171 protein-coding genes, 1 tRNA gene, 3 pseudogenes and 1 riboswitch (2 of these 176 only partly in view) are annotated in these 230,686 nt (G+C 45.1%); of the genes and pseudogenes, 87 read left to right on the top strand and 88 right to left on the bottom strand.

Annotated features, from left to right (window positions below; all coding sequences use genetic code 11):
• Positions 1-156, bottom strand: the start of a protein-coding gene (locus BFP72_RS13935; RefSeq protein ID WP_099599717.1) for a tetratricopeptide repeat-containing sensor histidine kinase. Its footprint begins 1,980 nt before the window's first position; 156 of the gene's 2,136 nt are visible here — the first part of the coding sequence; its start codon is at positions 154-156; its stop codon lies beyond the left edge, outside the window.
• 158 nt (positions 157-314) lie between these two features.
• Here BFP72_RS13935 and BFP72_RS13930 point away from each other — a divergent pair, with 158 nt between their 5' ends.
• Positions 315-2,324 (top strand): PKD domain-containing protein, encoded by a 2,010-nt coding sequence (locus tag BFP72_RS13930; protein ID WP_143520082.1) that lies wholly within the window; start codon positions 315-317, stop codon positions 2,322-2,324.
• 92 nt (positions 2,325-2,416) lie between these two features.
• Here the strand turns inward: BFP72_RS13930 and BFP72_RS13925 are convergent, their stop codons facing one another.
• The 5 genes from BFP72_RS13925 to BFP72_RS13905 form a co-directional block, all read right to left on the bottom strand.
• Positions 2,417-4,840 carry a TonB-dependent receptor domain-containing protein gene (locus BFP72_RS13925; RefSeq protein WP_158233417.1) on the bottom strand — a complete coding sequence of 808 codons (2,424 nt, stop codon included), beginning with the start codon at positions 4,838-4,840 and terminating at the stop codon, positions 2,417-2,419.
• Between the two features lie 73 nt (positions 4,841-4,913).
• Positions 4,914-6,179: a HAMP domain-containing sensor histidine kinase gene (locus BFP72_RS13920; protein WP_099599714.1), complete on the bottom strand. Its 1,266-nt coding sequence runs from the start codon at positions 6,177-6,179 to the stop codon at positions 4,914-4,916.
• Positions 6,176-6,856: a response regulator transcription factor gene (locus BFP72_RS13915; protein ID WP_099599713.1), complete on the bottom strand. Its 681-nt coding sequence runs from the start codon at positions 6,854-6,856 to the stop codon at positions 6,176-6,178. The genes BFP72_RS13920 and BFP72_RS13915 overlap by 4 nt, the downstream gene beginning before the upstream one ends.
• Positions 6,857-6,954: 98 nt before the next feature.
• Positions 6,955-8,847: a tetratricopeptide repeat-containing sensor histidine kinase gene (locus BFP72_RS13910; protein ID WP_099599712.1), complete on the bottom strand. Its 1,893-nt coding sequence runs from the start codon at positions 8,845-8,847 to the stop codon at positions 6,955-6,957.
• A complete protein-coding gene (locus BFP72_RS13905) occupies positions 8,844-9,221 on the bottom strand; it encodes a hypothetical protein (protein ID WP_099599711.1) in 378 nt (125 codons plus the stop codon). Before BFP72_RS13905 ends, BFP72_RS13910 begins: the two co-directional genes overlap by 4 nt.
• A gap of 321 nt (positions 9,222-9,542) precedes the next feature.
• Here BFP72_RS13905 and BFP72_RS13900 point away from each other — a divergent pair, with 321 nt between their 5' ends.
• Both BFP72_RS13900 and BFP72_RS13895 read left to right on the top strand, forming a co-directional pair.
• Positions 9,543-9,830 (top strand): septum formation initiator family protein, encoded by a 288-nt coding sequence (locus tag BFP72_RS13900; RefSeq protein ID WP_099599710.1) that lies wholly within the window; start codon positions 9,543-9,545, stop codon positions 9,828-9,830.
• A 12-nt stretch (positions 9,831-9,842) separates the two neighbouring features.
• Positions 9,843-10,403 (top strand): hypothetical protein, encoded by a 561-nt coding sequence (locus tag BFP72_RS13895; RefSeq protein ID WP_099599709.1) that lies wholly within the window; start codon positions 9,843-9,845, stop codon positions 10,401-10,403.
• Positions 10,404-10,474: 71 nt separating this feature from the next.
• Here BFP72_RS13895 and BFP72_RS13890 read toward each other — a convergent pair whose 3' ends face one another.
• Positions 10,475-11,542: an Ldh family oxidoreductase gene (locus BFP72_RS13890; protein ID WP_099599708.1), complete on the bottom strand. Its 1,068-nt coding sequence runs from the start codon at positions 11,540-11,542 to the stop codon at positions 10,475-10,477.
• A gap of 9 nt (positions 11,543-11,551) precedes the next feature.
• Entirely contained in the window at positions 11,552-12,505 is a 954-nt protein-coding gene (locus BFP72_RS13885; RefSeq protein WP_255397221.1) for an exopolyphosphatase, read from the bottom strand.
• A gap of 471 nt (positions 12,506-12,976) precedes the next feature.
• Between BFP72_RS13885 and BFP72_RS13875 the strand changes: the two genes are divergently transcribed.
• Entirely contained in the window at positions 12,977-14,602 is a 1,626-nt protein-coding gene (locus BFP72_RS13875) for a S41 family peptidase (RefSeq protein ID WP_099599705.1), read from the top strand.
• Between the two features lie 8 nt (positions 14,603-14,610).
• On the opposite strand, the gene BFP72_RS13870 is transcribed toward BFP72_RS13875, so the two are convergent.
• From BFP72_RS13870 to BFP72_RS13855, 4 genes are all read right to left on the bottom strand, one after another.
• A complete protein-coding gene (locus tag BFP72_RS13870) occupies positions 14,611-15,378 on the bottom strand; it encodes an NRDE family protein (RefSeq protein ID WP_099599704.1) in 768 nt (255 codons plus the stop codon).
• A gap of 71 nt (positions 15,379-15,449) precedes the next feature.
• The gene (locus tag BFP72_RS13865; RefSeq protein WP_099599703.1) at positions 15,450-16,088 is read right to left on the bottom strand and encodes an outer membrane lipoprotein carrier protein LolA; all 639 of its coding nucleotides are present in this window, start codon (positions 16,086-16,088) and stop codon (positions 15,450-15,452) included.
• 29 nt (positions 16,089-16,117) lie between these two features.
• Positions 16,118-18,679 carry a DNA translocase FtsK gene (locus tag BFP72_RS13860; protein ID WP_099599702.1) on the bottom strand — a complete coding sequence of 854 codons (2,562 nt, stop codon included), beginning with the start codon at positions 18,677-18,679 and terminating at the stop codon, positions 16,118-16,120.
• 72 nt (positions 18,680-18,751) lie between these two features.
• Positions 18,752-19,780, bottom strand: coding sequence for a quinone-dependent dihydroorotate dehydrogenase (locus BFP72_RS13855; RefSeq protein ID WP_099599701.1), 1,029 nt, complete (start codon positions 19,778-19,780; stop codon positions 18,752-18,754).
• Positions 19,781-20,149: 369 nt separating this feature from the next.
• On the opposite strand from BFP72_RS13855, the gene BFP72_RS13850 reads away from it, so the two are divergent.
• From BFP72_RS13850 to BFP72_RS13840, 3 genes are read left to right on the top strand one after another with little or no spacing between them, the layout of a single operon-like run.
• Positions 20,150-25,546 carry an Ig-like domain-containing protein gene (locus tag BFP72_RS13850; protein ID WP_099599700.1) on the top strand — a complete coding sequence of 1,799 codons (5,397 nt, stop codon included), beginning with the start codon at positions 20,150-20,152 and terminating at the stop codon, positions 25,544-25,546.
• Between the two features lie 21 nt (positions 25,547-25,567).
• A complete protein-coding gene (locus BFP72_RS13845; RefSeq protein WP_099599699.1) occupies positions 25,568-26,518 on the top strand; it encodes a type IX secretion system membrane protein PorP/SprF in 951 nt (316 codons plus the stop codon).
• Between the two features lie 12 nt (positions 26,519-26,530).
• Positions 26,531-28,876: a carboxypeptidase regulatory-like domain-containing protein gene (locus BFP72_RS13840; protein ID WP_099599698.1), complete on the top strand. Its 2,346-nt coding sequence runs from the start codon at positions 26,531-26,533 to the stop codon at positions 28,874-28,876.
• A 155-nt stretch (positions 28,877-29,031) separates the two neighbouring features.
• Here BFP72_RS13840 and BFP72_RS13835 read toward each other — a convergent pair whose 3' ends face one another.
• Both BFP72_RS13835 and xerD read right to left on the bottom strand, forming a co-directional pair.
• Positions 29,032-30,603 carry a T9SS type A sorting domain-containing protein gene (locus BFP72_RS13835; protein ID WP_099599697.1) on the bottom strand — a complete coding sequence of 524 codons (1,572 nt, stop codon included), beginning with the start codon at positions 30,601-30,603 and terminating at the stop codon, positions 29,032-29,034.
• Between the two features lie 181 nt (positions 30,604-30,784).
• The gene (gene xerD, locus BFP72_RS13830; RefSeq protein WP_099599696.1) at positions 30,785-31,684 is read right to left on the bottom strand and encodes a site-specific tyrosine recombinase XerD; all 900 of its coding nucleotides are present in this window, start codon (positions 31,682-31,684) and stop codon (positions 30,785-30,787) included.
• An 83-nt stretch (positions 31,685-31,767) separates the two neighbouring features.
• Between xerD and aroQ the strand changes: the two genes are divergently transcribed.
• From aroQ to BFP72_RS13805, 5 genes are all read left to right on the top strand, one after another.
• Complete coding sequence (aroQ, locus tag BFP72_RS13825; protein WP_099599695.1) at positions 31,768-32,187, top strand: type II 3-dehydroquinate dehydratase; 420 nt, start codon at positions 31,768-31,770, stop codon at positions 32,185-32,187.
• A 23-nt stretch (positions 32,188-32,210) separates the two neighbouring features.
• A complete protein-coding gene (locus BFP72_RS13820; protein WP_099599694.1) occupies positions 32,211-32,783 on the top strand; it encodes a MarC family protein in 573 nt (190 codons plus the stop codon).
• A 92-nt stretch (positions 32,784-32,875) separates the two neighbouring features.
• Positions 32,876-33,337, top strand: a complete 462-nt coding sequence (gene rnhA / locus BFP72_RS13815) for a ribonuclease HI (protein WP_099599693.1) — start codon at positions 32,876-32,878, stop codon at positions 33,335-33,337.
• Positions 33,338-33,538: 201 nt separating this feature from the next.
• On the top strand, positions 33,539-35,407 hold the full coding sequence (locus BFP72_RS13810) for a T9SS type A sorting domain-containing protein (RefSeq protein WP_099599692.1): 1,869 nt from the start codon (positions 33,539-33,541) through the stop codon (positions 35,405-35,407).
• 40 nt (positions 35,408-35,447) lie between these two features.
• Positions 35,448-36,158 (top strand): tRNA1(Val) (adenine(37)-N6)-methyltransferase, encoded by a 711-nt coding sequence (locus BFP72_RS13805; protein WP_099599691.1) that lies wholly within the window; start codon positions 35,448-35,450, stop codon positions 36,156-36,158.
• 76 nt (positions 36,159-36,234) lie between these two features.
• Here BFP72_RS13805 and BFP72_RS13800 read toward each other — a convergent pair whose 3' ends face one another.
• Positions 36,235-38,697 (bottom strand): sodium-translocating pyrophosphatase, encoded by a 2,463-nt coding sequence (locus BFP72_RS13800; protein ID WP_099599690.1) that lies wholly within the window; start codon positions 38,695-38,697, stop codon positions 36,235-36,237.
• 279 nt (positions 38,698-38,976) lie between these two features.
• Between BFP72_RS13800 and BFP72_RS13795 the strand changes: the two genes are divergently transcribed.
• Positions 38,977-39,597, top strand: a complete 621-nt coding sequence (locus tag BFP72_RS13795) for a hypothetical protein (protein WP_099599689.1) — start codon at positions 38,977-38,979, stop codon at positions 39,595-39,597.
• Positions 39,598-39,648: 51 nt separating this feature from the next.
• Entirely contained in the window at positions 39,649-40,416 is a 768-nt protein-coding gene (locus BFP72_RS13790; protein ID WP_099599688.1) for a class I SAM-dependent methyltransferase, read from the top strand.
• Positions 40,417-40,514: 98 nt separating this feature from the next.
• Here the strand turns inward: BFP72_RS13790 and BFP72_RS13785 are convergent, their stop codons facing one another.
• The 5 genes from BFP72_RS13785 to BFP72_RS13765 are packed head-to-tail and all read right to left on the bottom strand — an operon-like array spanning position 40,515 to position 45,851.
• Positions 40,515-41,486: a glycosyltransferase family 2 protein gene (locus BFP72_RS13785; protein ID WP_099599687.1), complete on the bottom strand. Its 972-nt coding sequence runs from the start codon at positions 41,484-41,486 to the stop codon at positions 40,515-40,517.
• On the bottom strand, positions 41,483-42,028 hold the full coding sequence (locus BFP72_RS13780) for a DUF4199 domain-containing protein (protein ID WP_143520081.1): 546 nt from the start codon (positions 42,026-42,028) through the stop codon (positions 41,483-41,485). The genes BFP72_RS13785 and BFP72_RS13780 overlap by 4 nt, the downstream gene beginning before the upstream one ends.
• Before the next feature lie 35 nt (positions 42,029-42,063).
• Complete coding sequence (locus BFP72_RS13775; protein WP_099599685.1) at positions 42,064-42,585, bottom strand: DUF4199 domain-containing protein; 522 nt, start codon at positions 42,583-42,585, stop codon at positions 42,064-42,066.
• Positions 42,582-43,844: a dihydroorotase family protein gene (locus tag BFP72_RS13770; RefSeq protein WP_099599684.1), complete on the bottom strand. Its 1,263-nt coding sequence runs from the start codon at positions 43,842-43,844 to the stop codon at positions 42,582-42,584. The genes BFP72_RS13775 and BFP72_RS13770 overlap by 4 nt, the downstream gene beginning before the upstream one ends.
• Complete coding sequence (locus tag BFP72_RS13765) at positions 43,845-45,851, bottom strand: BatA domain-containing protein (protein WP_099599683.1); 2,007 nt, start codon at positions 45,849-45,851, stop codon at positions 43,845-43,847.
• A 462-nt stretch (positions 45,852-46,313) separates the two neighbouring features.
• Here BFP72_RS13765 and BFP72_RS13760 point away from each other — a divergent pair, with 462 nt between their 5' ends.
• Together BFP72_RS13760 and BFP72_RS13755 are read left to right on the top strand one after the other, a co-directional pair.
• A complete protein-coding gene (locus BFP72_RS13760; RefSeq protein ID WP_143520080.1) occupies positions 46,314-46,787 on the top strand; it encodes an efflux RND transporter periplasmic adaptor subunit in 474 nt (157 codons plus the stop codon).
• A 31-nt stretch (positions 46,788-46,818) separates the two neighbouring features.
• Entirely contained in the window at positions 46,819-47,520 is a 702-nt protein-coding gene (locus BFP72_RS13755; protein ID WP_099599681.1) for an ABC transporter ATP-binding protein, read from the top strand.
• Positions 47,521-47,720: 200 nt separating this feature from the next.
• On the opposite strand, the gene BFP72_RS13750 is transcribed toward BFP72_RS13755, so the two are convergent.
• Together BFP72_RS13750 and BFP72_RS13745 are read right to left on the bottom strand one after the other, a co-directional pair.
• Entirely contained in the window at positions 47,721-48,887 is a 1,167-nt protein-coding gene (locus BFP72_RS13750; protein WP_099599680.1) for a homoserine dehydrogenase, read from the bottom strand.
• A 138-nt stretch (positions 48,888-49,025) separates the two neighbouring features.
• Positions 49,026-49,130: riboswitch (SAM riboswitch) on the bottom strand.
• A gap of 89 nt (positions 49,131-49,219) precedes the next feature.
• Entirely contained in the window at positions 49,220-50,035 is an 816-nt protein-coding gene (locus BFP72_RS13745; RefSeq protein WP_099599679.1) for a VOC family protein, read from the bottom strand.
• Between the two features lie 161 nt (positions 50,036-50,196).
• On the opposite strand from BFP72_RS13745, the gene sufB reads away from it, so the two are divergent.
• The 10 genes from sufB to BFP72_RS13695 all read left to right on the top strand — a co-directional run bounded on the left by sufB (position 50,197) and on the right by BFP72_RS13695 (position 58,404).
• Positions 50,197-51,642, top strand: coding sequence for a Fe-S cluster assembly protein SufB (gene sufB / locus BFP72_RS13740; protein WP_099599678.1), 1,446 nt, complete (start codon positions 50,197-50,199; stop codon positions 51,640-51,642).
• Positions 51,643-51,899: 257 nt separating this feature from the next.
• Positions 51,900-52,661 carry a Fe-S cluster assembly ATPase SufC gene (sufC, locus tag BFP72_RS13735; RefSeq protein ID WP_073122476.1) on the top strand — a complete coding sequence of 254 codons (762 nt, stop codon included), beginning with the start codon at positions 51,900-51,902 and terminating at the stop codon, positions 52,659-52,661.
• Between the two features lie 7 nt (positions 52,662-52,668).
• Positions 52,669-53,964: a Fe-S cluster assembly protein SufD gene (gene sufD / locus BFP72_RS13730; RefSeq protein WP_099599677.1), complete on the top strand. Its 1,296-nt coding sequence runs from the start codon at positions 52,669-52,671 to the stop codon at positions 53,962-53,964.
• 8 nt (positions 53,965-53,972) lie between these two features.
• Entirely contained in the window at positions 53,973-55,205 is a 1,233-nt protein-coding gene (locus BFP72_RS13725; protein WP_099599676.1) for a cysteine desulfurase, read from the top strand.
• Position 55,206: 1 nt separating this feature from the next.
• Positions 55,207-55,638 carry a SufE family protein gene (locus BFP72_RS13720; protein WP_073122473.1) on the top strand — a complete coding sequence of 144 codons (432 nt, stop codon included), beginning with the start codon at positions 55,207-55,209 and terminating at the stop codon, positions 55,636-55,638.
• Between the two features lies 1 nt (position 55,639).
• Positions 55,640-55,945, top strand: coding sequence for an iron-sulfur cluster assembly protein (locus BFP72_RS13715; RefSeq protein ID WP_073122471.1), 306 nt, complete (start codon positions 55,640-55,642; stop codon positions 55,943-55,945).
• A gap of 74 nt (positions 55,946-56,019) precedes the next feature.
• Positions 56,020-56,436: a BrxA/BrxB family bacilliredoxin gene (locus BFP72_RS13710; RefSeq protein WP_073122469.1), complete on the top strand. Its 417-nt coding sequence runs from the start codon at positions 56,020-56,022 to the stop codon at positions 56,434-56,436.
• 101 nt (positions 56,437-56,537) lie between these two features.
• Positions 56,538-57,095: a thioredoxin family protein gene (locus BFP72_RS13705; protein WP_099599675.1), complete on the top strand. Its 558-nt coding sequence runs from the start codon at positions 56,538-56,540 to the stop codon at positions 57,093-57,095.
• 125 nt (positions 57,096-57,220) lie between these two features.
• Complete coding sequence (panB, locus tag BFP72_RS13700) at positions 57,221-58,039, top strand: 3-methyl-2-oxobutanoate hydroxymethyltransferase (RefSeq protein ID WP_099599674.1); 819 nt, start codon at positions 57,221-57,223, stop codon at positions 58,037-58,039.
• Between the two features lie 137 nt (positions 58,040-58,176).
• A complete protein-coding gene (locus BFP72_RS13695) occupies positions 58,177-58,404 on the top strand; it encodes a hypothetical protein (RefSeq protein WP_143520079.1) in 228 nt (75 codons plus the stop codon).
• A 565-nt stretch (positions 58,405-58,969) separates the two neighbouring features.
• Here the strand turns inward: BFP72_RS13695 and BFP72_RS13690 are convergent.
• Both BFP72_RS13690 and BFP72_RS13685 read right to left on the bottom strand, forming a co-directional pair.
• Positions 58,970-59,263, bottom strand: a complete 294-nt coding sequence (locus BFP72_RS13690) for a type II toxin-antitoxin system RelE/ParE family toxin (RefSeq protein WP_099599672.1) — start codon at positions 59,261-59,263, stop codon at positions 58,970-58,972.
• Complete coding sequence (locus BFP72_RS13685; RefSeq protein WP_099599671.1) at positions 59,263-59,493, bottom strand: type II toxin-antitoxin system ParD family antitoxin; 231 nt, start codon at positions 59,491-59,493, stop codon at positions 59,263-59,265. The genes BFP72_RS13690 and BFP72_RS13685 overlap by 1 nt, the downstream gene beginning before the upstream one ends.
• Positions 59,494-59,796: 303 nt before the next feature.
• Here BFP72_RS13685 and BFP72_RS13680 point away from each other — a divergent pair, with 303 nt between their 5' ends.
• Positions 59,797-60,003 (top strand): hypothetical protein, encoded by a 207-nt coding sequence (locus BFP72_RS13680; RefSeq protein ID WP_143520078.1) that lies wholly within the window; start codon positions 59,797-59,799, stop codon positions 60,001-60,003.
• Between the two features lie 120 nt (positions 60,004-60,123).
• Here the strand turns inward: BFP72_RS13680 and BFP72_RS13675 are convergent, their stop codons facing one another.
• Positions 60,124-61,314, bottom strand: coding sequence for a DUF4105 domain-containing protein (locus BFP72_RS13675; RefSeq protein ID WP_099599669.1), 1,191 nt, complete (start codon positions 61,312-61,314; stop codon positions 60,124-60,126).
• Between the two features lie 89 nt (positions 61,315-61,403).
• Here BFP72_RS13675 and BFP72_RS13670 point away from each other — a divergent pair, with 89 nt between their 5' ends.
• The gene (locus tag BFP72_RS13670; RefSeq protein ID WP_099599668.1) at positions 61,404-62,432 is read left to right on the top strand and encodes a radical SAM/SPASM domain-containing protein; all 1,029 of its coding nucleotides are present in this window, start codon (positions 61,404-61,406) and stop codon (positions 62,430-62,432) included.
• Positions 62,425-62,979, top strand: coding sequence for a 2'-5' RNA ligase family protein (locus BFP72_RS13665; protein WP_099599667.1), 555 nt, complete (start codon positions 62,425-62,427; stop codon positions 62,977-62,979). The genes BFP72_RS13670 and BFP72_RS13665 overlap by 8 nt, the downstream gene beginning before the upstream one ends.
• Positions 62,980-63,162: 183 nt before the next feature.
• Here the strand turns inward: BFP72_RS13665 and BFP72_RS13660 are convergent, their stop codons facing one another.
• On the bottom strand, positions 63,163-63,657 hold the full coding sequence (locus BFP72_RS13660; RefSeq protein ID WP_099599666.1) for a DUF6702 family protein: 495 nt from the start codon (positions 63,655-63,657) through the stop codon (positions 63,163-63,165).
• Positions 63,658-63,759: 102 nt separating this feature from the next.
• Here BFP72_RS13660 and BFP72_RS13655 point away from each other — a divergent pair, with 102 nt between their 5' ends.
• The 6 genes from BFP72_RS13655 to BFP72_RS13630 all read left to right on the top strand — a co-directional run bounded on the left by BFP72_RS13655 (position 63,760) and on the right by BFP72_RS13630 (position 70,510).
• Positions 63,760-64,344, top strand: a complete 585-nt coding sequence (locus BFP72_RS13655; protein ID WP_099599665.1) for a HupE/UreJ family protein — start codon at positions 63,760-63,762, stop codon at positions 64,342-64,344.
• 61 nt (positions 64,345-64,405) lie between these two features.
• Positions 64,406-66,625 carry a M1 family metallopeptidase gene (locus BFP72_RS13650; protein WP_099599664.1) on the top strand — a complete coding sequence of 740 codons (2,220 nt, stop codon included), beginning with the start codon at positions 64,406-64,408 and terminating at the stop codon, positions 66,623-66,625.
• Positions 66,626-66,709: 84 nt separating this feature from the next.
• Positions 66,710-67,273 carry a hypothetical protein gene (locus BFP72_RS13645; RefSeq protein ID WP_143520077.1) on the top strand — a complete coding sequence of 188 codons (564 nt, stop codon included), beginning with the start codon at positions 66,710-66,712 and terminating at the stop codon, positions 67,271-67,273.
• A gap of 59 nt (positions 67,274-67,332) precedes the next feature.
• Positions 67,333-68,046, top strand: a complete 714-nt coding sequence (locus BFP72_RS13640; RefSeq protein WP_099599662.1) for a response regulator transcription factor — start codon at positions 67,333-67,335, stop codon at positions 68,044-68,046.
• Positions 68,047-68,062: 16 nt separating this feature from the next.
• Positions 68,063-69,538: a cell wall metabolism sensor histidine kinase WalK gene (locus BFP72_RS13635; RefSeq protein WP_099599661.1), complete on the top strand. Its 1,476-nt coding sequence runs from the start codon at positions 68,063-68,065 to the stop codon at positions 69,536-69,538.
• A gap of 90 nt (positions 69,539-69,628) precedes the next feature.
• A complete protein-coding gene (locus BFP72_RS13630; RefSeq protein ID WP_221406523.1) occupies positions 69,629-70,510 on the top strand; it encodes an anti-sigma factor in 882 nt (293 codons plus the stop codon).
• Between the two features lie 56 nt (positions 70,511-70,566).
• Here BFP72_RS13630 and BFP72_RS13625 read toward each other — a convergent pair whose 3' ends face one another.
• Positions 70,567-71,478 carry a 1-aminocyclopropane-1-carboxylate deaminase/D-cysteine desulfhydrase gene (locus BFP72_RS13625; protein WP_099599660.1) on the bottom strand — a complete coding sequence of 304 codons (912 nt, stop codon included), beginning with the start codon at positions 71,476-71,478 and terminating at the stop codon, positions 70,567-70,569.
• Positions 71,479-71,571: 93 nt separating this feature from the next.
• A complete protein-coding gene (locus tag BFP72_RS13620) occupies positions 71,572-72,105 on the bottom strand; it encodes a TerB family tellurite resistance protein (RefSeq protein WP_099599659.1) in 534 nt (177 codons plus the stop codon).
• A gap of 183 nt (positions 72,106-72,288) precedes the next feature.
• Here BFP72_RS13620 and BFP72_RS13615 point away from each other — a divergent pair, with 183 nt between their 5' ends.
• The 4 genes from BFP72_RS13615 to BFP72_RS13600 all read left to right on the top strand — a co-directional run bounded on the left by BFP72_RS13615 (position 72,289) and on the right by BFP72_RS13600 (position 82,131).
• Complete coding sequence (locus tag BFP72_RS13615; RefSeq protein WP_158233414.1) at positions 72,289-73,170, top strand: DMT family transporter; 882 nt, start codon at positions 72,289-72,291, stop codon at positions 73,168-73,170.
• Between the two features lie 354 nt (positions 73,171-73,524).
• A complete protein-coding gene (locus BFP72_RS13610; RefSeq protein ID WP_099599657.1) occupies positions 73,525-74,286 on the top strand; it encodes a hypothetical protein in 762 nt (253 codons plus the stop codon).
• A gap of 13 nt (positions 74,287-74,299) precedes the next feature.
• A complete protein-coding gene (locus tag BFP72_RS13605) occupies positions 74,300-80,977 on the top strand; it encodes a LamG-like jellyroll fold domain-containing protein (protein ID WP_099599656.1) in 6,678 nt (2,225 codons plus the stop codon).
• A gap of 11 nt (positions 80,978-80,988) precedes the next feature.
• Positions 80,989-82,131, top strand: coding sequence for a caspase family protein (locus BFP72_RS13600; RefSeq protein WP_099599655.1), 1,143 nt, complete (start codon positions 80,989-80,991; stop codon positions 82,129-82,131).
• Between the two features lie 107 nt (positions 82,132-82,238).
• On the opposite strand, the gene BFP72_RS13595 is transcribed toward BFP72_RS13600, so the two are convergent.
• From BFP72_RS13595 to BFP72_RS13580, 4 genes are all read right to left on the bottom strand, one after another.
• On the bottom strand, positions 82,239-82,772 hold the full coding sequence (locus tag BFP72_RS13595; protein ID WP_143520076.1) for a TerB family tellurite resistance protein: 534 nt from the start codon (positions 82,770-82,772) through the stop codon (positions 82,239-82,241).
• A 44-nt stretch (positions 82,773-82,816) separates the two neighbouring features.
• Complete coding sequence (locus tag BFP72_RS13590; protein WP_099599653.1) at positions 82,817-85,762, bottom strand: caspase family protein; 2,946 nt, start codon at positions 85,760-85,762, stop codon at positions 82,817-82,819.
• 20 nt (positions 85,763-85,782) lie between these two features.
• Positions 85,783-87,309, bottom strand: coding sequence for a hypothetical protein (locus BFP72_RS13585; protein ID WP_099599652.1), 1,527 nt, complete (start codon positions 87,307-87,309; stop codon positions 85,783-85,785).
• Positions 87,310-87,379: 70 nt separating this feature from the next.
• Positions 87,380-88,036 carry a hypothetical protein gene (locus BFP72_RS13580; protein ID WP_099599651.1) on the bottom strand — a complete coding sequence of 219 codons (657 nt, stop codon included), beginning with the start codon at positions 88,034-88,036 and terminating at the stop codon, positions 87,380-87,382.
• A gap of 176 nt (positions 88,037-88,212) precedes the next feature.
• Here BFP72_RS13580 and BFP72_RS13575 point away from each other — a divergent pair, with 176 nt between their 5' ends.
• Both BFP72_RS13575 and BFP72_RS13570 read left to right on the top strand, forming a co-directional pair.
• Positions 88,213-89,235, top strand: coding sequence for an RluA family pseudouridine synthase (locus BFP72_RS13575; protein WP_099599650.1), 1,023 nt, complete (start codon positions 88,213-88,215; stop codon positions 89,233-89,235).
• Positions 89,235-90,479, top strand: a complete 1,245-nt coding sequence (locus BFP72_RS13570) for a lysophospholipid acyltransferase family protein (RefSeq protein WP_158233412.1) — start codon at positions 89,235-89,237, stop codon at positions 90,477-90,479. Before BFP72_RS13575 ends, BFP72_RS13570 begins: the two co-directional genes overlap by 1 nt.
• Here the strand turns inward: BFP72_RS13570 and prmC are convergent.
• Complete coding sequence (gene prmC, locus BFP72_RS13565; protein WP_099599648.1) at positions 90,476-91,333, bottom strand: peptide chain release factor N(5)-glutamine methyltransferase; 858 nt, start codon at positions 91,331-91,333, stop codon at positions 90,476-90,478. The genes BFP72_RS13570 and prmC overlap by 4 nt on opposite strands.
• A 36-nt stretch (positions 91,334-91,369) precedes the next feature.
• Here prmC and ribD point away from each other — a divergent pair, with 36 nt between their 5' ends.
• Positions 91,370-92,410, top strand: a complete 1,041-nt coding sequence (gene ribD / locus BFP72_RS13560; protein ID WP_099599647.1) for a bifunctional diaminohydroxyphosphoribosylaminopyrimidine deaminase/5-amino-6-(5-phosphoribosylamino)uracil reductase RibD — start codon at positions 91,370-91,372, stop codon at positions 92,408-92,410.
• 110 nt (positions 92,411-92,520) lie between these two features.
• Positions 92,521-93,426 (top strand): class I SAM-dependent methyltransferase, encoded by a 906-nt coding sequence (locus BFP72_RS13555; RefSeq protein WP_099599646.1) that lies wholly within the window; start codon positions 92,521-92,523, stop codon positions 93,424-93,426.
• A gap of 64 nt (positions 93,427-93,490) precedes the next feature.
• Here BFP72_RS13555 and BFP72_RS13550 read toward each other — a convergent pair whose 3' ends face one another.
• Together BFP72_RS13550 and BFP72_RS13545 are read right to left on the bottom strand one after the other, a co-directional pair.
• Positions 93,491-95,842 (bottom strand): ribonucleoside-diphosphate reductase subunit alpha, encoded by a 2,352-nt coding sequence (locus tag BFP72_RS13550; RefSeq protein WP_099599645.1) that lies wholly within the window; start codon positions 95,840-95,842, stop codon positions 93,491-93,493.
• A 36-nt stretch (positions 95,843-95,878) separates the two neighbouring features.
• Positions 95,879-96,868: a ribonucleoside-diphosphate reductase small subunit gene (locus tag BFP72_RS13545; RefSeq protein WP_099599644.1), complete on the bottom strand. Its 990-nt coding sequence runs from the start codon at positions 96,866-96,868 to the stop codon at positions 95,879-95,881.
• A 470-nt stretch (positions 96,869-97,338) separates the two neighbouring features.
• On the opposite strand from BFP72_RS13545, the gene rplU reads away from it, so the two are divergent.
• The gene (gene rplU / locus BFP72_RS13540; protein ID WP_099599643.1) at positions 97,339-97,647 is read left to right on the top strand and encodes a 50S ribosomal protein L21; all 309 of its coding nucleotides are present in this window, start codon (positions 97,339-97,341) and stop codon (positions 97,645-97,647) included.
• A 9-nt stretch (positions 97,648-97,656) separates the two neighbouring features.
• Complete coding sequence (rpmA, locus tag BFP72_RS13535) at positions 97,657-97,926, top strand: 50S ribosomal protein L27 (RefSeq protein WP_099599642.1); 270 nt, start codon at positions 97,657-97,659, stop codon at positions 97,924-97,926.
• A gap of 91 nt (positions 97,927-98,017) precedes the next feature.
• Here the strand turns inward: rpmA and BFP72_RS13530 are convergent, their stop codons facing one another.
• A complete protein-coding gene (locus tag BFP72_RS13530; RefSeq protein WP_099599641.1) occupies positions 98,018-98,929 on the bottom strand; it encodes a hypothetical protein in 912 nt (303 codons plus the stop codon).
• 217 nt (positions 98,930-99,146) lie between these two features.
• Here BFP72_RS13530 and BFP72_RS13525 point away from each other — a divergent pair, with 217 nt between their 5' ends.
• The gene (locus BFP72_RS13525) at positions 99,147-100,151 is read left to right on the top strand and encodes a tetratricopeptide repeat protein (protein ID WP_099599640.1); all 1,005 of its coding nucleotides are present in this window, start codon (positions 99,147-99,149) and stop codon (positions 100,149-100,151) included.
• Between the two features lie 2 nt (positions 100,152-100,153).
• On the opposite strand, the gene BFP72_RS13520 is transcribed toward BFP72_RS13525, so the two are convergent.
• From BFP72_RS13520 to rbfA, 8 genes are all read right to left on the bottom strand, one after another.
• Complete coding sequence (locus tag BFP72_RS13520) at positions 100,154-101,248, bottom strand: ferredoxin--NADP reductase (RefSeq protein ID WP_099599639.1); 1,095 nt, start codon at positions 101,246-101,248, stop codon at positions 100,154-100,156.
• A gap of 210 nt (positions 101,249-101,458) precedes the next feature.
• Positions 101,459-102,244: an inositol monophosphatase family protein gene (locus BFP72_RS13515; RefSeq protein ID WP_099599638.1), complete on the bottom strand. Its 786-nt coding sequence runs from the start codon at positions 102,242-102,244 to the stop codon at positions 101,459-101,461.
• Positions 102,241-102,918: a 16S rRNA (cytidine(1402)-2'-O)-methyltransferase gene (rsmI, locus tag BFP72_RS13510; RefSeq protein WP_099599637.1), complete on the bottom strand. Its 678-nt coding sequence runs from the start codon at positions 102,916-102,918 to the stop codon at positions 102,241-102,243. Before rsmI ends, BFP72_RS13515 begins: the two co-directional genes overlap by 4 nt.
• Before the next feature lies 1 nt (position 102,919).
• Positions 102,920-103,147, bottom strand: coding sequence for a 4a-hydroxytetrahydrobiopterin dehydratase (locus tag BFP72_RS13505; protein WP_099599636.1), 228 nt, complete (start codon positions 103,145-103,147; stop codon positions 102,920-102,922).
• Positions 103,148-103,158: 11 nt separating this feature from the next.
• Entirely contained in the window at positions 103,159-104,478 is a 1,320-nt protein-coding gene (locus BFP72_RS13500) for a TRAP transporter large permease subunit (protein WP_221406522.1), read from the bottom strand.
• Positions 104,475-104,981, bottom strand: coding sequence for a TRAP transporter small permease subunit (locus BFP72_RS13495; RefSeq protein ID WP_099599635.1), 507 nt, complete (start codon positions 104,979-104,981; stop codon positions 104,475-104,477). The genes BFP72_RS13500 and BFP72_RS13495 overlap by 4 nt, the downstream gene beginning before the upstream one ends.
• A gap of 38 nt (positions 104,982-105,019) precedes the next feature.
• Positions 105,020-106,246 (bottom strand): FtsX-like permease family protein, encoded by a 1,227-nt coding sequence (locus BFP72_RS13490; RefSeq protein ID WP_099599634.1) that lies wholly within the window; start codon positions 106,244-106,246, stop codon positions 105,020-105,022.
• Positions 106,247-106,630 (bottom strand): 30S ribosome-binding factor RbfA, encoded by a 384-nt coding sequence (gene rbfA, locus BFP72_RS13485; protein ID WP_099599633.1) that lies wholly within the window; start codon positions 106,628-106,630, stop codon positions 106,247-106,249.
• A gap of 91 nt (positions 106,631-106,721) precedes the next feature.
• Between rbfA and BFP72_RS13480 the strand changes: the two genes are divergently transcribed.
• Complete coding sequence (locus tag BFP72_RS13480) at positions 106,722-108,137, top strand: hypothetical protein (protein WP_099599632.1); 1,416 nt, start codon at positions 106,722-106,724, stop codon at positions 108,135-108,137.
• Between the two features lie 93 nt (positions 108,138-108,230).
• Here the strand turns inward: BFP72_RS13480 and rpiB are convergent, their stop codons facing one another.
• Genes rpiB through glyA form a run of 3 tightly spaced genes read right to left on the bottom strand, consistent with a single transcriptional unit; the run spans position 108,231 to position 110,815 of the window.
• The gene (rpiB, locus tag BFP72_RS13475) at positions 108,231-108,662 is read right to left on the bottom strand and encodes a ribose 5-phosphate isomerase B (RefSeq protein WP_099599631.1); all 432 of its coding nucleotides are present in this window, start codon (positions 108,660-108,662) and stop codon (positions 108,231-108,233) included.
• An 11-nt stretch (positions 108,663-108,673) separates the two neighbouring features.
• The gene (tatC, locus tag BFP72_RS13470; RefSeq protein WP_255397220.1) at positions 108,674-109,522 is read right to left on the bottom strand and encodes a twin-arginine translocase subunit TatC; all 849 of its coding nucleotides are present in this window, start codon (positions 109,520-109,522) and stop codon (positions 108,674-108,676) included.
• A gap of 3 nt (positions 109,523-109,525) precedes the next feature.
• Complete coding sequence (gene glyA, locus BFP72_RS13465; protein ID WP_099599630.1) at positions 109,526-110,815, bottom strand: serine hydroxymethyltransferase; 1,290 nt, start codon at positions 110,813-110,815, stop codon at positions 109,526-109,528.
• A gap of 264 nt (positions 110,816-111,079) precedes the next feature.
• On the opposite strand from glyA, the gene BFP72_RS13460 reads away from it, so the two are divergent.
• Complete coding sequence (locus BFP72_RS13460; RefSeq protein WP_158233411.1) at positions 111,080-113,434, top strand: PAS domain S-box protein; 2,355 nt, start codon at positions 111,080-111,082, stop codon at positions 113,432-113,434.
• A 19-nt stretch (positions 113,435-113,453) separates the two neighbouring features.
• Positions 113,454-113,846: a response regulator gene (locus BFP72_RS13455; protein WP_099599628.1), complete on the top strand. Its 393-nt coding sequence runs from the start codon at positions 113,454-113,456 to the stop codon at positions 113,844-113,846.
• A 12-nt stretch (positions 113,847-113,858) separates the two neighbouring features.
• On the opposite strand, the gene BFP72_RS13450 is transcribed toward BFP72_RS13455, so the two are convergent.
• Genes BFP72_RS13450 through BFP72_RS13435 form a run of 4 tightly spaced genes read right to left on the bottom strand, consistent with a single transcriptional unit; the run spans position 113,859 to position 118,279 of the window.
• The gene (locus BFP72_RS13450) at positions 113,859-114,884 is read right to left on the bottom strand and encodes a nucleoid-associated protein (protein WP_099599627.1); all 1,026 of its coding nucleotides are present in this window, start codon (positions 114,882-114,884) and stop codon (positions 113,859-113,861) included.
• A 37-nt stretch (positions 114,885-114,921) separates the two neighbouring features.
• Positions 114,922-115,953: a dTDP-glucose 4,6-dehydratase gene (rfbB, locus tag BFP72_RS13445; protein ID WP_099599626.1), complete on the bottom strand. Its 1,032-nt coding sequence runs from the start codon at positions 115,951-115,953 to the stop codon at positions 114,922-114,924.
• Positions 115,950-116,963 carry a UDP-glucose 4-epimerase GalE gene (gene galE, locus BFP72_RS13440; protein ID WP_099599625.1) on the bottom strand — a complete coding sequence of 338 codons (1,014 nt, stop codon included), beginning with the start codon at positions 116,961-116,963 and terminating at the stop codon, positions 115,950-115,952. Before galE ends, rfbB begins: the two co-directional genes overlap by 4 nt.
• A gap of 2 nt (positions 116,964-116,965) precedes the next feature.
• Positions 116,966-118,279: a UDP-glucose/GDP-mannose dehydrogenase family protein gene (locus tag BFP72_RS13435; RefSeq protein ID WP_099599624.1), complete on the bottom strand. Its 1,314-nt coding sequence runs from the start codon at positions 118,277-118,279 to the stop codon at positions 116,966-116,968.
• 205 nt (positions 118,280-118,484) lie between these two features.
• Between BFP72_RS13435 and BFP72_RS13430 the strand changes: the two genes are divergently transcribed.
• From BFP72_RS13430 to hpf, 5 genes and pseudogenes are all read left to right on the top strand, one after another.
• The gene (locus BFP72_RS13430) at positions 118,485-119,651 is read left to right on the top strand and encodes an acyl-CoA dehydrogenase family protein (protein ID WP_099599623.1); all 1,167 of its coding nucleotides are present in this window, start codon (positions 118,485-118,487) and stop codon (positions 119,649-119,651) included.
• A gap of 85 nt (positions 119,652-119,736) precedes the next feature.
• A complete protein-coding gene (gene rpsU / locus BFP72_RS13425) occupies positions 119,737-119,931 on the top strand; it encodes a 30S ribosomal protein S21 (RefSeq protein ID WP_099599622.1) in 195 nt (64 codons plus the stop codon).
• A 62-nt stretch (positions 119,932-119,993) separates the two neighbouring features.
• Positions 119,994-120,236, top strand: a pseudogene (locus BFP72_RS19465) (site-specific integrase); the annotation flags it as partial.
• Between the two features lie 45 nt (positions 120,237-120,281).
• Positions 120,282-120,863 carry a tyrosine-type recombinase/integrase gene (locus tag BFP72_RS13420; protein WP_369824147.1) on the top strand — a complete coding sequence of 194 codons (582 nt, stop codon included), beginning with the start codon at positions 120,282-120,284 and terminating at the stop codon, positions 120,861-120,863.
• A gap of 28 nt (positions 120,864-120,891) precedes the next feature.
• Positions 120,892-121,194, top strand: a complete 303-nt coding sequence (hpf, locus tag BFP72_RS13415) for a ribosome hibernation-promoting factor, HPF/YfiA family (RefSeq protein ID WP_099600794.1) — start codon at positions 120,892-120,894, stop codon at positions 121,192-121,194.
• 77 nt (positions 121,195-121,271) lie between these two features.
• Here hpf and BFP72_RS13410 read toward each other — a convergent pair whose 3' ends face one another.
• The 8 genes from BFP72_RS13410 to BFP72_RS13375 form a co-directional block, all read right to left on the bottom strand.
• On the bottom strand, positions 121,272-122,084 hold the full coding sequence (locus BFP72_RS13410; protein WP_099599620.1) for a hypothetical protein: 813 nt from the start codon (positions 122,082-122,084) through the stop codon (positions 121,272-121,274).
• Between the two features lie 13 nt (positions 122,085-122,097).
• Positions 122,098-122,859, bottom strand: coding sequence for a hypothetical protein (locus BFP72_RS13405; protein WP_099599619.1), 762 nt, complete (start codon positions 122,857-122,859; stop codon positions 122,098-122,100).
• A 30-nt stretch (positions 122,860-122,889) separates the two neighbouring features.
• The gene (locus BFP72_RS13400; RefSeq protein ID WP_099599618.1) at positions 122,890-123,930 is read right to left on the bottom strand and encodes a hypothetical protein; all 1,041 of its coding nucleotides are present in this window, start codon (positions 123,928-123,930) and stop codon (positions 122,890-122,892) included.
• Positions 123,931-123,981: 51 nt separating this feature from the next.
• Positions 123,982-125,358 (bottom strand): PAS domain-containing sensor histidine kinase, encoded by a 1,377-nt coding sequence (locus BFP72_RS13395; RefSeq protein WP_099599617.1) that lies wholly within the window; start codon positions 125,356-125,358, stop codon positions 123,982-123,984.
• Positions 125,348-126,727, bottom strand: coding sequence for a sigma-54 dependent transcriptional regulator (locus tag BFP72_RS13390; RefSeq protein WP_099599616.1), 1,380 nt, complete (start codon positions 126,725-126,727; stop codon positions 125,348-125,350). Before BFP72_RS13390 ends, BFP72_RS13395 begins: the two co-directional genes overlap by 11 nt.
• Positions 126,728-126,920: 193 nt before the next feature.
• Entirely contained in the window at positions 126,921-127,313 is a 393-nt protein-coding gene (locus BFP72_RS13385) for a T9SS type A sorting domain-containing protein (RefSeq protein ID WP_099599615.1), read from the bottom strand.
• 92 nt (positions 127,314-127,405) lie between these two features.
• Positions 127,406-130,306, bottom strand: a complete 2,901-nt coding sequence (gene gcvP / locus BFP72_RS13380; protein WP_099599614.1) for an aminomethyl-transferring glycine dehydrogenase — start codon at positions 130,304-130,306, stop codon at positions 127,406-127,408.
• Positions 130,307-130,650: 344 nt separating this feature from the next.
• Positions 130,651-131,934, bottom strand: coding sequence for a DEAD/DEAH box helicase (locus BFP72_RS13375; RefSeq protein WP_099599613.1), 1,284 nt, complete (start codon positions 131,932-131,934; stop codon positions 130,651-130,653).
• Between the two features lie 68 nt (positions 131,935-132,002).
• On the opposite strand from BFP72_RS13375, the gene BFP72_RS13370 reads away from it, so the two are divergent.
• Positions 132,003-133,343 carry a dihydroorotase gene (locus BFP72_RS13370; protein ID WP_099599612.1) on the top strand — a complete coding sequence of 447 codons (1,341 nt, stop codon included), beginning with the start codon at positions 132,003-132,005 and terminating at the stop codon, positions 133,341-133,343.
• Between the two features lie 73 nt (positions 133,344-133,416).
• Positions 133,417-133,490 (top strand) — tRNA-His (locus tag BFP72_RS13365).
• A gap of 321 nt (positions 133,491-133,811) precedes the next feature.
• Here BFP72_RS13365 and BFP72_RS13360 read toward each other — a convergent pair.
• A complete protein-coding gene (locus BFP72_RS13360) occupies positions 133,812-134,438 on the bottom strand; it encodes a uridine kinase (protein WP_099599611.1) in 627 nt (208 codons plus the stop codon).
• A 126-nt stretch (positions 134,439-134,564) separates the two neighbouring features.
• Here BFP72_RS13360 and BFP72_RS13355 point away from each other — a divergent pair, with 126 nt between their 5' ends.
• From BFP72_RS13355 to BFP72_RS13345, 3 genes are all read left to right on the top strand, one after another.
• Positions 134,565-134,846 (top strand): hypothetical protein, encoded by a 282-nt coding sequence (locus tag BFP72_RS13355; RefSeq protein WP_099599610.1) that lies wholly within the window; start codon positions 134,565-134,567, stop codon positions 134,844-134,846.
• Positions 134,847-134,958: 112 nt separating this feature from the next.
• A complete protein-coding gene (locus BFP72_RS13350) occupies positions 134,959-136,854 on the top strand; it encodes an ABC-F family ATP-binding cassette domain-containing protein (protein WP_099599609.1) in 1,896 nt (631 codons plus the stop codon).
• 397 nt (positions 136,855-137,251) lie between these two features.
• Entirely contained in the window at positions 137,252-137,434 is a 183-nt protein-coding gene (locus BFP72_RS13345; RefSeq protein ID WP_099599608.1) for a PspC domain-containing protein, read from the top strand.
• Here the strand turns inward: BFP72_RS13345 and BFP72_RS13340 are convergent.
• Positions 137,360-138,082 (bottom strand): 4'-phosphopantetheinyl transferase, encoded by a 723-nt coding sequence (locus tag BFP72_RS13340; RefSeq protein ID WP_099599607.1) that lies wholly within the window; start codon positions 138,080-138,082, stop codon positions 137,360-137,362. The two genes, BFP72_RS13345 and BFP72_RS13340, sit on opposite strands and share 75 nt — an antisense overlap.
• Before the next feature lie 100 nt (positions 138,083-138,182).
• Complete coding sequence (locus BFP72_RS13335) at positions 138,183-145,349, bottom strand: type I polyketide synthase (protein WP_099599606.1); 7,167 nt, start codon at positions 145,347-145,349, stop codon at positions 138,183-138,185.
• A 511-nt stretch (positions 145,350-145,860) separates the two neighbouring features.
• On the opposite strand from BFP72_RS13335, the gene BFP72_RS13330 reads away from it, so the two are divergent.
• Positions 145,861-147,501, top strand: coding sequence for a methyl-accepting chemotaxis protein (locus BFP72_RS13330; RefSeq protein WP_158233409.1), 1,641 nt, complete (start codon positions 145,861-145,863; stop codon positions 147,499-147,501).
• A gap of 9 nt (positions 147,502-147,510) precedes the next feature.
• On the opposite strand, the gene BFP72_RS13325 is transcribed toward BFP72_RS13330, so the two are convergent.
• Together BFP72_RS13325 and nqrF are read right to left on the bottom strand one after the other, a co-directional pair.
• Positions 147,511-148,665 carry a formimidoylglutamase gene (locus BFP72_RS13325; RefSeq protein WP_099599604.1) on the bottom strand — a complete coding sequence of 385 codons (1,155 nt, stop codon included), beginning with the start codon at positions 148,663-148,665 and terminating at the stop codon, positions 147,511-147,513.
• Between the two features lie 92 nt (positions 148,666-148,757).
• Positions 148,758-150,065 carry an NADH:ubiquinone reductase (Na(+)-transporting) subunit F gene (gene nqrF, locus BFP72_RS13320; protein ID WP_099599603.1) on the bottom strand — a complete coding sequence of 436 codons (1,308 nt, stop codon included), beginning with the start codon at positions 150,063-150,065 and terminating at the stop codon, positions 148,758-148,760.
• A 204-nt stretch (positions 150,066-150,269) separates the two neighbouring features.
• On the opposite strand from nqrF, the gene BFP72_RS13315 reads away from it, so the two are divergent.
• A complete protein-coding gene (locus BFP72_RS13315; protein WP_099599602.1) occupies positions 150,270-150,692 on the top strand; it encodes a VOC family protein in 423 nt (140 codons plus the stop codon).
• Positions 150,693-150,739: 47 nt separating this feature from the next.
• Here BFP72_RS13315 and BFP72_RS13310 read toward each other — a convergent pair whose 3' ends face one another.
• From BFP72_RS13310 to BFP72_RS13260, 11 genes and pseudogenes are all read right to left on the bottom strand, one after another.
• Positions 150,740-152,566, bottom strand: coding sequence for an OmpA family protein (locus tag BFP72_RS13310; RefSeq protein ID WP_099599601.1), 1,827 nt, complete (start codon positions 152,564-152,566; stop codon positions 150,740-150,742).
• A gap of 2 nt (positions 152,567-152,568) precedes the next feature.
• Positions 152,569-153,483, bottom strand: a complete 915-nt coding sequence (locus BFP72_RS13305; protein WP_099599600.1) for a type IX secretion system membrane protein PorP/SprF — start codon at positions 153,481-153,483, stop codon at positions 152,569-152,571.
• A 4-nt stretch (positions 153,484-153,487) separates the two neighbouring features.
• Positions 153,488-161,410: a gliding motility-associated C-terminal domain-containing protein gene (locus BFP72_RS13300; RefSeq protein ID WP_143520074.1), complete on the bottom strand. Its 7,923-nt coding sequence runs from the start codon at positions 161,408-161,410 to the stop codon at positions 153,488-153,490.
• Positions 161,411-161,629: 219 nt separating this feature from the next.
• Positions 161,630-162,355: a hypothetical protein gene (locus tag BFP72_RS13295; protein ID WP_099599598.1), complete on the bottom strand. Its 726-nt coding sequence runs from the start codon at positions 162,353-162,355 to the stop codon at positions 161,630-161,632.
• Between the two features lie 48 nt (positions 162,356-162,403).
• Positions 162,404-163,447 (bottom strand): S41 family peptidase, encoded by a 1,044-nt coding sequence (locus BFP72_RS13290; RefSeq protein WP_099599597.1) that lies wholly within the window; start codon positions 163,445-163,447, stop codon positions 162,404-162,406.
• A 2-nt stretch (positions 163,448-163,449) separates the two neighbouring features.
• Entirely contained in the window at positions 163,450-164,277 is an 828-nt protein-coding gene (locus BFP72_RS13285) for a hypothetical protein (RefSeq protein WP_099599596.1), read from the bottom strand.
• An 870-nt stretch (positions 164,278-165,147) separates the two neighbouring features.
• Positions 165,148-166,458, bottom strand: a pseudogene (locus BFP72_RS13275) (PKD domain-containing protein); the annotation flags it as partial.
• A 36-nt stretch (positions 166,459-166,494) separates the two neighbouring features.
• Positions 166,495-166,782 (bottom strand): annotated as a pseudogene (locus BFP72_RS19460) (PKD domain-containing protein); the annotation flags it as partial.
• A gap of 173 nt (positions 166,783-166,955) precedes the next feature.
• Entirely contained in the window at positions 166,956-167,936 is a 981-nt protein-coding gene (locus BFP72_RS13270; RefSeq protein ID WP_099599593.1) for a radical SAM protein, read from the bottom strand.
• A 3-nt stretch (positions 167,937-167,939) separates the two neighbouring features.
• A complete protein-coding gene (locus BFP72_RS13265; RefSeq protein ID WP_099599592.1) occupies positions 167,940-168,215 on the bottom strand; it encodes a hypothetical protein in 276 nt (91 codons plus the stop codon).
• Positions 168,200-168,502 (bottom strand): hypothetical protein, encoded by a 303-nt coding sequence (locus tag BFP72_RS13260; protein ID WP_099599591.1) that lies wholly within the window; start codon positions 168,500-168,502, stop codon positions 168,200-168,202. The genes BFP72_RS13265 and BFP72_RS13260 overlap by 16 nt, the downstream gene beginning before the upstream one ends.
• 75 nt (positions 168,503-168,577) lie before the next feature.
• Here BFP72_RS13260 and pyrF point away from each other — a divergent pair, with 75 nt between their 5' ends.
• The 7 genes from pyrF (at position 168,578) to BFP72_RS13225 (ending at position 178,163) form a co-directional block, all read left to right on the top strand.
• Positions 168,578-169,393 (top strand): orotidine-5'-phosphate decarboxylase, encoded by an 816-nt coding sequence (gene pyrF, locus BFP72_RS13255; protein WP_099599590.1) that lies wholly within the window; start codon positions 168,578-168,580, stop codon positions 169,391-169,393.
• A 17-nt stretch (positions 169,394-169,410) separates the two neighbouring features.
• Complete coding sequence (locus tag BFP72_RS13250; RefSeq protein WP_099599589.1) at positions 169,411-169,740, top strand: four helix bundle protein; 330 nt, start codon at positions 169,411-169,413, stop codon at positions 169,738-169,740.
• A 61-nt stretch (positions 169,741-169,801) separates the two neighbouring features.
• Positions 169,802-171,160 carry a dipeptidase gene (locus BFP72_RS13245; protein ID WP_099599588.1) on the top strand — a complete coding sequence of 453 codons (1,359 nt, stop codon included), beginning with the start codon at positions 169,802-169,804 and terminating at the stop codon, positions 171,158-171,160.
• 107 nt (positions 171,161-171,267) lie between these two features.
• Entirely contained in the window at positions 171,268-172,590 is a 1,323-nt protein-coding gene (locus BFP72_RS13240) for a class I SAM-dependent RNA methyltransferase (protein WP_099599587.1), read from the top strand.
• Between the two features lie 106 nt (positions 172,591-172,696).
• Positions 172,697-175,429, top strand: coding sequence for a hypothetical protein (locus BFP72_RS13235; protein ID WP_143520071.1), 2,733 nt, complete (start codon positions 172,697-172,699; stop codon positions 175,427-175,429).
• A gap of 2 nt (positions 175,430-175,431) precedes the next feature.
• Positions 175,432-177,654, top strand: a complete 2,223-nt coding sequence (locus BFP72_RS13230) for an amino acid permease (protein WP_099599585.1) — start codon at positions 175,432-175,434, stop codon at positions 177,652-177,654.
• A 2-nt stretch (positions 177,655-177,656) separates the two neighbouring features.
• A complete protein-coding gene (locus BFP72_RS13225) occupies positions 177,657-178,163 on the top strand; it encodes a metallophosphoesterase (RefSeq protein ID WP_099599584.1) in 507 nt (168 codons plus the stop codon).
• Between the two features lie 70 nt (positions 178,164-178,233).
• Here BFP72_RS13225 and BFP72_RS13220 read toward each other — a convergent pair whose 3' ends face one another.
• A complete protein-coding gene (locus BFP72_RS13220) occupies positions 178,234-182,316 on the bottom strand; it encodes a two-component regulator propeller domain-containing protein (protein WP_099599583.1) in 4,083 nt (1,360 codons plus the stop codon).
• A gap of 254 nt (positions 182,317-182,570) precedes the next feature.
• On the opposite strand from BFP72_RS13220, the gene BFP72_RS13215 reads away from it, so the two are divergent.
• From BFP72_RS13215 to BFP72_RS19025, 9 genes are all read left to right on the top strand, one after another.
• Positions 182,571-185,582: a TonB-dependent receptor gene (locus tag BFP72_RS13215; RefSeq protein ID WP_099599582.1), complete on the top strand. Its 3,012-nt coding sequence runs from the start codon at positions 182,571-182,573 to the stop codon at positions 185,580-185,582.
• An 18-nt stretch (positions 185,583-185,600) separates the two neighbouring features.
• A complete protein-coding gene (locus BFP72_RS13210) occupies positions 185,601-187,157 on the top strand; it encodes a RagB/SusD family nutrient uptake outer membrane protein (RefSeq protein WP_099599581.1) in 1,557 nt (518 codons plus the stop codon).
• An 11-nt stretch (positions 187,158-187,168) separates the two neighbouring features.
• Positions 187,169-188,608, top strand: a complete 1,440-nt coding sequence (locus BFP72_RS13205; protein WP_099599580.1) for a SusE domain-containing protein — start codon at positions 187,169-187,171, stop codon at positions 188,606-188,608.
• 195 nt (positions 188,609-188,803) lie between these two features.
• Positions 188,804-190,006, top strand: coding sequence for a glycosyl hydrolase 53 family protein (locus tag BFP72_RS13200; protein ID WP_099599579.1), 1,203 nt, complete (start codon positions 188,804-188,806; stop codon positions 190,004-190,006).
• Positions 190,007-190,111: 105 nt separating this feature from the next.
• The gene (locus BFP72_RS13195; RefSeq protein WP_143520070.1) at positions 190,112-192,655 is read left to right on the top strand and encodes a hypothetical protein; all 2,544 of its coding nucleotides are present in this window, start codon (positions 190,112-190,114) and stop codon (positions 192,653-192,655) included.
• A 135-nt stretch (positions 192,656-192,790) separates the two neighbouring features.
• Complete coding sequence (locus BFP72_RS13190; protein ID WP_143520069.1) at positions 192,791-194,071, top strand: glycosyl hydrolase 53 family protein; 1,281 nt, start codon at positions 192,791-192,793, stop codon at positions 194,069-194,071.
• A 158-nt stretch (positions 194,072-194,229) separates the two neighbouring features.
• On the top strand, positions 194,230-195,006 hold the full coding sequence (locus BFP72_RS13185) for a hypothetical protein (protein WP_143520068.1): 777 nt from the start codon (positions 194,230-194,232) through the stop codon (positions 195,004-195,006).
• Positions 195,007-195,219, top strand: a complete 213-nt coding sequence (locus BFP72_RS13180) for a hypothetical protein (protein WP_099599575.1) — start codon at positions 195,007-195,009, stop codon at positions 195,217-195,219.
• Positions 195,220-195,724: 505 nt separating this feature from the next.
• Positions 195,725-196,063: a hypothetical protein gene (locus BFP72_RS19025; RefSeq protein ID WP_143520067.1), complete on the top strand. Its 339-nt coding sequence runs from the start codon at positions 195,725-195,727 to the stop codon at positions 196,061-196,063.
• 932 nt (positions 196,064-196,995) lie between these two features.
• Here the strand turns inward: BFP72_RS19025 and BFP72_RS13170 are convergent.
• On the bottom strand, positions 196,996-198,207 hold the full coding sequence (locus BFP72_RS13170) for a hypothetical protein (RefSeq protein WP_099599573.1): 1,212 nt from the start codon (positions 198,205-198,207) through the stop codon (positions 196,996-196,998).
• A 389-nt stretch (positions 198,208-198,596) separates the two neighbouring features.
• Between BFP72_RS13170 and BFP72_RS13165 the strand changes: the two genes are divergently transcribed.
• Positions 198,597-199,397, top strand: coding sequence for a ThuA domain-containing protein (locus tag BFP72_RS13165; RefSeq protein WP_255397218.1), 801 nt, complete (start codon positions 198,597-198,599; stop codon positions 199,395-199,397).
• Between the two features lie 106 nt (positions 199,398-199,503).
• Here BFP72_RS13165 and BFP72_RS13160 read toward each other — a convergent pair whose 3' ends face one another.
• From BFP72_RS13160 to BFP72_RS13135, 6 genes are all read right to left on the bottom strand, one after another.
• Positions 199,504-200,499 carry a cadherin repeat domain-containing protein gene (locus tag BFP72_RS13160; protein ID WP_099599572.1) on the bottom strand — a complete coding sequence of 332 codons (996 nt, stop codon included), beginning with the start codon at positions 200,497-200,499 and terminating at the stop codon, positions 199,504-199,506.
• A gap of 379 nt (positions 200,500-200,878) precedes the next feature.
• Entirely contained in the window at positions 200,879-201,844 is a 966-nt protein-coding gene (locus tag BFP72_RS13155; RefSeq protein ID WP_158233405.1) for an acyl-CoA desaturase, read from the bottom strand.
• A 420-nt stretch (positions 201,845-202,264) separates the two neighbouring features.
• Positions 202,265-202,975, bottom strand: a complete 711-nt coding sequence (locus BFP72_RS13150) for an N-formylglutamate amidohydrolase (RefSeq protein WP_099599570.1) — start codon at positions 202,973-202,975, stop codon at positions 202,265-202,267.
• Positions 202,960-204,219: a glutamate-cysteine ligase family protein gene (locus BFP72_RS13145; protein WP_099599569.1), complete on the bottom strand. Its 1,260-nt coding sequence runs from the start codon at positions 204,217-204,219 to the stop codon at positions 202,960-202,962. The genes BFP72_RS13150 and BFP72_RS13145 overlap by 16 nt, the downstream gene beginning before the upstream one ends.
• 1 nt (position 204,220) lies before the next feature.
• Positions 204,221-205,663 carry a RimK family protein gene (locus BFP72_RS13140; protein ID WP_099599568.1) on the bottom strand — a complete coding sequence of 481 codons (1,443 nt, stop codon included), beginning with the start codon at positions 205,661-205,663 and terminating at the stop codon, positions 204,221-204,223.
• Position 205,664: 1 nt separating this feature from the next.
• On the bottom strand, positions 205,665-206,384 hold the full coding sequence (locus BFP72_RS13135) for a peptidase-C39 like family protein (protein WP_099599567.1): 720 nt from the start codon (positions 206,382-206,384) through the stop codon (positions 205,665-205,667).
• A 55-nt stretch (positions 206,385-206,439) separates the two neighbouring features.
• Between BFP72_RS13135 and BFP72_RS13130 the strand changes: the two genes are divergently transcribed.
• Positions 206,440-206,994: an RNA polymerase sigma factor gene (locus BFP72_RS13130; protein ID WP_099599566.1), complete on the top strand. Its 555-nt coding sequence runs from the start codon at positions 206,440-206,442 to the stop codon at positions 206,992-206,994.
• Between the two features lie 4 nt (positions 206,995-206,998).
• On the opposite strand, the gene BFP72_RS13125 is transcribed toward BFP72_RS13130, so the two are convergent.
• A complete protein-coding gene (locus BFP72_RS13125; protein ID WP_143520066.1) occupies positions 206,999-208,870 on the bottom strand; it encodes a rhomboid family intramembrane serine protease in 1,872 nt (623 codons plus the stop codon).
• Positions 208,871-208,988: 118 nt separating this feature from the next.
• The gene (locus BFP72_RS13120) at positions 208,989-210,272 is read right to left on the bottom strand and encodes an APC family permease (RefSeq protein ID WP_099599564.1); all 1,284 of its coding nucleotides are present in this window, start codon (positions 210,270-210,272) and stop codon (positions 208,989-208,991) included.
• 320 nt (positions 210,273-210,592) lie between these two features.
• Between BFP72_RS13120 and BFP72_RS13115 the strand changes: the two genes are divergently transcribed.
• From BFP72_RS13115 to BFP72_RS13105, 3 genes are all read left to right on the top strand, one after another.
• The gene (locus tag BFP72_RS13115; RefSeq protein ID WP_099599563.1) at positions 210,593-213,451 is read left to right on the top strand and encodes a pitrilysin family protein; all 2,859 of its coding nucleotides are present in this window, start codon (positions 210,593-210,595) and stop codon (positions 213,449-213,451) included.
• Positions 213,452-213,655: 204 nt separating this feature from the next.
• The gene (locus BFP72_RS13110) at positions 213,656-213,916 is read left to right on the top strand and encodes a DUF4212 domain-containing protein (RefSeq protein ID WP_185123751.1); all 261 of its coding nucleotides are present in this window, start codon (positions 213,656-213,658) and stop codon (positions 213,914-213,916) included.
• 5 nt (positions 213,917-213,921) lie between these two features.
• The gene (locus tag BFP72_RS13105; protein WP_099599561.1) at positions 213,922-215,616 is read left to right on the top strand and encodes a sodium:solute symporter family protein; all 1,695 of its coding nucleotides are present in this window, start codon (positions 213,922-213,924) and stop codon (positions 215,614-215,616) included.
• A 324-nt stretch (positions 215,617-215,940) separates the two neighbouring features.
• Here the strand turns inward: BFP72_RS13105 and BFP72_RS13100 are convergent, their stop codons facing one another.
• From BFP72_RS13100 to BFP72_RS13090, 3 genes are all read right to left on the bottom strand, one after another.
• Positions 215,941-217,329 carry a serine hydrolase gene (locus BFP72_RS13100; protein WP_099599560.1) on the bottom strand — a complete coding sequence of 463 codons (1,389 nt, stop codon included), beginning with the start codon at positions 217,327-217,329 and terminating at the stop codon, positions 215,941-215,943.
• Positions 217,330-217,461: 132 nt separating this feature from the next.
• Positions 217,462-219,816, bottom strand: a complete 2,355-nt coding sequence (bglX, locus tag BFP72_RS13095; RefSeq protein ID WP_221406520.1) for a beta-glucosidase BglX — start codon at positions 219,814-219,816, stop codon at positions 217,462-217,464.
• A 494-nt stretch (positions 219,817-220,310) separates the two neighbouring features.
• Positions 220,311-223,238 (bottom strand): triple tyrosine motif-containing protein, encoded by a 2,928-nt coding sequence (locus BFP72_RS13090; protein WP_099599559.1) that lies wholly within the window; start codon positions 223,236-223,238, stop codon positions 220,311-220,313.
• Positions 223,239-223,483: 245 nt separating this feature from the next.
• Between BFP72_RS13090 and BFP72_RS13085 the strand changes: the two genes are divergently transcribed.
• The 5 genes from BFP72_RS13085 to BFP72_RS13065 form a co-directional block, all read left to right on the top strand.
• Positions 223,484-224,917 carry a PKD domain-containing protein gene (locus BFP72_RS13085; protein WP_221406519.1) on the top strand — a complete coding sequence of 478 codons (1,434 nt, stop codon included), beginning with the start codon at positions 223,484-223,486 and terminating at the stop codon, positions 224,915-224,917.
• Positions 224,918-224,983: 66 nt separating this feature from the next.
• Positions 224,984-226,096, top strand: a complete 1,113-nt coding sequence (locus BFP72_RS13080; protein WP_255397217.1) for a glycoside hydrolase family 16 protein — start codon at positions 224,984-224,986, stop codon at positions 226,094-226,096.
• 1 nt (position 226,097) lies between these two features.
• On the top strand, positions 226,098-226,913 hold the full coding sequence (locus BFP72_RS13075; RefSeq protein ID WP_099599557.1) for a family 16 glycosylhydrolase: 816 nt from the start codon (positions 226,098-226,100) through the stop codon (positions 226,911-226,913).
• A 31-nt stretch (positions 226,914-226,944) separates the two neighbouring features.
• A complete protein-coding gene (locus BFP72_RS13070) occupies positions 226,945-230,040 on the top strand; it encodes a TonB-dependent receptor (RefSeq protein WP_158233404.1) in 3,096 nt (1,031 codons plus the stop codon).
• 20 nt (positions 230,041-230,060) lie between these two features.
• On the top strand, positions 230,061-230,686 hold the 5' portion of the coding sequence (locus BFP72_RS13065) for a RagB/SusD family nutrient uptake outer membrane protein (RefSeq protein ID WP_099599555.1). It continues 925 nt past the right edge of the window; the window shows 626 of its 1,551 coding nt (coding positions 1-626); its start codon is at positions 230,061-230,063; its stop codon lies off the right edge, out of view.

Here is a 230,686-nt window from a genome sequence, read left to right as displayed (position 1 = left end):
AGTAGGGTGTGTGCAGAGACTGACCAAGGTTCGCAGGCGTTCGTCCTGATTTTGACTATCCAAAACAAAGCGGATACTGTCCATGTTGCTCAAGGATTGTGCTTGTCCAAGGTGTATCAAGTTCAAGCTCAATAGAATAAATACAATTGATTTCATACAGGGGATAGAGGATTATGAGGGATTTCCCTAGGTAAAGTTCAGGAGAATACCCGATTGACAAAGCGCTTTCGTCCTCTCTAAATTAGCAAATCCATTTGATTAACAGGAGTATCCCAAATAGAATTAACATTATGAAAATCAATCAGAAATTAAACATGGCACTTATAAGTTGTGCCTTTTTTGCAAGTTCAATGCTCGTATCATGCGGAGATGATGATACAAGCCCTAATGAGGGTGGAGCGGTCACTGTCGATGCAGGTCCCGATCAAAGTATCGGTTTGGGCGAGACGGCCACACTCCAGGGGAGTGGTACAGATGCCAATGGAGACGATCTGGTGTTTTTATGGGTTTTCACTCAGGTACCTAGTGGCGTGAGTACTGCCTCAGTGACTGATCCATCTGACCCTCAGACGACATTCACGCCGACAGAAGCGGGAGAGTATGTGTTGGAGTTGACGGGCGTGGATGGCCAGGGTGAGAGTGATGACGATGAGGTCACCATCACCGTGACAGGTACTGCGTCAGATTTGCCGATAGAAATTGGTGGAAGTATAGATGAAGATTGGACACTGGTCAACCGATTTGATGATCCAGACAAGGCCGACTACATCGCTTCATCCAATGTCTATCTTAGCGCTATATTAACAGTCGAAGCAGGGGTTAAAATTGTCTTCGATGATGATGCTGGACTAGACGTGAATACTTCAGGTTCGGTCATTGCTATTGGTACACAAGACAAACCCATCCTAATGACAGGTAAGCAAGGAGTGGTAGGGTTTTGGAAAGGAATCAATGTACAGTCTAACAACACGACCAATGCGCTTGACTATGTGACGGTAGAGTATGCGGGTAGCAGTGGTTTTGATGGCGCGAATCTATTGGCCAATTTGATGGTGGAGGACGATGGTCGGATTGTAGTTAGTCACTCTACATTTAGTCATGGTAATGGTGCGGGAGTGTACGTTCGAAATGTGAATTCTAAATTGGTGGATTTTGCGAGCAATACGATCACTGCGAATAAGGTGCCGGTAGTGGCGCTGTTCAACCATTATCAATACTTTGATGTGGACTCTGACTACATGGGCAATACGGATGACTATATCCAGACCGAAGGGAGTTCGTCTGCTACCACGAGCGACGTGACTTGGGGAGCCCTCAATGTCCCTTATATGTTGCCAGGTAGGATTCAGTATATCGAGTCTGATATCACCGTAGCGGCGGGAGTAGAGATCATAGGTCAGTCGGGGAGTGGTCTGGAAATTATGTCTAGCGGGAGCCTTACTGCAGTGGGGACTTCTACCGACAAGATCACATTCAGAGGGGATCAGGATTTAAGAGGTGTGTGGTTAGGTTTGTCGTTTCATTCCAACAATTCAGCCAATGAATTGACATACGTAGAGTTCAGCAATGGTGGAGAGAAGGGTTTTGATGGAGCCAATCTATTGAGCAATGTCATGGTTGACGATGCGGGACGTTTGAAAATCACTCATTCTAAGTTGTCCAAGAGTGCAGGGTACGGTGTGTATACCCGTGACCTGGAGTCTACTTTGGTGGATTTTGCAGACAATGTGATCACAGACAATGATGCCCCTGTCATGACACGGTATAATCACTACCATTACTTCGATGCAGCGTCTGATTACAGTGGAAATACTGATGATTATATTGATTCGTATTGGGGAAATAAAGAATCTTCTGGCGCTAGGACATGGCAAGCTCTCAATGTGCCGTATCGTTTGGCGCCAAACATAGAGGATATCTACATTCAAGTCACCATCAATGCTGGGGCTGAGTTTTTGGGGCAACCCAATGGAGGCTTCCAAATCCAAGATGGAGGCAGCATGAAAGCGAACGGTACAAGTACGGATCACGTGGTTTTCAAGGGGGAAGAAGATGAGTTGGGGTACTGGAAAGGCATTCGGTTCTTGTCCAATAGCTCAAACAATGCCTTTACCTATACAGACATCTCCAATGGAGGCGAAGAAGGATTTGATGGAGCCAACAGAAAAGCGAACCTAGAAGTAGGAGACGGTGCTCAATTCAGTGCTGAAAATTGCTCTTTCAATAAAAGTGGTGATGCAGGTGTGCGTGTACAGTCAGGAGGCGTTTTTACCAATACCAACAACTCTTTCAGTAACAACACTGGAGTAGATGTAGATAGTTGACGTCAGTTGTATTTTGTTGTGAAAAATGAAAGCTCTCGTGTAGGTCGAGAGCTTTTTTGTTTTCTCAGTATGCCCTTTCTGATAGAGTTGATTTACATGTCACTGTCACCATCTTGTACACCAGGACGTTTGTTATCATTGTTCATTTTGGGCTTTCGTTGGTTGAGTCGGTAGGTGAAGCTCAGAGTAAATTGGCGTGACCTCCACTGGAACTCTGACTCTGATTCGAAACTGTCCGTGAACTGTTCGGAGCGGTAGACTCGTGTGTTGAATAGATCCTGTACGCTAGCGGTCAGTGTACCCTTGCCCTCGAATACTTCACGTGTAAAGCCTGCATCTACGGTGTAGAAAGCCAATCGCTTGCCTTGGGTGTTGTTTTGCGGTCCTCGGTAGTTGAGGTTCGCTTGAAAGTCAATGTCCCAAGGCAGGTCGAATTTTGAATTGACTCTGGCGCTGTAGGAGCGAGCATCCGCATCGAAGGATTCTCCCTCCGCTTCTCCTGATGTGATGCGGCGGTAGAAGTTGAAGTTACCGTTCATCGAAAACCAATCTGTGAAATCCTTGGATAGATTGATCTCAAAGCCATAGGCATCTTCTGTTGCAAGGTTGTAGAGCTTGGAGTAGATCACACCATCCTCGCCGGGTATAGTACTCGCGAAACTCAAGCGCTCGATCTCGTTGGTGGTGTGGTTGTAGTAGACCCCTCCGTAGAAAGATGCTGTCTCCCAATTTTGTAAGAAACCCACTTCGTAGGCGTCGGTCAGCTCTGGATCGAGATCGGGGTTTCCTATACGGAAATTTCTGTTGTCACTGTAACTGCTGATGGGATTGAGGTTTCTAAACCCTGGCCTGCGTAAGCGACGAGAATAGCTAAGCTGTACGTTTTGCTCTGGGCTGAACTCATAGGTCAGATGAGCCGAAGGGAAGAAGTTTGTGTAATTCTTGTTGTTGGTCTCATGCTGACTTTCTGAATCGAGCACGGTTTGGATGTCGGTAACCTCTACCCGTGCACCTACCTGGTAGGAGAAACTCCCTATTTTGTTGCCATAGATGGCATAGCCTGCATAGATGTTTTCGTGGTAGGAGAAGTCGTTGGTGAAGCGTAGCAGGGTGTTCCATGTCCCGTTGTTGAGTTCTTCGATTTTGTAGTTGTTTTTGATTTGACGGATGGTGGAGCGTAGACCGACTTCAAATTTGCTAGACTCAGTAATAGGGTGCACGTAGTCTGCTTGGAGTAGGATGTTATTTTCTCCTTCATCGTTACGTACTCGCTGGCTCAGGTCTTCGTCGTTGACAGAGCTTTGTTCGATACCGGATTGTTCCAACTCGTTGTTGTCTCTGTACTGAGCGTAGAGTGATAGTTTTCGTTCTTCTTGGGCGAAGGTCTTCTCGTAGTTGAGGGATAGCTCTGTGAGGCTTTCGTCTTCTGTTTCTTCGTCGATGCGCTGTGTGGTATTGACGACTTGGTCGCTAGCGATATCTTGGTAGGACAAACGTGTTTCGTTTTCCTCGTCTCCAGTGTTGTATATCCCGCTGACTGTAAGCTTGTTGTAGTCATTGATGTAGTAGTCAGCTCCTACTCGGTAGTTTTGAGAGAGTCCCCCTCGGTTGTGCTTACGGTCTGTGTCTGTCGAAAACGTTGAGTCTTGTTCGAAGTAGGTCGAGTAGGACTTGCCATAGCCGTTGTATTGGTTGTAGCGAAGACCTGCGCTGGCGAAGAAGTTGATCTTGCCGGAGCGGTAGTTGATACTGGCGTTGGGGTTGACGAGATCGGGATAGCCAAGGGTCAATCCAAAAGTACCGTTGAACCCTTTTTGGGCGTCTTTCTTCAAGACAATGTTGATGATCCCTGCGGTGCCTTCTGCATCGTATCGAGCAGAGGGGTTGGTGATCACCTCGATGCGTTCGATCATGTCTCCTTGGAGTTGCTTGAGTGCATCTTGGCTGCTGATCCCTGCCATGCCTGAGGGTTTGCCGTTGATGAGAATGTTGACATTGTCATTGCCGCGTAAGGAAACGTTTCCTTCGATATCGACCTGTACAGAGGGGATGTTGTCGAGGATATCCGAGGCATTCTTTCCAATATTACTGATGTTTTCCCCGACGTTGAAGGTCTTTTTGTCGAGGGAGAATTCAAACTGATCTTTTTGTCCCGTGACGACTACTTCTTCGAGTTGTTGGCTGTCTTCTTCGAGTCCTATTGCCCCTAGGTTGACGGCCCCATTTGTGACAGATACATTGATGCGCTTGGTCGTGTAGGAAACGAACTGTACTTCTACATAATATTCTCCTGGTTGGACTTGAAACGTAAAGGCGCCCCCTTCTTGAGTGATCGTACCAGAGATAAGTGCATCTGTGGTACGGTCGTGTATGGATACAGTAGCGTAGGCGAGCTCTTCGTTGGTGCTTTGGTCCACAATACGACCGTGGATGTCGTGAGTAGCTTGTACGGCACCTGCATAGGTCATGCTTGGGTATACGATACAGGCGAATAGGATGATGTATAGTATCCTCATTTTGTTAGTCTTCTTTTGTTTGAATGTTTGACGACTCAAATTTCGAATAGAAATCTGAGTATAATTTGAAGTTTTAGAAACGAATGGTGATTTGATGGGTTGCCTGGGAGGAGAAATACTCATACGTCAAGGTGTACCCTGATACTTCACAGATTTTTTTGACGATGGATAGTCCCAGTCCGATCGAGTCACTTTGTGCGCTGTTTTTTTTGAAGCGTTTCATCAAGTCGGCGGTCGAGGTGTTCAGTTGTGCTCCAGAGTTGGAAATGACAAAGGACTGACGGGTCAATTGGATGTCGATGAACCCGTCAGCAGGCAAGTTGTGCTTGATGGCATTTTGTAGCAGGTTGTGCAAGAGTACCTCTATCAATACAGGGTCATTTTGTAGGGTCACGTCACTGGAGAGTAGGGTTTTGAGGTGAATGTCTTTGAGTTCGAAGATGTCTTCTTTCTCTAGGCACAGAGTTTCGATGAGAGGCTTGAGTTGGATGTTTGTCGATTGATTGAATTCCTCGTTTTCGATGCGGCTCAGGGTGACCAAAGACTGTTGTATTTTGGAGACTTTGTTGAGTGCATTTTGTGCCTGGACAATCCAGTTCATTTGTTGTTCGTCTTGGTTTTTGTCTTGGATCAGTAGGTCTAGTTTGCCCGAAGCGATAGCAAGAGGCGTACGGATTTCGTGTGCGATGTTTTCTGAAAACTCCTTGAGGTTGTTGTAGTCTCGTACGGTGCGGTTTGTCATGTTCTCGATGAAATCATTGAGTTTCTCAAATTCATAAGTGCGAGAAGGCTCCATGACTAATGGGGTCGAAGTTTGGACGTTGAAGTCCTTGATTTTGCTGAGTGTATGGTGAAAGGGTTTGAGCAACCACTTCGAAATGAATAGGCTGTAGAGTACTGAGAGTACCGAGAGTAAGAGGAAGACGACAGCTGTGGCTTTGAATGTGCCGTAGAATGTATCCAAAGGTTCGACGACTGATTCAAATATCTGGAAGCGGTACCATTGGTCTTGGACTTGGGTTACTTTATTGATTTTACGGTGGTGAATGACCTCTTTGGATGGGCCGTGGTAGGCCATGGTGTCGTATAGCGAATGAGTGACTTGTATGCCTAGCGTGTCGGTGATTCGGTTGATTTGAATATTCTTGTCGTTGAGAGATTGGTAGGGGACTCCCTTGTCAATAAACCGTGAGAGTTGGTTTACTTGACTTTTGAGTTCATAGTCAGTCTCCTTGTCGATGAGTTCGGTGAATGTGACATAGTAGTAGACCCCTCCTAGGGATAGGACGACCAAACTGAGCAAGAGGTAAAAGAGAATGAATTTTTGGACGAGTTTCATGAATCTAGAGCGTATTTGTATCCCGAACCGTATACGGTTTGGATGAAGTCATTGCCGCCTGCGGAGATGATTTTTTTTCGAAGGTTTTTGATATGCTGGTAGACGAAATCCAGCGACCCTAAGGTGTCAGTGTAGTCTCCCCAGAGATGTTCTGCGATGGCGAGTTTGGTCAATACCCGATTTTTGTTGGCATAGATGTAGACGAGTAGGTCGTATTCTTTTTTGGTGAGTGTGACGGGAGTCTGGTCGACAATCACCTCTTGCTTGTCCGTGTCGATACTGATGTTGCCCAAATGGAGGATTTGGTTGCCGTCGAGTTTGTTGCGGCGGTAGAGGGCTTTGAGTCGAGCGATGAGTTCGGTCATGAAGTAGGGCTTGGTGATGTAGTCATCCGCTCCTAGGTTGAGGCCGTCTACCTTGTCGTTGATTTCGTTTTTGGCGGAAGCGATCAGTATGGCCGAACTGATGTTGCGGGCTTTGACGAAGGGGATGATATCCATGCCGTCTCCATCGGGGAGCATGCGGTCGAGGATCAGTACGTCATAGTCAAAGGAAATGAGTTTTTCCTTGCATGCCGCTATGCTGTCGGCACATTCGCAGAGGATGCCTTCATTTTTGAGATAGGTGACGATGTTGTTTTGTAGCTCGAGATTGTCTTCTGTCAGTAATACTTTCATGTCCGATTTTTCCTGACTACAAAATAAGCATGGGATTCTGTATTTTCTTTGAAGTAGTAATTTTATAGTGTAGGAGGTGAGTATCGCGTAATATTTTTCTAGGACGAAGAGAGTGGGAGGTAGACACGAAACTCAGTACCAATGCCTTCTTGGCTTTGGACCTCTATCTTGCCGTGGTTCATTTGAATGAATTCGTGGACGAGATTGAGGCCTAGGCCGACTCCTTTTTCTCCAGAGGTTCCCCAGCGCTTGCGTTCGCCTTGGAACCCGAAGAGGGTTTTGATTTTGTCTGCGGGGATGCCTATGCCTGTGTCTGTGATGGTGAAGAGTCCATAGCCTTCTATTTGAGAGACGGTCAGTGAGACCTTGCCGTCTGCTCCTGTGAATTTGATGGCATTGTTGAGTAAGTTTCGGATGAGCGTCGTGGCACTGTTTTGATCGACATGTAGCATGACTTCTGAAATGACCTCTTCAGTCAAGTTGATGTTTTTGGCTTTGGCCGAATTGCCCAACACTCGGAGAGCAGGGTTGCATATGTTCTCTGCGCTGATCTCTTCGGGCTGGTAGGGAAAGTGTCCCTGCTGACTCATGGCCCAATCGAGGAGGTTGTCAAGGAGGGAGGAAATTTCGTAGGATGAGTCTTCTAGGATACGACCGACACGTTTGAGTTCGTCGAGATTGTTTTCTTCAAGGTAGACTTGCATGAGGTGTGCGACTCCATTGAAATTGCTGACAGGTCCTCGTAAATCATGGGCGATGAGCGAGAAGAACTTGTCCTTGGTTTGGTTGAGTGTGTCGAGAGCATTTTTTTGTTCCTCGATAATTTTTCGTCTCTCTCGGACGACCCTGACCGTCTTGATTTTGAGTCGGTAGAGCTTGTAGAGCACAAAGGACAGTCCGATCAGTAGGAGCATTACGGCCAAGCCAGCCCAAAGCATGAGGCGGTTGACTTTGGCTTCTTCTTCCAACAGTTCTACTTCGGCTTGTTTTTGACCTACCTCGTATTCGGTACGGAGATCGGCCATTTGTCGGACCACTTCCTCATTGTTGATGCTGTCACGGTAGCTGAGGTACTGACTTTGGTAATTGTAGGCTTTTTCGTAGCTATGGATGGATTTGTAGAGGGCTGAGAGCGTCAGGCTCGCGTCTCTGATTTGTTCTTTGAGTCCTAGTTCTTCCCCTATCAATAGAGCATGGTGTGCATATAAGAGTGCTTTCTTGACATTGCCCCGTTTGGCGTAGATCTCAGCCAGTGAGGTCTCGTACACAGCGATGGGGTAGCGATCACCCATTTCTTCTAGGATCTGGATCGCTTCGTTCATGTTTTGTTCGGCCAGGTCGTATTTTCCTTGTTTGGCGTAGACCAACCCAATGTTTCCTAAGTTGTAAGCTGAGCCTATTTGGTATTTTTTTTTCTTGAAGATGATCCCAGATTCTTCAAACAGGGTTAATGCTGAGTCTAGTTGGTCATACATGTAGTATTCATCCCCTAAGTTAAGCAGTGCTGAGGCTAATCGAATGGAATCATTTTCTGCACGAAAAATCTCTATCGATTTAAAAAAGTAATAGGTGGAATTATTAAAATTGTTTTGACTAGAATAAATACTGCCAAGACTTGCATAGCTACTGGCTAAGCCAATGATTTGCCTACTCCCGTTGTAATGTTGGGTACTATTTAGATAGTATTCGATTGCTTTTGGCAATTGTCCCTTTAACCGAAAGCCATTGCCAAGAGTAGAATACAATAGACCTTTTAATGTGTCTTGCTTGGTTGTTTCGAGTAGGTCTAATGCATATTGGGCGTAATGGATTGACTCGTCTGGATTTCCGCTATACTTAGCAATATTTACATAGGTGTATAATTTTTCTTGAGGTGTAGATTTAAGCGTTAAAGATTGAATTAAGCTATCTGCTAGTTTTTTATTTTGACTGTAAGTGTCATAATTGCCTAGTAAAAAAAAGGCAATTATGACAAGTGCGTTTATTCTCATTTCCCTGGAGGTGGGTCTATTTTAATTTTAGGATCAATCGTTTTTGTTTCTCCGTTGTAGTTCACGAAAGTAACATCGTATTTGCATTCTCCACTTTGGCATTTTTTTACTTTTGCTTTCCAGTAGGTGCCTTTTCTCTTTGATTTGAGGTCGACTAGGATGTCACCAGATACTACTTTGATTTCGGTGATTGTTTTTACACCTGCTCCTGCAAACCATCTGACTTCACCATCACCGTCTCCATCTACCAAGGTAGTAAATGCTTCCGGGTCGTTTGGATCACTCCTGTTACCTTCACTATCCAAGAAGAAGGGTTCGTCAGACGAGTCCATTACCAAGATGACAGCATCTTCTAATGTTTGTGTTTTACTCATTTTGTTTTTTAGTTATTGGTTATTAAAATATTGATGTATCTAACTGTGGAGACCATGAGTCTCTATTTTCATGTGGTTGATAGGATGGAGACGCGTTGGTTACTCTCTCCGAAGCTAATATTAGACAAAGCTCTCTGGATATGAAAGCGAATCAGACGATCTTTGTTCGGTGTCCGAGCTAGTCTGATAATCTTATGGACAAAATGAAAGATGAACTTATAATATTGATATTTTTGTGGTAGATATATACTTGGTTGCATGATGGATGAGGTTAGTATATGACGGGTATATTTTTTAATTTAGAGGTGAAATTCAAAACCCATGAAACAACACATCAAGATTACAAAGAACTTCTACTTCATCGCTACGGTGGTGTTTTTGGTGTGGATGTTGTTTTTTGATTCCAACGATTTTTATTCTCAATACCAGCTTAAGGGCAAAGTAGAAGAACTAGAAGATCAGAAGAAATACTACCAAAACAAGATCAAGGACACAGAAGCAGACCGTGAAGCGTTGCTCAACGACGAAGAGCTGCTTGAGAAATTCGCCCGCGAAAAGTACTTCATGAAGAGGGAAGGGGAAGATATATTTGTCGTCGTAGAAGAATAAAGGAAGAACCGTATGAAACGTATTTGCAGTGTATTGGTCATCATGGTGATGACAGTGGGAGTGTCTCTAGCGCAATCAAAGGGGGGCTACACCATCGAAGGTGATCGTGGCGGCAGAGAAGGGAATGGCGAATGGATGGAAAAAGTATATGTCGGTGGTGGCGTAGCGGGTTTGTCTTTCAGTGAGCGAATCACTAGTATAGGTTTTACAGTGATCGGTGGATACCGTTGGACGGATAGACTCAATACGGGGATAGGGATGAGTTATCAGTATTTTGAGGACAAGTACTACGATGACAAATACAATGTTTTTGGGCCACAGGCTTTTGCTCAATACCAAATCTACGGCCCGATATTTGGGATGGTGCTCTATGAGTACAATGTGCTCAACTACAATGGGCGCAATTACAACTATGACGGATTGTTCTTAGGCGCGGGCTATAGTCAGAATCTAGGAGGGAAAGCAGTGGTGAACTTTTACTTGCTGTACAACGTGCTTTACGAGCAGGATAATCGAGAAGATGGGTATTCTTCTCCCTATTCCATTGGGGTCAACTTTATGGTGGGATTTTAGTCTACCCATCTAGATTGCCGATTTCAGAACCAAAGTCTTGAATACCTGCCTCTTGCAGTCGTAGCTGTGCCCTAAAGGGTCACGCCAAATTTATTTCCCAATTCATTCAAATCATCGATGACGGCTTGTAGTACGGGGATTCCGTTTTTGCTACGTTCGGCTTCCATGCCACGCTCATAGTCTCCAGGGATCTGTACTGGTACGTCAGGGTGAATCGGTGTGGTCTGTCTGAATCGTGCAACCCATTGATCCATGTGCTTCAAGAAGTCCTCTTTGGGTCTGAAGGCATCTACACGCATCGCACCAAAGAAGTGCCCGAGCCCTTGGCCAACAGGGTCAGAGACAGGGTCCATGAAGCTAACGAAGGGAGGTACCCATGGCCCATAGTTGGCTCCCGATAGTACCGCTGAAAAAATATCCACAATCGATCCGAGGATGTAGCCTTTGTGTGAGGCATGTTCTCTGTCTCCTCCGAGTGGGAGTAGCGCTCCGCCTTCTTTGACACCATGGGAGTTGGTCGTGGGAGTGCCGTCCTCATCTTGGATCCATCCGAGAGGGGCGTCTTGTTTCTTGCGTTGAAGTACTTCCAGTTTACCATTTGCAGCTGTAGTAGTTGCCATATCTGCAATGAAGGGAGTCTCGTGTAACGTTGGTATGGCCACCGAGATTGGGTTGGTTCCAAGCATGCGTTCCTTGCCAAAGGTCGGAGCTACGAGCGGGCTTGCATTGGTTAGAGAGATGCCAATCATATCTTCTTCGAGTGCCATCATCGAATGGTATCCCGCGATTCCGTAGTGGTTGGAGTTTTTGACGCTGACCCATCCTGTGCCCACTTGTTTGGCCTTCTCGATGGCGACACGCATACCTTCGGGACCCGAGATGAGGCCGAGAGATGCATCTGCATCAATGGTCGCAGTAGAAGGAGTCTCATGTATGATATGGATGTTGGGGGAGGCATTGATGCGGTCTGCTTCCCATAGTCTGACGTATCCTTTGAGACGGGCGATTCCGTGGGAGTCTACACCTCTTAGGTCGGCGCTGATGAGTGTGTCAGCAGCTTGCGTAGCGAGAGCTTCGGTATGTCCGATGGCTACAAATATTTTCTTTGCAAAAGTGTGTAGTTGCTCGTAACTGTACATGGTATTTATTTAGTTTGTGTGAGAGAGGCCGTGATACAAGACGCCTTCTTTGAGTGCAAAGGGTGAAATTCTGATTTGGTCAAAGTGACAATTTTCCATGACATTTTGAGTGACAATAGAAGCACCTACGATCATGTCGACACGCATACGTACCATGCCTGGTATGGCGAGGCGTTCTTGTTTGTTTTTGACAATGAGGTCATGGTGGATCTCGTCAAATTTGTCGTGTGACAAGATGGGAGTCGTGTCGTGCGCTTCCGGGTGTGACGCGGTATAGATGTCCCAAAAGGTGTCGAACGATCCTGACGAGCCGATGAGGTATTTGGCACCAAATAATTTAACTTTTTCGAATACCTCCTGGAGTGTCTCTCCGAGGAAGTGGTTGAGTAGACGTGTTTCACCGGCAGTGATGGGGTCAGACTTGTGAAACTGGTCAATGATACGTTGTCCTCCGATTTCATAGCTTCGCAACCACAGTACGTCGTCCTGATCTGCGAGAATGAACTCGATGCTACCACCTCCTATGTCCATGATGAGGGCAGGCTCTTGAATGTCGATGTATTCTTTGACACCCTGATAGATCAAAAACGCTTCTTCGTCCCCTGAGAGTACATGGATTTCTATGCCGGTAGTTTCTTTGATGGTTTGCACAAACTCGTGTTTGTTTTCGGCATTGCGCACGGCACTGGTAGCAGTGGCTGTCGTCTCTGATACACCATACTCAATGAGTAGTGCGCGAAAACGACTCAAGGTTTCGATAGCTCGATCAATCGCATCATCAGAGATGTAGCCTTTGCTGATTCCGTTTGCACCGATTCGCACAGCGACTTTTTCCTTGTGGAGGACTTGGTTGTTTTGCTCTCTATCTACGATCAAGAGATGGAATGTGTTGGTCCCAATATCAATGATGCCTACTCTCATGTTCTTCAAAATTCCGGCTAATTTATGAAATAAATCCTTCATAGCTGAAGTGATAATCAGACTTGTTTCCGGTTGTGGATATGTTTTGAGTTAGGAGAGGATGCGTGGAGTGATGGGAGCGAGAGGATGTGGCTTAGAGGACTAGAAAGGGGTTGTGGAAATGTCAAAGATTTTTGCTGAAAATCATGTGTTTGAAAGGGAGAGAGTAGAAAAGATGAATATTGGTGAGAACATTCTTTGTGTACTTCGAGATAGGATATATCTTTGGGATTCAAAATTTAAACACTACAGGATTATGGCAATGTTAGTCTTTATTTTCGTGCTATTCGTGGCAGCCATCATTTGTGCATTTGTGCTCCCGAACGAAAAAGTAAGCAATCACGAAAAAGACTGGGACGTTTGATAGACATCCAGTCTTTTTTCTTTTTCTCCCTTCCTTTACCACTTGCTGGTGTTAGTGTTTTTCAATACCTTTTTTTGGCGTATTTTCGTTTGAGATAGAAATTTTGCCTCATGAATATTCAGAACACTAAATACCAAATTCGACTCCCACTTTTATTAGCCGTGGCTACAGCAGCGGGAATATTCATTGGTGCCAATGTCATTGGCGGTAGCCAAAACGAAACGGTCAATTCAAGAAAGAGTGCTTTCAAATTTCGTGAGATACTCAATTACATCGACAAAAACTATGTCGATGAGGTAGACCAAAATGAGCTCGTAGAAGATGCTATCGTGTCGATGCTCAAGGATCTTGATCCTCATACGGTCTATATTCCTGCCGAAGAGCAGGAGTTGAGCCATTCGCAGCTGCAGGGCAATTTTGAGGGTATCGGGATAGAGTACAATATATTTAGAGATACAATATATGTCGTGTCACCACTCAGTGGTGGCCCATCCGAAGCAGTGGGGCTACTCACTGGAGACAAAATCATCAAGGTAGACGAAGAGTTGGTCGCAGGTATCGGCATCCGCAATCGTGGTGTGTTGGACCGTCTTAGGGGACCGAAGGGTTCGAAGGTAACCGTGACTATTTTGCGCAAAAATGCGGAGGAGCTATTGGACTTTGAAATCACTCGGGATAAAATACCGCAATTCTCGGTAGACGCAGATTATATGATCAACGAAGACGTGGGGTATATCAAGGTCAACCGATTTACGGCGACTACTTATGATGAATTCAAATTGGCCTTGGATCGCCTACTCGATCAAGGGATGCAAAAACTCGTACTTGATCTCACGGGGAACCCTGGAGGATACATGGACAGAGCAATCCGTATGGCGGATGAATTTTTGGCAGGAGAGCCAATGATCGTATTTACGAAAGGTAAGGAGTTTAGGTACAATCAAGAGCATCGCGCAGGTGAGCGAGGGGATTTTGAAAATCAACCACTTATTGTCTTGATAGACGAAGGGAGTGCTTCGGCCTCTGAGATTGTCTCTGGAGCGATACAAGACAATGATCGCGGACTGATCGTCGGGCGTAGGTCTTTTGGTAAAGGGCTCGTACAGATGCCTATCGAATTGAGCGACGGATCGGAGTTGAGGTTGACCATTTCACGCTATTATACGCCAAGTGGTCGATCCATACAGAAGTCCTATGGCGACAACTTGGAGGATTATTATGGGGATATTTATGGTCGATACGAATCTGGAGAGATGTACAATGCAGACAGTATAGCGGTCGTGGATTCGCTGAAGTTCATGACGTCTAAAGGTAGAGTGGTGTATGGAGGAGGAGGGATCGTGCCGGATTTTTATGTGCCATTGGATACAGTAGGCAATTCATCCTATCTCAATAAGCTGTTTACGTCCAACTCGATCAGAGAGTATGCCTTGAAGTATTCTGAAGAGCACAAGGATGAACTGACCTCTATGGGCTTTGATGCCTATTTTCATACATTCGATGTGACCTCTGCTATGTTGGAAGACTTGGTACAGATAGCCAAGACAAATAAGATTGCTTTTCATACCAAGCAGTTCAGGCATTCCAAGGAGCTTATTAAAATCTATGTGAAGGCACAGATTGCGAGAGGGATATGGAACAACAATGGGTTCTATCCGATATGGAATCAGACCAACGAAATTTACCTTCAGGCTCTGGGGTTGTTTGCAGAGGCAGAAGAAATCCAGTCTATGTAAAGATTTTATTACCGCGGCAGTATAGGGATTCGATGAGAAACGATTTGTTCTTTTTGTCCTCGAATGGCGTAGGTTTTTTCTACAAAAACAGATTCTTGCTCGTTTTGGAGGAGTGCAGTTGAACAGCGGGTGCCGTAGGAATCCAAGTCAATATGTAATGCAGATAGTGCTTTCTCCATGCCATAGGGGACGCCTGTTTTGGGCAACTCATCATCAGGTGCTAGGTCTTTGTTTTGCAAGATGGAGAGTAATTGTTTGGGGTCTTCTTGTTGATTCGTGACCCATTTTTGTAGTTCTAGTTTGCCATGCCGGACTTTGGGCCAAGGATCGTTGAGTAGTCCATTGCTGAGTCCATAGAGACCTGGAGCGAGAGCTTGTGGTTGTCCAGAAATGTTGCTGTAGTACCAGAGGGAGTCTTGATCAGCTACCAAGAGGTTGAATGGGTTATATTCAATCTCTTTTTCAATCAGTTCGTTGAGGTACGCTTTTGGAGAACTTTCTCCTATGAGGAAATCGAGGGTCAATTTGCCACGAGAGGGAGCATGAGGATTGGTTCGGTCTATGTCACGGTAGTTGGTGAGGGCAGCAAATCGTCCTTTGCGATGTATGCCCATCCAAGTACCTCCTGCTGTCAAGTCCTTACCAGCGAGTAGATCTGGGTATTCGGTCCAAAAATGTGCGGGTTCGGTTGGTCGGCTATGAAATTCGTCACGATTGGCAGCTACGATGAGGGAGTAGTTGCTGTGTTGTTTCCAAGAGAAAAGTATGGTGCACATTAGAAAGAGGGGTGAGGGTACAAAAAAAGGCTCTACGGTACCGTAGAGCCTAAGTTTTGGTTTCTTGCGGATTATCTAAAGTCGATCACTTCGACATTAGGATTTTTGGCAGTGTTGAACGTGAAATCTGAATCTTTCAAGCTGCTGTCGGTTTTGAAGGAAACGATTGTGTAGACATATCGGCTGCCAGATTTGTCAAATACTTTGAACGTCTTCAACTCTTTTGTAGATGCATCGATTTGCATTCTGATTTTGAAGTAGCTTTTGTTGAGGTCTTCGGGTACGAGATCCACTACGTCGGTTTTACCATTGTCTCTTGACTCAAGGTAGAGGTATTTGTATCCGCTTTCGTAGAGGGTAAAAATGTTGGAAAGTGAGATTTCGCTTTCGTCTTCTTCGAAAGGAGCGACGGTCACTTCTGCATCGTCGACCAAATAGGTCCAGACATTGGTGCCGTCAAACATGATCTGTTGACCTTCCATACTGAGTTTGTATTTTTCTCCTTTGACGCTGACTTTGCCTTCGAATCCTTCGTTGATGTCTTCTTCAGGATTTTCCATGGTGTATTCAAAGTCCGCTCTGAAAGCAGGAATGTTTTTGTATTTGTTGCTCATCGCATCCAATATGCTTTTTGCTTTTGGATCTTTTTGGGCAATTGCTTGACTGATTACCAGTACTGATAAGAGTAAGCTTGTGGTTAAAAATCTCATTATGGTGTATTTTGATTTGTATCTATTTATTATCCGTTCAATTCATTCAATAACTGTTCCAAACTGTATTCGTCACTGATCAATACTTCGCGGGCTTTGCTTCCCTCGAATGAACCGACGATCCCTGCAGCTTCTAATTGATCGATTAATCGACCTGCTCGGTTGTATCCTAACTTGAGTTTTCTTTGGATCAGAGAAGTACTGCCTTGCTGATGCAATACGATGATTCGAGCTGCATCGTCAAAGAGAGCATCACGATCCTTGAGGTCTACTTCACCTGGAGCGGTATTGTCTCCATCTTCCCCGACGAATTCCGGCAGCATGTAGGCTGAGGAGTAGCCCTGCTGATCCCCAATGAACTCACAGATGCGCTCTACTTCGGGGGTGTCTACGAATCCACATTGGAGACGAATAATCTCTGACCCAAGGGATAAAAGCATGTCTCCCATTCCGATCAGTTGTTCGGCTCCACCTGCATCGAGGATAGTCCGTGAGTCAATTTTTGAGGTCACTCTGAAGGACAGCCTCGCTGGGAAGTTGGCCTTGATTACACCTGTGATGACGTTGACCGAGGGACGTTGCGTCGCTACCACGAGGTGGATACCAATGGCTCTTGCAAGCTGTGCAAGACGAGCGATTGGAGTTTCTACTTCCTTGCCAGCAGTCATCATCAAATCCGCCAACTCATCGATGACAAGGACGATGTAGGGGAGGAATTTGTGCCCTTTTTCTGGATTGAGGCGTCTTTCGACAAATTTCTTGTTGTATTCTTTGAGGTTTCTACATCCCGCATTTTTCAACATGTCGTAGCGGTTGTCCATTTCGATACATAGAGAGTTGAGCGTATGGATGACTTTTTTTGTATCTGTGATGATCGCGTCCTCGGTGTCTGGTAGCTTGGCGAGGAAGTGTCTCTCGATTTTGTTGAAGAGTGTCAATTCTACTTTTTTCGGATCGACGAGGACGAATTTGAGTTGCGAGGGGTGTTTTTTGTACACCAGAGAAGTCAAGAGGATGTTGAGTCCGACGGATTTTCCTTGTCCTGTAGCACCTGCCATGAGTAGGTGAGGCATTTTGGCTAAGTCTGTGACGAATACTTCGTTGGATATGGTCTTGCCAAGTACGACGGGGAGTTCAGCCTTACTCTTCATGAATTTTTCGGTGGTCAGTACCGATTTGATATCGACCATCTCGCGGTTTTTGTTGGGTACCTCGATACCGATTGTTCCTTTGCCAGGGATCGGTGCGATGATCCGGATACCGAGTGCTGCGAGGCTTAGCGCAATGTCGTCTTCTAGGTTCTTGATTTTCGATATCTTGACTCCTGCTTCGGGGATGATCTCATAGAGCGTCACGGTTGGACCGATGGTCGCTTTGATACTTGAGATGCCGATCTTGAAGTTGATCAGAGTCTCGACAATACGGTCTTTGTTTTGTTCAAGTTCCTCCTTGGAGACTTGTATGTTTTTTTCGGGGTACTCGATGAGGAGGTCTGGAGTCGGGTAGCGGTAGTTGCCCAGATCCAAGGTTGGATCGTAGTTTTCGAGGGTATTGGCTACCTTGTCTGTGTCCTTTTTTGTTGCTGTTTCGAAAGCCACTTCTGGCTCTATGGGTGCTTCTTTTGGTTTTGGAGCAGGTGGAGGGAGCTCCACGTCAAGGACCAGATCAGGCTTTTCTTCTTTTTTGATAGGTTTTGCTGGTTTTTCTACCTCCCAGCTTTCAGCTTTCTTTTGGTTGAGTTGTGCTTCCTCTTCTTCTACTTCTTCTTTGATGGATGCTACCATCGCGGCGATGGATTCGGATTCATCGGTTGTTGTTTTTTCTTTAGGCTCCTTTTTGACAAGAGTCATCTCCTCATCGTTTTCCAAATACTCGTACTCATCGTCTTCTTGATTGGCAGCTGTTGGTTCTACACCTACTGTAGTGAGCGCTTCTCCGTTTTCGTCAATGGCGTGATCCTTGGGGAACTCAATCCCTGAGAGCCCTGACATTTTGGTTATGTTGAGGAAATAGATGGCGAAGACGACGAAAGCGAGTACCAAAAAGAGTAGGGTGCCCCAGCCCATCAGACTGTCGAGTAGTGCTGCGATCTCGAACCCAATCCCCCCACCTAGGAATCCCCATTCGTAGATGGATTCGGAATTGATCATCATGTAACCAATCAAGATACTGACCCAAAAAAGGAAGAATAATACGAAGAAAAAGGATTTTGAGATAGGGAGGATCTCACGTCTGAATACTGTCTTGTACCCGATCAAAAACAAGAAAGGAGGGATGAGAAACGATGCGATTCCGAAGTATTGGTAGATGAAATAATGAGAGGCATAGGCACCAAAGAGACCTAGCCAGTTGTCGGCTTCTTGCCCAGAGGCTTTGACTCCTGTATCGATGACGTGACCGATGATGCTTTGATCGGCCTTGCCCGTGAAGAGGTAGGAGAAAAAGGCAGTAAGCAGGAATAGGCTAGAGATCAATGCCAGAAACCCGAGCGATAGGTGGAGTCGTCTGTCTGCGAGGAACCCAATGGAAAATGTAGGGAGCTTGAACTCTTTCTTTTCCTTCGTTTGGTTTTTGTATGTATTCTTAGCCATTCAGTGTTTTTTCGAATCGTAAAATAAACAATTTGTCAAGAAATCTGTGTGCCTCGTGGGGCTGACATGCTATCAATTTGTAGAGATGCTGTTGTTGATTTTTTGGATGAGGGCTGGCCCTTCGTAGATGAATCCACTGTAGAGCTGTACCATGCTGGCTCCTGCATCGAATTTATCAATGGCCCTTTTTGCAGAATTGATACCTCCTACTCCGATGATAGGAAAACTGCCCTTCGATTGCTCGTGTAGGAAACGGATCACATCGGTTGATTTTTGATGTACAGGCGATCCGCTGAGACCTCCCGCGCCGATGTTGTCGATGAGAGCTTGGTCTGACTGGAGACCTGAGCGGTCGATGGTCGTGTTGGTAGCGATGATACCAGCGATTTGGGTTTCGTCTACGATTTCGATGATGTCTTTGAGTTGATCCTCGGTCAAGTCTGGCGCGATTTTTAGCAAGATTGGTTTTTGTACTGCCTTCTTTTTATTCTCGTCCATCAGCCTGTTGAGAATATCCGACAGGGGTTTTTTCTCTTGGAGTTCGCGTAGACCAGGAGTGTTGGGTGAGCTCACGTTGACCACAAAATAGTCAACCCAATCGAAAAGCTCATGGAAGCAAATTAAGTAGTCGTTGACCGCTTGCTCGTTGGGGGTGACTTTGTTTTTGCCGATGTTGCCACCGACGATAACGTTGGACTTTCTTTTCTTGAGCCTTTCTTTGATAATCTCCACCCCGCCGTTGTTGAACCCCATACGGTTGATGAGTGCTTGATCTTGTTTCAAACGAAAGAGACGAGGGAGAGGATTGCCAGGTTGTGGTTTGGGTGTCACAGTGCCGATTTCGACGAATCCAAACCCTAGTGCTGCAAAGGCGTCTATTGCCTCGGCATTTTTGTCTAGTCCAGCTGCCAGCCCGATTGAGTTGGGAAACTGGATGCCGAATAACTCTTTGGGTTGGGCTTTGATTCGGGGGCTGAACAGCTTGATCAGAGCGATCCCTAGAGGGAGTTTAGTAGCTAGTTTGAGAAAGAAGAAAGTGATATGGTGCGCCTTTTCTGGGTTGAATAGAAACAAGAGTGGGCGTATAAATATTTTGTACATAGTCATTGGTTGTAGACAGTCGCAAAATTAAGAACTCGTTCCTGATTCAATACTATGAATAGAGTAATAATGATGCGTGTAAGAGAGATTGTCATCGCATAAAACAATCCAATGTATAACAGAGAGGCTTCTTGCCTCTCTAATGGACACCTTAACAAAAGACGTAGAATAGGTGTTTTGGAGTCTGTTCCTCTGGGAAACCGTTCATCGCCAGATATATGCAATTCAACTTTAGTAAGGGAGCGCTAAACTAATAGCTACCCTATAGGAGAGACCTTTTTATGTTCTTTGAGTTGTGAGTGAGGGAAATCAAGCCAAACTCCATAAGAATCAGGTGCTAAGAAAGCCAAACCACTAAATCTAATTGCTATGTGTAATTTGCTCGATAAGGAAAGTTCTACTAAACTCAGTTTAATTACTTGTTTGATTCTCCTTTTTATCTCTTGTAATCTTCAAGGAGTCAGAGGAGAAGGAACCAAACAGTTGCGTCAAGATCAGACTCAAGACGGAGGATTGGCCATTTTGGTCAATAGCTATTGGGCACTTTGGAGTGGCTATGGTACAACGGAAGATGATCGTTTGAATGTCCGAATTGGAGACCATACCAATGAGGAAATACATATGGCCTTCAATATCAATCCTTATGAAAACGGAGCAGATGGTTCGCTTCGATCTTTTGATGTCCTAGTTAGAGTAGTTGACCCAGATGGGGTAGCAACTGCTTGGAGTACGCTAGCGCCTGGCAATCCAGGATGGGTGCCTTTGTACAGTCAAGCTGCGGCTGGTCCTTCGGTGGTGGATATGATGAATGGCTATGTGAATGGCATTACCCTAGATCCTACTAAAAATGGAGACTACTATATTGAGTTTGCATTCGCAGGAGGGAGTGGTGCGTTTTATGTGGATCTCTTTGATGTGACTGTAGTCGATCAAAGTACTTCTACAGCAGTTGATGGGAGATTGTGGTCTAAAAAATGGGAGGTTGATGCGTATAGTCCAGTTGACGGTTTTTATGACTGGTCAGCCTCACTTTTCAACTATTCAATAGACAGTGTAGTTACCGAAATCGTATTCAATGACTTTCAGCCAGGGTATTTTACCGTGCTGTCCAACTCTACGGGTACAGCCAATACTGGAGATCCTTTCGAGGATAGAAAATCTGGAATAGGTAATCTCAGCTTTTTGGAGTATCCAATATTCCTAAATGAGCCAGATGAATCAGAGTTTCCATCAGGTGTGGAGGGAAGTATAATTGGAAACATCAGTATGACCGAATGCGCAGGTGGGCCTGGCAATTGGTGTGTCAATATAAATTCGAATAAATCAGGAATTGCCGATGTCTTGATAGATGTCAACCAAAATGGTATTTATGACGCAGGGATTGATGTGTTGACTACAACGGTGGTTGATTCTGGTGAAAACTGTGTGGCTTGGGATGGGAAAGATGGAGCGGGCAATGATATCACGCCAGGTACACCAATAGACGTGATTGCAGAAATTAGTTATGGCTACACCCACATCCCGTTGTATGATGTAGAAGGCAACCCAAATGGGTACGATGTGAATTTGGTAAGGCCTGGTACTCCGAGAGAGCTTGAGATTTATTGGGATGATTCCAATGTAGGAGGGAGCACGGAGATGGATGGGTGTACTCCTGATTTGCCTGTGGGGTCGGGTGCTACTTGTCATTCTTGGGCTTTCAATGCTGCTGGTTTTGGCGACAGCAATACCATCAATACATGGTGGAACTCTACTTCTGATTTTGATCAAATTACATATACAGTGGTGACCAATTGTGCGCCAGCTTTGACCGATGATACTTTCAAAATCAACGAGGGTGAATCAATCTCTGGTAGCGATCTTTTGGCGAATGATTCTGATCCGAATGGTGATTTATTGACGATCAATACGACTCCAGTGTCTGGCCCCTCTAGTGGGAGTTTGACTATATATTCTAATGGTACTTTCGATTTTACCCCGGCCAGTGGGGTGTTTACAGGTGAGGCTACTTTCGAATATGAAGTGTGCGATGATGGTTCTCCAGTGTTTTGTGAGACAGCAGAGGTAACCATCACTGTCAATGATTTTCCTGAATCAGCGAACAATTCAGTAGCTACTGATGAAGATATCAATTATGGTTTTAGTAGTACTGACTTTGCTTTTACAGATGGGGATGCTTCGGATGTTTTGGCTTCTATAAGAATCACTAATCTGCCTGGAGAGGGAATTCTTTTTGTAGATGCAAATGCCGATGGGCTTTATACCTCTGGTGAAGAGGTGGCAGTCAATGACGATGTACTAGCTGCCGACATAGATGATTTGATGTTTGCTCCAGATGCAAATGAAAATGGAAGTCCATATACCCAGTTTGGGTTTTTGGTGAGTGATGGTTTTAGTTATTCTGTGTCTAGCTATACCATGACTATTACTGTGAATCCAATCAACGATGGGGCTCCTGTCGCTGGTGATGACAGCAACAGTACAAATGAAGACATTACATTGAATGTAAATGCCGCAAGCGGTGTATTGAACAATGATACCGATGTGGATGGTGATGTACTCACTGTGACGCAGTTTCAAATTGGGTTTTCAATTTATACAGCGGGACAAACGGCTAATTTGGTAGAGGGAGATTTGACCATTAATGCTGATGGTAGTTACACTTTCGTGCCTGTGGGTAACTATTTCGGTTCAGTGCCAACTGCGACCTACACGGTAACGGATGGAACGACTACTGATACCGGTGATTTGGATATTACTGTGGTTGCGGTAAACGACGCCCCAGTAGCTTCCAACGATGCCCAAGGCACCGACGAAGAAACTACGCTGAGCACAAATGTACCTGCAGCAACCGATGTAGACGGTACGGTAGTGAGCTATGCTCTAATTGCAGATGTAGCAAAAGGCGACTTGACCTTCAACGGAGACGGTACGTATAGCTTCGATCCGAATGGAGAGTTTGAAGCTTTGGCAACAGGCGCGACAGAAGATGTGACTTTCACTTACACCGCCACTGACAATGATGGCACAGTAAGCGGAACGCAAACCGTAACGATCACTGTCACTGGCACGAACGATGCGCCAGTAGCTTCCAACGATGCACAAGGCACCGACGAAGAAACTACGCTGAGCACAAGTGTACCAGCCGCAACTGATGTAGATGGTACGGTAGTGAGCTACGCTTTGGTAGACGACACCACAAAAGGAAACCTCACCTTCAACGGAGACGGTACGTATAGCTTCGATCCGAATGGAGAGTTTGAAGCCTTGGCAGCCGGCGCGACAGAAGACGTGACATTCACTTACACCGCCACTGACAATGATGGCACAGTAAGCGGAACGCAAACCGTAACGATCACTGTAACAGGTACGAACGATGCGCCAGTAGCCTCAAACGATGCCCAAGGCACCGACGAAGAAACTACGCTGAGCACAAGTGTACCCGCAGCAACTGATGTGGACGGCACGGTAGTGAGCTATGCTCTAATTGCAGATGTAGCAAAAGGCGACTTGACCTTCAACGGAGACGGTACGTATAGCTTCGATCCGAATGGAGAGTTTGAAGCCTTGGCAGCTGGCGCGACAGAAGACGTGACATTCACTTACACCGCCACTGACAATGATGGCACAGTAAGCGGCACGCAAACCGTAACGATCACTGTAACAGGAACGAACGATGCCCCAGTAGCAAGCAACGATGCACAAGGCACCGACGAAGAAACTACGCTGAGCACAAGTGTACCCGCAGCAACTGATGTAGATGGTACGGTAGTGAGCTACGCTTTGGTAGACGACACCACAAAAGGAAACCTCACTTTCAACGGAGACGGTACGTATAGCTTCGATCCGAATGGAGAGTTTGAAGCTTTGGCAGCTGGCGCGACAGAAGACGTGACATTCACTTACACTGCGACGGATAACGACGGAGTTACCAGTTCCACTCAAACCGTAACGATCACTGTCACTGGCACGAACGATGCCCCAGTAGTAGCAGGTGAAATGACTACTATACAAGAGGGCGAAGTACTGACGGTGGATGTACTAGCCAATGATACAGATGCAGAAGGCGATGTGTTGATAGTTAGCTCGGTGACTACAGATCAGGGTACGACGGCAGTAGATGCTGATGGTGATGTGGTGGTTACTCCCCCAGTAGATTATGTTGGTGATATCACTGTGACTTATGTCGTAAGTGACGGAAAGGGCGGGACAGCTACAGGGGTGTTGGTAGTGACAGCTATGGAGAATAGGTCCATTGAGATCACCATGGAAGAGGTTTGTATCAACGATGTGCCTTATGTGAATTATCAAGTGACAGCTGTAGGTTTTGATTCTGAAGGTTTGACAGCTCAGATCGAATGGATCAAAGCAGATGGAAGTGTAGCACAATTACTGACGGGACAGAGTCTTTCAGGTCAGCTGCTATGGCCTGGTGCTGAAGTAGATGCAGAAGGCAACGGTACGGCATGGCCAGGGTGGGATTTTGTAGGAGGTCAGTGGATTAGAGTAGAAGATGGATTGAGAGATGGAATGTCAGTGAAAGTTTCTGTGAATCCAGAGAGTGAGATGTCAGTCTCTTATCCTCCAGCGACACCACAGTGTGAGGCCAACCCAAACAACCGGCCAGTAGCGATTGCAGATTCATATACTTACAATGAGGGTTCTACTAACAATGAAACTGCAGCTACTGGTGTTTTGTCCAATGATACAGATGCGGATAGCAATACCCTCATAGCCACATTGGAGAGTGACGTGACTAACGGCACATTGACTTTCAATACAGACGGTAGCTTCCTCTATGTGCATGATGGGTCAGAGACGAGTACTGATAGCTTTACCTATGTCGTCAATGACGGGAGAGAGGCTAGTGAGGTGGTGACAGTAGATTTGACAATCATACCACAAAATGACAGACCTGTGGTTGAGGATTTTAGTGCCAGTGTAGAGTCTTTGGAGGGAGTTACAATTGATCTATCCACATTGGTTTCAGATATCGATGATACCAGCTTTACTTATCAAATAATATCGGATACTTCTAGTGGCTACAGTTCATTGACAGGTTCCAGTCTAAGTTATTCCTCTCCAGTAGGTTTCAGTGGAGAAGTAAGTTTGATTTATGAAGTATGTGACGCCTCAGGAGCATGTGCGACGGGAGAGATAGTATTCACAATCATGAAGCAGGACACCGATAACGATGGAATCTCTGACGAAGAGGAGGGAACAGAAGATGTCGATGGGGATACTATTCCAAACTATTTGGATGAAGATTCCGATGCTGATGGTATTTTGGATAGAAACGAAGGAGTTGAAGATGCAGACAACGACGGAATACCGAATTACCTTGATCTAGACTCGGATGGTGACGGCATCTCTGATGAGATCGAAGGTGAGTCAGATGTGGATGGAGATGGTGTACCTAACTACCTCGATCTAGATTCGGATGGTGACAATAGACCAGATAGTGAAGAAGGACCTGACGGAGACAGTGCAGAGGTACTCAACAACGTTATCTCTAAAACGAGTCCTTATCCATATAATAGACTGCAAATCAGAAATATAGATAGCTACCCAAACAACCATGTTCAGGTATTCAACCGATGGGGTAATAAAGTTTGGGAAACCAAAGGATATAATAATGAAGACAGAGCCTTCCTAGGCGACGGCAACCGACTTGGTAGTAGTAACCTCCCTGAGGGTACCTACTTCTACGTGATCGATCTAGGAGAGGGTAAATCATTACTCAAAGGCTTTGTTCAAGTACTATAACGGAATAAACATACCATAACCATGAAAACAATTTTTAAAGCAATACTCGTGAGTACACTCCTGTGGAGTGCGTACACTGGGCAAGCACAACAGCAGGCGATGTTCACCCAGTACATGTTCAATCAGTTGGCACTCAATCCAGCGTATACAGGGATTCATGAGGGCATTAGCACTAGTTTTTTGGCTAGGCACCAGTGGGCAGGGTTCGAAGGAGCACCAAAGACGCAGACTTTTTCGATTCATAGTCCAATCAAGTATCGAAACATCGCTTTGGGAGGTATCCTTATCAATGATGAGATAGGTGTGACCCATCAGTTTGGAGCCAGCTTGAGTTATGCATACCGGATCAGCGTGACACAGCGGAGTAAGCTGTCATTTGGTTTGCAAGCCAGTATACATCAGTACAAGGCGGATTTTACAGAGAATATGAACAATGACCCTAATTTGGCAAGCCAAAACATCAACGATCTTTCTCCCAACGCAGGAGCAGGAATCATGTGGTACTCAGATCGATTTTATGTGGGGTTTTCTGTGCCACAGTTGATCAATCATTCGGTATCTGGAGGTCTAGATGTTCCGATCGATCCCAATACAGGCAATGAATTGGATGCGGATGCACAATTGATTCGTCACTATTTTGCTTCGGCAGGGTATGTGTTCGAACTCAATAGACATTTGAAATTGAAGCCAAATGTGCTGTTCAAGTGGGTAGAAGGAGCCCCGCTTCAAGTAGATCTCAATGCCAATTTTTTGATCAATGAGTTGCTTTGGTTGGGTGTGTCGTATCGTTCGTTTGATAGCTTCGATGCGTTGATTCAGCTCCAATTGACTCCTAGTTTGCAAATTGGGTATGCTTATGATTTTTACACGACGACCGATTTGAGCAGAGTCAATAGTGGTTCGCACGAGTTGATGATCAACTACGTGTTCAATTTGAAATCAGATAGAATAGTAACTCCTAGATACTTTTAAACATTTGTATTTATGAAAAATTCAACAAAAATATTGTGGATAAAAAGAGTCATCGTATTGATTGCGTTTGTATGGCTGAGTCAAATTGTTATGACACAAGTGTACGGAGCTACAGTGACTGTAGGCTCAGTCAAATATCAAAATTATGAGCGAATCAAAGCGAGAGCAGCCCAGTTTTATCAGGATTTGGCCTACGCCAAAGGAGTGAAATTATACCATAGGGCTTTGGGTATTGTGCCGACGGACGATACTGTCAGACTGGAGCTTGCCTACGGGTATTACCAACTTCATGACTATGACAGTGCTCGGGTTTATTATGAATTGATAATGAGCAACAGTAGTTTGATTAGCGAAAATGAGGATCACTACTTGCACTATGCCGAAACCTTAATTACTGCCGAGAGATATCAAGAAGCTAGCGTGTGGTTTAGAAAGTATCAGGACAGTCACCCTGATGATTTACGGGTAGAAGAGCGCTTGTATGGACTGAGTAGAATGTTGGATTTTTACAATGACTCTATTCGGTTCGAGGTTGAGTTGGCAGAGTTCAATACTGATGGGTATGATTTTGCACCGACATATTATGAAGATGAATTGTTAATTGTATCGTCTCGACCTACGATGGGAGCAATGCAGTTTTTGAAGCCAAAGTACAATTGGGACAATACTTATTTTCTTAACATTTTTCGAGTTGAAGGAGAAAGCGGGGAGGTGGAGTTGTACGACAAACGAATCAAATCAGGGTATCATGAAGGACCGTTGTGTTTTTATGATGGTGAGACTCGTGTGATTTTTACCCGAAACAACTACACCAAAGGGGAACTCCGAGTTCGAAACCGAAAATTGACTGTAAAAACAGCCGAGGCAAAAGAGAGTAATGAAGGGGTCAACAAACTCAAGTTATTCCTCGCTGAGAGAGATGATGAGGGCAACTGGAAGCCCGCAGAGGAAATATGGTTCAATAGTGATGAATATTCTTGCGGCCATCCTACGGTTTCGGCAGATGGTCAACGTTTGTATTTTTCATCGGATAAAGCGAGAGGTTACGGCAAGACAGATATATATATGTCAACTAGAGAAGACGACAAATGGGGTAGGCCTGTCAATTTGGGGGCACATGTCAACACCGAGGGGTCTGAGATGTTTCCTTTTGTCGATGAGAATGAAATACTCTACTTCGCATCCAATGGTCGCAAGGGACTCGGAGGATTAGATATTTTCAAAATTGATTTGAAGGATCCTAATTCCGTGGCTGAGAATTTGGGTTACCCGATGAATTCGGCCAAAGACGATTTTGGGATTACCATCAAAAAGAAGAATGGATTGGAGGAAGGTTATTTTTCCTCCAACAGAGAGGGAGGTATAGGCTTGGATGATGTCTATGCATTTAGATATATCAAATCAGGTAGTGTGCCGGGTCTAGTGATTGACATGCAATCAGGGCAGCCTTTGGCCAATGCACAAGTAGGAGTCAAGAGTCAGTCTTCTGCTGGCAAGACTGTAGAAGGAGTCACCGACGAGAGTGGAGTGTTTGCTTATGATTATTCATTCGATGAGATATATAGTATGACTGCTACCAAGGAGGGGTACAGTGTGGATCACCTTGAGATGGACCCAACCGTGTCTTATGGTGATACCATTCGTATGTACGTGACGCGTGAGTTGAGAGTTGAAGGAGTGATCACTGATCAAATGAGTGGTGAGAGACTGGAATCGGCTCAAGTTCTTGTCACCAACCAGGAGACACAAGAGCAAGTTAGAATCGTGACGGAGGCTGATGGGTACTATTCCTTTGCGGCAGAATCGGGGACGACCTATAGTGTTGAACTTGTGAAATACGAGTATCTCACGAAGCAAACCTTCATGAATACTGGAAACAACCTCGCAGGAGTAGTGGTACATGACGGAGAGATGGAGCGTTTGCTCGTAGGAAAAGAATTGGCCGTAGAGCCAATATTGTATGATTTGGATAAACATGATATCCGAAATGATGCGAAGATTATTTTGGACCAATTGGTAGTGGTGCTCCGAGAGAACCCATCGATCATCATCGAGGTAGGAACACATACTGATAGTCGAGCAAGTGCCCTGTACAATAGAGAACTGTCTGATCGACGAGCCCAATCTGTGATAAGCTATTTAGAGGAAAGAGGGGTTTCATCAGAACGAGTGGTAAGCCGAGCGTATGGAGAGAGCCAGCTACTCAACCATTGTGCCAATAGTGCTTCATGCGAAGAGGAGATGCATCAACTAAATCGACGAGCCGAAGTGAAAATTATAGGGTTCTTGTCTAAAGATGAGCAAGCAATATCGTCAACGGAGCAAATAGAAAATAGCGTCAGTAGCGTGTCTTTTTAGAGGACGTTGCATCCGTAAAATTATTTGGTTAGGTTATGGGAAGCAGAGTCGGGATGTTATCGGTTTAACGTCTTTGACTCTGTTTTTTTGTTTGACTCGAATAGATTTTCTGGCGGGTATTTCGTTAAGGGAATTTTGATTGGTCAGAATGACTTTTACTTTTTTATAAATCTTTCCTGCGATGCACCCGAAGCGAAAAATACTTTAAGCATGTAAATACCAGGGGCTATTTTTGAAATATCAATTTCATCGTGTTGAGTATCAACTTTGATACGATGACCTGTGGTATTGTAAACTTCCATTTTCTCAATTTTTTCACTAGCAATTACGCTGATTTTGTCTGAGGAAGGATTAGGGAACAAAGAGATGAAATCACGTTGGTTTGAAACGGTTATTACGTTTGAATATTCATGGGTTCCGTCAAAATCCATCATCATCAGTCGGTAGTAGATTGTACCATTGAGTGTGCTAGCAAAATCTTTCCATTCATAGTCGTTGATCGCTGTGGAGTTGTGAGCCGAACTGACTTGGCCGAGAGCTTCATAGTTCTCGCCATCCGAACTACGTTGCACTTCAAAATAGTCATGGTTGGTTTCTGAGGCAGTTTGCCATTGGAGCAGTATGTGGTTTGACTTCTTCTTAGCTGAAAATGTCGTGAGAACAACAGGTAAACTCGTGCCATCAACTGACACAGTAAATAAGCCAAACGCATCTAAATTGACATTACTGATCGTCCTTGGGTTACTCATGCTTGCATCTGATAGAGTTCCTAACTGACTCCAACCAGAGCCTGCATCTCGAAACAAACTTGCATTTTCTAGGTTAAAAACATTTAGACCGTTATCAAAGTCAGATAGCCAACTAAACTGGATGTCAGTATTGAATGGTGTGCCGGTAGCCGTTATTTCCCAGACCGCCGCAATGGAACTAGTCGGAATACCTAACACGGCAGCACTTGGACCCGTTGTTCGGGAGATAGTCACATTGCCAATATTCGACGAATTAGCAATATTGGCACCTAGGAAGTCAATGGAGCCAGTTCCTACTGGGCGTGTGAGCATGGTGACTTTACCTGTCACATAGTTAGAGCTTGTTTCGACTATATCTGATGCACCAGTACCCAAATAAAGAGTAGACTGTGTATTTATAATGCCATTAGTTAAAGTGACATTGCCTGAGATCGTCATATTCGCGTCGGTAGTCAGTGTAGCGCCGTTATCCACTTCAATGTTTGCAATAGTAATAGGAGCACTGATTGAAGTAAAGGATAGGTCCTTGTTAAAAGTCACCGATTCATTGTAGACCCCAGTTCGGACTTCTATATATCCTGCTCCTGAGGGGGGGCATAGGTCTACAGCGTCTTGTATTGAGCCGCCGGGATTGACTTGTACCAATGCGGCTTCCATTAGCCCAATGGTAAAGTTTATATCGGCATTTAGTGTAACTATACCAAATGTAGATTTACCACTAATGTCGATTAGCTTTATTGGGTGATCAATTATAGGAGAGCCCATATATACCCCTCCTTCTACGTAGATATTGTCGTTGTCTGCTACAAGAGTCATGATATGATCCAATGTAGCACAAGGGTCTCCTGAGAGAAGACAATCATTGCTGTCATCGCCAGTAGGAGCAGGTGCCAGATAATAATCTTCCGGTTGACCTTTTACAATAAATGGAAGAAAACATGCGAAAAGCAAAACTATGTTTTTAATGGTCGGGTTCATGGTTGGATATATCTAGAGATAATAGAATATAACGGTATCTTTATTAAAAGTAATAAAATAATGCATTTTGCACGAAATATAGGTGACCTAATTCATTGTCGCTAAACGATTATGGGTTGAAAGCACCGTGGTTTGATGTAGAATGCATTATTTAGATTAGTAAGTCCTTAGATCAATGAGTCTAGCTCCTTGGGTGGAAGTCCCGGATGATCTGGGAGAGATAGTCTCGGTCTAGGTGGGTGTAGATCTCTGTGGTGGTGATGGATTCATGGCCCAACATCTCTTGTACGGCTCGCAAGTCGGCTCCTCCCTCTATGAGGTGGGTGGCAAACGAATGTCGAAAAGTATGGGGACTGATTCGTTTGGTCATGCCGATGGAGGTCGCGAGGTTTTTGATGATTGTGAAAATCATCACGCGGGTGAGCTGTGCACCTCGTCGGTTGAGAAATACGAATCCTTCGTGTCCAGGTTTGATCTCTAGGTGACACCTCGAATGATCGAGGTAGAGTTGGATGTGTTTGAGTGCTTCACGCCCGATAGGGACGAGTCGTTCTTTGTTGCCCTTGCCTATGACACGCAAAAAACCGATGTCTTCGAGGATAGCATTGAGCTTGAGGTTGATGAGCTCGGAGACCCGCAGCCCCGAACTATAGAGCGTTTCTAGCATGGCACGGTTGCGCTGACCCTCCGGTTTGGAATGATCGATAGCAGCTAACAGTTCTTCGATCTCCGGGAAGCTGAGTGTATCGGGTAGTTTTCGTCCCAACTTGGGTGCCTCGATGAGCTCGGCAGGATCCTTGGAGAGAGAGTCCTCATAGTGCAAGTATTTGTAGAACGCTTTGATGCCTGAGACGATGCGAGCCTGGGAGTACGCTGACATACCGAGTTCGGTGATATGCTCCAGCAAGTCTCGGATGTCACTATCTGCTACATCGTGTGGTCCCTTGTCGCTTTGGCGCCATTGGAGAAACTGATGTAGTTTGTTGATATCCTGCACGTAGGCCTCTACCGAATTGGGAGAGAGAGAACGCTCTAGTTGCAGATAGGATTTGAATTGCCGGATGTAAAAGTCCCAAGACATAGCTGTAAAATTAATCTGTATATATTAATAGCGGATATTCTAAGGGGTAAACTAGTTTTGCACCTTAATTTTTATTTTGCGCTATGAAGATACTAGTATTGAATGGGCCCAACCTCAACCTGTTGGGTAAAAGAGAACCAGAAATTTATGGTACTCAGAGTTTCGAAGAGTATTTCAAAACGATGGTAGAGGCCTATCCTAACGTATCGTTGGAGTACTACCAGAGCAATCACGAAGGAGCATTGATCGACAAGATTCACGCTGTAGGGTTTGACTATGACGGGATCGTGTTCAATGCTGGAGGGTACACGCATACTTCCGTGGCACTAGCCGATGCGGTATCGGGAGTCACTACCCCAGTGATTGAGGTTCATATCTCCAACATCATGGAGCGAGAGACTTTTCGTCACCACAGTTATTTGACACCTGTTTGCAAAGCACATTTTATTGGTCACGGGTTACCAGGATACAACATGGCCGTAGATTATTTGACACAACACTAATTACCCATACAACATTACTCCCCATGCTTAATTTTAAAGAAATACTATCGGTCTCCCTGATTTTGTTTTCGATCATAGACATCCTCGGCAGTGTGCCGATTATCATTGATTTACGCAAAAAATCAGGACATATCCAAAGTGGAAAAGCAACGATCGTAGCAGGTGTGATCATGGTTGTTTTTCTGTTTCTTGGCTCCAAGATTTTGGGACTTTTTGGGATCGATATTGGCTCCTTTGCCATTACTGGGGCTTTGATTATGTTTTTTATTGGTATGGAAATGACTTTGGGTATACAATTGTTTAAGCCCGATACGGATGAAAGCAATAGCAGTTCGATTGTGCCGCTGGCTTTTCCATTGATCGCTGGTCCAGGCACCATGACTGCCTTGATTTCTCTGCGTGCAGAGTTTGAGTTGGCCAATGTCTTGGTTGGTATTATTCTCAACCTAGTTTTCATCTTCATCGTTCTCAAATCATCACCCTGGTTGGAAAGAAAGATAGGCCAAGCTGGGTTCAATATTTTGAGAAAAGTATTTGGAATTATCCTACTCACCATTGCGATCAAGCTTTTCAAAAATGCTTTGGAGATCTGGTAAGATCGACCGATAAGTGAAAAGTATAGAGTTGAAAGAGGGTGGAATGGTCAAAAACATTTTACTTTGAACTTTTCAACTCTATACCAAAATCCATGATCATCATCTATACAGACGGTTCATCACGAGGAAACCCAGGGCCTGGAGGGTACGGGACTGTACTATTGGCCAAAGGGCACCGGAAGGAGCTCTCGGAGGGCTTTCGCAAGACAACCAATAACCGTATGGAGCTACTGGCAGTAATCAAGGGGCTCGAAGCACTCAAGGTCATCAATGCCGATGTGCTCGTCTACTCGGATTCCAAATATGTCGTAGATGCAGTCGAGAAGGGCTGGCTATGGGGGTGGGTCAAAAAGAACTTCAAAGATAAAAAAAACAGAGACCTTTGGGAGCGTTTTATTCCTGCCTACAAACGCAACAAGGTCAAGTTCAAATGGGTAAAAGGGCATGCTGGCAATCCAGAAAATGAACGTTGTGACGATTTGGCTGTGGAAGCCGCCATGGGAGCCAATCTCCCAGCTGACGCTGCTTTTGAGGCAGGTATCAATGATTTTTGATTCGTCGAAAAAAGTTAAAAAAAGAAGCTTCTTTTTTCTGCTCGTGTTATTTCCTGTGTATTATTGTGTATGCTTTACGGTTTGATTCAAGTCTTGATCAATCATTGTGTAAGCATTTTTTCCATTCACCCAGTTATCTCATACCAGCCTGTTACCATCCTCCTGTTAGTTCGTTTTGTATAAAGCAAATAACTCGATGTTATGATGGAAAAATTATGGATTGTATGTACCCTCTTGGTCATGTGGTCGTCTCAAGGCAGAGCACAAGTAATAATCAATTCTTTCGCAAAAATAGATGCAATAGTAGGCAGTACGCTGACTGTATCTGCTGTCGAAGAGTCTGGAGTTTCTTTTGATGTAGGAGAAAGAGTTATCGTGATACAGATGCAGGATGATGTGATAGGACCCAATACAAACAACGATTCAGACTTTGGGAATATAGAATCTATAGAGAATGCTGGAAGATATGAGGAGGGAGTGATTCTCAGTGTTGATCGTTCGGCAGGGCTGATATCTATGACTTTGGAAGAGCCATTGGTCAATAGTTATTCTATTGGTGCAAATGCCAGCTTACAGGTATTGACATATCCTTCCTATTCAGATTATACGACGACAGATGACTTGACTACCCTCGCTTGGAATGGAAACGTAGGTGGAGTCTTTGCTATACACGTAGAAGGTACTTTGACTTTGGGGCACGATATAGATGTAAGTAACCTGGGTTTTAGAGGAGCGGCAGTTCATGCTGTAGGGAGTGGTGCTACGTGTGACCCTAACACGTACTTTGTAGATTCCGATCAATTTGGATTGAAAGGAGAAGGGGTTTACAAAGTCACATTGGCAGATTATGTAGCTGGACGAGGGAAAATTGCCAATGGTGGGGGGGGAGGAAATCCTCACAATGCCGGAGGCGGTGGAGGAGCCAATTTTACCGCAGGAGGTGAAGGAGGACCCGGTTACAATGGAAGCGCAGGAGGATGCTCTCCAACTGTAGGAGGACTCGGAGGGTACGACTTGAGTGACTATATCAGTGGTTCTAGAGTGTTTATGGGAGGAGGTGGAGGTAGTGGACACCAAAACAATAATGTAGCCACTGCTGGTGGCAATGGGGGAGGGATTGCTTTTCTTACCGCCAATACGATTGAGCTTGAGTCCGGATGTGGGGGAGTTGTGGTGAGTGCCAATGGCAGTGATACGGCGGCAGCAGGCAATGACGGTGCAGGAGGTAGCGGTGCAGGTGGTATGGTAGTGTTTACTGTCAATACTTGGGCTTTGAATTGTGACCTTACTGTACAAGCCAATGGAGGCAATGGAGGAGCGACAAACAATGGAACTACACATGGAGGTGGTGCTGGAGGTGGACGTGGAGCGATAGTTTTTTCAGGGATGATTCCGGCATCCAACTTGATTACTGAAAATACACAGGGAAATGGAGGGGCAAACAACAACTCAGGTACGGGAGGTAATGCGGACAGTGGAGAAATTACTCCATCCAATCCTGCAGCAGACCCTGATGGGATAGTTGCTGAGGAGTCAGGACCCTTACCAGTGAGTTTGTTGTATTGGAAGGCGAGTGAGTCGGGAAGATCGGTTGTATTGGAGTGGGCTACAGCTCTCGAACAAGACAATGATTACTTTACTCTTGATAAATCACGAGATGCTGAAAATTGGCAATTTGTTGCACGAATAAATGGGGCAGGGGATTCGAGTGAAAAGAAAAGGTATTCCCATGTGGATTCGTCTCCCTACCAGACAACCTATTATCGATTGACGCAGACAGATTCTGACGGAACGACGGAAGTGTTTGACTTGGTGATGCTAAAGTCACAGTTTGCGGAAGCCAATATTCTTTTGTATCCTAATCCAAATCAAGGGAGTTTTCGAATTGGAATGACAGAGATGGACTATTCGTTGACGATGCATCGTATGTCAGGTCAGATGGTGGCTCCCGTGGTACATCGTGAGGGCAATGAACTAGTTGTGTATACCGAGGGGCTACAACCAGGGTTCTATTTTGTTAACCTGACTATTCGGGACAATGTTCATGTCTTCAAAGTTTTGGTAGAATAGTTGCTACTGAGTCAATCCATCCAAATATAGTTATTGAAGCATGGCCGCCAACACCTATTTCCAGTTCAAACAGTTTACAGTTCATCAGGAGCGATGTGCTATGAAGGTTAGTACGGAGGCTTGCCTGTTTGGGGCATGGGTTCCTGTCGCCGCTGTATCCAGACGGGTCTTAGATATCGGTACAGGTACAGGCTTGCTCTCGTTGATGCTTGCACAGCGATCAGATGTGTCCATAGATGCAGTAGAGATGGATGGAGAGGCGGCCCAACAGGCGCGGCAAAATTTTGAAGCATCGCTCTGGGCTGATCGGTTGCATTTGGTCCATTGCAATGTCTTGGAATGGGAGAATACAGATTGCTATGACCTCATCATATCGAATCCTCCATTTTTCACCTCAAGTCTCAAGTCTCAGAAGAGTAAGAACAACTTGGCCAAACATGATACCGGAGATTTTAGCAAACCACGTTTTGCCAAGAAGCTATTGGCTTTACTCAGCAACGAAGGGTTAGCCTATGTGCTCTATCCAGAAGCCGAAGCAGAAGAGTTTGTGCAATGCCTTGCAAAAGTTGGACTGTATGCTTGTACTGCGCTCGTGATACGAAACCAACCCGACAAGGCCATTTTTAGAATGGTTCTGCAAGTGTCACGTGAAAAAACATCAATTGACACAGAGGAGTTGTGCATTAGAAATGGTCAAGAACATACGCCTGAATTCGTCAAGCTACTTCGTGAGTACTATTTGAAGTACTAAGCTGCATTAGCTCATGAAAACAAAACCCCACCCAAAATGGATATGGATGGGGTCTTTTGTTTTGAAGCGAAGCAGACTATTTGTCTAATGCATCGATTTGTGTTTGTATTTCAGCTTTTGTACCCCTCAGGGTATCTACCTCAACTGTTGTTTGGCCTGCTACCGTTGATGTTTGTTCGACGATAGCTGTGCTTTGCTCCCCTTCTGTACTCATCATGATTTTGACCTGTTTGTTTGATTTTTTGGCACAACATGCTTTTTTACACCCAGCTTTACAAGTTTTGGTAGTCTCATTTGGGCGGGTGTGGCACTGAGCCGTACAAGGTCCTACGTGTTTGCACATCATTTCGGTCGGGTGCGACCCACCATGGGTATGGCTGTTTGTTCCGAATGTTTCTCCCAAGATAGGAGCGATTACTAGTCCGACGAGACAGGTTAGTTTGATCAGGATGTTCATTGATGGCCCAGAAGTGTCCTTGAATGGATCTCCGACAGTATCGCCGGTCACCGCAGCCTTGTGTGCGTCAGAGCCTTTGTAAGTCATCTCTCCATTGATCATGACTCCCGCTTCGAACGATTTCTTGGCATTGTCCCAAGCACCACCTGCGTTGTTTTGGAAGATGGCCCACATCACCCCTGATACGGCTACTCCTGCCATGTAAGCACCCAATGCCTCAGGTCCCATGACGAAACCGATGATGATTGGAGTGATGATTGTCAATGCACCAGGGAGCATCATTTCTTTCAAAGCGGCTTGCGTAGAGATCTCCACACACCGCGCATAGTCAGGTTTGCCGGTACCTTCGAGGATGCCGGGGATTTCTTTGAATTGCCTACGGACTTCCATCACCATCTCCATGGCTGCTTTACCGACGGATTTCATAGCGAGGGCAGAAAATACCACCGGGATCATGCCGCCAATAAACAGTGCTGCCAGCACATCGGCTTTGAAGATGTTGATACCATCGATCCCCGTGAATGTCACATAGGCTGCAAACAGAGCCAAAGCAGTCAGTGCAGCTGAAGCGATGGCAAAGCCTTTGCCTACAGCTGCTGTGGTGTTGCCTACTGAATCGAGGATATCCGTTCTTTCTCGGACTTCTTTGGGGAGTTCGCTCATCTCAGCTACCCCACCCGCATTGTCAGCGATAGGACCGAATGCATCGATTGCAAGTTGCATGGCTGTAGTGGCCATCATCGCTGATGCAGCGATTGCCACACCATAGAACCCTGCCAGTTCGTACGAGCCCCATATCGCCACGGCAAACAGGATCACTGACGAAAACGTGGAGATCATACCAGTCGCTAAACCAGCTATGATGTTGGTTGCTGCTCCTGTCGAGGAGTTGGTCACGATATCCATGACTGGTTTTTTCCCAAGCGCAGTATAGTATTCGGTAAACGACGAGATGAGATACCCCACACTGAGTCCCACCAATGTGGCGTAAAATACCCGAGTACTTGAAATGTCTTTGACTCCTTCTCCAAAGAATTTCATGCCAAAGATGGTTTCTGGCAGCATCCAGTCGATGAGAAACCAACCGGCTACTGCTGTGAGTAGTAGAGAGGTGATATTGCCGACATTGAGTGCTTTTTGTACTTCACTCTCTTTGGCAGAGTTGTCTTTGATTTTGATCAAAAAAGTACCAATAATAGACGAGACGATCCCTACTCCTGCGATCATAATGGGTAGCAGTATAGCTCCCATACCGTCGAAGGTGTCGAGTACTACACCAGATTCGGCCATGTCTCGAATGATATAGTTGCCCAGTACCATAGATGCGAGTACAGTCGCGACGTAGGACCCAAATAGATCAGCTCCCATGCCCGCGACATCTCCTACATTGTCTCCTACATTGTCAGCGATAGTGGCGGGGTTGCGCGGGTCGTCCTCAGGGATGCCAGCTTCTACCTTGCCAACCAGGTCTGCACCCACGTCGGCGGCTTTGGTGTAGATGCCTCCCCCGACACGCGCAAATAGTGCTATAGATTCTGCGCCAAGAGAGAAGCCTGCGAGAGCTTCTAAGACCATGGTCATGTCCGTATAGAAGTCTGTACTGTCTCCCATAAACAGACTGACGAACAGTAAGAAAAATAAACTCAAACCTAGCACGGCTAGACCAGCGACTCCCAGTCCCATGACGGTGCCCCCACCGAAGGAGACTTGGAGAGCGTGGGGTAGACTCGTACGGGCTGCTTCGGTCGTCCGAGCATTGGCTTCCGTAGCGATACGCATGCCTATGTTTCCCGCTATGGCGGAAAAAATAGCTCCCACCACAAACGCAGGTACGATCATCCAACTGGTCGTGTCCACCATCGTGGATATACCAAATAGGGCGATCGCTGCGACCACTACAAATACAGCGAGTAGTCGGTACTCTGCCGCCAAAAACGCCAAGGCTCCTTCCTTGATGTTTTTGGATATCTCTTTCATCTTTTCATTGCCGGCACTTTGCTTTTTGACCCATGATCTTTTAATCATCATGAATACAAGTCCCAGAATGGCCAATCCTATTGGCACATAAATCATGTTACTCATCTCTTCTCCTAGATTGTTTTAAAAAAAAAATTGATTGCACACCTCGAAAAATGAATGGATTCACTTTTGCGAGGCTAACAAATATATACGATCAGCCTATAAATAAAAATTGGGCAAAAAAACGGCGATAGGAGCAAATCATGTATTGATAGGGAGAGGTTTATGTCTTGCTTGTCTATATCGAATATAATCCCAAGGTGGATGTGAGCTCTGGATTTTTGTGTATTTTAGGGTTCGATTTATAGATCGGCTATTTTATTACCATTCAATCGTTCGAACATGTCCAATAGACCTTTTTTTGCTGCACTCATCTTTCTGTTGTTGTCATTTGCTGTGTTGTATCTCTACGACAAAAATCATAAGACGGATCTGACCATAGAACAGGCGATGGAGCCGGTGCGTCACTTGACGAATGCTCGTCAGGCCATTCTCAGCAAGATGTTTGACAAAAGTCTCAACGAACTCGATGAAGCTATTCTAGATATGCGTCGTATTGAGCAAAACGCGGACAGTACAGCGACGAGTTATATAGAGCAGGCGATAGAGGATTTGGCTTTGGTTGAGTCTGAAATTCGTAATGACACGATTTTATTGGATGATCTGAACCATGCTTTTTTCAAAGCGCTCAATTCGATTGCATATGCCAATTTGATTATTTCTGAAAAGAACCTTGACAAAGGAGAAAAGTACAAAGCGATTCGGTTCATGAATGCTACCTTCAATGAAATGGTAAGCTCGCTTAAGTTTGCTACCGATGAGCGAGATAAGGCGCGAGAAAAAGAGGTGATCGAGGAGATCAAGGTAATACTTGCCAAGATACAGCTGTCTGATACCCAGTATCAATTTGATTATGACAGTCTCAATCGAGATGTGGAGGAATTGATAGAAAATAGTCACTAAACTTTTTCGCTGATAGGCTATTCCTATATTTGCAGCCTAAATCGGTTATCTGTGAAGCAGCTCATTAGTTTTGTCCTAAAGAAAGTCCCAAGAAAGTATCTCCAACTTTTTAGTCATTTTGCACTCAAGGTCGTAGCTCTATTCTACAAAGGCAACACCGTGGAATGCCCTGTATGTGAGGCACATTTTGCTAAATTCGTGCCGTATGGCCGGGTTGCACGTGCCAATGCCTTGTGTCCCAATTGCTTGGCGCTTGAAAGACATCGTTTGATGTGGTTGTATTTGAGAGAGAAGACGGATTTTTTCGTCAGGGACAAAGAAATATTACACATCGCACCAGAAATTTGCTTCATCAAACGGTTTGAATCCATACATGGGAACCGGTACATTACAGCTGATCTAGAGTCCCCCTTGGCTAAAGTGAAGATGGATATACATCAGATGCCCTTCGAGGATGATCGATTCGATGTGGCGTTTTGCAATCATGTGATGGAGCATGTAGATGATGATATCCAATCAATGCGGCAGATTCACCGGGTGCTCAAGCCAGGGGCTTGGGCGATCATTCAAATCCCTATTTTTGAGCCACAGGCAGACGAGACATATGAAGACGATTCCATTACGGACCCAAAAGAAAGGGAGCGAATTTTTGGACAGGACGATCATGTAAGGCTGTACGGCAAAGACTATCCCGAACGTCTGCGTGCTGCAGGGTTTGACGTAGTGGAAGATGACTATGTGATGACGCTGAGTAGCGAAGTACAGCAGCGCTATGCACTACCTGTCGACGAGATCATTTATCTATGCAAAAAGAAATAAGCTGCCAATATCGGGATTGAAGAATCACATCGGAGAGTCATAGATGTGTTTGTCAACATCCACGCACTACCCGTTTGGAACCTTGAGATAGCCACTAGTTAGTCATCTATTCCCAGTTTGTCACTGATCAGATAGTCGTCTTTTTTGGGGGAGACCTGTATCATCATTTCTCCGATGAACCCCGTCAAGAACAGTTGTACCCCAATGATGATGGCTACAAGTGCCAAGAAAAACAGAGGTTGAGCGACGATGTCTCTTGCGGGCAACTCAAAGTGTATCTCGTAAAGTTTTCGTGCGATCACCCATACAGTGATAATTGACCCAAAAAAGAACGACAATGTCCCCAGTGAACCAAAGAAGTGCATGGGACTTTTTCTGAATTTGGAGACGAAGGATATGGATAGTAGATCCAAAAAGCCAAAAATGAATCGCTCCAGGCCAAACTTTGTTGTTCCGTATTTTCTAGCTTGATGTTGTACTATTTTTTCACCTATGCGATGAAACCCTTGCCCTTTGGCAATGAAGGGAATGTAGCGGTGCATTTCACCGTACACTTCGATTGACTTGACGACTACTTTTTTGTAGGCTTTGAGGCCACAGTTGAAGTCGTGTAGCTGTACTCCAGAAAATATTCGTGCTACTCCGTTGAATAATTTTGAAGGGATGGTCTTCATTAGAGGATCGAACCGCTTCTTTTTCCAACCTGAGACCAGGTCGTAGTTTTCTTCGGTGACCATGCGGAAGAGTTCGGGAATCTCGTCTGGGCTATCCTGTAGGTCGGCATCCATGGTGATGACTACATCGCCCACAGCTTGTTTGAAACCTACGTTGAGTGCGGCAGACTTACCATAGTTTCTGTTGAACCGGAGGCCTTTGATGTGATTGTTTTTGGCTTTGAGGTCTTGAATCACTCGCCATGAGGAATCTGTGCTGCCATCGTCAATGAAGAGGATCTCGTAGCTTAAATTGTGTTCGTCCATGACACGCTCGATCCATGCACTGAGTTCGGGTAGTGACTCGTCTTCGTTGAGTAGAGGGACGATGACTGTGATGTTTGGGTTTAGACTCATGCTTCTTCTTCGAATAGCGGTTTTGACTTTTTGAGAAAAAGTGCGGCGATTAGTGCCACGGACATGGCTTGCATCAAGATTTGCCAACTATTTGCAATCAACGAAAACGGCTTGAAGCTGTTGCGTAGCTGGATTTCAATTTCTTTGAGTGAGTCGTCAATGACACTTTGGTCTTTCTCGAAGAGCAAATACATCTGCTCTGTAGACTCGATACTCTGCTGTAAAAACACCTCTTGAAGTCCTGGGTTGAGGACATTGAAAACGAAGATATAAAAGATCTCGTTGAGATACATCATGATGAATAAGGCTATAGCTGCATACCAATAGGCTTCCATATAGGTGAGGAATCCGTCGTGGCTTTCTCGGCGCTCTTTTCTCCCAAGGTAGATGAGTAATCCAAAGGAAATAGATATCAGGGCGATGCTGCGCCAAGTGAAATAGGCATTGTTGCTGATGAGATAGGCGAATAGCGAGATGGCGATTCCTACGCCACCAATCATCGCGCCGTGTAGTAGGCCTTTTTTATTTAAGTCGTAATTCAATTTCTGATATTGTTTAATGCACGATATTTCTTAGGTCAGGCCTTGGGAGCTTTTCTTTTCAATACTACCGACACCACGCTTGTAATCAAAAATCCAATGATGATTTTTTTGAGGAAGCCGTCCAATAGAATGTCGGTTTGGGTAGTGTCTTTTACTTTTTGGTAGGATTGGATGTAGGAGTCGGCGCCCATCTCTTCGACGATTTTGGTACGCGTTTCTTCGAGGATTTCCAATCTACTGGAGACATAGTCCGGGACGAGGCTAGGATCGATCAGCTCTACAAATGTATAAACAAACCCTGCGGTGATTAGTGCCATAGAGGTATAGAGGATGAGTCCGCCGGTCATTCCTTCCCAATACTTGAGGAAGGTGCCGTTGTAGCGATCCCTGAATTCTTTGAGCCCAAAGAAGATAAAGATAGGAATGACAAATAGGTCAAACATCTGCAGCTCTTGCAAGGGGTTTTCATCCGAAAAATAAAAGACCAAAAACATGATGATCAATAGAGCGGACCCGATCAGTCCATAACGCAGGGATATTTTGAAGAGATCTTTCATGCGGAGTAGAGGTATTGTTTGGTGCCGTGGATGGTAGCGCAGACTCGGCCGGTGAGCTCCGTGCCGAACAGCGGACTGTTGACGGATTTGGAACGATTCGTTTTGCTATCATAGGTCCATTTGGCCTTGGGATCAAAGAGTACCAAGTTGGCTTTCTGCTTTTCGGCTACTGTAGCGCCCTCAATTTTTAGTATGGTTCTAGGGTTGTTCGTCAGTTTATCGATCCATTCGTCAGGTTCGAGATCCTTGAGGGATAGCAAGGCGGGAATCATGGTTTGTAGTCCCAATATACCATCGTCTGCTCTGTCAAATTCAAGTTTTTTGCTTTCCTCATCTTGCGGTGTATGTGCACTGACGATCACATCGATGATTCCTTCTTTGAGGCCTTTGATAAGGGCCTTTTTGTCCTTGCTTTCGCGCAAAGGAGGGTTGATTTTGAAATTGGCATCATAGCCCGCAATGTCTGCATCGGTGTGTAGGAGGTGGTGGATACTGACATCACAGGTTACATTGAGGCCCTTTTTCTTCGCTTTTTTGACCAGTTTGACGCTTTCGGCGGATGAGAGGTTGGAGAAATGAAGGCGACCACCACTGTACTCTAGAATGTCCAGGTCACGTTTGATCATGAGGTGCTCGGCCAAGGACGGCATGCCCTTGAGTCCCAGACCTGTACTGACGATACCTTCGTTCATGGTGCCAAAGCGAGTGAGGAGCTTGTCTTCGGGCAGGTTGATGAGTAGTCCGTCGAACTTCTGCAAATAAATCAGTGATTTGAGCAGGATGTCAGTGTGCCAGATGGGCTCTTTGCCATCGGTAAACGCAATGGCACCTGCTTCGTGCAGGTCGATCATTTCCGTAAGGTCCTCTCCTAATGTATCTATCGTCACTGCGGCGAGTGGATAGATATCTGTGAGCATGTCTCGACTCTTAGATTTGAGGTATTCGACGTGACTTTTGGCTTGGATGACGGGGGCAGTGTTGGGCAAAGTAGCTATGCCAGTAAAGCCCGACTCGGCCGCCAAACGGCAGCCACTGCTGATGTCTTCCTTGTGCTCAAACCCAGGGTCACAAAAGTTGGCTTTCATGTCAAATAAGCCTGGGGATAAATACTGTCCCTTGGCTTCTATGACAGTATCGGCTCGGTGTTCTTTGCTATCGATGGAAGCGATGATACCGTCTTTGATCAATACATTGACAACTTTGTTGTGGTGGGGTGATTGGGGGTCTAGGACTTTGGCTTCCTTGATAAATAGGCTCATTTACAAAAATCTTAGTAGCATGGATTCGGCTATTAAAAATGCCAAGGACAAAAGTAAGGCATATTTCCATAACTCAATGCTGTGGTATTTTTCTTTCAGTATTTTACTGAAATTCTTGCTTTCGATTTGGTCGAATGAAGTGCGGTGTTTCAATCCCGAGAGCCGAACTTCAAGTTCTTCGGGTTCCATGATGGCGAGATTGGACTCGCTTGGAGTGGGATTGAAAGCAATATAACCCATCTCATCGGTATCTGTCCCGAGAGCGTAGTTGCCTGGGGAGAGGAGATATTGTGGAAAATCCATTACGAGTTGGTTTTGTATCGTGCGTTGTGAGGGGATCAGCTCCTGATGATCAATGTCCATTGGACGCAGCTTGTATAGGGCACGTGGGTCTAGAGTATCCAGAGATACTTGTACCGTCGGGTTGTCAGAAGTGTAGTAGAGCTTGTTGCCCCCGGTCGCACTCAATTCGGCGATTCGCTGCATCACAGGGACGAAAAAGGCGTGTTTGTGAAAGGACGTGAAGGTGTCAGCCATTGGAGCAGTGTAGATGTATAGTTTGCCCAGCTGGGTGAGTTGGACAAGGAAGGGGGTACCTGTCTTGAGCTGCAGGAGGGGTTGGTGATAGGTCTGCAATTGCAGGACTGGGCTCGCTTGAGGTAGTCTTGTGTTCTGGTCTAGGGATTCAAAGATGCCTTCAAAAAAGGGATGGTTCACATCGGGCTTGGCCAGTTCGATTTTTGAAACTTCCGACTGAAGTAGGTAGTGGATATTCAGGGCCTCTTCTAATCCACCAAGCCCCGTATTCTGGTGAGGAATGAGGAGGACAGATTTGCCCGCGTCGAGGCGTTGTGAGATCTGTGAGACCAAACTATGGTTGATCTCATGGAGTTGAGAGACGATGAGTAGGTCGGCATTTTCTAGGCTTTGGTAGGAGATGTTTCCGGTAGTATAAGTATTGAACTCAAATAAGCTATTGCCTTCAAACACACGTTGTGTGTAAGTAGGAGTCTGTTGTTCTTTGATTTCAGTGATATGGATTTTGGGAGCGAGGTTAAAGGAGAGGAAGAACTCATTGTCAAAAGTGACGGGGAAATCTTGAAATTCGATTTTCCCCTGGTTGTGAGGGGGCAGGTTCTTACTCAGTTCGAAATCAATTGTTTTGGTAGAGTGAGGAGCTATATCGATAGCGAGACTCGCAGCTTGTTTCTCATTGAGTTGTAGCTTGACGATGAGGTCTTCTATGTTGTTGTTTCCATTGTTTCGGATTTTTGCACTGAGTATGTTGTCCTTGTGAGCCAGGATGAAGGGTTCGTGTAGATAAGCTGTGTCGACGTGGACGTTGTGGGTTTGGTCTATGGATAGTGGTACGAGATAGTACTGGTTCAGTGAGTCTTGGATTAGTTTTATTTGTCCAAAGGTACTATGCTGCATGTCACTGAGGATGAAGATCTCATTTTTTTGGCTAGAATTGGTGAGGGAGGCAATTTTGTCCATGATCTCCTGACCCGAACGACTGACGGAGGAGTAGCTGAGTTCTGAGAGCAGGTCGAGGGTTTTGTCTGCTGATTTGTAGTGTGTACTGTAGGGAGCAAAGTTGTTGTCTAGGAGTTTGAATGTCGTGGTTTGAGGGTAGAGAGCGATGATGTCCTGGGCCATAGCTATAGCGACGTTGAGTGCAGCGGTATTTTCGCTTGTCAAGTTGCTCATGCTCCCCGAATTGTCAACATAGAGTATCACGGTGTTTTCTTTGAGACCTTCTTCTTGGCCTGGAATGTATGGTTGAGCAAATGCCAAGACCAAGAAAGCAAGGAAAGCCATGCGGCAAAAAAGGATCAATAGATGTTTCAGTTGGCGCGTCGTGGAGGATTTTTTCTTGACTTGATCAAGAAATCTGACATTGGAAAACTGGATCAGTTTGGCCTTTCTGAAATTGAACAGATGAACAATAATAGGTATACTCAGAGCCAATAGCCCCCAAAGGAATGTCGCGTTTGCAAAGTTCATCGAGACAAATCTAAGTGAAAAATGAAGCTGGCAAAGTTCTCAAGAATGAATTATTTGAAGAGAGGTCAATTATACTAGGTGAAAATAGAAGAACTAATAAGAGTCGTTTTTATTTCGTTTTTAAAATCCGTATATTCGAACTGTTGTTGTGGATTAAGATTTGATTAGTCCTTTTTATTTTGAGTTTTTGACCTTGGGGTTCAAGTTAAGTCTTGAACCCTATTTTTTTGTCTGCGATCTGGCCATCTAGCGCTTGGATGTGGTGATTGGAGCGGTTGGCTATTGGTAGGTATTAGTCCTCTGGTTTTAGTTCATTGGATAGATCAATAGATTGATCGAGTGAAGTCGAGTTGGGATTATGGTGCTTGTGTCTACTGACCGATTTCGTACATGTTTGGTTCGCTCCCGTACAATTTTTGTAGCTTTATCTTTTCTTGTTTTTTGTTAATATACAGATTGTCAATGATTTATATGTGTGGCATCCTTCTTGGGATAGTATTGCCAACAACAGATATTGCCTCTATGGATCGTGCATTGCCCAGAAAGAAACAATTCAAAAAAGAAATAATTTTCCTCATGTTGGGGTTGATTGTGGGCGGTGTTGGGCTGTATCATTTTGTCTTTACCGAAAGGGAAGTCAAACTCAGGGTTCAGAAAGACAAAGTACGAATCGTAAGGGTCATGAGGGCAGAACAACGTCTTGCTCCGGTGTCTCGGCCGGATAGGTTGATGGTGCCTCGTGGCAATTTTGGAAATAGTCATGGAGGACAGTGGGTATTTGTGGTGACGGGAGACGAAGCGGTGCGTAGAGAAATCAAACTGGGGTGTAGAGGAGCAAGGTATATCGAAGTATTGGAGGGATTAGAAGCTGGAGAAGAGATCGTAGTGTCCTCCTACGCCAAATATTCGGATAAAGATCGCTTGGTGTTTAGGTAAAGATTCAAAGCACCAACTAAAAAGCAATAGGATGAATGAATTAATCAATACAAAGGGGCTGAAGAAGGTGTACAGTACCGATGAGATCGAAACAACCGCTCTTGCAGGAGTCAACCTTCAAGTAAATACGGGGGAGTTTGTGGCGATCATGGGGCCGTCAGGCTGTGGCAAAACTACGATGCTCAACCTCTTGGGATTGCTAGACAACCCTTCCCACGGTGAGTTTTTTTTTCTAGGGCAGGAGGTGTCTGTGTTTGGCGAACGCAAAAGGGCAGAGATCCGAAAGGAAAATATCGGTTTCGTGTTTCAGAGTTTCAACCTTATCGACGAATTGACGGTTTATGAAAATATCGAGTTGCCGTTGATTTATCTCAAATACAGTGCTGCTGAACGTCGCAAGAGAGTGGAGGAAGTCATGGTGCAGATGAAGATCATGCATCGCCGCAATCACTTTCCTCAGCAACTATCTGGTGGACAACAGCAGCGTGTAGCGATATCACGAGCAGTGGTTGCCAAGCCGAAACTGATCCTAGCGGATGAACCGACAGGTAATTTAGACTCGGCCAACGGGGAAGAAGTTATGTCGTTGCTCAGTGAACTCAACGAAAAGGGAACCACAGTGATCATGGTGACACATTCGCCAGTAGATGCGGCCTATGCTCAGCGCGTGATTCATTTGTTTGATGGACAAATCGTCTCCGAAAATATCCATCGTCGTGAGACGATCCTCTAGATGATCTTCAAATAGTAGTTTAAAAGTAGAATCCTATGCGCGCCCATTCTCAAGGGTGGGTGCGTTTTAGACACAACGAACCCAAAGAAAATGAAAAGTATACTCGTTCTAATCATGGTTGTGCTAGGCTATTGGCTTTGCACTCAGGAGCCTGCTCCAGTAGAGGAGCAGGTGTTGACCATGGAAGCCTGTTACTAGGCTTACCCCAGTGCGATCACGTTAATTTCTGGGATTTCCAGCCATTCCGCTTCTTTCATCTTTTGACGAGAGATGTAGCCAATCCAGTAATTGCCATTTTGACTCGAGTATTTCTCTAGTATCTCGGTGAAGTCAGATGTTTTGGGTTGTTGGTCTGCAAACCTTACATAGATCTTCATTTGGAAATCTTCATGCAATTCGATTTTTTCCTTGGTTTTGGCTGATTTCTTGTACTCGTAGCGGTAGCCATAGCCCAAAGCGGAGATGTCTGATAGTACGGCTGATCCAGTGGGTTTATCTCCAGCTCCTTTTCCATACAAGAATTGACTTTCTGAAAATGCACTTTCTAAGATTACAGCATTGTATTCGTTTTTGGTCTGAGCCAAAATGGAAGCTTTATCTACAAAAGTAGGAAGCACCGTTGCGTCTATTAGGGTGCCGATTTTTTTCGCTTTCGCAATGAGTTTGATTTCGTAGTTGTTTTTCTGGGCAAACTCAATGTCGAAGGTGTTGATCTTCGTGATTCCCAAAGTAAATAAAGTGTGCGGGTCTGTAATCAAGCCAAAGGCATGGTAGAGTAGGATGCAGAGCTTGTATTTTGCATCGATTCCTTCTACATCTAGGGTAGGGTCAGATTCAGCAAATCCTAGGTCTTGCGCCTCTTTGAGGGCATTGTCATAGGGTGTGCTTTCGTTGATCATCTTGGTGAGAATGAAGTTGGTCGACCCGTTGAATATTCCCTCGATGGAGGTCAGTAGATCGTTATCATAGTATTCTTCTAGGTTGCGAATGATCGGGATACTTGCGCAGCAAGACCCTTCGTAGAGGAAGGATACCTTGTTTTGTTTCTGTAGCGCGAGGAGTTCTTCGAGGTGTTCTGCGATCATCTTCTTGTTGGCTGAGACGACGTGCTTGCCGTTGTTCATGGCTTTTGTGACGATTTCGAAGGCGGCTTCTGCATCATCTATCAACTCCACGATCACGTCTATCTCTGGGTTGTCGAGTAGCTCTGCTTTGTCATCAGTAAATAAGCTAGCGTCTAGACTCCTCGGCTTTGTGATATTTTTGATGCAAAACTTGACAATCTCTGCTTGTATAGAGTTGGATTGCTGCAATACGTGATACAACCCCTGTCCAACGACTCCAAATCCGAATATTCCTAGTTTCATACGTCTAATAGTTTTCGTTTAATACATCATCTTTCTAGAAGACTATCAAGGGTTTTTGTCTGAAGAAGGGCATAAAAAAATCCCTTCCAGACAAGCTAGAAGGGATGATATATTTTTGAAATTGTATCTCGTGCCTCTCGCTTATCTCTTCCGATTGCTCGGAATTGGAATTAGCACCCTTCCGTCACGCGGGGGTTGCTAAGGTTTCGTAGGGCCAAATCCCTCCACCTTTCTTGATAAGTCATCCATTAAAAATAGAACTGCTGCAAATGTAAAGAAGAGAACTTCTACGAAACAAGTATTTAATTTATTCTTTTTAAATACTCACTACTTCATTTCAAATAGACAACCTTATTGCCATTGTTGTCCATGACGAAAGCTTTGGTTTTGGCTGTGCCTATTTTGAAGGTGACTTGCTCGATTTGGGCGAGGTCTCGCTCAAGAGGCATGAATTCGGTCGTTTCTACTGATTCGTAGGGGAGGTGGATGAGTTCGAGAATGATGCCGTCTTTGGTGAGATAGTTTTGAAAGTGGAGGTTGGTGTCGTCTACGATCTCAATCTCCTCAAATCCCATCTGTGTTGTGTACCATTTGAGTGTATTGATGTAGTCGGAGGATTGGATCGTGAAGTAGCAGGGGTCGATTTCATAGAGCTGAGAATTGTTTGGAGCATCGAAAAAACGAATTTTGTTCCCGTCTGGGTCTTCTGCTACAAAAGATAGTATGTCGAGATTTTGATCGGCAAAGATGTCTTGCGCAAAGGGCTGCTCGTATCGCTCCAAGTAGAGGTGGAGGCTGTCAAATCTGTTGGTCTTAAAACCAATTTTTTCAATGCCATTGATGTGTTTTTTACCCTCTTTGAATCGGATTTGTGATTGGAGCAATGTGCCGTTCCCTTGGCGTAGGGTGAGCTGAAACTCGTCGTTACGCATTTTTACGTGCTGGTTGGGGCGATACTCTTCGATGCTAAATTGGAGAAACTTGCGGTACCAACCTGCCGATACTTTGAGATCCTTGACGATGAGTACGGCGCTTGTCATGCGTAGTTCGTTGATGCTTTTTTGAGAAAAGACTGGTGCTGAGTGAAACATCAGCGAGACACAGACGATAAAGAAGAGTAGGGTGGAGCGATACAGGTTTTTATCCATGGGTAAATCTCAAATTGGAGAACCAAATGTACGTAGTTCAGGCACTATATCAATTCCCTTTATGAGATTGTAGAAAAAAATTATAGGCTCAGAACCAACATCCTGTCAGAAAGGTAGTAATTTTGCACTTATTTAAGGTGAGTCTAAATAATTCATAGCGAATGAGCAATGACGATCAAATATTAGAGGAATTTACCTCCAAAGAATACGAACATGGTTGGTCCGTGGATCTGGAAGCTGATGAGGCACCAGAGGGATTGAGTGAGGAGATAGTTCGTTTTATTTCAGCAAAAAAGGAAGAGCCAGAGTGGATGCTAGAGTGGCGATTGAGTGCGTATGAGCGATGGAAAAACATGGAGGAGCCAGATTGGTCCAACGTGAAGTATCCTAAAATCGACTACCAAGCGATCAAATACTATTCAGCACCTAAGCAGAAGAAAGCTGTCGGTAGCCTCGATGAGGTCGACCCTGAGTTGATCGAGACTTTCGAGAAGCTAGGCATCTCTTTGAACGAGCAAAAGCGATTGACGGGAGTGGCTGTAGATGCGGTAATTGACTCGGTGTCTGTTGCGACGACTTTCAAAGAGACCCTTGGTGAGCGCGGAATCATATTCTGCTCGTTTAGCGAAGCGGTCAAAGAACATCCCGAGTTGGTGAGAAAGCATCTCGGGTCTGTAGTGCCGGTTTCGGACAACTACTTCTCTGCCCTCAATTCGGCTGTGTTTTCAGACGGTTCGTTCTGTTACATTCCAAAAGGCGTCAGATGTCCGATGGAGTTGTCTACTTATTTCAGAATCAATGCGGCCAATACGGGGCAGTTCGAGAGAACGCTCATCGTAGCGGACGAAGGATCATATGTGAGCTACCTCGAAGGATGTACAGCTCCACAGCGTGACGAAAACCAACTGCACGCTGCAGTGGTAGAAATCATCGCTGAGAAAGATGCGGAGGTTAAATATTCGACTGTTCAGAACTGGTATCCAGGCGACAAGAACGGCAAGGGAGGTATATACAACTTCGTGACCAAGCGCGGTATCTGTGCGGGTGATCATGCGAAGATTTCATGGACACAAGTCGAGACGGGATCTGCTGTGACTTGGAAGTACCCTTCATGTATTTTGAAAGGCGATTATTCTATTGGTGAGTTCTATTCGGTAGCAGTGACTAATAATCATCAGCAAGCGGATACGGGGACCAAGATGATTCATATTGGTAAAAACACCAAGTCAAGAATCGTGTCCAAAGGGATCTCTGCGGGACATTCGCAAAACTCATACAGAGGGCAAGTGCAAGTGATGAAGCGTGCTGAGAAATCACGTAACTTCTCACAGTGTGACTCACTATTGATCGGTGATCAGTGTGGAGCGCATACGTTTCCCTACATCGATATAGAGAACTCAACTGCACAAGTGGAGCACGAGGCGACTACTTCGAAGATCGGAGAGGACCAGATATTCTACTGTACGCAGCGAGGGATTGACGAAGAAAATGCAGTAGCACTCATCGTCAATGGGTACGCCAAAGAAGTCTTGAACAAGCTCCCGATGGAGTTCGCAGTAGAAGCGCAGAAATTACTTGCGTTGACGCTCGAAGGATCGGTTGGTTGATTTCGTAGTTCTTATTCAAGCTTGAAGAAGGGTGGGAATTCAGCCTTTTGAGGGCTTGCTAAGCGCAGGTAGTTATTCAGTGTCGTTTTCAGGAAGTGGGTTCATTCTCAATTCCTATGAAGTGCTGCTTTCAACTGAGGACGACAGGTTAGGGAGTTTCTTCCATTATTAAGTATTTAAAGAATTCAGAATTCAAAGGAACTAAGTATCACTCAAGTTGATCTTGAACTTTGAATAATAAATTTTGAACATAGATCATGTTAAAAATAACAAATTTACAAGCTAGAGTAGAGGAGAAGGAAATCCTCAAAGGGATCAACTTAGAAGTGAAGCCTGGTGAAGTACATGCGATCATGGGGCCGAATGGTTCGGGCAAGAGTACTTTGGCCAATGTCTTGGCGGGTAGAGAGGATTACGAAGTGACCGGCGGGTCTGTAGAGTATCTCGGTCAAGATTTGTTAGACTTGGCAGCCGAAGAGCGTGCGAGAGAAGGTATCTTCTTGGCGTTTCAGTATCCTGTAGAAATACCAGGTGTGACCACTACCAACTTCATGAAAACAGCACTGAATCAAATTAGAGAGCACAAAGGACAAGAGCCTTTGGATGCTGTGGGATTCTTGAAGCGTATGAAGGAGAAAATGGCGCTTGTAGAGATCGATCAGTCGCTATTGAGCCGTTCGCTCAACGAAGGTTTCTCTGGAGGGGAAAAGAAAAGAAACGAAATCTTCCAGATGGCGATGCTAGAGCCTAAGTTGGCACTCCTAGACGAGACGGATTCTGGACTAGATATCGATGCATTGAGAATCGTCGCAAATGGCGTCAATGCACTCAAAAACAAAGACAATGCGACCATCGTGGTGACGCATTACCAAAGATTGCTTGATTACATCGTGCCTGATTTTGTACACGTACTGTACAAAGGTCGTATCGTGAAGTCTGGTACCAAGGATTTGGCATTGGAACTCGAGGAGAGAGGATACGATTGGATTATCAAGGATTTAGAAGGAGCAGAAGCATAAGAAGCGCATGAGTACAAAGAAAATATTTGGTCAAGAACTGATCGATCAGGCGGAGCAGTATGTTTCTAATTTGAACGGAAATGCGATCGCTCACCTGAAAGACAACAGGACGCAAGGCCTAGCATATCTGAAAGAAAATGGGTTTCCTGGCCCTAAGGCGGAGGAGTACAAGTTTACTCGTCTGACCAAGGCGATTTCTGGGAAGTTTGATTTCGCAACACCTATTGCACAGGGGGATTTGCCGATGGACAAGATCGCTGATATCAAGAAGCGACATGCAGGTGCGAATATCCTGTTTTTCATCAATGGCGTGTACAATGCCGAGCAGTCGGAGATTGTCTCTACTGCAGAGGAGCTGAGAATTGATTCTCTAGCAGATCGTGCAGATGCACATGAATTGATCGCAGAGAATAGTGATCCGTTTCAGGCACAAAACAACGTTTATGTCAATAGCGGTGTGGTGATCGAGGTGCCAAAGAATAAGAAAGTGGCTCAGCCTGTGTTGTGCTACTACATCTCGGTAGACAATGGGGTCAACTATGGCTTTGTGAAAAATATTTATTTGGCCAACGAAAGTAGCCAAGCAGACTTTGTTCACTTCCATTTCTCGGAAGGAAATGCCAAGACTTTCGTCAATGAGACCAAAAACTATTTGGTCAAGGCGAACGCAAATGTGAAGCTGTATAAAGTACAGGAAGAGTCCGAGAATGCGGTGTACGTAGGGAATACCAACGTGTACCAAGAGAAGGACAGTGTCTTTTCTTCGTTTGTGTTCACGTTCGATGGAGAGGTGGTTCGAAACAACCTGAACATCCGTGTCGATGGTCAGGGATGCGAAAGCAATATGTACGGACTGTATCTAGCCAAAGGCAAGACACACATCGACAATCACACGCTCGTGGATCATATCCAACCCAACTGCAACAGCAACGAGCTGTACAAAGGGATCATTGCGGATCAGGCGAAAGGAGTCTTCAACGGAAAGATATTTGTGCGACAAGCGGCACAGAAAACGAATGCATTCCAGTCCAATGGCAATATTTTGTTGTCAGATAACGCAACCATCCATACCAAACCTCAGTTGGAGATTTGGGCAGACGATGTGAAGTGTTCGCACGGATGTACGACAGGGCAGCTAGATGAGGAAGCGATTTTTTATCTACGAGCCAGAGGCATAGACAAAGACAAGGCAAAATCGATGATTTTGCTGGCCAATGCCGGGGAAGTGATCGAACATATCGGCCTAGGATGGTTGAAGATGGAGATCGCGGACAAAGTGATGGAAAGATTACAAGTGGACTAAACAATACAATGGTCGAGACACAATTGAATATTGAAAAAATAAGAAAGGATTTCCCGATCCTCCATCAGGAGGTTAACGGGAAACCATTGGTGTATTTTGACAATGCGGCTACCTCGCAGAAGCCTCAGTGTGTGATCGATGCGTTGACCCACTACTACAATACCGATAATGCCAACATCCACCGAGGGATTCATACTTTGGCGGAGCGGTCTACGACGGCTTTTGAAAACACGCGAAAGACGGTGGCGAAGTTTCTGAATGCTGCGGAGGCAGAGGAGATTATCTTCACCAAAGGCACGACGGAGGGAATCAACTTGGTCGCGGCGACTTTTGGACGAAAGTTCATTGGTGAGGGAGATGAAATCATCATCTCGGCGCTGGAGCATCACTCCAACATCGTGCCGTGGCAGATTCTCTGTGAAGAGAAGAAATGTGTACTCAAGGTCATTCCCGTCAATGAGAAAGGCGAATTGATCTTGGCAGAGTATAACAAGCTTTTGTCCGAAAGGACGAAACTCGTCTCAGTCAACTATATCTCCAATGCACTCGGTACGATCAACCCCGTGCAGGAGATCATCGACAAGGCGCATGCAGTGGGAGCCAAAGTGCTGATCGATGCGGCGCAAGCGACTCCTCATGCTAGAGTAGATGTGCAAGCGATGGGTTGTGACTTTTTGGCCTTCTCAGCACACAAAGTGTACGGCCCTACAGGTGTAGGTGCCTTGTACGGTAAGCGCGCCCTGCTAGAGGCTATGCCGCCTTACCAAGGGGGAGGGGAAATGATCAAAGATGTGAGTTTCTCAGGGACAACCTATAACGACATCCCGTACAAATTTGAGGCAGGGACGCCCAACATAGGTGAGGTGATTGCATTCAAAGCGGCACTGGACTATGTCAATGAGATCGGGTTGGAGAACATCTCGGCGTACGAGCACGAGTTGCTGGAGTATGCCAACGAGCTGCTGGCGGATGTAGAAGGCTTTCGGCCTATCGGTACGGCGGATCAAAAGGCAAGCGTGGTGTCGTTTTTGATCGATGGAGTGCATCCATTTGATCTCGGTCAGATACTGGACGCTAAAGGAATCGCTGTTCGGACGGGGCACCACTGTGCACAGCCGCTCATGGAGATATTCAACATCGAGGGAACTGTCAGGGCGTCTTTTTCTGTTTATAATACCAAAGAAGAAATCAAATATTTTGTGGAGGCGCTGAAGTCTTCCATTAAAATGTTCAAAAAATAATATGGCAACAATCAATTCCGTACAAGAGTCAATCATTGAGAATTTTGGGATGCTGGATGGCGACATGGAAATGACCATTGGTTATATCATGGAGTTGGGAGCGAAGTTGCCGGAGTTTCCAGAGGAGCACAGGACGGACGAAAATATCGTCAAGGGCTGTCAGTCAAAGGTGTGGCTCTATGCTCATCTAGAGGGGGACAAAGTAATCTATCAAGCGGACAGCAATACGGCCATCACCAAAGGACTGGTGAGTATGCTGACGGAGATATTGTCTGGGCAGACGCCTGACGATATATTGAGTGCAGATCTGTTTTTTCAAGAGCGAATCGGGATGAACAGGTTTATCGGTACACAAAGGTCAAATGGCTTTGGTGCCATGATTAAGCAGATGCAGATTTATGCATTGGCATTGAAATCTAAAATAGGAGCTTAAGATGGAAGATTTGAAAGAAAAGGTCGTAGAGGCCATCAAAAAAGTATACGATCCAGAGATTCCTGTGGATGTCTACGAGTTGGGATTGATCTATGAGATCAGTATCCATCCGGTCAATAGTGTCTATGTGTTGATGACGCTGACTTCTCCGGCTTGCCCGTCTGCGGAAGCGATTCCGGACGAAATGAAGCAGAGAATTCAAGAAATCGAAGGAGTAGGGGAGGTCAATGTGGAAGTGACTTTTGATCCTCCATACGAGACTGATATGATGTCCGAGGCAGCCAAGTTGGAACTCGGGTTTATGTAATAAGGAATTAGTCAGGCGATTGCAGATAGGATTTAGTCAGTGATCGTTTGATAGGGAAATTAAATAATAAAGAAATGTATCCAGAAGAATTAGTAGCCCCAATGAGAGCAGATTTGACCTCTGCGGGATTTGAAGAATTGAAAACAGCAGATGCTGTGACTGAGCACTTGACAGACCATAGTGGTACGACCCTTTTGGTAGTCAACTCGGTATGTGGCTGTGCAGCAGGTGCTGCTAGACCCGGTGTGAAAATGGCTGTCGCCAATGGTGCTAAAAAACCCTCACATTTGACAACTGTATTTGCAGGAGTAGATGCTGACGCGGTGCAGAAGGCGAGAGAGTTTACGTTGCCTTATCCTCCATCGTCTCCATCGATCGCGCTGTTCAAGGACGGTGAGTTGGTGCACTTTGTAGAGAGACATCACATCGAAGGACGTAGCGCTGAGATGATCGCTGACCACTTGGTGAGTGTATTTGACGAGTACTGCTAAGCCAGTCTTAACATATTAGAAAATAGACATTAGAGAATCGAGTATCTGATGTCTATTTTTGTTTTACTCCATTTTGAGTTCTAATTATTAACCCCAAAACCATGGCCAGAACCGAATCCAATATGATGCCGCTAGGCACTGTCGCTCCCAAGTTTAACCTACCCGATACCGTATCTGGAAAGGAGCTTTCTTTTGATGCTATCAAGTCTGACAAAGGAACGGTGGTGATGTTCATCTGCAATCACTGCCCCTATGTGATACATGTGCAGGAAGAAATCGTTCGGATGGCCAAGGAATATGGCGAGCAAGGGCTGTCCTTCGTGGCAATCAGCGCCAATGATGTGGTCAATTATCCAGAAGATGCGCCAGGCAAGATGACGGAGCATGCCCGGAAATATAATTTTGATTTCCCCTACCTTTATGATGAGTCTCAGGAGGTCGCGAAGGCATATCAAGCCGCTTGTACACCTGACTTTTTCGTCTTTGATGGACAAGACAAGTGTGTCTACCGTGGTAGAATGGACTCTTCGACACCAGGCAATGGACAAGTCGTAACAGGTGAGGAGCTTCGGATGGCGTTGGATGGTTTGGTCAAAAATCTCCCTGTCGATAGAGAACAGCATCCGAGCATAGGCTGTGGGATCAAATGGAAGGCTTGATACACGTAATTTGAACGTGTGAGGATGGCAAAGAGACCGGATTGTGTAATCTGGTTTTAACCTTTTATTTGTTCGGTATCAAATAAACTTTCAACTTTACGACTTTTAAACATTGAACAACGGCCATGTCTGTATACAACCCTGATATCAAGCGCGTCACGACGCATCAATTGCAAGAAATGAAAAATCGTGGAGAGAAAATCTCCATGCTTACGGCCTATGATTTTTCGATGGCGCGGATCCTAGATCAAGCAGGGATCGATGTACTGCTCGTCGGGGACTCAGCGTCTAATGTCATGGCGGGTAACGAAACTACCCTGCCGATCACGCTGGATCAGATGATCTATCATGCGCAGGGAGTCGTTAGGGCCATCAATAGGGCCTTTGTGGTGGTGGATTTGCCATTCGGTAGTTACCAGGGCAACTCCCGTCAGGCACTCGAATCAGCGATTCGTATCATGAAAGAATCTGGTGCACATAGTGTCAAGCTCGAAGGAGGAGCGGAGGTACGAGAGAGTATTGAGCGTGTATTGACAGCAGGTGTGCCTGTGATGGGACACTTGGGACTGACACCACAGTCGATTTACAAGTTCGGGACCTATAGTGTGAGAGCCAAGGAGGAAGAGGAGGCTGAGAAGCTGATCTCAGATGCCAAGGTACTTGAAGAATGTGGATGCTATGCGATCGTTTTAGAGAAAATACCGAGCAAACTGGCCAAGCGAGTAGCAGAGACAGTGTCCATTCCGATCATAGGGATAGGTGCTGGGCCTGATGTAGACGGGCAGGTACTGGTCGTGCACGACATGCTAGGGATCACACAGGAGTTTCAGCCAAGGTTTCTGCGCCAGTATGCTGACATCAGCAAAGCCATGCGTGAAGCCACCGAAAACTATATCAAAGACGTCAAAGCCAAGAGTTTCCCCAATGAAAAGGAGAGTTATTGAGGGTGATTGTTAGATGCCTCTCAAACATTGAGGGGCATTGATAAGTATTGACTATATTCAAGAGACAATAGACAACATCAATGGCTGGTTTCGGGTTTACAAAGGATATGATTACAACGTCGAAAAATAATCGATCGTTGTTGAGGGATAAGGGGTCTTATCAAAATTTTGATAAGTCGTACATATCAGATTATATCATTTCTCGGAAACCAAGGATATTCAAAGAAGCAACGCCTGAGTATTTGGCTGAGCTCCATGTCAAACTCGCCGCTCGTCGCAAAAGAGAAGTCAAGCGAAAAATCAAAGCCATGCTTTTGACGCTATTGATTACTGGTTTGTTCGTGTTGTGGTTTTTTCTTTCGTGACCACTGTGGATAGGTTAGGTACTGCTAGTAATTCTAATTCGGTGATTTCTGATATTACTAATTGCTTACCATTTAGAATTTGTGTTATATCAAGGTCGCCGTTTAGCAGATAGCTTAGAATGTTGGTATCGACAAAAAGCCTATTTCCAATCATCTCTTAAGTTAGACTGAAAGCGAATAGGGACTATTTTCTTTAGAGATTCCGCTGTGTTTCGAAGTAGAAATGCCTTTGTTTTCTTTGGATACAACTTCGTTCAACTTGTGTGGATGTTCTTGTATCGAGGTTCCTTTTTTTATTACTGTAACCATAAAGCAAATACACGAAACCTCATGCCAAGAGTTAAATAAGGTGTAAATGACGAACTCAAATGAGTCTGTGCAATGCCTGCTGAAGAGGAACTGGATATAGAGGTTGTAGGGGTGAGCTAATACATTGAGCCATGATGATACAAGCCTGAAGACTTGTCTTACGTAGAGACTTTCAAGTCTCACTTCACTCTAAGACTTGAAAGAGCGGGGCTTATGGCTCACGGCCGTCTACTCGATTACCAATATTTTAATCCTTCTATCTGTTTAGGTTTTCAACTCGGTCTTGTCGGCCAATAATTGTCATGATTTCAACAACATTGTCCATGATTCGGTAGAATATAGTGTCGATACCACATACACATTTTCTATAGCCAACCTTGATGAATTCTGCTGATTCAAATGAATATGGTTGATTTGCGATTAGTTCAAATTTCTCAAAGAAAGTGTTGAAATACTTGTCAGCTTGTACTTCTCCAAATTGCTTAGTTCCGTATTGATGTATTCGGATAAGGTCTTCTTTGGCGACTTCACTAATTCGGTATTCTGCCATTATTTCGACTTTGCTTGTCGTAGTATATCACTTTTAGAATCATTAGTGAAACCTGAATTTTCTGCTTTTTCAAGCTTTAACCGTATATAGTTAATCTCTCGTTGTTGATTTCTTGCTTGTCTCACTAAGTCATTGACAAGTTCACTTTTACTTGAATACTCCTGATTTTCAACTTGTGCCTTTATCCATTCGTCGTTTGGCTCAGTAAATGAAATACTTTGTCGTCCCATGATTTCTACATTTGGTGCGTTTTTACACCAAATGTACTAAAAATTAAGGGCCTATATTTAGTATTCAGTAATTATTGGTAACGTACGCTGGGTGGTGTAAGAGGCGCATCGTGGGCTTATGGCTCACGGCCGTCTACTCGATTAGGCATATTTAATTCTTGACAGAACTATTACAATAGGGTGAGCTAATTAAGCATTACCAAAGTTACCCAGTCCACCGTCTTCTTTGCGTTCGATATGATCTATGGTTATTGAGTAAAGGTGAATTTGAGCATTACATATTTTGCAGCGGATATTCAGACGGTGAAGGACGCCCGCACTACCATTCAAACCACTTTGTCACCCTATGTACTGGCACTCACTTCGGAGCAGCGCAAGACCATCGCGAAGCTCGGCGATGGCACTGTGCCATTTGTGGACAGGCTGATGGACTATTCGGTCCTTGAGTCTGCACCAATTGAGCCGTGTTCTGCTTCTAGTAGTTTAGCGGACGTTGTGAATTTTGAGTAATCTTTCAAGATTGATTTTTTTGATCGAAGGTATGCGTTTTTTGAGGGTGGAGGGTGTTTTTTGTCGTCCCCAGTCCAATAAAGTAGTAGGTCTGAGAGCTGATCTTTTTTGCGCTAGCGGTTATTTTTTCTCTCCTTTGAGCCAATAGCCCAAGTAGAAACTGCGTATCATGAGACCCAAAACCAAGGGAACGAATGCTTCGTGGAGTTGTTGGGGTAGAATGGCGTTGAAGGCGATGAGGGCGATCAAGGCAATCCCGTAGAAGTTGAAGTAGTACCTGAGCCATGACTGTTTTTTTCTGCGTAGCAGGAGAATGAAGGCAAGTAGATTAAGCGGATTGCACCAAATGAGGTTGTAGTTGTACTGTGACAAGTGGTCTGTGCCAAACCAAAGTAGGAGTAGCGTGAAGCCCAAGAAGCCAGTCACTCCAAAGAGTATCCCGTCAATAAAACGGTAGCTGACCTGGTATTTGATGCTGCGGTGTGTGATGATACCAACTAAAAAGAACAGCAAGATGAAAATATGAAACGGTCTGATGGGACTGGCCATATTGGGTTGATCCGTCGCTTTATGTATGATTTTTTTGTTTTTGATTAGTGGTACTGTGCTACTGTCAGTGTATAGCTTGGCTCCATCTAGGGCGATTTCGAGGTATTCGGGCATGTACATATAGGCTGGGCCGTCTGCGAGTTGGTCGATTTCGGACCCTAGACAAAAGTCAATTCCTAGGTCTCCCCAAGGTTGCTGATGGAGGTATTTGTCCATTAGTCCTCTGTAGCTCAGCGAGTCGTTGGAGTAGTTGTAGTTGAAGGTGATGCGGCCGTCTAGGGATTGCTCGATGACATCTCTGATTTTGGTCGCGCAGTTGTTGTAGCAGTAGTTGTAGTAGTAGTCTGCATTTTCGGGTTTGGCATTTTCCGTTAGGAAGTTGAAGATCTCCTGTTTTTCTGTAGGGTTGAGATTGAGTGTTTGCTCGGTGATGGTACGGTTGATACTCATGTAGTAGCGCAGAAAACGCGAGTAATGTGCAGTGCCGAGCTTGTAGAGTAGTTTTCCTTTGGTGAAGTTGAGGTAGAAATTGGGCTGGTCAAAGTCGAATATGCCGTAGTTGAATACGATGTCTAGGCCATTGAGGTCATCTCGCACACGGAGGGCACTGTGCCCAAAGGCCGAATACAATTCTTCCTGTCCAGGGCTCATGGTCATGACGATGATCTCCGCTTCGTCAGAGAGTGTCACAGGTTGTGCGAGAGTAGATGCGAGCGAAAGGAGGATGAAAGTAAGTGTCAGAAATGTTTTGATTGGCAGCATGTGTCTGTGTGTCTTGAAAGGGTAAATTAACTTGTCGCTTTTTTTGAATCAAATTTTAGATGGACTAAAATGCAGGCTTTCTCCCAAAGGTGACACAACTATACGATCATATCAACCTGCTCTCGAAGCTGGACGGCCACAAACTGCGCAATGCCTATCAGGTATGGAAGAGCTATCGCCATAGCAAGGGAGGTAGAGGTTATGTGGCTCCAGGTTTGCCACTGAGTATTGCGATCGAGCCGACGACTTCTTGCAATTTGCGATGTCCGGAGTGCCCGAGTGGTTTGCGGTCATTTACACGGCCGACAGGGATGCTGGAGCAGCAGTTGTTTGAGCGTTCGATTGAGGAGATGAAGGCACATTTGATTTATCTGACCTTTTATTTCCAAGGAGAACCCTACCTGCATCGGCAGTTTTTGGATATGGTGCGCTACGCGAGTGATCGTCGTATCTATACTGCGACGAGTACCAATGCGCATTATTTGGATGACAAACAGGCCGAAGCAACGGTGCGGTCGGGGCTCGATCGACTGATTATATCGGTAGATGGGACGACACAGGATACGTACCACAGCTACCGTGTGGGTGGTTCGCTGGACAAGGTGCTGGCAGGTGCGCGAAACATGGTCAAATGGAAGCGGGAGCTCAAAAGCAAGACGCCTCATTTGATCTTTCAGTTTTTGGTCGTAGGACCCAATGAGCATCAAATCGACGAAGCAAAACAACTCGCCAAGGATATTGGCGTCAATGAAATACAGTTCAAGACGGCTCAGATCTATGACTATGAAAATGGGTCAGATTTGATTCCCGAAAACTCCAAGTACTCACGATATCGCAAAAATGCCTTGGGGAAATTCGAGTTGAAGAATCCACTGCTCAATGAGTGCTGGAAGATGTGGCAAGGCTGTGTGGTGACTTGGGACGGCAAGGTCGTGCCCTGCTGTTTTGACAAAGACGCCAAACATCAACTGGGAGATTTGTCACAACAGGCGATGAAGGAAATTTGGACGAACGAAAAGTATACAAATTTTCGAAAGAGCATTTTACAGTCTCGTTCTAATATTGATATTTGTCAAAATTGTAGTGAGGGTTTAAAAGTATCGCTGACCGATGGCTAAAAAGAATCTGTATTTTGTGGCGATAGTGCCGGATGAGCCCGTGCGCGAGCAGGTGCATGAGTTCAAGTTAGAAGCGGCCGAGCGCTATGGATCCAAGGCGGCTTTGAAGTCTCCGCCCCACATCACGTTGCACATGCCGTTTCAATGGCGAGACGACCGAGAGGATCAGCTGCTGGAGGTGATGCGTTCTTTTTCGTTTGATCACTATCCGATAGAGTTGAGTTTGGATGGGTTTGATTTTTTTCCACCTAGGGTAGTCTACGTCAAAGTCGACGAAAACGAAGCGCTGAGGGAATTACAAAAGAGCCTGTGCGATCATATCCGTCGCGAGCTCAATGTCTTCAATGCAACCTACAAGGATATGGGCTTTCATCCGCATATGACGATTGCTTTTAGGGATCTCAAAAAGACACTTTTTCCTCAGGTGATGGAGGATTATTCGCAGCGCAACTTCCAAACCAAAATGACAGTAGCAGGCTTTACGCTGTTGAAAAACGAGTCTAAGCAATGGCAGGAGGTGCTGTATACGGGTTATTCTGATAGATGAGAAAGGAAATGAGTTAATTGTCATTTTCCCATGCAGCCGAGAAATGGCAAAAAAGGTGTGTGCCACAGGCCAAGGATCAGAATAGTTGCAATCCCTCCAAGGGCAGGGTTTTAATAAAGCAGAGCATGATCGATAGCCTTGATATTATGGGGGGCTAAACCCTTGGAGGGTTTCGACTCTGACTTAATAAATCAGTTGATCTTTGGGGGATTTTGTGTCCAATTTTAGACTTTTATTACCGTCAGGGGTTTTGACATGCACGAGGTTGATTTGGTCTGAGAATAGTTCAAATAGTACCGTGTTTTTTACGGATAGCGATTTGAGCTTTTTGACTTTGGGAACCTCGATGAAGCAGACCAGGACATCTCCATCAACTTTAGATCCGAGATAGTCTAGAGCGACTTCTTTTTCGTTGACCCAGATTTGAAAATGATCCATCATGTATCGCTCTATGAGAGGGTTGACTGTAGTGAAATCCTCTACCGTGGCAAAATTGTAAGATTGCGCTGTATCAAAGCGTGTGAGCGCCTGTTCTAGGTCGTCTATGAAGATACGTTGGCTGATTTCGAGGGACTGAGAATTGGTGTCATGTTCTAGTTTGGTGACCGATACATGGAAATCATGCAGCATCATACCGCTCATATAATTTATTAGCAACACAAAGGAATAGATTGTCATGATTTCTGATTTTAAAACTATGTTTACAATTGACGTGGTAGCAAAAGTAAGGAAACTTCTGTGGGACGTGAGTGAATTTATACAAACGGTGAAAGGATAGAGATGACGGATTTTCAGTTGTATTTTGAATTAGGAAGAGAGCATATCATGGATATCACGGCCTATGATCATATTTTGTTTGTGATAGCGCTGTGTACGATCTATCAGATTGCGGAGTGGAAAAAAGTACTCGTGCTTGTGACGGCTTTCACGATTGGCCATTCGTTGACTTTGGCACTGGTGACGCTGGATTGGATTTCTGTGAACTCTGCGGTAGTCGAGTTTTTGATTCCGGTGACGATTTTTATCACTGCCGTAGGTAATATTCGAAAGCGAAATACGGATTTTCATCACAAAGCCTCTCGCACCAATTATTTCTTTGCGTTGTTTTTTGGGCTTATTCACGGGTTGGGTTTTTCCAACTATCTGAAAGCACTATTGGGCAATGAGACGGAGATTCTGGGGCAACTTTTTGCATTCAATGTTGGCTTGGAAGCAGGTCAGATTTTGATCGTTTCGATATTTATGGGGATTGCGGCTGTGCTTCATTTTTTCTTTCATATCGCGAGAAGAGATTGGATATTGGCGATTTCGTCTGCGGTGGCAGGGATTGCTGTGATTTTGATGATTGAGACGAGATTTTGGTAACTAAACAACAATTTTTAGGTGCGTAGCACCGAGGATTCTACTTAAATAAATTCTAATACTTATGAAGAGAATAATGATGTTTGCTCTTGCATTGATGCCTTTGTTGACACAGGCACAAGGTGTTTGGGAGCAGAAATTCGAACAGTTAGGCACTACTCTGCCTACACCCAATCAATACAGGACAGCTTCTGGAGCACCTGGGGTTGATTATTGGCAACAGAAAGTGGACTATGTCATCGATGTGCAATTGACAGACGAGGACCATAAAATCGTAGGAAGTGAGACGATCACCTATACCAACAACTCTCCAGATCAACTCGGTTATCTCTGGGTGCAGTTGGATCAAAACATGAGAGCCAAGGATTCGGATACTCCATTGGTGGAAGCCACGAAAATGAAGGAGGAAATGAATGGAAAGTCTCTTCAGAAGTTGACGAATGATTATAACTACGATGGAGGTTTCAAGATCAGTGCGGTGAAGGATGCTCAGGATGCAGCGCTCAGCTATACTATCAACAAGACGATGATGAGAGTAGACTTGCCAGAGGCCTTGGCGTCAGGCGAGAGTGTGACTTTCAAGATCGATTGGTCGTACATCGTGCAGGACAGACTCAATATGGGTGGTCGCTCGGGTTTCGAGTACTTCCCAGCAGATGACAACTACCTCTATACGATCGCACAGTGGTTTCCAAGATTGGCCGTGTACGATGATGTAGAAGGATGGCAAAACAAGCAGTTTTTGGGTAGAGGAGAGTTTGCTTTGGAGTTTGGCGACTATGAAGTGAACTTGACTGTCCCTTCGGACTTTATCGTAGGAGCAACTGGTTCTTTGCAAAATGCCAAGGATGTCTTGACAGCTACAGAGCTCAAGAGGTTTCAGCAAGCCAAGAAGTCATTTGATGCTCCAGTCATCATCGTGACCCAAGAGGAAGCGATCGAGAAGGAAAAGAACAAAACGAGCGAAACAAGAACGTGGAGTTTCAAAGCTGAAAATGTGAGAGATTTTGCTTTCGCAGCGTCCAAGAAGTTTATCTGGGATGCTCAGGCAGTGAAGATTGGCGACAAGACGCCACTGGCGATGTCTTACTACCCGAAAGAAGGTAACCCACTTTGGGAAAAGGAGTCTACGAAAGCGGTAGTCAATACGTTGATTACGTATTCGAAGCACACGGTGGAATACCCGTACCCTGTTGCAATTTCTGTGCATACTGCAGCGATCGGTATGGAATACCCGATGATCTGTTTCAACTATGGTAGACCAGACGAAAACGGAGAGTACTCGGACAATAAGAAGTGGGGAATGATCGGGGTAATCATCCACGAGGTGGGACACAACTTCTTCCCGATGATCATCAATTCAGACGAGAGACAGTGGACATGGATGGACGAAGGGTTGAATACTTTTGTGCAATCTTTGACAGAAAAGGCATACTATCCAGAGAAGCCATTGCGTAGAGGTGAGGCAAAATTGATTGTCGATTACATGAAAGGCGACAAGATGTTCATTCGTCCGATCATGACCAACTCTGAGCAGATCATCCAGTTTGGCAACAATGCTTACGGAAAGCCAGCAGCAGCACTTAGCGTGTTGAGGGAGACAGTTATGGGCCCAGAGTTGTTTGATTATGCATTCAAGACCTATGCGGAAAGATGGGCTTTCAAGCACCCGAGCCCAGCGGATTTCTTCCGTTCGATGGAGGATGCTTCTGCGGTTGATTTGGACTGGTTCTGGAAGGGGTGGTTCTACTCTACGGATCATGTGGATGTGTCTTTGGACAAGGTCACTTGGTACAAGATGGGTGTGCCAGAAGCTACTGTAGAGAACAAGCCAAAGAAAGGAAAGAAGGACAAGAAAGTGTCTGAGGGTGCTTCGGATGAGAAAGTGTTTGAGTTTGCAGAGGAAGCGGAGATCTTTGAGTTTAAAAACACCGAAGACAAGAGCTACTTTGAGTTTCTCAATAGAGTCGATGATGCAGCGGTCAAATTGGCCAATGAAAATAAGAATTTCTACGAGTTGACATTTACCAACAAAGGCGGCTTGGTGACGCCATTGATTGTGGAGTGGACGTATGCAGACGGCACGACAGAAACGGAGTATATCCCAGCAGAAATTTGGAGAATGAACGAGAATGAGGTAAAAAAGGTCTTCATCAAAGACAAGGAAGTCACCAATATCGTGATCGATCCGAACGAAGAAACAGCCGATACCAATGTGGAAGACAACGTCTTCCCTAGAGTTGAAACTGCTTCAGAATTTGACGAGTTCAAGTCAGGCAAGTAAATCTTGTTTTGAAATAGAATGGAAACCTCTGGGAATTATCTCAGAGGTTTCTTTGTTTTAGTCCTTGTACAAAATAAGAAGTTTATGGAACCTTTCGAATATGTAGTAGTAATGATCACTCTGATTTTGGGACTAGGGATGACACAACTGCTCAATGGAGTGGCGGATATGGTGGCTCACTATGACAAGATTAAGTTCAGTTATGCACATTCCTTGTTGATCTCAGTGGTGTTTTTGGTAACGCTACAGGATTGGTGGTATAGCTATCAATATTCGAAACAAATCGAGGAGTGGACCCTGCCTATCGTGCTGTCTTTGTTGAGCTTTCCGATTTTGCTATTTGTGGAGACTAGGCTACTGTTTCCTACTGGATCGAGGAGTCAAGAGACTGATATGGAGGTGTATTTTCAAGAAAACTGGAAATGGATCTATTCGATTTTTGTAATGACGATTCTCATCAGTATTGCTCAAAATATTTACTTCTCAGGGTATACTATACAGGAGCAAATCCCACTGATGATATATGCAGGAGTCTATTTGATGTTCATTTTTGGTGATTTCAGAAACAAGCTACTGCATGAGGTGTTTATGGTGGCACAGTTATTCTTGTGGATCGGGTTTGCGGTGCTGGATTCTACCACACTGTAGGTTTGTGAACATTTCGTGATCTTTTTCTCTTTTATTTGAGCGTATGAACCTGTCGCATTATGCCAATGAATAAACGTGTACTGATTGTAGAAGATGACGAAAGCATCGTAGAGCTTCTCACCATTCATCTTAGAGATCTTCATGCTGAGGTGGATCAGGTCTATGATGGAGAGCTGGGGTTGGAAACGGCACTGAAAGGAGCGTATGATTTGATTGTGTTGGATATCAACTTGCCTAGCCGAGACGGGCTGGATATTTGCAGGGAGCTGCGAGCAGCCAAGATTTTTTCACCGATTTTGATGTTGACCGCCCGGTCCGAGGAGATAGACAAGATACTTGGATTGGAGACAGGGGCGGATGATTACTTGACCAAGCCTTTTAGTATCCGAGAGTTTACGGCGAGGGTCAAGGCGATCTTTCGTCGAGTAGAAATGCTCAATTCTGCAAGTCAAGAGGCTGATTATGAGATGATCGAGAGAGAGGGGATCACCATAGATCCAGAGAAGCGTAAGGTGCTCAAAAACGAGTCTCGCCTAGAGTTGACACCCAAAGAATTTGATTTGCTATTGCTACTGGCTCAGCACCCAGGTAGGAGCTACAGCCGAGAGCGATTGCTCTCTTTGGTCTGGGGGTATGAATTCAACGGGTACGAGCACACGGTCAACTCTCATATCAACCGTCTTCGTGCCAAAATAGAGGATGATATGACCGAACCAAAATATATCCTGACGACTTGGGGAGTGGGTTATCGATTCAATGATGAACTCAGTTAACACTACATTACTTACTATGAAAAAAGCGAGAATATCAAAAGGGCTGTTTCTGAAGCTGTCGGGTATCTTTTTATTGTTGTTGCTCAGTGTGTCTGGGCTTTATTTTTACTTTGCGATAGAAGTTGCCGACAAGCATTTTCAAGAAAAGAATCAGAAGCTCAACGCGGAAATAGCGCAACATATCGGTTCGGAGTTGAAGCCCTTCCTCGGTGGGAAATTGAACGAAAAGGCAACCGATGACATCATGCACCATATGATGGCTATCAACCCAGCTATCGAAGTGTATCTGCTGGATACGACTGGTGTCATACTAAACTATGTGGCACCTTACAAAAAAGTAGTACTGGATCGTGTGGGACTGGATCCAATTTATGAATTTCTAAACCCTAGCTGTGAGGCGATGATTCTGGGAGATGATCCAAGAATGGAGGGGAGAACCAAGGTGTTTTCAGCAGCGAAAATTGAAGAAAATGACAAGGCCCTAGGGTATGTCTATGTGATTTTGGCGAGCGAGGAGTATGACAGTATAGGAGCTCAATTATTTGATAGTTATGTACTCAGATTAGGGTCGGTCTATGGTCTGATTACAATCGTGGCGGCACTTATTATCGGAGTAGTAGCGATCTACTTCATAACTCGAAACTTGAGTATTGTCATAGATACGGTGAGGCGTTTTCAAGGAGGTGAAATGAGTGCACGTATCGAGGTGACCAAAGGAGGTGAGATCAATGAACTCGCGGAGTCTTTCAATGAGATGGCGGACACCATCGTGGGAAATATTGAGAACATGAAATCCATGGAAAATCTACGACGTGAGTTGGTGGGGAATGTATCTCATGATTTGAGGACTCCATTGGCTGTGATACATGGATTCATAGAGACGCTCATCATCAAAGACGAGCAGTTGACGGGCGAGGAAAAACGAAAGTATCTCGATAGAGCACTCGACGGTACAGAGCGACTCAAAAAGTTGGTAGAGGAACTGTTTGAGTTGTCTAAGTTGGAAGCCAAGCAAGTAGTACCTGTCAAAGAGGCTTTTTTCATCAATGAACTCATCGATGATATTTCTCAGAAGTATACATTGATCTTGGAGGAGAAGGGACTTCAGATTATCCCTGTACACAAGGGCAAGTCCTTCATGGTCTATGCTGATATAGGATTGATCGAGCGAGTACTACAAAATCTCATAGACAATGCGGTGAAGTTTACACCAGCAAATGGAGAAATTCGATTGGAAATCAACGAGAAAAAGGAGCAAATAGAGATCAAAGTCACAGATACAGGCAAGGGTATACCTGAAGATCAGATTCCGTTTGTGTTTGACCGCTATCATATTGGGGACAAGCGCGTGTCTTTGGACAACAATAGTACGGGGTTGGGGTTGGCTATTGTCAAGCGAATCTTGGAAATTCATGATTCTTCCATTCGTCTGACTAGCCGTATGGGGCAAGGGACTAGCTTTTCATTTGAGCTGCCGCAGTATATCGCTTGAGGGGGAGCAGAATTGAATCTTTCATGAGGACTTTGTGATACTTCCGTGATACGCGATTTTGATCTTTGGTTAGAACTAAAAATTGAAATCATGAAGAAGTTAATATTATCCTTGGCTGCATGCACCTTGTTGATGACGGCTTGTAAAGACGATGAAGGAACTACCTCTGGAATGCTCACCCTTGATATCTCAGGACTGGGAGATTTGGGCGATGATTATGTCTATGAGGGATGGATTATTGTAGAGGGAAGTCCAGTATCTACGGGGACATTTGACGTGATGTCCGACGGGACTTTGGACCAAACTACATTCGAGGTAGAGGCAGAGATGTTGGATGTTGCTACGACGTTTGTTTTGTCTATCGAGCCTGCCAACGATAGTGATCCGGCCCCTTCGGCTACCAAACTTTTGGGCGGTGATTTCTCGGGCAATTCTGCTTCGGTGATGATCAGTCATGCAGCGGCTCTGGGGACGAGTTTTACAGGTGTAGGAGGGAGTTACATTCTAAAAACACCTACAACCACAACCGATGACGATGATTTGAGTGGAGTGTGGTTTTTGGATCCCAGTAGTGGCACACCTGCCTTGACAAATCTGCCTGATTTGACTTCCATGGCTGGATGGGTGTACGAAGGATGGGCCGTGATTGATGGCGTGCCAGTATCGACGGGTAGGTTCAATATGGCGTCTGGTGCTGATGAGAGCAGTATGTTTAGTGGTCCAGAGGGTGGCCCTGCGTTTCCTGGTGAAGATTTCATTACCAATGCGCCGAGTGGGTTGACATTTCCCACAGATTTGACCGATGGAGGAGTGATTGTGATTAGTGTCGAGCCAGAGCCAGACAATAGTCCTGGCCCGTTCGAACTCAAGCCATTGTTGGGTAATGTGCCCACAGGATTAGCTCCCGGTACTTTGCAAGCTATGGATAATATAGCGGCTAGCACGTATGCGAGCGGTACGGTCAGTAGGTGATCCGTCAGAAGATCGAAAGAAAGAGATAGCCCGCAGAAATGTGGGCTATTTTGGGTTTAGGCGTAAAGGCTCAATCCATACTTTTCATTGAAACCAGCAATCCCTTGTATCCCTCCAGTGTGGATAGCAACGATAGTTTTTCCGCTTTCAATTTTCCCTTTTTCGATTTGATCGAAAACGCCATACATCATTTTGCCTGTGTAGATGGGGTCAAGAGGGATGCCATGTCTGTCATAGAAGTCTTGAATGAAGGCGATCAGTTGAGGGGTGTGTTTGGCATAGCCTCCAAAATCATAGTCGTGGATGATAGCTTGTCTAGAATGGAATTCTGGGGGGAGCAATTGTCCGACGAGTTTTTCTAAATAATCTTCTCCTGTCAAAGCAGCAAATCCTAAGGCTTTTTGGTGAGAGTGCAATCCCGATGCTAGCCCAGCTAGAGTCCCTCCTGTGCCTACTGGACAAGTGACATAATCAAAATCGATTTCGATTTCATGGAGGATCTCTTTGACCCCTTGGATAGCGAGATGATTGCTGCCACCCTCAGGGATGATGAAGGCCGAGTATTCTTGCTTGTGCATGTTGAGCCAGTGAGGGCTCGTCCGAAACATGTAGTCTGCGCGACTCACAAAGAGGAGTTGCATGCCGTCAGCATGAGCTTTTTGCAGCGTAGGGTTGGAACTTTCGTTGAGCTCTTCGCCGCGGATCACACCGATGGCTTGAAAACCAAAGCGTTTGGCTGCAGCGGCAGTTGCTGCGATGTGGTTTGAATATGCTCCTCCAAATGTCAATACAATCTCCTGTCCTTGTTCTTTGGCTTGGATCAGGTTGTATTTGAGTTTTCGCCATTTGTTGCCAGAGATTTCTGTGTCGATGAGGTCTTCTCGTTTGATGTAGAGTTGGATGTTCTTTTGCTCTAGCAGGTCATCTTCGATTTTTACAAGTGGCGTAGGATTTGATTTTTCAAACATATCCAAATCTATGAAGGAGTAGGCAGATTGTCCAGTCCTCCGTGAGGATATAATTTGGAAAAATTGTCTCCCAGCACGGAGAAAGCACCAGTACTAGTTCATATCCTTGAGGACATCTTGAGTGATATCCATGACATCTGATACATCAAATATGGGCATTTCTTTGTTTTTGAAGTAGTTGCTGTAGAGTTCTTGGACGTAGCTGTCGGTAAATTCATCTTCCCACATGAAGTCTTTGGCAAGCTGAGGAAACTGAGTCAGAATCACTGAGTCCGAGACATTGAGCATGGTGCGCAGTACTCGCAAAAATTTCACCTCGTCTTCTTTGACTTCTAGATCAGCGTAGATGACGTCTGCTGCTATTTGGATGATCTGTAGCTGCTCTTCATCCGTCAAGCCAGCTTTGTGTACTTTTCGGAAATAGTCCTTGAGGTATTCTGTGCCTTTGAGATTGATTTTTTTGAGCATTTTTTCCAGTTCTTGATCGATCTCAATGTCTCCGAAAGTGTGTTTGTTTTGGGCCATTTGCATGATGGATACGACTTCCTTTTTGTCGATGTGTCCATCACATGTCATGAACGAAAATGCGGTACGAAGAAGTAGGTTGTGGAATGTAGGGGTTGACATATGTTAATGTTGTTTTGAACGCATAAAAATAACGCTTTTCTATCAAAAACAGTAATACCGCATGGTGTCCTAGAGCGTGTGCTGTACTTAGTCTCTAGATTTAAGAGTAGACATTCCGTTTAGGAACAGCGGATTATGCTTGGATATTCTCTAATATTGAATTTCGATTTAAAAAGGAGGAATTTGGATAAGCGTATATATCAGTTTTTGCAGTTGGGGTTGGCTATATTGATCATGAGTTCTTCGGGAACTTTGGGAAGATATATCGCGCTGTCTCCAGAGGTAATTATATGGGCTCGCTGTTTGATCGGAGCTGGGGCTTTGTTTCTTATTCTCAAAATTACCGGGATACCTATTTTTATCGGATGGGGACGATTGTTTCGGATGGTGGCTATCAGTGGGCTTCTGTTGGGGGGACATTGGGTGATGTACTTTTATGCTCTGCAGTATACATCGGTGGCGATTGGGATGCTTTCTTTGTTTACCTATCCGGTTTTGACGGCTTTGCTAGAACCGTGGATGCTGGGATATCGACACAAGTGGAGCGAGGTGCTTATTGCCTTGTTGGCATTCAGTGGAGTGTTCTTCTTGGTGCCAGAGTACAGCCTTGGCAACAACATCACCGTAGGTATATCTTTTGGTGTTGGGTCGGCTTTGCTCTATTCGTTGCGCAATATCATGCTCAAAAAGAACATTACAGAGCATTCTGGTATGACGCTGATGTACTACCAACTCCTCATTTTGAGTTTGGTGATGGCCCCTGTTGTACTGATTGGAGATTGGGGTAGCAATGTGGTTGCAATCGCAGGGCAGTGGCAGCCTCTATTGGTGCTAGGATTAGCTACGACCGCTATTGGGCACACTTTGTTCGTGATGAGTTTTCGCTACTTTTCGATTACTACGATTAGTGTGATCAGTAGTCTGACACCCTTGTGTGGGATCATCATTGGTTTTTTTGTGTTGTCGGAGGTGCCCGAGAGCAAAGTACTCATAGGGGGGGCAATTATATTGGCTTCTGTGGTGATCGAGAGCGCCCGCTCCATTCGCCAAAACCAATCTCGATAGGGATGATGAAATAACTTCCCTCCTCAAAAATTCAACTAGTATCATATAGTTGTTTTTGGTGATTATGCAATACCTAATAATGCGTATTTTGCTTATCCAAAGGAGTGTTTTGTAATGTTAATAAAACGTGTTAATTCGCTGTTAATTTCTTGTTTAGCTGTTTTAGTTTGTATTATTTTAATATAAACTTGGGCTATATGAATAGAATTTCAAATCACCTGTACGGACAGATATATAGTGCATATTAATTCATAATTTTGAACGTTGCATGAAGTGTTGAGAGATCAATATTGGATTGCATCTCTCCACCTCGATATTGAATACGAACGATTACTTAACTAATTAGAACTGCATATGGTCCTTTGTTACCTTCGCACATTTACTGTATTGCTCATTTCAACGCTATTTTTGATCATCACGGATGCTCAAGGTCAGAGTTTGGAAAACGTACAGGTGCAAGTCGATGGAGACGACATCAATGTCTCTTTTGATCTCGTCTACAAAACTAGTCTACAGGAGAAGTACGATATTGAAATTTATTCTTCAAGAGACAATTACACAGAGCCTCTCAAAATCAAAGAGGGGGAACTCAAAGATGTTCCTGCTTTGAATCGTCGACATACTTTTATTTTGGATGGGATGGAGAATTTTGCAGAGTTCAAAGGGGAAATTGATTTTCAAATTATTGCTACAATGGTCTACTCACCGGTCATCATTGATCGGCCATTTGAATCACAAAGTTACAAGCGAGGCAGAATGGTAGAGGTCAAATGGCACGGAGGAATCGAGAACGAGACCTTTGCTGTGGAATTATTCAAGAATGGTGTGAAGATGGAGACGCTGGAAGAAAATAATCAATACGGCAGTTACAATTGGGCTATGTCTTCCAAGCAGAAGAAAGGAAAGTATCAGTTCGCCATCCAGTCTGAGAAGAACATGCAGAACAAAGTGCTGACGCCTGAATTCAAAGTAAAAAGTAAAGTCCCTTTCATAGTGAAAGCCTTGCCCGTCCTAGCAGCGGGTGCGGCGGCCTATTTTATTCTCAATTCTGGAGGAGAATCGGGTGGGTCTGGTGGTGGAACGGAATCACTGCCTAATCCGCCAGCACTACCGTAAATTTGAGAAATCAATGAAACTACAAGAATTTTACTTAGCTATGAGAGAGTTGAAAAAATATATTTGTCTGATTCTATTCATATTGGTAGGGGGACAGGTGTCTGCCCAAGATTGGACGCAGATTGGATCTGATCTTTATGGAGAGGCTGCCAGTGATGATTTTGGTTTTTCTGTATCGTTGTCTGCTGATGGCGCATCATTGGCTGTAGGGGCCTTAGAGAATGATGGTGCGGGTGTGGCAGCAGGTCATGTGAGAGTTTATGGATATGACGGCTCTGCTTGGGTGCAAAAAGGATTAGATATTGATGGTGTAGCAGCAGGAGATCGGTCCGGTTATGCTGTCTCATTGTCCAGCGATGGGACTAGAGTGGCTATTGGAGATACTGGTGGGACAGGTCATGTTCGTGTTTTTGATTTTGATGGGGTGTCATGGGTACAAACAGGGGCTGATATAGACGGTGCGGCAGAAGGTGACAGGTTTGGAGAGTCTGTTGAACTATCCAGAGATGGTACACGTGTAGCAGTAGGGGCATCAGGAAACGATACTGCAGGAGGAAATGCAGGTCATGTTCGCGTTTTTGAGTTTAACGGCACCAATTGGGTGCAATTGGGGCTGGCGATCAATGGGGCTGCGGTGAGTGATCAGTTTGGTCGTTCGGTTTCTTTCTCCTCAGATGCGTCTCGTTTGGCAATTGGAGCGGATTGCAATGGAGGCGGCAATACTCGTGGAGGCTATGTGAGTGTTTTTGATTTCGTAGAGAATAGCTGGCAGCAGGTAGGAACCGATATTGAAGGAAATGTTTCCATTGGGTTATTATTTGGATCTAGGTTGTCTATGTCTGCGAATGGAGATCAAGTGGCGATCGGAGCATATGGTGCATCCGTTGATGAGCCTGGCTTTGTTCAAGTTTACCACTTGGCTGAGGAGGAATGGTCTCAACAAGGAACCACGATTTTTGGCAAAGGAGCCAATGATTATGCGGGGAGCTCAGTTGCACTGTCCTCGGAAGGGACTCGTTTGGCAGTCGGAGCTATGTCGAATGATGACAATGGTTTAGATGCCGGTCATGTTCGTGTTTTTGAGTTTACAGGAGGTGATTGGGGGCAATTAGGGAGTGATTTGCAAGGAGCTGCCCCATCGGATAGGTTTGGTGTGTCAGTGTCTTTTTCTTCGGATGGAAAGCGCTTAGCTATTGGAGCAGACAGTAATGACGGATTTGCCACGGATGCAGGTAGTGTACAGGTGTATGAGAATATGTATGAACCTGTCCCCGTAGAGGCAGAATACAAGGTCCACTGGAGTAGATTGGACTATTCATCTTTTTCTACTACGATTGGGGGTAGGGTATTTATGAGCTTGGATCCCTACAATGATGGGAGTGCTCACTATGTGATTAGTGAAATGGGCGATGAAGGTATTGCTCTGTCAACGAGTGAAGGAATCATAGTTCCTGATGGGTCAGGGATGTATTTTGAAAATTTGGTGCAAGGATTGGATGGAAGTTATTATGCTTTGATCAATTTTAGTGGGACCATCACAATAGATGGTGTCAACTATACTGCCAATGGCAATGACCCTATGTTGATTAAGTATTCGTCAAGTTGGGAAATAAGTGCGGTGAGGCATTGGACGAGTGAAGGTGAAGTGCACATGATAGGGTTGGATGCGATGGACACTGGAGAAGTATTGCTTTCATTTTGGTTTGACACGAATTTTTCTTTTGATGGAGTCAATCTCGAGACAGGGAATGGAGCTGTACTGGCCAAGCTGAACTCTTCCTTGAATTTGTCAGAGTATATTTATACACCAGACGCAGGGAAATTAGAATTGACAAGTGATCAGTCTAGCGTATATCTGGGAGCGGCAGGAGCCTATAGTTTGAGGAAATATGATACGGGCGTTTTGGCTTTCGCCGAAGAATTGGAGTTTCCTGTGGGCAACAATTTGGCTTGGTACAGATGGGAAATGGACTCCAATGGAGATGTTGTGTTTTTTGGTCAAGAGAATAGCGGTGCCAATACCCAGTTCTTTTTGGGGAAACAGAATATAGCAACCGGAGACTGGTACTGGCATGATACCTATGGTGGATTGGCTGATGAAGGAGAGAACATGCGTCTGGCTATTGACAATCAAGATAGGATTTACATTGCTTCAGAGTTTTACAACACTTGGTCTTGGGGTGATGAAGAACTCAATAGTTTAGGTGGTCGTGATTTAATGGTTGGTAAATTGACTACACAGGGGGAACTGATTTGGATGCAAACGTATGGGTCTACATTGGATGATAATTTGTATTCAATGGCTTTGAAAGGAGAAAATGTCTTGTTGACGGGATATTTTTCGACAGCAAATGGTGTCATGGCTGACAAGACATTCAATCATGAGACTAACTTCATTGTAGAGCTGAGCAAAGAACCAAAATATGTAGTTTCAGATATTCATCCACAAGGAATGTATGGAGAGACTAGTGTTGGAGGTGGGTTTAGGAGGGAGGTCTTTTTTGACTCCACAACCAATGAAATTACCATTGAATTTTTATTGAAGCCTCAGGCCATAGCTACGGGTGAGGATGTGTATATGGGGTATGTCCGTTCGGACAATTGGTGGCTGGAGTCACATGACCCGAGTGACGAGAGCGGTAAAATCATGCAAGCAAACCTGGGAGGTTTGAGTGGTGGATATTGGATCAGTACCAGAGTTTCATACATAGAAGGATTTGCTCTGAATAAATGGGGACATTATGCAATCACATACAAGGACAACAGTCTATTGCTCTATTATAACGGGCGGGTAGTTGCGCGAGGATATTTTCCCGAATGGGAAAACTCAGGAGTCGCCACAGCACTGGATATCTTGACATCAGCAGTAGGTAGTATAGACGAACTTCGTGTATGGAGTGAAGCACGTACTTTAGAGCAGGTTAGGGATTTGTGTCAGACCGAATTGACAGGAGAAGAAACAAATCTAAAGGCTTATTGGGACTTCAATTCTTCTGTTGATATGGGAGAGGGAGCTTTCACTGTGCCAGATGTGACATTCAGACAACAAGATCTCACCTATGACGGAGCAGTATCTCGAATCACGAGAGACTATGCCCCCCCAGTTTTTGAGAATTTTACGGATGTGACTACTTCGAGTTTTGTAGTCAATTGGGAAGCTGTGCCTGATGCGACGGGCTACCGTATTCGTATTGCAGAGACTGATGATTTTAGTGATCCATTGCTTGCTGAGGAGTTGAGTAGTACGACGTTGAACTATAGCGTTACAGGGTTGAATCAAGAGACGCTCTATTATGTGGAACTCACAACTATTGGTACTTTGAATACTTCGGATCCAGCTGTACAGATAGTGGAAACATCAGGGAATTTGCTTGCATATTATTCTTTCTCAGGGAATACAAATGATGATTCAGGGTATGAGAATCATGGTGTGTTGGGAGATGGAACTACTGATAAGATTCCCGTTTTGACAACCGATCGTTTTGGCGTGGAGAATGAGGCTTACTTATTTGATGGCAATCAAGATTACATTTATACAGATTTTACCCCGTCCAGTTCTTTGGAGGTTACGATATCTGTTTGGGCATACTGGGAAGAGAACTTGAACCTCTATCAAGAGATACTTGGGTTTGTATCCGATGATGAGTCGATTACCAATTATTTTGGGGTTACAGATGCAGGCTATATTCGATTCAAGGAGGAATTGGGAATTGCTATGCCTATTGGGCAGTGGACGCATTTGGTCGCTACGCACGACAATGATGTCTTTGTTTTGTACATGAACGGTCAAGAGGTTTATAGAAATGCAGTAAGTGGATTCATACTTGGTCCATTGACAATCGGAGCATATGATCGGAGTGGTTCGGAGTCCTGGTATGGGGCTATCGATGACGTAAGGATATATGGAGAGGTCTTAGATGCCAATGAGGTTGATTTGCTTTACCGTGAGGGTTGGGAAACACTGGATGCGGGGATGGATTTCTTGTCGTTTCAGGTCTCTGAACAAATCGGGGTAGCCCGTATTGATGAAGAGAACAAGACGATTAAACATTACATATCAGGAACTGGAGATTTGACCAACCAAGTATTGACTTATACTGTTTCGGAGGGGGCCACCGTGAAGCTGGCAGGAGCCGAGTTGACGAGTGGAGTGTCTATAGTGGATTTTACGGCACCTGTAGTGCTAGATGTCTTGTCGGCCAATGGATTCAGTTATCAAAGTTGGACCGTGACAGTTGTCAAAGAGGTAGGCTTGGCCGCCTATTATCCATTGACAGGTGGTAGCTTGACTGACAAATCTGGAAATGGCTATGACTTGATTCTGTCAACGGAAAGTGATGCACAACCTGTAGTAGGTCAGGACCGCTACGGAGAGAACAATGCTGTCGAAATGGACGGAGATAAGGATTACTTAGGCATCAACGGTGTCAGTGGAGTTGGCCTAAGTGATGACATTACTTTCAATGTATGGATGAAGCCTACGGGGTACGATTCCTATGTGGTATTCTCCGAGGGGAATTATGTGGATTTGTATTTGTCTGTAGATGGCAACCCACAATACCTGTCGTTTGCAGATAGTTTTACTGCTACCGAGATTGTTCCTTTGGATCGCTGGAGTATGCTGTCCTTGACGAGGTCAGGGAGCACTATAACCATCTATCTGAACGGGATGGTCCTTGGCACTGGAACGACTGCCACGACAGGGGCCTTTATTGCAGCGGGATTAGGAGGCGATTCTACATCACCGGTTGGATTCGAAGGAGCATTGGATGATGTACGACTGTATGATCGAGCGCTTACGGCGGAAGAGATTTTATCCATTTATGAATCAGAGGCATTGGAAGTTGATTTTGAATTGAGTGAGACCCAAGTGGACGAAAATGTGGAGGTGGGAACCTTGGTAGGAGTGTTTTCGCCAGAGGTAGGCACATACTCGATCCTATCAGGTAGCACAGCTTTCAAAATTGAGGGTTATGCCTTGGTGACCAATGACGAATTGGACTATGAAACAGGTTCGACCTATTCGCTCACTATTAGATATGACGATGGGAATGGTACCGTATTGGATAGCGACATAGAGATCACAGTCAATAACCTCAATGAAACACCAATATTTGGAGACGCAGTCTTCGAAGAGGTTTTTGACTCATCGACTGCTTCTGAGATGCCTGTCTCTATCAGCTGTTACGATCCGGATGGGGGTGATTTGGCTGTTTATATTGTTTACCTCAGTGGAAAAGGTGTAGAGAGTGAAGAGTTTGTGCAGTTGGTAAGTGATGAAGAGGGGGATTTTAATTATGTGTTTGGTTCCAGTGATTTTGGACCATTCGGTTTGACATACTATTACTATGCGACGGATGGTGTGCTGGATTTGTACTCTGATTTGTATCATGTCTCTACGGTAGTACCCGCTGATAGGTATTCCATCACTGTGTCACCTGGAGCGACAGTTATAGACTACAAGATGATAAGTGTGCCTTTTAAATCAGTGAAGATCAGTGAGATGCTGGGTGTGATGAGTGATTCGGGAGATGACGTTTGGCGTATGGTCAATTATAACGGGGCAAGTTATACAGAGCTGTCCAAAACCAGTACTATGGTTGCAGGCAAGGGCTATTGGTTCTTGAATACAGAGCAAGTTACTTTCAGTATTCCATCAGGTACCACTCCAGTAGCGAATGCATACGAGCCGTTTGCAATCAAACTGACCGAAGGCTTCAATCAAATTGGTAATCCCTACCCCTTCTCAATTGACTGGGGAGAAGTATTGGCTCACAATGGGATCACTGAGGATTTGTATGTCTACGATCAGGGGTTCAGAACGGCCACTGTGCTTGATGCATTTGAGGGAGGGTTCTATGACAATACTCTACATGGTTTGGATACTCTTTTTATTCCCACTTCTGCGATTACTGCTGTTCTACGAGAGAGCGAAGAATCAAAGTCCGTGGGCAATCGTGGTGCCATAGGTTCGGATGAGTGGAGTTTTGGTTTGAATATCAAAAGCGGTTCTTTGAATTACAATGTGTCGGCAGTAGGTATGAACGAGAAGGCTACAATAGGTAGGGATGTTTTTGATGCCGATCGTCTGCCTATATTGTCAGACTATATGGATCTGGTATTTGAAAATGGTTTGACGAAGAATATAGTAGCGAATAGCGTTCAACACAAGTGGACGTTTGATGTCAATTCTACTTTGACCTCAGCTATTACCTTGTCCTGGGACAATGAGGTGTTGAAAGGGAGTGATTATGGTTTGATCCTATTGGATGTAGAGAATCAAAAAGTCATTGACTTGGAGACCGCTGAGAGCTATACTTTTCAAGCCAAAGGAGAGAGTAGCAAATTTGAATTGTACTATGGTTTGCGTAGTACACTGCAAGAACAGGTAAATGCCAACGTGGATAGATTGATCAATCCATACCCAAATCCATTCAATGGTGCGTTGATCTTGCCAGTAGCGACAAAAGGAGTGTCTTCGACGGTGCAAATTTCAATGTATGATTTGTCAGGAATGGAGATATATGCAACGAAATATGTACAGGTAGAGAATGGGTATCATGAGTTTGTTCTGAATGCCAACGAGACTGTTGGGTCAGAGCTACGGGCAGGTACATATTTGGTCCGAGTGACCATCGATAATGAACAAAACAGTACAACCTTCAACAAGAGGGTTGTCTATTTAAGATAAATGACAAAAGGATGAAAAAGTTATTTTTTGCATTGGCTCTTACTTTGCTAGCCGTATCGGCGGGATACAGTCAGACTGTATCTACCAAAAGTTCGAAAATCTCGGTGAATTATGTTACCAATTCACCGACGTATATGGATCTAATCAGCCCAGAGTATCTGTCAGATTATGATAAGACTCGTGGGTTTGTTCAGAAAGTCATGGTTGAGTATGTTGCGGTAGAGGGGGTCATTTCAGATGATGATGGAGTGAAGTCCCTTTGGTTGAATAACAACCCGATAACTCCGTCCAAGGGGACAGGGAGGTTCGAGTATAACTTGCCTTTGGCAGTGGGAGAAAACACCTTGACGTTCGAAGCAGTGGACATGAAAGGAAATGTATTTTCGAGAACTTATCAGTTGGAAAGAGAGTTGCCACCAGTGCCTACCCAAGAAGGAGGATTGTATTATGCATTGATCATCGGTATACAGGATTACGATGATCCTGATATTACAGATTTGGACAATCCTGTGCAAGATGCGACGGCCTTGTACAAGATGCTGACAGAGCAATATACCTTTGAAAAGGAAAATGTAACCCTACTAGAGAACCCTACTCGTGATCAAATCTATGACAATATGGATGCGCTCAGCGCTAAGGTGACTACTGAGGATAATTTGCTAATCTTCTATGCTGGGCATGGACACTGGGATGAAGAAGCGCAGAATGGCTATTGGTTGCCACGAGATGCAGAAGATGGAAAAAAGAGAGACTGGATGAGGAACAGTGCGGTGACTGAGTACATTCGTGAGATCAATTCAAAGCATACACTATTGATTACCGATGCTTGTTTTGGAGGTTCGATATTCAAGACTAGAAAGGCTTTCAAAGATGCAAGTATGGGGATCAATAAGCTCTATGAGATACCAAGCAGAAAAGCGATGACGAGCGGGACCTTGACAGAAGTCCCAGACAAAAGCGTGTTTATGAAATACTTGCTTAAGAACTTGGAAACCAACGATGAGAAGTACGTGGCTTCTGAACAGTTGTTTTACCGAATTAAGCCTGCAGTCTTGAATAACAGTCCTAATACGCCGCAGTTTGGTGAAATAAGAAATACAGGGGATGAGGGTGGAGATTTCATCTTTCAGAGACGTGTGATTGAGACGTATTGATTCACGGTCTTTGCGGCAAACAAAAAGGGCTTTTCATTGTGAAAAGCCCTTTTTGTTTGCCGTTTGTTTTGGGGTTGTATCATACACAGTTCCGAAGAGGAGACTTTTTAGTTGATTTCATTGGTGATATCTGTGACATCACTCACGTCAAACATGGGCATTTCTTTGACCTTGATATAGTTGGCGTAGAGTTCCTCGAAATAGATGTCGGTGAAACGGTCTTTGTCTACGAAATCAGGCCCTACTTGCGGGAAGCGAGCGATGATTTTCTCGTTGGACACGTTGAGGAGCACACGAAGTATCTTGAGGAAGTTGACTTCTTCTTGGGTGATTTTGTCATCCGCTTGTATGGTCCGAATGGCAGATTGAAGTAGATTGAGCTCATCTTCATCGGACATTTGTACGCGTTTGACTTTCTTGAAGTAGTCGTCGAAAAATTCGATCCCTCTTCGGTTGACATGTTCTATGAGTTTGGCTAATTCGATCTCTATGTCTAGGTCCCCAAACAATTTCTTCTTATTGGCTTTCTCTTTGATTAGAGCTACTTCGTCTTCAGCGATATGTGTATCACATATCATGAATGCAAATACGGTATGAAGTAATAACCGCTGGTATTCGGTAGGTTGTTTTTGATCGGTCATAATATGATGATTTGGAATGAACTGAATTTAGTGAATAATTGAGATTATTTCACTTTAGCCAAGGACAATTTGCTGATTGAACTTGGTTTTTGGGTCGTAGGGTGCTGCCGACCTCCGGTGAGTTCTTGCACGCGTTCGGAGAGGTAGTAGTCCAATTCTCGTAAATGGATAGTGCCGTCTGGTTTGATGTCTGCTTTGCCATCTTGTAGCCCTTCTAGGATAGACAGAGTGAATGCCCCATGCCCCCAATCGTCGTGTTCGAGAGAGTATTCATAGCCTGTAGCAGCCGCCATGATAACGACACCATATTCTTTGCCGGAGAGTTCACGAACAGCTTCTGTGTTGCTTAAGCGTTTCTGTCCGATGTTGTTGCCCAGTTGACCACTATGGCAAGTGTCGATGAATAATACTACTTTGGCTGACATGTTGCCAACCAAGTCCGAAAAATCCCTCCAATCGATACAAGATATACGTGGATTGTTCGCATCGCCATCATGAGGAAGTATGTAGAAGTTGTTGTCTTCGTTGATGCCATGTGAAGCGATGAATATAATCACAAAATCATCGACGGTGGTGTATTGTTCGAGACGCTGAAAAGTCTTCAGAATTTTTGCCCGGGTAGCGTCTTGATTGGTGAGTTTGAGGCTCGTGACACTGTTAAACATTTTACCTTTCTGATTTTTGAACAATTCGTCAATGGCATTGGCATCATCGTCAGCAAATTTCAAATTGTAGGTCGGGTCGGAGAATTCAGAGACTCCGATAGACACCATGTAGAGGTTGCTTTTTTTGATTTCTACTTCTACTGGATCGAGTGTGACTCGGCTTCTTTCGGTGGTGTTTTCTAGTACAGTTTGTATGGGAGGGGTAGCCGAACTGTTTCCACTAGATGGTGTTGCGTTGAGTGGTGCATTTTGAACAAAGGTGATGCTACGTTCTGTAGAGAGTATCTTGGAGTGTTGATCTTGAGCGAAGACGCTGAAAACGATGGTTTCGCTGCTTCCTTCTGGGATTTCTACTTCCCAATCGATTTGCTCGACGTGCCCGTTGCCTGATATTGAAAGTTCGGAGCGTGAGATTAGGGGCCTTCCATTGGCCATGAGCTTGAGTTGGGTGACAGGTGTTTGTGAACTAATGCTAAAACGAACAGTTGTAGCTCGGCCTTCGATGAGGGTGTTGGGCTCTGTGATCCAGTCAATTGTCGGTGGAGTTATTTTCTCTTCTTTGGGATCCAAGTCAAGTACCTCAGATACTTTTTCAAAGGATTTTAGTTTTAAAATTTCATGGATGACTTCTGGTTTGTGGAAAAAGTTTCTGAATGCCGATACATCATGAAATTCCGCGAGATTGTTGCGGCCTTTGTTGATGTGCCAACCGATGTATTTTTCTCCACCTGCAGATGCTTCATAGAAACCTTGAGGGGTCCATATGACCCATTCATTGTCAGAAGAGACGAAGAGACTGGCGAGATTTTCTCCAGTGGTATTGTTCCAAATTTTGATGGTTTGGTCATTGCTCGCAGAGAGAAGGAGATTTTCGGATGCATAGTCTGCCAGTGCCCATACCTCTCCTTCATGTCCTTTGAACGAACCGAGAAGTTCTTCTCCAACTGTACTGTACTTGAGGAGCGTATAGGAAGAGCCGATGGCTAGTGATTGTCCCTCTTGCATGAACGTGAAGGACCGCACGGTTCCGTCTCGTCTCTCGTCTGTATGGATCATCCGAGCACCATAAGCTATTGAATTTGAAGATTCTTTGGTGATCACTTGGTCGCCACTTTGCGTAGTTGCTCTGTGATAGTTCGCTGGATTTTCTAACGTTTGTTTGAAGACGAAATCATTCAAATCAAAGGCTTTTTCCAAAACAACATCGTCCAAAACTCCAGTCAAATTGGTTTGACTGAAGGCTAGCTCTTGATTGTCTTCGTTGATTCCTATCCCGAAGACACTTTTTCCTTTTCCGACAAAGTTGCGTTCGAGTTTAGCCGATTTGATTTCCCAAAGGAGAATGTTTTTGTCATCACCACCTGCGGAAGCCATGTATTGCCCTTCGACTTGACCGAAAGTACTGAAGGGGGCGCTCGTGATGGCGCTGACGGCATTGGTATGGTAGTCAAAGTGTGATACAGGCATCTCACTGGCGAGACTGTATACGATCCCGACACGGCCCATGGCGGTGAGATAGTTTCCGTCCTGGGATACTTCCAGTACGTTGACCGCTCCAGGCAGTTCGGCTAGGTCTCCCATGTATTTACCGTTTTTGGTCCATTTGATGATTCGTCCGTCTTCTCCTGCAGAGTATAGTGTATGTGGACTGAATTTCACATCTCTGACAGCCTCACTATGTACTTTGAACTGGCTAGGGTTGCCACCATTGAGAGACCAAGTGCGGACATAGCCGTCTTGATCACCTGCTGCGATGGTGCCTGTTTCTACATCAAAATCAATGGCATTGATGTGAGAGGCTATGTCAGTGATGGAAGTGATGACAGAGGCTTGATTGCTGTACTTGAGAGGAGAGAGATCCCAGACGATGATTGATTGGTCAGCAGAAGCTGAAATCAGTTTACTGCCGTCTTCTGACACGACTAGGTCTAGGATTACATTTTGGTGCCCTTTCAAGCTGGGGAGTAGTTTTTCGTTGACTAGATCGAGTATGCGTATCTCACCGATGTTTTCTTTGGGACCACTCGAAGCATCAAAGTAGCCTCCCAGAAACAAATACCGCTCGTCTTTAGAGAGAGCGGATGCATAGATTTTGCCATAGACACCCTCTTCTGTCTCGAAGCGATAGGTTTTCGCTAGTGTCCCAGAGGATACGTCCCAGACTCGGACGGACTTGTCTTCAGAGACAGACAGTATTTTTTTGCCTTGATCGATGAATGCAACATCATGGATGAGACCAGAATGGCCCTGATTATCAATGATCAGTTTTTGGGCTTCCAAATTACTGGAAATCACGAGGAGCAAACATGCTAGTATAATTCTCATAGCGAAAGGGTGAAGGAGCCTCACCGGCTCATGGTAGTAATGTTGATTCTTTTTTCAGCGCGTAGGACTTCTTGGTCGGTAGATCTTTTGAATCCTCGCGTTTTTTGCAGGACGACTGCACTCCCATCTAGGATGAATTTGTAACCGTATTCTTCTCTCGTATTGAGAGGAGCAAAGGGAGTGGTTTGTGCATTGAGTTGGAGGGTTTCAAAGCCAAATGGTTCGGCACACTCAAACACATCAGGGAGCTGATAGGCTTTGTTGACATACTCTCTGCTGATGTAATAGTCGTCAAGTAGCAAAACTTGGCTCCCGTCAGCAAGATGGTAGATAAATCGTAAGTAACATTCTTGATTGGCTTTTACGAATAGCTTTAGTTCTTCTCCTTGGGTGAAGATAAGGTTGTCTTGCCCTTTGTTGGTGAAGATATCTACTACCAATCCACCTGCTATGATTTCATCTGTAGCAAACTGCTTCATACTGACCAGAGCATCTGTATAGTTCTCGGGTTTGTAAGGGATCCGGTCTAGTTCGAGCATGTCCTTTGAGAGAGCGCAATCAGCACTTGCAATGGCGTTGGCGTTGGATTGTTCTCGAAGGAGCGTGGTGATCTGCAGCTGATCGGTACTTTCCCAATACGTTCCATTGAGCACCAGAGCGTCTTGAGTCATTCCTCCGTCGTTGGCTACTCTGTAGCCCTGTTGGATGAGTTTTTGTTCAATGCTGTTTTTCATTCTTCTCGAAAACGAACTCGTCATCGGCGTGTCTTCATAGGTGAAGTTGTTGACTCTGATCACCATGTCCTTGCTTTCAAGTTGTGCATCGAGAGCAAAGGCAATGAAGAACGCCGCATCGTCGATCTTGAGTTGATCAGTGGTTTTGATCGCGTTGAGGTCTTTGTCGATATTGACTTTGTGTCTGTTGTAGTCCTCTCTCTTGACACCAGGATGGTCATAGTCTCCTGTGAGTGTGATCAGCATGGTGAATTTCTGATCTAGATTTTTTAGAGAGGTTTGCATCGCATAGAGAGACTTCAAAGCTGTCTCGTGATCACCGGTCATGATCTGATTTTTAGTCATGAGGTATTGGGTGTTGACTTTGTTTAGGGATTGGGCGATCTGGTTGCTGTAGTAGTTGATTACGTCTTCCTTTCGTGCGTAGGAAAATGCATACCCTATTTTCTTACGTTTGTCGTAGTAGCTTTCGGTCTTGAGTCCGGCGATTGATGCGTTGCTGACGGTGCTACTGGCCCGTTTGTACTCTTCATGAGTGTCTGCATTGACGTTGTGGATGTTGAGGGTACTGATGCTGTTGATGTCAATGAGGATACTCTCGACGACTTGGTCTTTGCTATATCCCCTGAGTCGAGCGATGAGTTCTTCTTCGGGTTCGTCGTTGAGGTTGTGCTCCGACATGAACCCCATCAAATATTCTGACTCTGGATAGTTGATGGTTCGGTCAGCATAGCTGACCCATGCTGGGGTTTGACACCATGCGGTAAGGCACGAAAGAGCAAATAGAAGGGAAAGTATCGATTTTTTATTCATTGTAGTGCTGGGGTAGTAAAGGGTTGGAAAGAAGGTAATTCTCCCCAACCCACTTAAATAATCTTAGCTACTAGAAATTCATCAATTTGTCTAATTTTTCTCTAGTCACGTTGGTTTTGTCTTCTAGCTCCTGCTTGATCACTTCTTTGGCCGCTTCTTGAGCCAGCTCCTGACTGTAAGCGATTCGGATTTGGCACTCGTAGTTTTTGCCATTTTTTCTATACAATTCTGTCAAAGGAATCACACGAGCCAATTTTTGAGAAATCACCTCTGTCGATGCAGATACGGTTTGCTGAATCGTGGCAGCATCTTCAGCAGTCAATTGCTCGGTAGAGATATTGGTCTCTATGATAGAGGCGATGCTTGAGCTGATACGGCCTGCGAGATCTTGCTTGGCGATAGTTGAGGCTTGAAGTTTTGCAGCAGATTGGGTGCCTGCAAGTGAACTACCCGTACCTACGAAGTATTTTGGGTAACCATCATCGTCTACTTCTACCTCTTTCATCCATGCTCTTTCGATTTGTTTCTCGAGGGGCATAGTACCTGGTTGGGTAAACCAATCGGCTTTTTCTATACTTTTGGCTTCTTTTCTAGCATCTTTTATAGCCTTGTCATTCAGCTCTTTTCTCAGTGCTTTGATTTCTTTTTTGTCCTGCTGCGCTTGTGCAGAAAACGCAATAAAAAGGGCGAACACAACGCTCAGTGCGTATAAGTTTCTAGTTTTCATGATTGATAATTTTAATTAGATTATTTAATTGATTCCAAGATATGAGCTGCCAATTTGATTACAAAACTAATTCGATGAATTGTATGTATCAACAGTTGACTATCCAGTTATTTTAGAGCAAGTTCCATGGATAATCCTATTCGATATAAGCTAGCGAAAGACTAAATTTGCCAAACATGGATGAAGCATATATAGAAGAAGGCGAGTTGTTCGAACATCATAGGATTGTAGCTGATCCAAAACAAGAGTTGCTCCGGGTGGATAAATTCTTGATGGACAAGCTGCCCAACGTCACAAGAAACAAAGTACAAGATGGGATCAAAGACGGATTTATCAAAGTAAACGATGAAAGTGTAAAGCCCAACTATAAGGTGCGTCCTGGAGATGTACTCACGGTAGAGCTCCCAGAGCCACCAAGCGACACGGAGATTGTCCCCGAAAATATCCCGCTCAATATCGTGTATGAAGATGAGGATATCTTAGTGGTCAATAAGGAGCCGGGTATGGTAGTACACCCTGCTTATCAAAACTGGTCCGGAACTTTGGTGAATGCGTTGACGTGGCATTTTCAAAACTTGCCCACCATGCCTAATAATGATGGTCGCCCAGGGTTGGTGCATCGTATCGATAAGGATACGTCTGGATTGCTTGTGATTGCCAAAAATGAAAAGGCCATGACAAGTCTTGCAAAGCAGTTTTTCGACCATAGTATCGAGCGTACATACTACGCTATCGTGTGGGGGGAGCCTATAGAGGACAAAGGAACCATCGATGTGAATCTGGGACGGAGTTTAAAGGACCGTAGGATTACAGCGCCTTTTCCTGAGGGAGATTTCGGACGAAAGGCCATCACGCACTATCAAGTGCTTAAGAATCTACGCTATGTCTCTTTGATCAAGTGTAATCTTGAAACTGGACGTACGCATCAAATCAGGGCCCACCTCAAATACATTGGTCACCCGCTGTTCAACGACGCGACTTATGGGGGAGATCGAATATTGAAGGGTACGACCTTTACGAAATACAAGCAATTTGTAGATAATTGCTTTAAAATTATACCTCGACAAGCATTGCACGCCAAGTCACTTGGTTTCGTGCATCCGTCAACCAATGAATTTGTACAATTTGATTCTGAGCTACCTGCCGATTTTCAATCTGCGATTGAGAAATGGGAGAATTATGTAAACACTGTCGACTAATGCAAATAATACGTTACCTGTGGTACTATTCCTTTTGGATATTTGTCCGTCTTAGCCTTCATTTTTATTACAAAAAAATCAAAGTGATCGGGTACGAAAATGTACCCAAAGGAGTGCCTGTAATTTTTGGGGCAAACCATCAAAATGCCTTGATAGATCCTTTGCTGATGACTACTCATGTCTATCAGATGACACACTATTTGGTACGTGCCGATGTGTTTAAGAACCCACTGGTAAAGCGGTTTTTGAATTCGTTGAACTTGATGCCAGTGTATAGAGCCAGAGATGGGGTCAATTCAATCAAGGCTAATCAAGAGATTTTTCGGGCGTGTTTCGATGCTTTCAAAGCAGGAGAATCGCTGATGTTGTTTCCTGAAGCGACGCATGACGAACGATATGTAGAGAAACCCATGAAAAAAGGAATCGCGAGGATTGCCTTGGGGGGAGTGAGTGAGCCAGACTCACCGGAGGCTCTGTATCTAGTACCGATTGGGTTGACATATTCGGGACAGAAGAAGTTTAGATCATCTGTCGTGTTGCATTATGGGGAGGCGATCAAAGTGGAGAAGCAAGAAGAAAGTGCGGACAATATCGATGCGCTGAAGAACCGTTTTGAGGAGGAATTGAAAAAGTACCATGCTGCTCTACCCGTAGAGGGATATGAGTATTTGGAAAAAGTATATTTTCATGATCAGAATCCCCGAAAGTTGATCTTGGACTATCAGGTGATCAACGCTCAATCTAGAATCTTGGACGTGAAGGCAAGCTCTCAAGAAAAGCAAGAAGTGTTGACATTGGCTCGGGAATTGGAACAAGGTGGTTTGAACTTTCCTTTTGAATACCGGAAATCTCCTGGACTGGTTGTTTTGCTCTTGACAGTGTTGAGCCCTTTTGCGTTGATAGGCTTTTTGGCCAATCTACCAGTGATCATTCTTCCTTGGAAGATCATGAAAGGGATCAAGGACAAGGTTTTCGCAGATACGATTTATTTTGGTATTGGACTCGTCGGGTTGCCATTCGTTTGGGGAGGGTATACTTGGCTTACTTATAGTTTGTCAGGGTCTTGGTTGATCAGCTTGGTTGTATTGATGGGATTGCCAATTAGTTTGTTGCTTTTGGGGCGATTCAATAAAGCGTGGTATGTCTATCGCCAGAATATGGTGTTTAGAAAATCGGAAAAACTCAAAGCCACCTACAAGCAGTTTGTAAGCCTCGTCGAGCGATTAAAAGCATACGCAAATTAACCCCATTGAGCAGAGACGAAGCGGTCCTTGCCGTGGATGTCTAGGTGGATTTGCGTGTGATGATAGCCTAGACTCAGCAGGAGACCTTCTGTTGGGTTGCCGTATTGTTCGTTGATTTCAAAAAATAGAACACCTCCAGGTTTTAGCGCTGTCTTGGCTTGGCGGGCGATGACCTTGTAAAAAACGAGCGGGTTGTCATCTTCGACGAATAAGGCCAAGTGAGGTTCGTGCTCCAAAACATTGGCGTGCATGGTGTTTTTTTCTGATTGGAGTACATAGGGAGGGTTGCTGACAATCAAGTCAAAACCAGATTCGGCGAGAGAATCGTGCAATATGTCAATGGAGTGAAACTGGATGGAAGAACAGCCGAGTGCTTGGGCATTTTGGGTTGCTACAGAGAGCGCTTCTTCGCTAATGTCGTAGGCATGTACTTCAGATGTGGCCATTTCGAGACTCAAGGTACATGGGATGCAACCTGATCCTGTACCGATATCTGCTATTTTAGGCTGGGACCAAGCTTGGTATGCTTTGATGTATTGGATCAGGGACTCAGTTTCTTGTCGCGGGATCAAGGTGTACTCATTGACATGAAACGTCCGGCCATAAAAGTCTGCCATACCAATAATGTACTGAATAGGCTCCTGGTTTTGTAATCTAACCAGACAGGAATCCAGTAGATTTTGTTGAGCTAGTGTCGGAGTATGTGCTGAGTTGATGATGATACTCGTACGTGTCCACCCAAATACGTGCTCTACAAGTAGGAATGAGAGCGAGGAGGCCTCAGCAATGTCGTACGAGAGGGAGAGAATGGCGAGTATGGATTGTTGAGTTTCTTTGGGAAAGATGACCTTCATACGGCAAAAATATGGAAAGAAAAGTATCTTTAGCCGATGAATAAAACCTCGGATCAATATTTTATGCAGCGGGCTTTTGAATTGGCCGAAAAGGGTAGAGGAAGTGTGAGTCCCAACCCTATGGTGGGCTGTGTGATCGTATATGAGGGACGCATCATAGGCGAAGGCTGGCATCAAAAATATGGAGAAGAACATGCAGAGGTCAATGCTGTAAATAGCGTGGATAAGAAATCTCTTTTGTCTCAATCCACGGTGTATGTGACTTTGGAACCTTGTGCTCATCAAGGTAAAACACCACCTTGTGCGGATTTGCTCATAAAGCATCAAGTTAAACGAGTGGTGATAGCGAATCAGGATCCGTTTCCATTGGTCAATGGGGGGGGGATTGATAAACTCACTCATGCGGGTATCGAAGTACAAGTCGGAATATTGGAAGAGGTAGGAGAAGAGCTCAATTGCCGTTTTTTTCACTTCGTTCGATATCAGCGACCTTATGTTATTCTCAAATGGGCGCAGACTGCTGATGGTTTTGTGGCTCGGGAAAACTACGACTCAAGGTGGATCAGTAATGGATACTCCCGTCAGCTCGTTCACCGCTGGAGGGCGGAAGAAGATGCAATCTTGGTAGGGAAAAACACTGTAATGTACGACAACCCTACACTCAATGTGAGAGATTGGGTGGGGAGAGATCCATTGCGTGTATTCATGGATCGCAACTTGGAGTTGGGGTCGGGCTACAAGATCATGGATCAGTCGATTCCTACGATTTGTTACAACACCCTTCGGTCTTCAAAGTCAGACAATCTTGAGTATGTGAAGTTGGATGCTAGCGATGGCATGAGTGCAGTACTTACGGACCTTGCAAAGCGCAAGGTTCAGTCTCTGATTGTTGAAGGGGGCAGTGCGGTTTTGCATGCATTCATAGAGCAGGGTTTGTGGAACGAAGCACGCGTTTTTATTTCCGAAAGTAATTTCAAGAAAGGAATACTGGCTCCAAGATTGATAGGAGATCAATTGTCCTCTCAAGATATCGAGGAGGATAAACTTGTGATTTTTCGAGCCCATCAAGTGCGTTGATCCTTTTTCTTACATATTTGGTAGGATCGGGTAGCGCACCATATATTATTTATATCTTACTACCTGTGTAGCGGCGATCGCCACTACTTACACCTTCTAAATAATAAGCAGTGGCTCAACAAGCAGACCTAGATTTTACTTACACTACGATAGACAAGATTTTTCGCCTAAGTATGGGGGAAACCGGGGATTACAGTGGTGCCAAATACGATGGAGATTTTTCCATGACATTGGAAGATGCTCAAAAAGCAAAACATAAATTCATCGCAGACAGTCTCAATATCAAGGAAGGAAGCAAAGTGTTGGACATGGCTTGTGGCTGGGCACCGTTTACGAGATACATAGTCAAAGAGCGAGGAGCAACTAGCATGGGTCTGACACTATCACAGGGTCAAGCGGATGCCTGTCAAAAGAATGGGTTTAATGTCATCGTGAGAGATTGCCGTACGGTGAAGCCGGAAGATTATGGTACGTTTGATGCCATTACATGCATCGGAGGCCTGGAGCATTTTTGTTCAGTGGAGGAGTGGCAGGCTGGCAAACAGGAACAGGTCTACAAGGATTTTTTCAAGGTGCTTTATGATTTGCTGCCAGTAGGAGGTAGATACTATATGCAAACGATGACGTTTAGCAAGAACATGTTGCCTTTTGAGGATATTGATATCAATGCAGAGCCAGGTTCTGCTTCACATGTTTTAGCCTTGATGATCAAGGAGTTTCCAGGGTCTTGGTTGCCCTACGGCCCTGAAATGGTGATCGACTGTGCCAAACCATATTTCAAGTTGATTTCACAGAGCAGTGGTCGATTGGATTATATCGAGACGATAGGTCAATGGAGAAAAAGGTTCAGGAAGTTTAATCTCAAGAAATATTGGCTCTACCTTAGTTTGGTGCCTAAGCTATTGACCAACAAAGAATTTAGACATCAAGTGGCTGTTTTCAAAGTCAGTCCAAACCGAGTGTGTTTTGAAGAAGAGATCATGGATCATTACCGTTTGGTATTTGAGAAAATCTAAGGGAATAAAAAAGGCCCTAGCAATCAAATTGTTAGGGCCTTTTTGTGTTCTGTAAGTAAGTAGTTTAGCTACCGCATCCTACGCATTCGAAATCTGAATTGGCTTGACCTGCTCTGTCGGTCAGTTTTGCCGCTTCAGACTCTACATTTTTATCTTTGGTGAGTGTAAACTTGATGGCGTCAGCTGCAGCTTTCGTTCTCAAGTAGTACATGCCTGTTTTCAATCCTTTCTCCCACGCATAGAAGTGCATAGAAGTCATTTTTCCGAAGTTAGGCTCCTGCAAGTGGATGTTCAAACTCTGACTTTGGCAAATGAACGCCCCTCTATCAGCCGACATGTCGATGATCGCTTTTTGCGATATCTCCCACACGGTCTTGTAGATGTCTTTGATCTCCTGTGGTATCTCAGCGATATTTTGAATAGAACCGTTTGCGTTCATGATTCTGTTTTTCATGCTGTCATCCCAGATGCCAAGCTCGATGAGGTCGTTCATCAAGTGCTTGTTTACTACCGTGAATTCACCTGATAGTACTCTTCTCAAGTACATGTTGGAAGTGTAGGGCTCGAAGCATTCATTGTTGCCTAGGATTTGTGAAGTCGATGCTGTAGGCATAGGAGCCAATAGCAATGAGTTTCTCACCCCGTGCTTTTTTACTTCTTGTTTCAAGCTAGTCCAATCCCATCGATCTGTCGGAGTTACATTCCACATGTCGTATTGGAATATTCCTTTGGATACTGGAGAGCCTTTGAATGTTTCGTAAGCACCTTCTACTTTGGCGATATCCTTAGAAGCGGTCATCGATGCGAAATAGATGGTTTCGAATATTTCGCTATTGAGCCTTCTTGCTTCAGGAGAGTCGAATGGCATTCTCAATTTCATGAATGTATCCGCCAATCCTTGTACGCCGATACCGATAGGTCTGTGTCTCATATTTGAGTTCTTAGCCTCTGGTACTGGGTAGTAATTCACGTCAATCACTTTGTTCAAGTTCTTGGTGATCACATAAGTGATGTCATATAGCTTCTGATGATCAAACTCGTTGTTCTCGTTGATGTACATCGGCAATGCGATAGAAGCTAGGTTACATACCGCTACCTCGTCAGGAGAAGTGTATTCGATGATCTCTGTACACAAGTTACTAGACTTGATCGTACCTAAGTTCTTCTGATTCGACTTCTTGTTGGCAGCATCTTTGAAGAGCATGTATGGCGTACCTGTCTCGATTTGAGATTCAAGAATCTCGAACCATAGGTCTTGTGCCTTGATGGTTTTTCTGCCTCTACCTTCTGATTCGTACTTGGTGTATAGCTTTTCAAACTCCTCACCGTGTACTTCTGCTAGTCCAGGGCATTCGTGTGGACACATGAGGGTCCACTCGCCGTTTTCTTTGACTCTCTGCATGAACAAGTCTGGTGTCCAAAGTGCGTAGAACAAATCTCTTGCTCTCAACTCTTCTTTACCGTGGTTCTTTTTCAAGTCCAAGAAATCAAAAATATCCGCATGCCATGGCTCTAGATAGATCGCAAAGCTTCCTTTTCTTTTTCCCCCGCCTTGGTCTACGTATCTAGCCGTCATGTCGAAGTTTCTCAACATCGGTACGATACCATTGGATACGCCGTTAGTTCCTTTAATATATGATCCAGTCGCTCTTACGTTGTGAATGCTCAATCCGATTCCCCCTGCAGATTGAGATATTTTAGCGGTTTGTTTCAGTGTGTCGTAGATCCCATCGATACTGTCATCTTTCATTGTTAGCAGAAAACAAGAAGACAACTGTGGTTTCGGTGTTCCCGCGTTGAACAACGTAGGAGTAGCGTGTGTAAACCACTTTTCAGAAAGCAAGTTGTAGGTCTCGATAGCCGCTGGGATATCTTCTTTGTGAATGCCTACTGCTACTCTCATGAGCATGTGCTGTGGTCTCTCTACGATCTGGCCGTCTAGTTTCATGAGATATGATCTTTCGAGTGTTTTGAACCCAAAGTAGTCATACCCAAAATCTCTATCGTAGATGATAGAAGAGTCTAGTAGCGCTGCGTTTTCTTTGATGATACCATATACATCCTTTGCGATCAGCGAAGCATTCTCGCCAGTTTTAGGATCTATGTAGGTATACATTCTCTTCATCGTGTTAGAGAATGATTTGCTTGTAGTCTTGTGTAGGTTAGATATAGCAATACGAGCAGCAAGTTTGGCAAAATCCGGGTGGACAGTTGTCAAAGCAGCAGCGGTCTCAGCAGCTAAATTGTCTAGTTCTACAGTCGTTACACCGTCATAGATACCATTGATTACTTTTTTAGCGATATCAATAGGCTCAATGAAGGAGGTGTTGAGGCCGTAGCAGAGTTTTTCGATTCGGGCAGTCACTTTATCGAACTTCACAGATTCGCGGCGACCATCTCTTTTTATTACTAACATAAGGCGATAGGGAATAAGGGGTTATCTAATATTATATTAAAAGTCTTCGTCTAAACTAAATTTTGGAGAGTCATCATTGCCATCGTTCATGACTCCCGCTTTTTGGTATTCTGCCACTCTTTTTTCAAAGAAATTGGTCTTGCCCTGCAATGAGATCATCTCCATGAAATCAAAGGGGTTGGTAGCGTTGTATACTTTGTCACAGTTGAGCTCCATGAGCAATCTGTCTGCAACAAACTCGATGTACTGACACATCAGCTCTGAGTTCATTCCGATCAATTTGACAGGGATGGCGTCAGTGACAAACTCTTTCTCTATGGTTACGGCATCACAGATGATTTCTTTGATGGTTTCCTCAGAAAGTTTGTTGACCAAATGGTCGTTGTACAACAAACAAGCAAAATCGCAGTGCAATCCTTCGTCTCTAGAGATCAACTCGTTTGAAAAAGTCAATCCTGGCATCAATCCTCTCTTTTTTAGCCAAAAGATAGAACAGAACGAACCAGAGAAGAAGATACCTTCTACTGCAGCAAAAGCAATCAGGCGCTCAGCAAAAGAACCATTGTCGATCCATCGGAGTGCCCAGTCTGCTTTTTTCTTTACGCAAGGGATAGTCTCCACTGCGTGAAATAGTTTATCCTTCTCCTTGTTGTCTTTGACATAGGTGTCAATCAACAAAGAATAGGTTTCGGAGTGTATGTTTTCAATCGCAATTTGAAACCCATAAAAGAATTTTGCTTCGGTGTACTGTACTTCGGAGACAAAGTTCTCGGCGAGGTTCTCATTGACGATCCCATCACTAGCTGCAAAGAACGCTAAAACGTGCGTGATAAAATGTCTTTCTCCATCATTTAAATTGTTCCAGTCTTTTAGGTCTTGGCTGAGGTCAATTTCTTCGGCTGTCCAAAAACTAGCTTCAGCTTTCTTGTAAAACTGCCAGATGTCATTCTTCTCGATAGGGAACAAAACGAACCGGTCTTTGTTTTCTCTCAATATTGGTTCGTTTTCGATGCTAGGATTTGCCATTTTTATTTGGTTACACTCTTTATTTATTGGTTACTGACATTAATTGAACCCCAATAGAATATGGAGACACCAAAAAATGAAATCGTTCAGCCGCTGGGTGGAGCTGAAAAGCGATTCAATGGTGTTCATACGTTATTCTATAGGATGACTTGTTCTTTTGGTGTGCTGGGTCCTTCGAACAAGTAGTACAAATATGAAAAAAAGGCATCAAAAAATCAATCCCAACAAGTGTATGAAAGGAGGGCTTTTGATGAGTATGAAAAAAGTGTTTAAGTGCTTGATATACATATCAATGATTGGATTTTACGAACTTGTACTTTACCCTCTGAATGGTGTTTTTGAGGGGTGAAAAAAAGTGATAAAAAAAATATTTTTTTAGTTCGTATAAAATGCTAAATGATCGGTTGTATATACTGTGTAATATTATTAGCTTTGCAATCCGAATTTTTAAAAGGTATATTAAATAAATTATGTACGCAATAGTAGATATAGCAGGAAAGCAGTTCAAAGTAACGCAAGACCAATTCATCTATGCTCCAGCATTGGATGGTGAAGAGGGCGCTTCCGTAGAGTTTGACAATGTGTTGTTAGTAGATAACGACGGTAAAGTCAACGTAGGTACTCCAACAGTAAAGGGTGCTAAAGTAACAGCAAAAATCCTTTCTCACTTGAAGGACGACAAAGTGATCGTTTTCAAGAAGAAAAGAAGAAAAGGTTACAAGAAGAAGAATGGGCACAGACAAGCCTTGACAAAAATATTGATTGAGACCATAAAATAATATAACACCATGGCACATAAGAAAGGAGCAGGTAGTTCTAAAAACGGAAGAGAATCACATAGTAAACGACTAGGGGTGAAAATCTTTGGCGGTGAGAAAATCATAGCTGGTAACATCATCGTGAGACAAAGAGGAACAAAGCACCATCCTGGCGTGAATGTTGGTATTGGTAAGGATCATACATTGTTTGCTTTGACAGACGGTGTAGTAGAATTCAGAAAAGGAAGACAAAACAGATCTTATGTCTCTGTAGTGTCTGTAGATGGCGTACAGGCGTAAGTTTCGTACGTTAGGATATTTGAAAAAGGCCGATTAGTCTATGACTAATCGGCCTTTTTTGTAGGTGGAAGCTATAAGAGGTAAGACCATCTTATTCAATTGATTTCTTAAAGCTGAATTCACGTAGAAATTTTTGTGCTTCGTTGAGATTTTGGAATTCGTAATTTTTGATTTCTCCTTCGTTGCTGTGTATAGCGACTTTGATGAGGATGACTTTTTTACTGTTGGAGAGGTTGACAAACTGGGATTGCTCAGTGAGTATGTAGTCACTTTCCGTTTTTCCCATCGACAGCTTGACATTCTTGCGCTTGATACGCTTGCAGTAGGAACACTTGTAGTGTTTGATCAGTTCTCCTTCCTGTTCTGTACTGGCGTCTTTGATTACTTCTTCTTTTTCTAATTTGAGGGTTTGGAACCCACATCGATCACATTTGAGGGCGCTGAGTCTACCTTCATATTTTTCTATTTTGGTATCTCCCGTTTCTGTATCAATCCATACATCATAGTCGACCGAGAATACATCCTCTTCTGCTTGCATACCTTCGTCGAGATATACATCTTCCTCTTCTTCACTGAGCAACTTCATTTCATTTCCATTGTTAGGGTTGGTTCGAGGTGTGTACCTGTATTTGTGTAGCTTTTTGGCTTGAACTCCTGGGTAGTAGTACTTCAGCATCAGCTGTGCAATGTACCCGTAGAGCACTCCTATACATAGTGAGATGAAGATGCGAATGAAGAACCAAATGAAACTAAGAAGGACAGTTTCTTGTTTATAGGTATTGCAGATGAAGAATATGCCTAGAGCGATGGATGCATGTGTCGCAAACAAGAAGTTGTACTCGAACTTGCTGACGAAATCATATTTGGACTTCAATTCTTTTTTGCTACCGAGTAGTAGTTTGAATACGACCAGTATGATGATACCTAGTGCAACAGCTGATGGAGCTAAGATGTACATGGTGTTTTGCCATGCTGTGAGAAAATTGATTAGTCCTTCACTCATATTTGTCGAGGTTTTGGTGGGGTGAGAATTAAGTTTTTAACAATTAGGAATAAATATATTGGAGAATGCGTTATCCTAGGGGTATTGTGTCAAAAAAATAACATGATCCATACTGGATGGGCATACTTTTTGTCAAAGCTCTATGGAATTGGTCTTTGGCTCTAAGGGTGATTTCACCCATAATATTTACATTTGACTATACGAGAATAAATATTTGATGAATAAATCTACTCTTTTTTTTGTGCTGTGTGCGTTGGTTTTTCAGTCCTGCCTGAAGATCGAAAATGCTGGTACTAATGATGGGGTGGTATTGGAGTCAGATACAATATCTCATCTTGTTCGGATAGAGGATGTCAATGCGCCGTATACTTCACTTGGTGGTAGGGTCTTGACAGAGCCTGATTTGGATCGGTGGACACGGCTCAAGCGAGAAAACCAGCTGGAAGAGGCTTTTGAGGATTATCAGACTTATCCTGATAGCGTGGATATGATCATCTGGTATGGACGTAGACTCAGTTATCTCTATCGTTACCATGAGGCGATCAACGTTTACAGTAGTGCTTTGCTGGCCAACCCCAATTCGTATCAATTGTACCGACATAGGGGACATCGTTATCTGACGATTCGTAAAATGGATGAGGCAATTGCTGATTTGGAACGTGCCGCGTTTTTTATTCGGAAAGTTCCATTAGAGTTAGAACCAGACGGAATCCCCAATGATAGCAACGTGCCACGTAGTACCGTACAGTTCAATATCTGGTATCACTTGGGGTTGGCATATTACATTAAAGGGAATTTTGACAAGGCTGTCTCAGCTTATAAGAAATGCCTTTTGGTGGCAGATAATCATGATATGTTGGTCTCGGCATCCAATTGGTTGTATATGACTTATCGTAAAATAGGTAACGTGGAGGCTGCCGTAGCGCTTTTGGAGCCGATTCACAAGGACATGAATATCATGGAGAATTTTCAATACCATGAATTGTTACTGATGTATAAGGGGGAAATTCAACCCCATAGTTTGTACGATGTAGAGACGGCGGATCAGACAATCGCACAACTCACGACAGGCTATGGAGTAGGCAACTGGTACTACTACAATGGTAAAACAGATGACGCGATGGAGGTCTTCAAGCACATGATGAATAGTCCCTATTGGCAGTCCTTTGGGTACCTAGGGGCAGAGATGGAATTGTTGAATACCCTTGCTGTAGAGGAATAGAGTTATCCAATCTCCACTTCTATGTCTTGGGATTGGGCATGCGCGACACAGAGCAATACGTAACCTTCCTCTTTTTCGGCATCTGTCAATCCATCGGCGTTGCCTCGGTCGATGTCTCCTTTGACTAGTTTGGCGCGACAGGCAGTACATAGTCCACTTTGGCAAGAGTAGGGCATGTCGAGACCTTGATCCAGTCCTGCATCCAATATACTTTTAGTCGGTGGCACCATCACTTCATGCTCTTCCCCATCGAGATGTATGATCACCTTTTTGTCAGACTTGTCATCAGTAGGAGACGCTTCTTGTACGGGTGCTGGGGTGAAGCTTTCCTTGTGTATGAGTTCACTAGGTATTGAGAGGCTAGAGAGTGTATCGAGCACAATGTCCATCATGGGCTCAGGTCCACATGTCATGTAGCGTATCTCTTGGTAGGACTCGTCTTGAGTGTTTTTGAGGGTTTGGATGATAAATTCTTTGGTCAGGTATCCTGTGTGGCCTATCCAGTCAGCTGGAGCATTTTCTAGTGCATGGATGACTTCTAGTTGTTTAGGATAATGAGCCATCAGTTCGTCTAGTTTGTCTTTGAAGATGATGGATTCTTGATCCCTATTGGCATAGAGTAGTGTGACTTTGCTATCAGGTTCTACTTTGAGCAAGGTTTTGGTGATCGAGAGTAGTGGAGTGATACCACTGCCTCCCCCAAACAAAAAAACGTGCTTGCTGTTGCTAGGTTTGATTTCTAACACGAAGGACCCCATAGGAGCCATCACTTCAATGATGTCTCCTGCTTTAAAATGATCACTAACGTGATTGGACATCAACCCTCCTTCCACTCTTTTGATGGTGACGGTAGGGCTGTCATCGAATGCGGAACTACTGGATAGAGAGTAGGCTCTTCTGATTTTTTTACCATTGACTGTGGATATCAATGTCAGGTATTGACCGGGTTGATAGGAGATCGCCCCCGTAATTGGCTCTTCAAAAACAATACTAACAGCATCTTTGGTCTCTTGAATGACTTCTTTGATGGTGAGGTGTAGATTTGTTGAGTCTATAGTACTCTTCTTGTCTTTGTTTTTTTTGAATAAGCCAAACATATACTTGCGGTTTTTTTACTTGCGGGGACAAAAGTAAGAACAAGCCTCGATTAATCAAGCCTTTTGTTCGTTCTCTGTGGAATGACATTTGTCACATCCTCCTGCACAGGAGCTGTTGTTTCGTGATGATCCGAAAATTTTTTTAAAGAGAAACCAACTGGCGGTTCCGAATAATAAGAATATTATGAGCTCTTGTATCATGATGTGAGGTTACCAATGTTTTTTTATAACGTCCAAAAGCTCTTGCTGGATGCCACATGTAGCAACTATTTCGCGTTTGAAAAGGAAGTCTTTTCCACCCGAAAAATTACTCACCAGTCCACCTGCTTCTTGTACGATGAGTGCTCCTGCAGCGACATCATAGGCATTGAGATTGTACTCGAAGAAACCTTCGAATCGGCCCATGGCGGTATACACCAAGTCTATAGCAGCACTTCCCATTCGTCTGATTCCGTGGGAGTTTTGCATCAGTTGATTCAGTATAGCGAGGTAGCGCTCCATGTTATCAAAGTTGCAATAAGGGAAGCCTGTAGCAAGGAGGCTTTCAGATAGTTTGGTGATGGGGGAGATGGATATCTTTTCATGGTTTTGGTAGGCACCTCCACCTTGATAGGCATGAAAGCAATCGCTTTGTCCTATATCGTAGATCACACCAATGAGCAACTCCTCACCACGAGCTAAAGCGATGCTGGTCGAGTAGCAGGGTACCCCATGGATAAAGTTAGTCGTACCGTCTAGTGGATCAATGATCCATTTGAGCGCTCGATTATCTTCTTCGATGGTGTTTTCTTCAGTGATAAACCCTGCTTCTGGTAAAATCTCTTTGAGCCTATGAACGATCATTTTTTCAGCCTCCTTGTCCACGTAAGAAACGAGAACATTTTTGCCTTTTACCTCGATGTGCTCAAGAGTGAAATGTGCTCTTTCTTGTTGGATGAATCCCCCACATTCGGTGGCGAGTTGGACGACTTCTTGGGTGATGTGTTTTAGATTCATAGACCAGATATGACGATGACGATTTCTCCTTTTACTTTTTTCTCACCGTAGTAGATGATGATCTCACGGAGAGATCCTCGTATCGTTTCTTCGTGTATTTTGGTGATTTCTCGACTGACAGAGGCTTGTCGGTCTGGACCAAATACTTCTGCAAATTGTCCTAGTGCTTTGACGAGACGATGTGGAGATTCGTAAAAGACCATCGTTCGAGATTCCTCTTTGAGGGATTCTAATTTGGTCTGTCTTCCTTTTTTTTGAGGGAGGAATCCTTCGAATACAAAGCGGTCAGAGGGGAGTCCAGAGTTGACCAACGCTGGAACGAAAGCAGTTGCTCCAGGAAGACACTCGATACGGATGTCCTGTTTGATACATTCTCTGACTAGAAGAAACCCGGGGTCACTGATGGCAGGTGTTCCTGCATCGGATATCAAAGCCATCTTTTGTCCCTGCTTTAGGTTCTCGGCGATCTGCTCGACTTGTTTGTGCTCGTTGAAGATATGATAACTCTTGAGGGGCTTTTTGATGTCAAAATGCTTGAGCAAGACCCCTGAAGTGCGAGTGTCTTCGGCTAGTATCACATCGACACTTTTTAGGGTTTCGAGGGCACGTAGTGTGATGTCTTGAAGGTTGCCGATTGGTGTCGGGACCAGATAGAGAGACGAGTCTAAAGTCATATTATAATTGATCAATGGCCTCAGCCAAGGCTTTGTCTTTGTCTGTGATTACATTGCCAGCGTCATGGGTGCAGAGCTGAATCGTGACTTTGTTGTATACATTGGACCAATTGGGATGATGATCCATTTTTTCTGCAACAATAGCGACTTTGGTCATGAAGCCAAAAGCCTCAGTGAAGTTTTTGAAAGTAAAGATCTTGACGAGTTGATTGTCTTTTTCGTACCACATGGTGTGAGGGGTTATTTGTTTAAATAGGGAAGAAATGTGACGATTTCAGGGAAAACGATCACCAATACCAATAAAACTACTTGAATTATCACAAAAGGAATAATTCCACGATACAAATGACCTGTTTTGATTTCTGGTGGCGCTACTCCTTTGAGGTAGAAGAGAGAAAAACCAAAAGGAGGGGTCAAAAAGGAGGTTTGTAGGTTGAGGGCAATGAGGATGCCTATCCATATCAAATCAATACCCATGGCGGTGAATATCGGTGCAGCAACGGGGACGATGATGAAGATGATTTCGATGAAGTCGATAAAAAAGCCAGCGACAAATACTACCAACAATACGGCAATCAGAAACAAATCAGGAGAGAGCCCAGCTTGAGTGATGGTTTCTGCAAGTATTTTGTCCCCTCCCATGGCTCTAAATACCAACGAAAATGAGGTCGCTCCGATCAATATCATGAATACCATACATGTCAAAAAGGTGGTGTCTTTCATTACCTCTTTAAGAATGCGAAAGCTGAGTTTTTTTTGAGAAGCAGTGAGTGCAATAGCTCCCAATGCTCCGACAGCAGCTGCTTCGGTAGGGGAGGCTACTCCTGCAAAGATGGAGCCTAATACGAGCAGGATCAGGGCAAAGGGCAGAACAAATGCTTGAATGATTCTTTTTCGGCTACCTGTTGACCAGAATGCAGCGCTTTCGGCTGCAGTGATGGCGGGGGCAGATTGAGGGCGTAGCTGGGCGATGACGAGGATGTAGAGTATGTATAGGCTTACGAGGAGTAGCCCAGGGATCAATGCTGCAGTGAATAGATCACCTACAGAGATGTTGAGGACACTGGCGAGTAGAACCAGCACAATGGAGGGAGGGATGATCTGACCTAGAGTCCCAGCCGAAGCGATCGTGCCTGTAGCAAGTTCGGGCGAGTAGCCTTTTTTGAGCATGGTGGGTAGACTGATGAGTCCCATCGTGATGACGGTCGCTCCTACTATCCCCGTCGATGCAGCGAGCATAGCCCCTACGATGACTACCGAGAGTGCTAGTCCACCTTTGAGTTTACCGAAGAGGTGTGACATGGTTTCTAAGAGACTTTCGGCCAAACCGGACTTTTCCAGCATGATACCCATAAATACAAAGAGCGGGACAGCTACTAAGACAAAGTTGTGCATGGTCCCGTAGATTCGCAGAGAGAGGAGATAAAAAAAGTCCATGTCATACATGATCACTCCTGCCAAGATCGACAACCCACCCAAGGTAAAGGCGACGGGGTACCCAAACAGGATGAGAATGAATACCAGCGCAAAGAGGAGTAAAGGGAGGTAGTCGGTAATCATGTGGTGGTAGGGTTGAGGATTTGGGATATCGAATGCAGGAGTATAGCGATACCTTGTAGTAGAAGCAAAAGTGCACACATCGGAATGGTAGATTTGATGATGAATCGGTGAGGCAAACCACCGGGTTCGGCGCTTGATTCGTTGATGTGCCAAGCATCCATCACGAAAGGGATTGAAGTCATGAGGAGGACTACACAAAAGGGGATCAGAAAAAGAAGTGTGCCAATCAGATTGATCCAAGATTTGGTGAGAGGGGAGAAGTTGGAATAAAAGACGTCTACCCGTACATGTTTGTCGTGCTTTAGAGTATAGGCTGCTCCCAGTAAGAAGAGTGCAGCGAAGAGATGCCATTCGAGCTCTTGATTGGCTGAACTGTTCCAGTTGAAAAGGTAGCGTAGCATTACATCTATGCCTATCAGGATTACAAGCATGAGGCTGAGATATGAGACTCCTTGTCCTGTCCGCTCTGTCAGCCTATCGATGAGGAGGATGATTTTATTCATAAAGCCAAATTAATGAGAATCACTGTCAAACGAAACTTCTACTTGATACGCAGAAATTTGGATTGGTTGGAGGCACGAAGAGAGGGCTGAATGGCTGCCAAAAAGGTAATGAGAATGATACTGATTGCACTATAGAAGAAGTCTGTAGCGATGAGTTTGACGGGATAAGCTTGCATTACAGCGGATTCTACCCCCATTGATACAACCCCGAAATTCTCTTGTATCCATACGATGATAAAACCAAGGAGCAGTCCACTGCCTGCTCCAATGAAAGCAATGATGGCTCCCTCAGTCAAGAAGATCTTACGAATCATGGCAGGAGTGGCTCCCATAGCGTATAGGAGGCTGATGTCTGATTTTTTCTCGGTGACGAGCATTGAGAGAGAAAAGAAGATGTTGATCGAGGCGATCGCGACAACTAGAGAGAGTGTGATGAATACAAATAGTTTTTCGATTTGCAGGGTTTTGTATAGGTCTTCGTGTTGTTGATCGGCGTTTCTAACAACGAACTGATCGCCGAGAGCTTGAGTGAGTTGATCTTGGATTTTATCGGCTTGGCTAGGATCTTCGATTAAGATTTCGACAGAGGTGCGTTTGCCTTTGTAGTCAAGTAGTTGTTCGGTGAAGGCAATCGGGACAAAGACATAGTTGTCGTCATAGTGTTGTTCGAGTGCGAATACCGCGCCCGGTAGAATGCGTGTATGAGTGTAGTAGCTGGAGGGGTTGATTTGCCCTGGGCGTACATTTTTTGGGTAGAAAAACTCCAAGGGGGTGTATTCGTTGCGCAGGGAGATCCCTAGTTTGAACTGTATCCCTCGTCCGACGATGGCTAAGGGCTGTGTCTCGCTTCCGAAGGAGAGTTCTCCGTGACGGATTGCTTCTTTCATGCGGCCCATCTCAATGAAATCCTTGCTGAACCCCTTGATCTTGACTACCATTTGCGAGTGGTTGTATTTGAGGAGTGCATTGTCTTCGATTACTTCGGTGATGCCCATCACACCGTCGATGGAGTTGATCTCGAATTTGATGTCATCTGTGAGTTCGAAGGATTTTCCCTGACGAGGCATGACCTGTATCGGTGCGTCAAATTCACCATATATCGATCGGAGTAAGTCTTCCATCCCATTGAATACCGACAGTACAATAATGAGCGCAGCGGTACCGATCGACACGACGAGCATCGATATGATCGCGATGATGTTGATGAAATTCTTTTTCTTTTTGGAGAAAAAGTAACGTCGAGATATGAACAGGGGCAAGCTCATTTAATCCTCTGAACCGTCCTCTTCTGGTTTTTCTTTTGGAATCTGTAGTCGAGAGAGAATGCCTTCAATGTTTTGTGCATGTTCTTGTGTGTTGTCAAGGACAAAATGCAACTCGGGTACGATACGTACTTGTTTGCCAATTTTAAGGCCGAGTGCCTTTCGTATTTCGGGCTTCTTTTGAGCCATTTGTTCGATGAACCCTTCGGGATCATCTACCATCATGAGGCTCACGAAGACCTTAGCAAAACTCAAGTCAGGACTCACCTGTACCTCTGTAATCGTGATAAATGCCTTGCCAAACCAGTGTCTGGAATCTCTTTGGAAAATCTCGCTGAGGTCTTTCTGTATTAGCCCCGCATATTTTAGTTGTCTTGTTCCGCTCATATTTCCTGCAAATATCCCTATTAATTTACATTATATTTAATAAAAAGGTATTTTCGTCTTTCGAATCACGTCAGATTAAACCGCTACTTTATTGCTTTCTTATTTCAAGGCCAATGATCCCTATAGATTGCTCGGAGCTTTCTTGCTTCTTCTCCTGATCAGAGTGTCTGTCATCGTGAGTGGAGTGCCACCTATAATGCCTGAACTCAAGTGGCTTCTCTTAGGGGAGAGGTTGAGTCAGGATGGGATGCTGATGTATAGAGATGTGTGGGATTATACTGCGCCGCTATCAGTGTTTGTGTACAAATGGCTCCATATTTTATTTGGTAAATCCCGACTCAGTTATCAATTGATGTCTATGCTTTTGGTGGCATTTCAGGCCATGATTTTCAATAATATCATGTTGAAAAATAAAGCCTATAATACCAATTCGTATGTGCCGGCGCTGATTTATGTGATCACGATGAACTTCTGTTTTGATTTCATGACACTGTCTCCAGTATTGATGGCAATGACGTTTATTTTGCTGGCTCTCAACAATCTCTTCAAGCGGATGGACAACCATACGCAGGACGAATTATTCATTTTTACAGGGATCTATTTGGGGGTGGCAACCATGTTTTATCTTCCTTCTATTTTTTATGTCTTGGTGACACTGATAGCCCTTCTACTGTATACAGGATCTATCTTTAGGAGAATGCTGCTGTTGTTTTATGGGTTTTTGATGGTCTTGGTATTGACTGCTCTGTTTTTTTATTGGAACGATGGGTTTTCGGTGTTTTATCACCATGTATACAAGTCACTGTGGTCGATTGGAGCTTATAATTACTTGTCAGTCAAAGGTTTTTTGTTGATGCTCATGGTGCCAGGAGCGATATTGGGTTTTAGCTTATTCAAAGTATATAAAATGGGTAAGTTTGTCAATTTCCAAAGCCGTATACAGAGTGTGATGCTTATGTTCTTGGTTTCAGGCTTGTTTGCATTTACCATACTCAAAGAAAGGTCTACGTTTCAGTTTATTTATTTTGTGCCAGTTTGGGCATTTTTTATCACGCATTATTTGCTGCTGATCAGGAATTGGATTTTGGCAGAAGCTAGCTTTCTATTGGTGCTTGTGTTGTTGTTGTCCAACTTTTTTTTTCCGCTCAAAGGGTGGATGTATGTAGATAGAATCATTGGGTTTGATGAGTTAATCGTGCAAGAGAGCGAGTATGCTACGTTGACTGAAGGGAAGAAAATTCTGGTAATTGGAGAGGGTTTAAGACATTATCAGCGGGCGAGCATAGCTACACCTTATTTGGAATGGAGGTTGTCTAAGGAGCTTCTGAGTAATTTGGATTATTATGACAACAGTGCGGAGGTGTTTCGACAGTTGAATGCTGAATTGCCAGAAGTGATCATCGATGAGAAGCAGGTTGTCCCAGAACTGTTTGAGATGATGCCTACAATTGCTGCACAGTATCGTGAGCACCCAGTACATGAGGGGGTATATGTGCTATTGGATTAATGTTCGGTTTTTCTGACGAGCAAGAAGATTGAATAAAAAGAAAGCACAACAAACTGTTGTGCTTTCTTTTTATTCAATCTTCTAAATGGTCACTCAAACACAACGAATCTTATCGACTCTGGTCTGGTGTCTACCACCTTCGAACTCCGTGGTGACGAATTTGTCTACCATTGCGAGGGCTTTGTCCAGCGAGACAAAACGAGCGGGGAGACAGATGATGTTGGCGTCATTGTGCTGACGAATGAGTTCAGCTACTTCTACTTCCCAGCAGAGGCCTGCGCGGATGTCTTGGTGCTTGTTGGCGGTCATGGCTACTCCATTGGCACTACCACAGATCAAGATGCCTAGCTCGTTTTTGCCACCTTCGATGGAGTCAGCTACAGGGTGCACATGATCGGGGTAGTCTACCGAATCGGCAGTATTTGGTCCGAAATCTTCTACCTCATGCCCTAACTTTTGTAAGTGAGTGATGATGTCTTTTTTGTATTCAAATCCGGCATGATCACCGCCTATTGCTATTTTCATCTTGCTGTTATTTACAATTGAATTAATTCTTTTTCTCTATTCTTAAAGGCTCTTTTGGATACTGTGATGCTAATCTGATAGAGCCCAATGAGGGGTATTGCTATCAATACTTGGCTAAACGGATCCGGAGGGGTCAGCAAAGCTCCCAAAAAGAATATGACCACTATACCGTGCTTGCGGTAGGCTTTCATGATTGCAGGAGTGATGATTCCTGCTTTGGTGAGGAAGAGTACCACCATCGGGAGTTGAAACAACAATCCACAAGCCAATACCAGTGTGGTCACTGTCGATACATACGAGATGATGTCAAACTCGTTGAGAATCGAGGGGTCGATCTGGTAGTTGGACAGGAAATTGACACTGAGAGGTGTCAAGATCAGATAGCCAAAGGCCACACCTATCATAAATAGAAAGCTGACCCAAAAGACCGCTCCGCGGGCTACTTTCTTTTCGTTGATATACAGTCCTGGGCTGATAAATCTCCAAATCTCCCAAAAAGCATAAGGGAAAGCGCAGGTGAGTCCCACCGCAAAGGAGGATGCGATGTGCATCGTAAACTGCCCTGTCATCTGTCTGCTTTGCAGGATAAAAGGCAGTGTATCGATGCAAATGGCTTGCGTCTGTAGGAGGTCGCCTAACTGACAGAGCCAGCGATAGGTCCAGAAGTCCGTTTTGGATGGCCCTAGAATGATAGTGCCAAAAACTAGCTCCTTGGACGCAAATGCTCCGACGGTGAATACAGCGATCGCAATAAATGCTCTGATGATGTGCCACCGGAGTTCTTCCAGATGATCAAGAAACGACATTTCGTTTGTTTCGTGTTCGTCTGGATCCATTTGATCCAAGGGGAGGTTACTCATAGTTTATACCAAAGAAGCAAGTTGTGTGTAAAGAGGGAAGTCTTTCATCCATGTGTTTACATCGTTTTTCACTTCGTTGATTTTAGCGTCATTGTCGAGGTTCATCAATACCGTATCGATCAATTCTACCACGCGATCCATGTCGCCATCTTTCATGTGGCGAGAAGTGATGGCGGCAGTACCTACACGGATACCTGAGGTGACGAACGGAGAACGCTCATCAAATGGTACCATGTTTTTGTTGACGGTGATTTCAGCTCTAACGAGCCCATTTTCAGCATCCTTTCCTGTAATGCCTTTTGAACCGAGATCGATCAGCATGAGGTGGTTGTCTGTGCCACCTGAGATCAGGTTGTAGCCTCTTTTGACGAAAGACTCAGCCATTACCTCTGCGTTTTTCTTGACTTGGAGTGCGTAGTGCATGTAATCATCTGTTAGCGCTTCGCCAAACGCGATGGCTTTTGCTGCGATGATGTGCTCTAGAGGCCCTCCTTGTGTACCTGGGAATACACCCGAATCCAAAACAGACGACATCATGCGAGTGATGCCTTTTGGTGTTTTCAATCCCCATGGGTTTTCAAAGTCTTCGCCCATCAAAATCATCCCGCCTCTTGGTCCTCTGAGTGTTTTGTGGGTGGTGGTGGTCACTATGTGACAGTGCGGCATAGGATCCTCTAAGAGACCCTTGGCGATCAGTCCAGACGGGTGAGAGATGTCAGCCAATAGCAAAGCACCGACCGAATCAGCGATCGCTCTGAATCGTGCGTAATCCCAATCTCTAGAATAAGCAGATGCTCCGCAGATGATTAATTTAGGTTTTACAGCTTTGGCTTTCTCCTCGACTTTGTCCATGTCGATGAGTCCTGTTTCTTTTTCTACGCCGTAGAAGTTGGCGTCAAAGTATTTTCCTGAGATATTGACGGGCGAACCGTGCGAGAGGTGACCGCCGTGCGACAAGTCAAAACCTAATACTGCATCCCCTGGTTTCAAACATGCCAAGAATACCGCTGCATTCGCTTGTGCACCTGAGTGTGGCTGCACGTTGACCCATTCTGCACCGAACAGTTCTTTGGCTCTGTTTCTAGCGATATCTTCGATTTGATCTACGACTTCACAGCCACCATAGTATCTTTTGCCTGGTAGACCTTCGGCGTATTTGTTGGTGAGTACCGTCCCAGCGGCCTCCATCACTTGTGGTGACACAAAGTTCTCAGAAGCAATAAGTTCTATTCCACTTTCTTGTCTCTCTCTTTCTTTTTCGATTAGGTTGAATACGTCAAGATCTCTCTGCATGATATAATGGTTTCTATGAGGCGCAAATTTAGAAGATGCCCTCTTATTAAGCAAAGAAATGCTGAGAACGGAGTGGAAAAAAGGCGGGAGAAATATTTGAGGGCGTAGTTGTGAATCTAGGATTTATAGTTTAGTCTTATGGTACATTTTTAAAAAGTGAAGTAGCACAATAATCATTTCGAGAAAAGTTGATCAGCTATGACTCTCACAGTGTGTCACCTAGGGTTTGCGGAGTAGGAAGATGATGGTTAGGTATATATGGATATGACCCCTACAGAGGCAAAATACGGATTGTTAAAGATCGTCAAAGACCCCATCTTGCGGGTCCGTCGTGATGGATGGGTCAAGGAATGTTATCGTCACCCTGAGTCGGACCCTGCTTTGCAGATGCTCGATTTGGATGGTGTCAACCTCAAGTCTCAGGATTATCTCGTGGATGTGGTGGAGTCGGTTGAGCTCTGCTTGGATATGCAGGAGTCACAGGTGGCTTATTTTTCGCTCAACTATTTAGGACAGAAAAAGCACTATGAAGTACTCTTGGAGCCAGATGAGCCAGATGAGGTATTAGCGATTATCAAAGAAATTACGCTGAAGAGGCAACGTGAAAATGAGTTGTTGGAGTATTACAACTTGATTCAAAGTATCTACGAAGGTACTTCTTCGTCTACCGGTCGTGACTATCTGGATCAACTTACTTTGCAATTGTCAAAGGCACTCAAAGCAGACTATACAGCGATATGCGTGATCGATCACCGCGAGGACAATCTAGAGTCGGTCTCAGTTTGTCACAAAGGAAAGATTAGAGAAAATACAGTGTGGGAGGTTGAAGGGTCTCCATTCGAAGAGGTAGTCGTCAATAGTTATTTTGAGATTGCTCAAGGGTTCAGAAATAGGTTTCCTTTGTTTGAACTCAATAAAATCCAGGTCTTTAATGGGTTTATTGGCGTGCCACTATATAATAACCAGATTTTCGGTAAGCCTATTGGATTCATGTTTGCCCTCTATGAGCAACCTATCACTTATGGCAAGCACAATGAAAAGATACTGCAAATATTTTCTGCAAGAGCAGCAGCAGAACTTGAGAGGATAGAAAATCAGCGTAAGCTCGAATACAGTGAGGAGCGATTCAAAGCACTTTACAACAATACTCCAGCATTTTTTAGCTCGACGAACCAGTCGGGGGTAATCATAGAAGTGGGAGATTATTTTTTGGAACGTACGGGTTATTCGCGCAAGGATGTGATCGGCCGTCGTGCCATTGATTTTTTGACTTTGGATAGTCGATCCTTTACGATTCGCAAGGTCTTGCCGTTGTTTCTAAAAAAAGGCTATTGCAAGGATATCGCATTGAAATTTGTCAAGAAAAATGGAGATGTCATTGAAGTGATGCTGTCTGCGACGATGATCAAAGACAAGAAAGGTCAAGTGATCAAGCATATAATGAACCTCAACGACGTGACCTTGCTTCGTCGGGTCGAGCGTGATTTGCGTGAGAGTGAAGAGCGGGTGATTCAAGCCGCTAACCGGTACCAGCTGTTGTTTGATAACTCTCCTGTGGGGATTATTATCCATACCGATGGAGTGATCAAACATGTGAATACCGAAACGGTAAATTTGGCGAAGGGCAATAGTATTTATGATTTCATTGGTAAAAAGGCAATGAGTTTCGTACATCCAGAGTCGAAGAAAGTCGCTAAGAAAAGGATTGATAAAATATTTAAGACGAAAAGGGCTCACCGTAATGAGCAGAAATTTTTGTGCGTTGACGGTTCGGTGATCGAGGTAGAAGCAATGGGGACCCTAATTGATTATGACGGGAAGCCCTCCATTCAGATTGCTTTTTACGACATCTCAGATCGAAAGCTTGCCGAACGAAAAATACTGGCAAGTGACAAGGAGTTGAAGACGCTCAACGAAAACCTCGCTAGACAAAATAATCAGCTGGAGGAGTTTGCTCATATCGCATCACACAACCTGAGGGCGCCGATTACAAATATGCTTTCGTTGATCAAAATTAGGGAAATAGATCCTTCTGAAGCGACACAGCAATTCGTCTGGGAGAATATAGGGAAGACCATTCGAAATTTGGATGAGACCATTATTGAACTCAATGATGTGGTCAAGACATCCTGGGAGCTAGACAAGCAGAGAAAAACCTTGTATTTTCAAGAGGTTCTCGAAAAAATACTCAACAGTATCGTTGATCAGATTGCACAGGCCGATGCTGAGTTTGATATCAAATTTGAGATGCCGACCATTTTTTACCCCAAGATTTACTTGGAGAGTATCATCCAGAACCTGGTAACCAATGCGATCAAGTATAAAAAATCAAGTGAAAGTGCATTCATAAAGTTGCGCAGCTGGCAAAAGAATGGAAGAGGCTTCTTGTCCATTGAGGATAATGGGTTAGGGCTTGATCTCAAGCAACATGGAGCGAAGGTTTTTGGGTTGAGAAAGACGTTTCATACCAATCCTGATGCTAGGGGAGTGGGCTTGTTTATTACCAAGGCACAGATAGAATCTCTCGGTGGGAACATACAGATAGAAAGTGAAGAAGGGAAAGGTACTAAGTTTATTGTCGATTTCGGAACATTAAAGTTGACAAGTACAGACCATTAATTTATATTAGAATCGAAATATGAGTAAGACAAGAAAGGTAGCAGTAATAGATGATGATCAGGTCTTCCAATTGATCATCAAGAAGCAGATTGAAATGAAGAATTTCGATTGTGAGATACTCAGTTTTTACAATGGTCAGGAGGCATTCGACTTCTTTAAGGCGAATGCAGATGATGCGGAGAAATTGCCAGATTTGGTGATGTTGGATGTGAATATGCCTGTCAAAAATGGATGGGATTTTTTGCAGGATTACCAAACGCTACCTGCTGAGATGAGAAAAAAAATCAGCCTGTATATGGTGACTTCCTCTGTGATTCAATCTGATATTGACAAGGCTAATGACAATGAGAATATCATTTCATTTGTCAGCAAACCCATTACCAATGAAAAGCTGGAGGAAGTATTCGCTTAAAATGCAGGGAGATTAGGATTCTTCGCTAAAATACAGTGTGTAATAGTTCATTTTCTTTTCTGGATCAAACCCTCGTGTAATTTGGTCTTTGTTGCCATGTACGTAGACATGGAAGTTTTTATCGAGCTTGATGATCGACCGGATAAATCTCTTTGTGTTCTTGATTGCCGGTTTTGAAATGTCAAATTGATTGAAATCTAGCTCTGGGTTTTCTTCCTGTTTTTTCTCTTGAAAATGCTCAAAACGGTCAATTAGTTCTGGGCTTTGTAGTATTTTTTCTTCGTAATCTTGTTTGTTGAAAAACGGATTCTGTTTGAGGTAATCAATGGATTGGTTGACAAAAGCCAGTTTTTCAGGTTTCTCGTCTTGTTCAAAAGAACCCTGAGCAAACTCTTGAATGTTGTTGATTAGGTTCTGTGTCTGATAGTACTCATCTATGGTTTTTTCCACACCCAAAAAACTTTTTTGCCAGTATTGTGCACTATTGTTTTTGTTGGTGATGTCTACCATGAGGACTTGGTAGCCCTCTTCTTGCTGAGTGTTGAATATCAATACTCCTTTGTCGAGTTTATTGATACTGATACCCTCATCGGAAACGATGTTAAATTCATTCCCTTGCCCAAGGATCTTGATGTAGGTCTCTTTGTTTTCGACCTTGAACATGCCAATTACATCTGTAACCTCATCATCCAAGACACAATCCTCAAAGTGGCAGACGATAAAGTCTCCGTCTTTGATATTTTGACTTTGGGATTGACTTGCTAGAAGTTTGGCTAGGTCTACGGAGTGTTCGTGCAGTGTGTTGGGCTCATCGAATATCTCCGTGACGTATTGAAAGGCAAGGTTTGCCTCTCCTTCTATTTCATGTTCGAAATGGTACCGTTCTTCTTCTTTGAATGATTTGAAGAAGTAATTGACTAAAAGTTGATTGAGATCATCGTCTAGAGAGTTGATAGTGCCTACGGATGTGATGAGGCCTTCTTCAGCGAGACGGTGGATGACCAAATGTTTGAGTACGACTTCTGATGAAATAACCATAGCAAAAAGTATTGATCGCGAAGGTAATTATAGAATACTATTTTCTATAGTTACCTGTCTTGATATTGTCTAACCATGTGGAGTTGGCCAAGTACCAGTCTACTGTTTTTTCTAGACCTTCTTCAAACTGTACCGAAGGTTTCCAATTGAGCTCTTGTGAGATTTTGGTCGAGTCTATCGCATAGCGCATATCATGCCCTGCTCTGTCTGTGACATAGGTAATCAATTTTTCAGAGGAGCCTTCTTCTCGATCCAGTTTTTTATCCATGATCTTACATAGAGTTTTGACCAAGTCGATGTTTTTCCATTCGTTGAACCCTCCGATATTGTATGTCTCGCCAATTTTTCCTTCGTGGAAAACTTTGTCTATCGCGGTGACGTGATCAAATACAAACAGCCAGTCACGCACATTGACACCTTGGCCGTATATGGGTAGTGCTTTGTTATCTACGATGTTTTGAATGCATACTGGGATCAATTTCTCAGGGAATTGATTGGGACCGTAGTTGTTCGAACAGTTGGATAGTACGATTGGGAGTTTGTACGTGTTGTGATACGCCCTTACAAAGTGGTCTGAACTTGCTTTGGAAGCAGAGTACGGGGATTGCGGATCGTACGAGGTTGTTTCTAAGAAAAATTCCCCTTCAGCCAAGGAACCATATACTTCGTCTGTAGAAACATGGTAAAACAACTTGTCTGTCATGTCGTGGTTCCACTGCTTTTTGGCGGCATTGAGTAAGTTGACCGTGCCGATGACGTTGGTGTGTACAAACTCCAATGGGTTTTCTATCGAACGGTCCACGTGTGACTCAGCTGCGAGATGGATGACTGCTTCGATGGTTTCCTCAGCAAACAAAGTAGAAAGAAAGTCTGCATCACAGATGTCACCTTGTATAAAACGATAGTTGGGAGCTGTGATGTCTTGGATGTTCTCCTTGTTGCCCGCGTAGGTTAGTTTGTCCAGGTTGAGGATTGAATAGTTTGGGTATTTTTCTACGAAGTAGCGTACAACGTGAGACCCGATGAATCCTGCGCCTCCTGTGATTAAGATGGTTTTGTTTCCCTTCATTTTAGTAGTGTTTTTTCCCAGTTCCAAGCATCTCGCAAAGAGTCCTTTATACTACGCTTGGCCTCCCATTGGAGTGTTTCTTTGGCTTTGCGCGCATCAGCGTAGACCGCTTCCACATCACCAGCTCGCTTTGGGCCTATGGTGTAGTTTAGTTTGACACCAGTTGTCTTCTCAAAATCTTGAATAAGTTGCAATACGCTGTACCCTTGTCCTGTGCCAATATTTATCGCTGTGCATGTGCTTTGACTTTGTGCGAATAAAAATTCGAAGGCCTTGACATGTGCTTGAGCTAGATCAGAGACGTGGATGAAATCTCTTATACAACTGCCATCTGCAGTGTTGTAGTTATTTCCAAATACTACCAAGCTGTCTCTAAGGCCTGCCGCAGTTTGCGTAATGAAGGGTACGAGATTGCTAGGGACGCCTAGAGGTAGTTCGCCAATCAATGAAGAGTGGTGGGCTCCTATAGGGTTAAAGTATCGGAGAAGAACGCTTTTGTATACGTTGGATGACCGAATGAAGTCCTCGATGATTGTTTCACAAAATATTTTGGTAGAACCATAAGGAGATTCCGCTTTTTTGATCGTAGCAGACTCGTCTACGGGTAGGGTGTCTGGTTCTCCATAGACCGTGCATGAGGATGAGAATACGAGGTTCTGACAATTGTGTTTTTCTGAGACCTCCAGTACCGTGAGTAGACTGTTGATATTATTATGGTAGTACTTGAGAGGGTTTTGTACAGATTCTCCAACCGCTTTGTTCGCAGCAAAATGGATTACACCTTCGATGTGATGCTCTTCGAATATTTGGTTTAGGACAACTGAGTCAGCGCAATCTGCCTGGTAGAATGGGATATCGACACCTGTGATTTCTAAAAGTCTATCTTTGATCCAGATTTTAGAATTTTCGAGGTTGTCTACAATGATAGGTAGGTATCCGGCTTGACTTAGTTCCACGCAGGTATGGGATCCAATGTATCCCATACCTCCGGTCACTAATATCTTTTTCATATTTAACTTTTTACAGTGGCTCGACCTATGCTGTAATAGGTAAGTCCGAGCTCAGCCATTGTTTCGGTGTTGTACAGGTTTCTCCCATCGAAGATGACTTTGTCTTTCAGTGTAGTTTTGACCTTGTCAAAATCAGGAGTTCTGAATACAGGCCATTCAGTCATGATCAATAGTGCATCTGCACCATTGGCTGCATCGTACTCATCTTTGCAGAATTCGATGGAATCTCCTAGTAATTCTTGTACGTTTTCCATCGCCTCAGGATCGTAAGTCTTAATTTTTACTCCTTCTTCCAGTAGCATTTTGATATTGACCAAGGCGGGAGCCTCTCTGATGTCATCAGTGTAAGGTTTGAATGCGAGCCCCCAAATAGCAATGGTTTTCCCACTTAGGTCATTGCCATAGTGTTCTTTCATTCTAGCGATGAGTTTTGTTTTTTGGCTCTCATTTTTGGACATTACAGCATTGAGGATCTCAAAGTTGTAGTTGACTTCCTTGGCTGATTTAGCCAATGCCTGCACGTCTTTTGGGAAACAACTTCCGCCGTACCCAATGCCTGCAAACAAGAACCTTTTTCCAATTCTTGAGTCGGTTCCTACCCCTTTTCTGACCATGTCTACGTCAGCACCAACGAGCTCGCACATGTTGGCAATTTCGTTCATGAAAGTGATTTTAGTTGCAAGGAAAGAGTTTGCGGCATATTTTGTCAATTCGGCAGATTTTTCATCCATGGTGATGATTGGGTTGCCTTGTCTGACGAGAGGTGCGTAAAGCTCTTCCATGATTTTTTGTGCTTTGGGAGAGCTGGTGCCGATTACTACTCGGTCTGGTTTCATGAAATCTTCTACAGCCACACCTTCTCTTAAGAATTCTGGGTTGGAAACCACGCTGAATTCTACTTTGGCGTTTGCAGCAATTTTAGCGGAAACCTTTTCTGCAGTACCTACAGGTACAGTGCTTTTGTCGACGATGACCGTATACTTATCTAATAGTGGGCCGAGATCTTCTGCTACTTTGAGAATGTAACTGAGATCCGCAGATCCGTCTTCACCTGGAGGGGTGGGTAGTGCCAAAAAGATGATTTTAGCATCTTTGATGCCTTCTTTGAGGTCAGTTGTAAAATCAAGTCTTCCTTGTTTTATGTTTCGATCAAACAATACATCTAAACCAGGTTCATAGATAGGGATGATCTTGTTTTTTAGTTTTTCAACTTTTTTTACATCTATATCAACACAGGTTACATGATTGCCTGTTTCGGCAAAGCAAGTACCCGTTACCAATCCGACGTATCCTGTTCCTACTACAGCTATTTTCATATTTATTTAAGATAAGTTCATTTTAAACGCTGCAAATCTAAGGTTTACGATCAAAATGAGTCTTGTTTTTTGTAAAAATATACCTGCCTATAAATGGGTATATCTAGGTGAGGAGAATTTATTGTTTTTTTGGTAATGTAAGTCTGTTACTTTTGCGAAAAAGTTGAGTATGTTTATTGTTAATAACTGATAATCAATATAATGTATGAAGAATATTAGCGAAAATACGCCTGAGATGATTCGGGATAATTGTGAGTTGATCACGAAAATGATTCATGACTTTTGTGAGAAGGAGATTAGACCTAATGTTATGGAGTGGGATGAGTCTCAGGAATTCCCAAAGCAACTGTTTCATAAGATGGGAGAGTTAGGGCTTATGGGAGTATTGGTACCGGAGGCGTATGGAGGGGCTGGGATGGGGTATCATGAGTATGTGACTGTGGTGTCGGAACTAGGCAAGGTTGATGGTAGTATTGCTTTGTCGGTTGCTGCACACAATTCTCTGTGTACAGGGCATATTTTGCAATTTGGCAATGATAGTCAAAAGCAAAAATGGCTACCTATGTTGGCTAGTGGTCAATGGATTGGGGCTTGGGGCTTGACAGAGCCGAACACAGGTTCTGATGCAGGCAATATGCAGACTACGGCTAGGCGTGAAGGAAATGACTGGGTGATCAATGGGACGAAGAATTTCATCACCCATGGACTGAGTGGGGATGTGGCCGTTGTGATGACCCGGACCGGGGAGCCCGGTGATTCACATGGGATGACAGCTTTTGTCGTGGAGCGTGGGACACAGGGGTTTCGTGGAGGGAAGAAGGAGAATAAGTTGGGTATGCGTGCTTCGGAAACAGCAGAGATGATTTTTGAGGATTGCCGAGTGCCTCATGACAATATACTAGGAGAAGTGGGGGAAGGGTTTGTGCAAGCGTTGAAGATACTAGATGGAGGACGTATTTCGATTGCTGCCTTGGGACTCGGGATTGCTCAAGGGGCTTTGGATGCCGCAGTTGCCTATGCACAAGAGAGGAGGCAGTTTAATCAAGAGATTGCAAAATTTCAAGGTGTGGCATTCAAAATTGCAGATATGGCTACTCAGGTAAAGGCTTCTCGTTTGCTTATTCAAGATGCTGCTGAGCTTAAAAATAAAGGGTTGAGTGTGAATCAAGAGTCCGCTATGGCGAAGTTGCATGCCTCTGAAACGGCTGTTTCTGTGGCGAATGATGCTGTACAGGTGTTTGGGGGCTATGGGTATGTCAAAGATTATCCAGTAGAGAAGTTTTATAGAGATGCTAAACTGTGTACGATTGGTGAAGGTACTTCCGAGATTCAGAAATTGGTGATTTCCAGATCCCTTTTTGATAAAATTTAGATGGTTCTAATTAAATTAAAGGATAGGCCTTTGGTATTTGTTAAATAGCAGTATAAATTTGCGCTCCCTTTGAAAACAAGAAGTTATGTTAATTATAAACGTTAAAGAAAACGAGTCGATAGACAAAGCATTGAAAAGATTCAAAAAGAAGTTTGAAAAAACTGGCGTTTTGAAAGAGCTTAGATCTAGAACACATTTTGAGAAACCATCTGTGACTAACAGAACTCAAAAAATAAGAGCTGCGTACAAGCAGAAAATGTACGCACAAGAAAACTACTAAGCTAGTAGTAATTCTAATGGGTTTTTGATAAGTTAGTATTACCTTAATCTAAGGTAATACTAATGATAGAACCCTTTACAAAATACCTTCTCAACGAGAGACGTTACAGTAAGCACACTGTACAATCTTATGAAATTGATCTTCTTCAATTTCAAAATTTCCTTAAGGATTTTGGTGAACAACCGGTCACTGCTTCTAGCAAGATGCTGAGAGCATGGGTTGTGTCGTTGATAGAATCTGATATAAGTCCTCGTACCGTCAATAGGAAAATTGCGTCCCTTAGATCTTATTACAAATTTTTGCTCAAGCGAGAACTAATAGCGGATAGTCCTGCAAATAGTTTGCGTCCATTGAAGGTCGCTAAAGCGTTGCCCGAGTTTGTTCAGAAAAAGGAAATGAACTCGCTACTCGATCAAGTCGATTTCTCTCCAAATTTTTCTGGTTTTCGTGATAAAGTGGCCTTGGAGTTACTTTATGGGACAGGCATGCGTTTGTCCGAATTGATCCATCTCAAAGAACTGGATGTGGATCGGTTCAAGTTGTCTGTAAAAGTCTTGGGAAAGAGAAATAAAGAGCGGGTAATACCTATCTCTCCGAGTAACATGGGACTCATCGATACGTATATACAGTACAAGGAACAGGCGGGCTTTTCAAGTCAATATTTGCTATTGACAGATACTGGGAAGCAGTGTTATCCGATGATGATGAATAGATTGGTGAAGAAGTATCTCAGTTTAATCTCTAAAGTTTATAAGAAAAGTCCACATGTGTTGCGTCATACTTTTGCAACACATATTCTTGATAATGGGGCGGATTTGAATGCTGTAAAAGACCTGCTAGGACATACTAGCTTGGCAGCAACTCAAGTCTATACTCACAATTCTATGGAGAAGCTAAAGTCAGCCTTTGACCAAGCTCATCCAAAGGCATAAATTATTGTTTAATTTAAAAATTAATCTTATGAAGTTACAAATGCATTCCATCCATTTTGACGCAGATCAAAAATTGGTCAATTTCATCCAAAAGAAAGCGGACAAATTAGAAACATTTTACGACCGCATTATTGACGGGGAGGTGATTATGAAGGTAGAAAATGTGGACTCAAGGGAGAATAAGATTATAGAGGTGAAACTTAATATTCCAGGTGCTCAGCTGTTTGCCAAAAAGCAATCTAAGTCCTTTGAGGCAGGAGCAGATGAAGTAATAGAATCGTTGAGACGCCAATTAAAAAAGAGGAAGGAGAAAATGGCGGCACACGCTTAGTGCTAATTATCCATAAATTAAAAGGTCTGTCAGCAATGCTGACAGACCTTTTTTTGTATTTGAGTATGTAGTGAAAATCACCTTTCAAATGCTTTTTGCATATTGATGGTTTTACGTACATATCCACTAGGGATTGCAAATTGACTTTCAGGGATATTTGTTTCTGTTATTTTTTCAACTGTCGTCTCGCTTTGCGAATTGCCGCTTTCATACGATGTGGTTTTGATGGGAATCCCTTCTTTGAGCACAGGGCTGTTTTCGTCGAAGCTAATGGTAGACATGGCTTGATTGGTAGGCAGCATGGCAGCTACTTCTTGGAGGTTTTCTTTGAAGAACTCTACCAGACTTTTCATGACGGTGAACTTAGATTCAGCTATACCGAGGTTTTGAAATGAAGCTATGTTGAGTTCTAGAACTTTTTGATTGTCGGATGTGCCTTGGTAGTTGGTGGTATTCCATGAGCCCGTGCGAGATGTGCCAATTTCTTTGTAGGCGATGATGGTACCACTGTTGGGGTTGAGCATTTTGTCAATTTTCTCTTGTTGGTCCTCGGGCATTTGGCTAGCAAATTGTTTCATCATCTGTATCATCATCATCAGTTGCTCCTTTAGTTGTTTTAGAGTGGGCTTGTCAAACTGATAATACTCCCTTTTTCGGTTGTCTATGAAGGTAAAAACCTCTGTTTGCGCATCGAAAATCATGCTGCTATTGTCTGCACCTGAATTTGTGATTTGAAGTTTGGAGTCAGTCAAGTAGATGTTGGAGGTTGTGATTTGGTTCGTGGATAAGTCCTTCGACTTGGATGTGATCAAGACGCCATCGGAAGCAAGTCCTTTGAGAGACAGGGTGATTGTGGCGATGAATAATATGGTTTTGAAAAGTGATTTCATGAAGATGTCAAATTTATAATGTAGTGAATGTACCAGAAGGTACGTTCGTTAATGTTCTAATGTCTGATATGGGGTGAGATGCCCCGTCTGTAGATAGTAGGATTTTTCCGTAACGGTGGTAATCGTTCCAAATCAAAGTGTCGGTGGGTTCGGGGTAGGATGTTGTAGGGTAGTATGCTGTTTGGCTAATCAAGTTGGTTTCGGCATCTACCCATATATCGTAGAGAGGCAGGGCATTTGTAAACTCAATTTGAATTTTTTGAGCATCTCGTCCGTCGCCTGTAGTTTCTTCCCCGAGATAGTATAGTGTCACTCCGTTATCTTTTAGTTTGTAAGGCATAAATAGTGCATAGGAATCAGTGTTCCATGTTTCGTTTGCTTGTGTCAAATACTTTGCCAAGGAATCTGGGTTGTTGACTTCTTGCTGGTCAATTTTAGCTTTTCCAGTCTTTTTTTTCAAATCCATCAAAATAACATCATTATTGGGTAGAATATCGATGCGCAAACTGTCAATGTATTTGGCCCATGTGTAGCGATTGTTTCCAACGTGCCACTGTATATAGCGCGTTTCATCCCAAGCTTTGCGTCCACCCATGGCAGTCATGACCTTGTCAGCAATGAAGACTGCTGTGGGGTCTGATTCTTCAATATTAAAGCCATTGACAGGGTCATTGATGTCTTCGATCATGGCTTCATCTGTACTTGTCGTTTGATCTGTTTTGCGACAAGCACCTAGGAGCAGGGCAAGTATGAACAGGATGTAGTGGCTTTTCATGAGTGACAATCGTTTGTGTATGGAAAGATATCACAAATTGTATAAATCTGGTTTCTTGATGAGCATCCAGAGACTGACTTTTACGATTTCTCCCATATTTTTACAGGTTAGAAAGCGATTGTCGTCGTAGAATTCTGCTAAGTCTTGTTTGAGAGTCTTGACGTTCTCAGGAAAGGAAATAGTGTCTTTGGTCATGACTCTTAAAAGGTCGGCGATACGGTATCTTTCTACTTTGAGTCTATTAGTGATTAGGGCACGTTCTTCTTTTTGGTACTGTCGTACTGTCTCGGGAGTCATGTGCTTGAGTCCGATTTCAATCAAGGGATTGTTTTGTTTGAAGTACTGTGGGAGGTATATACTACGACGCCCTTCATAGGATTGCTGGTCAAAGTCAATGGCTTTGATGCGGTAGGATATTTCTTCGAAATCAGGTGTAATGTTGATAACGAAGTTGCTAGAGTGCATGTCTCCCAGGAGCTGTACAAAGCAGCGTTCGTTGAACTTGACAAATTCTTTGGCCAATCTTGTTTCGTTTAGTCCTTTGTCTTTTAGGTTGTTTTTGATGAATTGATCTCCTGGGATTCCAGCAATATGTTCTTCGATGAGAGTGTGTTTGTAAGCACCATAACTGATGCGGTTGGGGGAGAGAAGATGCTCCAATTCGAGACCGTAAATTCTCGAAGCATCTGCATTTTTGATGTAGAAGTAGTCAAAATTGTCGTTGATTTGATTGACTATCCGGACCCGAAATGGCTTGGTGTTGCCATACTGACAGATATCAACACGGTCGATTACCAGGTGGTCTATGACGCTCAGGTCTCCGTCCGATTTGATGACAGCATAGATTTTTTTAAGATTGTGGTAGATCATCTGCATGTCTGACTGTGGGTAAAAAACGGTCTCCCACAGTGTGTCTTTCCCCTCTTTGTCATAGAGAGGGATGGAATTGTCGTATCGTAGGAGGTCGGAGTACTCGATGGGTACATTGATGGACCGCTGGTATTTTTGAAGATACTTGAGGAGTAGAGGACTGACCTTGAAGGGGATCTTTTTTTTACTGATTAGTGCCATGATAGAAACTTAGTCAGCTAATATACTACGATAGTTTAGTATTGGTATGCGCTATTGATTGAATGCCAAGGAAAACTCTGTGCCTATACCCATTTGGGTTGTTACACTGATGTTGCCGCCGTGTTTTCGCATGATTTGTTTGGATAGACTCAGGCCAATACCAGATCCGGATTTTTTGGTGGTGAAGAAGGGGATAAATACTTTGTGTACCGCGTCTTCGTCTATCCCTGTGCCATTGTCTCCGATAGTAAGAGAGATGCGGTTGGGGGTGTTTCGTTTGGCAGAGATATGTAGTTTTTTAGCTTTTCCTTTTTCTGGATTCTCTTCGAGAGCTTGCATGGCGTTTTTGATGAGGTTGATTAGTACTTGCTCAATTTGCTCCTTGTCCGCGTATATCGTGAGGTCGTCTGGCTCTATGTCTACTTGTAAGTGAATCTGCTGGTTGTCTAGATCATACTTGAGTAGAGCGAGTAGGGTGTGAAATAACTCACGCACCTCAATGGTGGACTTCTTTGGTATGGGGATTCGGGTGAGGTTTCTGAAGTCACTGACAAATTTGATTAGACTTTCGCTGCGTCTATGGATAGTCTGGACGGCCAAATGAAAATCTTCAATCTCTTCTTTTGAAATGTCTTTGACATTGAATTCTGTATCGATTACTTCTTCTAGATTGGACTCGACGGTTGCTGCGAGTGAAGAGATAGGAGTGACGGAATTCATGATTTCATGAGTCAGTACGCTGATGAGGTTTTGCCAAGCGTCCATTTCCTTTTCATCTAGTTCACTTTTGATGTTTTGAATGGAAATGAGTTTGAATTCTTCTTCTCTTCGTATCAATTGGATGGCATAGATTGATAGCTGAATTTCTTCACCTTTCTTTTCTATTTTCAATAAGTCCCTTCCTCCAGTTTGGAGATCTTTGAGGCTGTTGACTAGCTCAGGATTGAGTGCTGATAAGTCATCTACATTTTTGATGTGATCTATGTCAAGGAGGGATTTGGCTGCTGCATTGATGATTTGAATGTGTCCTTGTTTGTTGAATGTGATGATACCAATACCTACATGTTGTACAATGGTACGGAGGTACTGGTATTGGGCTTCTTTTTCCGCCCTGATTTCACGAAACATCCGGATGACAGTGTTGAAACGATCGTAGAGCAAATCTTGACTGGTGCCTGTTTGTTTGCTACTGTAGGTTTGTGTGAAGTCGTCATACTTGATCGAATCCAGGAAATGGACGAACTCCATGTTTGACTTGTCTAGATACTTGACAAGTGCGTAGCCTTGTAGACTTAGTGCAATACCTAGGACTAGTTTGGTCAAGGCATACGAATTGGAATAGAAAGCATTGACGAGTAGAATACTTGTCAATAAGATGAACCCTACACGCAGGGCGATGGATAGCTTGAGGTTGTTGTTAAAGCCCATGTTTTTCGAGACGTCTATACAATGATGCTCTTGTGAGTCCCAGTTCTTTGGCTGCTTGAGAGATGTTTCCTTGGTTTCGGTCTATGGCTTTTTGGATGATGTTTTTTTCCACTTCATCCAAGTTGAATGTTTCTTCAAGGGAATTTCCATTGTCTTTGTTTTTTTGGCTGAGGAAAAAGAAATCTTCAGGAACCAAGGTGTTGTCGTCACTCATGATTACGGCTCGTTCGATGGCATGTTGGAGTTCCCGAATGTTGCCTGGCCAGTGATACTTTTGTAGTTTTTTGAGCGTCGCAGCGGCTATTTTTTTGTTCGTTTTTCTGTACTTCTTGCTGTAAGTTTTGATGAAATGATCGGCGAGCATGGGGATGTCCTCAATTCTTTCCCGTAACGCGGGTAATTTAATCTCGACGGTATTGATACGATAGAGTAGATCTTGTCTGAATGTGGTGTCTTCTACCATTTCATAGAGGGGCATGTTGGTTGCGCAGATCAAGCGAATGTCGACATCTTGGACTTTGTTGGCTCCTATAGGGGTGATTTGACGATTTTGTATGGCTGTCAAAAGTTTGGATTGGAGAGGCATGCCTAGATTGCCTATTTCATCTAAAAATAGCGTGCCTTTGTTGGCGATTTCAAATCGCCCCTTGCGGTCATCTTTGGCATCTGTAAAGGACCCTTTTTTATGCCCAAAGAGTTCGCTTTCGAAGAGGGTCTCTGTGATAGCTCCCATGTCTACTCCTACAAACACATTGTCACGTCTCATGGATTTGAGATGAATGGCTCGTGAAATGAGTTCTTTGCCAGTACCGTTTTCACCCAATATCAAGACATTGGCGTCTGTTTGAGCTACTTTGTCTATTATTTTGAATACGCTTTTGATCGCATCGCTTTCGCCAATGATGTCTTTGAAGGGTTGGTTGATTTCTTCTTCCAGTTGTTTTTTTGCGGTTTTGAGTTGGTCGACTTCTTTGTAGGATTGTTTGAGTTTGACGGCAGTAGAAAGTGTAGCGAGTAATTTTTCGTTCTGCCACGGTTTGAGTACGAAGTCTGTAGCGCCTTCTTTGAGGGCTTTGACGGCCATTTCTACATCACCAAATGCGGTAATGAGTATAACAACAGCTTTGGGGTCTCGCTCAAGAATTTGATCCAGCCAGTAGAACCCCTCTTTACCACTAGTGGTATCTTGGCTGAAATTCATGTCCAAGAGGATCACATCGTAGCTGTCGTTGTTGAGCAGAAAGGGGATTTTTTTAGGGTTCTTTTCGATGATGACCTCTTGCGCGTGTTTTTTGAGCAGCATTTTGGCTGCAAAGAGCACGTCTTCATCGTCATCTATGATCAATATCTTTCCTAGTTCTTTTTCCATGGTTGTATTTTAGGTTTTATACTTCAGTTTTTGTGCCAAAACACAAAGGAGCGAATACAGCGAAATGGAGACGTTTTTCTAGAGAAGGTAGGTGAACTATTGACCTATTTCGGACAGAAATGTGTCTCAAAATCGGACATAATTTACGCAATGTTTAGGGATATATGTGGAGAATGGAGGATTAAAAGCTAGATTAGAAATTAACCTTTTTGGTCAGGTTTTCGTCACCAGAGGTGACTTTGACTACATAGATCTTGTTGTTGGTTTCGTTGAAATTGTACTCGAGTTCAGAATTGATCATGTAGTTTTTTTCCTCTGTCAATATAAGGTTCCCTATGATATCGTAGATTTTGATATTGACCTGGTCAGAAGGTTGATTGACAAAAATCAACTTGAACTTGCCTTCTCCAATCGGTTCTATGTTGTAATCTAGATGAGATGGGGAGAGACTTTTGTTGTAGTTGAGGTGTTTTTCGACATTTCGAGAGTAATCGAGAGCATTCTCTTTGTTGTCAACCAAGTCCTGCGCAAAAGGAGCAAAGGTGAGGAGGAAAAGAAAAAGGAGTAGTAAGTAATTTTTTTTCATATCAAAGGTTGATGTTTGTCCAAGACAAGCAAATACTATTCCAAGTATCAATGAGAGAATGTTCTTTTGCTTGTCTTGGTTGCTTATGCTCCTCAGGCTTCTTCGGTTGTTTCGTAAGCATCCGTAGGAATACAGCTACAGTATAGATTTCTGTCACCATAAGCATTGTCTACTCGGCCTACTGAGGGCCAAAATTTGTTGGCTCGTACATAAGGGAGTGGGTAGACTGCAGATGAGCGACTGTACGGGTGTTCCCATGTGTCGGCTAGACTGTGATTGGCCGTGTGTGGAGCATTTTTGAGTACATTGTCCTGCTTGTCGATTTGTCCAGTTTCGATCGCTCTGATCTCTTCACGGATACTCAGGAGAGCGTCACAGAACCTGTCTAGCTCTTCTTTGGACTCACTTTCAGTAGGTTCGATCATCAACGTACCTGCTACAGGAAACGAGACCGTAGGGGCATGAAAACCATAATCCATGAGGCGTTTGGCGATGTCCTCTACTTCTACGCCAGATTCTTTGAAGGCTCTACAGTCGACTATCATTTCGTGCGCGCATCGATCGTTTTTTCCACTATAGAGGATGTTGAACTCGCTCTCAAGCCTTGCTTTGATGTAGTTGGCGTTGAGTATGGCAAGTTTTGTGGCGTTTTCGAGACCATCTGCTCCCATCATAGCGATATATGCATAGGAGATGGCGAGTACGCCAGCACTGCCAAATGGCGCACTAGAGATAGCAGTGATCGCTTGTGGTTCAGCCATGTCTATGAGAGGGTTGCCTGGTAAGAAGGGTGCCAAATGCTCCGCTACTCCAATCGGACCAATACCTGGACCTCCTCCTCCGTGAGGAATCGCAAAGGTTTTGTGTAGATTGAGATGACAAACGTCTGCTCCTATGATGCCTGGGCTGGTCAAGCCAACTTGAGCATTCATGTTGGCTCCATCCATGTATACCTGTCCGCCGCATTGGTGTATGATATCGCAGATTTCTACTACACTTTCTTCGAATACCCCGTGGGTCGAGGGGTATGTGATCATGAGTGAAGACAAGTTTTCCTTGTATTTCTCTGCTTTTTCTTTGAGGTCAGTGACGTCTATATTGCCTTGTTCGTCACATCGTACGATGACGACTTGATTGCCTGCCATGACAGCACTTGCAGGGTTAGTGCCGTGTGCTGACGATGGGATGATTGTCACGTCGCGATGGTCCTGTCCAATGGATGCTTGGTATGCTTTGATGACCAACAAGCCCGCGTACTCTCCTTGTGCACCGGAATTGGGTTGCAAAGAAACCGTATGAAAGTCAGTGATTTCCGAAAGCCATTTTGTCAAGTTATCGATGATGTCCGCATAGCCTCTTGTTTGAAAGGCTGGAGCGAAAGGGTGAATCATGGCAAATTCGGGCCATGTGATTGGGGTCATCTCAGATGTGGCGTTGAGTTTCATGGTGCAAGACCCTAAGGAGATCATGGAGTGAGCCAGTGAGAGGTCTTTGTTTTCCAAGTGCTTTAAATAGCGGAGCATCTCGTGCTCTGAGTGATATTTTTGAAAAACTTCATGCGTCATGTAGTCGGATTGACGAGCATAGCCATTTTGATAGGATACTACTACTTGATCTGCTTCTCTCACGACCTCTTCAGGGTTGATTTCAGCATCGCTGTATTTTTGGAATACAGCAAGTATGTCTAGGAGATCTTGTACCGTGTGTGTCTCGTCAAAGGCGATGAGGATATGGTTTTCAACAAAGAAGTTGAAATTGATTTTCTTCGACTCGGCTTCTATTTTGATTTTTTCGATTAGCCCATGTTCCACTTCGAAATTCAGCGTATCAAAGAAGATGGTGTTGCTTTGTTTGAATCCAAGTTTTTGAATGTATTTGTCCGCTAACAAAGCGAGACCATGTATTCGCTTGGATATGCGTTGGAGACCAGTAGGCCCATGGTACACGGCGTATGCTCCAGCCATTACGGCGAGAAGCACTTGAGCAGTACAGATATTAGAGGTGGCTTTTTCTCGTCGAATGTGTTGCTCTCTCGTTTGTAGAGCCATACGGTAGGCCTTGTTGCCATGGCGGTCCATAGATACACCGATGATACGGCCTGGTAGTTGCCTTTTAAACTCTTCGCGTGTCGCGAAAAACCCAGCGTGAGGACCGCCAAAGCCCATAGGTACGCCAAATCGCTGTGTGGTACCTACTACGACATCAGCTCCCCATTCTCCTGGAGGGGTCAATAGTGTCAAGCTTAGCAAGTCTGCCGCTGCTACGATTTTGATATCTTGTGTCTGAGCTGTAGCAAAGAGCGCTGAGTAATCCGTGACTTGACCATGAGCGTTGGGGTATTGGACCATCATGCCAAAGTACTCAGGGTCTGTTAGGTCAAGTGTCGATATATCGCCAATGACGAGTTGGATACTAAGTGGTGTCGCTCGGGTTTTGAGTACATCAAGTGTTTGTGGCAAGATGTGTTGATCCACAAAGTATTTTTGGGCTTTCTTTTTGTCCTTTTTTCGTAGCGCAAAAAGCATCGTCATGGCTTCTGCCGCTGCTGTACCTTCATCTAATAGGGAGGCATTGGCGATTTCCATGCCCGTGAGGTCACTGACCATGGTTTGGAAATTGATGAGAGCTTCGAGTCTTCCCTGTGCGATTTCAGCTTGGTAGGGGGTGTATGCCGTGTACCATCCTGGGTTTTCGAGAATGTTTCGTTGGATCACAGCGGGAGTGACGCATCCGTGGTATCCCATGCCGATGAATGATTTGAATACCTTGTTTTGTGCAGCGGTTTCTTTCATTGAATGAAAGTAGCTGAACTCATCCAGGGCCGGAGGAAGGTCTAGTTTCTCCTTTCTTCGGATATTTTGGGGGATTGTCTCGTCTATCAACTGCTCTAGTGAGCTTACGCCGATAGTTTGAATCATTTCTTCTACATCCGTAAGTGAGGGGCCGTTGTGGCGGTTCTGGAAGTGGGTTCTTTCATTCAGATTTGCTGTCATTTCTAGAATTGGGTGTTTATTGTTTTCTAAAATGTAATGGCGGCAAATTTAGGTTGAAAAACAATAATTAATTGACCAAGAAATATTTAAATCTTAAGAAATTGTAAGGAAGAAAATAGAGAGGGAGGGAAGGGTTGAACAAGAAGGGAAGTCGATACTTGTGGGATTAGGTACCGTTGTACCTAGCCCCCACAAGATCTTTTCAACCAGCTATGGAAAGAAAGACTTTTTAATCCATCTTTCTGACACAATAATAAGCTCTTTGATGGTCTTGAGGTATTAATTTGGATGAAGAGGGTTTTATTTTCGATGAACGTAGGGTATTCGTAGACGAACACTATTTTCTACCGAGAGCGCTTCTTCTTGTGGGGTGGTTTTTTATGTTTTTTCTCATGAAATGCACCTTTGTACTCTGGGTCGTCCTTCTTGCGTAGGTAGTCTAGTTCGCGCAGCATGGTTTGTTGTTCTTCGAAAGGGGTCTTTTCTATCTTGACATCTGCGGGAGTTTTTTGAGCTTCTATTTTTCTGCCGATTAATTTTTCAATTTTCTCTATGTGGTATAACTCGGCTTTGTTGCTAAAAGTGATCGCTATGCCTTTGTTGTTTGCCCGTCCTGTTCGGCCGATTCGATGAACATAATCTTCGTAGATGAGAGGTACATCGAAGTTGATGACGTGCGAGACTAAGGAGACATCAAGTCCTCGAGCTGCCACGTCTGTAGCTACGAGGATTCGGGTGTCTCCATTTTTGAAAGAGTCAATCGAATTAAGTCGCGTGTTTTGTGCCTTGTTGCCGTGGATGACTTTGACAGACTTGGTAATCTTGCGGTCAATGAATTTGAAAATATTGTCAGCGTTGGTTTTGGTCTTGACAAAAATAATCACTCTACTAAAGTCCTCATTGGAAAGTAGGTGGTCAAGCATGTTGATTTTGGTTTTAAAGTTGGGTACTTCGTATAAAGTTTGGTCGATAGTGTCCACGGTAGACGCTTGTGGTGTGACTTCCACCTTTTCTGGGAACTCTAGGAATTCTTCTGAAAGCTTGATGACAAAATCAGACATGGTTGCCGAAAATAGAAGATTTTGTCTTTTGACCGGGATGATCTCTAGGATTTGGCGGATTTGAGGCATGAACCCCATATCCATCATTTTGTCAGCTTCATCGATGATGAGGGTTTTGATGAGTTTGGTACCAAATACTCTCCTTCGGTAGAGCTCCATGAAGCGTCCCGGAGTGGCAATCAATAGGTCAATGCCGTTAGCAAAAGATTCTATTTGTACTTTGGTTCCCGACCCACCATAAATGGACGTATGTCTGATGTCTAAATAGGTTGCGTACTTTTTGACATTTTCATGGATTTGAATGGCTAATTCTCGAGTAGGAGCGAGGATCAAGGCTCGAGGGTCAGTGCCCTGTGCATATTTGAGCTTCATGAGTAGCGGGAGTACAAAGGCAGCAGTTTTGCCTGTTCCTGTTTGTGCAATCCCCATGATGTCATGACCTGCTGTGATGAGCGGAATGGCACTTTGTTGAATAGGGGTTGGTTTTTCATATCCCGCTTCGCTGATCGCATTCTGAATCTGCTTGTTCAATTTCAATTCTGAAAAACTTTCTACGATATCCGCCATGAATGATTTATTAGATGCTTGATCCAGTTACTTTTGTGTTGCAATTTAGGAAATAAAAACGGTTGAAAATGGCAAAATATACCTTGATAAAAAATGCAAAGTTGGTCAATGAAGGCACTATGTTGGCACATGATGTATTGATCAAAGATCAAATGATTGATAAAATTGGTTATGATTTGAGTCACGATACAGCGACGGTTATCGATGCGAAAGGGCAGTTTCTCTTGCCGGGGGTGATCGATGATCAGGTGCATTTTAGGGAGCCAGGACTGACACACAAAGCGGAGATATATACAGAGAGTAGGGCTGCCGTAGCGGGAGGAATCACGTCGTTTATGGAGATGCCCAATACTGTACCTAATACGTTGACGCAGGAATTGCTACAGGATAAGTATGATATCGCTGCGCAAAAGTCATTAGCGAATTATTCTTTTTTTATGGGAGCATCCAATGATAATTTGGAAGAAGTTCTCAAGACGAGTCGGAGGAATGTCTGTGGTATAAAGGTCTTTATGGGGTCATCGACGGGCAATATGCTAGTGGATGATGAGCAGACTCTCAATGACCTGTTTTCGAGAGCAGAGATGCTCGTCGCGGCGCATTGTGAAGATGAAAGCACAATTCGTAAAAATATGGAAATCTATCAAGAGCGTTACGGGGAGGGTATTCCATTTACGGCGCATCCGTTGATTCGTAGTGAGGAGGCATGCTACATCTCGTCCTCGAAGGCAGTGGCGTTAGCGAGAAAAAATGGGACCAAGTTTCATGTTTTGCATATTTCGACGGGCAAGGAGACGGAGTTATTTGACAATGATGTGCCTCTCAAGGATAAGCTAGTGACTGCTGAGGCGTGTATCCATCACATGTGGTTTAGCGATGAGGATTACCTTACCAAAGGCGGGAATATCAAATGGAACCCTGCAGTGAAAACGGCATATGATCGGGATGTAGTGTTTCAGGCCATGCTGGACGATAAGATCGATGTGATAGCGACAGATCATGCTCCCCATACAATGGAAGAAAAGAATAATGGATATCTCAATTGCCCATCTGGTGGTCCACTAGTGCAACATGCCTTGCCGGCGATGTTAGAGCACCACCTCAACGGGAAGATTTCTATCGAACGCATCGTGGAAAAAATGTCGCATAATCCAGCGATTCTTTTTGAAGTTGAAAAAAGAGGTTATATAAGAGAAGGCTATTTTGCTGACCTAGTTTTAGTGGATACAGAGGATCAATGGGTTGTCAATAAAGATAATGTGCTTTCCAAATGTGGATGGAGCCCATTTGAGGGGCAGCGTTTCCGTTCCAAGGTTACACATACTTTTGTGTCAGGCCACTTGGCTTATCAGTACGGGAGCTTCGATGAATCGCAGCAAGGAGAGCGACTTTTATTTGACAGAAAATAATTCGGTATTTTGTTTTGAAAAGTGATCATCTCTTTTCTATTTTTGCACTCCCGAAAACAAACGGGAATACACGGTGGTTGTAGCTCAGCTGGTTAGAGTATTGGTTTGTGGTACCAAGGGTCGCCGGTTCGAACCCGGTCATCCACCCTTCAAAAAGCAGTAACGTTGAAAAATGTTACTGCTTTTTTTGTGCCTTGGATGTATTGGACCAAATGAATGAATCCGCATCTCGGACCATCCCATGTTTCTGAGGGAGAGATCAAAGACCACTTCGTGATGTAAGATTCATTGATTGTAATTGTTTTTTTTGAGACGCTCCCTAATTGCAAGCCCTTGAGGTAATGTTGGAATAATGAATATGGTTTTGGATGATTAAAATATTGAATTTCACTTCCAATTTTTGGACTGACCTCATTTCTCACGGTATTTCTCTTGCCCCAACGCCACTGAAGCAAGAGGAATGTAGGTCTAAATCTGTTGTAGGTAGGCTTTGACTACTTGAAGGCCTTTTTCGAAGGTCGTGCCGTTGTTGGGTATGACGATGTCTGCAGTGTCCCGGTGGGGGAGGATGAATTTTTCGTACGCAGGCATGACGTGGTATTCAAATCGATACAGGACATCGTTCATGTCGTAGTTGCGTTCTATGGCATCTCGTTTGATGCGTCTTTTGATCATCAAGTGTGCTTTGGCTTCTACAAAAATTCTAAGGTCCAGTTGTTCTGCGATTTCTTTTTGATGAAACACAAAAAGGCCTTCGATGAGGATGATAGGAGCTGGTTTGGTGATGATTTGTTTGGGGACGACATTAGGGTTGTTGAAGGTGTATTCTTCTTTGGAGATGGTTTCTCCATTTCGGAGTTTGGCTAGGTCACTTGCGAACTCTAGCAGGTCGATAGAACTTGGGATATCGAAATTCTCTACGCCGTTTGCGTCAATAAACTGGTCCTTGTAGGGTCGATAGTAATTGTCCAAGGAGAGAACACTCATCTGATCCGAAGAAAACGAGTTTTTGAGGTCGCAAAGGAATTTGGTTTTGCCAGAGGCACTGCCGCCACAGATGCCTATTACATATGGGTTGTTGTTTGAATGCTTCAAATCGTAATCGGGTTGACTTTTGATGCCGTAAAAGTAAACTTCTATAACGAGAATGCTTTGTGTTCGTAATAATTAACTGAAGGTAACTTTATATCTTTAGTCAAACTAATAAAAACCATAAACATCATGAGTGTAGAACATCAAGGTCAAGTCGAGAAAATCCTAAAAGAGTTGGGTCATAAAATTGATCAGTTGATCGTAGACGCCAAAGGAGCCAAAGACGATATCAGGGATGATGTAGAAGTGAAAATAGCAGCTCTCAAGGAGAAAAAGGAGAAGTTGGAAACGGAATATTCGGAGTTCAAACATAAGAATGAAGGTAAATGGGAAGAGATCAAGAATCATTTGTCTTCTGCCGCAGATGAAATCAAGCAAGCTGCAGAGGCGGCTTTCAAGAAAAAGGGCTAACCAAGAAATAGTGGAGAGATTGTCTGAAGCTCTTCGCAACTTGTCATAGATTTGTCTGTCCAATCTAGAGCTGTGTATGGCTCGATGTACTTTGGATTAAAAATCTGTTTATATGCCTCCAATAGCTGTTTCTGTAGAAAAACTCACCAAAAGCTTCAATGACAAGCAATTGTTTGATGACATCACCTTTGGTATCGAGCAAGGGCAAAAGGTCGCTTTGGTAGGTGTGAATGGGTGTGGTAAATCTACCTTGCTCAATATCATTTCAGGAAAGGAACAGCAGGATACAGGCGGAGTGTCGTTTCAACGTGATATCAAAGTGTCCTACTTGGATCAAGCACCTGATTTGGATGGTTTTGAGACCGTATTGGATTCTATTTTTGATGCCAATCATCCTGAGTCCAAGTTGCTCAGTGAATATTGGAAACTGGTAGATAAGGAAGAACCTACGGACAAGGACCAGTCAAGAATCGAATACCTCATCACAGAAATAGATGCGAAGAATGCTTGGGACTATGAATATCGCTTGAAGGAGATTTTGGGTAAGCTTGGGATCAACGACCTAGAGCAGTCCATCAAGAGTATGTCTGGGGGACAGCAAAAGCGAATCGCTCTAGCCAAGGCACTGCTTGACGAACCAGATTTTCTTATTCTGGATGAACCTACCAACCACTTGGATTTAGATATCATCGAATGGCTCGAAGAGTACCTTGCTTCACAGAATCTATCCATATTGATGGTGACGCATGACCGGTATTTTTTGGATCGAGTGTGTACGGAGATTATAGAGATAGATCGAGGACAGCTCTTTCGATACAAAGGGAACTATGCCTATTATCTAGAAAAGAAGTCGGAGCAAGAAGAAATCCAGCAGGCAGAAAAGGATAAAGCGAGAAACCTGCTAAGCCGTGAGCTGGAGTGGATGCGTCGACAGCCTAAAGCCCGAGGAACCAAGGCGAAATATCGTGTGGATGCTTTTTATGAGACGAAAGACAAGGCCAATGTAGATCTGAGTCGACAGCAGATGGAGATCAAATTGTCTGGTAGGCGCCAAGGTAAAAAAATCTTAGAGCTGAACAAAATCAGCAAGTCATGGGGAGACTCTACGGTGTTTTCCAACTTCTCTCATGTGTTTGCACGTGGAGAAAAAATAGGAGTCGTCGGACACAATGGAACTGGTAAGTCGACTTTTTTGAATGTGCTGACGGGAAGCATCGAAGCAGATTCGGGGACATTGGATCAAGGGTTAAATACCGTCTTTGGCTACTACCGCCAGCAGTCGATCGAGGAAGATCCCGGCAAGCGTGTCATCGATGTAGTGTCTGATGTCGCTGATGCTATTCATCTCGATGATGGCAGTGTCATCACTGCCTCGCAGTTGCTCAATCAGTTTTTGTTTCCTCCCAAGACCCAGTACTCCCATGTTGCTAAATTGAGTGGAGGGGAGAAAAGACGGTTGCAATTGCTCAAAGTATTGATCACTAATCCGAATTTTTTGATTCTCGATGAACCGACCAATGATTTGGATATTGTGACGCTAAATGTGTTGGAGGACTATTTGGACAATTTTCCAGGGTGTCTGCTCGTAGTGTCTCACGATCGGTACTTCATGGACAAGTTGGTGGATCACTTATTTGTGTTTGATCAGACAGATGAAATCCGTGACTTTCCTGGTAACTATACGGACTATAGGTATACACTAGAAGAAGAGAAGTCGGATAGATCCAAGGCCAAAGAGGATGCCAAATCCACTGCCAAGGAGAATACGAACAAGCAGAAGACGGTGGAAAAGAAGAAGCTGTCTTATAAGGAGATGCAGGAGTTTGAATCGATCGAAAAGGACGTCGAAAAACTGAATGCCCGAAAGTCTGAGCTTGAAGAATTGATGAACTCAGGAGAGTCGGATCACGTCATACTGACTGAGTGGTCCAATGAGCTCCAGCAGATCAATGACAGTATCGATGAGAAGGAGCTGCGGTGGTTGGAATTGTCAGAATCCGCTGATTGATAGCGGACACTTTTGTTTTATGGAGTGTACGATATCGTTACACTTTTATTCTGTTTTGCTATAGGGTTTTTAATGTAACTTGCTGTTTTTCAGTGCTATTGTGTCTATTGGCATACGCTTTGTCCATGTAGGGTGTAAGGTAAAACAAACCAAACCCAGAGTCCTATGAATAGGTGGAAGATACATGACAAAAGAGTGCTGCTGATTTTACTTGGCGTAATCGCGGCGATTGTGATTGGTTTTAGTACACATGCCAGTCCCGTGCATTGGGAACCACAGCTATCAAGTAACCAAGATTTGCTAGTGTCAAGTCGTCATCCCCATCTTCAACTGCAATTCATGATGCAAGTCATCGGGGATTCTGTCAATTCATTATTAACTTTAAAACTATAAGAAAATGACAAGAATTTTGAAAAAATCAAGCGATAGAGTAATAGGAGGTGTATTGGGAGGCATAGCTGACTACTTTGGATGGGATTATACATTGGTTCGATTGGCCTATGTCTTATTGTCTTTCATGTCGATAGGGTTTCCTGGGGTGATTGTATACTTGGTGCTTTGGTTTATCATGCCTGAATGATGAGTCCGGTCTGTGAAGGATAATGTAGGTGATGATTTCTGTTTCTAACCTAAGAAATTTTATGTCATATTGAGCTGGGTTGTTGAGAGGAGCGCTCAAACTAACATGTGGCTGGATATGACATTTTTCATTGCTATAGGTGACTTCACAATCTTGAAAATCCATGAAGTGTTGGCTGATTGGAAATTGCATTTTGTAAAAAGATTCCTTCATCGAAAAAAGTAGTGTACTCAAAAAGTCAATCTCTGCTGGTTTAGAATGCATGAGCATGTTGATTTCATTCGGAGTGAAAAGGATGGACCACATGTCTGGAGATATTCGACCCATGGTTTCAATATCTAGACCAATGGATTGTATCCTGTCAGTCGATGCGACGATAGATCCGGCTGTCTGGGTAGAGTGACTGATGGATCCGGTGATGCCCTTGGGCCAGAGAGGGGCTCCTTCCTCTGTCTTGAGTATGGGAGCGTCCACTCCCAGCTTCTTGAGAGACAGGTGTGCACAGTATCTCCCACTACAAAACTCCATGAGTCTTTTGGGTTCATAGGCTGTTGCTATGTTTTTTTCTGTTTCAAACAGGACCTCTGACGAGTGAGATAAGTCAGAAAAGCAGGAATATAGTCCTTCGGGTAAGTGAAGGTGGATCATCGAAATAGCTGGTAAGTATGGGCTCTCATCTATTGAGACAATAGAGAGAGCCCAAGGGTAAATAGGGTTGGTTTTAAAAGGGTCGCTAGCTGATGCCTAGCTATTCTTGCAAAGAAAGGCTCAGGTCTTGGCTGATCTGATGGCGAATGAAGTCTTTGTTTCGACTCACGAACCAGTGGTCACCATGCACGAGTTCTTGTCTAAACTCAGATGCAGTGTGCTCTTGCCAAGGAGCCATTTCCTCTGGTAGGGTGACTTCATCTTCGATTGCTGAAAATACTGTGATTGGACAGTTTAGCTTTTGCTCTACTTGGTAATCATAGGTTGTCAACAAGACCATGTCAAGTCTCAGTATAGGGAGAATCTTCTTTACGTAATTGATGTCATCGATATAATTCATCAAACCTAGAAGCTTCTGTTCTGAATTGCTGGAAATAGCCGACTGTTTCAGTACGTCTCGGTTCTTCCAGGTCACAGACATCTGAGGAGCCATGGTTGCAGAGCTAAAGAAATGAAGGGGCTCTTTGCCGTATTTGTTTCTGAGTCGACGAGAGAGCTCAAAAGCTACCATTCCTCCAAAACTGTGGCCATACATGACGAATGGTGTGTCAAGAAGTGGAACAATGGCGCTTTCTAGGTCATCTATTAGCTGTCCAAAATCTGTATAGCGATCCTCATTCTTTCTGTTTTCACGGCCGGGTAGTTGGACGGCATATACATCCGTGCCTTCTGGGGCATTGTATATGAAATGATCATACATCGATGCACCTGCGCCCATAGAATGAAACATGAAGAGTTTAGCCTTTTGTTCGAAATTAGTCGCTTCATGTTTTTTGTGAACGAACCATTCGTTGATTACCTCAATATCCTCTTCCGAAGTGATCCCAGATTCATCTTCCAACAGTTCGTGAGCAGATTCCACCGGCTTGAGGTTGTGAAGAATATGTTCTGAGATTTCGACCATGCTAGGTCCTTTGGATAGTTTCATCAATGGGTAGTTGAACTCCAACTTCTGAAGAATCCAGTTCCTTAATTGATTCATCATCAAGGAGTCTAAACCTATTGCAGAGACCGCTTTGTTTTCATTTAACTTGTCGGGAGTAGTTCCCAGTATTCTTGCCAATGCATTTTTGAGATTGACCAAAAGGATCTGACTGGCTTGCCCATTGGCTGTTAGTAATGTCTCTTTTAGTCCTTCGCCTTTGTTGCTCGCTGAACCAACTTTAAGTGCTGCATCGGTGAGAAGATGTTCGAATTTTCCGTCGCTCTTTAAGTGGTTGAAGAATTCTCTAAATTTCAGCCAATCGACGTTGGTCGCCATTCTTACTCGATTTCCTTCCAAGAGTACTTTTTCAAGTTTGCTCATGACTTGTTTGAAGGTCAAGGGGATCCAGCCTTGACTTTCTAGCACATTCATTACGCTACTGCTACTGCCTTCTTTGGTCATTCCCGCATATTGCCCCAGTACTCCGAGGTTGATGCTTTGAGCTTTCAGGCCTTTTGCTACTCTGTAGTCTACTAATTTGTCTAGGAAGTTGTTGGCTGAGGAGTAGTTGGATTGTCCCGGTACACCTACGACGGAAGATACAGATGAGAAATTTAGGAAGAAATCGAGGTCTGTTTGTTCTGTCGCAAGATGTAGATTCCATGCCCCCATGGCTTTAGGTATGAATACCTTACTAAATAGTGCTTTGTCCATTCTCGGAATCGTGGCATCCTGTAGTACAGCTGCACCATGAATGATACCACCAAGTGGCGCACAATTACCGACTCTATGGACCATGGCTTGTACCTCATCCAACTTGGATAAATCTAGGTTTTCAACCATCACATGGATGCCATTAGCTTTGAGTTGATCAATCCAACTGTGATCGTACTCTGACTTTGGACCACTCCTGCTGACTAAAGCGAGATATTTGGCTCCTTTGTTTGCCATCCACTTGGCTACTTCTATACCAAACCCACTGGCTCCTCCTGTCAAAATGTACGATTTGTCTGGAGAGAAATGAATGGTCTCTTGAGGAAGAGCATGCACGACTTGATCAGCCATAGACAAGACGATTTTACTGGTTTGTTCCCCTTTTGAGAGCAGTTGAAAAGCTTCTTGTATTGCTGTAATTTTGAGTGCCTGAGTACTTGTAGCTTGTACGGACTTGGTTTCAAACAATTGAATGACATCTTGAAAGAGTTTCTGGGCTTTCTGTGGTTTCTGAGCCATGAGCCTGTCGATATCTACTGCGAAATAGCTCAAATTCTCACCGAATCGCTTCAGGTGGATACTGATGTCGTTGTAGATGTCTGTTTTACCCAATTCCACAAACCTGCCAAATGGTCTAAGGCATTTTATACTCTGAACGATAGATTTTCCATTGAGTGAATTGAGAACTAAATCTACCCCTTCGCTTTGGGAGTCAGCCATCACCTCGCTGTAGAAAGTCGTAGAACTGCTGTCATAGACGTGGTTAATGCCCATTTTTTTGAGACGTTCTCTTTTCTGTACGGTATCAGCAGTCGCAAATATTTCTATGCCTTTTAGCTGGGCTAAGGCGAGGGCTGCTAATCCTACTTCGTCTGTTGCGGAGTGGATCAAGATACGTTCGTCTGCTTCAATCTGTCCTAAGTTGAATAGACTGTGGTATGCAGTCAGGTATGCTACAGAGATGCTTGCTGCTTCTTCGTGTGAGAGGTGTTCAGGTTTTGGTACTACCGTGTGCTGTGGTGCCACCGTCTTGCCTGCAAAGCAATTTGGAGCAAAAGCGAGTACAGCATCTCCTACCTTTAGGTTGCTTACATTTTTACCAATATTAGCAATTATCCCACTGCACTCTGTACCTATATGAGATCCACATAATCCTCCTGAGAGGCTTTCCTTACTTAAGGAGCCATTGATGATCTGTAGGTCTTTAGGAGTGACACCAGCGGCGATGATGTCTATCTCTACTTCTTGATCACCGAGAGGCAAAGGTTCTATTTGTCTAAAGGCTATTGAATCTAGCATACCTTGTTCTTGCAGGACTGCTTGATAATATGAGCCTGTTGCTGGTAATTGAACAGATGAGTCTTTTTGAACCTGCTCTTTTTTGACGGCCTGTAGTCGCTTTACAAAGATGCTTTTTCCTCTAAAAGCAAAGTCAGACTCATGGCCTCCGTTGGATGGAGAAGAGATGATGTTTGCCAAGTTGTCAAGTTCGTCGGTATTGTCGATGGAGGAAATGTCAGCGATTTTGCAAGTCACCATAGGGTACTCGTTGAACATGACTCTCGATAGCCCATAAGTGACTGATTGGTGCAGGTTTATCGTTTGATCGGTATCTAAAACGATTTCAGCGTTTTGATTGAGAATCCAAATTGGAAATTGCAATTCTTCTTGAATGATGGCATTGAAAATGTTTAGGATTTTCCAACTCAATTCAATGGAATTGTTGGCTATGTCTCCCTGATTTTCCGTGATCGGTAGTGTGATGATGGCTCTGTTTAGCGTTGGGCTTGTCTTCATGACTTTTTTTAGCTCTTGCCGAACAGCCTCTCGATCCGAATAGTCACTGATAGTAGTATGAATCAGGGTGGAGTTATTCTGAGACAATTTTTTGTTGAGAGGTTCGATGACTAAGTCATTTTCTCTAATCACCAGTATGGTGTTGTGAGAAGGAGTGAATTCTAGCGGTTTCATTTCTGTCCATTCGAATTCATAGCACCCGGTGTAAGAAACATCCCCTTCTTGTGAGCGAGAGCCTTCGATATATTTGAAATCTATGCCTTGGATCTCTGCAACCAAACTGCCTGATTCATCCATGATCCAAAAATCACCACGGAGATATTCAGAGCTCGCTTCTTTGACTTTGATATAGCTATAGACCGTTGGGGAAGTTGGTTTTGCGTGAAACTTGTAACGGTCGATATGTGTAGGTAAATAGATTCCTCGCTCTTCATCATCGTCACTTAGTTTCGCTGCAAACATGCTTTGGAGACAGGCGTCCAATACAGAGGGATGCAGATTGTATTGCCCCATTTCATACACTAATGAGTCGTGTAGCTGTACCTTGGCCAATATTTCATCTTCTACCACCCATAGGTTCTTGATGAGTTTGAATGTTGGGCCATATTGCAGGCCACATTTTTTCAATTCCAAGTACATGGGTTGCACAGGCAGTCTGTCATTGACACGTAGCTTGATTTCATTCAGATCCATAGGAGTAGAAACGAACTCATCCCCAAGTGCATTCATTTTCCCATTGGAGTTTTTGATCCATTCTGCATCAGGATTGTTCGAGTCTTTGCTCAAAATCCAGTATTTCTCTTCGTCCGAGTAGACTTCTATCTTTACATCTGCCAGTTCTCCTTCTTCTGGCAAAAAGAGTGCACTTTCGAAATTTATGTCTTCCAAAAATCCAAAGTTGTCTTGGAAAGCCTGTTGTGCAGCAGATGTGGCTATTTCTAGATGTCCCGTCCCTGGGAAAATGATTGCGTCATCTACTCTATGGTCATCGATATAGGGGTCTGTATGTCTGTCCAGCAATACATCAAAGGTGAAGTGGGTGTCGTTGAGACCAGAGGTGTTGAATCCACTTATGAGAGGATGAACCTTTTTGGCTAGTCGTTTCGCTTTGTGTTTTGCTGTTTCGTGCCAATATGATTTGAGATCCCAAGTGTATTTGGGGAGAGTGTAGATTCGGTTGCTGTGAGGGTAGATACAGTCCCAGTCGAGTGCAATGCCATGCGTGTATAGACTTCCCAGAGTATGTAGAAAACGGAGTTTTTCATTTTCTTTTCGCTTGATAGATGGGAAGATGACCGCATGAGAATCTTTGCTAGCAAAGATGTCCTCTGCTCCTGAAGATAGGGCGGGGTGTGGTCCTATTTCGATGAAAAGGTCATATCCGTCTTCTACCATTTTGCTCAGTGCATTGGCGAAGTACACAGGCTTACGGACATTGTCATACCAGTATTCACTGACTAGATGAAGACCATCGCCTTTTTGACCTGTGACGGTAGAGTACAAGTCGAGAGAAGCCTTGGCCGGTTTCAACTGACGCAAGGAATGAATCAATTCATCTTTAAGCGGCTCCATGTGATGAGAATGGAAGGGTACGGTTACTCTCAAAAACTTGTTGAAAATGTCCTGCTCGGTTAGTTTTTCGGAAATCTGCAATAGGGGAGCCTCATCGCCGGACAAAACGCACATTTCAGGTCCATTCACTGCACCGATAGAGACCGTGTCTTTGACATCTTTGATGATTTCCTCAGCAGCGGATAAGGTGAGGCTGACGGCTAGCATTTTTCCTTTGCCGGTAGCGGCATGTTGACCTCTGCTTCGGTGAAAGATTACCTGTACGGCTTGTTCGAGTGTCAAGGAGCCAGCAGTGTAGGCAGCAGCTACTTCTCCGATCGAGTGTCCTACTACGCCTTCTGGTTGGATGCCATGTTTTTTCCAAAGTTCGACTAGGGCAATTTGTATGGCCATGATGGCTGGTTGAGCAATTCGGGTGTCATTTACACGAGAATTTTCTTCATCCTTGTTCATCTCTTCGAGTAGTGACCAACCTGATATTTGGCTGAAATAGCCTTCAATATTTTGGATTGTACTCTTGAACAGTGGCTCTGTAGCGATCAGTTCTTGTCCCATGGCAAACCATTGTGGTCCTTGGCCTGTAAATACAAATCCAATCTTGTGAGCAGGTGTTTCGAGTTCATGACTTGACACACCAGAGATCACGTTCCCTTCCAAGAAAGCGTCTATCTTGTCGATCATGTCTGTCTTGTCCTTGCCAGCAATTGAGATTCGATGCTTTAGGCTCGACCTGTGTTTTCCGACATTGTAGCAGATGTCTCGTAGTGAATACTGCTCGCTGAGCAAGAAGCTTTTGTATGCTTTGAGCAGGTTGTGTAGGGAAGTGGTGGTAGCCGCACTGGTTTGAAATAAGTACAGGTTTTCTTCTATTGCTTTGGAGCTTTTTTCTTGCGCGGGAATGTATTCTTCTAGTACTAGGTGCGCATTTGTTCCCCCTGCACCAAAGGAATTGACACCACCGATGCGTGGGCTGCCATCTTTTTGCTCGGGCCAGTCGGTGTTCTCACTTACTACTTTTAGTTTCCAATTTTTCAAATCAATTTTTGGGTTGACTTTGTTGAAATGGAGGTTGCCTGGTATTTTTTTGTTTTTGATGGATAGTGCGAGCTTGATCAGTCCAGCTACACCAGCGGCACCTTCGAGGTGTCCGATGTTTGTTTTGACAGAGCCTATCATCAGAGGTGAGTCAGTACTGCGGCCACCAAATACGTTGGAAAATGACTTGGTTTCGAGAGGGTCGCCTACAGGAGTGCCTGTACCGTGCGCCTCTATGTATTGTAGCTTATCTACATCAATGTTTGCCAACCGGTAGGCGTTTTTCAACATGGCTGTTTGTGAGCTTTCACTGGGGACGGTCAATCCTTCGACAGTATGTCCATCTGAATTGCATGCCGTGGCTTTGATCAGGCCGTAGATTTTGTTGCCATCTTTTAGTGCTTGAGACAGTGGTTTGAGATATACGACACCAACTCCTTCTCCTCTGACATAGCCATTGGCTCTTTCGTCAAAGGATTTGCAATATCCATCGGGACTCAAAAAGTTGCCTTTGGACATCATCATTGTGGATTCTGGATTGATGATTAGGTTGACTCCACCCGCCATCGCGCAAGATGCAGATTGGTCCCATATGCTCTGACAGGCCAGATGTACCGCGACTAAGGCGCCTGAGCAAGCTGTGTCGACGGATACACTAGGGCCTTTGAGGTCATAGAAGTAGGAGATGCGGTTGGCGATAGCGGTGCGAGAGGATCCCATGGCGACATGTGGACTGATGGCATACTTGCTATCTTGCTCTATCTGCATGTCCCAGTAGTCATTGGTAAATACACTCATGAATACGGCGGCATTGCTACCTCTAAGGTTCTCTAGCTTGTCTCCAGAGTCCTCTATCGATTCAAAGGTAGTTTGGAGTAGGAGCCTTTGCTGTGGATCGATGCGTTCTGCTTCTTTCGGAAAAATCTTGAAAAACTCATTGTCAAAAAGGTCAATACCTTCAATAAAACCTCCTTTCTTGGTTTTTATTTTACCTGCCTTGTTTGGGTTTGGATCATAATATTCTTCATGATTCCATCGGTCTTTGGGTACGTCGGAGATTCCATCTACTCCGTTCATGAGTTTAGACCAAAACTGCTCTGGGCCATGGATTTTACCTGGTGTGTGGCATCCTATGCCAATGATTGCAATATCTTCTTTTTGCATGTGGGTTGGGTGTTATAAAGTGAAAATTAGGTGACATTCCGTGTTTTAATAATGAAAATGTTTTTATGCTAAGTAAAAAATCTTACATTATTGCGTATAACTGTATTGTAGTTGTACTCCTTGAGAGAAATTGCTACATCTTAGTTAATTGCTTATCATGCCGTGAATAGAACTTGATATCAATGTATAGCATATAACGGTTTAATGAAAATTAATTGAAAGAAAAAGACGAGATATTTCAAATAATACCCAGAAGTAGGGATATAGATTGTTACATTTATTCGTTAATTTGTCCTACATCCATCTGTACTAAAATTTAGTTGTTGCTTGGCAATAGCATTTTATAATTTCAATCAATTCTGGAAAGATGACAGTTTTTTTAATTTTCACCGCTGTGGTGACATTTCTTTGTGTGCCCTTCGCATTAGTGTGTAATTATTTTATTTTTCGTAAATCTTTTGTCTATAAACCCGTAATTGGGATTATCTTCTCTATCTATACGGTGTCTATCATGTCAAGCATCGTTGGTTTTTTTGGTCTGATGCACTTGTGGTACGGTGTTCCTATTGCCTTGCTTTCCATTTTTCTGGCTTTCTATGTATTGAGTCGTAGTGTCGAGGCACCAATGAAAAAGATTAGTGGTACGTTCATGAAACTCAAGGAGGGAGAACTGGACATTGATATACAACGCTCTGATTTGATCAGGAAAGATGATGTAGGAGATTTTTTCAGGTCACTGAATACCTACTTGGAGAAAATCAGAGAGTCATCACTCTTTGCGTCTGAAATGGGGAGAGGGAACTTGTCCCTGTCCTTCGAGGCTTTGAGTGACAAAGATGTTTTGGGTTTGTCTCTCATAGACTTGCGCGAAAAACTCAAGAATGTTATTTCTGAAACGAATCAGGCCGTACAGGAAGCCGGAGGTGAAGGGAATCTAGAGGCTAAGATTGATTTGGCAGAAAAGCAGGGCGTGTGGAGAGACTTGAGCAACTCAGTGAACGTGCTCCTATCATCTATCGCTACTCCTGTATTGGAAGTCAACAGAATTGTGAATGCAATGGCTGACGGTGACTTGACTCAGCGCTACAAGAACGATGCGAAGGGGCAAATCCTACAAATGACAAGTAACCTCAACAAGGCTTTGGACAACTTGAATGTGTTTTTGGTGAAAATTGCTAAAAATGCCCAAGATATTGGGGATTCGTCCTATGAAATGCTGATCTCTGGAGAAGAAATGAATACGAATACGCGGGAGATTGCTAGTGCGATAGAGCAAATGAGTCACGGGGCGCAAACGCAGGTGTCTCGTGTCGATGAGTCTTCTACATTAGTGGAGGTGATGATGCAAAACTCGAGTGAAATGGGGTTGAAGTCTCAGTCTATCAATGAGGTAGCCAAAAAGGGGGTGAAAAACAGTGAAGAAGGAGCCAAGATTGCCAAGTATGTTGTGGATCGCGTGACCGAAATATCGGTGTATTCGAGTAAAACGACTGATTCCATGCGTGTACTTACCGATAGATCCAAGGAAATCTCTAGAGTCTTGGGGGTGATCACTGATATCGCGGCTCAAACCAATCTCCTTGCCCTCAATGCAGCGATAGAAGCGGCACAAGCTGGAGAGGCTGGCCGTGGTTTTGCTGTCGTGGCGGACGAGATTAGAAAACTAGCAGAGGGCTCACGGGAGTCGGCTAGTGAGATCGAGAAGCTTGTGACGGATGTGCAGAGAGATACAATGGAAGCTGCAGATGTCATCGAGGCGATGAATGGCGTAGTGAAGTCCAGTGTGGAGGCTTCTGGGAAAGCTGCTTCTGTTTTTCAGGATATCGAATTGTCTTCTACGGAGACCTTAGGCTTTTCTGAGATGATACTCGATGTAGCCAACTCTCAAACAGAGAGTATCAGCAAGGTTGTCAATATTACTGAAGAGGTAGTTGTCATTGCAGAGCAAACCGCGGCAGGTACGGAGGAGGTCTCCAGTTCGGCAACCGAACTATCTGCAGGCATGAACAACTATATACTCAAGTCTAATTGGCTCAACGACGTGTCTCAAGAGCTGAAGAGCGGATTGAAACGGTTTACGCTAATGGACGAATCTTCGGAAATTAGAAGCGATATGATGGAGTTGGAGATAGAGGCGGAAGCTAAGCCCTAACAACTAGACCTAGACCATCTTGGAGAAGGTCTGAATCCATCGTTCGGGTACTTCTCCTTTCGTTGCTTGTTGGTAATCGTTGTAGTCACAGGGGACGATGTAATTGCGATCATATATGCCTGTGTGATTTATGTTGGGTACTTCCATCCACCATTTGTCTGACAGGCGACTTTTGTAGAATACGATGGATTCAGGATTGACGTCCAGTGTGACTACATATTTGATATAGTCGTTGGTCTGAAACCCTTTTTCTCCTTTTCTGTTTTTGAACCCTTCAATGAAATACCAAATCATCGTCGCTATGACCATGGCTGATTGATGGTCGTTAGAGTCTTTGTTTGCATTGTATTCATAGATCCCGACGGAGCTCAATTTATCGTTCATGCCAGCATACCACATGATTTGACAGGCTTCTTCGCCTGTCAGTCCAAATACCTCACTGCGATCACCTGCTGGGCAATACATTTTTTGGATGGCGGAGAGATCGAAGGTGATCATGTCTGCTTCACGAATCAAGGGCTCTACGCGACGGAAATCCTCACGGATGGCCCCTAGTCGAAGACTGTTGAAGCCTAGTTGGGTCAGTACTTTGTCAGCAGATGGGTTGACTAGGTAGGACTGGTGTCCTAATTGGGTGTAGTTGAATAGGTAGTTGGGTTCGTGGGTAAATATTTTATGGAAATGGTTCTGGTTGGTAATTTGTGTTCCTTTTTCATTGATGTCGAATCGCGAATCAATATTGACGATGCTGACCATTTTTTCTTCCTCTTGATAGGATAGGTATTGTCCTATGTCCAGGTCGTGTGACCCTCCGATGAGTATGGGTAGGATGCCTTTGGAAATGAGCTTGTGGCAGACGGCTTGGATACGTTTATAGGTTTCCTCAAGTTCAGGGCCATTGCGGAGGTTGCCGAGATCGATGATGTTGCAGCTGCCCTCACCTTTTTTGAGGCTATATAATTTTTTTCGAATGAATCGGAGTCCGGTGTCTGTGATTTCTGGGTTGCCAGAGGTCTCGTTGAGTCCGATGATGGCTATATCGATCGCATCGATGCTTGGCATCTTGTTTTCGTTGATATAGATGGATTGGATGAGGGAGTCATTGTCGAAGCTCTCTGGGGTTAGGCTTTCGTCAATAGGGTTGAAAAAGAGTTTTAGATCCATTCGGTGAGTATATAAAAGTTGCGCGAACCAAAGCTACAAAAAAAGCCCAGACAACGAATTGTCTGGGCTTTGAAAATCTTGTGAGAATCGGTTTAGCCACCGAAATCATCAAAAGATACGTTCTCATCTGGCACCCCCCAGTCGTCACACATTTTGAGGACTGCTTGGTTCATCATTGGAGGTCCACAGAAGTAGAATTCGATGTCTTCTGGAGATTCGTGTTTCTTCAATTGCTGATCGATCACGGCATTGTGAACAAACCCTAAGAAACCATCACCTTCTGTATCATCCATGTCTTTTTTCTCTACCCAGTTGTCTTCTGGTAGAGGGTCTGAGAGTACGATTTCGAATTGGAAGTTCGGAAATTCTCTTTCGATCTTTCTGAAGTCTTCTTCGTAGAATAATTCTCTTTTGGATCGTCCACCGTACCAGTAGGTTACTTTTCTCCCTGTTTTCAAGGTATGGAACAGGTGGAAAAGGTGAGATCTCATTGGAGCCATACCTGCACCACCGCCTACGTAGATCATTTCGGCCTCTGTCTCTTTGATGAAGAATTCACCATATGGTCCAGAGATTGTTACTTTGTCACCTGGTTTTCTAGAGAATACATAAGAAGAACAGATTCCTGGGTTGACATCCATCCATGCGTTTTTGGCTCTATCCCATGGTGGGGTAGCGATACGGATCGTTAGCATCACGATGTTGCCTTCGGCAGGGTGGTTGGCCATCGAGTAGGCTCTGAATATCTCCTCGTCGTTTTTCATTTTCAAATCCCAAATTCCAAATTTGTCCCAGTCTTCTTTGAATTTGTCTGGTCCTGCAGGATCATTTGGTTCGGGAGAGATGTCAATGTCCTTGCTGAAGTCTACTTCACACTTCGGTACGTCTACTTGGATGTACCCTCCAGCTTCGAAGTTCAAGGTTTCACCTTCTGGCAATCTCACGATGAATGCCTTGATGAATGTTGCTACGTTGTAGTTAGAGACTACCTCACATTCCCATTTTTTGATGCCGAAGATTTCTTCTGGAATCTCAATGTTCATGTCCTCTTTCACTTTGACTTGACAAGCCAATCTCACGTGCTCTTTTTGCTCCGTACGATTGAGGTGACCGACTTCTGTAGGGAGTACGTCTCCTCCACCATCGATGACCTTACACTTACACATTGCGCAAGTACCACCTCCACCACATGCTGAGGGTAGGAATATTTTTTGTCCAGAAAGTGTACTCAGTAGAGTAGACCCTGCTGCTGTGACCACTGGGTTAGCTGTGTCACCGTTGATAGTGATGTTGACATCACCCGACTGCACCAATTTAGATTGGGCAAAAAGTAGTATAAAAACCAATAGCAAGATCACCAAAGTGAAGGCAACTATTGAGGTAAATATGATAAAGGACATTGTTTGTAAATTAAATTTTCCGTCACAATTTTTATGGGCACAAATATAAATGAATTAATACCGAATAGTTAAGAGATAAATCCTAAAAGTAAGTAGTGAATGGTGAATCCTAAGACAATGTAATTGTCTTATTTGAGCATAGAGCGATTTGTCTCGAATGCTTCATGTATTTTTATTTTATTCAATCAATTAAATAATCTGAATATGAAGAGAGTTAGCGGAATTGGTGGGGTCTTTTTTAAGAGCAAGGACCCTCAAAAATTGAGAGAATGGTATAGGGACCGTTTGGGGTTGGTGACCAACGAGTACGGGGCTTTGTTTGAGACACGCAATGCAATAGATCCGAGCAAAGAGAATTATTTGCAGTGGAGTCCGATGGACGAAAAAACTGATTATTATGCTCCTTCAGATCAGGATTTCATGATCAATTATAGAGTTGAAAACTTGACGGGTTTGTTGGAGGTACTGATCAAGGAGGGGGTAGAGCAAGTGGGGGAGATGGAAGAGTACGAGTATGGGAAATTTGCTTGGGTGATGGATCCAGAAGGGCGTAAAATTGAGCTTTGGGAGCCTGTTGACGAGGTGTTTACGAAGGAGTATGCGGATAAATCCGAGACTACCAAATAGGACGTACTGTCAAGAGACTCGGATTTATCGTTTAGCAAATGGGAAGGTTAATTGATTTCGACTTCAACTCTTCTTTCATGTTTGTGTTCTTCGTCTGTGCATTGTGTGCCACAATTGGTTAGGAGCTGTGTCTCTCCTTTAGATATGACTTGAATACGAGAACTGGCGATTCCTTGCTGTGTCAAGAGATCCTTGACACTTTGTGCACGACGCTTGGCAAGAGCTAGATTAAAAGCTGCTGCGCCTTTGCTGTCAGTATAGCCGTAGAGTGTGATGTTGATTCCTTCGTTTTGTTTCAATAGGCTGATGAGCATGTCCAGCTTGGTTTCGTCATTGATGAGTTCATCTGATGCGAATTGGAAGAAGAAGGGAGTGATCTCATGGTAGTTGGAGATGCTAATTGTTTTGGATAGTTGTTCTTTGATTTTACTTGCGTTGTTGAGTGGTAGACTCGCGTCTTTGTCTCCTGTTAGGGTCAATAGGTTATCGTCAAGTACGAATTGAAAGGTTCTTTGGCTATCCAGTCCTATCCCTTGGATTGGTAGGGAGAGGTTTTGGAAGCACCAGATATCAAACGAGGGTAGGGCAGCAGCTGCCGCAGAGGGTGATTTGGTGTCGATGTTTGCCGGGTTCTTGTCTACGGTTTGACGGATAAGAATCATGTCATCATCTCCTTGTTCTTTGCCTCTGTCAGTTGATATGACTTGTCTTTGTGCATCCAGATAGAACCAACTGAGGTCATCTTCGGTGGAGTTGAAAGGACTGCCTAGGTTGATAGCTTTGGGTTGGGCCAAATTGCTCCGGTAGATGTCTAGCCCTCCCATACCGACATGCCCGTCCGAACTGAAATATAGTACGCTATCTCCGAGTAGGGTGGGGAATAGCTCGTTTTGTGGCGTGTTTATTTCAGAACCAAGGTTTTCGGGCTCAGACCATTGTTGGTTGGTATAACTTACTTTGTATAGATCCGATCCTCCATATCCTCCTGGTCGATTGGAGGCAAAAATCATCCAAGTTCCATCTGATGATAGGACTGGGTGAAAGGTGCTGAAATCATCACTGTCAAAGGGGAGACGCAGGAGTTCTTTCCATTCACCTTTGGCGTTTTTTTCGATTTCGTAGAGCTCGATTTCATTCGTGCCTCTGTGGGTGATCCCTCTGATCCCACGGTGATAGTTGTTGCGAGATACGATTGCTTTTTGTTCGGACGGAAAAAATGCGATGGGACCATCATTTCCTTTGATACCCAACTTTGGTTCAAATTCACTCGGCTGGGTGAAGGACTTAAAATCATCCGATTGGGTAAAGTACAGTTTGAAGTAATTGTATTCCAGTTCCTTCTTTGTTTTGTCATCAAAGCTACGGTTGGAGGTGAATAGAAAACCGCTATCGTAGGCAATCAGTGCGAAATCACTCATGGTAGAATTGAGCGACAAACGCTGTACTTCGTAGAGGTCTTCGTCGATGTAAAATAGGTCATAGTTTTTGACGCCATCCAGTAGGTTGTTCTTGGAGCGGAGGTCTGCTCCGTCGTAGTTATTCAGTACTTCTGTCAGTGCATCAAATCTTTTTTCGACGTATAGCTGCTGTGCATAGAGGATGGTGTTTTCGTCTGTGAGCTTGATCCCTGCGTCCTGTGATTTTTCGAACCACTCGATGGCTTGCTTCTGGTGACCCTGCATGGCGTGTGTGTAGCCAAGGGTTTGCAAGACAGTGGAGTCTTTGGATCGTACGAGATACTGCTCCAGCAGTTCGGTCGCATGGTAGTAGTGTTTGCGTTCGATTTCCTGTTGGGCCTTGTCGAGACTCTCTGTAATCTGCGCGAATGAGATGTATGGGAGAAGAACAAATAGTAGTATGGAGAAAAATCTCATAGTTAGAAATACCGTGGGTTTACGACTTGATCTTTTTGTAGCGGGATCAGGTAGTTGATCATGAATTCTTGGGCAGTGCCACCGAGGTGGTTGGCATCATTGGTGTAGAAATCGGCGGCATATCCGAGTCTTAGATTTTTTTGGATTTGCCATTCGAAAAGCACCGAAAACGAATCTGTTGGTCTCCATCCTGCACCTAGGTAGACCATGTCTCTGTAGATGAGGCTGGTGTTCACGTCGATCTGCATGGGGGCATTGATGGGGATTTTGAGATTGGTATAGGGTTTGATTTTGAAATCAGCATTGATGTCAAATACGTATCCTCCCATCAGGTAGAACAGCCTTTCTTTTTGGTAGGAGAAATCGGAGTTGCCATTCTCAAAGGTGTTGGTGTTGATGTAAGGAGCGGAGAGGCCGACGTAATATTTATCGGAGTAGTAATATACTCCTGCGCCAAAGTTGATTTTGAAATCATTGAGATCGGACCCCTCAAAATTAGGGTCTTGGACACCTCCTAAATCAATGTCGGAATAAGTGGCTTTGTAAAAGTCAAAATTCCCTCTGACCCCAAAAGATAGAGTGGCTTTTTCGAATTGAATGTTGTAGGCATAGACTAGGCCTATTTCATTTTCACTAGAGATGCCTATTCTGTCATTCATAAAAGTGAGGCCTACCCCCATGTTTTTGTCTCCTATAGGGGCATGTGCTGTGAACATGTTGGTCTTGGGGGCTCCTTCTATGGAAGACCACTGAATCCTAGAAATCCCTGTCATACTGATGCCGTCATGCGTCCCTGCGATGGCAGGGTTGAGTGCAATGGGGTTGAATGCATATTGAGTAAACAAGGGGGCTTGCTGTGCCAGAGATTGAAACGATACGCCAATCAATGCTGTGATGATTATAAAATAATTCTTCATGTTCTTATTTGACTATCGTGATATATCCTTTCATTGCTGTAGAGCTATCTCCGAGCTCGATCAAGTAGAAGTAGGTGCCGTCGGGCAAATTGTCTCCGATTCCATTGCCGTTGTTGGATTGTCCTGTGAAGACACGGGTGTTGTTGTCATACCCTTTCATCTCAAAGACGAGGTGTCCCCATCGGTTGTAAAGCCGAACCCGGTTATTGGGATACTGATCGATGTATTGGATTTGCCAAGTGTCATTGATGCCATCTCCATTTGGTGAGAAACCTTCTAGCGGTTCGACCTTCGATTCGTCTGCTTGGAGGTTGATACTGACGTTGAGAATACTGGCAGCTGGTGTACATACTGGATCCGCACTTATGCTGTAGATATAGGAGTAGGCTCCGTCCGGAAGATCAGCGAAGTTGACACTATCTGGTTGAGAGAGGTCGACTCCTGAGTTTGAGTCATCTGTCCATACTCCATTGTTATCAGGATTGCCTTGCAAGCTGTCCAGTAAGTTGAAATAAGTGAGCCCTCCGAGCCCAACGGTGACTGAGTTGCCTTGTCCAGCCGACGGTTGGTTGGATAGGTTGACTGTGACTGTGTTGAGGTCATCGCCGCTACAGTTGCCGTTGCTGGATACTTCATATTGGAACTGATAAGTCCCCGCGTCTATGTCTTGGAAAGAAACAGCCGTAGGGTCACTGATGTCTGCTCCAGAAGAGGTCAATTCAGTCCAGGTTCCTCCCGTATTGTAGCTCCCAGCGATGATGTCAAACAAACTGATTGGACCACTATCGTTGCATAGTGCAGAGGATCCGGGGTCTCCGGCACTTACTCCTTCGAGTATATTGATGTTGTATCTGGCGCTAGCTGTCGAGCACGTACCATTGGCAGGGAAATCATAATTCACCTCATAATAGCCTACCGCAAAACCTGAGGCATCGAACTGCGTGGGGTCACTTATTGTTTGCCCATTGACAGTCCATACACCTCCCATGTCAAAGCCAGTAGATAGGTTAGCTGTCAGGTCGACGATGGCATTGGCACCATTGCAAGCTTCTATGCTAGGTATGTCAGGTATACCTGTGTTGCTTTGTGTACTGATCTCCAAGGTTAGTGTCGCCACTGCTGGTGTACAGGTATTGGCGTTATTGACTGTGTAATTGTACTGATAGTTACCAGCTGTCAAAGCAGATATGTCGACCTGTGTAGGGTCGGTTAGGGATACTCCGCTGGTATTCATGTCTGACCAAACACCTCCCGCTGTAGGTGATCCGCCTAGCTGGGCAAAGAAGTTTACGGTAGTCGTCTCAGTGCCGCAGAGTGCTAGGACATTGTTGGTTCCTGCATTGGCGGGTTCGGCTATCTTGACTGTCAATACTGCCTGAGAAGTTGCGCAACCGTTTTCGCCTGCATGGGTATGGGTGATTCGATAACTGCCTCCCGATACGCCAGTGAATGTGACGGATTCAGGGTTGCTTAGATCTATGCCTGAGTTGTCCGTATCCACCCAACTTCCTCCTGGGTCAGGATTATCCAAAAGTGTGACCAAATTGTAGGTAGAGTTATCTCCACAGATGTCGAGTTGTGCATCTGTACCAGCATTGATGGTTTGCCCTATGTTTACAACGAGTTGAGTAGCTACAGCTGTACAGTTTGGAGCATCTTGTATGTAGAAAAATTCGTATCGTCCACTTGATACTCCCGAAAAGTCGACATGGGTAGGGTCGGTAAAGTCTACATTAGAATTAGTGGACTCCACCCAAGAGCCTCCAGTATCAGGGGTGCCATCTAAGGAAGTGAAAAGATTGACATTGGAAGCATCACAAACCGAAATACTATTGGGTTGTCCCGAATCAGAAATTCTATCGACAACTACCGTGACTGTAGTCGAAGCACCGTTGCTACAGCCGCTGGTGGCGCTCAAGGTGTAGGTGAAGTCATAGCTACCACTTGAGAGATTGGTGAGTACTACGTTTTGAGGATCAAACAGATCTACACCTGTGTTGTCGTCATCAGACCATGTGCCTCCTTGGTCATGTACACCTATAGCACTCGGCAAGTCGATGGTCGATCCGCTACATGAATTGATACTAGCGCTCATGCCAGGATTACCGTTTTCATTGATATGAACGGTCAGAGTAGCAGAGGAGTTGGTACAATTGCCTTGACCTGTTACCGTATGAACAAAGGCATAGGTGCCGTTGGCTACTCCAGTGAAATCCACGGATGTAGGATCGCTCAAATCTACTCCTGTATTGTTGGTGTCTGTCCATTCGGCAGTTAAGGAGGTTGTTGTTTGTATGGCGGTGGTGAAGTCTACCGTGAGGTTCCCTGCATTGCAGAGCAGTACTGTGTTGTCCACTCCTGCATAGGGAAGGCTGTTGACCGTCACAGTCACTGTAGCTACATCTGGAGCACAAGGACTGTCTTGGACTTGGTAACTGAAGGTGTATTGTCCAGCCGTCAAGTTGCTGAAGTCTACACTTGTCCCGTCTCCCAAAGTAATACCACTGCTGCTGTTGTCAGACCAATATCCGCCAGTTTCTGGTGTTCCGCCTAATGCTGCTAATAGATTGACTGCTGTGTCGTCATTACAAACAGCGAGTGTACCGTTCGTTCCTGCATCGCTGGCGGCTACTACTGTTATCGTATTGGTTGCTACATCCGTACCACAGGTGTTGGTCACCGTATAGCTAAAGTCATAGTCTCCGGCGGTTAATCCGGCAAAGTCTACCGCCGTTGGGTCAGTTAAGTCTATACCTGAAGCGTCAACATCTGACCAGGTGCCACCCGTATCTACCGAACTACCCAGCAACGCAGTGAGGTCTACTATTGTACTACCTGAGGTGCAGACGCTATTGACCTGACTACGGTCGCCGGCATACGGGTCCCCTTCGATCTCCAATGTCAAAGTGGAAGAAGCATCTGAACAAGTGCCCGTGCCGCTGATCGTGTAGGTCAGCTCGTAGGTGCCGCTCGCTCCTGAGATATTGGCTTGCGTAGGATCGCTGATATCGAAGGTTTCGGTGCTAGTAAAGGCCCAAGTACCCCCAGTGGCCGGTGAGCCTTCCATTTGGTCTAATAAATTTATCGACTGGGCATTACCCATCCCATTGCAGATCGTTTTGCTGGTATTCGTGCCTGTATTTGGGTCTTGGTCGACTGTAACACTCACTACCGAAGTGTCATTAGCACAAGACCCTGCGGCTGTCAATACATATCTGAAATTGTAGTTGCCAGCTGCTATGGCATTGAATTCTACGGCTGTAGGGTCCGATATATCCGCTCCTGACCCATCCAAATCTGTCCAAGTACCTCCATTATCCGGGCTGCCACCCAAGGAGCCAAACAAATCTTTGACTGTACCCGTGCCACCATCGCATACGGCTATGTGGCTGTCAGTGCCAGCATTGGGAGCATCTTCTACGGTTACGTACACCGAACTGCCATATGGTCCACAGACCTGATCACTGCCATTGACGATGTAGATAAATCTGTAAGTGCCTGCTGCGGTATTAGAGAAGCTAGCCAAATCGCCGCTCACAAAATCGGCCGCACGAGATATGTCATGCCATTCCCCACCCGCATCGGGTGTCCCTCCCAGTTGATCATACAGGTTGATGGGTGTAGTGTTTCCATTACATACTGTGATGTTTCCATCTGTACCTGCATCAGGCTGGGTCATGATGTTCAGATATACTATTGCAGACTGATCCTGGCAAGATCCATCACCCGCTAAGGTATAAGTGAATTCATAGTCACCCGGTGCGACTCCCGCAAAAGATACACTGGTGATATCCGAGATGTCAGCCCCAGAGCTTACCGGTGAAGTTTCTGTCCAGGTACCACCGGCATCAGGATTACCCAACAAAAATTTGGTTATGTCAGCAGTACCTCCTTCACAAATACTTCTCCTTGAGTTGCTACCGGGGTGGGCTACTATGTCGATATTGACTGTAACGATGGCACTCTCAGTATGGCAAAAGTTGCTCACCTCATATTGAAAATCATATTGTCCTGAAGCAATCCCATCAAACTCTACCGCTGTACCATCACCTAGCGTGACTCCCGCATTGTCAACATCTGTCCAGGTACCTCCTCCATCGGGCGAACCTCCCAGTGAAGTAAAGAGATTAAGAATGGTCGAGCTACCCCCTTCACATATACTTACTGCTTTGTCTGCGCCCGCATCTGGTGTCTCATAGACTGTCACAGTTACGGTTTGAGATTGATCCGAACAGTCTGCATCTCCAGATAAGGTATAAGTAAAAACATAGTCACCAGCAGCGACCCCTTCGAAGGAAACCTCATTGGGCTTAGCCAGCGAAACACCCGTACCATCCGTGTCCGCCCATGTGCCTCCCTGATCAGTTGAGCCTCCTAGATTTCCAATCAAATTGATGGTATATCCATGAAAATTGCATACATAGTCTGTTGCCGCCGTTCCTGGATTTAAGTCTGTATCGACTTTGACTTTCACGTTGGTAGCATTGGTGGGGCATCCGTTTGTCCCGTTGACAAAATAACCGAATTCGTAGCTGCCTGCCGCAATAGATGTAAAATCTACATTGGTTGGATCGCTGATGTCTACCCCGGTGGCGTCTGCGTCTGTCCAGTAGCCACCAGCGTCAGGTGTACCCCCTAGAGAAGCAACTAAGTCAATGATTTTATCTGTACAGGCGGTTACAGTTCCGAAATCTCCCGGGTCCGGATCTTTGCCGACGTTCACTGTAACACGACCGTGAGCAGACGCTATTTTTCCATCACAGGTGGGCTGTTTGGCCAGGACATAGTCAAAGGTGTAGCTGCCAGCCGCTACCCCAGAGAAGTCCACATCCGCAGGGTCAGAGATATCAATAGTAGTGCCTGTCTCCTGCACCCAATTTCCTCCTGTGAGAGGCGAACCTCCCAAATGAGAAAACAAGTCAACAGAAGTTTCAGTATTACAAATATCGATGCTATTGTCTTCGCCTGCAGGGAAGGCTCGCTCGATCGTCACTGCGACGCTGGCCTGGTGTGCAGCACAAATCCCTGATTGGGGGAAGGAGTAAGTGAAACCATAAGTCCCCTCTGCCAAACTAGAAAAATCCACATTAGATGCATCTGTTAAATTTACCATAGAAGTGCTATCATCTGACCAAGTGCCTCCCGTATCTACGGTACCCTGTAATCCAGCAAATAAATCAATATCGGTAGCACCGGTAGCACAGAAAGAAAGTGTACCGTCTGTGCCAGGATCTTTGCACGCATCGTCATCTTCGATGATCACTACCAGAGTCTGCTGATAGATCCCATCTGAATTGGCGTCTCTTTGATCTACATCACCAGAGGTATTGGAAATATTTAAGACGATGGTGCGGTTGTTTTGAGGTATCGAATTGTCGATGATATCGAAATCGAGTGAAATTGAATCAGCCAACCCATAATTTCCTACAGGAATAGATTTGGTCTTATTGGCAAATTGATAATCGGTACCTTCCACAGCATCCCCAGAACTAACAGTTACCTGAAAAGAGGATGTACTTTGCACCTGACCATTGACCAAGAAATATGGGGCGATAGCCCCACCTTCAGAAAGGCGGATGGTATCTCTACTGAATTCTACAAAAGCTTTGAGTCCTATGGTGACATTGTCAAGAAAATTGCCAGTCCCGCCTGACGTTGTAGATTCAAACCCAATTTGATAGATGCCTGTCGGCAGATTCCAAACAAACGATCCTGTGACATCATCCCAAGCTGACGTACTAGTCGCTTGGTGTCTGTTTATTTCTTTGACTTTTGTGTTTCCATCTGTTGAATAGACCGCATAAACAACCGTCTCATTTGTATTTACTCTGGCGCGATGTGCATAGCTCCAGTTTATGGTTTCGCCATTGACCAAATAAACAATTTGATATAGTCTGGAAGATTCGCTGACGTTTAGCTCCACAAAATAATCACCATCACTGGCTGGCACCCCTTGATTACCAGATCTCCAATGTTCGATAGGACTTTTCTTTAAACTCGTACCTCTAAATAAAAAATCAGGATGTGTGGTGTACCAACCGTCCAATTGGGGGCTGTCCCCTGCCTGCGATTGTGGATATTCGACTGCTGCATGAGGCACTATACTTCCAGTCTCAAAGCTTGGATTCACAATGATGCGATTCGGCGTTTCATCCGTGGAGGCAACAAAAGCAGGCACTGATTTGTCTGAAAAGGTGAACACCGCGCCATCAGGCAGATTCACCCCGGTAAACTGAAGTACGCTGTCTCTCAAGCTTGCAGGCACTACTTTGGTAGTTGTGCCTGTATTGAAATTCCCGTCACCATCAGCATCAATCAGCATTTTGAAATCGCTGGAAACACTCCCGGTATAGGTCAAGCCGTGAAGATCGAAGCTCAGATCTACTGTGCCTACATCAGCGGTTCGTTTCGCTTTCCATTTTCGCGCTAGCTGACTGGAGCTACCAAAGGTCAGATTACTACCATCATGACCAGTCATCAGGAAGTCGCCATTTTCCAGCGAAGAGGCATTACTGATCACAATGTTTCCCTTACCAGATTGCCCAGTACCATCGCCACTGCCTGTATTGATCGAGTTGGACGAAGCTTGTTCGAGTCCACTATCTGAGTCACTCCCAATGCCAAACACATCATGCCAATAGCTAGTATAATTCCAGACGGCTGTACCGTCAGAAGCCAGGTATTGGCTGACCGATGGGTCTAGGGTGATCCCATATTTTATGGCCAGATAGGATTCTACTTTTTTTCTATCTTCACCAGACAGGCTCGTGGGATAAGTAATCAACTCTGCCAATTGGCCGTTCATGTGCGATAAGTTGCTACTGCTTCCTTTATTGGAGCCTCCTATCATTGGGGTAAATTGTATATCAGAGAAATCACCACCTGAAATAGGTTGTACCACTACATTGTTGCCATTGATCCGGCTAGTAGCCCGAGGGTCTGTTGTCGAGAAGTCCAGATTGGTGATGGAAAATGTGGATGTCTGGTCGTGACTGCCGTACATCAAAGCATTGGTACCATCTGATGTCAACCCTCTAACCCTGGCAAAACCGGCAAATACAGCCACTCCACCACCAGACCCCACCGGGAATTGCCCGCCAAGGATCACGCCTTCATTGCCTTGGTCTTGAAACTTATATACAGCATAAGCCTCGGAGATAGTAATCTCAGTATTGCCATCCAATCGGTTAGCCGGTAGGCCGCTCTTATTGCTTCCATTGGTTATGGAGTTGGTGGGGTTAAAATTGACTGCCTGCGGTACATTTTCAATATTTCCCGTAGAGGTGAAGGTATTGGTACCTGTCTGATCATCCCAGGCTGTAAGTGCTCCACCGTTGTTGGTAACTCCTTTGTCTGCGGCCAGCCAAAGATTACTGCCTGATACGCCACCGGGAGAGATGGAAGGACCAGTAGGAGGGGCTGCGTCAAGCGTGATGGTTGTTTCACTTCCAAAGGTGATGGAGTATGGTATTGGGTCTGGAATACCCGGAAAAAATGAAGCCAATGTTGGTAAGCTATTGTTTGCAGTTATTACAATTCTAAACCTGACTACTCCCCTACTGGGATCCCAGGTGTAGGTATGTGTGCCAGGGAGTAAATGGTCACTTCCTGTAATTCCACCACTCTGAACGACGATCCAAGCCCCAAAAGTTATACCATCAGCAGTTCCGCCAGTGACGGATGATACATCTGCCAAATCTGTGATGGTAAGTTCAATCTTCCCTTGTGCATCTTGCACAATGATGTCCCACACGTCGGTATCTGAGCCGTCAACAGCTACGGTTCCTTGATAGGTCGCAAAACCTTGATCTATGAGAGTCGCATTGGTAGTAGTGTTATTCGGCTCCACTTCCATGACGGTTTGGGCAGAAACGATCGCTGTATTTATTAAAAAAAATAGTAAAAGTAGGAATACTCTTAAATTCATAGTGGTATAAATTGATAAGTAAATTCTGGGCATATGTGTAGGGTCAAGTAGTAGGAGGAATTTAGATATACAAGTCTATAATGAACATTCAGTAATAATTAGATTGATAAACCCAATTTAAGGCTACAAATCTATTGTTTTTATGGTTGAAATGCCTGCCAAATAGAAATTGATCATGTTTCTAGTTTTAGCATAGGGTTCGAAAATGATATCTGGTAATCATGGAACCTTTTGATAATTGGAGTAAGAAATAATTTGATTGGCCTCACCGCTCTTTTCGCCGACCCTAGTTTTTACACTTCCTCCCATGAATTGGGTCTCCTTTATCACCAAGTAATCCCCGTCCTGATAAGTAAACATCACTTCCTCATGTAGCTTATTGACTTTAACTATGGCATTTCGCGTAGGCTTATAATTGTCCCAAACTGTTTTTTCCAACCGACCCGATTCTGTGTTGATGTATGCCTTGCCATCACAGTCTTTCAAGTACATGTATCTCTTAGGTACAGTATTCGGGTCTAGCCTGAATGATATGATTGCATAGCCTCCCTCTGATTTCACAGATAAGGAAGACTCATTCACTTTGACTGGATCCTTTGCAGATTTTTTTACCACATCCTTCAAAATGGCTGTGGCATATTTTTCTGGCTTTTTTCCATTCCAACTAGTCATTTGCCAAGCTGGTTTTTGGTTAGGATTATAGTTAGCTTCATAAACGGTAGGGTATTGCGGGTCAGGCGTGTTACACTTCAATTCAAAAGAATATGCTTTTGAAGTTGGTTGTACATTTCGGGTGATGTCTTCTAATGTGATATTGTATTCAGACAGTATTTCTGACGTGCTGTCCTGCGCTGTGGCACCAAAGCCAAGTAGACAAAAGAATGACATGAAAAAGAAGGAGTAGTTTCTTTTTTTACTCTTGGGGTTTCGGATGGGATGTCTCATAGTTTAGTGCTATTTGATGTTTGTATATATGCTAAAATATTTAGAGGGTTATCCTTGTTTTAATTCCATAATTGCTCGTTCGATTATCGCATCGTGGACTGTGTCTTCAGGGTCTATCACAACAGGTATATCAGGTTCGATTCCATTGTCAGTTGGTCTTCCCATTTCGTCTACAAAATTGGCAGTGGAGATAGTATAAATCCATCCGTTTTGCAACATGCCATCCATGATTTCTCCTGTTCCCCCTCCAAACGGAATACCTAGGGTGGTCACATGATCCATGTGGTACATCATGATAGAAAACAGCGATCCGGTACTGAAGGTGATACGATCATGAAGCACAGCAACTGGTTTGGTAAAATGATGCGGCCCATCAGAGGGGGTAAGGGTTGTTTTTGTAGGAGCAAAGTCGTCAGCTTCTGGCCCATTTTTGACATATATGGTGCCAAATGGAACCACTTCGTCGGTAAATCTGGATGCCATCCTTGCACCTAGTTCTATGTATCCACCAAGATTGCTCCTGACATCTATGATAATTCCTTCTGCACTACTTAAATATTCCATCATTTCATCCAATTCGCTATTACTGACTTCCATGTCAAATGTTAGAATTTGGATAAAACCAATAGTGGGGTGGTCAGGAAGGAATCCATAGACAATTTCCCATAATGATTCAGGAGGCGCAATCTTACGTACGGTAGGATTGTTTTCCTCTCCATAGTATTTTTGGATTACCGAAAAATTGCCTCCTACAGGATAACCGGCAAAATACAAATAGGATGTATACATGTCATCTGATCCTGTCAGGTTGGTGTGTCCCTCTTGCATCCGAAGTGTAATAATAGACATCAAATTGAAGAGTTCTTGTTCACTCAGACTTTCGTTGATTAATGGCCGAATGGAATCAACCAAAGGTCTCAAGTCAATCCCTTTTACTTCCTCCAGACCGAATTTTTCTATGCTTATTTTGGCATATTCTTCAAATACAGCCTTATTTGTTCCATCAGTATTTGGATGCATGAACACTTTTTCGCATGACATAAAAAGTATCACAGCGACAACAAACACTTTAATTCTTAGCAGATTTTTCATAGTTAGTAATGTTCAGGTCGGTGAATGAAATTCCATCGGATCATAATAGTATGAAGCCCCGTGGTGATGGGATATCCCTTTTGATAAGCATAGTGTCTCATGTCCCAGGAATATTCCAAGCCAAAGCGCTTGCTTAAAGCAGCTCCAAACCTCATCCTAATATATAGGTGGTCCCAAAACCCATGCATTTGAAAGTCTTTTAAGTACCATGGATTGCGGCTATTGGCATCTTGAAAACTGACTCCACCCTCATCGACTACTTTTTGAGGGAAGTTGGCAGTGAAGCTAGGTGCAGAATTTATCAAGGCAAATAGGCTATACTGAAGTGAACAGTAAACGGGCCATCGCTTTTTCAGTTTGGTTTGATATCTCCCAGCTAAAAACCAGTCAGATGCTGTTCTGTAAAAGTTAGAACCGTTTTCCAGATATTCATTATCTCTGCTGTAGTAGTCAATATCCCATGAACCACCCAGGTACCAGTTTTCATGAAGACCTCTAAGGTAGGAGATGCCCCCATTGAAGCCCACTACCGCTACCGGCTTTTCACCTGTTGGCTTGAATTCATCTTGGTAGAAAAAGGCACTAATTCTTGTCGTGATAATACTTTTTTTTGTTTCTCTATTAAAGCCAATTTCTGGTTTGATAGACCAAGTGCCGTATTGCAAATCCGAAAATCGCGTATCTTGAAAGGATTGATGAAATCCACCCAGAGCGAAATAAACATTGAGTTCCTGTGCATGAAGCACGGACATCTGAAAGAACAACACAACAAACACTCCTGACCGAAGTGCCGCTGCTTTGATGAATCGAGTGCAAATTGAAGTTTTCATCTACATTAATTATTATTTAAGGTGTGAAATAATGAGCTCGCGAGGCTGGCTGTCCTTCTTTGGAGGTATTTCCTCGTTGTTTTTAATGCCATACATTGCTTGTCTTTATCGCTTTTTTGAGTACTGGATTTTTTACAGTTGCCATTTTAGAAACGGCTTGTGGGCTTTCTGCTGGCCCAAGTTTCTGCTTGACTGAAATACGGACCCCTCATGTAGTTTATGGTTATAACCTAAAGTGGGTGGGTTACTTATAAGTAAATGTGAGGTATAATTGATCAGCTTGACTGTAGCACTCTTTTTATTGGCAGGTAATGTGATTTGGTTGATTGATGACTCTTTTGCATTGCATGGCACTGTTGGGTCTAGTTTGACTTGGCCCACAGTAGTGCCAGAAAAACAAGTGTATAATCCTCCTTTTTCAGACTGAATTTGGGTCAGTCCTAAATGTAAAAATAAAAGGAGGGCTCCCAGAGCCAGTTGATTGTTGTGTTTTGAGAACATACTCAAATAGGTTTTTTCTAAAAATCCGACGAAGAACGTTTCATGTAATTCATTGGGTTGAAAAATTGCAGACACAATTGAAATCTAAATCAGTGTAGAGTATTCTAATTTAATGATACCCATTTTAAAGTCAATATAAGCACTCTTTAGCTTTGTTGATTAAAGCCTTATCAAAGTCAAAATACAAAGCAAGACGACTAGCAATGGTTACTAAGTGATCTCCTTCCTTGTTGCTGAGATTAAAAACCAAGAAGGCAAAGAATCGATGGTAGCTGAATGTATTGAGCAGCATATACAGATAATTGTTAATCTAAGCTCAAAGGCAAGACGTGAGTGTTATTTTTCACAAATTTAGGAATAGTCGAAGGCTTACGGATTGCCAAAATAAATAGTCAATAATGCATCAGGGGTGTTCCATACAGGTGCCGCAGCAGGGTCCTTGTAGCTATTGCCTACTAGGAACTGCACATAGTACGGGATATTATTGGGCTTGAGTGTGACCTCTGCATCGGGTCCATCATGGGCATAGCCCCAGGTGTGTGTTATTTCGTGCAGGATCAGTGCCTCTGTATTGTGTGGAGCTCCGTCGGTAGGTGGGCCAAACATGATGTTTTCTACCTTGAGGTGCAGACCAGCTTGTCCCCAGGCAGTCCAACTTTCTCTATTGGAGATAAAGAATTTGTACTGGTACTGATCTTTGATCAAGGCCGCATTGGCATCTGCTCTGAACTGACTGTAGTTGGTAGGGAAAGGCACTGCGGGTGCTTGTCCTTGATAGGCAGGGTTGAGCAGGCCTATGTTCGTATTGAAGGCGGTCATGAATTTGGGAGAGTTGATGACAAATACAAAACGTCCAAACATTTTTTGGAACTTGACCTTGTTCTCGTTAGACCAAGTGGTCATCTGAGGGTCAGCAAACGCCGCAGCTGCTGGGTCAGACGGTAGAGCAAACATATTGTCAAGTGCAGGCATGTCTTTGAATATCCGATCCTGATCATTGAGTACAGTTTGGACATCATCGGAGTGATTGGCAATTAGGTAATCGGCGTCTGAAGCGTCTATTCCCATATTGATGAGTTGCTCCTTAGCGGAAAAAGTAGTGGCTTGGATCGTGACAAAATCGGGCGCACTGTTCTCTGTACCATCATTGACTACCAACGAAAGGACATACGCTCCTTCGATATCCGGGGTGATCATCGGGTTGACTAATGTCGTGTCGTTGAGTGAAGCCGAGCTCCCTGCAGGCACGGATGACAGATGCCAGCTGTAGCTGAGGGTGTTGCTATCGGCATCCGAACTGCCCGAAGCATCTAAGGAGACTTGGGTGCCAGTATGTACGCTGCGGTCTGCTCCCGCATCTGCGATGGGTAGGGCGTTTTGATCGGTATGTGTGGCGGTGATTTGTACTGTGTCTGCAACCGAAGTGATGGTGCCATCATGAACCTGTAGAGTGACAAGGTAGGTGCCATCTACATCTGCAGTGAACGTGGGATGAGAGGTTGAGGCTTCTGACAAGGCTGCCGTGCTACCCGTAGGACTGGTGACGATGGTCCATGCGAAAGTAAGGTTGTCTCCATCTGCATCTGAACTAGAAGATCCGTCCAGGTTGACTTCCGTGCCTGCCGTGATATTTTGATCTGCGCCTGCATGAGCTACAGGGGTGACATTACCAGAAGTGGCAGTTACTGTTGCGATAGCAGGGCTACTGTCTGCCGTTCCATCGTTGACGATGAGTTGTATGGTGTATTCTCCGTCCACATCCGCAGTGAATGTCGGGTGAGAGGTGTTGGAGGCAGATAAGCTGGCGCTGCTGCTCTCTGGTTTGGAGGCCATCGACCAGCTGAAGCTGAGTGGGTCTCTGTCTTCGTCGGTACTCCCTGAGCCATCCAGCGTGACTTGTGTGCCAGTGGCTACATTTTGAAGTCTACCTGCATGAGCCGTCGGAGGGGTGTTTTTGCTGTTGGGGTTAGGGTCTTTGTCAGAGCATGCGAGGATGCTTAGCATCATCGAAACGATCAGCGTATATTGGAGGGATTTTAGCATGGATAAGTCTAGTTATGTGTCGGTTGAAGTTCGTTGGGCTTGGTACCCTAAAGTAACTTAGCGTACAAATATACCTCATTTGTGCATTGGATGGAAAAGAGAAATGCTGCCTTTTTTAGGATTACTATGAGTGGTTAGGGAATGAGTGACTTCCACGTGCCCTTGATCCAATTGTATTTTATCGTACTGGGTAGTGCAGACCAAAAGTATCTGTTGACATTGGTCGCGAAACTGGGCTGCATGTAGCAATTGATGGCACAGCCTTGGCATTCGGGCAGACGTCCTTCTAGAGCTACGAGCTTTTGGGCTTCTGTAGACCGATAGACCTCTTCGAGGTTGCTCCCAATCGGAAATCCCTTGGTGCCGAGGTGGTAGCAGGGGAGTAGTAGTTCATTTTCTGGACTGATGACGAGTGTCGTACTGGCGGCTTTGCAGACAGGGCTGTCTGTTTGGTTGCCACCGTCACGGCGGAGCTGGATAAATGCTTGATTGAGATAGATGTTTTTTTTCTGGCCCCAGCGTGTCAAGGTTTGGAGGGATTTTTCCGAAAGACTTGTACCTGTTTCTACTTCGTTGTAGTCAAAGGACGGATTGAGAATCAGTACCAGGTCATGAGGCAAGCAGATGTCGGTATATAGCTTTTCGATCTCTCCGATATTGTCTTCGAAGACCGTCATGAGGATGTCTGGTCGTTCGCCTAGGGATTTGGCAATTTGGATGGACTCCATGACATGATCGTAGCACGGCACTCCACGCATGGTGTCGTGCTGAGTTTTGTCTGCGGTATCGAGGCTGAAATGTAGCATGTCGACGTTGTGGTGTAGCTTTTCAGCGTACTTGGGGTAGAGGAGCCCGTTGGTGGTGAGTGTGGTGATGAAGCCCATTTTTTTGGCGTATGCAAAAAAATGGTCAATGTCTCGGTGTAGAAGCGGCTCGCCTCCAGTAAAGTCGATGACTTTGACGCCAAGTTTTTTGAGGGATTTCAGGTTGGTTTCTACTTGTTCTCTAGTGACGTATGGAGAGGGGCGTTCCCAGATGTCGCAAAAGCCGCACTGGGCGTTGCAGCGGTAGGTGACATAGTAGTTGCACAGTATGGGATGAGAGACGAGGCGCACAGACTACTGGTTCTCGCTTTCGAATAGTCCGGTAATGTTGATCGATCCTGAGCGGATTTTATAAAAGAGTCGATATTCTCCACAGGTGGTCTCTCGCGTGCTAGGGTACTCTGATTCGATGCCTGCAAAATTGTATTTGGCGATGTATTTGAGGTGGAGTTTGAGGAGTAGCGTGAACTTGCGACACTCTTCTTTGTCTCCGGTTTGTTGATATATTTTTTCTAAGATGTCTTGACGGGCTTGTCGCGCAGTGAGGGTCCAGATTACTGATTTAACCATTCTTCTTCTTCGGTTTGGATTTTCATATCTGTGACGATCAACTTGTTTTTGATGTCCTCGTCACTTTGGTTCAATAGCTCCTTTTGTAGGTCGGATAGTGGGCTGGCTGCCCGTTCTTCTCGAATGATCCCCGTCGTGCTGATGGCGGCTTTCATCATCATGGCCATTTCAAATTCTTCAGTAGCTTCCTCGCTGACTGTTTTGTGGGCCGCACCGATATTTTGGAGCAACTCTACGATGTAGTCCAGTTCTTTTTGATTTTTCGGCCGTATCAATATTGAATCCATAGCTTGCAAAATTACTTATTTTAATTAGAACTGTGAATCCCTAATTTTTGATTTAGCTATCCTTATTTTTGCGCCATGACCAAAGAATTTCTTTTCGAGCAGATTCAGCAGAAGCAATCTTTTTTGTGCGTAGGGCTGGATACTGATATCAACAAAATCCCCTCGCATTTACTGGAGAGTGAGGACCCCGTTTTTGAGTTCAACAAGCAGATCATAGATGCCACCAAAGACTTGGCGGTAGCCTACAAGCCCAATATTGCGTTTTACGAGGCTATGGGGGCCAAAGGCTGGGAATCCCTCGAAAAGACGATAGATTATATTCCCAACGAGATTTTTACCATTGCAGATGCCAAGAGGGGAGACATAGGCAATACCTCAGCGCTCTATGCCAGAGCTTTTTTTGAGAACATGGATTTTGATTCGGTGACCGTGGCTCCCTATATGGGGTCAGATTCGGTCAAGCCATTTCTCCAGTTCAAGGACAAATGGGTGATATTGCTCGGGGTGACTTCCAACGAGGGAGGCAAGGATTTTCAGTTTCTCGAAGCGGACGGTAAACCCCTCTACCAGCATGTCCTAGCGACTTCCAAAACGTGGGGGAGTGACCAAAATATGATGTACGTAGTAGGAGCCACTCGCCCAGAGTACCTCACAGATATTCGCAAGACGATACCCGACCATTTCTTGCTCGTGCCAGGCGTAGGAGCCCAAGGGGGGGATTTGCAGGAAGTCTGTAAGTATGGCATGAATAGCCAATGTGGCCTCTTGATCAACTCGACACGGGGCATTATCTATGCGTCTAGTGGTGAGGACTTTGCCGACAAGGCGAGAGAAGAGGCTTTGAAGCTGCAGCAGGAAATGAAGCCGCTAGTGGAAAGTATAAAGTCATAAAGTGAAAAGGGGCTGATATGAAAATCGAACGGTTTGAGGATATTCTTTCTTGGCAAACGGCCAAAGCACTGACTGTAGAGATTTACAGCCTATTCGGAACTCAGGGTGCTTTTGGTGTTAAGAATCAGATCGAAAGAGCTTTAGTTTCTATCATGAATAATATCGCAGAGGGCTTTGAGCGAAGAACGAACAATGAGTTTAGGCAATTTCTTTTTTATGCCAAAGGTTCGCCTGGCGAAGTAGGAGCGATGCTTTTGTTGGGGTTTGAGTTGAAAAAATCAATAAGACAAATTTTGACAGGCTTTGCCTTCTTTCATCGGAAATCTCTAAACCACTCTGTGGCCTAATCAAAACTTTCTAACCATCAACTTTCTAACTTTTAACTTTAAGAATTTTTAACCCAGAAATATGAAATCAATACAATATTTAGAAGAGAATAAACAAAGGTTTTTGGACGAGCTGCTGGATCTGCTCAGAATCCCGTCTGTGAGTGCGGATTCTAAGTTCAAAGGTGATGTGCGAAAAGCTGCGGAATTTTTGAAGGCGAACTTTGAAAAAATCGGTGCGGATAATGTCGAGATCTGTGAGACACCGGGGCATCCAATCGTGTACGCAGAGAAAATCATCGATCTAGCCAAGCCTACCGTATTGGTGTATGGTCACTATGATGTGCAGCCTGCTGATCCGTATGAGCTGTGGGATTCGCCTCCTTTCGAACCTGTGATCAAAGACGAGCGGATCTATGCCCGAGGAGCCTGCGATGACAAAGGCCAGATGTATATGCATGTCAAGGCCTTCGAGGCGATGGTCGCCTGTGACGAACTACCGTGCAATGTCAAGTTCATGATCGAGGGAGAGGAAGAGGTCGGTTCTGACAACCTCGGAGACTTCGTCAAGGCCAACAAAGAAAAACTCAAGTCGGATGTGATCCTCATCTCTGACACGAGTATCATCAGCAACGAGCATCCGTCGATCACTGTAGGCCTCAAAGGCCTCAGCTACCTAGAGGTAGAAGTGACAGGTCCAAATCGTGACCTTCACTCCGGAGTATACGGCGGTGGAGTGGCCAATCCAATCAATACACTCTGCACGATGATTTCGTCTCTGATGGACGAAACCGGTAAAGTGACGATCCCAGGCTTTTATGACAAAGTCGTAGAACTCACGCAGGCCGAAAGAGAGGATTTGAACAAAGCACCTTTTAGTCTCGATGAATACAAGAAGGATTTGGGTATCGAAGCGGTCAAAGGTGAAGAAGGGTACACTACACTGGAGCGAGTGGGGATTCGTCCGACACTGGATGTCAACGGTATCTGGGGAGGCTATACGGGTGAGGGTGCCAAGACGGTATTGCCCTCTAAGGCTTACGCCAAAATATCTACGCGCCTCGTGCCCAATCAGGAGCATACTGAAATCACTGAAATGATAAAAAGGCACATCGAAAGCATCGCGCCTGACTATGTCAAAGTGAAGGTGTCCCCACATCATGGTGGCAACCCTGCGGTGACACCTACAGAGGCCAAAGGCTACAAAGCGGCAAGCGAAGCGATAGAGAAGGCTTGGGGGAAAACACCAATACCAACTAGAGATGGGGGGAGTATTCCGATCGTAGCGTTATTTTCTGAAGTGCTCAAGGTCGACACTGTCCTGTTGGGTATGGGGCTGGATGAGGATGCCATTCATTCTCCAAACGAGAGCTATGGATTGTTCAATTATTACAAAGGAATCCAGACCATCGCTTGGTTTCATCAGTATTTTTCTAAATAACTAAGGAGTAGAAAGTTGAAAGAGGCAAAGTATGCCAAGAGGCTAGTCTTGTGCTTGCGATTTTCAGCTTTTTACTTTTGATCTTTTCACTTTTAACTCAAGCATTCATGCGTCAATCCAAATTAGTCATCAACTGTCAGCCCAGCATTGCGCCACTCCTCAAAAAGGAAGTAGAAGGTCGTGGCTACCGTATTCTCAAAACGGATAAAAGTGGTGTGACTGTCGAAGGGGGGTGGAAAGAAGTCATCGATCTCAATTTGCATCTACGTACTGCATCCCGTGTGTTGTGGTTGATCAAATCTTTTGAAGCGACGACACCAGACAATTTGTACGAGGAGGCGAAGAAGATTCCGTGGCACAAAATCATTCCTGCAAAGGGTTATGTATCTATTCAATCCTTCGTCAAGAACGACTTTATCCTTGATGTGCGGTTTGCGAACCTCAAGCTCAAGGATGCTATCGTCGATAGGATGCAGGAAGAAAATGGCGAACGGCCTGATTCGGGTAAAGAACGTGACCGAACAGTCGTCTATCTCTATTGGTACCTCAATAAAGTACATGTGTACATCGATACATCGGGAGAAACGATTGCCAAGCATGGGTACCGCAAGATCCCCTTCAAGGCACCGATGATCGAAGCGCTTGCAAGTGCGTGCCTTTTATCGGCGGAGTGGAGTGATGACAAGGGGAGCTTTGTCAACCCGATGTGTGGGAGTGGGACACTGGCGATAGAGGCGGCTTTGATGGCGGCTGAGGTGCCTCCGGGGTACAAGCGTCGCAACTTTGGGTTCATGCACATTTTGGGCTATGACAACCAATTGTGGAAGGACGCTCTAGCCAAAGTGCACATCAAAGATAAGATTAAATCAAAGATTGTCGCGACGGATTGGAATGGGGATGCGATCGATGCAGCGCGTCAAAATGCCAAAACTGCAGGGGTGGAGCATATGATTACATTTGAAAAGGTACCCTTCGAACAATCTCCTATCCCTCAGGGCCCAGGGGTGATCATGCTCAATCCTGAGTATGGAGAGCGACTCGGCGAGGAAGAAATGCTCAAATCTGTGTACAAGGATATTGGGGACTTTTTCAAACAATCCTGCAAGGGGAAGATGGGGTATATTTTCACAGGAAATACGAGTCTGGCCAAGGTCATCGGGTTGAGAACCAAGAGCCGTACGGAATTTCAAAATGCCAAGATCGACTGTCGATTGTTGGAATATGAGCTTTATGATGGGAGCAAGCGCTCCGAAGAAGATCGGCCTGCACGGAGAGAGGTAGCGCCGAGGAAGAAGGTAGAATTCAAAGTGGATGCTACTCCGGTAGCAGAGGATAGGTCTAAGCAAGATAGAGAGCCCAAGAAGAAGGAGGAGTCTAAGGAAAGAGAAGAGAAATCCAGTAGCATAATGTCTAGATTGAAACGAAAGTAACCCGTTTTTGACTGACGAGTAGTGTCTTCTTGGGGCATTGCAAATAACTATGAAGCCATAGTTGCATAAGTATGTTGCACTGAATAATTTGCAGAAAAAGACGCGTGTGAAAAGAACCCTTATCCTACTTCCCGTATTTCTAGTTCTGATCGGATCTGGCATCTATTTTTATTTTCATTTGCACTATGCCAGTATTACCAAATGGTCTTTTGTTCCTCAGAATTCCATCCTGGTGTTTCAGCCAACCAACTGGGCGAGACTGCTGTCGTCTGATGAGAAGAAGAAGGTGCTCGTAAATCTCAAACGCTTGCCCGAGTTGACACAAGTAGGTGCCTCGCTCGACAGTTTGGATTCACTGATCGGTGGAGGTTTCAATATCCAACGTATCGTTGGCGAAAATGACTTGTTGATATCAGTACACCAAGGTGCTCAGGGGAGACTTGCAAACCTCTACATCATGGAGGTCTCGGCTCTCAAGCAACATGATTTCTTGGCGAAGGCAGTGGATTACCTCACCGAAGTGGAGGGATTTAGAAAAAGTGAGCGAATCTACCAGGGCTATACCATCACGGAATTTAAAAAGGGAGAGATTCAGCTGGCCTATATTTTCTATCGCAACTACTTGATTATGAGTTTTTCGCCGTTTTTGGTGGATGACGCGATCCGAAGTTTGGAGGGCAAATTGCCCAACCCCTATACACGTAATATCGCGCTAGAGTCAACCAGTAATCAAACCGTTCTGGGCGAAGGAAGGCTTTATATCAATATGCAGGAACTCAATAGCTTCGTGCATCACTTTGTCGACCCTATAGATGTCAACGGGAGCAATCTCAAGTGGCTGACGGATTTGATCTATCTCGATGTGACGGTTGAAAACTCAGACTTGGAGTTTTCCGGATTCTCGTATATCGATACTGCGCATGTCAACTACCTCTCTTCTTTTTTGGGAGTACAGGGGACTGGGTTTGAGATGAAAAATGTGGTGCCCGATCGCTCGTCATTGGTGATACATATGTCCTTTGATGAGGTGAGGGACTGGCACAAGGGACTCAAAAACTATTGGCGAAAGCATAACCCTGGACAGCTGACACGCATAGGAGAGATCGAAAACAAATATGGATTTGATGTAGATAAATTCTATGAGTTTGTGGACAGTGAAATCGGCCTGTTTGTACTGGAGTCCAAAAAGAATTTAGACAGGGAAAAGATATTTTGCATCAAGCACAAAGACATGATCCGTGCGGAAAATTACCTCGAGCTGTTGGCCAAGGATGCGAACCCTGATACGTCGTTTTATCACGAGACATATGCCAACCGCATCATCGGTGAGATCATGCTCGACGAGTTGCCTGCGAGGATGTTTGGTGATTTGTTTGAGGGGTTTGCGACGAGCTACTACTATGTGGGACGGGATTTTGTATTCATTGGCAATACACAGCACGCATTGGAGGTGTTGATTGACGACATTGATGCGGAAAATACATGGCGAAAATCCATCAAGACGAATGCGTTTTTGGAATCGACCAATGATGATGCAAATCTCAGTGTGTATGTCAAGTCTTCGGGACTCTGGGGTGTGATGGGGACTACTTTCAATGACGAGTGGAGCCGATACATCGAAGAAAACAAACCGGTACTCAAGCAGCTCGAATACGGTGCGATTCAGTTTACAGGAGTGGACAATAAGTTTTACACCAACGTGAGTGTGCGCCATCCAGGTCAGTTGACCGAGCATCAGCGTCCACAGGAGTTTGAGTTGGCTGGAGAACTGGCGTTTGAAGCCCCATTGATCACCAAGCCCTATGCGGTGCGCAACCACAACGACCGTACGCTGGAATTGATGGTGCAGGATTCATTGTATCGCTTGAGTTTGGTGGCGGCAAACAACCGTCGTGTGTTGGAAATCCCCTTGGCTGAGGTGTTGACGAGTCCCGTACTACAGATTGATTACTATAAAAATGGGAAGCTGCAGTACCTCTTTTCGACTTCTCAAGAAGTGCATGTAGTGGATCGTACAGGAGCGTATATCCCTGGCTATCCTAAGAAAATCAAGGCGAGCGAACCGATCAAATTCCTCTCGTTGATTGATTATGACAATTCGAAAAACTACCGCATACTGGTTGCTACTGAAAAAGGGTTTTACTATCTGATGGACAAAACAGGCAAAGAACTCAAAGGGTGGAATCCGATCAAGCTGGCAGGTGAACCGGTCATGGGAGGTGTGCACTTGCGTGTCAAGACCAACGACTACATGATGTTCTTGCAGGACAATGGAGTCGCATATGGAATGGAGCGTAGAGGGTCTGCTAGAGATGGGTTTCCGTTGGATCTGCACGGTCCGATTTCCAGCCCGCTGCACATTGAGAAAGGCGCTAGTCCCAAAACAACTGAAATCAGTGCAATGACCAGCAACGGAGGCCTCATCGTGTTCAACTTGCTAGGGGAGGTCATCCGAAAAGGACAATTACGTAAGGACGATGCACAAGAGAATTTCCAGTTGATCGGCTCAAATGACGGAGAAAATTTCATCGTCGTACGAAACAAGAAGGGGAGTGTAGAGTTTTTTGGAGAGGACCTAGAGAGTTTGTTCGTGATCGAGTCACCTGCGGACAATTTGGAATACCAGTACTATACCTTCAGTGAAGACAATCGTGTGATCATTGTGATAGACTCGGTCAACGAAACCGCATGGATGTATCGTATGGATGGAGGATTGCTGCACCGTCAGCCTTTGAAGACCAAGCACAAACTAGCTGTGTTGTACCACGAGAGTAGTGAAGAGTACGAGTTGTTCGTCAGTGCAGGGGAAGTATTCAAGCGCATGCGACTAAAGAAATAGAAATGAAAGAACTGGTAAAGAAGAAAGCTAATTTTGGGACATTGCCCGTGTTTTTTACGGCGATATCTACCATACTCGGTGCGGTGATGTTTTTGAGGTTTGGCTATGCGGTAGGTAGTGTCGGCTTCTTGGGTACATTGGCGATCGTATTGATTGGGCACCTTGTGACTGTACCGACAGCTATGTCTATCGCTGAGATTGCGACCAATCAAAAAGTAGAGGGGGGAGGAGAGTATTACATCATTTCCCGGTCTTTTGGGATCAATATCGGTGCATCGATCGGAGTAGCCCTGTATCTATCTCAGGCCATCAGTGTAGCCTTTTATATCATTGCATTTGCGGAAGCTTTTGACCCAGTGATCGCGTGGTTGGCAGATACTCAAGGTATCGTCATCTATGACAAGCGAATGATCAGCATCCCAGCGATTGTGCTACTCAGTATCCTCATGCTTACCAAAGGCGCGGACTTGGGTATGAAGGCACTCTATGGAGTCGTGTTTACACTATTTGTATCATTGGTCATGTTCTTCTTGGGGAGTACGGATTATCAAGTCAACCTTGAGAAGTTTGATATGTTGGCGCATGTCCCGTCCAACGACGATTTCTTTGTGGTATTCGCGATCATATTTCCGGCATTTACAGGCATGACTGCTGGAGTGGGCTTGTCTGGCGATTTGAAGGAACCTAAAAAATCGATCCCATTGGGGACACTCGCGGCGACTCTCATTGGGATGGTGATCTATGTCTTCATTGCTTACAAACTGGCGGTCAACGCTACGCCATCGGACCTGGTATCAGATCCATTGATCATGTCTAAAATCGCACTATGGGGGGCAATCATACCGATTGGTTTGGCTGCTGCGACGATTTCGTCGGCACTAGGATCCATCATGGTGGCTCCACGGACATTGCAGGCGTTGGCTGGGGACAAGATTTTTCCGAGTCATGGTTTGAATGCTTTTTTGAATAAAGGGAAGAAAGACAGCAACGAACCCATCAACGCCACACTGGTGACTGTAGGTATCGCTTTGTTTTTTGTCGCTTTGGGCGATATCAATTCGGTGGCAAAGGTGATCTCGATGTTTTTTATGGTGACGTATGGCTCGATCTGTACGATCTCGTTTTTTCAGCATTTTGCAGCGGATCCTTCGTATCGCCCTGCCTTTCGGTCCAAGTGGTACATCTCGCTTCTGGGTGCAGTGATGTGTTTGTTTATGGTGTTCAAGATGGATGCTGCATATGCTTTCTTTTCGATGATGATCATGGTATTGATTTACTTGGCGCTTTCGCGGTTCAACAAAGAAAAGGCTGGCATGGCCAATATCTTTCAAGGGGTGATTTTCCAACTGATCCGTCAGATACAGGTTTTCATTCAGAAGGCAGACAAAGACGATCAAAACTGGCGTCCATCCGTGATTTGTATCTCTGGTGATGCATTTGAGAGACCAGCGGCTTTTGAGATGATGCGGTGGATTTCGCATCGCTACGGTTTTGGGACTTATTTACACTTCATCAAAGGTTATTTCTCGAAAGAGACCAACAAGCAATCCAAAGAGGAGCTTGGACGACTCATTCGAGTGGCAGATATCTCCGAGAGCAATGTCTACGTCGATACAATGGTGTCCCCATCCTACACTTCGGCTATTGCTCAGACGCTGCAGCTCCCGAGTGTGTCTGGCAAGGAAAACAATATGATCCTATTTGAATTCTCAAAATCTAACCCTGAGAACTTGACCGATATCATGGAAAACTACGCCATGGTGCGTTCGTCAGGATTTGATACTTGTATTTTGGCGAGTAGCGATCGAGGGTTGGAGGTGAAGACCGAAATTCATATATGGGTGACACCATCGGATTATATGAACTCCAATTTGATGATCTTGTTGGGGTATGTGATTTTGGGCCACCCCCAGTGGAAAAAGGCCGAAATAAAAATCTCTGTGATCGTCCAAAAGTCTGAGATGGAAGAGGAGAAAAAGGAGCTACTGGAGCTTATCAAATCTGGTAGGCTACCGATCTCTGCCAACAACGTCACGATCATCGAGCGAGAGGTTGAGCGTAGCAACAAGGAGCTGATCAACGAGTATTCAAAGGATGCAGACCTGACGATTGTCGGGTTCCGATCAGAAGCCATCAAACAGAAAGGAGTTGAGCTCTTCGATGGGTTTGAGGACGTAGGTGACGTGCTATTCGTCAACTCGACCGAATCCAAAGAGATCAAATAAATATGCGGATTGGATTGATATCAGATACGCATGGTTTTTTGGATCCACAGGTTTTTGAATACTTCAAGCACGTGGACCAGATTTGGCATGCAGGAGATGTAGGTCATGCGGGGCTGATCGAGGAGTTGGGGGCGTTCAAGCCTGTCCTGGGGGTCTATGGCAACATCGATGGGCAGGATGTGCGCCAGCTGTTTCCTGAGGATCAGAAGTTCGAGTGCGAGGGAGTCAAAGTCTGGATGACACATATTGGAGGCAAGGCTCCTCGCTACAACCCTCGTGTCAAGCCCTTGATACAGCGGTGGAGGCCCGATTTATTCATTTGCGGGCATTCACATATTCTGACGGTGATGCATGACCCGAAACACAAAGGCGTACTATTCATGAACCCTGGTGCGGCAGGTAGGCACGGTTTTCATAAAGAGCGGACATTGCTGCGCTTCACTTTGAGCCTAGGCAAGATCAGTGACTTAGAAGTCATCAAACTAGGCAGTCGCGCCAAAATGGATTGACTCGATCATCCTGTAGTAGAAAGGAATGCATGGGTGCGGAGATTCTCAAACTCATGCTCCAGCCGTATCTTTAGTTGACTTTGCTTCTGTCTCCTTCAAATTTCTCTTGGTATTTTTTGGGTGATAGCTTAAACTCTGCTTTGAAGCATTTGGAGAAGTAGGAGAGACTAGAGAATCCGACTTGATACATGATCTCAGTGATATTTCCTTCTTTGTTTTGTAGGAGAAGAGAGGCTTTTTTGAGGCGGTATTTTTGGATGATCTCCTTGGCCGAGTGGTCCGTCGTAGCTTTGAGCTTTCGGTAGAGGTGTGTGGTACTCATGGCCATCTCGGAGCTGATCATGTCGACGGTCAGTTCGGAATTGGAGATGTTGGCCTCTATGATGTCCATCACGCGCTTGACGAAAATGTTGTCCTCGTTGTTGGCGGCATCAGTGGTATTGGGTAGTTGGATCAAGTCCTTTCTAAAAAACTCGGTGAGTTCTACTTTGCGTTTGATGAGCTGGTCGATGTGTGCTTCGAGCAGATCCATCTCAAAGGGCTTGGTGATGTAGGCATCCGCCCCAGTTTTGATTCCTTCGACCTTGTTGGAGATGAGGGCTTTGGCGGTGAGGAGGATGACCGATACATGACTGGTTTTGGGGTCGTTTTTGATCTCTCGGCAGAGTGTGATGCCGTCCATGACGGGCATCATGATGTCGCTTATGATCACCTGAGGGAGAAAATTATTGGCCTTGATGAGGCCTTCTTGGCCGTTTTCTGCCGCGACAAAGTTGTATTTGTGACTCAGGCTTGTTTGGATGAACTCCACCATGTCGTTGTTGTCCTCGATGATGAGGACGGTTGGTTTGTCAGAGGCCAGATCGAGTTGGTAGTATTTGGCGCCGTTTTGGCGCCCGTGGACCGAAGGAACTGCGCGTAGCTCGATAGGAGCATCAGTCTCTAGGGTATCGATCGGTAGGTGAGCTTTGCCGAGGGGCAGATGGATGGTGAAGGTCGTGCCTAGTCCGATGTGGCTATCCACAATGATTTCTCCGTGGTGTAGTTCGATATATTCTGCTGCGAGGGTGAGGCCGATACCGCTACCAGATTCTTTGCGCTTGCCGTCTTCGGCTTGGTAGAATCGCTCGAATATTTTGCTCTGGTCTTCTTTGGATATGCCAACTCCTGAATCGCTGATTTCGATTTTGAAGGTTCCCTCTTTGTAGTCTGGCTGCTTGGTGTCCACAGAGACAGAGAGCTGGATTTTACCACGATCGGGGGTGAACTTGAAGGCATTGGATAGTAGATTGAAGAGGATCGTTTCGACTTTTTCTACATCGACCCATACGTCATATTCAGCTATTTGCTTGTCAAACTGGTATTCGATGTGGTGTCGCTGGGCTTTGTCGCTAAACATGGAGAAGACTTCTTCACAATAGGAGACCAGTTCGATACGACGCACTTTGAGTTGGAGGCTGTCATTTTGAATTTTGTTGAAGTCTAAGATCTGATTGACCAGACGTAGGAGGCGGACGGAATTTTTTTCCGCCAAGGCGATCAGTTTGCTGCTTTCCGTATCGAGGATGCCTTTGTTTTGGATTTGATGAATGGGGGGTAGGATGAGACTGATCGGTGTACGGAGCTCATGCGAGATGTTGGTGAAAAAGATTTCTTTGGTACGTTCGATTTCTTCGGCATGCTGTACTTCTAGCCGAGTGATTTTGAGTTGGTTTTTGAGGTGAACTCTCGTGGAGTAAAATGTGAGGGCATAATAGACGAGAATCAGCAAGAGGACTACATAGAGTGTGATGAAGTAGCCGCTGAGAAACAGCGGCGGATTGATCGTGATGTCGAGTTGTGAGACGGCTTCACTTTCTAGACCATAATTGTTGAGTGCCTTGACAACAAAGGTGTAGTCGCCTGCTTTGACGTTGGAGTAGATGGCGAGGTTTTTGGCTCCAGAGACTTGATGCCAAGTGTCTTCTAGTCCTTGGAGTTGGTAGGTGTAGAGGTTTTTGTCGGGCTGCCAAAAGTCCAATGAAGAAAACTGGAGGGCAAAGGATCGTTCGTCATAGTCGAGAACCAAGTGGTCGACGAAGGAAATGTCCTGGGTGAGCAGGGTACGACCATCGAGCTGTTGGCCGATGGCGATGGGTTGGTTGTTGATCTCCAAGTCGGTCACATATACAGAGGGAATGTAGTCGTTGGGAGTGGCTTGATTGGGGGAGAACTGAATGAAACCATTGTCACCACCAAAAATGAGCTGTCCATCGTGTGTTTTGGCGGCACAGCCAAAATAGAAGCTTTTGATGGGGAGATTGGGGTCCAAAGGAAAAATTTCGATGCGTTGGTTGTCGGGGGATACTTTTTGTAGTGATGAATTGGTGATACTCCAGATGTCTCCTGCATCGTCTTCGATGATGCTATTGACTATCTCGTCATTGCCCGTCAAGAAGGGGTGCATTGTGACTACATCACGCTGGGTGTCGTACTGGATGAGACCGTCGTGTGTACTGGCCCAGATCTGGTCGTTGGTTGCATAGTAGAGGGTGTAGATCACGTGATTGGCCGCCGCTTGGTTGAAGCGATCGACAGCTTGTGCTTCTAGCGTATGTGGGTCTATGCGGTAGAGTTTGTCATATTCGATGGTCCAGAGTGCAGCTCCTCCATACACGTGTTTTTCTGAGCCTGACTCGAGTGCGGTGACCTCAGCGAATCGGATGTCTTGGAGGGATTGTCTATCGCCGATGATTTGGTAGAGCCCCCCTTGCCAAGCACTCATCCAGAGCGTGCCATCTGGTTGCTGGGTGAAGTTGCCAATGTAGTTGGATTGCAGCCCGTTGGCTGAATCCGATTTGATGACCGTCATGTGTTGGTGCTGGCGATCCCAGATATTGATCCCACTGGCGGTTCCTATCCAGATGCGTCCATAGGAGTCTTCTTCGAGGGTGGATACATTGTCGAGCAAGATGCGTCGAGGAGGGGGCGACTGGGTGTTGTAGATGGTCTTGTCTCCCGTGTGGGGATCGATCTGGATCACACCATGTTGTGTGGCGAGCCAGTAGTCGCCTTTAGACCCGATGAGGAAAGATTTGATTTGATTGCCGATGACTTGTCCGTTGGCTTCATAAGAGATGTCATGAAATGAGTAGAAATTGCCGTACTTGTTCATTCGGCTGAGCCCGTTGGAGGTGACAAACCAGACCACGCCGCTCTTGTCTTCGAAGATCTGGATCACGACATTGTTGGCGATGGAGTAGGGGAGCTGGGGATTGTGAAAGTGCGTAGTGATGGACTTGGTGATCGGTTCGAATCGGTTGAGTCCAAAATCCGTACCCAGCCATAGCTCTCCTTGTTGGTCGGTGTAGATGCATTTGATCACCGGATTGCTCAGTTGGTCATTTTCTTCCGTAAAGGCGTAAGACTCTGTGCTGTTGATGTTGACGCGATAGAGCCCTAGCTCGGTCCCGATCCATAGGTTGGGGTCGTTGTTGATCGAGGGTTTGATGTCCAATATGAGGTGGTTTTGATGTTCCGATTCAGGGCGTTTGGCAAGAGAGACGGGTTCAAAGTGCTTCTTTCCTTTTTTGAGAACATTGAGTCCGTCGTAGGTCCCCACCCATACTGCGCCATTTTGGTCTTGGTGGATGCTGCGGACCATGTTGTGGGAGAGCTTGTTTTGCTCCGCATTGTAGGAGGTGTATTGGTTGGTCTTGAGATCGTATTGGATGAGTCCTTTGGCCGTTCCGATCCAAAGCGTATTGTTGTGCCCTTTGTGCAGTACTCGGATGGTATTGGAGCCTCCGAGATCGATCCGAGTGATTGCAAAGGTCTTGACATTGATTTTGCAGAGGCCATCCCAGCTCCCAACCCATACATAGTCACCCGTGGAGATCACGGAGGTTAGTTCATTGGAGGGGAGAGAGTTTTGTCCTTCTTCTTTTTTAAATAGTGTAAATTTGTTGCCATCATACCTGGCCAGTCCGCTTCCTGTGCTGACCCAGATGAAATCATATTTGTCTTGGGTGATTCCTGCAATGATGTTGGTCGGGAGACCGTCGCGCATCGATAGTGTAGAGAAGTACAACTCTTGGGCGGATGCCCAAAAACTGTATAGGCACATCACTAATCCTAGTAGGAGAGAAATGGGTAGTTGTTTGTTCGTGTTCATGTACTACAAAATCTGCCTGCAATATAACCAATGGATTGTAGGTGTGAGGGATCAACCGTCCTCATACGTCGTGTCAGACCTAAGCTCAACCGATCCGCTAATTTGTACATAAACAGGCTGAAACATGCTTTATAGCATGGAAATGAATTAAAGTTCATAGTTTGTGTATGATTTGTACAAGTAGTTGAAAGAGTGAAAATCTAGTTTTGAATTCGATTATTTGAAACTACTATTAAACTAATAAGCATGAGCGTATGAAAAAGCAATTACTAACAATTTGTTTCATCCTACTGGGGGCAGTGACTGCCTTAGCTCAACAGAGCGTGACAGGTACGGTGACCGCCATTGACGAGGCAGGGGGCATGCCGGGAGTCAGTGTCCTAGAGAAGGGTACGACCAATGGTACGGTGACCAATCTCGATGGGCAGTTTTCCATGACTCTCAAATCCGAAGAAGCCGTTTTGGTATTTTCTTTCGTGGGGTACGAGACCTCAGAAGTAGCCGTGGCAGGGAGATCTACCATAGATGTCGTGTTGGATATGGACATTGAGACTCTATCCGAGATCGTCGTGATTGGCTATGGAGAGGTCGAGAAAGATGACGTGACGGGAGCAGTAGCCACCTTGGGTGACGCTGATTTCAACCAAGGAGTGACCACTTCTCCACAGGACCTATTGACAGGTCGTATGGCGGGTGTGTCGGTGACGAGCGCAGGCGGTGCGCCAGGTAGCGCGTCGACCATCCGGATCAGAGGAGGTTCGTCACTGGGTGGTGCGACCAATGACCCTTTGATTGTGATCGATGGCTTCCCAATAGACGATGGTGCTGTGAGTGGATTGTCCAACCCTCTCAATACCTTGAACCCTAACGATATCGAATCATTCACAGTCTTGAAAGATGCTTCAGCGGCAGCCATCTATGGCTCAAGAGCATCCAATGGTGTCATCTTGATTACGACCAAAAAGGGAAACTCAGGCAAACTCAAAGTGAACTTGAATAGTCAAGTGTCTGTCAGCACTCCTACCAAGTATGTGGATGTATTGACGGGCGATGAGTACCGTACATTGGTCAACGATCTACATGATGCGGGATTCACGGGGATCGATGACGCGGCGGTGGCCAAATTGGGCGCAGAGAATACCGATTGGCAAAAGGAGATTTTTGAAAATGCGGTTTCGCAAAACTACAATTTGAGTGTGTCTGGTGCAGCGGCAGGGATTCCTTTCCGTGCGTCATACGGGTTTACCGATCAAAACGGTATCCTCAAGACGACTTCTACGACCAGACATTCTGTGTCGCTCAATTTGAGTCCTAGTTTGTTGGACAATCACCTACAGGTCAATGTCAATGCCAAAGGGACGTTTGCCAATTCAAACTTCGGGGATGAGGGAGCAGTTGGTGCTGCGGTCAATTTTGATCCGACACAACCGGTCTACAACGGCAACAGCAGATACGAAGGCTACTTTGCCTACACCACCACGACACTGCCTGATGGTAGCATCGACCCAGAGGGACCTGCCAATACCTTCATCAGCAACCCAGTAGCGATGCTAGAGCTGAGAGAGAACACGGCGGATGTCAACCGCTTTATAGGTAATGTGCAGTTGGATTACAAGTTTCACTTTTTGCCAGACTTGAAGGCCAACCTCAATTTGGGTATGGACCGTACGAGTACTACAGGTGTAGACAATGCACTACCTGGCACGACTTGGACGTACAGAGACTACACCGGAGACAACGGTCGTTTGCTCGACTATACCAGCAATTCCAATTCAGAGTTGTTGGAGTTTTATCTCAATTACAACAAGAAAATAGGAGCCCACAGCATCGATGTGATCGGTGGATACTCTTGGCAGCACTGGGAGAGAGACGGGACGACCTTTGATCGCAACACGGACGGTACGCAAGTGGTACAGGATACGAAGGATTCGGACGAAAACTTCTTGGTGTCGTTTTATGGCCGTTTGATCTATGACTATGACAACCGCTACGTCCTTACAGCTACCTTGAGACAGGACGGTTCGTCTCGATTCATTGGGGACAACCAGTGGGGGATGTTTCCTTCATTAGCACTTGCCTGGAACCTCCACAATGAGTCATTCCTTGAGAGTGTATCGTCACTCTCTATGTTGAAATTGAGATTGGGATACGGGGTGACTGGACAGCAAGGCTTGTCACCTGATTTGGTAGACCCATACTACCCAGCGATCGCCAAGTACCTCCGAAGTACTACAGGTGCATCGGTGCAGTTTGGCAACCAATACTATCAGACCTTGCGTCCAGCGGCATATGATGCCAACCTCAAGTGGGAAGAAACGACGACTTACAACATAGGCTTGGATTTCGGCTTTTGGGATGACAAACTTTCGGGTAGCATCGAATACTATCAAAAGACGACGGATGATCTACTCAACAATATTCCGATTGCAGATGGGAGCAATTTGAGCAACTACCTCGTGACCAATGTCGGGTCGATGGATATCAATGGGTTGGAGTTGTCTCTGACAGGTCGCCTTGTCTCCAAAGCAGATTTTACTTGGTCTGTGGGCACGAACTTTACCTACAACACGAGAGAAATCACGCAGTTGAGCAAAACGAACGATCCCAACGACCCAGGAGTGCTCGTAGGAGCGATTGCTGGGGGTACAGACAATAGGATCCAGATCTTGACTGTAGATCATGCGCCGTATGCTTTTTATACTTTTCAGCAAGTGTATGACACCAACGGCAACCCCATCGAGGGGATCTATGTAGATCGCTCGGGTGAAGGTGGTGATGTCATCAGCAATCAGAACAACAAGTACCACAACCAAAATCCAAATGCGGATTTTCTGGTAGGTGTCAACTCTAGGTTGAACTACAAAAACATCGATTTCTCTTTTTCGGGAAGGTGGAGTATCGGCAACTATGTGTACAACAATGGCCTGGCAGACAACAGCCTCTCTAGCTTGTACCAGTCCTCTGCCAACGGATACTTTGGAAACATCAGACAGAGTGCTGCGGAGATTGGGTTTACCATCCCACAGTATTGGTCAGATATGTATGTGCAGGATGCATCTTTCTTCAAAATGGACAACATCAGTGTGGGATACACCATGGATGGTCTGTTTGCAGACAAGCTGAAAGCAAGGTTGAGCTTCACGGTTCAAAATGCCTTCGTGATTACAGACTATGAGGGCATGGATCCAGAGGTAGATGGTGGCATAGACAACAACATCTACCCAAGACCTAGAACCTATCTCGTTGGTCTAAATCTTAATTTTTAATCCCAAAAGCGCATTAAAATGAAAGCAAATAATATTTATACATCGATCCTATTGTTGTGCATACTGACACTCGTGTCTTGTGTCAATGATTTGGATGTCAGCCCTACCGATCCAGACGTAGTGAGTGCTGACAAGGCTTATACGACTACTGCAGACTATAAAGAGGGGCTGGCAAAGCTCTATGCAACACTGGCACTCAGTGGACAGCAAGGACCCGATGGATATCCTGATATCGAAGGGATCGACGAAGGGTTTGGCAACTACTTGCGTCAGTATTGGAATCATCAAGAGTTGACGACCGACGAAGCAGTCCTCTCATGGAACGATGCGACGATCAAGGATTTTCACTGGCATACATGGACGGCCAACGATGGATTCATCGCTGCGATGCATTCACGGATCATGTACACTGTAGCACTGTGCAACGAGTACTTGCGTGCTGCTGCAGGACATTCGGAAGCGGAAGTTCAGCGGTTTCATGCCGAGGCGAGATTTTTGCGTGCTTTGGCCTATGCTCATGGAGTGGACTTGTTTGGCGCGATGCCTTTTGTGACGGAGGAGGATTTGCCAGGAGCATTCTTTCCTGAGCGTATCACGAGAGAAGATTTGTTTGCCTATGTAGTGGATGAGTTGACGGAAATCCTGCCGTTGTTGGGCGATGCACGCTTCGAGTATGGCCGTGCCGACCAAGGAGCAGCAGGGATGCTCTTGGCCAAAATGTACCTCAACGCCGAAGTATACATTGGTGAATCGAGATACGATGAGTGTTTGACAGCCTTGCAGCCCGTGCTTGCTGCGGGGTATACAATCCCGACGGCCTACATGCACAGTTTTGTGGCGGACAACCATACCAGTCCGGAGATGATTTTTCCGATTACTTACGATGGGTTGCAGACGCAGACTTGGGGAGGCATGGTGTACCTACTGCACTCACAAATCGGTGGATCGATGGATGCCCTAGGGATGTTTGGGACAGGCGATGCGTGGTCCGGTTTGAGAACCACCTCTGCTTTGGTCAACAAGTTTGATTTGACCAACGATACGAGAGCTTTGTTTTGGACAGACGGACAGAGTTTGGAAATCAACGATATCGGACTGTTTTCGGATGGGTATGCGATCACCAAGTATAGAAATAGAAAATTGAATGGTGACCTATCGGACTCCAATCAGAGTGTGCAGGTAGATACTGACTTTCCACTGTTTAGATTGGCGGATGCCTACTTGATGTATGCCGAAGCAGTGCTACGTGGTGGACAAGGTGGGTCGCGTGCACAGGCTTTGACCTACGTCAATGCGCTGCGCACACGCGCCTATGGAGACAACTCTGGGAATATAGTCGATGCAGATTTGGACTTGAATTTCATCTTGGATGAAAGAGCGAGAGAACTCTACTGGGAAGGACACAGACGTACGGATTTGGTGCGTTTTGAGCAGTTCACAGACGGGACCTATCAGTGGCCTTGGAAAGGGAAAGTGAAAGATGGAATGGCTACAGGTAGTTTTAGAGACGTGTTCCCAGTGCCTTCAGCACAGCTGGTAGCCAACCCAAATCTTACTCCAACTGACGGTTATTAAAATAGAAAGACATGAAGAATATTCTTAAAATATATACAGCGCTATTGCTGGCTTTGGTCATGTCGAGTTGTGAAGAAGAACTCGTCGAAAAGGCCATCTTAGATACGGACGCGGCAGTCAACGAACTGTCAGCATTGCCCTCAAGTAGTTACGTTTTTTTGTATGAGGAGGCAGGTGATGCATTCGATACATTCGAATGGACTGCAGCGGATTATGGATTCTCTGCATCGGTTGTATATCAGTTGCAAGTGGCTCCATCAGGCAGTGATTTCTCAGATGCCATGGCACTGGGCTCGACGCAGGAAGATACCTTGTCTCTGACTCAAGGTGCGTTGAATACTGCGTTGTTGAGTTTGGGTGCTATGCCAGAGGAGGCGTATGCTGTGGATTTTAGAGTGGTGTCATCGATTGGTGAGGGAGTTGATCCTGTTGCTTCCAATACCATCTCTGCATCAATCACGACTTACGCAACGACATTTCCTCCGATCTATTTGATAGGGGATGCCCAAAATTGGGACTTGGCTGCTCCGATGGTTTTGGAGAGTACAGGTCCAGGTGAGTACATAGGTATCGGCCCATTTGTGGCTGACGGATTTTTCCGATTCTTCGAGACGCCGGCTTGGGATGCTACCCAGTGGAATGCAGACTATTTCGAAGGTGGAACGATACCCGATGTGTTGATCAATTCGGGGGATGGTGATGCCAACTTCCAGTATACGAGCACTGATCAAGATTATCAGATCACTGTGAATCTCAACACCAAGACCATCACGATGGAAGATGCGCCGACGCTGTATATCATTGGTGATGACCAGGGATGGGATACCAATACGGCTTTCCAGTTGGGAGCGATTGCTCCGGGTGTGTTCGAAGGGACGACCACTTTCACACAGGGGAGTATTTGGAGATTCTTTGAGCACGCCGATTGGGCTGCTACACAGTACAATTATACCTACTTCGAAGGAGGTACGATTCCTGCTGATTTGACGGACGGCGGACCTGCAGACAACAACTTCACCAACGGTGCAGCCACGGGAGCTTATACGATCACAGTGAACCTCAATGAGAAGACGATCGAGATGGTCGCTGGAGAGTTAGAAGAAGAAGAGGAGGAGGAAGAGGAAGAAACACCAACGGAAGTCACGACGCTGTTTTTGGTGGGAGATGACCAAGGGTGGTCTTTTGGGACAGCCTACGAACTGACTTATCTCGGGGATGGCAAGTTCGAAGGGACTACCGATTTTACCAACGGGTCTTCGTTTAGATTCTTTGGCGAAATGGACAACTGGAGTGACCCTGTGTTCGGGTACAGCTACTTCGCCGAAGGTTCGGTGACGGAAGTGCTCGGAGACAACGAAGATGCAGACAGCAATTTTGTAGTAGTGGGAGAGACCGGTAGCTATGCGATAGCCATTGACTTGACAGCCAAAACCATCGAGTTGACTCAATAAGCAATGACTAAACTATCTCGTGGCGTGTAGTTGCTCCGAGATAGCCTTAGAACCAAACAGATAGCCGTGGGCTGTCGAAAACTGTCAGCTGAAGAGCGGCTTTTAAATATTGTACTTTTAACTTTTTATGCCTCAAATATTGATCAGAGGCTGCCTTTGGTCAATGTTTCAGGTTTAAATTAGATGTTTTGTAACATGAATCAGATACCCAAGATGAACCTCTTATTCGCCTTTTTGATGTTGTTGACCCTGTGGAACTGCAGTGAGGACGAAGGATCAACTCCTGATCCCGATCCAGAACCAGAACCGGAAGTAGTTGATTTTCAGTTTGGCGCTGATTTGTCTTATGTCAATCAGATTTTGGACCAAGGAGGGATTTTTCAAGTAGAAGGACAGGAGACGAATCCTTACAAGATTTTTGCCGACAAGGGAAACCAAATCGTGAGGCTCAGACTGTGGCACACGCCGACATGGACACAAGAGGTCTACGGCGAGGACGGAACCCAGATGTACAATGATCTAGCCGATGTGGAGCGTGCGATCGTCGCGAGCAAGGCCGCAGGGATGCAGGTACTTTTGGATTTTCACTACAGTGATACCTGGGCAGATCCAGAGAAGCAGTATGTGCCTGAGGCATGGGCAGATATCACAGATATCGCGGTGCTAGAGGACTCGGTCTACAACTACACGCACAAGACACTGACCTATCTCAACGACAAAGGCCTGATGCCAGAGTACGTACAGTTAGGCAATGAGACCAACTGCGGCATGATGTACTCGGATGCCAAAGCGGCTTTCCCAAATTGCAACGTGTGCAACGACAGTTGGACGAATTTTAGAGCGGTGATCAACAAGGGCATCTTGGCCGTCAACGATGTAGAAGCCAATTCTACGGTGGATACTCAGGTCATCCTACACGTCGCTGATCCCAAGAACGTCGACTGGTGGTTTGACAACCTCGGACTATCGGGGTACGACATCATCGGGTTTTCATATTACCCACTGTGGCACACGACGATTGGTTTGTCGCAGTTGGAGGAGACGGTTGCGGGCTTCAAGGCCAAATACCGTAAGGACGTGATGATCCTAGAGACAGCCTACCCATGGACGACCGAGGGAGACGATAGTTACAACAACCTCTTCGGTGGAGAAGAGGCACTGTCAGGCTATCCATACACGCCGACTGGACAATCGGATTTGTTGCAATCCATCACGCAGAGCATGATCAATGCCGGCGGAATGGGTGTCATTTATTGGGAGCCTGCTTGGATTTCTTCGGATATGAAGGACCTCTGGGGTACAGGCTCTGCTTGGGAGAACAACGCATTTTTTGATTATGACGGCAATGCCAACGCCGGATTTGACTACATGACCGCTACCTATGAGGGGCAGGAGTAAGGACTCCCTACGCGCCAAGTAAGCACAAACAAGGACATAGAAAAATACACCGGACAGCTATCGCGAGATAGGCTGAAGGGGAGTGTATTGCGAAAGATTTTTACGATGAAACATATATATCTGATGATAATCGCGGTGATGCTGGTGCATACATCGCAGGGACAAAACAGCACGGGTAGCCGTACTGATGTGACCGTGGATGCCAACGGAATCATGCACTGGCCAGACCAGACCGAGGTGCAGGGTTTTGGGGTCAACTATACCGTGCCGTTTGCGCATGCCTACCGCACGGCCATGCGCCAAGGGGTAGACATCAAAGCGGAGATCGACAAAGATGTGTATCATTTTGCACGATTGGGGTTTGATGCCTACCGTGTACACGTCTGGGACACTGAGATCTGTGACTCGTTGGGCAATTTGATCGAAAACGAGCATTTGGAGCTGTTCGATTACATGCTCATGAAAATGAAGGAGCGCAACATGAAGTTCCTCATCACACCGATTGCGTTTTGGGACAACGGCTGGCCCGAACCAGCGGAGAAAACACCAGGCTTTGCCAACAAGTACGGCAAAGAGGATTGTTTGACCCACCCGGATGCCATAGAGGCGCAGGCCAACTATCTCTATCAGTTTCTCAATCACGTCAATCCCTACACAGGAGTTGCCTACAAGGACGATCCAGATATCGTGGCATTCGAGGTGAGCAATGAGCCGCACCACGACGAGTCGATAGAGAAAGTGACGGCATTCGTCAGCAAGATGGTGCAGGCGATGAAGAAGACAGGCTGCCAAAAGCCGATCTTCTACAACGTCAGCCACAGCATACACCTAGAGGATGCCTACTACGCAGCAGGGATCGATGGTGGGACCTTTCAGTGGTATCCTACTGGACTAGGGTCTGGCGAAGAAATCGGAGGCAACCTTTTGCCTAACGTGGACAACTACGATATCCCGTTCAAGGCACACGAGGGCTTCAAGAAAGGAGCGAAAGTGGTCTACGAATTTGATGCAGCAGACGTGGGCCGCTCGTACATTTACCCTGCCATGGCGCGGAGTTTTCGTACAGCGGGGATTCAGTGGGCGACACATTTTGCCTATGACCCGACCTACATGGCTGCCAACAATACCGAGTACGATACCCACTACATGAATCTAGTATATGCTCCGCAAAAGGCGCTGAGTTTGAAGATATGTTCGGAGGTGTTTCATCAAGTGCCCGTATATGCGGACTATGGGGCCTATCCAGCCAATGCGTCTTTTGAAGCCTTTCGCGTCAGCTACGAGGAGGATCTAGCAGAGATGGTCACGGAGGACAAATTCTACTATACGAATCACACGAGTACCCTACCGTCCAATACGAAGAAATTGAAAGAGATCGCTGGCTTTGGCAACTCTGCCGTGGTACAGTACGAGGGGAGAGGGGCTTACTTCCTCGACCAACTGGAGAAAGGCGTCTGGAGACTAGAGGTGATGCCGGATGCCGTGTGGATTGACAACTTGTTTGGCACCAATAGCCCTGACAAGAAGCTCGCCGATATCGTATGGAATACCTGGCCGATGACGGTGCAGTTGCCCGATTTGGGAAAGGATTTTTCCATCCAAGGCATCAATACAGGAAATGCCGTGAGCGGAAAAGCAGAAGGGCAGACTGTCGCTGTATCTCCCGGCACGTACCTCATTTCCCGCAAGGGGAAAGCCGTAAAGTGGAGCGCAGCAGATACCTATAAAAACATCAGACTAGGGGAGTACACTGCCCCTGCGACTACCCTCGAAGGGACTGTCGTACTGCACAGCGCGACACAGGAAGTGACCGCTGGCACAGCACTAGAGATAGAGGCGGAGGTCGTCAGTGCATCCGCACCTGCATCGGTCAAAATCCTCCCCAATACATGGGGCGCAAAGACCTACGACATGCAACGAACGGCGGGTTATAGTTATGCAGTGACGGTCCCTGCGGAGGCGGTCAAAGCGGGGTATTTCAGTTATTATCTGCTCGTGGAGACTGAGGAGGAGACGAAGACCTATCCTGCTGGAGTGATGGGCGCACCGAAGGATTGGGATTTTTACCAAGAGGCGACCTATACCACGAGAGTCGTGGGCGAGGATTCGGATCTATATCTCTTCGATGCAGCGCGGGATTTTGAAGAGCTGAACTGGGTGTGGTCCTCAGACGTGGCATTGCTGCCGAGTGCTGAGCCTGCCAAGTCTACCTTGACCCTCGATATGGAGCAGTTGCCCACCAACGAAGACAAGAGCCTCATGACGGACTATTCGGTGCGGTCATATTTTGGAGATGTGATCGGAGCGAGAGCCGCAGCGTTGGCAGGCTATACCCAGCTGGTGCTCCGAGGAAGCTCGCAGCGCGACACGCCTGTGACGGTCACACTCATCGGTGAGGACGGGAGTAGTTTTGGGGCGACAGTGACGCTCGGTGCAGAAGCGAAGGATTACAGTTTGGCGCTGGCAGATCTGAAACCGACGCAGCTGGTGACGCTACCGAGACCCTACCCAGGCTTTTTGCCCTACTACTTCGAGCGCAGTGCCGTAGTGGAGCAGCTAGACATCTCTCGGATCGAATCGATACAGATTTCTATCGGGGGACAGGAGACTTACCAATACAGCATCGAAAGCATACGCTTGACAAAGTAGCATAAGGTCGAATCAGGTCTATGGCGCAACCGTCCGTTGCGCCCATGATTATTTCTTTTCCACAACAACAGCATGAAAAGCAATGATTATGATCGCCTCTCAAGTGAGGGGCTACTAATTTAAATAGACTAGATTATGTTTACATTTTTAACCAAGAGGATGGGAATCATCCTCTGTGCACTCGTGCTATGCCTGATTTCTCCTTTGGCACACGCACAATTCGTCAAAGGAGCCGACATCAGTTGGCAGAGTGAGATGATCGCCTCGGGCTATCAGTGGTACGATGATAGCGGATACAGTAGACCACTACATGACATCCTCAAGGATCACCACATGAGTGCCATCCGCCTCCGTGTGTGGGTCAATCCTGCCAGTGGATGGAACAACCAAAGTGATGTCGTCACCAAAGCGGTATGGGCCAAGAATGCCGGGATGGATGTGATGATTGATTTTCACTACAGTGACACTTGGGCAGATCCGGGCCATCAAACTCCACCAGCGGCATGGTCAGGCTACAACATGAGCCAGATGATGAATGCCGTATGGAACCATACGGTCAGTGTTTTGACAGCTGTCAAAAATGCAGGCGTAACCCCCAAATGGGTTCAGATCGGTAACGAGACCAATGATGGGATGATGTGGCCTCTGGGCAAAGCATCCACCAATGGTTTTCAGAACTACGCTTGGTTGGTCAATACGGGGAACAATGCCTCCAAATCGGTATTCCCGAATGCAAAGACTATCGTGCATCTCGCGAATGGCGAGAACCTGTCTGTGTTGCAATGGAACCTGGATGGCTTGGCGAGTTATGGAGCGACCTATGACATTATTGGGCTTTCGCTGTATCCGGGATCTTCTTGGCAATCTACGGTGAGCAACTACGCATACAACATCGGCTACCTATCCAACCGCTACGGCAAGAGTACCATGCTCTGCGAAGTAGGCATGGCTGCCTCACCGATCGCTACGTCCTACGATGCGCTCTACGAAATCATCAACCAATCAGCAGCCAACGGTAGTTTGGGGGTGTTCTATTGGGAGCCACAGGGCTACAACAACTGGGCAGGCTATGGCAAGCACTGCTGGCAGAGCAACGGCCAGCCGACTTGGGCACTGGATGCCTTCGTCTGGTCCAATGGAGGGTCGAGAGTGGCGGATATCAGCGAGGCACAGTCAGCGCCGCAGATAGATGTCCAAGTCTACCCCAACCCTGTGCAAAACCAACTGAAAATCGATATCGGGAGTCATGAGAGTGGTGAAGCGACCGTCTACAGCCTAGAAGGTCAAGCGCTGGCTCGCTTGCAGTTGTCATCGGGTGACAATGCCATCGATATGTCTGCTTGGCAAACAGGCATGTACTTGCTCACGGTTCGCTCGGGAGAGGAGGAAATCCAAACCAAAGTGATGAAGGAGTAGGCTGCTATAGAGTGGTGTCCTTCTCGTAGGCTTTAGGGAGTTTCACGCCCTAAAGCCTACGTTGTCTCTCCAGCTAACCAAAAAAACTTTAGATTTGGATAATACATAGTACATATAAAGTGCATGGTGTACTTTATATGTACGTTGTAGGGCATCAAATGAAGCACATAAAAAAGAAATTTCTACTTGAATCAAAAAAGGGCAATATTGACTTTAGCCAACCTGGCTTCTATGAAGTTGATCTAACCAAAGGAGTAGATAATTCTGAACTTACTAAAAACAAGAAAAGTGCTGCGTTTTTAGAAACTGATAACGGGCATATTTATGGTGGTTTTGTACATAAGGTAAATGGAAAGCATTTTGTCTTCCCTGTTCCAGACCCAACCTTAATCTATTTTAATAATGCTCAATTAAGTGTAGCAAGAATAACTGCTACCAAAGCTAAACTCTTAGAAAGAATTGATTTCGATAAATCCCTTGGAGAACCTGCTCTTAATGAAATCTACAATTTTTACGGTACAACAAGTGGCTTTGTCATATTCTTGTTCACAGCAATAGAATCTTTTATAAATCAACAAATCCCTGATGGGTTTGTATTTGAAAATCAACTGTCCAAGAAGACAGAATTATATAACAAGCAGCAAATTCAAGAATACCTAGATTTTAAAACGAAGGTAACAAGTGTCTTAAAGGAAGTTTCAGGAAAGGATTTTTTTCATAAGCAGACACCCTCGAACCAACTTATTTGGAACCTCAAGAAGTTTAGAGATGCTATAATACATACGAAACCCAATCCAACAATCCTTCAATATGATGACTTAATCAAAACCTCTCTTAACTTTAACTACAACAAGGCACTAGAGGCTGTAGCATTATTTATGAACTTTTATAAGCCCAAGTACATAATAGAATGTGACTGTGGAAAAGACTTTTAAATGAAACAATACGATACATTTATATTGGTAGAAGATATTAATACAGTGGCCAGAAGGGGCATGGAAGGAGTTATTCTAGAAGTATATGATTCAAGCTGCATTGAAGTAGAATTTGTAGAACCTAATGGTAAGAATATTGAATTTGACGGACAATCAACATTTCAAATCAGTCCTGCATCAATTAAAATTAAAAAGGCATACAACATACTGTGATCAAATCATGGCGATTAAGCTGAAAACGAAAACTCTCTGCATTCTGCAAGCCTCGCCATATCTCAGATTAGCACTATGGAATCTAAAAGGGATAGCGCAAATCAGAGATTTGGCTATCTTGTAGCCGAATCTTAAACTAAATCACACGCCACGCTTGATACAGAGGCGTTGTCTTCCATGCACCATGAAGCCGATATTAGTTGTTCTCATACTTTTAGGCCCACTAACTGGGCAATGTCAGTTTTCATTTGAACCGAACAACGACTCAACTCTATTTGATAAACCTTACGATTCTGCGAACATCTTCGAATTTAAGTTCACGATATCAAGCCCTTGGCTCTATTCCTCTTACCTCGAACTAACATATAATCAGGATAGCATCTGGAACTATAAGCGATATCTGATTAAGAACGTTGATGGTGAGAGGGTTGAACTTTCTCCAATGGATTCAACGCCTAACATCGGCAACATCTGGAATCAGCTAGTCGAACTTGGCTTTCTAACAATGAAAACAGAAGACGAAGTGACTTTCAAAGTTATTGCGAACGGGAAGTTGTTCGTGCTACCATACGAAACCTACCAAAAAATGTATCCGACTGATTTGGCTAATTTTGTGTCTGAACTTTCCAACCAACACGGAACGCGAACAGTAATGTATTACGCACCATCTGAGATGCTTGAAAAACTACAGAACTCCAATCAAAAATGGTATGTACCAGAACTTTACAAAGCTTCATTTTGCTACAAAATGATTATGGATACTTTCAAATTTGAAGATTATCGCAATAAATTCATTGAACTACGCAACCAAGAACAAACTGTCAAAACGAAAAAAGGAAGATAACATGGCGTCATAGTGCATGTGCGAATTGAGCATTTGGCCAGCTTCGGTGGAACGCAGCTCTCACCGATACGCTAGTAGGTTCGGATATCTTGGAGGATAAAGCAAATGCAGAAAGCCGCAGAGAGTGGATTGCCAGACAGTATGCAGGAGAGGAAGGGAGCTTGGTGTTAAGCTACTTATCATCGAGCGGACGCTACGACAACACTAATGATAGATTATTAAATGAATCTTTAGTATCAATTGGTGGAAATGACAATTTATTTTTAGAATATAAAAGCAGCCGCTAATCGAGTAGACAGCTGACGGTCAAATGACTGCCAGTGCGCCTCTCACACCGCCAGATCCTTTCTTCGTCAGGACAGGCTAAGTGGTTCTCAATCCCTACCCTACAGACCGGGTTCTCGCTAAAAATATCTAACAGATATTTTCTTTACGCACCGCTCCAGTTCATCCCATCAGACTTTCACAGCCTCTTTTCTTAAGCCTAGGGATGGGAATGTTCGTCCTCAATGATAGGACTCTGGGCTACTGCCCATCTCGCTCGGCAGCATTTGTAATGCCTCAGCTGACCAATCAGCAATTTATTCTTTCCTTGAGGGCCCCAGCAGAGGCTTTGGGTTTGGTTGAGTACTGTACTAGGCGGTTTGTTGTTGCTTTTGGGATGGTATGCTTACACAAAGCAAACACGATACAAATTGTAAGTTGATGGTATGGGCTTGTTCTATCTATGTTAGATAGCTAGTTGTCTCAGTCTGGATGATAGGGTGGGTTTCAGTAGGGAGATTGGAGGTCTTGTATTGGGAGAGCTAGTCTTTGTACTTTTATCTTGGAAGTAGAACTTTGTCAAAGTTAAATAAACGTACGAGTTAGGCTTTGGGCTTCAGCACCATCACGCATCGGCAGCTTAACTTTGACAAAGTTTCAAATCTTACTTAATTCATCTCATAGCCCAGTAGAGCCATGCTTTGTGGTGTACTACTCACGGTATATGACGCAGTATGTGAGAGACTGCTCGTGCTAAACTGCAGAATCTCTCCAGTGGCAGGTTGGGTGATATAGATATAGCCCTCAGTCAAAGCGAGATTGGGCAGGGTAGCACCATGTCCAGTAGGTTTGTCGTTGGCAGGGATCAAACCGGATTTTTCTTCCACGAGTGTTTGGGTAGTCAAGTCATAGATCTGCAAGCTGCCTTCGTAGGTCAGTACAGCCAGTTGGGTTTCGTCTAGACTTAGCGCATATTTCATGATTTCGCTGTTTTCGACCAGTTCGGTAATCGATTCATTGGCTATGTTGATCAGGTAGAGTCCCAAGCCACTGGCAGAGCCTATGAATAGGTTGTCAGAGAATGTCTCGCTCAAACTGCCAATCCATACCTCACCAAAATCTGTAGGGTAGTCAATCAGATGTTGTTCGCCCGAAGAGGCCACTACCAGTATGCCGTCGACCGAGCCGTAGAGCGCTACGTCACCGTTGGTAGCACTGCCGTGGATACCTTGGGTCTGTACCTCAGATGCATAGAGGGTGTGGCCGTCAATGTCGATTACCTTGACTCGTTCTGGGAGTGTCCCCTCTACAGTATTGTCCTTCACTGTGACGCTGTAGCTGCCATTGCTGAAGATGGTCATTGCTCCATGGTGTGCTATCCCGTCAAAGGAGAGTGTTTTCATGTCTGTCTCTTCGTTGATATCTCCTTCTGATGCGCTGGATAGCGTGCCGTCTCCGTCGTTGAAGAGGAGGAGCTGGTTGTAGCGACTTTTGAAGTGTGTAGGAGATAGACCCGTAGCAGTCAGACTGCCAAAGGCTGCCTCTGCATGATGAATGTCCACATGGTTGCCATGTAGCTCTAGCCCCGTATCTATGAACTCTACTAAATTTTGGGCGCGATGTACCAGCGCAGCGTAACGTCCCGAACCACTAGGATAGACGCTGGAGGTAGCGTGAGTGGCATCCAAATTTTGAACTTCCGCAGTAGCAGGGCTAATGATCGATACGGTGTTGGTCGTTGCATCAGAGACGACCAAGCGGATGTTGGCGTATTCTTTTGCAGATCCTTCTAGGTCTAGATCACCATCATCTTCCGAACAGGAGAAAATCAATAAACTGAGAGCGGCCATCACCGCATACTTTCTAATAAGTGTCATCATTGTTATGTTTTAAATGCAATATTGTTGCAAACATAAAGTCTTGGAATTCTAAAATGCAATATTGTTGCAATTAAAATTTCGAACTTTGAGCATTTGATTGAGAAACCACGGTAGAGACGTTTTTCTAGTTATGACATGGCACCGTTTATCTTTTTGGGCAGTTGCTTTGTGTACCGAAACCTGCAGGAGAAGGGGGCTCGGTGCTTTTACCTTGCTTGCGAGGTTGGGCTACTTGTGAATGCGATGAGGAATACTTGACCGATGAGGTAGATCCATTGCTCCAGTGTCTTGGGTTTTCCTACTTCATTGGAAGTGATAGCGGAAAATTGAAACCATGAACTCGAATATTCTTGTTAATTTTCGATCTAGAAAGATATTTAAAAGACTAAATGATGATGAATAAGATGACAATGGTTGTCCTAGCACTAGTGATGACTACTTTTTATGCGCAAGCACAACAATTCAAAGCGTTGTTGTTTACCAAGACTGATGGCTGGCACCATGGTTCGATTCACGAAGGGGTCACCGCGATACGTACGATCGCTGAGCGAAACGACTTTCAGCTTGATTGGTCCGAAAATGCAGGACTGTTTTTCACGGATAAGCGATTGGCACAGTACAGTGTGGTGATATTCCTCAACACGACAGGTGATGTGCTCAACGAAGAGCAGCAGGCTGTCTTCGAGCGGTTCATCCAGTCAGGCAAGGGCTATGTGGGGATTCACTCGGCCTCTGATACGGAGTATGATTGGCCTTGGTACACGCAGTTGGTGGGGCGTATGTTTCATATCCATCCGCGCAATCAGACAGCACTACTCCGAGTGGAGGATCGCAACTTTCCGGGTATGCAGCTCATGCCTGATACACGATGGTGGACAGATGAGTATTATGAGTTCTTGGAAGAAAAGGCGGACAACCTCCAGTATCTGTTGACGGTGGATGAGTCAACCTACGACTACAAAGCCCAATGGGGTGAAAACCGAGTAGCGCAGGGCATGGATGGCAATCATCCGATGGCGTGGTATCATACCCACGACGGTGGGCGTGCATTTTATACAGCGCTCGGGCACTTGCCAGGCACCTATAGTGACGCGATCTTTCAAGAGCATATTTACGGCGGTATATTTTGGGCCGCTACGGGCAAGGGGATTTTGGCTCAGCCCGAACCTGTCAAGAAGAAAAAGAGATAGGAGGTATAGAGGACCTACATCTGGAAGGATGAGGTGTTCATTCTAAACAAAGAAGAGGCTACTCTACAGTAGCCTTTTCTTTGTTTAGGTATTCTGTAGCTAGTGATTAATTTATGTCATCAGCTTCTACTTCTACAGCAGTGTCACCGCTCATGATTTTGAATGGAGCATCATAAGTAAATCTTATATGCCTTTCTGTATGAGGTACTATATCATTTTCATACAGCCAGTTTAGTTCGGGATTGAAATCTATTTGTGAAATAGTAATGTCAAACACTAATTTGAAGGCATTGCTTTCGGGAGAGCTTACCTCTACAGTACCAGAAGTGGCTAGGAATATGACGTCTTTCGCTACGTCATCTTCGTTGGCCAAAACCGTCCCATTGTCATTTCCATCCATAACAAAGGCGAGTTCTCTAAAGAAGTATTTACCATCTAGTTCTTCTGCAGTGGCATCTCCTGAGGCATACTCGAATGTACCTAGGCTGAAAGATGTGGTTCCTGGAGAGTAGAGTTCGGTTGCGACAAGCAGGGTGATGTTTGTAAACTCAAAATCCTCTTCGTCCTCTTCATCCTGTGTTAGATCCCCTTCTGCGAAACTGAAGTTGTAAACAACGTGCGTGTTGTTGTCATCGTGGAAAGGGTCAGACGGACCTTCGTCCAAAACGAGCCCTTCATCGCCAAATTCGTAGGTGATTCCATTGAGGAGTAAGATGCCTGTTTCGTCTACGTCCGAGACATTGATTGTGACGATTGTCTCATCGGAGGACACACCATCCGAAATCGTCACCGTCAGTTCATAACTATCGGTTTCTTCATAGTCTAGAGATATGCCATCAGCCAAGGTAATCTTGCCATCATCGGATAGCTCAAAGATCCCTGCATCATTTCCAGATGAGATACTAAAGCTTAAGGAGGTAGTTTGCGCATTTTCGACTTGGATTTCTCCAATTAGATCACCCGACTCAATATCTTCTTGTACGGTGAGCGTTTGCTCTGGAGCAGTTAGTGAAGCGCTTCCATCATCTTCGCTACCGCATCCTGATACAATGGATAGACTAATTAATAAAAGTAGAGAAGCTAGTGGGTTCAAAATTTTCATAGTTTGATTGTGTTTTGTGTGATTAGTTCAAATGTTGTATTTGGTACTGTAGTCAGAGACACGCCAATTTTGAACATGGTTGGAATTGATTCCGAATTTTGAATGATTTGGTAGCAAGCGTTTCAACTTGTGGTGCCAATGCTCCAATCAGAGGATAGGTAGTGGGCCATTGGGCTGGTTTATGCATATTTAATCCGGTCAACGGATAGGGAGTGCTTTTTAGCTCCTGCGGGCAAGGGAGGCATATGGAGCGATCAAGAGGTAGGAGTAAAGTGTCCGTTTGGATGTAATAGAAAAGAAAAAGCAAGGCTCAATCAGCCTTGCTTTTGTTGTGAGGTCATGTACATGTTTTTATCAAATGCCTGGTGTAGAGATGTTGTTATGCCCTCCCCAAGTGATGCAGCATTTTGAAGTGGCTCTTGACGGCACACCAAAACGTACGGTATTCGTGGTATTGGATGTTATACTCTTGGGCCGTACTACGGACAATGTGGGAAATCGAGTCGTAGTGTACATGGCATATCGTGGGAAATAGATGGTGCTCTACTTGGTAGTTGAGGCCACCGATCAGCCATGAAAATAATTTGCCTTTTCGTGAAAAATTCGCCGTAGTGTTGAGCTGATGAATCGCCCAGCAATTGTCTACGCTACCTTGCTCGTCTGCTACGAAAAATTCTGTTTTTTCCAATACATGTGCAGACTGAAAGACCAGTGCCAAGATCAATCCGCAGATGAAATGCATCAATAAGAATCCCAACAGGACTTGCCACCAAGCAAAGCTCAGTACGATCATCGGCAATACGAGTGTCGTGGCAAAATAAATGATCTTGTTGGTGGTGATTTGAAAGATGGCTTTGCGCAAAGTCAGTCCTTCACCTGCCAAGAGTTTCTTGCGATGAAACCGGGCGATTTGTTCAAAGTCCTTGCTCAGCATTTTGTACAGTGAGAGCAACCCATAGAAAAACGGAGCATAAAAAGCTTGGTATTTGTTGATGCGTTTGTGTGCCTGGTTGGGAGAGAATCGCATGATCTGATTGTCTAGGTCCTCGTCAAACTCGTGCACATTGGTAGAGGAATGGTGGAGGACATTGTGCTGGATCTTCCAGGTGACATGGTAGGACCCGATCACATTGAGGAGATAGCCGAGGAGCTTGTTGACTCGTTTGTTTTTGGAGTAGGCCCCGTGGTTGGCATCATGCATGATTGACAAACCGATACCACACATCCCAAAACTCATGATAATCCATAGCAGCATCATCATGCCTACTGATGAAACGATCCCTGATAGCAAAATCACAAATGGAATGAAATAGAGACCAAGAATGAATGCGGTCTTCCATTGCATGTTTGCATTGCCAAATTTTGATAGATTATGTTCTGTAAAATGATTGTTAACCCTTCGCCTCAACTCAGTTACAAAATCGGTTCCTTTTTCGCGATTGAACCGCACCACTGATACCTCCATATATTTTCAAACAGTAAATTTTTGGAAGATACGTCAAATTAGTTGCGCCATCTCCATAATTTGTAAAGCATCGCCTATATAAGTGAGAATAATTTCTGAATAGTGATTTATTCAAGAAACAATTAGATTATGCGCGGAGGAACGAGGGGTGTCGTGCTGGTCTCAGAGAGACGAGGGGCATGTCTCCTCCCTCGCCCTGAGAATGTAAAAAAAACTAGACAATACTGGCGCTTAGCGTGAATTTCTTGGAGCACATAGGTTTGATGAGCGACGTACTTTTGAGGCTAGTTCACGGACATGTCATGATTTCATCAGTTCACTAGAAGTCAAGGACTGCAAGGTCAATGTCAGCGCTTGCCGGATGTTTTGGAGTGCCGTGGTATGAGCGTATTTTTGATTGATCTCGATCTCGATTCCAAGATACTCCTCCGGAGTAAAACGTGTGCGCAAGTAAGTCGTCAGCCCATCATCCGCTCCGTGGTAGGGGCAGTTGTAGAGGACGACCTGCTCGGGCAGAGCCGCAGCGAGTAGTGGCTTCCAATCATGACAGAATTGCTGTTCGGGCTGTCGCTGATCATCAAAGAGCAACCCAATGTCTACGAGGCGTTCGCTCCCGTTGAGGACGGGAGTGAAGGAATGGACAGAGACGTGTATGCACAGTGATCCATTGGCTTTCGCCCGATTGATTTCTTGCTCGATGGCTGTCCGGTAGGGGTTGTAGTACTTGGCCTGCAAGATTGCCTTGGCTTCTGCACTCAGTCCACGCGAATATTCAGAATAGAGTTCGGGGTGGGTTGTCGAGCGGTTGGACTCGATGAGCAACCTGCTGATCTTTTGATAGTGCAAATGGATGCCCAATTGCTTGGCCATATATTTGGCCACATCGAGGGCACCTATGTCGTACCCTCGATGTGTCTCCAATACTTCAGATTCCTGAGCAAACAAATGCTGGTACCCTAGTGGCACGTAGTTGCCTGCGTGCTCACAACTGATAATTATACGGTTTCGCATACACTGAGCATTTTGTTTTCCTCGAGATTTTCTGACAGTTCACGGCAGAGCAAGCGGAGGTTGTCCTGCGAGTATTCTCCATCCACCATGGAGAGAATGCGCTTTGAGAGCGTACCTTGTGACATGATTTTGTCCAATGTCGGCAGCCAAGGAGCGATCTCCGTAGGATAGACGGCCTGTACTTGGTCGATGAGTAGCTGCCACAGTGCGGTGATGGGGAGGCTACTTTGGGTACATCCAAACATGCGCAAGTATGCTTCGTCCTTGATGAGGGTGTCTTGTCCTTTTTTGATGACCTCATTGAGGAGGTCATAGAGAGGCTCTTTTTCCCAAGCCATCAAGTCATGGAGAGGTGCCAGCTTGCCATCTGTCATCAGTTTGAGCACGTGGATGATCAAGGCAATGATGGCCAAGTCTGCACCTGGGTTTTCTTGGATGTCCAAGATCCGTATCTCGATTGATCCTCTGTCAAACCGCGCAATGATACCGCGGGAGTTGACCCATACTGGATCCAAGAGCCTCTCTGTGTCATAGGCCACCAAATCTTCGGCGATTTTCTCATAGATGAGTTTGCCATACTCTCGTTTGGAGAAGGCGCGCTCAGGAATGACTTTGCCCGTGATCGAAGGGATGCGATGCTGGTTCATCTTGTAGTAGGACATTCGCTTGTCTTGGTAGCCGGTGAAATGCCCATCAAGAATCGGCGAACTCGCACTCAACGCGGGCAATAGAGGCAGAAGCACACGTGCCGCAGCATGCAAGGGAGCAAACTCCTCGTCATCGTAAAACGGCAAGTTCAAATGTGTGCTCTGTAGGTTGCTCCATCCATGACCTTTGCAGCCAAAGATGCGGTCGTAGGTTTGGTAGATGTCGGCATTGCCATGAGGCCAGAGGTAGGTGTCTGTCTCTGGGTTCATCCACGGGTGAGCAGCCGAACCGAGTAGGCGTGCATTGTACTTCTCGAGGAGGTGATTGATGAGCAGGATGTTTTCGTGAAAGGCACGGTTGAGAGCTACCAAATCCGACACGGGCTCGGTGCATTTGAGCTCGATGACGTGTAGCACGAGTTCATTGGACCAAGTGACCATACCATGGGTGTAGGTATCGGTCTGCTTGCCAGCTGCATCGGCTAGCAATTGGTCAGCGATAGGTTTGACGGCCAGTGTGTCCCGGTCGACGATCATGTATTCTAGTTCTATGCCGTAGGCCTGGTAGAGGTGTAGGCGTTTCGAATGTGCTTTCATATTATTTGTTGGATACAATGTTCATTAAATGCTGCATGATTTGTTCATAGATGAGGTTTTTGCCTTGTTTGTCCTCGACTCCAGCATCGATGCTTGGATTGTCGTTGACCTCTATGACGTAGTATTTGTTGCCTTTCTGTTTGATGTCCACACCGTATAGCCCTTGACCGATCAGTTTGGTGGCTTTTTGGGCTACTTTGATCAGTGCGGGAGGTGCTTCGGAGAGCGCGATGGTTTCACTTTTCCCTTCTCGCCCAGCCCCTTTGGATTTCCAATCGACGATTTGCCAGTGGTTGCGTGCCATGTAGTATTTGCAGACATAGATGGCTTGTCCACCGAGCATGCCTACACGCCAATCAAAGTCCGTGGGCATGAACTCTTGGATAATGGCCAAGTCGCTAGTTTGCAAAAAGTCCTTGAGGTAGAGTTGGTACTCTTCTGGGGTGGAGACTTTCTTGACACCTTTGCTAAACGACCCATCGGGTTGCTTGATGATGAAGGGGTATTCCAATTCAGGTTTTACCTTTTGGTTTTTGCTCACGATGCATGCTTTTGGCATGGGGATACCGTTTTCGGTCATCAGTTCTTGGAGGTAGACTTTGTTGGTACACTTGAGTATAGAGCTAGGGTCATCGATCACAGCGAGCCCTTCGTACTCCGCTTTGCGTGCAAAACGGAAGGTGTGGTGGTTGACATTGGTCGTCTCCCGGATAAACAGCGCGTCGAAGGACGAGATTTTGCCAAAGTCTGTCTTGGTGATCATCTCTGTGGTGAAACCGATCTTGTCTGCCGCCTTGATGAACTTTTGCAAAGCCTTGGCGTCAGAGGGAGGGGTTTCTTCATCAGGATTGACCAGTATGGCTAGGTCATACTTCTTCCTGCTGAAGTTTTTTTTGACGACTTTTTTACCACTCAAAAACAGTGTGAGGCAGTTGATCATCTGATTGGTTTCCTCTTGGTCCAAGTCCTTGAGGTTGACCGGGCGCAACCATTTGAGGTGCCATTTGTCTTTTTTCTGAAACTTGACCTTGAGCAGCGGCATGTTGAATAGGTTGAACAGCAGTGCACCGATTTTTCCCAATGTGGGGTTTTCGGTGAAGCCGTAGTAGATCCCGAATTCAATTTCCTGTTCATCGACTTTGTCGAGTATGGGGAGTATGACTTCCTCAAAATCGACGGTGTCTTGTCTGATGATGTGGTGGAATTTGCAGTCCTGCATCGTCGCTGTAGAGGGGATGACTTTTTGTCCACGCGCATCCGCGAGCATGGACACGTAGTAGCCCGTACTTTGGTATTGGTAGCTGCCGCAGAGATTGATTACCTTGGCGTGTTTTTGATGCTTCCACTCTTCCGAATTGAGGTAGTCTTCTGCTGATACGACGCGTGCATCGAGCAGTTCTAGGTTCCATTTGCTGGGGTTTTCGGTTACGATTATTTTTTGCACTTTATTGGGGTTCGATGATTAGAAGATTGGCGTCATAGGTCACTATGCCGAGCATGATGGCATTGATCAGACGCTGTGTATTGACTGTATAGTATTGTACCCGATCACTGATCGGGTTGGGGTCGAGCGGGTCCGCAATAGTGATCTCTCGCTTGGTCTTGTCGTAGGCGTAGAGTACCACAAAATGTCCACTAGGTTCTCCCCTGAGGTCATCGTATGCGTTGGTTTCGGGTATCTCTCGTGCACTGTGGTAGAGGTAGGTAGCGCTCAGTCCGGTCAGTACAGGGATGTTTTTGTTGAGAAAGCGACGTATCAGCGCACTCGATAGTTCTTCGAATTTGATCTTGCCACCTTGCTCCAAAAACTGCAAATACGACTGAGTATAGGACTGTATGCGTTCGTCGGACTTGAGCTCACGCTGTTCGATGAGTTTTTGACGAAGGTCTACCTTGGAGGAAAACCAGGTCGGGTCAAACATGTGGACATTGTAGGTGTAGATCGTGGCACGGTAGCCTCGGCTCAGGGCGTGGTTGCCCAGCATGACGGCTAGTGTGCCACCTGTAGCAAACTGCTTGACCTCTTCGATCACTTGTCCCAGACCTATGTCGTCGTTGAAATAACTGTAGACAGAGTGCAAGCACGTCGGTCCACAGGTCACATCGTTGGGCTGTGCCAAGATTTGCAGTTTCAATTGTTTTGCATCGACTTCAGAATCGCTCATTATTGTATTTCTTTGTTCCTTAGACGCATGCTTTAGATAAAGTCACCGAAACTGTATGACAATTTTTTCAACCAAGAATTTGACGGACGAGGAGGTCATTCATTTGATCAAAGAAGGCGATGCACGCTACTTTGGTGCTTTAGCGGAGCGCTATCGAGCGACGATCCTATCCAAGTGTAAAAGCATGGTCAAATCAGAGGATGTGGCGAAGGATTTGTCACAGGAGATTCTGATCAAGGTGTTTTTGCAGCTCAAGGCCTATCGCAAGGATGCACGGTTTTCGACGTGGTTGTATTCTATCATTTACCACACCTGTATAGACCACATGCGCAAGGACAAGAAGCGTCAGCACTTGGTGCTCAGCGAAAAGCTGATTGACGAAATCGCAGATCTCGTCGAGGATCAAGATATGGAAGAAGAGCTGACCATACCGATGATGGAGTCCCTACTAGATCGCCTCTCTCAGGACGAGAAGATCATCCTTCTGCTCAAGTACAAAGACAAACACAGCATACAAGATATACAGCAGTCGCTAGGCTTGTCTCAGAGTGCCGTCAAGATGCGTATCAAGCGAGCCCGTCAGCACATCAATGACCTACTGAAGGGGTAGTTGATCAAAATTTTATATACACTCTAGTGCTGGTATTCATGTCTTCTAGTCCGTGAAGTTTAGCCGGAAACCATGTTGGACCATTGAGTAGGAGTCGCTTGGCGTACTCATCATATCGAGGGTGAAATCTTTTCAAAAACCTGATGTTATGAATTTTGCCTGAATGGTGTACGTCAAATTTGATGATGACTGTTTGATCAACTGTGTCTGATTCTAATTCATTGTATTGATGAATGTAGTTGTAGAAAGCGTCAAAACCTCCCTCAGGGTAAGGCATATATATGCTTGCGTCGTATGTGTTTTCGGTGTTATGAGCAAACGATACGCCATTAATTAGTTCTCCATTTTGATAATACTCTTTGAATTTTAAATCTCCGTTTTTGTAGTAGGCTTCTATAAAGCCATGATATAGACCATTTTTTATCGACCTTTTGAATCGTACCCTTCCATTGGGGTAGGTAAGGACCTCTTCACCTTGTCTGTCAACAACCATCGGGTGTCCCAAAGAATCCCATGTGTTTTCGATATAAGAAAACTGGTCTTCATGTCTGATTTCAGAGGCGAGGATGCCGTTTCTATAATAGGATTCCCATTTTCCAATGGAATAGTCAGAGACGTATCTGCCCAGAGAGGAGTATGTACTGTCACGAGTGTAGTATATAAAGATACCGTCTCGAAGACCTCTATGGTAGTGCCCCTTCATTTGAATTCCTCCGTTTGAATAGTAGTCTTCTACGAACCCATGCCAATCACCTAAACTGTCTTTTTTTCCTATCCTATAGTATTCATATGCAAGAGAGGTGGTTTCAAACCAATTGGAGTCATAGTGCTGCTTGACATACGTGAGGGATTCTGTGGATTCAGGTTTTATGGGGGGATTTGTGGGTGAGCCATCTCCAAAATAGAGGTTGTATTGGACCGGAGGATGCTTGGCGATGAGAGAGTTTAGCCACGAAATACTATCAAGGTAAATATATGATTCTTGTAAAATCCCCTTCTTTAGGTATTCTAGTGTTTGATTCTTTATATCAAGATATTTTATAATGTAGAAGGTGTCCTGACTGAGTTTTGGGGGGACGAACTCTAACGCTCGGAATTCAGAAATGAGTTGATTAGGAATAGTGTCATGTACTGAGATAGTACCCAAGAGAGTAGAGTCATTGACATCCAAGTGGAAAACAGTGGTTATTTTTTGGTCTGCCTCAATCAGTTTTTGATACAACTTGAAATACTCGACTTGGTGCCTTGGGTTCAGCAAATAAGCTACAACTATGATTCCGAATGGGATCAAATACGATGCTTTTGATTTTAGAGTATTTTGTAGTAGCCCGAGAAGAATTCCAGCAGCAGCTCCCCCTAGATGAGCTGCATTGTCAAAGTTTAGCTTTGACCCGATAAGGGTGACTACTACGAGATATATGACGAAGTTAATCAGAACCGAGGAGCGATTATGATGATCCTTTTTGAAGAGGTCTACAATCAAGTATCCATAGATTCCAAAAATGGCTCCACTAGCTCCCACACTGATTACGAATAGGTTGTAGTTCAGACTGGTCAACCCTGCGACGAGGCCTGTGAGTAGATATATTTCTAAAAACCTAAGAGGGCTTGTCATTTCTTCAACCTGACGACCGATGTATAATAGGCTATACATATTGGCAAGCAAGTGGACCAAGTTGCCATGGAGGAACATGGATGTGATGAGCCGGCTTGGTTCATTCTCTAAAGTGAAGGGGGCAAAGTTGCCCCCTAGATGAAGAAGTTTGAGGGAGTCTATAGTTTCGAAACCATATGTCGCGTACACGCAGATGTTGATGGTGCCGATTAGGTATGTCGCCCAATATTTGGGAATGGGGATTTTTGCTATTGGGTTCAAACAGAGTTGGTTTTTTTGAATGATTGAGTTTGCTTTCGAGGGAAATAAACTGCCCGTTTTTGAATTAAATGTAGCGGACTAATCATCATGAACTAACTTAGTTTTTTTTCTCCACATATCAAATCGATTTGGACTCTGTGGATTTGTAGATCCACTCAGTGAGGAAGCAAAACGCGATGATCCCAATTGCTACGAGTACACCTGTGAGGTTCGTTTCGTATTGTTGGTTGATGAGTGCAGCGGTGGCAATGAGGCAGAGCGCAAAGCCAGAGAGCGGTATGATCTTGTTGCTACCGGTCTGACTGGAGAGTCGATACCCGGCGAGGTTGACCACCCCGAAGATGAGTAGAAATCCAATGCTGCCTGCAGTCGAGATACTTTCCAGTTCGAGAATGTTGACGAGCAGTAGAGTAGCACCTGACGTGATCAGCAGTCCGATGGGTTGGTTGTGTATTTGTGCTAGATAGTACTGTGGCAGTTCGTCATCCTCAGCAATCTCAAAATTGACATGGCTGCCTCCATACAAGGAGGCGTTGATGGCGGAGAAGGTGGAGATCAGCGCGGCTACTGTGATGATGGTGAACCCGAGTTGGCCGAGCATGGGTTTGGCAGCTTCTGCCATCACATAGTCTTCTGCAGTGGCGATTTTTCCGAAAGGGAGCGAACCGACTGTCACGATGGCTATGACGATGTAGAGTATGATCACGAATAGTACTGAGTAATAGTAGGCCCGGGGAATGTTTTTGTTCGGATCGATGATGTCTGGTGCTGCATTGGCGATGAGCTCAAACCCCTCATAGGCGACAAAGATGACCATGCCACCAGCAAAAATCTTGAGAGGTGTCTCCCATTGTGTCACGGAGAGTTGGGCAAGGTTGGGATTGCCAATGAGCCCGTATGCCCCGATGAATATGAAAGAAATGAGAATGACGAGCTTGATGATCACTGCGTAGGATTCGATTTTGCCTACTACTGCGATGCTGTAGTAGTTGATGCCAGTGGCCAGCACAATGATGGCACTGGCATAGAGGTGAAAGTCGAGAGACTTGTCGTGGGTGAGGGAGAGTAGGTTGGGGGCATAAGAACCAAAGGCCGAGGCATAGAGAGAGAGCATGATGATGTAGCTGACCCACAGTAGATTGTTTGTCCCACCGCTGAAAATAGACTTGCCGAAGCCTTGGTTGATGAACTTGACTGTCCCTCCATGGTCAGGGAAGGTAGTGGACAACTTGACGTAGCTGTATGAGGTGATCAGTGCCAAGATACCAGCAAACAGAAAGGCTAGTGGCGTGCCGCCTTGTGCCAAGGATACGGCTAGGCCAAGTACGGCGAAGATACCACCGCCTACCATGCCTCCTATTCCGATCGAGATGGCTTCTTTCAGTCCTATTTTATCGTTCATGTGAGATTCTGTTCAAGAGTTGTTTGTGCAATATGTCCTTTTGGATACGAAGGGTGTATACCCAAAACACACCCTTCGTATCCAAAGGTAACTCAAGTCTTTAGGATGGCAAATCTATGCTTGAGACCCATGATCTTGGAAAATTTCGATGACGGGTTGTAATAAACCATCCAAAATAAGCTACTAAGCCCAGTGAGAGGCCTATGATTGAGCCAATAGTTACATGGGCGGTTTTCGAATGTTCGATGATTTATGCATCTTACAAAAGGAATCGACCTATGATTTCGACCTTTAGTTTATAACCAAATCATAAATCCAGAATGAAAAAAATACTATTTGTACTGTCCCTACTCGTCTCCTCGACTGCCTTTGCGCAGACGAAGCTGATCGAGACTGTCAACAAGACGGGTGATGAAGTCATCATCCCTTATGCTAAATACGAACTGGCCAACGGCCTCACGCTCATTGTACATGAGGATCATTCGGATCCCTTGGTGCATGTGGATGTGACCTATCATGTGGGGTCTGCCCGCGAAGAACTCAATAAATCTGGTTTTGCTCACTTCTTTGAGCACATGATGTTTCAAGGGTCTGATCACGTCGCTGACGAAGAGCATATAGGGATCGTGACAGAAGCAGGGGGTACCATGAACGGTACGACGAACACCGATAGGACGAACTATTTTGAGACCGTACCGAGCAATCAACTAGAGACGATGCTGTGGTTGGAATCGGATCGCATGGGCTTCTTCCTCGATGCGGTGACGCAAAAGAAATTTGAAGTGCAACGTGCCACGGTCAAGAATGAGAAAGGGCAGAACTATGACAACCGCCCATATGGGAGATGGAGTGAGGTCAATGCAGCGGCCTTGTATCCATATGGACATCCATATTCTTGGTTGACCATCGGTAGATTGGAGGATTTGGATCGTGTGGATGTAAATGACCTCAAGAAGTTTTTTATGCGTTGGTATGGCCCAAACAACGCGACCTTGACTGTCGGTGGAGACGTCAATACCGCAGAAGTAGTCAAGCTTGTCGAGAAGTATTTTGGAGTGATCCCAAGAGGACCCGAAGTGGACAAAATGAAACTCGATGCACCTGTAGTGGATCAGGATCGCTATGTGTCGTATGTAGATAGCAATATTCGTTTCCCTGCTTTGTTTTTTACCGTGCCTACGGTACCTAGATTTCATCCTGACGAAGCTCCATTGGACTGTTTGTCGGATATTTTGGGCTCGGGACGTAGCTCTTATTTTTACAAGAAATTTGTCTTGACACAAAAGGCAATTCAAGCCAATGTGTCTCATCCATGCAGTGAATTGGGTGGGCAGTTTACCATGATGGTGTTTGCCTTCCCAGGTCAGTCATTGACCGATACAGAAGCTGAGATGCGTAAAGCCATGAAGGAGTTTGCTGAGAATGGGGTGACTGATGAGGATGTCGAAAAGTTCAAAGCGGCGATGGAAAAAAACATCATCACGGGACTGGAAAGTGTCAGTGGGAAAGCGAGCCAACTGGCAAGCTACGAGACATTTTTGGGTGATCCTAACAGCATCAAGTATGACTTGGACCGCTACCTCAACTTCACCAAAGAGGATGTCATGCGTGTATTCAACCAGTATGTCAATGGCAAACCGGGAGTGATCCAGAGTGTGGTGCCAAACGAAGAGACTGCCCTGGCGCATCCAGACAATTTTGTGCCACAGACCGAAGGACCCAACCCGTTTCCTACCACAGATTATGACAAAGTAACATACAAGAAGCCAGGGAAGGATAATTTTGACCGTAGCAAGAGACCTCCTTTGGGACCAAACCCATCGATCAAGGTGCCGGACTTTTGGACGGACGAGTTGGCCAATGGTATCAAAGTGATCGGTACAGAATCCAAAGAGGTACCCACAGTCACTCTGCAGTTGACAATCAACGGGGGACACAAGATGGATGCATACGCCCCGACCAAGTCAGGGTTGGCGAGCTTGACTGCTGCGTTGATGAACGAGTCTACGGAGAATTATAGTTCGGAGCAAATCCAAGAGGAGCTAAGAAAAATAGGTAGTGAGATCCATGTCTCGAGCAATGCCGGTGCGACCACCATGCGTATCAGTACACTCAAGAAAAACCTGGATAGAACATTGGAACTGGCCGACGAGATTTTGAAGAATCCAGCATTCACACAAGAGGATTTTGACCGATTGAAAAATCAGCAGATCGAAGGAATCAAGTCTTCGCACAAGGATCCAGGCAGTATTGCTGATTTGGTGTATGACCGATTGCTGTATGGTGATGAGCACATTCTCTCGGTACCGACCGAAGGGATCATAGAGACTGTAGAGACCATCACTGTAGAGGATGTACGTAGTTTCTACAGCCAGTACTACTCACCGACTGTGTCAGAGCTGGTCATCGTGGGAGATGTATCGGAGCAGGAGATCAAAGGTCAATTGGGCTTTTTGACATCATGGGAAGCCAAAGAAGTGAAGATACCTGAATTGCCAGAGGCACAGACAGGGTCAAACACCAAGATATACCTCGTCGATAAGGCTGGAGCTCCTCAATCAGAGATCCGTATCGGGTACATGACGGGCATGACCTACGATGCGACGGGTGATTACTACAAGTCTTACTTGATGAATTTTCCCTTGGGAGGGGCATTCAATAGCCGAATCAACCTCAATCTCCGAGAGGACAAAGGTTGGACATACGGGGCTCGTTCGTATTTCTACAGCACTGAGGAGCCAGGGAGTTTTACTGCGCTGGCAGGGGTCAAAGCAGATGCTACGGACAGTGCAGTTTTTGAGTTTATGAAGGAAATCACGACGTATCGACAAGGTGGAATCAGTGACGAAGAATTGAGCTTTATGCGCAATGCCATCGGTCAGCGTGATGCACGAAACTACGAGACGCCATCACAAAAGGCGAGATTCTTGGCGAGAATGAATCACTACGGTTTGTCAGAGGATTTTGTAGATCAGCAAAACAAGATCATCGCCAATGTGTCTAAGAAGGAACTCAACAAGCTGGCCAAGAAATATCTGGCAGATGATAAATTCTATATTGTTGTCGTAGGTGATGCCGCCAGCAATCGTTCGAAACTCGAAGCACTCGGCTATGAAGTGATAGATCTGGACGAGACAGGTCAAGAGATCAAGGAGAACAAAGTAGACTCCAAAAAATAAACAGCGTAGGTTGGTTTCAACTCACTATGAAGTCCTCATCGAAAGCTTTCGATGAGGACTTCTGTTTTTTTATGGGGGGTAAATCGATCATTTATGCATCCAAACGCTGGGTTTGCTAGGGCTCTGTTCGGTCAAAATCTGTTTCCTTTTCTATATTGTGGGGTGAACTCGGCATGAGGGGTTCAATACAATGGATACATGATTATGAAAGAAAACGAAGGACATAAACGGTACTGGAAGACCAATCTCCGGTATCTAACCATATTGCTCAGTATATGGTTTTTGGTTTCATTTGGTTTTGGCATCCTCTGGGTAGAGGAACTCAATGCGTTTCGCTTGGGAGGCTTCAAGCTTGGATTTTGGTTTGCGCAGCAGGGATCAATCTACGTGTTTGTTCTCTTGATCTTCACCTACGTGTGGTTGATGAATCGCCTAGACAAAACCTCTAACCTCGACGAAAACTAGCAGTTATGGATATTCAATCTTGGACATTTATTATCGTAGGGGCAACTTTTGCACTCTACATTGGTATTGCGATCTGGTCACGAGCGGGATCGACCAAAGAATTTTATGTAGCGGGGGGAGGTGTACACCCTTTGACCAATGGTCTGGCTACTGCGGCGGACTGGATGTCTGCGGCGTCTTTCATTTCGATGGCGGGCTTGATCTCCTTCATGGGCTATGATGGGGCGGTCTATCTGATGGGCTGGACGGGCGGTTATGTGCTGCTGGCACTGCTGTTGGCACCCTATCTGCGCAAGTTTGGGAAGTTTACCGTGCCGGATTTTATCGGTGATCGATACTACTCCAATGTCGCCAGAACGGTAGCTGTGATCTGTGCGATCATCGTGTCGTTTACTTATGTGGCTGGGCAGATGCGTGGAGTCGGAGTGGTGTTTGCGAGGTTTCTCGAAGTACCCATCAATACAGGGGTGTTCATTGGGATGGGCTTGGTGTTTTTTTATGCCGTCCTTGGCGGAATGAAAGGGATCACCTACACGCAAGTAGCACAGTATTGTGTGTTGATCTTTGCTTTCATGGTACCGGCGATTTTTATTTCTATTCAGTTGACAGGCAATATCATCCCGCAAGTAGGTTTTGGAGGCACGATTGACGATGGATCGGGCACATTCTTGCTCGACAAGCTGGACCAACTACACGTAGAGTTGGGCTTCAACGAGTACACTTCAGGAGCAAAGAGTCGGTGGGATGTTTTTGCCATCACCCTGGCTCTGATGATGGGGACGGCAGGATTGCCTCACGTGATCGTGCGATTCTTCACTGTGCCACGTGTCAAAGATGCACGTATCTCAGCAGGCTGGGCGTTGCTTTTCATAGCGATACTGTACACGACAGCTCCGGCTATTTCTGCTTTTGCACGGACCAACCTGATCACGACGGTTTCGGAGAAGAGCTATGCGGACGTGCCCGCGTGGTTTAGCAACTGGGAGTCGACGGGTTTGATTACCTACGAAGACAAAAACAAAGACGGGTTGATTCAATATGTCGCAGACCCTGCGGTCAATGAATTGACTATCGACAGAGATATCATGGTTTTGGCCAATCCCGAAATCGCACAGTTGCCCAACTGGGTGATAGCCTTGGTCGCGGCTGGAGGGTTGGCAGCAGCGCTTTCTACGGCAGCAGGATTGTTGTTGGTGATTTCGACGAGTGTATCTCATGATTTGATCAAGAAGCAGCTCAAACCCAACATATCGGACAAGGAAGAGTTGATGTGGGCACGAGCGGGTGCAGCTGCAGCGGTGCTTGTCGCGGGCTACTTTGGGATCAATCCTCCGGGCTTTGTCGCGGCTACAGTAGCTCTGGCGTTTGGTTTGGCTGCTGCGTCGTTTTTTCCAGCCATCGTGATGGGGATCTTTGACAAGCGGATGAACAAAGAGGGAGCTGTCGCAGGAATGGTCGTCGGCACGCTGTTGATGCTGTTTTATATGGTCAAGTACAAGCTTCAAGGTTTTGGAGGAGGGACGCCTGAGGATTGGTGGTTTGGGATATCACCCGAGGGCTTTGGTTCGGTAGCTATGGCGGTCAACTTGGTGGTGTCGTTTGCCATTTCTCGCTTTTACCCTGCACCACCTGAGGAAGTGCAAGAGATGGTCGAGAGCATTCGTTACCCACGAGGAGCAGGAGATGCGCAGGAGCATTAGCATAGCAGTATGCTGATCGGATCAGGAAAATCAAGCGTCTAGGTTCGTGATGCAAGAATCTCGGCTATGTATAAACCTGCTCGGTTTTCTTTTATCAACTGGACCTACTGATCATTGCTGAAGCTTGCGCAACCAAAGGGTTGAACTTGCGCAAGCGTGCCCCTTTGCTTGCGCAAGCTGGATCATGTGTTACCTTTACTTCTGCCCCTTGCTTGCGCAAGCTCAAAGACTTTGTTATCCAACCGTTTCTTTTTTTGTGCTGTACATATTCTAAATCTTGAGTTAGTGTCACGATTTAGAATGTATACGGAACAGCAAAATGCATTACAATGCTGGGAAAATGTAGTTCTCTAACATGTCGTCCATTTGGTTGATGTATATAGGCCACTTGAGGTAGTTGCCTTGGGTCATCACGACGACCATGTTTTGTTCTGGAAATACATTGATGAAGTTGCCTCCATCACCCTCTGCCGACAGGTAGTTGACCCCATCCAGTGACCTCAACCAAAACCCGTGACTATACTCACCAGAGTCGGTGTTTTCTTGTACTTCTAGACATTGAGCGACCCATGCTTGGGGTATGACTTGTTGGCCATCCCATTGCCCATTATTGAGCAGTGTGATGCCGATTTTGAGCATGTCTCTGGGGCGGAGGTACATGCGTGCAGAGCCCTCGGGAGTGCCGTCAGGCTGGGATTGCCAGGTGTAATCTGTGATGCCTAGGGCTTGGTAGAAGTGTTCGTCGGCCCAGTCTCTGATGTCTTGATTGACTATGTTGGTCAGGGCTTTGAGCATGAGGTTGGGCAGGGCGCTGTTGTACCTCCACTCAGAGTCGGGAGATAGGTTGTCCCTTGAGAGGACAAAGTCTGCAAAATCTTGGGACTTCCAGAGGTCTTTGAGGTCATTGTCAGACCACTCATCCCATTGGAAACCTGCCGTCATGTTGAGGCAGTGATGTAGGGTGACTTTCGCTTTGTTGGGGTCTGTGAAATAAGAGGCATAGTCGGGTAGATACTGTGAGATAGCCTCGTCGGTACTGATCCCTTTTTCTGCCAAAACCATTCCTGCGACCGTGCCTGTCAGTGCTTTGTTGGTGGAGGCTACATAGTGCTTGTCCTCGCGAGACCACTGGATGGGGGCAGGTTGGTGATCGACGACCACTCCTCCTTCAAAATCAATCGTATCGTTGTTGCCATAGTAGTACTCCTCGACTACCAAGAGATCGTCCTTGTAGATGAGAAGGCTGTGGATTTCTTCGTATTGGTCCCTGACGAGTCTGTCCATCAGGTTTTGAATGAGTTGCTGATCCATGTCCAGGCCCTGAACCGTACCTGTAGTGATACCATCACTCAGCTGTACGGGCTGATGGTAGAAGTAGACAGGGATGTCAGCGGGGGATAGCTGGATGTCGTTGTTTGTATCTATCGTGGCGTTGATTTCGAGCGGACGATAGCCTGCTAAGGTCAACTTCAAGCCTACGAGAGGGGTAGAGAGGGAGGTTACATCCATGGGGTCAAACGCAAAAGTCCCGTTTGCACTGGTAGTAGTGGACGCCCCATTTTCTAGGAGTACAATCTGGACACCTGACAGTGTCTCTCCTGTGTAGGCATCGGTGACGTGCCCTTTGAGTTGCGTAGTGTTCTCCTCTTTGCATTGCGAGAGCAGCAGTAGCGCCAGCAATAGGGGGGTAATAATCTGTATCGTATTTTTCATGCTTGTATCGTTTGGGGTCTAAAGAAGCAATTTCATCATTGTATAACCTGATATAATGTGGCACACAGACTATGTATTAGCCAGTGTGCCACATGCCAAGGAATAACGGTCTAAACTAAGCGCGATTTTTGTTTACTGAACAGCTTCTGCTGTCAATAGGAACGTCTCTGTGAGTAAGTCCGTAGAATTGGTACCGACCATCACGTCAAACATGCCGTCCTCCACTTGGTAGTTGCCTTCATTGTCATAGAAACCCAATTCTTTTTCTGTTAGAGTGAAAGTCAAGTCTTTGGATTCACCTGATTCTAAAGTCACTTTTTGAAAACCTTTGAGTTCTTTGATAGGTCTCACAAGACTAGCAAATTGATCTCGAATGTAGAGTTGGGCGACTTCTGTGCCAGTTACCAAACCAGTATTGGTCAGTGTGACGGAGACTTGAATCGCGCGCGGGTCGCTGCTGTCTACAGTCAGGTTGTCGTACGCAAAATCTGTGTAGCTCAGTCCGTATCCAAAGGGGTACAACGGATCATTGCTTTGGTCGGTGTAGTGTGACCAGAATACCTCGTTCTTAGGGCCGGGTCTACCCGTGTTCATGTAGTTGTAGTAGATAGGGATCTGTCCGTTGCTCCTAGGGAAAGTCATCGGGAGTTTGCCCGAAGGGTTGTGCGCTCCGAATACTACATCGGCGATGGCATGCCCCGCCTCTGAGCCCAAGAACCAAGTCTCTAGAATTGCGGGAGCTTTGGCGTCTAACTCAGGGATAGCGACTGGTCGTCCGTTCATCAGCACTATGACAATGTTGGGATTCACAGCATAGATCGCGTCGAACAGTTCCATTTGCAGGCCTTTGAGTCCGATGTCCGCTTGGCTTCTGCCTTCTCCCGATTGGAAACAATCTTCACCAATGGCTAGCAGCACGATTTCGGATTTTTTGGCCGCAGCTACTGCCGCTGCAAATCCCGATCGATCGGTGGTATTGAATTGAATTTCCCCTGCAAAGGTTCTCTCGCTGATGACAAGGTCACAGCCTTTGGCGTAGTTGATGGTGACGTCTTTGCCAGCTCGGGCTTTGATGCCTTCGAGTACAGATACCGCCGAGTTGGCGATCGCATCAGCTCTCCAGTTGCCTAGAGGAGCATCTTTGTCATCGGCCAGTGGTCCGATCACTGCGATGGATTTGATTGATTCGCCGATCGGGAGTTGTTTTCCCTCATTTTTGAGTAAGACGATGGATTCTCTGGCGACTTTGCGTGCGGCAGATTTGTTGCCCAGGCTGTAGAGGGTGTTTTTCTCCCATTCTGTGTTGGAGTACTTGTAGGGGTCTTCGAAGAGTCCCAGACGGTATTTGACGGTCAATACCCGTCTGACTGCATCGTCGATGATTTTGGTGTCTACTTTGCCTTCTTCTACCAGTTCGGCGAGGAAGTTGGTGTAGGCATTGCCTTCCATGTCCATGTCTGATCCCGCGTGTATGGCCATGTTGGCGGCCTCTTTGAGGTCAGGCGCTGCTCCGTGTGCGACCATTTCGCCGATGCTGTTCCAGTCCGAGACGACAAACCCGTCAAACCCCCAGTCTCCTTTGAGCAATTGTCGTTGGATGTACGCGTTGGCCGAGGCGGGGAGGCCTTGGATGGTATTGAAGGAGTTCATGTAGGTCGCTGCGCCTGCTGCGGTACTTGCCTTGAATGGAGGCAGAATGACGTTGTGTAGTGTAGCATTGCTGATGTCCACGTTGTTGTAGTCTTTGCCTGATTCGGCAAAAGCATAGCCCGCAAAGTGTTTGGCGCAGGCCGCAATCGTTTTCTCATCGGCGAGATTTTCGCCTTGAAACCCGCGTACTCTGGCTGCTGAGAGGATACTGGCAAGGTAGGGGTCCTCGCCGGCTCCCTCCATCACACGTCCCCACCGGGCGTCTCTGCCTACATCCATCATCGGGGCAAAGGTCCAGTGAAGACCCGCTGCTGCAGATTCCAAAGCGGCAATCGATGCGGACAGTTTCACGACCTCAGGATCCCATGAGGCTGCTTCACCAAGTGGGACGGGAAACATCGTGCGGTAGCCATGGATGACGTCATAGCCGAATATCAATGGAATACCCAATCGGCTGTTTTCAACGACAAGTTTTTGTGCATTGAGTGTTGCTTCTGCACCGATTACATTGAGCATGGAGCCCACGAATCCAGATTTGAGTCTTTCTTCGTGCCCTTGTGCATATTCGGGAGCGGGACCAGTCATGTTCCATTGACTGGTGATTTGGTGCAGTTGTCCTATTTTTTCTTCCAAAGTCATTTGATCCAAGAGGTCTGAGACGAAAATTTCTTCTTCGTTGCTCTCTACGGGTCTGGATCCACAGGCGCACAAGAAGAGGCCTAGTGTGAGGCTCAGAAAGGCTTGGATGAGCCGTTTTGTAAGGTAGTGAGTCGGTGTTTTTGTAGATGGGGCTTCTCTCAGCGCCATGCAAGGATGAGTCTGTTTGCTAGGGTTCATAATCAAGTCTTTCGTAATAATGACTGGCGTACTCAAATCTTGTTCTGTGCACCAGTGTCTTGTACAATTATCAGTTGCTACAGACTGAAATCGAAATTAATCTACCCTACATTAATACATCATGGGCCCGCTCTGTGCTACTTCAAAAACACTACAGGTGCGCTAAAAGGTTTGAATAATCGGTTTGAAGGGTGTTTTTGATTGTCAGGAAGAAGAAATTCTAAATACATCATTAATTCGTAGGAGAGCGTCAGGGCCTACATCAAGAGGCGTGGATGATCGTCGTGGCACGAGCTCCCGTCAGCTATAAACCGTCCATTCTTTCTAGGAGGATGCAGGCTCTACTGCCCAAAGGTTCTGCAGTCCGTAGTGTTCGTTATGCGGTCTATTGAGAGGTCTTTGCAGTCTGTCGAGTGGTTAGTTGTAGGGGCTGCAGCGCTTTGGTGGGTCTAGGGGTAGTTCTACTACACGAAGTTGGGTACTGCCGCAACTCTCTAAAACCTCCCTATGAACTCCGATAGGTTGACTTCTCTGTCTAGGTTCAATTTTTTTCTCAGCCTGTACCGGGCGATTTCTACTCCTCTGGTCGTGATATTCATCAATTGTGCAATCTCCTTGGTAGAGAGACTCATTCGGAGATAGTTGGATAGCTTGACCTCTTGCGGAGATAGGTTGGCGTACTCCTGCCTGAGCCGCGTGGTGAAATCTCCGTGTACTTGATCAAAGTACTGTTGGAAATGCTCCCATTCATCATCATGTGATATGCTGCGGTCGATCTTTTTTAGCATTTCTTTGAGGGCTCGGGTGTTGCTATTTTTCTTGTCTTGGTCTAGGATTTGTTTGATGTCGTTTTTGAGTCCTGATAGCAGTTGGTTTTTGTCAATCAAGTTCATGGTAGAACTGGCCAGCTCTTTGTTTTTGGTATTGATCTCTAGTTCTAAGTTTTCATTTTTGAGCTTCATGATCTCCGTTTTTGATTTTTCGGATAGTTCGACCATTTCGTTGTCTTTGCGTATGAGTTCTCTTTTCTGAGTCATTTTCATGACCTTTTTTTCTTTTTTGTGGACCAGGTTTTGGGAAATGATGATGGCACTGATGCTTCCCGCGAAGAGGATGAAGAATAGCACATAGGCCAACTTGGTGCGGTACCATGGAGGGTTGATGCTGAATCGAAAACGAGCCACTTCGCTTTCTACGTCATAGATGTTTTTGGCTTTGACGATGAATTCGTAAGCCCCTTCTCGTAGATTGGTGTATTCTTTTTCGGTATTGGTTGTCCATAGTGACCAGTCTTTCTCGAATCCCTCGAGGCGGTAGCTGTATTCTGTTTTCATGTCCTCGTCTATGAAAGTAGAGCTGAACTGGAAGAGGACGGAGTTTGTGTCGTAGCTAAACTCGGGATCCGAATGGGTCGGCTGATTGGTTACTATTTTGCCATCTTTTTGGAAACTCCCATCGAAGAGGATTCGGTCATCATTGGTCGAAAAAACACGGCGAATCAATACTTTGATGGGGTTTAATAGGATCGATTTTTTTTGTGGGTCAAAATGAATGAAGCCTTCGTGAGCACCGAATAGTACATTGCCAAAATCCAATACTGAGATGTCTTCCAAGTCGTCGTTCAATTTGCTGTGGATTTTGTTGAATACTTTGGTGTCCATGCTGTAGTTGTTGAATTTGTCTTTGATCAGGACACCCGAAAAATTCGACGCGATGAAGTAGATGTTGCCGTTGGCATCTTCTTGCATTTCACGAATGTGGATTTTGGGTCCAAACAGCGCGGTGAATTTGTCGTGTAAGACAAAGGAGTCGTGCTCTTTGTCGTAGCGGTAGATCCCTTGGCCCGAGCAGAAGATGTTTTCGTTGTTGATGCTAAAGATATTGATGAGTCGATTGGTGGCAAAACCATTTCTGTCATCATAGAACCGGACTGAGTCGATTTTGCTGTAGTCTGCTGCGGGGTAGATTTTGAATACCCCCTTGTAGCCATGCGTCATCCATATCGATCCATCCACGTCTTCGATAAATACGCGGGAGGACTCCCTGAGTCCATCGAGTAAGCCTTCGCTTTTCCATTGTTCGTTTTGCTTGTGGTAGACTTTCATGCCCAAGTAATTGCCCTCTAGGAGTAGCGAGGGGTTGTTTTGAGGGACGATGAACTTCCAAGCACCTTCGGTCGTCGAAAACCGGTCGGCCACTCCTTGGTCCAAGAAAGTAGCGCCATCTTCATGACCAAGTAGAATTTTGTTTTCAAATCCTCGGATCGAATAGATTTGTCCATTCATGGGCTTGCTTGTGTGGTAGTCGTTGAGGGTATAGGGAGGGGTCTTTTTGTTGTTGATCAAGTAGAGCCCGTTGTTGGTCCCTAGATAGAGCCCATCTTGGTTGGAGTAGCTGCAGTATCCTGCGCCTTCGAGATCGAATTGTTGGTTGATGTATGTGAAAGGAGAGGAGAGTTCGATTTTGGCCAGTCCGTTGTTTTGTCCGACCCATAGGTTGCCAAACTCGTCCTCCATCAGACCAAAGATGGTTTTGTTGTTGAATCCCCTTTCTTTGTCCAGCTTCGAAAGAATTTCACCTTCATTGCTGATAAGGAAAATGCCGTTGCTACGCGTGCCTATAGCCAGCATATGGTTGGACAGGGGGAGTACTGTTTGGATAAAGACGGAGCGCAATACGTGGTTGGCGTCTACTTTCCATGTTTCGAATTTGCTGCCGTTGTAATAGTAGAGTCCATGCTCTTCGGTACATACCAATAGCCTGTCGTTGGCCAAGGGGATCAAGCCTGCGATGCGCTGGTCTGAGAATACTTCACTGCCATAGACCATGATTTGATGGCCTTTCTCGATGAAGGTCAATCCTTTGTTTTCTTGATAAATATAAAGCTGATTGTTGGCGACAAAAGACGACCCGATTTCAATGTCTTGTGCTTCAATAGTGACTGTCTCTCCGTCGTATTTGTAGATGTGGGTGTCGGTGCAGAAGTAGATGTTTTCTTCGATGACGTAGCATTTCCAAACCTCTCCGACTTGCTGCTGAGGACTGGGGAGTAAGTCGGAGAGAGAGTGGTAGGTCATCCTGCCTTCTGGATTGGGAAAAAAATAGCCAAACTGATTTTGAGCGCCTACATATATGCTGCCGTTGGCATGCAAGGAGACGGATCTTACCTTGGTACCGTTGCTGACGGAGTAGATACGCCAGCGACTGCCGTCGTATTCGAGCAGCCCGTAGTTGTTGGCGATATAGATGAGACCTCTTTGGTCTTGGAGGAGGTCGTTGTTTTGCATGCCCGCTTCGTATTCTTTGGGAGAATAGGTAGTGATGAAAGGAACCCCCTTGTAATCATGGGCAATAGCCGAATGGCTGAAAATGGATAGGAATAACAGGAAGGAGCACAGCTGTGATGTAGTCACTTTGTTCATTGTCGGGAAAATGTAAATTAATCTTTCATGATAAATATGTGTATTATTTGCTTTAAAAGCTATTATTAGCACCTGTTGATGAGTTTTTGATGTATTCTATTTTTGGCATTGATGTATTATTGTGCAGGCTGTATTTTGACGCGATGCGATTTAGTTTCTCATAATTGTAACCATGGATGAAGCGAAAACCGAAAGACTTTCGACTTCTCTGACAAGAGCAATTACTAAAACTAAATTTTCTAAGCATGAAAAAAACAAGACTAATTTACGGACTCATGTCAATGATGATCATGGGCATTGTTATGATGGGATGTTCTACCGATGATGGGGGCGAACCCGAAGCAAAAGACCCGATAGCCAGCTTTCAAGTAGAGATAGACGAAGCGGATTTCTTTGAAGCGACTTTTAGCAATTTCTCTCAAAATGCCACGAGCTATACTTGGGATTTCGGTGATGAGGTGGGCACCTCTACCGAGGAGAATCCAGTCTACACGTATCTCGCAGGTGGTACATATACGGTGACTTTGACAGCTGCCAACGATGCGGGTGTTGAAGCCGAGTTTTCTTCAGACGTGACCGTGACGGATCCAGACGAGCAATTGACACTGTTGTCAGGAGTTACATCAAAGACGTGGAAGCTGTTAAGAGAAGGAGCCGCACTGGGGATAGGCCCGGCAGAAGCTACTTGGTACTCATGGTGGACTTTGAGCAATGACGGATCAAGAAATTGTTTGTTTGATGACGAGTTTACCTACCACAGAGATGGAACCTTCGAATACCAAGCCGCTGGCACTTTCTGGGGTGAAGCTGATTATTATGCAGAGTCTGACAAGGCAGACTTGAACGAGAACTGTGTCGAGGAGTCCGCAGCTAATCTGACTGTCGATGGGGTAGACTACAGTGCATGGTTATCTTCTGATACCCATAGTTATGAGTATAGCTCATCGGAAGGCACGATTACACTTACAGGTGCAGGTGCATGGATGGGCTTGTACAAGTTGGGGTCTACTACTTACAATCCCAAAGGAACTACACCTCCTTCTAGTACTTCATTTTCGGCTGTTTTGGCTGATGGAGGAGATTCAGGGGTGGATACCTTGACGATAGGGTTTCAATATGAGGCCGAATATTGGAGAGCGATTTACGTGAGTTATGCCAACGCAGCAGATGAGCCTGCAATGGGAGTGAAAGAAGAAGTCGAAGAGGTAGAGACTGTGATTGATGCAGTGAACATTGACCTAGAGTCTGATGCATTTAGCTTTGGTGGATTTGGAAGTGCCTCACCGAGTATCGTTGACAACCCAGTATCAGGCGGTATCAATACTTCGGCCAAAGTAGGTCAAGTAGACGAAACTGATGGTGCAGAAGGTTGGTCAGGGATTTCGACCAACCTAGGAGGAAAGGTAGATTTCAGTACCAAGCAAACCTTCAAAATGAAAGTCTACTCTCCAGCGGCGGGTACCATCGTGAAGTTCAAATTGGAAAGTAGCGCAAACGCTGCGGACAACAAGGAGATCGATGTGACAACTACAGTCGCCAATGAGTGGGAAGAGCTGAGCTTTACTTTCGCAGCAGAAGACACAGAAAAGTGGGATGTCATGGCATTGTTTTTTGATTTCCAAACGGTGAACAAAGAGGGTGCACGTGTACACTACTTTGATGATATCATTCTAGAATAATATTCACTCTGCACATACAGCAGTGTACACAAGCGTGTACACTGCTTCATTTTTAAATTCAATCCGATGATGAGATTCTACATACCTCTATTGATGGCCTTCCTATTTCTGTTTTCTTGTGAAGAAGAGGAGGGGCAAACAGATTTGACCAATCCTTCCAATCTAGACGTTGAAGTGACCATCGCCGATGACCTATCTGGGCGAGTCGATGTCCTCGCTACGGGCGACAATGTGACCCAGTATCAGTATTATATGGGCGAAGATCCAGACTCCTACGAATTTAGCTTGGATGGCAAATTGACGTATACCTATACGGCGTTTGGCATCTACGAGATTGAGGTGAGAGCCTATGGGGAGTCAGGGCGCTATATCAGCAAAACACAAGAAGTCAACATTCAAATTGGAGAAGAAGGAGGTCCTATCGACCTGGAAGATGGGTATTCGACTCCTACATCGTACGAAGGGATGGATCTGGTGTGGCACGATGAGTTCAACGGGACTAGTCTCAATAGTTCGGATTGGAGCTATGAGACAGGGACTGGCAGCAACGGCTGGGGCAACAACGAGCTTCAGTATTATCGTCAAGAAAACACGACGGTTGGCGAAGGGGTATTGACCATCACAGCCAAGAAGGAATCTTTTCAGGGACGAGAGTATACTTCGTCGAGATTGGTGACTGCCAAGAAGCAAGAGTTCACTTACGGGAGAGTAGACATTAGAGCTTTGTTGCCCAAAGGACAGGGTCTGTGGCCGGCACTATGGATGCTAGGCGCCAATTATCAGACTGTCACTTGGCCGGCTTGTGGGGAGATCGACATCATGGAGTTGGTCGGTGGCACGGACAGAGATGATGAAGTCCACGGGACTGTCCACTGGGAGCATGGAGGCAACTATGCCAGCTATGGCAAAGGAACCAAACTGTCATCTGGGGTTTTTGCGGACGAATACCATGTGTTTTCGATCGTATGGGATGAGAGTAAAATCACTTGGTATGTCGACGACAAGCAGTTCAATGTAATTGATACCACGTCAGATGAGCTGAGTGAGTTTCACCATGATTATTTCTTCATCATGAATATCGCCGTAGGAGGCAACTGGCCTGGAAGTCCAAATGCATCGACGGTGTTTCCACAGACGATGAAGGTGGACTACATCAGGATGTTTCAAAAGAGTGAGTAAAATGAGGAGTAGACTGAATTGCTTTTTGATCGTAGGACTCGTCAGTTTGGGTGCTTGTGTATCATCTAGTGAGAGCAAGGGTAAGAAGTACAGCATGTTGGTGTGGTCGGATGAGTTTGATTACACGGGGGTGCCTGATACGACCAAATGGACCTATGATTTGGGAAATGGTTGTCCAAGCTCGTGTGGCTGGGGCAACAATGAATTGCAGCAATACACCGATGACCCATCCAACGCCTACGTGGAAGAGGGCAAATTGAAGATTGTATTGCGTCAGGATAGTGTGAGCGATAGCCTATTTACTTCAGCGAGACTGTTGTCTACAGGCAACAGAGGGTGGAGATACGGTCGCTTTGTGTTGAGAGCAAAACTACCTTCAGCTCTAGGGACCTGGTCTGCACTATGGATGCTCCCGACCGAATGGACGTACGGGGGATGGCCACATAGTGGTGAGATCGACATCATGGAGAATGTCGGATATGACCCAGACAGTATTGTGTCAGCTACGCATACCGCTATGTACAATGGTGCGCAAGGTACACAAAAGCATAGGGCGATAGCTGTACCAGATTGTGATACTACTTTTCACAACTACATCTTGGAATGGGACGAAGAGGAATACAGAGTCTATGTAGATGAGCGGTTATTTTTTACTTATCAAAACGAAGGCTCTTCATCGGCTCAATGGCCCTATGACCAGTATTTTCGACTGATCATGAACATCGCCTATGGGGGCAACTGGGGAGGCTTGATGGGCATAGAGCCCGCAGCACTTCCGGTCACAATGGAAGTGGATTATGTAAGAGTATATCAATGAGAATTGATTGCCAAAACCAAATATGAAAGACATGAATAAACGTATACAGAATTTTTTAGCAGTCATGCTGATGACCTTGATGGCGTCTCAAGTATTCGCGCAAGGAAGGAGCATTTCGGGTGTCGTCCGTGACGCATCCAACGGGGAGACCATCCCTGGCGCGACGGTTATCGTCGAAGGGACGGCCAACGGTACAGTCACAGATATAGATGGACGCTACACTTTGAGTATTTCGGGGGAAGCTGAGAAGGTGGTCGTTTCCTTTGTGGGCTATGAGCCGCTGGAGCTACCTATCGGCGGGCGCTCGATCATCGATGCAGAGCTTCAGATTTCTTTGACCGAACTCACAGAGGTAGTCGTGATAGGCTATGGGACACAAAGTAAAAAAGTGGTGACTGGAGCCATAGCCAGTGTGTCGGCCAAGCAAATCACATCGACACCAATTTTGCGCGTGGAGCAAGCGCTGCAAGGACGAACGGCAGGGGTCCAGGTGACCAACCTGTCAGGACAGCCGGGTGAAGCTCCCACAGTACGAATCAGGGGAGCAGGTACCACGGGAGATGCCAGTCCGATCTATGTCGTAGACGGCATGGTGGTCGGGGGGATCGACTACCTCAACCCGGGTGATATCGAAAGCATGGATGTATTGAAAGATGCGGCTTCTGCAGCGATCTATGGAGCAAGAGCAGCCAATGGAGTCGTACTGATCACGACCAAATCAGGAGAAGAGGGAAGAATGAACGTCACCTACTCGGGCTACTATGGCATGCAAAATGCCGCCAAGACCATCGACATGCTCAATGCAGAGCAGTACCGCATGATGCAAAACGAAGGGGCTCGAAACGGCGGGTTGGATGAGCCCTTTGATCTCGCTCAACTCCCAGCACATGATACCGATTGGCAAGAGGAGTTATTCACGAAAAATGCCCCTATGAGTAATCATGAGATACAAGTGACAGGTGGGTCTGAAAAGTCGTCTTTTGCATCTTCCTTGTCCGCCTTCTCGCAGCAGGGAATCATCGGAGGAGAAAAATCACAGTTCGACCGATACACGGCTAGGTTCAATTCTAGACAGCATGTGACGTCTTGGTTTAATTTTGGCAACAACCTCGCCTATACGCACAAGACCACTAGAGGGATCTCGAGCAATACCTCGTTTGGTGGAGCATACAGTTCCGCACTCAACTTGGATCCTTTGACTCCTTTGACAGAGCAAGACCCAGATATTTTGTCTCAGAGTCCCTATGCTAGCGAACCCGTACTCTATGCAGACAATGGTTTCCCTTATGGGATCTCTACCAACGTAGGATCAGAGATTGTCAATCCGATTGCCTTGATAGACAATCAGCACGGCGAATGGAATGAAGACAAACTGGTTGGAGGTATTTATGCCGAGTTTATCCCTGTCAAGGGCTTGACCATCAAAACGGCTTACTCGATTGATTTGGCGATAGGGATCAACAGTAATTTTACACCTCTGTTTTACCTCAACGGATCACAGGGCAATCTCGAAAGAACCAGTGTCAGCAAAGAGGCTCAAAGATGGTTCAACTGGCAGTGGGACAACACCATTACCTATTCCAAGAAGATCAATGAGCACAACTTCTCGGTGCTGTTTGGGACCTCTGCACAAGAGCGGACTTGGGAAAATGTAGGAGGCTCCAAAGACAAAGTGCCGTTGACAGACTACGATCACGTGTACATCGATCAGGCACAGGACACAGTGGCCAATGCTTGGGGAGGTGCTACCGAAGACGCCCTGTATTCGTATTTTGGTAGAATCACCTATGATTTCAAAGACCGCTATTCTGTGACAGCTATTTTGAGACGAGACGGATCGAGCAAGTTTGGTGACAACAACAAGTACGGCTACTTCCCATCTTTAGGCGTGGCGTGGGTACTGAGCGATGAGGCATTTATGCAAAACATAGGGCCAATCAATTTGCTGAAATTCCGTGCTTCGTGGGGGATCAATGGCAATGAATCCATTCCTAGATTTAGATATGCTTCGCCGATGAACTACACACGAGGCTATACTTTAGATGGTGGCTATGGAGTGGGCGCATCTCCAGCCTATGCTGCGAATGCAGACATTCAGTGGGAGGAATCCATTCAACTGGATTTGGCGATTGATTTTGGGCTCTTCGAAAACCGTCTGACGGGGACAGTTGATGTCTACAACAAGACGACCAATAAACTGCTGTACAATCCTCCGACTCAGCCACATGCGGGTATTGCTCCTCCCTACCAAAATGTAGGGTCTGTGGAGAACAAAGGGATAGAGATGTCTTTGGATTTTAGAAATGCGGCTGGAGAGCTGAACTACTCGATAGGAGCCAATGCTACGTACAACAAGAATGAAATGCTCAAAATAGACGGGACGGGCAATGCCAACATCCCAGGGGCGAGTTGGGCAGTAGCAGGGCCTGTGACCAATACCATCGAGGGAGAGCCTATTTCTTACTTTTATGGCTACAAAACTGACGGTATATTCCAGAGCAATGCGGAGGTGTTTCAGCACATCGGCCCCAAAGGGGAACCTCTCCAACCCAACGCTGTGCCAGGGGATGTTCGCTTTGTAGACCTCAATGGAGATGGAATCTTGGACGACAAGGACCGCACCAAAATCGGAAATCCTACACCAGACTGGACCTTTGGATTCAATGGTTCGTTGGATTACAAAGGAGTGGATTTCTCCTTCCTGTTTACAGGGACGTTGGGCAATGATATTTTTGCAGGCCAGCAGCGACGTGATTTGCGCTATACCAACATGCCGACAGACATGTTGGACAGATGGACTGTGGACAACCCTAGTACAAGTACTCCGCGGTTCACCTGGACCGATACCAACAACAACAGCAGAGTTTCAGACTTGTACATCGAAGATGGGTCCTATCTGAGACTGAAAAACATCCAAGTAGGCTACACTTTGCCAAGCAGTATTCTGGATAGAATAGGCGCCAACACCTGGAGGTTCTATGTGTCTGCCGAAAACGTGATCACCCTCACCAACTACAGCGGTGCGGATCCAGAGATCGGTGCGATGAGTGCATTCGATATTGCGATCGATCGTGGGGTGTATCCTCAAGCGAGGACTTTTAGAGTGGGGACATCCATTACATTTTAAGGATATAAAGAATTTGAATTATGAAAACAAATAGGAAATATATTTTATCGCTGTTGGCTTCATGTGTTTTATGGAGCTGTTCGGATGATTTCTTGGATAGACCAGACCTAATCAATCCAGATTCGCAAAATTTCTATCAAACCGAGTCAGATGCCATGCAAGCGCTGATGGCCTGTTATGATGGGATACAGGCACAGGCTTACGAGACGACATGGGCACCTGTACTTACGGTATCGGACGTCTTGTCAGATCATGCTTTCGCAGGAGGTAGTGATGCCAACGATGGCTTCAACTACCAGCAGCTCAACACCTTCAAGGTACCTGCTGAGAACCCACAAACGGGGACTTTGTGGAAGAAAAACTATGTAGGAGTCTACAGGGCCAATCTTTTTTTGGAGAAAATCGATGGGATAGATGCCAGTGAGGAATTCAAAACGAGAACTTCGGCAGAAGCCAAATTTTGTCGTGCCTATTCTTACTTCGAGTTGTTGAGATTTTTTGAGAACATCCCGTTCATGACAGAGACGATCAAAGGTTCGGACTACAACATGCCGCAAGCAGACCCAGTAGAAGTATACAACCAAGTCGCGCTTGATTTGTACGAGGCAGCCAATGATTTGCCAGAGGTGATTGCTGCAGACGAAAC

Origin of the sequence: Reichenbachiella sp. 5M10 (assembly GCF_002742335.1) — a bacterium.
In the GTDB taxonomy this organism is placed as follows: Bacteria; Bacteroidota; Bacteroidia; order Cytophagales; family Cyclobacteriaceae; genus Reichenbachiella.
Note: the sequence above shows the minus strand (reverse complement) of the source record. Positions and strands in the feature narration are given on the sequence as shown.

Bases quoted from the DNA above. Each gene is read 5' to 3' on its own strand.
- BFP72_RS13930 (WP_143520082.1), top strand. From the start codon at position 315: ATGGCACTTATAAGTTGTGCCTTTTTTGCAAGTTCAATGCTCGTATCA.
- BFP72_RS13925 (WP_158233417.1), bottom strand. From the start codon at position 4,840: ATGAGGATACTATACATCATCCTATTCGCCTGTATCGTATACCCAAGC.
- BFP72_RS13920 (WP_099599714.1), bottom strand. From the start codon at position 6,179: ATGAAACTCGTCCAAAAATTCATTCTCTTTTACCTCTTGCTCAGTTTG.
- BFP72_RS13915 (WP_099599713.1), bottom strand. From the start codon at position 6,856: ATGAAAGTATTACTGACAGAAGACAATCTCGAGCTACAAAACAACATC.
- BFP72_RS13910 (WP_099599712.1), bottom strand. From the start codon at position 8,847: ATGAGAATAAACGCACTTGTCATAATTGCCTTTTTTTTACTAGGCAAT.
- BFP72_RS13905 (WP_099599711.1), bottom strand. From the start codon at position 9,221: ATGAGTAAAACACAAACATTAGAAGATGCTGTCATCTTGGTAATGGAC.
- BFP72_RS13900 (WP_099599710.1), top strand. From the start codon at position 9,543: ATGAAACAACACATCAAGATTACAAAGAACTTCTACTTCATCGCTACG.
- BFP72_RS13895 (WP_099599709.1), top strand. From the start codon at position 9,843: ATGAAACGTATTTGCAGTGTATTGGTCATCATGGTGATGACAGTGGGA.
- BFP72_RS13890 (WP_099599708.1), bottom strand. From the start codon at position 11,542: ATGTACAGTTACGAGCAACTACACACTTTTGCAAAGAAAATATTTGTA.
- BFP72_RS13885 (WP_255397221.1), bottom strand. From the start codon at position 12,505: ATGAAGGATTTATTTCATAAATTAGCCGGAATTTTGAAGAACATGAGA.
- BFP72_RS13875 (WP_099599705.1), top strand. From the start codon at position 12,977: ATGAATATTCAGAACACTAAATACCAAATTCGACTCCCACTTTTATTA.
- BFP72_RS13870 (WP_099599704.1), bottom strand. From the start codon at position 15,378: ATGTGCACCATACTTTTCTCTTGGAAACAACACAGCAACTACTCCCTC.
- BFP72_RS13865 (WP_099599703.1), bottom strand. From the start codon at position 16,088: ATGAGATTTTTAACCACAAGCTTACTCTTATCAGTACTGGTAATCAGT.
- BFP72_RS13860 (WP_099599702.1), bottom strand. From the start codon at position 18,679: ATGGCTAAGAATACATACAAAAACCAAACGAAGGAAAAGAAAGAGTTC.
- BFP72_RS13855 (WP_099599701.1), bottom strand. From the start codon at position 19,780: ATGTACAAAATATTTATACGCCCACTCTTGTTTCTATTCAACCCAGAA.
- BFP72_RS13850 (WP_099599700.1), top strand. From the start codon at position 20,150: ATGTGTAATTTGCTCGATAAGGAAAGTTCTACTAAACTCAGTTTAATT.
- BFP72_RS13845 (WP_099599699.1), top strand. From the start codon at position 25,568: ATGAAAACAATTTTTAAAGCAATACTCGTGAGTACACTCCTGTGGAGT.
- BFP72_RS13840 (WP_099599698.1), top strand. From the start codon at position 26,531: ATGAAAAATTCAACAAAAATATTGTGGATAAAAAGAGTCATCGTATTG.
- BFP72_RS13835 (WP_099599697.1), bottom strand. From the start codon at position 30,603: ATGAACCCGACCATTAAAAACATAGTTTTGCTTTTCGCATGTTTTCTT.
- xerD (WP_099599696.1), bottom strand. From the start codon at position 31,684: ATGTCTTGGGACTTTTACATCCGGCAATTCAAATCCTATCTGCAACTA.
- aroQ (WP_099599695.1), top strand. From the start codon at position 31,768: ATGAAGATACTAGTATTGAATGGGCCCAACCTCAACCTGTTGGGTAAA.
- BFP72_RS13820 (WP_099599694.1), top strand. From the start codon at position 32,211: ATGCTTAATTTTAAAGAAATACTATCGGTCTCCCTGATTTTGTTTTCG.
- rnhA (WP_099599693.1), top strand. From the start codon at position 32,876: ATGATCATCATCTATACAGACGGTTCATCACGAGGAAACCCAGGGCCT.
- BFP72_RS13810 (WP_099599692.1), top strand. From the start codon at position 33,539: ATGATGGAAAAATTATGGATTGTATGTACCCTCTTGGTCATGTGGTCG.
- BFP72_RS13805 (WP_099599691.1), top strand. From the start codon at position 35,448: ATGGCCGCCAACACCTATTTCCAGTTCAAACAGTTTACAGTTCATCAG.
- BFP72_RS13800 (WP_099599690.1), bottom strand. From the start codon at position 38,697: ATGAGTAACATGATTTATGTGCCAATAGGATTGGCCATTCTGGGACTT.
- BFP72_RS13795 (WP_099599689.1), top strand. From the start codon at position 38,977: ATGTCCAATAGACCTTTTTTTGCTGCACTCATCTTTCTGTTGTTGTCA.
- BFP72_RS13785 (WP_099599687.1), bottom strand. From the start codon at position 41,486: ATGAGTCTAAACCCAAACATCACAGTCATCGTCCCTCTACTCAACGAA.
- BFP72_RS13775 (WP_099599685.1), bottom strand. From the start codon at position 42,585: ATGAAAGATCTCTTCAAAATATCCCTGCGTTATGGACTGATCGGGTCC.
- BFP72_RS13770 (WP_099599684.1), bottom strand. From the start codon at position 43,844: ATGAGCCTATTTATCAAGGAAGCCAAAGTCCTAGACCCCCAATCACCC.
- BFP72_RS13765 (WP_099599683.1), bottom strand. From the start codon at position 45,851: ATGAACTTTGCAAACGCGACATTCCTTTGGGGGCTATTGGCTCTGAGT.
- BFP72_RS13760 (WP_143520080.1), top strand. From the start codon at position 46,314: ATGATTTATATGTGTGGCATCCTTCTTGGGATAGTATTGCCAACAACA.
- BFP72_RS13755 (WP_099599681.1), top strand. From the start codon at position 46,819: ATGAATGAATTAATCAATACAAAGGGGCTGAAGAAGGTGTACAGTACC.
- BFP72_RS13750 (WP_099599680.1), bottom strand. From the start codon at position 48,887: ATGAAACTAGGAATATTCGGATTTGGAGTCGTTGGACAGGGGTTGTAT.
- BFP72_RS13745 (WP_099599679.1), bottom strand. From the start codon at position 50,035: ATGGATAAAAACCTGTATCGCTCCACCCTACTCTTCTTTATCGTCTGT.
- sufB (WP_099599678.1), top strand. From the start codon at position 50,197: ATGAGCAATGACGATCAAATATTAGAGGAATTTACCTCCAAAGAATAC.
- sufC (WP_073122476.1), top strand. From the start codon at position 51,900: ATGTTAAAAATAACAAATTTACAAGCTAGAGTAGAGGAGAAGGAAATC.
- sufD (WP_099599677.1), top strand. From the start codon at position 52,669: ATGAGTACAAAGAAAATATTTGGTCAAGAACTGATCGATCAGGCGGAG.
- BFP72_RS13725 (WP_099599676.1), top strand. From the start codon at position 53,973: ATGGTCGAGACACAATTGAATATTGAAAAAATAAGAAAGGATTTCCCG.
- BFP72_RS13720 (WP_073122473.1), top strand. From the start codon at position 55,207: ATGGCAACAATCAATTCCGTACAAGAGTCAATCATTGAGAATTTTGGG.
- BFP72_RS13715 (WP_073122471.1), top strand. From the start codon at position 55,640: ATGGAAGATTTGAAAGAAAAGGTCGTAGAGGCCATCAAAAAAGTATAC.
- BFP72_RS13710 (WP_073122469.1), top strand. From the start codon at position 56,020: ATGTATCCAGAAGAATTAGTAGCCCCAATGAGAGCAGATTTGACCTCT.
- BFP72_RS13705 (WP_099599675.1), top strand. From the start codon at position 56,538: ATGGCCAGAACCGAATCCAATATGATGCCGCTAGGCACTGTCGCTCCC.
- panB (WP_099599674.1), top strand. From the start codon at position 57,221: ATGTCTGTATACAACCCTGATATCAAGCGCGTCACGACGCATCAATTG.
- BFP72_RS13690 (WP_099599672.1), bottom strand. From the start codon at position 59,263: ATGGCAGAATACCGAATTAGTGAAGTCGCCAAAGAAGACCTTATCCGA.
- BFP72_RS13685 (WP_099599671.1), bottom strand. From the start codon at position 59,493: ATGGGACGACAAAGTATTTCATTTACTGAGCCAAACGACGAATGGATA.
- BFP72_RS13675 (WP_099599669.1), bottom strand. From the start codon at position 61,314: ATGCTGCCAATCAAAACATTTCTGACACTTACTTTCATCCTCCTTTCG.
- BFP72_RS13665 (WP_099599667.1), top strand. From the start codon at position 62,425: ATGGCTAAAAAGAATCTGTATTTTGTGGCGATAGTGCCGGATGAGCCC.
- BFP72_RS13660 (WP_099599666.1), bottom strand. From the start codon at position 63,657: ATGACAATCTATTCCTTTGTGTTGCTAATAAATTATATGAGCGGTATG.
- BFP72_RS13655 (WP_099599665.1), top strand. From the start codon at position 63,760: ATGACGGATTTTCAGTTGTATTTTGAATTAGGAAGAGAGCATATCATG.
- BFP72_RS13650 (WP_099599664.1), top strand. From the start codon at position 64,406: ATGAAGAGAATAATGATGTTTGCTCTTGCATTGATGCCTTTGTTGACA.
- BFP72_RS13645 (WP_143520077.1), top strand. From the start codon at position 66,710: ATGGAACCTTTCGAATATGTAGTAGTAATGATCACTCTGATTTTGGGA.
- BFP72_RS13640 (WP_099599662.1), top strand. From the start codon at position 67,333: ATGCCAATGAATAAACGTGTACTGATTGTAGAAGATGACGAAAGCATC.
- BFP72_RS13635 (WP_099599661.1), top strand. From the start codon at position 68,063: ATGAAAAAAGCGAGAATATCAAAAGGGCTGTTTCTGAAGCTGTCGGGT.
- BFP72_RS13630 (WP_221406523.1), top strand. From the start codon at position 69,629: ATGAAGAAGTTAATATTATCCTTGGCTGCATGCACCTTGTTGATGACG.
- BFP72_RS13625 (WP_099599660.1), bottom strand. From the start codon at position 71,478: ATGTTTGAAAAATCAAATCCTACGCCACTTGTAAAAATCGAAGATGAC.
- BFP72_RS13620 (WP_099599659.1), bottom strand. From the start codon at position 72,105: ATGTCAACCCCTACATTCCACAACCTACTTCTTCGTACCGCATTTTCG.
- BFP72_RS13610 (WP_099599657.1), top strand. From the start codon at position 73,525: ATGGTCCTTTGTTACCTTCGCACATTTACTGTATTGCTCATTTCAACG.
- BFP72_RS13605 (WP_099599656.1), top strand. From the start codon at position 74,300: ATGAAACTACAAGAATTTTACTTAGCTATGAGAGAGTTGAAAAAATAT.
- BFP72_RS13600 (WP_099599655.1), top strand. From the start codon at position 80,989: ATGAAAAAGTTATTTTTTGCATTGGCTCTTACTTTGCTAGCCGTATCG.
- BFP72_RS13595 (WP_143520076.1), bottom strand. From the start codon at position 82,772: ATGACCGATCAAAAACAACCTACCGAATACCAGCGGTTATTACTTCAT.
- BFP72_RS13590 (WP_099599653.1), bottom strand. From the start codon at position 85,762: ATGAGAATTATACTAGCATGTTTGCTCCTCGTGATTTCCAGTAATTTG.
- BFP72_RS13585 (WP_099599652.1), bottom strand. From the start codon at position 87,309: ATGAATAAAAAATCGATACTTTCCCTTCTATTTGCTCTTTCGTGCCTT.
- BFP72_RS13580 (WP_099599651.1), bottom strand. From the start codon at position 88,036: ATGAAAACTAGAAACTTATACGCACTGAGCGTTGTGTTCGCCCTTTTT.
- BFP72_RS13575 (WP_099599650.1), top strand. From the start codon at position 88,213: ATGGATGAAGCATATATAGAAGAAGGCGAGTTGTTCGAACATCATAGG.
- BFP72_RS13570 (WP_158233412.1), top strand. From the start codon at position 89,235: ATGCAAATAATACGTTACCTGTGGTACTATTCCTTTTGGATATTTGTC.
- prmC (WP_099599648.1), bottom strand. From the start codon at position 91,333: ATGAAGGTCATCTTTCCCAAAGAAACTCAACAATCCATACTCGCCATT.
- ribD (WP_099599647.1), top strand. From the start codon at position 91,370: ATGAATAAAACCTCGGATCAATATTTTATGCAGCGGGCTTTTGAATTG.
- BFP72_RS13550 (WP_099599645.1), bottom strand. From the start codon at position 95,842: ATGTTAGTAATAAAAAGAGATGGTCGCCGCGAATCTGTGAAGTTCGAT.
- BFP72_RS13545 (WP_099599644.1), bottom strand. From the start codon at position 96,868: ATGGCAAATCCTAGCATCGAAAACGAACCAATATTGAGAGAAAACAAA.
- rplU (WP_099599643.1), top strand. From the start codon at position 97,339: ATGTACGCAATAGTAGATATAGCAGGAAAGCAGTTCAAAGTAACGCAA.
- rpmA (WP_099599642.1), top strand. From the start codon at position 97,657: ATGGCACATAAGAAAGGAGCAGGTAGTTCTAAAAACGGAAGAGAATCA.
- BFP72_RS13530 (WP_099599641.1), bottom strand. From the start codon at position 98,929: ATGAGTGAAGGACTAATCAATTTTCTCACAGCATGGCAAAACACCATG.
- BFP72_RS13525 (WP_099599640.1), top strand. From the start codon at position 99,147: ATGAATAAATCTACTCTTTTTTTTGTGCTGTGTGCGTTGGTTTTTCAG.
- BFP72_RS13520 (WP_099599639.1), bottom strand. From the start codon at position 101,248: ATGTTTGGCTTATTCAAAAAAAACAAAGACAAGAAGAGTACTATAGAC.
- BFP72_RS13515 (WP_099599638.1), bottom strand. From the start codon at position 102,244: ATGAATCTAAAACACATCACCCAAGAAGTCGTCCAACTCGCCACCGAA.
- rsmI (WP_099599637.1), bottom strand. From the start codon at position 102,918: ATGACTTTAGACTCGTCTCTCTATCTGGTCCCGACACCAATCGGCAAC.
- BFP72_RS13505 (WP_099599636.1), bottom strand. From the start codon at position 103,147: ATGTGGTACGAAAAAGACAATCAACTCGTCAAGATCTTTACTTTCAAA.
- BFP72_RS13500 (WP_221406522.1), bottom strand. From the start codon at position 104,478: ATGATTACCGACTACCTCCCTTTACTCCTCTTTGCGCTGGTATTCATT.
- BFP72_RS13495 (WP_099599635.1), bottom strand. From the start codon at position 104,981: ATGAATAAAATCATCCTCCTCATCGATAGGCTGACAGAGCGGACAGGA.
- BFP72_RS13490 (WP_099599634.1), bottom strand. From the start codon at position 106,246: ATGAGCTTGCCCCTGTTCATATCTCGACGTTACTTTTTCTCCAAAAAG.
- rbfA (WP_099599633.1), bottom strand. From the start codon at position 106,630: ATGAGCGGAACAAGACAACTAAAATATGCGGGGCTAATACAGAAAGAC.
- rpiB (WP_099599631.1), bottom strand. From the start codon at position 108,662: ATGAAAATAGCAATAGGCGGTGATCATGCCGGATTTGAATACAAAAAA.
- tatC (WP_255397220.1), bottom strand. From the start codon at position 109,522: ATGAGTAACCTCCCCTTGGATCAAATGGATCCAGACGAACACGAAACA.
- glyA (WP_099599630.1), bottom strand. From the start codon at position 110,815: ATGCAGAGAGATCTTGACGTATTCAACCTAATCGAAAAAGAAAGAGAG.
- BFP72_RS13460 (WP_158233411.1), top strand. From the start codon at position 111,080: ATGACCCCTACAGAGGCAAAATACGGATTGTTAAAGATCGTCAAAGAC.
- BFP72_RS13455 (WP_099599628.1), top strand. From the start codon at position 113,454: ATGAGTAAGACAAGAAAGGTAGCAGTAATAGATGATGATCAGGTCTTC.
- BFP72_RS13450 (WP_099599627.1), bottom strand. From the start codon at position 114,884: ATGGTTATTTCATCAGAAGTCGTACTCAAACATTTGGTCATCCACCGT.
- rfbB (WP_099599626.1), bottom strand. From the start codon at position 115,953: ATGAAGGGAAACAAAACCATCTTAATCACAGGAGGCGCAGGATTCATC.
- galE (WP_099599625.1), bottom strand. From the start codon at position 116,963: ATGAAAAAGATATTAGTGACCGGAGGTATGGGATACATTGGATCCCAT.
- BFP72_RS13435 (WP_099599624.1), bottom strand. From the start codon at position 118,279: ATGAAAATAGCTGTAGTAGGAACAGGATACGTCGGATTGGTAACGGGT.
- BFP72_RS13430 (WP_099599623.1), top strand. From the start codon at position 118,485: ATGAAGAATATTAGCGAAAATACGCCTGAGATGATTCGGGATAATTGT.
- rpsU (WP_099599622.1), top strand. From the start codon at position 119,737: ATGTTAATTATAAACGTTAAAGAAAACGAGTCGATAGACAAAGCATTG.
- hpf (WP_099600794.1), top strand. From the start codon at position 120,892: ATGAAGTTACAAATGCATTCCATCCATTTTGACGCAGATCAAAAATTG.
- BFP72_RS13410 (WP_099599620.1), bottom strand. From the start codon at position 122,084: ATGAAATCACTTTTCAAAACCATATTATTCATCGCCACAATCACCCTG.
- BFP72_RS13405 (WP_099599619.1), bottom strand. From the start codon at position 122,859: ATGAAAAGCCACTACATCCTGTTCATACTTGCCCTGCTCCTAGGTGCT.
- BFP72_RS13400 (WP_099599618.1), bottom strand. From the start codon at position 123,930: ATGGCACTAATCAGTAAAAAAAAGATCCCCTTCAAGGTCAGTCCTCTA.
- BFP72_RS13395 (WP_099599617.1), bottom strand. From the start codon at position 125,358: ATGGGCTTTAACAACAACCTCAAGCTATCCATCGCCCTGCGTGTAGGG.
- BFP72_RS13390 (WP_099599616.1), bottom strand. From the start codon at position 126,727: ATGGAAAAAGAACTAGGAAAGATATTGATCATAGATGACGATGAAGAC.
- BFP72_RS13385 (WP_099599615.1), bottom strand. From the start codon at position 127,313: ATGAAAAAAAATTACTTACTACTCCTTTTTCTTTTCCTCCTCACCTTT.
- gcvP (WP_099599614.1), bottom strand. From the start codon at position 130,306: ATGACAGCAAATCTGAATGAAAGAACCCACTTCCAGAACCGCCACAAC.
- BFP72_RS13375 (WP_099599613.1), bottom strand. From the start codon at position 131,934: ATGGCGGATATCGTAGAAAGTTTTTCAGAATTGAAATTGAACAAGCAG.
- BFP72_RS13370 (WP_099599612.1), top strand. From the start codon at position 132,003: ATGGCAAAATATACCTTGATAAAAAATGCAAAGTTGGTCAATGAAGGC.
- BFP72_RS13355 (WP_099599610.1), top strand. From the start codon at position 134,565: ATGAGTGTAGAACATCAAGGTCAAGTCGAGAAAATCCTAAAAGAGTTG.
- BFP72_RS13350 (WP_099599609.1), top strand. From the start codon at position 134,959: ATGCCTCCAATAGCTGTTTCTGTAGAAAAACTCACCAAAAGCTTCAAT.
- BFP72_RS13345 (WP_099599608.1), top strand. From the start codon at position 137,252: ATGACAAGAATTTTGAAAAAATCAAGCGATAGAGTAATAGGAGGTGTA.
- BFP72_RS13340 (WP_099599607.1), bottom strand. From the start codon at position 138,082: ATGATCCACCTTCACTTACCCGAAGGACTATATTCCTGCTTTTCTGAC.
- BFP72_RS13335 (WP_099599606.1), bottom strand. From the start codon at position 145,349: ATGCAAAAAGAAGATATTGCAATCATTGGCATAGGATGCCACACACCA.
- BFP72_RS13330 (WP_158233409.1), top strand. From the start codon at position 145,861: ATGTCAAGCATCGTTGGTTTTTTTGGTCTGATGCACTTGTGGTACGGT.
- BFP72_RS13325 (WP_099599604.1), bottom strand. From the start codon at position 148,665: ATGGATCTAAAACTCTTTTTCAACCCTATTGACGAAAGCCTAACCCCA.
- nqrF (WP_099599603.1), bottom strand. From the start codon at position 150,065: ATGTCCTTTATCATATTTACCTCAATAGTTGCCTTCACTTTGGTGATC.
- BFP72_RS13315 (WP_099599602.1), top strand. From the start codon at position 150,270: ATGAAGAGAGTTAGCGGAATTGGTGGGGTCTTTTTTAAGAGCAAGGAC.
- BFP72_RS13310 (WP_099599601.1), bottom strand. From the start codon at position 152,566: ATGAGATTTTTCTCCATACTACTATTTGTTCTTCTCCCATACATCTCA.
- BFP72_RS13305 (WP_099599600.1), bottom strand. From the start codon at position 153,483: ATGAAGAATTATTTTATAATCATCACAGCATTGATTGGCGTATCGTTT.
- BFP72_RS13300 (WP_143520074.1), bottom strand. From the start codon at position 161,410: ATGAATTTAAGAGTATTCCTACTTTTACTATTTTTTTTAATAAATACA.
- BFP72_RS13295 (WP_099599598.1), bottom strand. From the start codon at position 162,355: ATGAGACATCCCATCCGAAACCCCAAGAGTAAAAAAAGAAACTACTCC.
- BFP72_RS13290 (WP_099599597.1), bottom strand. From the start codon at position 163,447: ATGAAAAATCTGCTAAGAATTAAAGTGTTTGTTGTCGCTGTGATACTT.
- BFP72_RS13285 (WP_099599596.1), bottom strand. From the start codon at position 164,277: ATGAAAACTTCAATTTGCACTCGATTCATCAAAGCAGCGGCACTTCGG.
- BFP72_RS13265 (WP_099599592.1), bottom strand. From the start codon at position 168,215: ATGGTTAAATCAGTAATCTGGACCCTCACTGCGCGACAAGCCCGTCAA.
- BFP72_RS13260 (WP_099599591.1), bottom strand. From the start codon at position 168,502: ATGGATTCAATATTGATACGGCCGAAAAATCAAAAAGAACTGGACTAC.
- pyrF (WP_099599590.1), top strand. From the start codon at position 168,578: ATGACCAAAGAATTTCTTTTCGAGCAGATTCAGCAGAAGCAATCTTTT.
- BFP72_RS13250 (WP_099599589.1), top strand. From the start codon at position 169,411: ATGAAAATCGAACGGTTTGAGGATATTCTTTCTTGGCAAACGGCCAAA.
- BFP72_RS13245 (WP_099599588.1), top strand. From the start codon at position 169,802: ATGAAATCAATACAATATTTAGAAGAGAATAAACAAAGGTTTTTGGAC.
- BFP72_RS13240 (WP_099599587.1), top strand. From the start codon at position 171,268: ATGCGTCAATCCAAATTAGTCATCAACTGTCAGCCCAGCATTGCGCCA.
- BFP72_RS13230 (WP_099599585.1), top strand. From the start codon at position 175,432: ATGAAAGAACTGGTAAAGAAGAAAGCTAATTTTGGGACATTGCCCGTG.
- BFP72_RS13225 (WP_099599584.1), top strand. From the start codon at position 177,657: ATGCGGATTGGATTGATATCAGATACGCATGGTTTTTTGGATCCACAG.
- BFP72_RS13220 (WP_099599583.1), bottom strand. From the start codon at position 182,316: ATGAACACGAACAAACAACTACCCATTTCTCTCCTACTAGGATTAGTG.
- BFP72_RS13215 (WP_099599582.1), top strand. From the start codon at position 182,571: ATGAAAAAGCAATTACTAACAATTTGTTTCATCCTACTGGGGGCAGTG.
- BFP72_RS13210 (WP_099599581.1), top strand. From the start codon at position 185,601: ATGAAAGCAAATAATATTTATACATCGATCCTATTGTTGTGCATACTG.
- BFP72_RS13205 (WP_099599580.1), top strand. From the start codon at position 187,169: ATGAAGAATATTCTTAAAATATATACAGCGCTATTGCTGGCTTTGGTC.
- BFP72_RS13200 (WP_099599579.1), top strand. From the start codon at position 188,804: ATGAATCAGATACCCAAGATGAACCTCTTATTCGCCTTTTTGATGTTG.
- BFP72_RS13195 (WP_143520070.1), top strand. From the start codon at position 190,112: ATGAAACATATATATCTGATGATAATCGCGGTGATGCTGGTGCATACA.
- BFP72_RS13190 (WP_143520069.1), top strand. From the start codon at position 192,791: ATGTTTACATTTTTAACCAAGAGGATGGGAATCATCCTCTGTGCACTC.
- BFP72_RS13185 (WP_143520068.1), top strand. From the start codon at position 194,230: ATGAAGCACATAAAAAAGAAATTTCTACTTGAATCAAAAAAGGGCAAT.
- BFP72_RS13180 (WP_099599575.1), top strand. From the start codon at position 195,007: ATGAAACAATACGATACATTTATATTGGTAGAAGATATTAATACAGTG.
- BFP72_RS19025 (WP_143520067.1), top strand. From the start codon at position 195,725: ATGAAAACAGAAGACGAAGTGACTTTCAAAGTTATTGCGAACGGGAAG.
- BFP72_RS13170 (WP_099599573.1), bottom strand. From the start codon at position 198,207: ATGATGACACTTATTAGAAAGTATGCGGTGATGGCCGCTCTCAGTTTA.
- BFP72_RS13165 (WP_255397218.1), top strand. From the start codon at position 198,597: ATGATGATGAATAAGATGACAATGGTTGTCCTAGCACTAGTGATGACT.
- BFP72_RS13160 (WP_099599572.1), bottom strand. From the start codon at position 200,499: ATGAAAATTTTGAACCCACTAGCTTCTCTACTTTTATTAATTAGTCTA.
- BFP72_RS13155 (WP_158233405.1), bottom strand. From the start codon at position 201,844: ATGCAATGGAAGACCGCATTCATTCTTGGTCTCTATTTCATTCCATTT.
- BFP72_RS13150 (WP_099599570.1), bottom strand. From the start codon at position 202,975: ATGCGAAACCGTATAATTATCAGTTGTGAGCACGCAGGCAACTACGTG.
- BFP72_RS13145 (WP_099599569.1), bottom strand. From the start codon at position 204,219: ATGAAAGCACATTCGAAACGCCTACACCTCTACCAGGCCTACGGCATA.
- BFP72_RS13135 (WP_099599567.1), bottom strand. From the start codon at position 206,384: ATGAGCGATTCTGAAGTCGATGCAAAACAATTGAAACTGCAAATCTTG.
- BFP72_RS13130 (WP_099599566.1), top strand. From the start codon at position 206,440: ATGACAATTTTTTCAACCAAGAATTTGACGGACGAGGAGGTCATTCAT.
- BFP72_RS13120 (WP_099599564.1), bottom strand. From the start codon at position 210,272: ATGAACGATAAAATAGGACTGAAAGAAGCCATCTCGATCGGAATAGGA.
- BFP72_RS13115 (WP_099599563.1), top strand. From the start codon at position 210,593: ATGAAAAAAATACTATTTGTACTGTCCCTACTCGTCTCCTCGACTGCC.
- BFP72_RS13110 (WP_185123751.1), top strand. From the start codon at position 213,656: ATGAAAGAAAACGAAGGACATAAACGGTACTGGAAGACCAATCTCCGG.
- BFP72_RS13105 (WP_099599561.1), top strand. From the start codon at position 213,922: ATGGATATTCAATCTTGGACATTTATTATCGTAGGGGCAACTTTTGCA.
- BFP72_RS13100 (WP_099599560.1), bottom strand. From the start codon at position 217,329: ATGAAAAATACGATACAGATTATTACCCCCCTATTGCTGGCGCTACTG.
- bglX (WP_221406520.1), bottom strand. From the start codon at position 219,816: ATGAACCCTAGCAAACAGACTCATCCTTGCATGGCGCTGAGAGAAGCC.
- BFP72_RS13090 (WP_099599559.1), bottom strand. From the start codon at position 223,238: ATGAACAAAGTGACTACATCACAGCTGTGCTCCTTCCTGTTATTCCTA.
- BFP72_RS13085 (WP_221406519.1), top strand. From the start codon at position 223,484: ATGAAAAAAACAAGACTAATTTACGGACTCATGTCAATGATGATCATG.
- BFP72_RS13080 (WP_255397217.1), top strand. From the start codon at position 224,984: ATGATGAGATTCTACATACCTCTATTGATGGCCTTCCTATTTCTGTTT.
- BFP72_RS13075 (WP_099599557.1), top strand. From the start codon at position 226,098: ATGAGGAGTAGACTGAATTGCTTTTTGATCGTAGGACTCGTCAGTTTG.
- BFP72_RS13070 (WP_158233404.1), top strand. From the start codon at position 226,945: ATGAATAAACGTATACAGAATTTTTTAGCAGTCATGCTGATGACCTTG.